The 221,292-nt window shown below is 71.0% G+C and carries 199 protein-coding genes, 7 tRNA genes and 1 riboswitch (1 of these 207 only partly in view); of the genes, 72 read left to right on the top strand and 134 right to left on the bottom strand.

Annotated elements, in window-relative coordinates; all coding sequences use genetic code 11:
* Positions 1–338: 338 nt before the first annotated feature.
* Entirely contained in the window at positions 339–788 is a 450-nt protein-coding gene (locus OG302_RS34755) for a PTS glucose transporter subunit IIA (protein ID WP_371530381.1), read from the top strand.
* Between the two features lie 77 nt (positions 789–865).
* Entirely contained in the window at positions 866–2,536 is a 1,671-nt protein-coding gene (gene ptsP, locus OG302_RS34750) for a phosphoenolpyruvate--protein phosphotransferase (protein ID WP_371530380.1), read from the top strand.
* Positions 2,537–2,595: 59 nt separating this feature from the next.
* Here the strand turns inward: ptsP and OG302_RS34745 are convergent, their stop codons facing one another.
* Together OG302_RS34745 and OG302_RS34740 are read right to left on the bottom strand one after the other, a co-directional pair.
* Complete coding sequence (locus tag OG302_RS34745) at positions 2,596–3,489, bottom strand: hypothetical protein (protein ID WP_371530379.1); 894 nt, start codon at positions 3,487–3,489, stop codon at positions 2,596–2,598.
* A 76-nt stretch (positions 3,490–3,565) separates the two neighbouring features.
* The gene (locus tag OG302_RS34740; RefSeq protein WP_371530378.1) at positions 3,566–5,548 is read right to left on the bottom strand and encodes an acetoacetate--CoA ligase; all 1,983 of its coding nucleotides are present in this window, start codon (positions 5,546–5,548) and stop codon (positions 3,566–3,568) included.
* A gap of 214 nt (positions 5,549–5,762) precedes the next feature.
* Between OG302_RS34740 and OG302_RS34735 the strand changes: the two genes are divergently transcribed.
* The gene (locus OG302_RS34735) at positions 5,763–8,132 is read left to right on the top strand and encodes a TIM-barrel domain-containing protein (protein ID WP_371530377.1); all 2,370 of its coding nucleotides are present in this window, start codon (positions 5,763–5,765) and stop codon (positions 8,130–8,132) included.
* Here OG302_RS34735 and OG302_RS34730 read toward each other — a convergent pair.
* The gene (locus OG302_RS34730) at positions 8,123–8,656 is read right to left on the bottom strand and encodes an NUDIX domain-containing protein (protein WP_371530376.1); all 534 of its coding nucleotides are present in this window, start codon (positions 8,654–8,656) and stop codon (positions 8,123–8,125) included. The two genes, OG302_RS34735 and OG302_RS34730, sit on opposite strands and share 10 nt — an antisense overlap.
* A 73-nt stretch (positions 8,657–8,729) precedes the next feature.
* Between OG302_RS34730 and OG302_RS34725 the strand changes: the two genes are divergently transcribed.
* The 5 genes from OG302_RS34725 (at position 8,730) to glpK (ending at position 13,952) form a co-directional block, all read left to right on the top strand.
* A complete protein-coding gene (locus tag OG302_RS34725; RefSeq protein WP_371530375.1) occupies positions 8,730–9,536 on the top strand; it encodes a M15 family metallopeptidase in 807 nt (268 codons plus the stop codon).
* Between the two features lie 102 nt (positions 9,537–9,638).
* The gene (locus OG302_RS34720; protein WP_371750326.1) at positions 9,639–10,082 is read left to right on the top strand and encodes a Zn-ribbon domain-containing OB-fold protein; all 444 of its coding nucleotides are present in this window, start codon (positions 9,639–9,641) and stop codon (positions 10,080–10,082) included.
* The gene (locus tag OG302_RS34715) at positions 10,079–11,269 is read left to right on the top strand and encodes a lipid-transfer protein (RefSeq protein WP_371530374.1); all 1,191 of its coding nucleotides are present in this window, start codon (positions 10,079–10,081) and stop codon (positions 11,267–11,269) included. Before OG302_RS34720 ends, OG302_RS34715 begins: the two co-directional genes overlap by 4 nt.
* Before the next feature lie 392 nt (positions 11,270–11,661).
* Positions 11,662–12,417 carry an MIP/aquaporin family protein gene (locus OG302_RS34710; RefSeq protein WP_371530373.1) on the top strand — a complete coding sequence of 252 codons (756 nt, stop codon included), beginning with the start codon at positions 11,662–11,664 and terminating at the stop codon, positions 12,415–12,417.
* Between the two features lie 14 nt (positions 12,418–12,431).
* Positions 12,432–13,952 (top strand): glycerol kinase GlpK, encoded by a 1,521-nt coding sequence (gene glpK, locus OG302_RS34705; RefSeq protein WP_371530372.1) that lies wholly within the window; start codon positions 12,432–12,434, stop codon positions 13,950–13,952.
* Positions 13,953–14,023: 71 nt separating this feature from the next.
* Here the strand turns inward: glpK and OG302_RS34700 are convergent, their stop codons facing one another.
* The 5 genes from OG302_RS34700 to OG302_RS34680 are packed head-to-tail and all read right to left on the bottom strand — an operon-like array spanning position 14,024 to position 22,210.
* Positions 14,024–14,629, bottom strand: coding sequence for an ATP/GTP-binding protein (locus tag OG302_RS34700; protein ID WP_371530371.1), 606 nt, complete (start codon positions 14,627–14,629; stop codon positions 14,024–14,026).
* A complete protein-coding gene (locus OG302_RS34695; RefSeq protein ID WP_371530370.1) occupies positions 14,610–18,353 on the bottom strand; it encodes a hydantoinase B/oxoprolinase family protein in 3,744 nt (1,247 codons plus the stop codon). The genes OG302_RS34700 and OG302_RS34695 overlap by 20 nt, the downstream gene beginning before the upstream one ends.
* Positions 18,354–18,377: 24 nt before the next feature.
* Positions 18,378–18,782 carry a DUF742 domain-containing protein gene (locus tag OG302_RS34690; RefSeq protein ID WP_361844008.1) on the bottom strand — a complete coding sequence of 135 codons (405 nt, stop codon included), beginning with the start codon at positions 18,780–18,782 and terminating at the stop codon, positions 18,378–18,380.
* Between the two features lie 9 nt (positions 18,783–18,791).
* Positions 18,792–19,232, bottom strand: coding sequence for a roadblock/LC7 domain-containing protein (locus tag OG302_RS34685; RefSeq protein ID WP_361844005.1), 441 nt, complete (start codon positions 19,230–19,232; stop codon positions 18,792–18,794).
* A complete protein-coding gene (locus OG302_RS34680; RefSeq protein WP_371530369.1) occupies positions 19,229–22,210 on the bottom strand; it encodes a nitrate- and nitrite sensing domain-containing protein in 2,982 nt (993 codons plus the stop codon). Before OG302_RS34680 ends, OG302_RS34685 begins: the two co-directional genes overlap by 4 nt.
* A gap of 442 nt (positions 22,211–22,652) precedes the next feature.
* Here OG302_RS34680 and OG302_RS34675 point away from each other — a divergent pair, with 442 nt between their 5' ends.
* On the top strand, positions 22,653–23,150 hold the full coding sequence (locus OG302_RS34675) for a hypothetical protein (protein ID WP_371530368.1): 498 nt from the start codon (positions 22,653–22,655) through the stop codon (positions 23,148–23,150).
* Positions 23,151–23,213: 63 nt separating this feature from the next.
* On the opposite strand, the gene OG302_RS34670 is transcribed toward OG302_RS34675, so the two are convergent.
* Both OG302_RS34670 and OG302_RS34665 read right to left on the bottom strand, forming a co-directional pair.
* Positions 23,214–24,371, bottom strand: coding sequence for an NAD(P)/FAD-dependent oxidoreductase (locus tag OG302_RS34670; protein WP_371530367.1), 1,158 nt, complete (start codon positions 24,369–24,371; stop codon positions 23,214–23,216).
* Positions 24,368–24,688 (bottom strand): bifunctional 3-phenylpropionate/cinnamic acid dioxygenase ferredoxin subunit, encoded by a 321-nt coding sequence (locus OG302_RS34665; protein ID WP_361843995.1) that lies wholly within the window; start codon positions 24,686–24,688, stop codon positions 24,368–24,370. Before OG302_RS34665 ends, OG302_RS34670 begins: the two co-directional genes overlap by 4 nt.
* Positions 24,689–24,880: 192 nt before the next feature.
* Between OG302_RS34665 and OG302_RS34660 the strand changes: the two genes are divergently transcribed.
* The 5 genes from OG302_RS34660 (at position 24,881) to OG302_RS34640 (ending at position 31,860) form a co-directional block, all read left to right on the top strand.
* Positions 24,881–25,732 carry an IclR family transcriptional regulator gene (locus tag OG302_RS34660; RefSeq protein WP_371530366.1) on the top strand — a complete coding sequence of 284 codons (852 nt, stop codon included), beginning with the start codon at positions 24,881–24,883 and terminating at the stop codon, positions 25,730–25,732.
* 272 nt (positions 25,733–26,004) lie between these two features.
* Entirely contained in the window at positions 26,005–27,090 is a 1,086-nt protein-coding gene (locus tag OG302_RS34655; protein ID WP_371530365.1) for an S-(hydroxymethyl)mycothiol dehydrogenase, read from the top strand.
* Entirely contained in the window at positions 27,087–29,528 is a 2,442-nt protein-coding gene (locus OG302_RS34650; RefSeq protein WP_371530364.1) for an FAD-dependent oxidoreductase, read from the top strand. The genes OG302_RS34655 and OG302_RS34650 overlap by 4 nt, the downstream gene beginning before the upstream one ends.
* A gap of 36 nt (positions 29,529–29,564) precedes the next feature.
* Positions 29,565–30,719 (top strand): N-methyl-L-tryptophan oxidase, encoded by a 1,155-nt coding sequence (gene solA, locus OG302_RS34645; protein ID WP_371530363.1) that lies wholly within the window; start codon positions 29,565–29,567, stop codon positions 30,717–30,719.
* 13 nt (positions 30,720–30,732) lie between these two features.
* Positions 30,733–31,860: an aromatic ring-hydroxylating dioxygenase subunit alpha gene (locus OG302_RS34640; RefSeq protein ID WP_371530362.1), complete on the top strand. Its 1,128-nt coding sequence runs from the start codon at positions 30,733–30,735 to the stop codon at positions 31,858–31,860.
* Between the two features lie 30 nt (positions 31,861–31,890).
* Here the strand turns inward: OG302_RS34640 and OG302_RS34635 are convergent, their stop codons facing one another.
* From OG302_RS34635 to OG302_RS34620, 4 genes are all read right to left on the bottom strand, one after another.
* Positions 31,891–36,597 (bottom strand): hypothetical protein, encoded by a 4,707-nt coding sequence (locus OG302_RS34635; protein ID WP_371530361.1) that lies wholly within the window; start codon positions 36,595–36,597, stop codon positions 31,891–31,893.
* A 62-nt stretch (positions 36,598–36,659) separates the two neighbouring features.
* A complete protein-coding gene (locus OG302_RS34630; protein WP_371530360.1) occupies positions 36,660–37,553 on the bottom strand; it encodes a hypothetical protein in 894 nt (297 codons plus the stop codon).
* A gap of 76 nt (positions 37,554–37,629) precedes the next feature.
* Complete coding sequence (locus tag OG302_RS34625) at positions 37,630–39,156, bottom strand: hypothetical protein (protein WP_371530359.1); 1,527 nt, start codon at positions 39,154–39,156, stop codon at positions 37,630–37,632.
* Positions 39,157–39,247: 91 nt separating this feature from the next.
* Positions 39,248–39,952 (bottom strand): GntR family transcriptional regulator, encoded by a 705-nt coding sequence (locus OG302_RS34620; protein ID WP_371750325.1) that lies wholly within the window; start codon positions 39,950–39,952, stop codon positions 39,248–39,250.
* Positions 39,953–40,133: 181 nt separating this feature from the next.
* Between OG302_RS34620 and OG302_RS34615 the strand changes: the two genes are divergently transcribed.
* From OG302_RS34615 to OG302_RS34595, 5 genes are read left to right on the top strand one after another with little or no spacing between them, the layout of a single operon-like run.
* Positions 40,134–41,435: an MFS transporter gene (locus OG302_RS34615; protein ID WP_371530358.1), complete on the top strand. Its 1,302-nt coding sequence runs from the start codon at positions 40,134–40,136 to the stop codon at positions 41,433–41,435.
* Positions 41,432–42,223: a putative hydro-lyase gene (locus OG302_RS34610; RefSeq protein ID WP_371530357.1), complete on the top strand. Its 792-nt coding sequence runs from the start codon at positions 41,432–41,434 to the stop codon at positions 42,221–42,223. Before OG302_RS34615 ends, OG302_RS34610 begins: the two co-directional genes overlap by 4 nt.
* A 35-nt stretch (positions 42,224–42,258) precedes the next feature.
* Entirely contained in the window at positions 42,259–43,035 is a 777-nt protein-coding gene (locus OG302_RS34605; protein WP_371530356.1) for a LamB/YcsF family protein, read from the top strand.
* Complete coding sequence (locus OG302_RS34600; RefSeq protein ID WP_371530355.1) at positions 43,032–43,667, top strand: allophanate hydrolase subunit 1; 636 nt, start codon at positions 43,032–43,034, stop codon at positions 43,665–43,667. The genes OG302_RS34605 and OG302_RS34600 overlap by 4 nt, the downstream gene beginning before the upstream one ends.
* Positions 43,664–44,533: a biotin-dependent carboxyltransferase family protein gene (locus OG302_RS34595; protein ID WP_371530354.1), complete on the top strand. Its 870-nt coding sequence runs from the start codon at positions 43,664–43,666 to the stop codon at positions 44,531–44,533. The genes OG302_RS34600 and OG302_RS34595 overlap by 4 nt, the downstream gene beginning before the upstream one ends.
* A 45-nt stretch (positions 44,534–44,578) precedes the next feature.
* Here OG302_RS34595 and OG302_RS34590 read toward each other — a convergent pair whose 3' ends face one another.
* From OG302_RS34590 to OG302_RS34570, 5 genes are all read right to left on the bottom strand, one after another.
* Entirely contained in the window at positions 44,579–45,448 is an 870-nt protein-coding gene (locus OG302_RS34590; protein WP_371530353.1) for an SGNH/GDSL hydrolase family protein, read from the bottom strand.
* A complete protein-coding gene (locus tag OG302_RS34585) occupies positions 45,445–46,701 on the bottom strand; it encodes a glycosyltransferase (protein WP_371530352.1) in 1,257 nt (418 codons plus the stop codon). The genes OG302_RS34590 and OG302_RS34585 overlap by 4 nt, the downstream gene beginning before the upstream one ends.
* On the bottom strand, positions 46,698–47,828 hold the full coding sequence (locus tag OG302_RS34580; protein ID WP_371530351.1) for a glycosyltransferase family 4 protein: 1,131 nt from the start codon (positions 47,826–47,828) through the stop codon (positions 46,698–46,700). Before OG302_RS34580 ends, OG302_RS34585 begins: the two co-directional genes overlap by 4 nt.
* Positions 47,829–47,939: 111 nt before the next feature.
* Positions 47,940–49,358: a HEAT repeat domain-containing protein gene (locus OG302_RS34575; RefSeq protein ID WP_371530350.1), complete on the bottom strand. Its 1,419-nt coding sequence runs from the start codon at positions 49,356–49,358 to the stop codon at positions 47,940–47,942.
* A 302-nt stretch (positions 49,359–49,660) separates the two neighbouring features.
* A complete protein-coding gene (locus tag OG302_RS34570; RefSeq protein WP_361843950.1) occupies positions 49,661–50,053 on the bottom strand; it encodes an ankyrin repeat domain-containing protein in 393 nt (130 codons plus the stop codon).
* 297 nt (positions 50,054–50,350) lie between these two features.
* On the opposite strand from OG302_RS34570, the gene OG302_RS34565 reads away from it, so the two are divergent.
* Both OG302_RS34565 and OG302_RS34560 read left to right on the top strand, forming a co-directional pair.
* Positions 50,351–50,545, top strand: a complete 195-nt coding sequence (locus tag OG302_RS34565; protein ID WP_160503705.1) for a hypothetical protein — start codon at positions 50,351–50,353, stop codon at positions 50,543–50,545.
* A 48-nt stretch (positions 50,546–50,593) separates the two neighbouring features.
* Positions 50,594–52,225: a hypothetical protein gene (locus tag OG302_RS34560; protein ID WP_371530349.1), complete on the top strand. Its 1,632-nt coding sequence runs from the start codon at positions 50,594–50,596 to the stop codon at positions 52,223–52,225.
* Positions 52,226–52,294: 69 nt separating this feature from the next.
* Here OG302_RS34560 and OG302_RS34555 read toward each other — a convergent pair whose 3' ends face one another.
* Positions 52,295–53,794: a PLP-dependent aminotransferase family protein gene (locus OG302_RS34555; protein ID WP_371530348.1), complete on the bottom strand. Its 1,500-nt coding sequence runs from the start codon at positions 53,792–53,794 to the stop codon at positions 52,295–52,297.
* 176 nt (positions 53,795–53,970) lie between these two features.
* Here OG302_RS34555 and OG302_RS34550 point away from each other — a divergent pair, with 176 nt between their 5' ends.
* The 4 genes from OG302_RS34550 to OG302_RS34535 all read left to right on the top strand — a co-directional run bounded on the left by OG302_RS34550 (position 53,971) and on the right by OG302_RS34535 (position 57,414).
* Entirely contained in the window at positions 53,971–54,618 is a 648-nt protein-coding gene (locus OG302_RS34550; RefSeq protein WP_371530347.1) for a YitT family protein, read from the top strand.
* Positions 54,615–55,382 (top strand): glycerophosphodiester phosphodiesterase, encoded by a 768-nt coding sequence (locus OG302_RS34545; RefSeq protein WP_371530346.1) that lies wholly within the window; start codon positions 54,615–54,617, stop codon positions 55,380–55,382. The genes OG302_RS34550 and OG302_RS34545 overlap by 4 nt, the downstream gene beginning before the upstream one ends.
* A 48-nt stretch (positions 55,383–55,430) precedes the next feature.
* Positions 55,431–56,783 (top strand): MFS transporter, encoded by a 1,353-nt coding sequence (locus OG302_RS34540; protein WP_371530345.1) that lies wholly within the window; start codon positions 55,431–55,433, stop codon positions 56,781–56,783.
* Positions 56,784–57,039: 256 nt separating this feature from the next.
* Positions 57,040–57,414: an RNA polymerase-binding protein RbpA gene (locus tag OG302_RS34535; RefSeq protein WP_030360404.1), complete on the top strand. Its 375-nt coding sequence runs from the start codon at positions 57,040–57,042 to the stop codon at positions 57,412–57,414.
* 102 nt (positions 57,415–57,516) lie between these two features.
* Here the strand turns inward: OG302_RS34535 and fxsA are convergent, their stop codons facing one another.
* The 4 genes from fxsA to OG302_RS34515 all read right to left on the bottom strand — a co-directional run bounded on the left by fxsA (position 57,517) and on the right by OG302_RS34515 (position 61,661).
* A complete protein-coding gene (fxsA, locus tag OG302_RS34530; protein ID WP_371530344.1) occupies positions 57,517–58,095 on the bottom strand; it encodes an FxsA family membrane protein in 579 nt (192 codons plus the stop codon).
* A 95-nt stretch (positions 58,096–58,190) separates the two neighbouring features.
* Positions 58,191–59,030 (bottom strand): polyprenol monophosphomannose synthase, encoded by an 840-nt coding sequence (locus OG302_RS34525; RefSeq protein WP_371530343.1) that lies wholly within the window; start codon positions 59,028–59,030, stop codon positions 58,191–58,193.
* Between the two features lie 489 nt (positions 59,031–59,519).
* Complete coding sequence (locus tag OG302_RS34520) at positions 59,520–61,163, bottom strand: amidohydrolase (protein ID WP_371530342.1); 1,644 nt, start codon at positions 61,161–61,163, stop codon at positions 59,520–59,522.
* A 57-nt stretch (positions 61,164–61,220) separates the two neighbouring features.
* Positions 61,221–61,661 (bottom strand): Lrp/AsnC family transcriptional regulator, encoded by a 441-nt coding sequence (locus OG302_RS34515; protein ID WP_160503714.1) that lies wholly within the window; start codon positions 61,659–61,661, stop codon positions 61,221–61,223.
* 199 nt (positions 61,662–61,860) lie between these two features.
* On the opposite strand from OG302_RS34515, the gene OG302_RS34510 reads away from it, so the two are divergent.
* The gene (locus OG302_RS34510; protein ID WP_371530341.1) at positions 61,861–62,304 is read left to right on the top strand and encodes a hypothetical protein; all 444 of its coding nucleotides are present in this window, start codon (positions 61,861–61,863) and stop codon (positions 62,302–62,304) included.
* 4 nt (positions 62,305–62,308) lie between these two features.
* On the opposite strand, the gene OG302_RS34505 is transcribed toward OG302_RS34510, so the two are convergent.
* The 3 genes from OG302_RS34505 to OG302_RS34495 all read right to left on the bottom strand — a co-directional run bounded on the left by OG302_RS34505 (position 62,309) and on the right by OG302_RS34495 (position 66,332).
* The gene (locus OG302_RS34505; protein WP_371530340.1) at positions 62,309–63,400 is read right to left on the bottom strand and encodes a phosphotransferase family protein; all 1,092 of its coding nucleotides are present in this window, start codon (positions 63,398–63,400) and stop codon (positions 62,309–62,311) included.
* Between the two features lie 30 nt (positions 63,401–63,430).
* Complete coding sequence (locus tag OG302_RS34500; RefSeq protein ID WP_371530339.1) at positions 63,431–64,558, bottom strand: hypothetical protein; 1,128 nt, start codon at positions 64,556–64,558, stop codon at positions 63,431–63,433.
* Between the two features lie 598 nt (positions 64,559–65,156).
* Positions 65,157–66,332 (bottom strand): acyl-CoA dehydrogenase family protein, encoded by a 1,176-nt coding sequence (locus OG302_RS34495; protein WP_371530338.1) that lies wholly within the window; start codon positions 66,330–66,332, stop codon positions 65,157–65,159.
* A gap of 375 nt (positions 66,333–66,707) precedes the next feature.
* On the opposite strand from OG302_RS34495, the gene OG302_RS34490 reads away from it, so the two are divergent.
* Complete coding sequence (locus OG302_RS34490; protein ID WP_371530337.1) at positions 66,708–67,964, top strand: glycoside hydrolase family 18 protein; 1,257 nt, start codon at positions 66,708–66,710, stop codon at positions 67,962–67,964.
* A 68-nt stretch (positions 67,965–68,032) separates the two neighbouring features.
* Here the strand turns inward: OG302_RS34490 and OG302_RS34485 are convergent, their stop codons facing one another.
* Positions 68,033–68,695, bottom strand: coding sequence for a TetR/AcrR family transcriptional regulator (locus OG302_RS34485; RefSeq protein ID WP_371530336.1), 663 nt, complete (start codon positions 68,693–68,695; stop codon positions 68,033–68,035).
* A 133-nt stretch (positions 68,696–68,828) separates the two neighbouring features.
* On the opposite strand from OG302_RS34485, the gene OG302_RS34480 reads away from it, so the two are divergent.
* Genes OG302_RS34480 through OG302_RS34470 form a run of 3 tightly spaced genes read left to right on the top strand, consistent with a single transcriptional unit; the run spans position 68,829 to position 71,331 of the window.
* The gene (locus tag OG302_RS34480) at positions 68,829–69,443 is read left to right on the top strand and encodes a DUF6230 family protein (RefSeq protein WP_371530335.1); all 615 of its coding nucleotides are present in this window, start codon (positions 68,829–68,831) and stop codon (positions 69,441–69,443) included.
* The gene (locus OG302_RS34475; RefSeq protein WP_371530334.1) at positions 69,434–70,414 is read left to right on the top strand and encodes a DUF6114 domain-containing protein; all 981 of its coding nucleotides are present in this window, start codon (positions 69,434–69,436) and stop codon (positions 70,412–70,414) included. Before OG302_RS34480 ends, OG302_RS34475 begins: the two co-directional genes overlap by 10 nt.
* Positions 70,411–71,331, top strand: a complete 921-nt coding sequence (locus OG302_RS34470) for a hypothetical protein (RefSeq protein WP_371530333.1) — start codon at positions 70,411–70,413, stop codon at positions 71,329–71,331. Before OG302_RS34475 ends, OG302_RS34470 begins: the two co-directional genes overlap by 4 nt.
* On the opposite strand, the gene OG302_RS34465 is transcribed toward OG302_RS34470, so the two are convergent.
* The gene (locus OG302_RS34465) at positions 71,309–71,464 is read right to left on the bottom strand and encodes an SCO1431 family membrane protein (protein ID WP_371530332.1); all 156 of its coding nucleotides are present in this window, start codon (positions 71,462–71,464) and stop codon (positions 71,309–71,311) included. The genes OG302_RS34470 and OG302_RS34465 overlap by 23 nt on opposite strands.
* 241 nt (positions 71,465–71,705) lie before the next feature.
* Between OG302_RS34465 and OG302_RS34460 the strand changes: the two genes are divergently transcribed.
* The 7 genes from OG302_RS34460 (at position 71,706) to OG302_RS34430 (ending at position 77,269) form a co-directional block, all read left to right on the top strand.
* Positions 71,706–73,187 (top strand): M1 family metallopeptidase, encoded by a 1,482-nt coding sequence (locus tag OG302_RS34460; RefSeq protein WP_371530331.1) that lies wholly within the window; start codon positions 71,706–71,708, stop codon positions 73,185–73,187.
* A 128-nt stretch (positions 73,188–73,315) separates the two neighbouring features.
* On the top strand, positions 73,316–73,495 hold the full coding sequence (locus OG302_RS34455; RefSeq protein WP_371530330.1) for a hypothetical protein: 180 nt from the start codon (positions 73,316–73,318) through the stop codon (positions 73,493–73,495).
* 325 nt (positions 73,496–73,820) lie between these two features.
* A complete protein-coding gene (locus tag OG302_RS34450; protein WP_371530329.1) occupies positions 73,821–74,135 on the top strand; it encodes a hypothetical protein in 315 nt (104 codons plus the stop codon).
* Positions 74,132–75,490 (top strand): hypothetical protein, encoded by a 1,359-nt coding sequence (locus OG302_RS34445; RefSeq protein WP_371530328.1) that lies wholly within the window; start codon positions 74,132–74,134, stop codon positions 75,488–75,490. The genes OG302_RS34450 and OG302_RS34445 overlap by 4 nt, the downstream gene beginning before the upstream one ends.
* Positions 75,491–75,554: 64 nt before the next feature.
* Positions 75,555–75,968 carry a hypothetical protein gene (locus OG302_RS34440; RefSeq protein WP_371530327.1) on the top strand — a complete coding sequence of 138 codons (414 nt, stop codon included), beginning with the start codon at positions 75,555–75,557 and terminating at the stop codon, positions 75,966–75,968.
* The gene (locus OG302_RS34435; protein ID WP_371530326.1) at positions 75,955–76,587 is read left to right on the top strand and encodes a hypothetical protein; all 633 of its coding nucleotides are present in this window, start codon (positions 75,955–75,957) and stop codon (positions 76,585–76,587) included. Before OG302_RS34440 ends, OG302_RS34435 begins: the two co-directional genes overlap by 14 nt.
* A gap of 40 nt (positions 76,588–76,627) precedes the next feature.
* Positions 76,628–77,269 carry a hypothetical protein gene (locus OG302_RS34430; RefSeq protein ID WP_371530325.1) on the top strand — a complete coding sequence of 214 codons (642 nt, stop codon included), beginning with the start codon at positions 76,628–76,630 and terminating at the stop codon, positions 77,267–77,269.
* Positions 77,270–77,338: 69 nt separating this feature from the next.
* On the opposite strand, the gene OG302_RS34425 is transcribed toward OG302_RS34430, so the two are convergent.
* Complete coding sequence (locus OG302_RS34425) at positions 77,339–78,703, bottom strand: peptidase C39 family protein (protein WP_371530324.1); 1,365 nt, start codon at positions 78,701–78,703, stop codon at positions 77,339–77,341.
* Positions 78,704–78,907: 204 nt separating this feature from the next.
* On the opposite strand from OG302_RS34425, the gene OG302_RS34420 reads away from it, so the two are divergent.
* Together OG302_RS34420 and OG302_RS34415 are read left to right on the top strand one after the other, a co-directional pair.
* Positions 78,908–79,552 carry a uridine kinase gene (locus tag OG302_RS34420; protein WP_371530323.1) on the top strand — a complete coding sequence of 215 codons (645 nt, stop codon included), beginning with the start codon at positions 78,908–78,910 and terminating at the stop codon, positions 79,550–79,552.
* A 432-nt stretch (positions 79,553–79,984) separates the two neighbouring features.
* Positions 79,985–81,856, top strand: coding sequence for an AAA family ATPase (locus OG302_RS34415; RefSeq protein WP_371530322.1), 1,872 nt, complete (start codon positions 79,985–79,987; stop codon positions 81,854–81,856).
* Positions 81,857–81,888: 32 nt separating this feature from the next.
* On the opposite strand, the gene OG302_RS34410 is transcribed toward OG302_RS34415, so the two are convergent.
* From OG302_RS34410 to OG302_RS34360, 11 genes are all read right to left on the bottom strand, one after another.
* Positions 81,889–82,977, bottom strand: a complete 1,089-nt coding sequence (locus OG302_RS34410) for a hemolysin family protein (RefSeq protein ID WP_371530321.1) — start codon at positions 82,975–82,977, stop codon at positions 81,889–81,891.
* The gene (locus tag OG302_RS34405; RefSeq protein WP_371530320.1) at positions 82,974–84,353 is read right to left on the bottom strand and encodes a hemolysin family protein; all 1,380 of its coding nucleotides are present in this window, start codon (positions 84,351–84,353) and stop codon (positions 82,974–82,976) included. Before OG302_RS34405 ends, OG302_RS34410 begins: the two co-directional genes overlap by 4 nt.
* A gap of 198 nt (positions 84,354–84,551) precedes the next feature.
* On the bottom strand, positions 84,552–84,989 hold the full coding sequence (locus OG302_RS34400) for a PH domain-containing protein (protein WP_371530319.1): 438 nt from the start codon (positions 84,987–84,989) through the stop codon (positions 84,552–84,554).
* Between the two features lie 21 nt (positions 84,990–85,010).
* Positions 85,011–85,859 carry an ATP phosphoribosyltransferase gene (hisG, locus tag OG302_RS34395; RefSeq protein WP_371530318.1) on the bottom strand — a complete coding sequence of 283 codons (849 nt, stop codon included), beginning with the start codon at positions 85,857–85,859 and terminating at the stop codon, positions 85,011–85,013.
* Positions 85,860–85,911: 52 nt separating this feature from the next.
* A complete protein-coding gene (locus tag OG302_RS34390) occupies positions 85,912–86,184 on the bottom strand; it encodes a phosphoribosyl-ATP diphosphatase (RefSeq protein WP_351168745.1) in 273 nt (90 codons plus the stop codon).
* A 35-nt stretch (positions 86,185–86,219) separates the two neighbouring features.
* Entirely contained in the window at positions 86,220–86,705 is a 486-nt protein-coding gene (ribH, locus tag OG302_RS34385; protein ID WP_351168743.1) for a 6,7-dimethyl-8-ribityllumazine synthase, read from the bottom strand.
* Positions 86,706–86,747: 42 nt separating this feature from the next.
* Positions 86,748–88,049 carry a bifunctional 3,4-dihydroxy-2-butanone-4-phosphate synthase/GTP cyclohydrolase II gene (locus OG302_RS34380; protein WP_371530317.1) on the bottom strand — a complete coding sequence of 434 codons (1,302 nt, stop codon included), beginning with the start codon at positions 88,047–88,049 and terminating at the stop codon, positions 86,748–86,750.
* On the bottom strand, positions 88,046–88,642 hold the full coding sequence (locus OG302_RS34375; RefSeq protein ID WP_371750324.1) for a nicotinamide riboside transporter PnuC: 597 nt from the start codon (positions 88,640–88,642) through the stop codon (positions 88,046–88,048). The genes OG302_RS34380 and OG302_RS34375 overlap by 4 nt, the downstream gene beginning before the upstream one ends.
* Before the next feature lie 56 nt (positions 88,643–88,698).
* Positions 88,699–89,334, bottom strand: coding sequence for a riboflavin synthase (locus OG302_RS34370; RefSeq protein ID WP_371530316.1), 636 nt, complete (start codon positions 89,332–89,334; stop codon positions 88,699–88,701).
* Between the two features lies 1 nt (position 89,335).
* Positions 89,336–90,391 (bottom strand): bifunctional diaminohydroxyphosphoribosylaminopyrimidine deaminase/5-amino-6-(5-phosphoribosylamino)uracil reductase RibD, encoded by a 1,056-nt coding sequence (ribD, locus tag OG302_RS34365; RefSeq protein ID WP_371750323.1) that lies wholly within the window; start codon positions 90,389–90,391, stop codon positions 89,336–89,338.
* Between the two features lie 218 nt (positions 90,392–90,609).
* Positions 90,610–90,740, bottom strand: a riboswitch (FMN riboswitch).
* 139 nt (positions 90,741–90,879) lie between these two features.
* The gene (locus tag OG302_RS34360; RefSeq protein ID WP_371530315.1) at positions 90,880–92,097 is read right to left on the bottom strand and encodes an ROK family transcriptional regulator; all 1,218 of its coding nucleotides are present in this window, start codon (positions 92,095–92,097) and stop codon (positions 90,880–90,882) included.
* 98 nt (positions 92,098–92,195) lie between these two features.
* Between OG302_RS34360 and OG302_RS34355 the strand changes: the two genes are divergently transcribed.
* From OG302_RS34355 to OG302_RS34340, 4 genes are all read left to right on the top strand, one after another.
* Complete coding sequence (locus OG302_RS34355) at positions 92,196–93,407, top strand: MFS transporter (protein WP_371530314.1); 1,212 nt, start codon at positions 92,196–92,198, stop codon at positions 93,405–93,407.
* Between the two features lie 126 nt (positions 93,408–93,533).
* A complete protein-coding gene (locus OG302_RS34350; RefSeq protein WP_371530313.1) occupies positions 93,534–94,952 on the top strand; it encodes a uracil-xanthine permease family protein in 1,419 nt (472 codons plus the stop codon).
* A 90-nt stretch (positions 94,953–95,042) separates the two neighbouring features.
* Positions 95,043–95,747: a DUF5995 family protein gene (locus OG302_RS34345; RefSeq protein WP_371530312.1), complete on the top strand. Its 705-nt coding sequence runs from the start codon at positions 95,043–95,045 to the stop codon at positions 95,745–95,747.
* An 87-nt stretch (positions 95,748–95,834) separates the two neighbouring features.
* A complete protein-coding gene (locus OG302_RS34340) occupies positions 95,835–96,767 on the top strand; it encodes an LLM class F420-dependent oxidoreductase (protein WP_371530311.1) in 933 nt (310 codons plus the stop codon).
* 87 nt (positions 96,768–96,854) lie between these two features.
* Here OG302_RS34340 and OG302_RS34335 read toward each other — a convergent pair whose 3' ends face one another.
* Both OG302_RS34335 and OG302_RS34330 read right to left on the bottom strand, forming a co-directional pair.
* Positions 96,855–98,564 carry a flavin monoamine oxidase family protein gene (locus OG302_RS34335; protein ID WP_371530310.1) on the bottom strand — a complete coding sequence of 570 codons (1,710 nt, stop codon included), beginning with the start codon at positions 98,562–98,564 and terminating at the stop codon, positions 96,855–96,857.
* 57 nt (positions 98,565–98,621) lie between these two features.
* A complete protein-coding gene (locus tag OG302_RS34330; RefSeq protein ID WP_371750322.1) occupies positions 98,622–99,410 on the bottom strand; it encodes a carbon-nitrogen hydrolase family protein in 789 nt (262 codons plus the stop codon).
* Positions 99,411–99,744: 334 nt separating this feature from the next.
* On the opposite strand from OG302_RS34330, the gene OG302_RS34325 reads away from it, so the two are divergent.
* Both OG302_RS34325 and OG302_RS34320 read left to right on the top strand, forming a co-directional pair.
* Positions 99,745–100,386: a Repetin gene (locus tag OG302_RS34325; protein ID WP_371530309.1), complete on the top strand. Its 642-nt coding sequence runs from the start codon at positions 99,745–99,747 to the stop codon at positions 100,384–100,386.
* A gap of 207 nt (positions 100,387–100,593) precedes the next feature.
* The gene (locus tag OG302_RS34320) at positions 100,594–101,163 is read left to right on the top strand and encodes a Repetin (protein ID WP_371530308.1); all 570 of its coding nucleotides are present in this window, start codon (positions 100,594–100,596) and stop codon (positions 101,161–101,163) included.
* 7 nt (positions 101,164–101,170) lie between these two features.
* On the opposite strand, the gene OG302_RS34315 is transcribed toward OG302_RS34320, so the two are convergent.
* Positions 101,171–101,626, bottom strand: coding sequence for an Lrp/AsnC family transcriptional regulator (locus tag OG302_RS34315; RefSeq protein ID WP_361834607.1), 456 nt, complete (start codon positions 101,624–101,626; stop codon positions 101,171–101,173).
* Positions 101,627–101,636: 10 nt separating this feature from the next.
* Positions 101,637–103,106 (bottom strand): amino acid permease, encoded by a 1,470-nt coding sequence (locus tag OG302_RS34310; protein WP_361834605.1) that lies wholly within the window; start codon positions 103,104–103,106, stop codon positions 101,637–101,639.
* Between the two features lie 307 nt (positions 103,107–103,413).
* On the opposite strand from OG302_RS34310, the gene OG302_RS34305 reads away from it, so the two are divergent.
* Genes OG302_RS34305 through OG302_RS34295 form a run of 3 tightly spaced genes read left to right on the top strand, consistent with a single transcriptional unit; the run spans position 103,414 to position 106,270 of the window.
* The gene (locus OG302_RS34305) at positions 103,414–104,529 is read left to right on the top strand and encodes an LLM class flavin-dependent oxidoreductase (protein WP_371530307.1); all 1,116 of its coding nucleotides are present in this window, start codon (positions 103,414–103,416) and stop codon (positions 104,527–104,529) included.
* Positions 104,526–105,335: an SDR family NAD(P)-dependent oxidoreductase gene (locus OG302_RS34300; RefSeq protein WP_371530306.1), complete on the top strand. Its 810-nt coding sequence runs from the start codon at positions 104,526–104,528 to the stop codon at positions 105,333–105,335. Before OG302_RS34305 ends, OG302_RS34300 begins: the two co-directional genes overlap by 4 nt.
* Positions 105,332–106,270, top strand: a complete 939-nt coding sequence (locus OG302_RS34295) for a GDSL-type esterase/lipase family protein (protein WP_371530305.1) — start codon at positions 105,332–105,334, stop codon at positions 106,268–106,270. Before OG302_RS34300 ends, OG302_RS34295 begins: the two co-directional genes overlap by 4 nt.
* A gap of 71 nt (positions 106,271–106,341) precedes the next feature.
* Here OG302_RS34295 and OG302_RS34290 read toward each other — a convergent pair whose 3' ends face one another.
* The 5 genes from OG302_RS34290 to rpe form a co-directional block, all read right to left on the bottom strand.
* Positions 106,342–107,784 carry a GuaB1 family IMP dehydrogenase-related protein gene (locus tag OG302_RS34290; RefSeq protein ID WP_361834594.1) on the bottom strand — a complete coding sequence of 481 codons (1,443 nt, stop codon included), beginning with the start codon at positions 107,782–107,784 and terminating at the stop codon, positions 106,342–106,344.
* Between the two features lie 174 nt (positions 107,785–107,958).
* A complete protein-coding gene (locus OG302_RS34285; RefSeq protein WP_371530304.1) occupies positions 107,959–108,345 on the bottom strand; it encodes a barstar family protein in 387 nt (128 codons plus the stop codon).
* Positions 108,342–108,728: a ribonuclease domain-containing protein gene (locus OG302_RS34280; protein ID WP_371530303.1), complete on the bottom strand. Its 387-nt coding sequence runs from the start codon at positions 108,726–108,728 to the stop codon at positions 108,342–108,344. The genes OG302_RS34285 and OG302_RS34280 overlap by 4 nt, the downstream gene beginning before the upstream one ends.
* A gap of 75 nt (positions 108,729–108,803) precedes the next feature.
* Entirely contained in the window at positions 108,804–109,802 is a 999-nt protein-coding gene (locus tag OG302_RS34275; protein WP_361834697.1) for a sugar-binding domain-containing protein, read from the bottom strand.
* A gap of 207 nt (positions 109,803–110,009) precedes the next feature.
* Positions 110,010–110,696 (bottom strand): ribulose-phosphate 3-epimerase, encoded by a 687-nt coding sequence (gene rpe, locus OG302_RS34270; RefSeq protein WP_371530302.1) that lies wholly within the window; start codon positions 110,694–110,696, stop codon positions 110,010–110,012.
* A 132-nt stretch (positions 110,697–110,828) separates the two neighbouring features.
* On the opposite strand from rpe, the gene OG302_RS34265 reads away from it, so the two are divergent.
* Positions 110,829–113,051 (top strand): MMPL family transporter, encoded by a 2,223-nt coding sequence (locus tag OG302_RS34265; protein ID WP_371530301.1) that lies wholly within the window; start codon positions 110,829–110,831, stop codon positions 113,049–113,051.
* On the opposite strand, the gene OG302_RS34260 is transcribed toward OG302_RS34265, so the two are convergent.
* On the bottom strand, positions 113,025–114,482 hold the full coding sequence (locus OG302_RS34260) for an RsmB/NOP family class I SAM-dependent RNA methyltransferase (protein WP_371530300.1): 1,458 nt from the start codon (positions 114,480–114,482) through the stop codon (positions 113,025–113,027). The two genes, OG302_RS34265 and OG302_RS34260, sit on opposite strands and share 27 nt — an antisense overlap.
* A 34-nt stretch (positions 114,483–114,516) precedes the next feature.
* A complete protein-coding gene (gene fmt / locus OG302_RS34255; RefSeq protein ID WP_371530299.1) occupies positions 114,517–115,461 on the bottom strand; it encodes a methionyl-tRNA formyltransferase in 945 nt (314 codons plus the stop codon).
* Between the two features lie 347 nt (positions 115,462–115,808).
* On the opposite strand from fmt, the gene OG302_RS34250 reads away from it, so the two are divergent.
* A complete protein-coding gene (locus OG302_RS34250; RefSeq protein ID WP_371530298.1) occupies positions 115,809–116,357 on the top strand; it encodes a hypothetical protein in 549 nt (182 codons plus the stop codon).
* A gap of 125 nt (positions 116,358–116,482) precedes the next feature.
* Here OG302_RS34250 and OG302_RS34245 read toward each other — a convergent pair whose 3' ends face one another.
* From OG302_RS34245 to pyrR, 14 genes are all read right to left on the bottom strand, one after another.
* Complete coding sequence (locus tag OG302_RS34245; protein ID WP_371530297.1) at positions 116,483–118,630, bottom strand: primosomal protein N'; 2,148 nt, start codon at positions 118,628–118,630, stop codon at positions 116,483–116,485.
* Between the two features lie 125 nt (positions 118,631–118,755).
* Entirely contained in the window at positions 118,756–119,964 is a 1,209-nt protein-coding gene (metK, locus tag OG302_RS34240) for a methionine adenosyltransferase (RefSeq protein WP_371530296.1), read from the bottom strand.
* A gap of 314 nt (positions 119,965–120,278) precedes the next feature.
* On the bottom strand, positions 120,279–121,499 hold the full coding sequence (gene coaBC / locus OG302_RS34235; protein ID WP_371530295.1) for a bifunctional phosphopantothenoylcysteine decarboxylase/phosphopantothenate--cysteine ligase CoaBC: 1,221 nt from the start codon (positions 121,497–121,499) through the stop codon (positions 120,279–120,281).
* A 118-nt stretch (positions 121,500–121,617) separates the two neighbouring features.
* On the bottom strand, positions 121,618–121,890 hold the full coding sequence (rpoZ, locus tag OG302_RS34230; protein ID WP_005319902.1) for a DNA-directed RNA polymerase subunit omega: 273 nt from the start codon (positions 121,888–121,890) through the stop codon (positions 121,618–121,620).
* 74 nt (positions 121,891–121,964) lie between these two features.
* Positions 121,965–122,558, bottom strand: a complete 594-nt coding sequence (gene gmk / locus OG302_RS34225) for a guanylate kinase (protein ID WP_361834569.1) — start codon at positions 122,556–122,558, stop codon at positions 121,965–121,967.
* A gap of 38 nt (positions 122,559–122,596) precedes the next feature.
* Positions 122,597–122,920, bottom strand: coding sequence for an integration host factor (locus OG302_RS34220; RefSeq protein WP_003956414.1), 324 nt, complete (start codon positions 122,918–122,920; stop codon positions 122,597–122,599).
* Positions 122,921–123,196: 276 nt separating this feature from the next.
* Positions 123,197–124,042: an orotidine-5'-phosphate decarboxylase gene (gene pyrF, locus OG302_RS34215; RefSeq protein ID WP_371750321.1), complete on the bottom strand. Its 846-nt coding sequence runs from the start codon at positions 124,040–124,042 to the stop codon at positions 123,197–123,199.
* A 5-nt stretch (positions 124,043–124,047) separates the two neighbouring features.
* A complete protein-coding gene (locus tag OG302_RS34210; protein ID WP_371530294.1) occupies positions 124,048–125,154 on the bottom strand; it encodes a quinone-dependent dihydroorotate dehydrogenase in 1,107 nt (368 codons plus the stop codon).
* A 64-nt stretch (positions 125,155–125,218) separates the two neighbouring features.
* Positions 125,219–128,527, bottom strand: coding sequence for a carbamoyl-phosphate synthase large subunit (gene carB / locus OG302_RS34205; RefSeq protein WP_371530293.1), 3,309 nt, complete (start codon positions 128,525–128,527; stop codon positions 125,219–125,221).
* Positions 128,520–129,671, bottom strand: coding sequence for a glutamine-hydrolyzing carbamoyl-phosphate synthase small subunit (carA, locus tag OG302_RS34200; protein ID WP_371530292.1), 1,152 nt, complete (start codon positions 129,669–129,671; stop codon positions 128,520–128,522). Before carA ends, carB begins: the two co-directional genes overlap by 8 nt.
* On the bottom strand, positions 129,668–130,264 hold the full coding sequence (locus OG302_RS34195; protein ID WP_371530291.1) for a hypothetical protein: 597 nt from the start codon (positions 130,262–130,264) through the stop codon (positions 129,668–129,670). Before OG302_RS34195 ends, carA begins: the two co-directional genes overlap by 4 nt.
* The gene (locus OG302_RS34190) at positions 130,261–131,547 is read right to left on the bottom strand and encodes a dihydroorotase (protein WP_371530290.1); all 1,287 of its coding nucleotides are present in this window, start codon (positions 131,545–131,547) and stop codon (positions 130,261–130,263) included. Before OG302_RS34190 ends, OG302_RS34195 begins: the two co-directional genes overlap by 4 nt.
* Before the next feature lie 4 nt (positions 131,548–131,551).
* Complete coding sequence (locus OG302_RS34185; RefSeq protein WP_160503766.1) at positions 131,552–132,538, bottom strand: aspartate carbamoyltransferase catalytic subunit; 987 nt, start codon at positions 132,536–132,538, stop codon at positions 131,552–131,554.
* An 83-nt stretch (positions 132,539–132,621) separates the two neighbouring features.
* Positions 132,622–133,194, bottom strand: a complete 573-nt coding sequence (gene pyrR / locus OG302_RS34180) for a bifunctional pyr operon transcriptional regulator/uracil phosphoribosyltransferase PyrR (RefSeq protein ID WP_361834550.1) — start codon at positions 133,192–133,194, stop codon at positions 132,622–132,624.
* 198 nt (positions 133,195–133,392) lie between these two features.
* Between pyrR and bldD the strand changes: the two genes are divergently transcribed.
* Complete coding sequence (gene bldD / locus OG302_RS34175; protein ID WP_249591133.1) at positions 133,393–133,893, top strand: transcriptional regulator BldD; 501 nt, start codon at positions 133,393–133,395, stop codon at positions 133,891–133,893.
* Between the two features lie 209 nt (positions 133,894–134,102).
* Here the strand turns inward: bldD and nusB are convergent, their stop codons facing one another.
* From nusB to OG302_RS34110, 13 genes are all read right to left on the bottom strand, one after another.
* A complete protein-coding gene (gene nusB, locus OG302_RS34170; RefSeq protein ID WP_361834547.1) occupies positions 134,103–134,537 on the bottom strand; it encodes a transcription antitermination factor NusB in 435 nt (144 codons plus the stop codon).
* Between the two features lie 2 nt (positions 134,538–134,539).
* Positions 134,540–135,106: an elongation factor P gene (gene efp, locus OG302_RS34165; RefSeq protein WP_371530289.1), complete on the bottom strand. Its 567-nt coding sequence runs from the start codon at positions 135,104–135,106 to the stop codon at positions 134,540–134,542.
* A 58-nt stretch (positions 135,107–135,164) separates the two neighbouring features.
* Complete coding sequence (locus tag OG302_RS34160) at positions 135,165–136,271, bottom strand: M24 family metallopeptidase (RefSeq protein ID WP_371530288.1); 1,107 nt, start codon at positions 136,269–136,271, stop codon at positions 135,165–135,167.
* A gap of 84 nt (positions 136,272–136,355) precedes the next feature.
* Positions 136,356–137,294, bottom strand: coding sequence for a Pro-rich N-terminal domain-containing protein (locus tag OG302_RS34155; protein WP_371530287.1), 939 nt, complete (start codon positions 137,292–137,294; stop codon positions 136,356–136,358).
* Between the two features lie 161 nt (positions 137,295–137,455).
* Positions 137,456–138,559: a 3-dehydroquinate synthase gene (gene aroB, locus OG302_RS34150; RefSeq protein ID WP_371530286.1), complete on the bottom strand. Its 1,104-nt coding sequence runs from the start codon at positions 138,557–138,559 to the stop codon at positions 137,456–137,458.
* Positions 138,560–138,564: 5 nt separating this feature from the next.
* Positions 138,565–139,080, bottom strand: a complete 516-nt coding sequence (locus OG302_RS34145; protein ID WP_371530285.1) for a shikimate kinase — start codon at positions 139,078–139,080, stop codon at positions 138,565–138,567.
* A complete protein-coding gene (gene aroC / locus OG302_RS34140; protein WP_371530284.1) occupies positions 139,077–140,261 on the bottom strand; it encodes a chorismate synthase in 1,185 nt (394 codons plus the stop codon). The genes OG302_RS34145 and aroC overlap by 4 nt, the downstream gene beginning before the upstream one ends.
* 156 nt (positions 140,262–140,417) lie before the next feature.
* Positions 140,418–141,251 (bottom strand): shikimate dehydrogenase, encoded by an 834-nt coding sequence (locus OG302_RS34135; RefSeq protein ID WP_371530283.1) that lies wholly within the window; start codon positions 141,249–141,251, stop codon positions 140,418–140,420.
* Complete coding sequence (gene mltG, locus OG302_RS34130; protein WP_371530282.1) at positions 141,241–142,977, bottom strand: endolytic transglycosylase MltG; 1,737 nt, start codon at positions 142,975–142,977, stop codon at positions 141,241–141,243. The genes OG302_RS34135 and mltG overlap by 11 nt, the downstream gene beginning before the upstream one ends.
* 124 nt (positions 142,978–143,101) lie before the next feature.
* Positions 143,102–143,566 (bottom strand): Holliday junction resolvase RuvX, encoded by a 465-nt coding sequence (gene ruvX / locus OG302_RS34125; RefSeq protein ID WP_371750320.1) that lies wholly within the window; start codon positions 143,564–143,566, stop codon positions 143,102–143,104.
* Positions 143,567–143,586: 20 nt separating this feature from the next.
* Positions 143,587–146,256, bottom strand: coding sequence for an alanine--tRNA ligase (gene alaS / locus OG302_RS34120; protein WP_371530281.1), 2,670 nt, complete (start codon positions 146,254–146,256; stop codon positions 143,587–143,589).
* Positions 146,256–146,621: a DUF6167 family protein gene (locus tag OG302_RS34115; protein ID WP_371530280.1), complete on the bottom strand. Its 366-nt coding sequence runs from the start codon at positions 146,619–146,621 to the stop codon at positions 146,256–146,258. The genes alaS and OG302_RS34115 overlap by 1 nt, the downstream gene beginning before the upstream one ends.
* 7 nt (positions 146,622–146,628) lie before the next feature.
* On the bottom strand, positions 146,629–147,078 hold the full coding sequence (locus OG302_RS34110; RefSeq protein ID WP_351168634.1) for a DUF948 domain-containing protein: 450 nt from the start codon (positions 147,076–147,078) through the stop codon (positions 146,629–146,631).
* Between the two features lie 160 nt (positions 147,079–147,238).
* Between OG302_RS34110 and OG302_RS34105 the strand changes: the two genes are divergently transcribed.
* Entirely contained in the window at positions 147,239–149,419 is a 2,181-nt protein-coding gene (locus tag OG302_RS34105; RefSeq protein WP_371530279.1) for a regulator, read from the top strand.
* Here OG302_RS34105 and rpsD read toward each other — a convergent pair.
* The 6 genes from rpsD to OG302_RS34075 form a co-directional block, all read right to left on the bottom strand.
* Positions 149,407–150,021, bottom strand: coding sequence for a 30S ribosomal protein S4 (rpsD, locus tag OG302_RS34100; protein WP_361834513.1), 615 nt, complete (start codon positions 150,019–150,021; stop codon positions 149,407–149,409). The genes OG302_RS34105 and rpsD overlap by 13 nt on opposite strands.
* Positions 150,022–150,365: 344 nt before the next feature.
* Complete coding sequence (locus tag OG302_RS34095) at positions 150,366–151,133, bottom strand: HNH endonuclease family protein (protein WP_371530278.1); 768 nt, start codon at positions 151,131–151,133, stop codon at positions 150,366–150,368.
* A 50-nt stretch (positions 151,134–151,183) separates the two neighbouring features.
* On the bottom strand, positions 151,184–152,533 hold the full coding sequence (locus tag OG302_RS34090; protein ID WP_371530277.1) for a replication-associated recombination protein A: 1,350 nt from the start codon (positions 152,531–152,533) through the stop codon (positions 151,184–151,186).
* Between the two features lie 48 nt (positions 152,534–152,581).
* Positions 152,582–153,232 carry a vitamin K epoxide reductase family protein gene (locus tag OG302_RS34085; protein WP_371530276.1) on the bottom strand — a complete coding sequence of 217 codons (651 nt, stop codon included), beginning with the start codon at positions 153,230–153,232 and terminating at the stop codon, positions 152,582–152,584.
* 181 nt (positions 153,233–153,413) lie between these two features.
* Positions 153,414–154,676: a histidine--tRNA ligase gene (gene hisS / locus OG302_RS34080; RefSeq protein WP_371530275.1), complete on the bottom strand. Its 1,263-nt coding sequence runs from the start codon at positions 154,674–154,676 to the stop codon at positions 153,414–153,416.
* 13 nt (positions 154,677–154,689) lie between these two features.
* Positions 154,690–155,394, bottom strand: coding sequence for an MBL fold metallo-hydrolase (locus tag OG302_RS34075; RefSeq protein ID WP_361834500.1), 705 nt, complete (start codon positions 155,392–155,394; stop codon positions 154,690–154,692).
* 146 nt (positions 155,395–155,540) lie between these two features.
* On the opposite strand from OG302_RS34075, the gene OG302_RS34070 reads away from it, so the two are divergent.
* Positions 155,541–156,362 carry a peptidylprolyl isomerase gene (locus OG302_RS34070; RefSeq protein WP_371530274.1) on the top strand — a complete coding sequence of 274 codons (822 nt, stop codon included), beginning with the start codon at positions 155,541–155,543 and terminating at the stop codon, positions 156,360–156,362.
* 134 nt (positions 156,363–156,496) lie between these two features.
* On the top strand, positions 156,497–157,729 hold the full coding sequence (locus OG302_RS34065) for a DUF349 domain-containing protein (protein WP_371530273.1): 1,233 nt from the start codon (positions 156,497–156,499) through the stop codon (positions 157,727–157,729).
* 73 nt (positions 157,730–157,802) lie between these two features.
* Here OG302_RS34065 and OG302_RS34060 read toward each other — a convergent pair whose 3' ends face one another.
* The 15 genes from OG302_RS34060 to pgsA all read right to left on the bottom strand — a co-directional run bounded on the left by OG302_RS34060 (position 157,803) and on the right by pgsA (position 173,239).
* Positions 157,803–160,388, bottom strand: coding sequence for a RelA/SpoT family protein (locus tag OG302_RS34060; protein ID WP_371530272.1), 2,586 nt, complete (start codon positions 160,386–160,388; stop codon positions 157,803–157,805).
* 228 nt (positions 160,389–160,616) lie between these two features.
* Positions 160,617–161,165: an adenine phosphoribosyltransferase gene (locus tag OG302_RS34055; protein ID WP_371530271.1), complete on the bottom strand. Its 549-nt coding sequence runs from the start codon at positions 161,163–161,165 to the stop codon at positions 160,617–160,619.
* On the bottom strand, positions 161,162–162,301 hold the full coding sequence (secF, locus tag OG302_RS34050) for a protein translocase subunit SecF (RefSeq protein WP_371530270.1): 1,140 nt from the start codon (positions 162,299–162,301) through the stop codon (positions 161,162–161,164). Before secF ends, OG302_RS34055 begins: the two co-directional genes overlap by 4 nt.
* Position 162,302: 1 nt before the next feature.
* Positions 162,303–164,081: a protein translocase subunit SecD gene (gene secD / locus OG302_RS34045; protein ID WP_371530269.1), complete on the bottom strand. Its 1,779-nt coding sequence runs from the start codon at positions 164,079–164,081 to the stop codon at positions 162,303–162,305.
* A 170-nt stretch (positions 164,082–164,251) separates the two neighbouring features.
* The gene (yajC, locus tag OG302_RS34040; RefSeq protein WP_371530268.1) at positions 164,252–164,722 is read right to left on the bottom strand and encodes a preprotein translocase subunit YajC; all 471 of its coding nucleotides are present in this window, start codon (positions 164,720–164,722) and stop codon (positions 164,252–164,254) included.
* Positions 164,723–164,886: 164 nt separating this feature from the next.
* Positions 164,887–165,969 carry a Holliday junction branch migration DNA helicase RuvB gene (gene ruvB / locus OG302_RS34035; protein ID WP_361834481.1) on the bottom strand — a complete coding sequence of 361 codons (1,083 nt, stop codon included), beginning with the start codon at positions 165,967–165,969 and terminating at the stop codon, positions 164,887–164,889.
* Between the two features lie 36 nt (positions 165,970–166,005).
* Positions 166,006–166,614: a Holliday junction branch migration protein RuvA gene (gene ruvA / locus OG302_RS34030; protein ID WP_361834478.1), complete on the bottom strand. Its 609-nt coding sequence runs from the start codon at positions 166,612–166,614 to the stop codon at positions 166,006–166,008.
* Positions 166,611–167,222, bottom strand: a complete 612-nt coding sequence (gene ruvC, locus OG302_RS34025) for a crossover junction endodeoxyribonuclease RuvC (RefSeq protein ID WP_371750319.1) — start codon at positions 167,220–167,222, stop codon at positions 166,611–166,613. The genes ruvA and ruvC overlap by 4 nt, the downstream gene beginning before the upstream one ends.
* Before the next feature lie 134 nt (positions 167,223–167,356).
* Complete coding sequence (locus OG302_RS34020) at positions 167,357–168,115, bottom strand: YebC/PmpR family DNA-binding transcriptional regulator (protein ID WP_371530267.1); 759 nt, start codon at positions 168,113–168,115, stop codon at positions 167,357–167,359.
* Between the two features lie 75 nt (positions 168,116–168,190).
* Positions 168,191–168,799, bottom strand: coding sequence for a pyridoxal 5'-phosphate synthase glutaminase subunit PdxT (gene pdxT / locus OG302_RS34015; RefSeq protein WP_371530266.1), 609 nt, complete (start codon positions 168,797–168,799; stop codon positions 168,191–168,193).
* Positions 168,800–168,811: 12 nt separating this feature from the next.
* A complete protein-coding gene (gene pdxS, locus OG302_RS34010) occupies positions 168,812–169,726 on the bottom strand; it encodes a pyridoxal 5'-phosphate synthase lyase subunit PdxS (protein ID WP_371530265.1) in 915 nt (304 codons plus the stop codon).
* Positions 169,727–169,863: 137 nt separating this feature from the next.
* Positions 169,864–170,409: a hypothetical protein gene (locus OG302_RS34005; protein ID WP_371530264.1), complete on the bottom strand. Its 546-nt coding sequence runs from the start codon at positions 170,407–170,409 to the stop codon at positions 169,864–169,866.
* A 78-nt stretch (positions 170,410–170,487) separates the two neighbouring features.
* Complete coding sequence (locus OG302_RS34000; RefSeq protein WP_371530263.1) at positions 170,488–171,648, bottom strand: glycosyltransferase family 4 protein; 1,161 nt, start codon at positions 171,646–171,648, stop codon at positions 170,488–170,490.
* On the bottom strand, positions 171,645–172,583 hold the full coding sequence (locus tag OG302_RS33995) for a phosphatidylinositol mannoside acyltransferase (RefSeq protein WP_371530262.1): 939 nt from the start codon (positions 172,581–172,583) through the stop codon (positions 171,645–171,647). The genes OG302_RS34000 and OG302_RS33995 overlap by 4 nt, the downstream gene beginning before the upstream one ends.
* Entirely contained in the window at positions 172,580–173,239 is a 660-nt protein-coding gene (gene pgsA / locus OG302_RS33990; RefSeq protein ID WP_371530261.1) for a phosphatidylinositol phosphate synthase, read from the bottom strand. Before pgsA ends, OG302_RS33995 begins: the two co-directional genes overlap by 4 nt.
* Positions 173,240–173,497: 258 nt before the next feature.
* Here pgsA and OG302_RS33985 point away from each other — a divergent pair, with 258 nt between their 5' ends.
* Both OG302_RS33985 and OG302_RS33980 read left to right on the top strand, forming a co-directional pair.
* On the top strand, positions 173,498–175,696 hold the full coding sequence (locus tag OG302_RS33985) for an elongation factor G-like protein EF-G2 (protein WP_371530260.1): 2,199 nt from the start codon (positions 173,498–173,500) through the stop codon (positions 175,694–175,696).
* A gap of 132 nt (positions 175,697–175,828) precedes the next feature.
* Complete coding sequence (locus tag OG302_RS33980) at positions 175,829–177,496, top strand: hypothetical protein (RefSeq protein ID WP_371530259.1); 1,668 nt, start codon at positions 175,829–175,831, stop codon at positions 177,494–177,496.
* A 6-nt stretch (positions 177,497–177,502) separates the two neighbouring features.
* Here OG302_RS33980 and OG302_RS33975 read toward each other — a convergent pair whose 3' ends face one another.
* Positions 177,503–178,066 (bottom strand): HIT domain-containing protein, encoded by a 564-nt coding sequence (locus OG302_RS33975; protein WP_361834454.1) that lies wholly within the window; start codon positions 178,064–178,066, stop codon positions 177,503–177,505.
* A 67-nt stretch (positions 178,067–178,133) separates the two neighbouring features.
* Between OG302_RS33975 and OG302_RS33970 the strand changes: the two genes are divergently transcribed.
* Complete coding sequence (locus OG302_RS33970) at positions 178,134–178,790, top strand: potassium channel family protein (protein ID WP_371530258.1); 657 nt, start codon at positions 178,134–178,136, stop codon at positions 178,788–178,790.
* Positions 178,791–178,830: 40 nt separating this feature from the next.
* On the opposite strand, the gene thrS is transcribed toward OG302_RS33970, so the two are convergent.
* From thrS to OG302_RS33955, 3 genes are all read right to left on the bottom strand, one after another.
* Positions 178,831–180,807: a threonine--tRNA ligase gene (gene thrS / locus OG302_RS33965; RefSeq protein WP_361834449.1), complete on the bottom strand. Its 1,977-nt coding sequence runs from the start codon at positions 180,805–180,807 to the stop codon at positions 178,831–178,833.
* 120 nt (positions 180,808–180,927) lie between these two features.
* Positions 180,928–182,169: a hypothetical protein gene (locus tag OG302_RS33960; protein WP_371750318.1), complete on the bottom strand. Its 1,242-nt coding sequence runs from the start codon at positions 182,167–182,169 to the stop codon at positions 180,928–180,930.
* Positions 182,166–182,732, bottom strand: coding sequence for a DUF4365 domain-containing protein (locus OG302_RS33955; protein WP_361834447.1), 567 nt, complete (start codon positions 182,730–182,732; stop codon positions 182,166–182,168). The genes OG302_RS33960 and OG302_RS33955 overlap by 4 nt, the downstream gene beginning before the upstream one ends.
* Positions 182,733–182,901: 169 nt before the next feature.
* On the opposite strand from OG302_RS33955, the gene OG302_RS33950 reads away from it, so the two are divergent.
* On the top strand, positions 182,902–183,627 hold the full coding sequence (locus tag OG302_RS33950) for a 3'-5' exonuclease (protein WP_371530257.1): 726 nt from the start codon (positions 182,902–182,904) through the stop codon (positions 183,625–183,627).
* 61 nt (positions 183,628–183,688) lie between these two features.
* Here the strand turns inward: OG302_RS33950 and OG302_RS33945 are convergent.
* Positions 183,689–183,760 (bottom strand) — tRNA-Val (locus OG302_RS33945).
* A gap of 62 nt (positions 183,761–183,822) precedes the next feature.
* A complete protein-coding gene (locus OG302_RS33940) occupies positions 183,823–184,269 on the bottom strand; it encodes an SRPBCC family protein (RefSeq protein ID WP_371530256.1) in 447 nt (148 codons plus the stop codon).
* Positions 184,270–184,361: 92 nt separating this feature from the next.
* On the opposite strand from OG302_RS33940, the gene OG302_RS33935 reads away from it, so the two are divergent.
* Positions 184,362–186,857: an SCO7613 C-terminal domain-containing membrane protein gene (locus OG302_RS33935; protein ID WP_371530254.1), complete on the top strand. Its 2,496-nt coding sequence runs from the start codon at positions 184,362–184,364 to the stop codon at positions 186,855–186,857.
* A 116-nt stretch (positions 186,858–186,973) separates the two neighbouring features.
* On the opposite strand, the gene OG302_RS33930 is transcribed toward OG302_RS33935, so the two are convergent.
* Positions 186,974–187,045 (bottom strand) — tRNA-Val (locus tag OG302_RS33930).
* A gap of 66 nt (positions 187,046–187,111) precedes the next feature.
* Positions 187,112–187,543 carry a TIGR02611 family protein gene (locus OG302_RS33925; RefSeq protein WP_371530253.1) on the bottom strand — a complete coding sequence of 144 codons (432 nt, stop codon included), beginning with the start codon at positions 187,541–187,543 and terminating at the stop codon, positions 187,112–187,114.
* A 191-nt stretch (positions 187,544–187,734) separates the two neighbouring features.
* Between OG302_RS33925 and OG302_RS33920 the strand changes: the two genes are divergently transcribed.
* Both OG302_RS33920 and OG302_RS33915 read left to right on the top strand, forming a co-directional pair.
* Positions 187,735–188,148 (top strand): SsgA family sporulation/cell division regulator, encoded by a 414-nt coding sequence (locus OG302_RS33920; RefSeq protein ID WP_003959770.1) that lies wholly within the window; start codon positions 187,735–187,737, stop codon positions 188,146–188,148.
* Positions 188,149–188,376: 228 nt separating this feature from the next.
* A complete protein-coding gene (locus OG302_RS33915; protein ID WP_371530252.1) occupies positions 188,377–188,949 on the top strand; it encodes a CGNR zinc finger domain-containing protein in 573 nt (190 codons plus the stop codon).
* A 49-nt stretch (positions 188,950–188,998) separates the two neighbouring features.
* Here the strand turns inward: OG302_RS33915 and OG302_RS33910 are convergent, their stop codons facing one another.
* Complete coding sequence (locus OG302_RS33910; protein ID WP_361834430.1) at positions 188,999–189,169, bottom strand: hypothetical protein; 171 nt, start codon at positions 189,167–189,169, stop codon at positions 188,999–189,001.
* A 203-nt stretch (positions 189,170–189,372) separates the two neighbouring features.
* Here OG302_RS33910 and OG302_RS33905 point away from each other — a divergent pair, with 203 nt between their 5' ends.
* Positions 189,373–190,911: a DUF4874 domain-containing protein gene (locus OG302_RS33905; protein WP_371530251.1), complete on the top strand. Its 1,539-nt coding sequence runs from the start codon at positions 189,373–189,375 to the stop codon at positions 190,909–190,911.
* Between the two features lie 41 nt (positions 190,912–190,952).
* Here OG302_RS33905 and OG302_RS33900 read toward each other — a convergent pair whose 3' ends face one another.
* On the bottom strand, positions 190,953–191,396 hold the full coding sequence (locus tag OG302_RS33900) for a hypothetical protein (protein ID WP_371530250.1): 444 nt from the start codon (positions 191,394–191,396) through the stop codon (positions 190,953–190,955).
* A gap of 199 nt (positions 191,397–191,595) precedes the next feature.
* On the opposite strand from OG302_RS33900, the gene OG302_RS33895 reads away from it, so the two are divergent.
* Positions 191,596–192,138: a DsbA family protein gene (locus OG302_RS33895; RefSeq protein ID WP_371530249.1), complete on the top strand. Its 543-nt coding sequence runs from the start codon at positions 191,596–191,598 to the stop codon at positions 192,136–192,138.
* On the opposite strand, the gene OG302_RS33890 is transcribed toward OG302_RS33895, so the two are convergent.
* From OG302_RS33890 to OG302_RS33880, 3 genes are all read right to left on the bottom strand, one after another.
* Positions 192,135–192,959, bottom strand: coding sequence for a GNAT family N-acetyltransferase (locus tag OG302_RS33890; protein WP_371530248.1), 825 nt, complete (start codon positions 192,957–192,959; stop codon positions 192,135–192,137). The genes OG302_RS33895 and OG302_RS33890 overlap by 4 nt on opposite strands.
* A 74-nt stretch (positions 192,960–193,033) precedes the next feature.
* A complete protein-coding gene (locus tag OG302_RS33885) occupies positions 193,034–193,855 on the bottom strand; it encodes an aminotransferase class IV (protein WP_371530247.1) in 822 nt (273 codons plus the stop codon).
* Positions 193,855–194,913, bottom strand: a complete 1,059-nt coding sequence (locus OG302_RS33880) for a chorismate-binding protein (protein ID WP_371750317.1) — start codon at positions 194,911–194,913, stop codon at positions 193,855–193,857. The genes OG302_RS33885 and OG302_RS33880 overlap by 1 nt, the downstream gene beginning before the upstream one ends.
* Positions 194,914–195,076: 163 nt before the next feature.
* Between OG302_RS33880 and OG302_RS33875 the strand changes: the two genes are divergently transcribed.
* From OG302_RS33875 to OG302_RS33855, 5 genes are all read left to right on the top strand, one after another.
* A tRNA-Gly gene (locus OG302_RS33875) sits at positions 195,077–195,149 on the top strand.
* Positions 195,150–195,188: 39 nt separating this feature from the next.
* Positions 195,189–195,262: transfer RNA gene (locus tag OG302_RS33870), tRNA-Cys, on the top strand.
* A 1-nt stretch (position 195,263) separates the two neighbouring features.
* Positions 195,264–195,335, top strand: a tRNA-Val gene (locus OG302_RS33865).
* A 42-nt stretch (positions 195,336–195,377) separates the two neighbouring features.
* Positions 195,378–195,449: transfer RNA gene (locus OG302_RS33860), tRNA-Val, on the top strand.
* 29 nt (positions 195,450–195,478) lie between these two features.
* Positions 195,479–195,553 (top strand) — tRNA-Val (locus tag OG302_RS33855).
* Between the two features lie 54 nt (positions 195,554–195,607).
* On the opposite strand, the gene OG302_RS33850 is transcribed toward OG302_RS33855, so the two are convergent.
* From OG302_RS33850 to OG302_RS33835, 4 genes are all read right to left on the bottom strand, one after another.
* Entirely contained in the window at positions 195,608–195,913 is a 306-nt protein-coding gene (locus OG302_RS33850) for a zf-TFIIB domain-containing protein (RefSeq protein ID WP_371530246.1), read from the bottom strand.
* A gap of 69 nt (positions 195,914–195,982) precedes the next feature.
* Entirely contained in the window at positions 195,983–196,921 is a 939-nt protein-coding gene (locus tag OG302_RS33845) for an aminoglycoside phosphotransferase family protein (protein ID WP_371530245.1), read from the bottom strand.
* A 228-nt stretch (positions 196,922–197,149) separates the two neighbouring features.
* Entirely contained in the window at positions 197,150–197,356 is a 207-nt protein-coding gene (locus OG302_RS33840; RefSeq protein ID WP_371530244.1) for a hypothetical protein, read from the bottom strand.
* 198 nt (positions 197,357–197,554) lie between these two features.
* Positions 197,555–197,851, bottom strand: a complete 297-nt coding sequence (locus OG302_RS33835) for a hypothetical protein (RefSeq protein WP_371530243.1) — start codon at positions 197,849–197,851, stop codon at positions 197,555–197,557.
* Positions 197,852–198,052: 201 nt separating this feature from the next.
* Here OG302_RS33835 and OG302_RS33830 point away from each other — a divergent pair, with 201 nt between their 5' ends.
* Positions 198,053–199,360, top strand: coding sequence for a serine/threonine-protein kinase (locus OG302_RS33830; RefSeq protein ID WP_371530242.1), 1,308 nt, complete (start codon positions 198,053–198,055; stop codon positions 199,358–199,360).
* Here OG302_RS33830 and OG302_RS33825 read toward each other — a convergent pair.
* The 10 genes from OG302_RS33825 to OG302_RS33780 all read right to left on the bottom strand — a co-directional run bounded on the left by OG302_RS33825 (position 199,351) and on the right by OG302_RS33780 (position 212,580).
* A complete protein-coding gene (locus OG302_RS33825; RefSeq protein ID WP_371530241.1) occupies positions 199,351–200,169 on the bottom strand; it encodes a TrmH family RNA methyltransferase in 819 nt (272 codons plus the stop codon). The two genes, OG302_RS33830 and OG302_RS33825, sit on opposite strands and share 10 nt — an antisense overlap.
* 85 nt (positions 200,170–200,254) lie before the next feature.
* Complete coding sequence (gene cobA, locus OG302_RS33820; RefSeq protein ID WP_371530240.1) at positions 200,255–201,487, bottom strand: uroporphyrinogen-III C-methyltransferase; 1,233 nt, start codon at positions 201,485–201,487, stop codon at positions 200,255–200,257.
* Between the two features lie 161 nt (positions 201,488–201,648).
* The gene (gene cobT, locus OG302_RS33815) at positions 201,649–205,554 is read right to left on the bottom strand and encodes a nicotinate-nucleotide--dimethylbenzimidazole phosphoribosyltransferase (RefSeq protein WP_371530239.1); all 3,906 of its coding nucleotides are present in this window, start codon (positions 205,552–205,554) and stop codon (positions 201,649–201,651) included.
* Between the two features lie 354 nt (positions 205,555–205,908).
* Positions 205,909–207,120, bottom strand: a complete 1,212-nt coding sequence (gene cbiE / locus OG302_RS33810; protein WP_371530238.1) for a precorrin-6y C5,15-methyltransferase (decarboxylating) subunit CbiE — start codon at positions 207,118–207,120, stop codon at positions 205,909–205,911.
* 120 nt (positions 207,121–207,240) lie between these two features.
* Positions 207,241–207,885, bottom strand: a complete 645-nt coding sequence (locus tag OG302_RS33805; RefSeq protein ID WP_371530237.1) for a GNAT family N-acetyltransferase — start codon at positions 207,883–207,885, stop codon at positions 207,241–207,243.
* A gap of 134 nt (positions 207,886–208,019) precedes the next feature.
* Positions 208,020–208,847: a MetQ/NlpA family ABC transporter substrate-binding protein gene (locus OG302_RS33800; protein ID WP_371530236.1), complete on the bottom strand. Its 828-nt coding sequence runs from the start codon at positions 208,845–208,847 to the stop codon at positions 208,020–208,022.
* Between the two features lie 2 nt (positions 208,848–208,849).
* Positions 208,850–209,683 (bottom strand): MetQ/NlpA family ABC transporter substrate-binding protein, encoded by an 834-nt coding sequence (locus OG302_RS33795; protein WP_361834390.1) that lies wholly within the window; start codon positions 209,681–209,683, stop codon positions 208,850–208,852.
* Positions 209,684–209,739: 56 nt separating this feature from the next.
* A complete protein-coding gene (locus OG302_RS33790; RefSeq protein ID WP_371530235.1) occupies positions 209,740–210,471 on the bottom strand; it encodes a methionine ABC transporter permease in 732 nt (243 codons plus the stop codon).
* Positions 210,468–211,526: a methionine ABC transporter ATP-binding protein gene (locus tag OG302_RS33785; protein WP_371530234.1), complete on the bottom strand. Its 1,059-nt coding sequence runs from the start codon at positions 211,524–211,526 to the stop codon at positions 210,468–210,470. Before OG302_RS33785 ends, OG302_RS33790 begins: the two co-directional genes overlap by 4 nt.
* A gap of 406 nt (positions 211,527–211,932) precedes the next feature.
* Positions 211,933–212,580: an HAD family hydrolase gene (locus OG302_RS33780; RefSeq protein WP_371530233.1), complete on the bottom strand. Its 648-nt coding sequence runs from the start codon at positions 212,578–212,580 to the stop codon at positions 211,933–211,935.
* Positions 212,581–212,650: 70 nt separating this feature from the next.
* On the opposite strand from OG302_RS33780, the gene OG302_RS33775 reads away from it, so the two are divergent.
* Together OG302_RS33775 and OG302_RS33770 are read left to right on the top strand one after the other, a co-directional pair.
* Positions 212,651–213,010, top strand: coding sequence for a hypothetical protein (locus tag OG302_RS33775; RefSeq protein WP_371530232.1), 360 nt, complete (start codon positions 212,651–212,653; stop codon positions 213,008–213,010).
* Between the two features lie 7 nt (positions 213,011–213,017).
* Complete coding sequence (locus OG302_RS33770) at positions 213,018–213,437, top strand: hypothetical protein (RefSeq protein WP_371750316.1); 420 nt, start codon at positions 213,018–213,020, stop codon at positions 213,435–213,437.
* A 16-nt stretch (positions 213,438–213,453) separates the two neighbouring features.
* Here the strand turns inward: OG302_RS33770 and OG302_RS33765 are convergent, their stop codons facing one another.
* The 3 genes from OG302_RS33765 to OG302_RS33755 all read right to left on the bottom strand — a co-directional run bounded on the left by OG302_RS33765 (position 213,454) and on the right by OG302_RS33755 (position 215,766).
* Positions 213,454–213,957: a GNAT family N-acetyltransferase gene (locus tag OG302_RS33765; protein ID WP_361834378.1), complete on the bottom strand. Its 504-nt coding sequence runs from the start codon at positions 213,955–213,957 to the stop codon at positions 213,454–213,456.
* 37 nt (positions 213,958–213,994) lie between these two features.
* Positions 213,995–214,510 carry a sigma-70 family RNA polymerase sigma factor gene (locus OG302_RS33760; RefSeq protein WP_371530231.1) on the bottom strand — a complete coding sequence of 172 codons (516 nt, stop codon included), beginning with the start codon at positions 214,508–214,510 and terminating at the stop codon, positions 213,995–213,997.
* Positions 214,511–214,599: 89 nt separating this feature from the next.
* Positions 214,600–215,766 carry a glycerophosphodiester phosphodiesterase gene (locus OG302_RS33755; RefSeq protein ID WP_371530230.1) on the bottom strand — a complete coding sequence of 389 codons (1,167 nt, stop codon included), beginning with the start codon at positions 215,764–215,766 and terminating at the stop codon, positions 214,600–214,602.
* Positions 215,767–216,222: 456 nt separating this feature from the next.
* Between OG302_RS33755 and OG302_RS33750 the strand changes: the two genes are divergently transcribed.
* The gene (locus OG302_RS33750) at positions 216,223–216,843 is read left to right on the top strand and encodes a lysophospholipid acyltransferase family protein (RefSeq protein WP_361056899.1); all 621 of its coding nucleotides are present in this window, start codon (positions 216,223–216,225) and stop codon (positions 216,841–216,843) included.
* A gap of 162 nt (positions 216,844–217,005) precedes the next feature.
* Here the strand turns inward: OG302_RS33750 and OG302_RS33745 are convergent, their stop codons facing one another.
* From OG302_RS33745 to argH, 4 genes are all read right to left on the bottom strand, one after another.
* Positions 217,006–218,547 carry an MFS transporter gene (locus tag OG302_RS33745; protein WP_371530229.1) on the bottom strand — a complete coding sequence of 514 codons (1,542 nt, stop codon included), beginning with the start codon at positions 218,545–218,547 and terminating at the stop codon, positions 217,006–217,008.
* Positions 218,544–219,095: a TetR/AcrR family transcriptional regulator gene (locus OG302_RS33740; RefSeq protein ID WP_361834369.1), complete on the bottom strand. Its 552-nt coding sequence runs from the start codon at positions 219,093–219,095 to the stop codon at positions 218,544–218,546. Before OG302_RS33740 ends, OG302_RS33745 begins: the two co-directional genes overlap by 4 nt.
* 112 nt (positions 219,096–219,207) lie before the next feature.
* Positions 219,208–220,182 (bottom strand): aldo/keto reductase, encoded by a 975-nt coding sequence (locus tag OG302_RS33735; RefSeq protein ID WP_371530228.1) that lies wholly within the window; start codon positions 220,180–220,182, stop codon positions 219,208–219,210.
* 96 nt (positions 220,183–220,278) lie between these two features.
* Positions 220,279–221,292: the 3' portion of an argininosuccinate lyase gene (gene argH / locus OG302_RS33730; protein ID WP_371530227.1), read on the bottom strand. The gene runs 417 nt beyond the window's last position; the window shows 1,014 of its 1,431 coding nt (coding positions 418–1,431); its start codon lies off the right edge, out of view; it ends in the stop codon at positions 220,279–220,281.

Genomic DNA, 221,292 nt, shown 5'->3' with positions numbered 1-221,292 from the left:
GGGCGCTTCCCTTCGTTGTGTTCCAAACTCTATCAGGTCTTTTTCGACTCCCTGACCACTCATCTGCGAGCACGCAGAATCGGACCCAGGGATTAGGATCTGACTTGATAGATGCCGCCGAGTCCGGACGCTTGAACGCGTCGCTTGCCTCAGGCAGGAGTCCGACTGTACATCGGGCGTTGGGGTGGGCGCAAATCGTTTGTGCAGTGCTCCTACTCAGTCATCCGGGACCTCTCACGCGGAACCGGGACTTTTTATGACTTACCCTTCTGAACAGTGCGTCGTCCAGGACAGGTAGTGACGGCGGCTACGTATCTCCACCTCCTGGGAGGCTTGCTATGACCAGCGTTTCGTCCCCGCTAGCAGGACGCGCCATCGGGCTCTCTGCTGTGCCGGACCCCGTGTTCTCCGGCGCGATGGTCGGACCCGGCACCGCCATCGACCCCGTGCGCGAGCCCTCCGTGGCTGTCGCCCCCGTCGACGGCATCGTCGTCTCGCTCCACCCCCATGCCTTTGTCGTCGTGGACGACCAGGGGCACGGCGTGCTGACGCACCTGGGCATCGACACCGTTCAGCTCAACGGCGAGGGCTTCGAGCTGCTCGTGAACAAGGGTGACACCGTGCAGCGCGGTCAGTCCATCGTGCGCTGGGACCCCGCGAGCGTCGAGGCGGCCGGCAAGTCCCCGGTCTGCCCGATCGTGGCACTGGAGGCCACTGCCGAGTCCCTCTCCGACCTCGTGGAGGATGGCGACGTAAAAGCTGGGGACGCTCTCTTCAGCTGGAAGTGACGTCATCGCCGTCCCTGACGGCAGGTAGGACATCCACCGCGGCGGCTGGGCCCGTCGCTCTATTGGAGACGGGTTACATGGAGACAACGCTGCGAGGCGTCGGCGTGAGCCACGGTGTGGCGATCGGCGAGGTTCGGCACATGGGGACGGCGGTGCTGGAGCCGCCTGCCAAGCAGATTCCCGCGGAGGAAGCCGAGCGCGAACAGGGGCGTGCTCGCCAGGCGGTGGAAGCTGTGGCGGCCGATCTCAATGCGCGTGGCAACCTCGCCGGTGGCGAGGCGCAGCACGTGCTCGAGGCGCAGGCCATGATCGCCCAGGACCCCGAGCTGATGGCCGACGTCGACCGGCGGGTGACCGTCGGGAGCTCGGCGGAGCGCGCCATCTACGACGCTTTCTCGCACTACCGCGAGCTGCTCGCGGGTGCCGGCGAGTACATGGCCGGTCGTGTCGCCGACCTGGACGACGTGCGGAATCGTATCGTCGCCCGTCTGCTGGGCGTTCCTATGCCCGGTGTTCCGGACAGCGACGAGCCCTACGTCCTGATCGCGCGTGACCTCGCGCCGGCGGACACGGCGCTGCTCGACCCCGCACTGGTGCTCGGCTTCGTCACCGAGGAGGGCGGGCCGACCAGTCACAGCGCGATTCTCGCGCGGGCGCTCGGTGTGCCCGCGATCGTCGCTCTGCCGGGTGCCGGTGAGCTGGCCGAGGGCACTGTTGTCGCCGTGGACGGCAGCACCGGTGAGATCTTCGTCGAGCCGAGTGCGGAGAAGCGGAGTCAGCTGGAGGCCTCGGCTGCCGCGCGCAAGGCCGCGCTCGCCGCGTCGACGGGTCCCGGTGCGACGTCCGACGGGCACAAGGTGCCGTTGCTCGCCAATGTCGGCGGTCCCGCGGATGTGCCGGCGGCGGTGGAGGCCGGTGCCGAGGGTGTCGGTCTCTTCCGTACCGAGTTCCTCTTCCTCGACGACAGCACCAAGGCGCCGTCCGAGGAGAAGCAGGTCGAGGCGTACCGCGCGGTGCTCGAGGCGTTCCCCGAGGGTCGTGTCGTCGTGCGTGTGCTCGACGCGGGTGCCGACAAGCCGCTCGACTTCCTGACGCCCGGCGATGAGCCGAACCCGGCGCTCGGCGTGCGCGGGCTGCGGTCGCTGCTTGAGCACCCCGATGTGCTGCGTACGCAGCTGACGGCGCTGGCCAAGGCCGCGGAGGGGCTGCCGGTCTACCTCGAGGTCATGGCGCCGATGGTCGCCGACCGCATCGACGCCAAGGCGTTCGCCGACGCGTGCCGCGAGGCGGGGCTGCAGGCCAAGTTCGGTGCCATGGTGGAGATTCCGTCCGCCGCTCTGCGGGCGCGCTCGATTCTCCAGGAGGTCGAGTTCCTGTCGCTCGGCACCAATGACCTCGCGCAGTACGCGTTCGCGGCCGACCGTCAGGTGGGCGCCGTCTCCCGGCTGCAGGACCCGTGGCAGCCCGCGCTGCTCGACCTGGTCGCGCTGTCCGCCGAGGCGGCGAGGGCCGAGGGCAAGAGCTGTGGCGTGTGTGGCGAGGCGGCCTCCGACCCGCTGCTCGCGTGTGTGCTGACCGGTCTCGGTGTGACCTCCCTTTCGATGGGCGCCGCGTCCATTCCTTATGTGCGGGCGACTCTGGGCAAGTACACGCTGGCTCAGTGCGAGCGTGCGGCTGCTGCCGCGCGTGCCGCTGACAGTGCCGAGGAAGCACGGAAGGCCGTGCAGGCGGTGCTGTCCGGCGAGTAGCCGGCAACCAGGTGTGTGAGGGGCGCTCCATCCGGCATGGGTGGGGCGCCCCTCGGCGTTCAGTGCCGGTGTCCCCCTTCGGGTCGCGCGTCCCCGATGATCGGTGCGTCGCAGTAGTCGACGCCGGACTCCGGGGCGACGAGGTCCCCTGACACCGCGTCGGTGCAGTAGGCGTCGAAGACCTCGGCCGCGGTGAGGGGCAGCAGCCGCTCGCCGTGCAGGCGCCAGCCTTGGACGCGGTCGCGTTTGCCGTCCATGAGGCTGCGCATCACCACGCCCGCTGCGCTGTGGGTGGCGATGCCGACCGCGAGGACTGTGGTGAACTCCAGGGCTTCGGTCTCGTCGAGTTCCGTATGGCCGTCGTTGTCCTTGGCCGTGTGCAGTGCGGCGAGGAGTGTCTCCGGGGTGGTCGGCACGCTGCAGACGAGGTGCCGGGTATCGGTCTCGGAGCTGTCGAGCAGTTGGACGAGCAGGTCCGATGCCCGGTTGAAGGCGGCGCGGCCGATGTCCTCGCCGCAGACCGCGCAGGCGCCCAGGCGGGCCAGGACCAGCGTCGCGTACTCCCAGGTGGCGCGGCGGACCGCCTCGTCGATGAGGTCGGGGAGGAGATCGGCGAGGGGTTGTCCGTCGTACGGAACGGTGGGCCCGGTGGCGGCCAGCTCCGCTGTGAAGCGGGTGCGGCTGGCCGGGGCGTCCGGGTCCAGGCCCGTCTCGGCACAGTACTCGGCGTACTCCTCTGGGTCGAAGAGCGCGATGGTGGTGTGCCCGCCGTCGGACGCGAGTGACCTGAGGAGGCCTTCGGCCTGCCGGAGGTAGGCCGTGTGGTCGTCGAAGGTGAAGGTGCGGTAGCGGCGCATCGCCGCGAAGTCGTCCTCGTCGGCCAACAGGCCGATGGTGCCGGCGACTTCGCGGCGTAGTGCGCGCCGCATGGTGGTGTGTTGCGTGCGAGCCATGATTCCCCCTGCGATACGTCGATCGATGCTCACTCAGAGTAATCGTGGGCACTGACAACGGCGGCGGGGCGGGGAGTCAGGAGCGCTTGCGGGCCAGGTTCTCGTAGAAGCGGAGCAGGTCGAGGTTGTCCACCGAGCCGGGGTTGACCGCCTTGTCCAGTGCGGTGCCCTGGAGGAGCCGCTTGACCGGGACCTCGATGCGCTTGCCGGTGAGGGTGTGCGGGATGCCGGGGACCTCGATGACCTCGTCGGGGACGTGGCGCGGGGAGAGCTGCGCGCGGATGGTCTGCTTGATGCGGTCGCGGAGGCCGTCGTCGAGGGTGGCGCCGGGGGCGAGGTGGATGAAGAGGGGCATCCAGTAGCCGCCGTCGGGCTGTTCTACGCCGATGACGAGGGATTCGCGGATCTCGGGGAGGCGTTCCACGGCTTCGTAGATGTCGGCCGAACCCATGCGTACGCCTTGGCGGTTGAGCGTGGAGTCGGAGCGGCCGTGGATGACGACCGAGCCGTGCGAGGTGACGGTGATCCAGTCGCCGTGGCGCCAGACTCCGGGATAGGTGTCGAAGTAGCTGTCGTGGTAGCGGGTGCCGTCCGGGTCGTTCCAGAAGTGGATCGGCATGGAGGGCATCGGGTTGGTGACCACGAGTTCGCCGACCTCGTCGATGAGGGGCTTGCCCTGGGGGTCCCAGGCCTGCAGGTCCGTGCCGAGGCCGGGGGCCTGGAGTTCGCCGATGTGCACGGGCAGGGTCGGTACGGCCCCGGCGAAGCAGGAGCAGACGTCCGTGCCGCCGCTGACGGAGGCCATCCAGAGGCCGCCGGGGGTGTCCTCGAATTCGTCGTGCAGCCAGCGGAATCCGTCGGGCGGGAGCGGGGATCCGGTGGTGGCGACGCACTGGACGGTGGAGAGGTCGAAGTCGCGGGCCGGGTGTACGCCGGCCTTGCGGCAGGCCATGACGTACGCGGCCGATGTGCCGAAGAGCGTGGCCTTCGTGCGTTCGGCGATGCGCCATTGGGCGCCGGTGTCGGGGTAGCCGGGGCTGCCGTCGTAGAGGACGATCGTGGTGCCGGTGAGCAGGCCGGAGACGAGGAAGTTCCACATCATCCAGCCGGTGGAGGTGTACCAGAAGAAGCGGTCGTCGGGGCCGAGGTCGCAGTGCAGGCCGAGCTGCTTGAGATGTTCGACGAGGATGCCGCCCTGGGACTGGACGATGGCCTTGGGCAGGCCCGTCGTGCCGGAGGAGTAGAGCACCCACAAGGGGTGGCCGAACGGGACCGGTTCGAAGACCGGGGCCGTGTCCGAGGCGGTGAGGGCGTCCCATTCCAGGGCGCCTTCGGGGGCCTCGGTGCCGAGCAGCGGGATGTGGACGACGGCGCGCAGGGTGGGCAGTTCGCGGCGCAGCTCGGCGACGGCGTCGGTGCGGTCGTGCTCCTTGCCGCCGTAGCGGTAGCCGTCGACGGTGAACAGGACGACCGGTTCGACCTGCTGGAAGCGGTCGAGGACGCTGCGTGCGCCGAAGTCCGGGGCGCAGGAGGTCCAGACGGCGCCGACGGCGGCGGTGGCCAGAAGGGCGACGACGGCCTGCGGGATGTTGGGGACGTATCCGCTGACGCGGTCTCCGGGGCGCACACCCAGGGTGCGCAGCTCGGCCGCCAGGGAGCCGACCTGGCGGCGCAGCTCGCCCCAGGTGACGGCGGCCGGCTCGTGGGTCTCGTCGACGTGGAGGAGGGCCGGGTCGCCCGCGCGCGCGGGGTCCTCGGCGGCGCGCAGGGCATGTTCGGCGTAGTTGAGCGTAGCTCCGGGGAACCACTCGGCACCCGGCATCGAGCGGTCGCCGAGTACGCGCGCGTAGGGCGTCGAGAACCGCACATCGAACCAGTCGGTGACCGATTTCCAGAACGTGTCCAGTTCGTCCACGGACCAGCGGTGCAGGGCCGCGTAGCCACCGTCGGCGGGTGCTCCGTGCCGCTCGGCGGCCCATGCCTGGAACCGCGTGATCTGCGCGGCGGCGATCCGTTCCTGGTCGGGCTGCCAGAGCGGTGAGGGGTTCGCTGAGGACATGGATCGGCTCCCGGGCTCTACGCGTCGTATGCGTGTGTGGTGCGCGCCTGCTGGTTGTGCGCGCGACACGGCTGACAGGGACGATGCCACGTGATCGATTTCGACACCAGGGGGTGCCTCACACAGTCGGCGAGGCGCCTATGTGGCGTCACCCCAGGTGAACGGCAGCTGAACGATCCACACAGGCGGCTTCTTCGGTGACAGGGTGAGCAGCATGAACGGTCGTGACCTGGTGCGTTCGATGAAGGCGGTCAGCTTGATCGGTACGGGGCAGGGGTTGCGTGCGGTGCGGTCCTCTTGGAGCAGGCGGCGGGCCGACGCGGCCGGGCTCGCCCAGCGGGGTGTCGAACGCGCGCGGGTGCCCGGTCCGGTGACGGGAGTGGAGCCGGGGCCCGGCGGTGGGGTGCTGCGGTTCGCCCGGTCCGAGCTGCGGGTGCGGGTCACGACAGGCGGTGCGATCTTCTGGGGCTGGGACGGTGCGGAGCCCGATCCCTCGTACGCGCTCGTCAGCGGGAGTCCCGACGCGGACCCGCGGGCCGTCCTCGAGCCGGACAAGGAAGGTGGCTGGCGGGTGGTGTCGGAGCGGGCGACTGTGGTCGTCTCGCGGCTCGGCGCCGTGGAGTTGCGGACGCCCGGCGGTCTGATGCTGCGCCGTGATCTGCCGCCTCGCTGGTGGGAGTCGGCCGGCGAAGGTCCGGGGCACTGGCTGCAGCGCTCCCAGGTCGCGGCGGACGCACGGTTCTTCGGACTGGGGGGTCGTGCGCAGGGCCCTCGGCTGCGGAACGGGACGTACCGGCTGTGGAACACCGATCCCGGGGGCTCGTTCGGGCCCGGCGACGGCCCTTTGTACATCACCATGCCGGTGCAGCTCGTCGTGGCCGATGCCGGCTGTCATCTGGTGTTCCACGACAACACGTGGGACGGCGCCGTGGCGGTGCGCGAGGGCGAGGAGGGTGCGGGGTCGGGGCATGACAGGGCGGGTTCGTGCGAGGTGCGCATGGACGGCGGGCCCCTGCGGTGCTGGGTCATCGTGGGCACCCCCGCGCGCGTGCTGCACACCTGGGCCTCGCTCACCGGGCCGCCCGCGCTGCCTCCCGCGTGGGCACTCGGGCACCATCACGCGCGGTGGGGCTTCGGCAGTGAGCGCGAGGTGCGGCGGATCGTCGACGGCTACCGGGAGCGGGGGCTGCCGTTGGACGCCGTCCATCTGGACATCGACCACTACGACGCGCATCAGGTGTTCACCGTCGACAAGGAGACCTTTCCTCACCTGCCGCAGCTGGCGGACGACTTGGCCAGGGACGGCGTGCGTCTGGTGTCGATCGTGGACCCGGCGGTGAAGGCCGAGCCCGGCAATGAGGTCTACGACAGCGGCAGGGCGACGGACGCCTTTGTGCGCGATGCGGCGGGGCGGACGGTGCACGGGGTCGTCTGGCCGGGCCGGGCGGTGTATCCGGACTTCACGGACGCGCGGGTGCGGGCGTGGTGGGGCGGGCTCTACAAGGAGCGGCTCGCCCAGGGGTTCGCGGGTTTCTGGCACGACATGAACGAGCCGGTGTCCTTCGCCGCCTTCGGGGAGCCGACGCTGCCGCGCTCGGCCCGGCACGCCCTGGAGGGCCGCGGCGGCGACCACCGCGAGGCGCACAACGTGTACGGCCTCGGCATGGCGCGTGCGGGGTACGAGGGACTGCGTGAACTGCACCCCGAGGAGCGGCCGTTCCTGTTCTCGCGCTCCGGGTGGGCGGGAATGCAGCGCTACGGAGGGACGTGGTCCGGGGATGTGGCCACGGGGTGGCCGGGTCTGCGGGCGTCCCTGTCGCTGGTCCTCGGCCTGGGGCTGTGCGGTGTGCCGTATTCGGGTCCTGATGTGGGCGGGTTCGACGGCAGTCCGTCACCCGAGTTGTATCTGCGGTGGTTCCAGCTCGGCTCGTATCTGCCGCTGTTCCGTACGCATGCGGCGCTGCGGGCCGGGCGCAGGGAGCCCTGGGAGTTCGGTCCCGATGTGCTTGAGCACGCGCGCGTGGCGCTCGTCGAACGCCGGCGGCTGCTGCCGTACTTCGTGACGCTCGCGCATCTGGCGCGGCGTACGGGGACGCCGTATGTGCGGCCCCTGTGGTGGGGCAGTCCGGAGGACCGGGCGCTGCGTGACTGCGGGGACGCGTTTCTGCTCGGGGACTGTCTGCTGGTGGCGCCCGTGTTCGAGCCGGGGGCCGTCCGCCGTACGGTTCGGCTGCCGGCGGGCCGCTGGTACGACACGGCGACCGGCCAGGCGTACGAGGGGCCTGCCCGTGTGCTCCTGGAGGCTCCGCTGTCCCGGATCCCGGTGCTCGCGCGGGCAGGTGCAGTGCTGCCGGTGCGGGGCGCCGACGGTGGTCTTGAGCTGGAGGTGTGGGCGCCGGGGCCGGGACGTACGGGAGGTGGCCTGGTGGTCAGGGACGCGGGTGACGGGTGGGAGCAGCCGGAGATCGAGCGGTTCACCGCGCGGTGGGCCGGACAGCAGGTGGTGGTCGAGCGGGACGGCGAGGAAGGGGGCGACGTCGGGCTGCCGGTGACGGTGCGGGAAGGCGCGCGGCCTCAGATGTAGCGCCCTTCGAACCAGGAACGCACCGCCAAGGTGTGCAGGGGGAAGGCGAGTTCGGCCGGCAGACGCAGCAGGTGCCAGCCTTCGGTCTCGGCCGTGGGGGCGGATTCCGGCAGTTCGGCCGCCGGGCGCTCGGGCAGGAGACCGAAGAGCAGAAGGTGGCCGTCGGGTGCGCTGAGTGCCCCCGCGAGGCGGACGTCACGGCTGGCCGCGCCGATGCCGGTCTCTTCCTGGAGCTCGCGGACGACGGCGTCCCGCCAGTCCTCCCGGTCGTCGATGAACCCGCCGGGCAGGGCCACTCCCCCGCGCGCGGGAGCGATGGTCCGGGTCACGACGACGAGGGCGGTGCCCTTGGAGTCGTACACGGGCTGGAGTGCCACCGCCACGGGCAGCGGATTGCGGTAGGCCACCGTGCCGCAGGCGGGGCAGGTGCGGGGCCAGGCGGAGAGTTGTTCCCCGTAGGGCGCCCCGCAGCTCGAACAGTGGGAGCCGGGGACGGGTTCGGCGTGGTGCTGGGATGGGGACACGCGGCGGACTGTATCCGATCACTCCGGTGACGGTCTTTCCCTGTGGGACCGGATCCTGATAGATGCAGGGTTCATGACAGGACTTGCCCCCGCACTGCGGAATCTCGCCGTCACCGCCACCGCTCTCGCCGCCGTGGCCGCCGCCCCCGTGCCCGCCCATGCCAAGCCGGAACCCAAGGCTCCCGATGAGTTCGTGGCGTTGCGGGACGTGGACCCGACGATCATCCAGGAGATGCGCTACGTCACGCCGCACAACTTCGTGGGGACGCCCATCGACGGCTACAAGAAGCCGATGTGCATCCTCACGGAACCCGCGGCGAAGGCACTGCACAAGGCCCAGCGCTCGCTGCTGCGCAAGGGCTACTCCCTGAAGGTGTACGACTGTTACCGGCCGCAGCGGGCGGTCGACCAGTTCGTGCGCTGGGCCGAAGACCTCGGCGACGTACGCATGAAGGCGGAGTTCTATCCCCATGTCGACAAGTCGCGGTTGTTCGAGGACGGTTACATCGCGGCGAAGTCCGGTCACAGCCGGGGCTCGACGCTCGATCTGACGGTCGTGAAGCTGCCCGCCCTTCCCACGCGTCCGTACGTTCCCGGGGAGCCCCTCAGGCCCTGCTTCGGACCGAAGGACGAGCGGTTCCCCGACAACTCCGTGGACATGGGGACGGGGTTCGACTGCTTCGACACCCTCTCCCACACGGACGACCCCCGCATCACCGGCAAGCAGCGCATCAACCGGGATCTGCTGCGGGGCGCGCTGACGAAAGTCGGTTTCGTCAACCTTCCCGAGGAGTGGTGGCACTTCACCCACAAGCCCGAACTCTTCCCCGACACCTATTTCGACTTCCCCGTGGCGCGGCGCTCGCTGAACGGGAAGTAGCGGGTGCCGGGCTACTGACGGGATCCGGTTGCCCGTGGCACACTTCTGACGTTCCGTCAGATCCAGTGTCGTGGAGGAACCTTGCCCCGTACGCGTACTCCCGTGGTGGCCGGCTGGTTCGCCGGGGAGGGAGACAACTTCCGCCTTCTGGGCACGCGCTGCTCGGCCTGCGCCAGTGTCTTCTTCCCCCGCGAGGACGGCTTCTGCCGCAATCCCGGCTGCTCGGGCGGTGACCTCGCCGAGGTCCCGCTCTCCCGGCGCGGACGCGTCTGGTCGTACACGGACAGCCGCTACCGCCCGCCCGCGCCCTATGTGTCGGATCAGGAACTTCCCTGGCAGCCCTACGCGTTGATCGCTGTGGAGCTCGAGGCGGAGCGGATGGTGGTGCTCGGCCAGTCGGTTCCGGGGGTGACCGTCGCCGACCTGGAGGTCGGCATGGAGGTGGAGGTCGTCCCCGGCGTGCTCGACGAGGAGGCCGGGGACGACGAGGGCTCGGGGACGACCTGGACGACGTGGCACTGGCGGCCGGTGGGGGTGGGCGCATGACCAGCGAGGTGGCGGTGCTGGGCGCGGGCATGCACCCCTGGGGCAAGTGGGGCCGGAGCTTCATCGAGTACGGCACGGCGGCGGCCCGCGCGGCGCTCGCCGACGCCGGGGTGGACTGGCGCGACGTGGGGTCGATCGTCGGTGCGGACACGGTCCGTGGCGGCTATCCCGGGTACGTGGCCGGGGCGACGTTCGCGAAGGCGCTCGGCTGGCAGGGCGCGCGGGTCGCGAGCGTGTACGCGGCGTGCGCGTCCGGCGCTCAGGCGATCAACACCGCGCGTACGCAGATCCTCGCGGGCCTCGCCGATGTCGTCCTCGTCGTCGGGGCGGATGCCGCGCCCAAGGGGTTCTTCCGGCCCGCCGGAGGAGACCGGCACGACGACCCGGACTGGCTGCGCTTCCGGGTCCTCGGCGCCACCAACCCCACGTACTTCGGTCTGTACGCACGCCGCAGGATGGCGGTGCACGGCGACACCCTGGAGGACTTCGCCCAGGTCAAGGTGAAGAACGCGGCGGCGGGAGCACTCAATCCGAACGCGCGGTACCGAAAGACCGTCACCGCGGAGGAAGTGGCCGCATCGGCGGTCGTCGCCGATCCGCTGCGGCTGCTCGACATCTGCGCGACCTCCGACGGCGCGGCGGCGCTCGTGCTCTCCAGCATGGAGTTCGCGCGGCGGCACGGCGCGTCCGACCCGGTGCGCATCCGGGCGGTGTCCACGGTGACGCCGACGTATCCGACCACCGTCCTCGACCTGCCGGACATCGCGACCGACTCCGCGGCCACCGTGACGCCGGCCGACGGGACCTTCCGCGCCTCCATCGCGCACGCCGCGTACGAGGAAGCGGGCATCGGACCCGACGAGCTCTCCTTCGCGGAGGTCTACGACCTCTCCACCGCACTGGAACTGCAGTGGTACGAGGACCTGGGGCTCTGCGGCGAAGGAGAGGGCGCCAAGCTGCTGCGGGAGGGGGCGACCGCTCCGGGCGGACGCATACCGGTCAACCCCAGCGGCGGACTCGCCTCCTTCGGAGAGGCCGTTCCGGCACAGGCCATCGCCCAAGTGTGCGAGCTGACATGGCAGTTGAGGGGAACGGCGGGGGCTCGGCAGATCGCGGGGGCGCGGGCGGGGATCACCGCGAACCAAGGGCTCTTCGGGCACGGCTCCTCGGTCGTCGCGGTGCGCTGAGCACGGTCACCGGCCCCGCGCGGCCCGTTAAGGGAGTGGACCACGGGCGCCTCGCGGGGGAAGGGATCGCGCCGGTTAACCGTTGCCGTCCGCGACCTTGACGCTCCATCACCACCGGTGAACACTTCCGGTGTCAGTCGGCATCGCCGCACTTCGGCTCCGTGCCATTCAGGGCCCCTGCACGCGCGAAGGTCTGCACGAAAGGCCTGTTCAGCGGGTCATCCCCCTCTGGGCGATTCGACTGCGACGGCACGCTCGCCATGGAAGCCGGGCGGGGCGCGGGAACCCCTGCCCCCGGCTGAAGTCGCCGGGCGCGGCCAGGCAGTTGTCGTGGAACGCACCCAGCACGGAGTACCGGGGCCACGGCCCCGGGCGAGGCCCTAGGAGCCGCCATGTACTCGAATGGGGACATCTTCGTCGGTGAGATCATCGGCACCGCGATCCTGATTCTCCTCGGCGCCGGTGTATGCGCCGCCGTCACCTTGAACCATTCGAAGGCGAAGGCCTCCGGATGGGTCGTCATCGCCTTCGGATGGGGCTTCGGCGTGCTCGCGGGCGCGTACACCGCGGGCCCCCTCTCCGGCGGTCACCTCAACCCCGCCGTCACGCTCGGCATCGCGATCGACACCGGGGAGTGGGGCAAGGTCTGGATCTATCTGCTCGGGCAGATGGTCGGCGCGATGCTCGGCGCCGTCCTCGCGTATCTCGTGTACTACGCGCAGTTCAGCGCCAATGTCTCCGGGAACGTCAAGGACAAGGTGACGAGCGCCCATCAGCCGACCCCGACACTCGGCATCTTCTCGACCATCCCGGAGATCCGTAACCCGGTCGCCAACGTCGTCACGGAGGTCATCGCGACGATCGCACTGGTGCTGCCCATCCTCGCCTTCGGGCTCACCAAGGGGCTCGGCGAGTCCGGCACGCAGACGCTGATCGTGGCGTTCCTGGTCGTCGGCATCGGCCTCTCGCTGGGCGGGCCCACCGGATACGCCATCAACCCGGCCCGTGACCTGGGCCCGCGCATCGTGCACACGTTCCTGCCGATCCCCAACAAGGGGACGTCCGACTGGAGTTATGCCTGGATCCCCGTGGCCGGGCCGCTGATCGGCGGAGCGCTCGCAGGTCTCATCTACAACGTAGCCTTCTGACGCTAGGGGTAGCCATGCCGGACAACTCCGACAAGTTCGTCGCCGCAATCGACCAGGGCACCACCTCCAGCCGCTGCATCATCTTCAACCACGCGGGCGAGATCGTCGCCGTCGACCAGCGTGAACACCGCCAGATCTTTCCGAAGCCGGGGTGGGTCGAGCACGACGCCACCGAGATCTGGTCCAAGGTGCAGGCCGTGGTCGCGGGAGCGATCGCCAAGGCCGGGCTCCGCGCTGACCAGCTCAGCGCGCTCGGCATCACCAACCAGCGCGAGACGACGGTCCTGTGGGACCGCGCCACGGGCAAGCCCGTGCACAACGCGATCGTCTGGCAGGACACCCGGACGTCGGCGCTCTGCAACGAGCTGGGCGGCTCGGACGGCCAGGACAGGTTCCGGGAGCAGACCGGGTTGCCGCTCGCGAGCTACTTCTCCGGGCCCAAGGCCGCCTGGCTGCTCGACAACGTGCCCGGTCTGCGGGCCCGCGCCGAGCGCGGCGAGATCGCGTTCGGCACCATCGACTCCTGGCTGATCTGGAACCTCACCGGCGGCACGGACGGCGGCGTGCACGTCACGGACGTCACCAACGCCGGGCGCACCATGCTGATGAACCTGGCCACCCTCCAGTGGGACCAGTCGATTCTCGCCGCGATGAACGTCCCCGAGGTGATCCTCCCGGAGATCAGGTCGTCGGCCGAGGTCTACGGCACGGCGGTCGGGCAGCTCGCCGGTGTGCCCGTCGCCTCCGCCCTGGGCGACCAGCAGGCGGCCATCTTCGGGCAGGCCTGCTACGACACGGGGACGGCCAAGAACACGTACGGAACCGGCAGTTTCCTGTTGCTCAACACCGGGAACCGGCCCGTCCCGTCGAAGAACGGGCTGCTCACCACGATGGGCTACAAGATCGGCTCCGAGGCGCCCGTCTACTGCCTCGAAGGGGCGATAGCGATCACCGGCGCGCTGGTCCAGTGGTTCCGCGACCAGCTCGGCATCATCCGCAGCGCCGACGAGATCGAGCCGCTGGCCGCGAGCGTGGAGGACAACGGCGGCGCGTACATCGTGCCCGCGTTCTCCGGCCTCTTCGCACCCTACTGGCGCTCCGACGCGCGCGGCGTCGTCACCGGGCTCACCCGCTACGTGACCAAGGCGCACCTGGCACGTGCCGTCCTGGAGGCGACGAGCTGGCAGACCCGTGAGGTCGTCGACGCGATGTACCAGGACTCCGGGGTGCGGCTGCGGACCCTGAAGGTCGACGGCGGCATGACGAAGAACAATCTGCTGATGCAGCACCAGGCGGACGTTCTCGGGGTGCCGGTGATCCGGCCGAAGGTCTCCGAGACGACGTGTCTGGGGGCCGCGTACGCCGCCGGGCTCGCGACCGGCGTGTGGAACGACCTCGACGAGCTGAAGGCGCACTGGCAGCAGGACGTCGAGTGGACGCCGGCGATGGACGCGGACGCCCGTGAACGCGAGTACCACAACTGGCACAAGGCGGTGGAACGAAGCTTCGGCTGGCACGAGGACGGCGCGAGCTGAGCCGAGGATGACCGCGGCCCGTGTCCCCGTCCATGGGAATACGGGCCGCGGCTGTTGACCCGGTCATGCGCTCACGTGGTCGCGGGCTCCCTGGCCGCGGCGGCGGTCGCCATCGCGTGCTGGACGACGCCGATGAGCACTTCCTTGACCGACTGCCGCTCGCGCGCGTCACACATCACCACGGGAACGCCCTCATCGAGGTCGAGCGCCTGGCGCACGGCGTCGGCGGGGTAACGCGATGCGCCCTCGAAGCAGTTGACTCCGACGACGAAGGGTATGGAACGGCGCTCGAAGTAGTCGACGGCCGCGAAGCAGTCCTCCAGGCGGCGGGTGTCGGCGAGGACCACGGCACCGAGCGCCCCGGTGGCCAGCTCGTCCCAGAGGAACCAGAAGCGGTCCTGGCCCGGGGTGCCGAACACGTACAGGACCAGGTCCTCGCGGAGCGTGATGCGCCCGAAGTCCATGGCGACGGTGGTGGTGTGCTTGCCCGAGACGCCGCTGGTGTCGTCGACGGGGCGGCCCGCCTCGCTGAGCAGCTCCTCGGTGCGCAGCGGTTTGATCTCGCTGACGGCGCCGACGAGGGTCGTCTTGCCCACGCCGAAGCCGCCCGCCACCAGGATCTTCAGCGTCACCGGCTCGACGGGGGCCTTGCCGCGCTCAGAACGCTTGAAGATCATCGCTCGCTTCTCCTGGATCAGTTGCTTCGGGGGTTGCGGTTGTTTCGGGGGGTGCGGTTGTTTCGCTGCTGTGGTGCGGGGGCGGGCCGTATCCGCCGCCGCCCGGGGTTTCGATCACGAGTACGTCGCCGGGGGCCGCGTCCGCGAAGTCGCTGCCCTCCAGCTCCTGGACGCTTCCGTCGGCACGCTCCACGCGGCCCGTGCCGAGCGCTCCGGGGCTGCCGCCCGCCATGCCGTACGGCGCCACCTTGCGGTGCTGCGAGAGCGTGGAGACCGTCATCGGTTCGCGGAAGCGGATGCGGCGCACCGCCCCGTCCCCGCCGCGCCACCTGCCGGTGCCGCCGCTCCCGCGCCGCACCGCGAACTCCTCAAGCAGCACCGGCAGGCGCCACTCGAGGACTTCGGGGTCGGTGAGCCGGGAGTTGGTCATGTGGGTCTGGACGACGGATGCCCCGTCGAAGCCGTCGCCCGCCCCGGATCCCGAGGCCACCGTCTCGTAGTACTGGTGGCGGTCGTTCCCGAAGGTGACGTTGTTCATCGTCCCGGAGCCCTCGGCCTGGACACCCAGGGCTCCGTAGAGGGCGCCGGTGATCGCCTGTGAGGTCTCGACGTTCCCGGCGACGACGGCCGCGGGCGGCTCGGGGGCGAGCAGGGAGCCCGGCGGCACGATGATGCGCAGCGGGCGCAGGCAGCCGTCGTTGAGCGGGATGTCCTCGGCCACCAGGGTGCGGAAGACGTACAGGACAGCGGCGTTGACCACCGCGAAGGGGGCGTTGAAGTTCGTGGCGAGCTGGGGGGACGTACCGGTGAAGTCGACGGTCGCCGAGCGGGCCGCGCGGTCGACCGAGACACGGACCCGGATGACGGCCCCCGAGTCCGTCGGATAGGCGAACTCGCCCTCTTCCAGTACGTCGATCACACGGCGTACCGCTTCTTCGGCGTTGTCCTGTACGTGGCTCATGTAGGCCTGGACGACGTCGAGCCCGAAGTTCGCGATCATGCGGGCGACTTCGTCGACGCCCTTCTGGTTGGCGGCGATCTGGGCGCGCAGGTCGGCGAGGTTGGTGGCCGGGTTTCGGGAGGGGTAGGGGGCGTCGGTGAGCAGGCTCAGGGTCTCGGCCTCGCGGAGCCGGCCGCCCTCCACGAGGAGCCAGTTGTCGAAGAGGATGCCCTCCTCCTCGATGGTGCGGCTGTTCGCGGGCATGGAGCCGGGGGCGATGCCGCCGATCTCCGCGTGGTGCCCGCGCGACGCCACGTAGAAGAGGATCCGCTCCCCCGGGGCGTCCGGTTCTTCCGAGGAGTCCCGCTCCTCCGAGGTGTCGAAGACCGGCGTGATGACGGTGACGTCCGGGAGGTGGGTCCCGCCGTGGTATGGGTCGTTGACCGCGTAGGTGTCTCCGGGGCGCATGCTGTCGCCGCGGCGCTGGATCACCTCTTTCACGCTGGTGCCCATCGAGCCCAGGTGCACCGGGATGTGCGGGGCGTTGGCGACGAGGTTGCCGTCCGGGTCGAAGAGCGCGCAGGAGAAGTCGAGCCGCTCCTTGATGTTCACGGACTGGGCGGTGGACTCCAGGCGGGCGCCCATCTGTTCGGCGATCGACATGAAAAGGTTGTTGAAGACTTCGAGGAGGACGGGGTCGGCCGCTGTGCTCGCGGCGGAACCCTCGGGCACCGCCACACGTTCCATGACCAGGTGTCCCTCGCGTGACATGGCCGCCTGCCAGCCGTCGTCCACGACCGTCGTGGCGCTGGCCTCGGTGATGATCGCGGGCCCGTCGACGGTCTCGCCGGGCGGCAGTTCCTCGCGGCGGTGCAGGGGCACGTCGCGCCAGGTGCCGCCCGTGTGCAGGCTGACGGTCTCCGGAGCTCCTCGGCGCGTGTCACCGGCGAGCACGGAGAGGTCGGGCTGCTGGGTCAGGCCGGTGGCCTCCACGGAGAGCGCCTCGACGACGACGGGGCGGTCCAGGGTGAAGGAGTAGGTGGTGCGGTGGCGTTCCTCGAAGACGCGGATCATGCCGTCCGGCTCCGTGAGCTCCACGGTGAGCGTGGTGTCGGTGCCGTCGTAGCGCAGCTGGGCGCGGCGTGTGACGCGGATGCGGTCCTCGGGCACGTCCTCGGCGAGCAGCTCGGCGCGGGCCGCTTCCTCCAGGTCGTCGGCGGTCTTCAGGACGCGGGGCATCGCGGACGGTTCGAGCCGGGCCTCCACGGACTGCTCGCGCATCGCGGTGGTGTCGGCGAGGCCGATGCCGAGCGCGGAGAGCACTCCGGCCATGGGGGGTACGAGGACGGTGCGGATGCCGAGCGAGTCGGCGACCATGCAGGCGTGCTGGCCGCCCGCGCCGCCGAACGTGGTGAGGGCGTAGCGGGTGACGTCATGGCCCTTCTGGACCGAGATGCGCTTGACGGCGGCGGCGATGTTGGCGACCGCGATCTGCAGATAGCCCTCGGCGACCTGCTCCGGAGTGCGGTCGTCGCCGGTGCTCTCCCGGATGTCGCGGGCCAGCGCGGTGAAGCGGTCGCGCACGAGGGCCTCGTCGAGCGGCTGGTCGCCGTCCGGCCCGAACACCCGGGGGAAGTGGGTGGGTTGGATGCGCCCGAGGGCGACGTTGGCATCGGTGACCGTGAGCGGTCCGCCGCCCCGGTAGCTCGCCGGGCCCGGAGCGGCGCCCGCCGAGTCGGGGCCCACGCGGTAGCGGCTGCCGTCGAAGTGCAGGACGGAGCCGCCGCCCGCGGCGACGGTGTGGATGTCCAGCATCGGCGCGCGCAGCCGGACGCCCGCGATCTGCGTGGTGAAGACCCGTTCGTACTCGCCCGCGTAGTGCGACACGTCCGTGGACGTGCCGCCCATGTCGAAGCCGATGACGCGGTCGAAGCCCGCGCGCTGCGACATGCGGGCCATGCCGACGATGCCGCCGGCGGGCCCGGACAGGATCGCGTCCTTGCCGCGGAACTGGCCCGCTTCGGTGAGGCCGCCGTTCGACTGCATGAACATCAGCCGTACGCCGCTGAGTTCGTCGGCGACGTGCTGGACGTAGCGGTCGAGGACGGGCGACAGATAGGCGTCGACGACCGCCGTGTCGCCGCGCGGGACCAGCTTCATCAGCGGGCTGACCTCGCTGGAGAGCGAGACCTGCGGAAAGCCCGTGCGGACGGCCAGTTCGGCGATCGCCCGCTCGTGGGCGGGATACAGATGGCTGTGCACGCACACCACGGCGACGGCCCGGATGCCGCCCTCATGGGCCTGGCGCAGCGGCCCGGCGAGCTGCTCCAGGTCGGGTGCCCGCAGGACCTCGCCCTCGGCGGTGACCCGCTCGTCGACCTCGATGACCCGGTCGTAGGGCAGCTCCGGCAGGACGATCTCGCGGGCGAAGATGCGGGGGCGGTTCTGGTAGGCGATGCGCAGGGCGTCACCGAAGCCCCGCGTGATCACCAGGGCGGTGGGCTCGCCCTTGCGCTCCAGGAGGGCGTTGGTGGCGACGGTGGTGCCCATGCGGACGGCGTCGACGGTCACGTCCGCCGTGTCGTCGTCGGCGTCAGGGACCTCAGCCGCCGACGTGACGGGGGCGGCGCGCAGTAACTCACGGATGCCCGCGACGGCCGCGTCGGCATAGCGGGCCGGGTTGTCCGACAGGAGTTTGTGCGTGAGCAGCCGTCCGTCGGGACGGCGCGCGACGATGTCCGTGAAGGTGCCGCCCCTGTCGACCCAGAACTGCCAGCCAGTCACGTCCCACTCCCGCTTCCGCGCTGTTCAGAGCGCCCGGAGGCCGTTGATCACGTCGCGCAGAATACTCTCGTCCGGCAGTTCCGCAGGGGGTACGGGACGTGTCACGTGCACCAGTTCGTCGTCGACGAGATCGCCGATGAGGACGCGGATCACACCGATGGGAAGGTCCAGTTCGGCCGCCAGTTCGGCGACCGACTGAGGGCTGTCACGGCAGAGCCCGACGATGTCCACATGTTCCGGGGACAGCGTCCTGTCCGCCTCCGGGTCCCCGGCGCGGGCCTCCGCGATGACGACCGCGATCAGATCGAGGCGGTGCTGGGCCGGACTGGTGGTCCGGCCGCGCGTCATGGCGTACGGCCGCACCACGGGCCCGGCGTCGTCGTCGAACCAGCGATGGGTCCCCTGTGTCCCTGTGCCGTCTTCGCTCATACCCTCCCGCTACCCTCCCGTGGGCAGGTCGGTGCGCGGCGCCGTACCCAGATGCACACCCACCCTCTTGACCAGCAGCGTCATTTCGTAGGCCACCAGGCCCACGTCGGAGTCGGCGTCCGCGAGGACGGCGAGGCAGCTGCCGTCGCCCGCGGCCGTGACGAAGAGGAACGCGTCGTCGAGCTCGACCACGGTCTGGCGGACCCTGCCCGCCTCGAAGTGGCGCCCGACGCCCTTGGCGAGGCTGTGGAAACCGGAGGCGACAGCCGCGAGGTGCTCGCTGTCCTCCCTGGTCAGATCCGCCGATACGCCGGTGGGCAGGCCGTCGCCGGAGAGCACGAGCGCCTTGCGGATGCTGGCGACCCGCTGCACCAGGTCGTCGAGGAGCCAGTTCAGCTCCCTCGCTGCCCCGGGTGTGGCGGTACGTGCGTCGGCCTTCGGTGCGGTCATCGACCGTCCCCCTCAGATGTCGTTCCTGGTGCTGTGCCGTCCAAGGCGTCTTCGCCCGCGGCGTTCTCTTCACGGCCACGCTGCCAGCCACGCTGGAGCGAAGCCATCCGGCTGCGTACCTCGTCGGCGTCGCGCTCTTCCGGCCTGGTCCTGGCCGGTGCCGAGTCGCGTTCCGTGCGCTGGTCCGGTCCGTCCTTCAACTGTGGGGCGAGATTGGCCTGCCGGACGCGCCGGGGCAGTCCGCCGGGTGCGGTGGTGGGCGCCGGGACCGGTCCGACGCGGGACTCGGTCTCCGTGCGCGCGGGCTCCACGCGCGGGGAGTCGGTACGCGAGGGCTCCGTACGCGCGGGCTCCGTACGGCGGCTGCGCCGCGGGAGGTCCGGCGGGGCGTCCGCCGCGGTGACGTCGCTGTGCGGCGGGGAGAGGTCGGGCCAGGCGGACTGCGGCTCGGGGCGCCGCGGCAGGTCGATGGGCTCGGCGGCGGGACGGCTGCCCCGGTCACGGTCCACGGCACCGCCCTGTGGGCGTCCCACGGGCGTCTGGGGGCGCTCGGGGCGCTCCGGTGCCGTGCCGTTGTCCTCCGCCGCGCCCCGGGGCCTGTTGTGCGTCACGGGGCGGCCGTGCGAGGAGACCAGCTTCGGGGTCCTGCGGCGGGGCAGCTGTACGGGGTCTCCGGGGGCCTCGTCGCCACCGGGGGCGCCGAAGGGGCCGGTGCTTCCGTTGCCGCGCGTGGGCAGGGCGTCGGGGCGGGCGGGCTCGCGCTCGCCCGTCTCCCGCTCCTCGCGGGCCTGCTGGTGCTGCTCGTCGCCCTGGAGCCCGGCCATGCGGCGGCGCGGGCGGAAGAGTCCGCCGCGCTCGCTGTCGGCGTCGTCGAGGTCGCCGAGCGCGCCGGGGAAGGGGTCGAGGCCCGCCATGCCGACCGGCGCCTCCAGCTCGACGGGACCGTCGAGGAGGGAAGCGGGCAGCCCCGGGAGTTGTACGGGCACCTGGCCGAGCGCGGCCTGCTTGTCACCCGTGGCGTCGCGGCCCACGGCCTCCTTGGGCTGCGGCCTGTCGAGACGGAAACCGATGCCGTTCGTGTCCGGGACGTCGTCCGTGAGCAGCGTCTCCGGGATGAACACGACGGCGGTGGTCCCGCCGTACGGAGAGGGCTGCAAGGAGACGCGTACGCGCTGGCGCTGGGCTAGGCGGCTGACCACGAAGAGGCCGAGGCGGTCGGTGTCGGAGAGCTCGAACTCCGGGGTCTCCGCGAGGCGGAGGTTGGCGTCCAGGAGTGCGTCGGCGGCCATGCCGAGGCCCCGGTCGTGGATCTCCAGGGTGAAGCCGTTGGCGACGTGCTCCCCGAGGACCTGTACCGCGGTGTGCGGCGGCGAGAACACCGTGGCGTTCTCCAGGAGTTCGGCCATCAGGTGGGTGAGGTCGGCGACGGCGGGCCCGGTGACGGCGATGCGCGGCAGGCGGCGCACCTCGATGCGTTCGTAGTCCTCGACCTCGGCGACGGCCGCGCGGACGACGTCCATGAGCTGGACGGGCTTGCGCCACTGCCGGGACGGGGCGGCGCCGGAGAGGATCACGAGACCCTCGGCGTGCCGCCGCATGCGGGTGGTGAGGTGGTCGAGGCGGAAGAGGTCGGCGAGTTCGTCGGTGTCCTCGGTCCTGCGCTCCATCGTGTCGAGCAGGGTGAGCTGCTTGTGCAGGAGCACCTGGCTGCGACGGGCGAGGTTGACGAAGACCTCCGAGACGCCGCGGCGCAGGTCGGCCTGTTTGACGGTGGCCTCGACCGCAGCGCGCTGCAGGGTATTGAGGGCCTGGCCGACCTGGCCGACCTCGTCCTTCTCGTACGTCAGGCGCGGTGCCTCGGTCTCCACGTCGACCTGTTCGCCCGCCGCCAGGCGGCGCAGCACGCCGGGCAGCCGGACGCCGGAGGCCTCGTGGGCCTCCAGGCGCAGGCGGCGCAGGTCGCGGATGAGGCTGCTGCCGACGCGCACGGACATGAAGACCGAGAACAGGAGCGCGAGCAGACCGAACACGCCCGCCACGACGACGCGCACGATGACGCCGACCGCCACCGGCTCGACACGGTCCTGGAAGCGGTCGCCCGCCGCCTTGTCGCGCTCGGCGAGGTCCTTGAGCGCCTTGCCCGCAGCGGCGTCCCAGCGTGCCGCGGTGACGGCGCGCGGGGTGCCGGGCGAGGACTCGATGACGGCCTTCTCGGCGGACCTCAGCCCCGTCGTCTCCGCGCCGTTCCAGTAGCGCTCGTACCCGGCGCGCTCCTCTTCGGGCAGCTGGGCGAGGTTGACCTCGTACAGCAGCCTGCGCTGGGCCCTGAGGTCGGAGATCTGCCGGATCTCGGCCTCGGTGAGCCTGCGGGCGACGAGGGCGGAACCGAGCAGCGCGTCCTCGCGGGAGAGCAGTTCACGTGCCCGGGTCACGCCGACGAGCGCGCGGCCCTGCTGGTCCATCTTCACGTCGTCGAGACCATGCAGGGTCATCAGGAAGCCGTAGCAGGGGTCGATCAGCTTCGTGTACATCTTCAGCGCGCCGGCCCGGGTGATCGTGCCTTCCTCGACCGTGCGGCGCAGCGAATCGATGCCCTCGAAGGAGTCGAGGAGCGACGCGAGGCGGTCCGCCGACTGTCCGGTGACCTCGTCCCGCACGTCCTGGTGTCCGGCGTTCTCCACGACCTCGGCGACCATCTCGTCGGTCGCCGTCCGGCTGCGGCGCAGCGCGGCGAGCGCGTCGGAGGCGCGGGGGTCGGCGAGATAGACGAGGGTCTGGCGACGTTCCTGCTGGACGACCCGGGCCGTGTCCTCGATCGGGTAGCCGATCTTGTCGACGACTTTGGAGACGTCGATGAGGTCCTTGGCCGACTGGCCGGTCAGATAAGTGGCAAAACCCCACATCGCGGTCAGGGAAATGAGCGGCACCAGCAGCAATGCCACGATCTTCCGGCGGATGGACTTCCCGCGAAAGCGCATGGCCTCCCCCAGATCGGCCCCCTGTGGCCGCGCTATTGGCCAGGGGCACACATGTGCGTCAACAAACGGCGTGAGCCTACTACTGACACAGGAGCAACTCGAAGGCATGTCCGGACGGATTTCAGCCGTGACGCAAAACGGCCGTCCCCAGTTGTCCCTCCAATTCGGGAGATTGCATCCCGCGTGTGGCACATGCCACTTGACACAGTCCGCCTTACCCGGGGCCCCAGTTGGCCGGATCTCTTCGCTATTCCGAACCGTGTGGGAATCATCCCGGCCCCTCATTCGTCCTTCGGTAAGGGAGTTGGGGACAGCGGGCACCAGAGACCGCATGCCGTCACCAGGTGGCGTAAAGCTGCGTATACCGGGCAGCCACTGGAAGGTCGGATCCGCCGGCATCTCATCGAACAGCCCGTGGGGGCATCGGGGGAGTGACGAGTTGATGGGCACGGCAGAACGCCAGAGGGCGACCGCGGATGAGCACGAGACATCCAGGCGTCAGTCCGGCGAGCACCACAGGGAGACCGAGGGCCGCGGGGAGCCCGAGTACCGCAGGGAGTTGTGGGTCGAGGAGCCGGCGCGCAGACGCCGCCTGCCGGATCCGGTGCGCACGGCCGCGGTGCGAGCCGTGATCATCGTGGCGCTGACCCTGATACAGGCGATGACGGCGTTCCTGTGCGCGCTGGCCGGATCGTGGTTGTCCTTCCCGATGGTGCTCGGCAGCGTGGCCAGCACCGTCGTCGCCACCTGGGGTGTTCTGGACGTGTGGGTCACCCGCCAGGTGTGGAACCAGCGGAACGGCGTGGTGTCGGTGCCGAGCAGCACGGCACGTCAGTTGCGGCGCGAGCGCCGCCGGGCCCGTCGGCAGGCCCGCACGACGGCGCGGAACGAGGAACGCATACGGCGGCGTGGCGGGGCAGGACAGTTGTCGCACCCGTAGGCGCTTCCGGGAGCATCCCGAGGGGCACCCCGTAGAGCATCTGCGAGGGGGCTCAGCCGCGGATCAGGCCGCCACCGGCATCTCGGTCAGCAAGCCGCGCCGCATCCGCATGAACGGGCGCGGGCGGTCCACTCCGAGGACGGCGGTGGTGCGCCCCTCACGCTCGTACGCGGCGAGGAAGCTGCCCTCCTCCGGTGAGCCTTCGAGGAGGCGCACGGTGTCGTCGGGGCGCCGCCGTCCCGCGAACTGGATGCGGGAGCCGTACTGATCGGACCAGAAGTACGGCAGCGGGCGCACGGTCTCGGCGGTGTGACCGGCCAGCAGGTTGCGTACAGCGACGCGGGGTTGCTCCGTGGCGCTCGTCCAGTGCTCGGCCCGCGCGCCGCCCACGCGGGCGACGTCACCCACCGCGACGACATGGGGCAGCCCGGTGACACAGCCGTCGTCGCAGAGCACTCCGTCGCCCACGGCGACGGTCGAGCCCGCGAGCCAGCCGGTGTTGGGGACGGCCCCGATGCCGACGACGACCACATCGGCAGGGAGGAGACGGCCGTCGGCCAGTTCCACCGCGTGTACGGCCGTCTCGCCGTGCAGCGCGGCGACACCGGTGCCCGTCACGAGCGCCGCTCCCCCGCGCGCGTGCAGTCCGGCACAGAAGGAGGCCATGTCCGCGCCCAGTTGCGGGAGGAGCGGCAGGGGTGCGGCCTCGACGACCGTCACCTCGTGCCCGAGCGCCACACACGAGGACGCGGTCTCGGCGCCGATGAATCCGCCGCCGATCACGACGACCCGCCGCGGCCCCGCGGTCAGCTCCCCGCGCAGGGCGCGGGCGTCGTCCAGGGAGCGCAGCGTGTGCACCCCCGCCAGGGAGGGCCCGGGCAGCCGGCGCGCGGACGCGCCGGTCGCGATGACCACCCCGTCGCTCGCGACGGTCCGGCCGTCCTCCAGGAGCACGGTGCGGCCACGCGGGTCCAGGCCACGGGCGCGCACCCCCAGCAGCCACTCGGCGGCGAGTTCGCCGCTCTCCTCGTCGTCCGACAGGGCGAGTTGGGCCTCGTCGGCCTTGCCGGCGAGGAAGTCCTTGGAGAGGGGCGGCCTGTCGTACGGTTGATGCGGCTCGTCTCCGATGATCACGAGCCGTCCGTCGTACCCCTGGGCGCGCAGCTCGCGCGCCGCGTAGAGCCCGGCGAGCGAGGCGCCCACCACGGTGATGGTCCTCATGCGGCGGAACCCTCCTCGGCCACGAGGTGGACGTGGATCGTGCCGTCGTCCACGCTCACCCGGTGGGTGCGCACGGCGCGGCGGGCTGGCAGGCAGGTCGGCATCCCGGTGCGGAGATCGAATGAGGCGGCATGGAGCGGACATTCGACCAGGCATCCTTCGAGCCAGCCCTCGGAGAGGGAGGCGTCCTGGTGGCTGCAGGTGTCGTCGATGGCGTAGATCTCGCCCTCGGCGTTGAACACCGCGATGGGTGGCGTGGTGTCGACACGGACGGATTCGCCCGCGGGGAGGTCTTCAAGGCGGCAGACGGGAATCATTGGGCCCCCCTCTTGTATCTCTCTCGGCCCGGTCCTGACACCTTCTCGGCGCAGGACCCTTCGGTAACATGATGTTTCGCATGGCGCACGAGGGAGCGCTATGCGCAACAGAATCCGGTCGGGACGCCCACCGCGTCAAGGGCTTCCCGAAGATGCGGCTTCAACAGGCCGCGAGGTGGTGAGAGTTGAGATATGACCGGCACGCGGAAACAGCCTGATCAGAACGAGGAGCCGCGCGGAAACCGCCCCGAAAACCGACCCGGCTCCCGCGAGAAGCAGGTGAAACCGGCACCGGGATCCGTCCAGTCCGTGGACCGCGCGGTCAGCGTCCTGGAGATACTCGCCCGGCTCGGCGAGGCCGGGGTCACCGAGATCGCCGACGAGCTGGGGGTGCACAAGTCGACGGCCTTCCGGCTGCTCGGCGTCCTGGAGAACCGGGGCCTCGTGGGCCAGGCCAAGGACCGCGGGAAGTACTTCCTGGGGGCCGGCGTACTCCGCCTCGCGGGGGCGGCGGCAGTGCGTCTGGACATCTCCCAGGAGGGCGGCCCGGTCTGCCGCGACCTCGCCGACGAGCTGGGCGAGACGGTCAACATCGCGATCCTGGACGACGACGCCGCGGTCAACATCATGCAGGCCCGCGGCCCCGCGTCCGTGACCGCGCAGAACTGGCTGGGCAGACGCACCCCGCTGCACGCCACCTCCAGCGGCAAGATCCTCCTCGCCCATCTGCCCACGACGCTGCGCGAGGGCCTGATCGCGCGGACGCTGCCGCGCCTGACCGAGCACACGGTGACCGGCATGGTGGCACTGCGCGGCGAGCTGGAGGCCGTCGTCGACCAGGGGTTCGCCATCGCCGTGGAGGAGCTCGAGGTGGGCCTGGCCGCCGTCGCCGCGCCGGTGCGGGCGCACGACGGCAAGGTGATCGGGGCGCTCAGCGCGTCGGGGCCCGTGTACCGCCTGACCGAGGACCGCCTGACCGAGCTCGCCAAGCGCACGGTCGCCGCGGCCCTGGAGCTGTCGCGGCGGATGGGCTACGGCTTCTGACCGACGATCAGTAGACGCCGCCAGTAGACGCCGCGGGCGAGGGCGGAACCGGAAGTCACCGGTTCCGCCCTCGCCTTTTCTCCGCGCTCTCGCCGCGCCCGGTTCACGTCCGCGCCGCGCCCGCGCCGGTCGTATGTCGATCGCGTTTCGCCGTGCCCAGCCGATTTGCCAAGGGTTAACTCCCACCCCTTGACGGCCTCTTGATGGCGTTCCCACTATGTCTCTCATAGCGCAACCCGTCGTGCAGTGCGCAACAGCAGAGGAGTCTGGCCGTGCCACACGAGGTCCGTGCCGTCGTCGCCATGAAAAAGGGCGCACCCGTCGAGGTGCAGACGATCGTCGTGCCAGATCCCGGACCGGGAGAGGTACTTGTCTCCGTGCAGGCCTGCGGGGTCTGCCACACGGATCTGCACTACCGGGAAGGTGCGATCAACGACGACTTCCCGTTCCTGCTCGGCCATGAGGCCGCCGGCACCATCGAGGCGGTCGGCACCGATGTCACCGATCTCGTCCCCGGCGACTACGTGGTGCTGGCCTGGCGCGCCCCCTGCGGAAGCTGCCGCTCCTGCCTGCGCGGCCGCCCCTGGTACTGCTTCGACTCACGCAATGCCGCCCAGCCCATGACCCTGCTGGACGGCACCCCCCTGAGCCCCGCCCTCGGCATCGGCGCCTTCGCCGAGAAGACCCTGGTCGCCGCCGGGCAAGCGGTGAAGGTCGATCCGGCGGCCCGCCCCGAGGCCGCCGGACTCATCGGCTGCGGAGTGATGGCCGGCTACGGGGCCGCCGTGAACACCGGACGGGTGGGCCGCGGCGACACCGTGGCCGTCATCGGCTGCGGCGGCGTCGGCAACGCGGCCATCGCCGGTGCCTCGCTGGCGGGCGCGCGCCGCGTCATCGCCGTCGACATCGACGAGGGCAAGCTCGACGGCGCGACCCGGTTCGGCGCCACGCACACCGTCAACTCCCGTGGCACGGACCCGGTCGACGCGGTCCGCGAGCTCACCGGCGGTTTCGGGGTCGACGTCGCGATCGACGCGGTCGGCACCCCGTCGACGTACAAGCAGGCCTTCTACATGCGTGATCACGCGGGTGTGCTCGTGCAGGTCGGGGTGCCCGACCCGGAGATGCGGATCGATCTGCCGCTGATCGACCTGTTCTCGCGGGGCGGCGCCCTCAAGTCGTCCTGGTACGGGGACTGTCTGCCGACCCGGGACTTCCCGATCCTCGTCGACCAGTACCTGAGCCGTCGGCTCGACCTCGGCGGCTTCGTCTCGGAGACCATCACGCTCGACCAGGTCGAGGAGGCCTTCGGCAGGATGCACCGCGGTGAGGTCCTGCGATCGGTGGTGGTCCTGTGAGCGGCCGATCCGCCACGCCTCGCGTCGTCGTCATCGGCGCCGGCATCGTCGGCTGCTCGCTCGCCGACGAGCTGACCGCCCGCGGCTGGACCGACGTCACGGTCCTCGAACAGGGGCCGCTGCCCGCCCCCGGCGGCTCCACCTCGCACGCCCCCGGCCTCGTCTTCCAGACCGGCCCCTCCAAGACCCTGACCGCCTTCGCGACGTACACGGTCGAGAAGTTCGGGTCCCTGGAAGTGGACGGCCTCTCCTGCTTCAACCCGGTCGGCGGCCTCGAACTCGCCACCACGCCCGAGCGCTGGGCCGACCTGCACCGCAAGGCCGGGTACGCCGCATCCTGGGGCATCCGCGCGGAGCTGGTCGGTCCGGCCCGGTGCAAGGAGATGTGGCCGCTCATCGACGAGAGCAAGGTTCTGGGCGGCCTGCACACTCCCGACGACGGGCTCGCCCGCGCCGTCCTCGCCTGCCGCGCGCAGATCGAGCGGGCACACGCGCGTGGCGCGCGTTTCCTCGACCGGCACACCGTGACGGGCATCGAGCAGGAGGACGGCCGGGTCACCGCCGTCGTGACCGACCGGGGCACCTTCCCGGCCGACCACGTCGTGTCGGCGGCCGGTTTCTGGGGGCCGGTGATCAGCCGGATGGCCGGTGTCGACATACCGCTGCTTCCCCTTGCCCACCAGTACGCGAAGACCGGGCCGCTGCCCGAGCTCGCGGGCGTCAACGACCCGCGCACGGAGGCCTCGAAGCCGATCCTCCGCTTCCAGGACCGTGATCTGTACTTCCGTGAGCACACCGACCGCATCGGCATCGGCTCCTACGCCCATCGGCCCCTGCCCGTGGACGCCTTCACGGTCCCGGCGTACGACGACGCGGCGGAGATGCCGTCCTCGTACCCCTTCACCGAGGAGGATTTCGCGCCGAGTTGGGAGGACTGCGGCCGGCTGCTGCCGTCACTCCGCGACACGGACGTCGCAGAGGGCTTCAACGGTGTCTTCTCCTTCACCCCGGACGGGATGCCGGTCCTCGGCGAGTCCCGTGCGCTGCGCGGCTTCTGGCTGGCCGAGGCGGTGTGGGTGACGCACTCGGCGGGCGTGGCCAAGGCGGTCGCCGAGTGGATGGTCGACGGGCGACCCGCCATCGACGTACACGACTGCGACCTGACCCGCTTCGAGACCGCCCAGCGCTCCCCCGCGTACGTCGCCGACCGCGGCGCCCAGCAGTTCGTCGAGGTCTACGACGTCCTCCACCCCCTGCAGCCCATGGAACGGCCCAGGCCGCTGCGGGTCAGCCCCTTCTACGCCCGGCAGCAGGAGCTCGGCGCGGTCTTCCTGGAGGGCGGCGGCTGGGAGCGCCCCCATTGGTACGAGGCGAACGCCCAACTCCTCGCGGGCGTCGAGGTCCCCGCACGCGACGCCTGGTCGGCCCGCCACTGGTCGCCGATCGCGGCCGCGGAGGCGAGGGCGACCCGCGAGAAGGTCGCCCTCTACGACATGACTCCCCTGCGCCGCCTGGAGGTGTCCGGGCCCGGCGCGCTCGCCTTCCTGCAGCGCATGACCTCCAACAACCTGGCCAAGAAGCCCGGCGCGGTGACGTACACCCTCCTCCTGGACGAGGCGGGCGGCATCCGCTCCGACCTCACGGTGGCCCGGCTCACCCCGGAACGCTTCCAGGTCGGCGCCAACAGCCCGGCCGACCTCGACTGGCTGCTGCGCCACGCCCCCGGCGACGTGCACCTGCGGGACATCACCTCCGGGACCTGCTGCATCGGCGTCTGGGGGCCGCTGGCCCGCGAGCTCGTCCAGCCGCTCACCCGCGACGACTTCTCGCACGAGGGGTTCGGCTACTTCCGGGCCAAGGAGACGTACATCGGGCATGTCCCGGTTACGGCGATGCGGTTGTCGTACGTCGGTGAGCTGGGCTGGGAGCTCTACACGGACGCCGACACCGGGCTCCGGCTCTGGGACACCCTCTGGGAAGCAGGGCAGGAGCACGGCGTGATCGCGGCCGGGCGGTCGGCGTTCAACAGCCTGCGCCTGGAGAAGGGGTACCGCGCCTGGGGCCATGACATGACCACCGAGCACAATCCGTACGAGGCGGGGGTCGGCTTCGCGGTCCGCATGGACCGTGGTGACTTCGTGGGCCGCGCCGCGCTCGAACGCCTCGGCTCCCCGGAGCGCAGGCTCACCGCTCTCCTGCTCGACGATCCGGCCGCCGTGGTCCTCGGCAAGGAGCCCGTCTTCGTCGACGGGGTGCCGGCCGGGTACGTCACCAGCGCCTCGTACGGCTACACGCTGGGCCGTTGCGTCGCCTACGCATGGCTTCCGCCGCTGGAGACGGGCGCGGGCGTGCACGTCGAGTACTTCGGCGAGAAGGTCCCCGCGACGGTCGCCGAAGAGCCGCTGTTCGACCCGAAGATGACCCGCATCCGCCGCTAGAGGCCCCCAATTCCCGGCTGTTCTGGAGGAAGCTCCGTGTCCCCCACCTATGACGTGATCGTGATCGGCCTCGGCGGCATGGGCAGCGCCGCCGCCCACCACCTGTCCGCGCGCGGCGCCCGTGTCCTCGGCCTGGAGAAGTTCGGGCCCGTCCACAACCGCGGCTCCAGCCACGGCGGTTCGCGCATCATCCGGCAGTCCTACTTCGAGGACCCCGCGTACGTCCCCCTGCTCCTGCGCTCGTACGAGCTGTACGCACGCCTGGAGCGCGACACCGGCCGCGAGATCGCCACCCTGTGCGGCGGTGTGATGGTCGGCCGCCCCGAGTCCCGCACCGTCTCCGGTTCGCTGCTCTCCGCGCGGCAGTGGGACCTCCCCCACGAGATGCTCGACGCCTCCGAGATACGCCGCCGCTTCCCGACGCTCAGTCCTCGCGACGACGAGATCGCGCTGTACGAATCGCGAGCCGGGCTCGTCCGGCCCGAGAACACCGTCGCCGCGCACCTTCAGCTCGCCACGCGGCAGGGCGCCGACCTGCACTTCGAGGAGCCGATGACGCACTGGGAGCCGTACCGGGACGGCGTGCGCGTGCACACAGCCGAAGACACGTACACGGCCGGGCAGTTGGTCATCTGCCCCGGTGCCTGGGCGCCGCGGCTCCTGACCGACATCGGGGTGCCGTTCACCATCGAGCGGCAGGTCATGTACTGGTTCCAGCCGACCGGCGGCGTACGGCCCTTCCTGCCGCAGCACCACCCGATCTACATCTGGGAGGACGCGGACGACGTCCAGGTCTACGGCTTCCCGGCCATCGACGGCCCCGACCTCGGCGCCAAGGTCGCCTTCTTCCGCAAGGGCACGCCCTGCACTCCCGAGACCATCGAGCGCACGGTCCACGAGCACGAGGTCGCCGCCATGGCGGAGCACATGTCCGGCCATATCCCCTCCCTGCCGGGGCAGTTCCTCAAGGCGGCGACCTGCATGTACTCCAACTCGCCCGACGAACACTTCGTCATCGCCCGCCACCCGGCCCACCCGGACTCGGTCACCGTGGCGGCCGGGTTCTCCGGGCACGGCTTCAAGTTCGTGCCGGTCGTCGGCGAGATCGTCGCCGATCTGGCGCTGCGGGGCACCACCGAACACCCCATCGAGCTCTTCGACCCCAGCCGCCTGGCCGCCGCGCCCGCTTGAGGAGTACGCCACCGTGACGACGACCCCCGAGGCCCCGGCCGCCGCCAGCCTGATGACCACGCTGCCGGGCCACTTCTACACCGATCCCGACATCTTCCGGCAGGAACAGGAACGCGTCTTCGAGTCCCTCTGGTTCTGCGCGGTGCGCGCCGCCGACCTCGGCAAACCCGGCGCCTTCCGCACCGTGCAGATCGGCCGCGAGAGCGTCCTGATCACCCGCTCCCGCTCCGGGGAGCTGCGCGCCTTCCTCAACATCTGCCGGCACCGCGGCGCCCGGCTCTGCACACAGGAGTCCGGCGAGGTGCGCCGCGCCCTCCAATGCCCTTACCACGCATGGACGTACGACCTCGACGGCAAGCTGATCGCCGCGCCGAACCTGGTGAAGATGCCGGACGTCGACCGCACCGCGTACGGCCTCGTGAAGGTCGCGCTCAGGGAGTGGCTCGGCTATGCCTGGGTGTGTCTGGCGGACGAACCGCCGTCCTTCGAGGAGACCGTGATCGGTGCGGCCGTGGAGCGCCTGGGCGACGCGGCGTCCATCGAGCGCTACCGGACGGAGGGGCTCGCCCTCGGCAAGCGCGTCACGTACGACGTGCGCGCCAACTGGAAGCTGATCGTCGAGAACTTCATGGAGTGCTATCACTGCGCGACCATCCACCCCGAACTGACCGATGTCCTGCCGGAGTTCGCGGACGGGTTCGCCGCCCAGTACTACGTCGGGCACGGCGCCTCGTTCGGTGAGGAGGTCAGCGGCTTCACCGTCGACGGCAGCGCGGGCTTCGACCGCCTCCCCGAGGTCGCCGAGGACCAGGACCGGCGCTACTACGCGATCACGATCAAGCCGACCGTCTTCATCAACCTCGTCCCCGACCACGTGATCCTGCACCGGATGTTCCCGCTGGCCGAGGACCGCACGGTCGTCGAGTGCGACTGGCTGTACGCACCCGAGATCGTCGCGTCCGGTGTCGACCTGACCAAGTCCGTGGAGCTCTTCCACCGGGTCAACGAACAGGACTTCGAGGCCTGCGAGCGCACCCAGCCCGCGATGGCCTCACGTGCCTATCGCGGAGGCGGGGTGCTCGTGCCGACCGAGCATCACATCGGTCTTTTCCATGAGTGGCTGACCGGTCGGCTGACCTAGGGCCTTATCTCAGAGGGTGGATGCCGGTTCTCAGGGGGTGGGCGCCGGGCGCTTGTACATGCGCGTCGCCGTGATCTCCCCGTGCACCGTCTCCTCGGCCGGGTCCTGCTGCGGCAGGCCCGGCCGCAGGTGCTCCTCGACGCTGATGTACTTCAGCCCCGCACGCAGGTCCGCGTCGTTCCGCAAGCGGATGACCAGCGGGAACTCCGCGAGCGCGGTCGTGTCGAACAGGCCCGTGGTGTAGAGCAGCTGCACGCCGAGCGCGTCCGACACGGCCCGCTGGAGCTCCAGGAGGTACGTGGCGTTGGCGCGGCCGATGGGGTTGTCGAGGAAGAGCGTGCCTGCGTGCCGGTGCTTGTCGCGGCCCCGGTCGTTGCTGCGCAGGGCGGCCATCGTGCAGTACAGGGCGATGGCGGCGGTGAGGAGCTGGCCGCCGGAGAAGACGTCGCCCATCTGGCCGACCGGCACCCGCTCGGCACGCAGGACGGCGTCCGGCTTGAGGATCTCCACGGCGATGCCGCGTGGCTCCAGGGCGGCCTGAACTCCGCGCAGCAGCAGGGACATTCCGTCGCGCCGCATGTCGGAGTTCTTCTTGACCGCGGCCCGGGTGGCCTCGTCGATGACCTCGCCGAGGCGCTCGGTCAGCGTCGCCTGGTCGGGCTCCTCGAAGCGGACACGCAGGAACTCCTGGCCCGACCACTCCCCCAGGCCCTCGGGAAGCTGCGAGAGGCGCTGGGCGGAGCGGAGCGTGGCGAGCGAGGACTCCACGAGCCCGCGCAGGCGGTCCACGATGCTGTCGCGGTTGCGCTCGAGCTGCTCCAGCTCGTCGGTGAGCACACGCAGGCGGGGCGCGAAGGCGTCGGCCCACTTCTTGGCGTGCTCGGGCAGCGCGGACGCGGGCAGTTCGCGGATCTGCTGGCGGGCGGGGGTGCGCACCTGCTCGTAGCGGGTGGAGTTCGCGTGCCGTACGAGGATGTCGCTGGCCTCGCGGACGGCGGCCTCGGCGGTGGAGAGGTCGGCGGCGCAGCCGCGCAGGGAGCGCCGGGCCTCGGACGCGGACTGGCGGGCCTCTTCGAGGGTGCCGGGGTAGGGCTCGGTCTCCTCGGCGGCTTCCTCTTCCTGGTGCTGCTCGCGCAGCAAATCGCGCAGGAGGGCGGCCGTCTCGTCGAAGCCGCCCGCCGCGTCCTCGGTGGCGCGGTGGGCGTGCAGGAGGGTGGCGTGCGCGTCCTTGGCCTGGCTCAACGCCTCGGTGTGGGCGGCCAGTTCGCCGGTGGCGGTGCGCAGAAGGGCCTGCGCCTGCTCGGCGTCGGCGGGGACGAGCTCTTCGGGGAGCTCGGTGTGCGCGTCGGCGTCGTCCTGCGGGGCGAGCCGTTCGGCCTCGCCGCGGAGCCTGCCGAGCTGCTCGCTGGCGGCGGAGGCGCGGGTCTCGATGAGCTGGACCTGGGCCTCCGCGCGCGCGGAGGCGGCCTGGCGGGACGGGCCGTCCGAGCCGTCCGTGCCCTCCAGGAGCAGGGCGGCGCGGGTGCGGACCTTGTTGCTGAGCCGGTCGAGCTCGGCGAGTGCGCTGCTCTCGTCGCTCTCGGCGCGGGCCTGTTCGGCGCGCAGGTCGGCGCCGACGCCGACCTTTTCGTAGAGCTGGGACGCGGCGCGGTAGGCCTCGCGGAGGGCGGGCAGCGACGTCTTGGGGGCGCCCGTGTCCTCCGGGATGTCCTCGGGGGCGCCCGCGATCTCGGCGCGCTCGGCGCGCAGGGCGCGGGCGGTGCGGCGGGCGTCGTCGGCGGCGCGCTGGGCGGATCGCCGGTCCTCGTCGGCGGCGCGGGCGCGGTCCAGGCAGGCCTGGGCGCGGGCCTCCGACTCGACGGCGTCGTCGGCGAGTTCGCGCAGTTTGGCCTGCCAGCCCGCGCGCTCGCGCAGGCGGAACGCGAGCCCCGCGAGGGCGTCGGCGGCGCGCCGCGCGCGTTGCGCGGCCTCCTGCCGCTCATCACGCGCGCGTGCCGCTTCGGCCGCCGCCTCGTCGGCCTCGGCCCGGACCGTGCGCGCCTCGGTGAGCTCGGCCTCGGCCTCTTCGGCGAAGGCGCGGGCACTGCGTGCGGCGGCGGCGAGCTCCTCGATGCGTCCGGCCGGGCAGCCGCCGCGCCAGGAGGCGAGCCGCGCGGCGAGCTCGCGGTCCTTGGCCAGGCGCACGGCGAGCGCCCGGATCTCCTCGTCGCGCTGTGCCGCCCGCGCGCGGAGCGCCTGCCGCTCCTCGTCGGCGGCGTGTTCGTCGTGCATGGCCGGGTTCGGCGGTACGAGGAAGACGCTGCCGTCGGTACCGCTGCCCGCGTCCTCGCCCGGCGTCGGGGCGAGGAGGGCGGCGGCTGTGCCCACGGCGACGGCGGAGCGGGGCAGCAGGGCGGCGCCGGCGAGTGCTTCGCGGGCCCGTGCGTGGGTGGCGGGGTCGGTGATGACGACGCCGTCGACCAGCTCGGGCCGGGCGGCGAGCACGCGCGCGTGGTCGGCGGGGTCGACGGCCTGCGCGAGGTAGCGCCAGCCGGGGAGCGCGGGGATGCCGTGCTCGCCGAGGAACTCGACGGTGGCCAGGACGTCGGGTCCCGGGGGCAGGAGTCCGCCGTCACCGAGGGCGCCCAGGATCCGGGAGTCGTCGGCGGCGGCGGTCCGCAGTTCGAAGAGCTGCCGCTCGGCGGAGGCGACCCCGTCCTCCAGGAGCGTGCGGAGGTCGTCGGCGCTGCGGTCCAGCTCCGTGAGCGAGAGGGGGCCTTCGGCCAGGAGGCGGGTGGCGGTGGCCGCCCGGGCGGATCCGGCCGTGGCGCTGGCCGGCTCCGCGTTGTCGCTGCCGTCACCCGTCTCCCCGGCTCCCTGGCGAGGCTGCGGTACGCCGCCCGGAGAGCTCGCCCCGGGCAGGCCGAGCAGTTCGGCGAGGCGCTCGTCCTCGGCGATCGACTCGGCGGCACGGCGCTCGGCGTCGTAGGCGTGCTCGGCCGCGTCGGCGGCGTCCGAGGCGCGAGCCGCGGTGAGTTCGGCGCGGGCCTCGGCCGCGGCTGCTTCCTTGGCGTGCTCGGTGGAGCGTACGGAGGCCTCGCGGGCGGCGTCCCACGCGGTCACCGTGGTCTTCTCGGCGTCGCTCGCGGCCAGCGCGGCGCGGGCCGGGTCGGCGTCCGGTGCGGTGTCGTCCAGCCAGCCCGCGCGGACCGCCTCCGCGGTCTCCTGTTCGACCTCGGTGAGACGCTGGCGCAGGTGTCCGGCCTCGCTGCGGGCGCGCTGCGCCTCGGTCGCGGCGACGGTGGCGTCGCGGTGGGCGGCCTCGCCGGTCTCCTGGAGCGCGGCCGAGCGCTCCTCCTCCTCGTTCGCGAGGGACTCGGCGCCCTCGGCCGCGGTGTGCAGGACCCGGACGAGATCGGCAGCGGCCTTGGAGCGGGCGGCCAGTGCGGGCGCCGCGTCCCGTTCGGCCTCCAGGATCGCGGAGGCCACGCGCGCGGAGCGGTCGGCGGCGGCACGGTGGCGCAGGACGGCTTCGGCCGCCTGCCAGGCGGCGTGCAGCTGGCGTGCGTCGGCGAGCTCACGGCGCTGGGCGGCGGCGGCCTTCTCGGCGACGGTGAGCGCCAACGAAGCGTGCCGGAAGGCGAGTTCGGCGGAGATCAGGGCGGACCTGCCGCGTGCTTCCTCCGCCGTGGTGACGGTCTGCGCGGCGGCGGTGACCCGCTCGGCGAGATCCCCCGCGCGGCTGCGCTCGGCGACGGCGCGCGCGGAGAGTCGGCGGGCGAGCGCGCGGGTGCGCCGCTCGGCTCCCGCGTGCACGTCACGCGCGCGTGAGCGCGTGTCGGCGGCGTCGACGATCCGGCCGAGCAGGTCGACGGAGCCCGCGGTGAAGTCCCGTTCGGCGATGAGTTCGGAGCGGCGGCCCAGCTTGTTGCCGAAGCCGTGAACGAGGTCGGCGAGGCCGTCCGTGTCGCGCGTGTCGGTGACGGCGCGCAGCAGCAGGTCGGTGAAGTCGGAGTCCTTCTTGACCGCGAAGAGGCCCGCGGCCTCGCCCTCGTCGGCGTTCATCTCGCGCTGGTAGCGGAAGAGTTCGGGGTCGAGGCCCAGGTCGCCGAGGTGCTCGTTCCAACGGTCGTGGATCTCCTCCCAGTGCACTTCGAGGTGGGGGTACGCCTTGCCCGCGTCGGTCAACGCGTCGCGGAAGCCCTTCATGGTGCGCCGCCGCCCCTGGGCGCCCGACGCGCCTTCCACGGAGGGCCGTACGGCGGTGGACTCGGCGACCGGCAGCGAGTCCAGGCTCATGCCGGGCCCGGGACGGAAGGAGTACCACGCTTCGGCGAACTTCCGCGGGTCGTTGGAGACCTGGCGTCCACGCCATTCGCTGACCTTGCCGACCACGACGCACTCGCCGGTCAGCGTGTGCTGCCACTCAAGGGCCACGTGCCCGCAGTCGTCGGCGAGCAGGAACTTGCGCAGCACTCCGGAGCTCGCGCCGCCCAGCGTGTTCCGGTGGCCCGGCAGCATCACCGAGAAGATCAGCTTGAGCAGGACGGACTTGCCGCCGCCGTTCTCCAGGAAGAGCACGCCCGCGGGCGCCGGACGGCGGGGAGGGCCGACCGGCTCGTCCTCGAAGAACTCCGCCTGGGCGGGCGCGGGGTCGGGCACCTCCGCGCCGACGCCGCGCAGGTCAAGCACGGTGTCGGCGTAGCGCGCACCGGCGGGGCCGATGGAGTAGAGGCGGACCCGGGACAGCTCGTACATGGCGGCGGACTCTCGTCGTAAGTCGTGGGGAACAGCAGGAAGGTGGGGGTGGGGCGAGAGGCTCAGGAGTGGAAGGGCAGCCCCGCGTCGGCGGCCAGCTCCAGATCGTCGGTCTCGTCGGGGGGCAACAGGGTCGCGGACCCGTCCGTGACGGGCACGATGCCGAGCTCCAGGAGCTCGGCCATGGCGGCGCCGCCTGCCATGTCGCGCACCTGGAGCTGATAGCGGGCGGTGGTGCGGTACGTGCCCCCGGAGTCGTCGCCCGTGCGCTGCAGGAACCCGGAGTCGGTGAGGAACGCGACGGCCTTGCCGATGATCCCGGTGGTCGACCCGGCGAGGCGACGGGCGTCCTTGGTGGCGCCTGTCGAGCTGCGCCGCGACCAGATCCGCCAGGCGGCCTCCAGGCCGGGGGCGTCGGTCTGCGGGTCGGAGTTCTCGCCCTGCTCCTCGGCGCGCTCCTCCAGGCGGTGGCAGGCCTGCCGTACGAAAGCGTCGACGCCGTTGACCGTGACCCGCCCGATGTACCCGTCGTCGGCCAGGTCCTCGGGGCGCGGGAACGCCAGGGCGGCGACGGCGAGATGGGCGAGACCGTGCAGGAAGCGGTCGGTGGAGTCGGCGGCCGTACGGCGGGCGTAGTCGCCCATGCGGACGGCGAACACGGAGTCCTCGGCGGCCGTCACGGCCATCCCCGCGCGCGGGGACACCTCCAGGACGACGAGCCCGAGCCCGGCGGCGACGGCGTCGGCGAGCCGCGCGAACGGCGGGTCCTCGCGGTACCGGCGCAGCAGCTCGGCGTACTCCTGGTCGCGGGCGGGCTGGAGCTTGGGCTGGAGCCCGAAGGCGACGAGGCGCGCGGCGTCGGCGGCGTCGGCCGGGGTGATGGGGGCGGTCGCCGCGGGCGCCGCCGCCGGGTCCGGCTCGCCCCACGCGGCGTGCTCTGCGGGGTGCTCGGTCACGGCTTGTGCTCCTTGCGGCGGTCGTACGGGAGAGTCGGGGGATGGAGGTGGGGGTGGGGACGGAGGCCGGGGGTGTTCACGCGCCCTCCGTCCGGCCGGCCGCCATGCCGGCGGCGTCGAGGAGTGCGGTGCCCACGATGAGGTCGGCGCCGCCGAACTCCTGGTCGTCGAGTTCGGTGCCGTCGTCCACGGCGAACAGGAGCTTCTCCTCGCCCTGGCGGTAGGCGGTGCCGACCGGCGGGCTGGCCGCGTGCACGGCGAGGAGAGCTACCAGGTACGGCAGTTCGGTGTCGCGGAGCCGGGCGTCGGCGAGCAGGCCGGAGAGGCGCCGGGGCGCGTCGGCCGGCAGGTCGAGCAGCTCCATGGCGCTGGCGAGCTGCTCCTCGCTGAAGCGGCTGTCGTCGGGGGTGGCGATGAGGTCGGGCTCGGGCATCTCCATGCCCAGGTGCTCCCGCTCCTGCGGCGGCGTGAGCAGTATGTCGACGAGGTCTCCGACGCGGACGGACACGGGCGTGCGCAGGCCTGTCCCGCGCGCGAAGAACGCGCCCGTCACGCGGCTCGCCTGCTCGACCGGGAGCGGCAGGAGCGGGGAGACGAGCTGGCCGTACAGATCGAGCCCGCTGCGTGCGGTGGGGGGCGCGAAGGCCTGCCGGTCCTGCTCGGCCCGGAACAGCGGGCCCGCGTCGAGGAGCCGGGACTGTAGCTGCGTGTGACGGCGGATGCAGTCCTTGACGATGTCGACGAGCTCGGCGGCGCGGCGCTTCTGCTCGGGGTCCTCGGACTCGTCGCGTGCCTTGCGGATGTTCGTCAGGATCGCGTTCTCGTGGCGATAGCGGTCGGCGACGTGCTCAAGGGCCTCCGCGATCATGTCGGGGACGGCCTGGAGCCAGTCGACCGCGCGGACGTTGCGCCGGGTGGCGTCCAGGGCCCTGCGGAGCGTCTCCGAATACTGCACCGTCCGATACCGCGCCTGCTCGGCGGCGAGCTGGGCGTCGGCGAGGCGGCCGCGGCTGATGAGCACCTCGAGCTTCACCTCGGCGGCGATCTGGGCACTGGTGACGTCGGTGTCGAGGGCGCCCACGAGGACGTTGACCGCTTCGTCCGTCGTGCGGAGATAGACACTCCCCCCGTACCCGGGCACCTCTTCGATCAGCTTGAAGTCGTAGTCCCTGCGCACATAGGTGCCGTCGGGCGCGAAGGTGCCGTACACGGCGCGGAAGCCGCGGTCGACGCTGCCGACGTTGATCAGGTTCTCCAGGACCCAGCGGGCCACGCGCTCGTGCTCGGCCACGGGGCGCCGGGGAGCCTGGGCCCCGACGCGCGGGAGCAGCCTGGTCACTATCTGCTCGTGGTCGGCGCCGGTGTCGAAGTCCATGTTCAGTGTGACGAGGTCGATGGCGGAGAGGGCCACTTCCGCCATCGCGTACACCGAATACTCGCCCGCGAGGTTGGCCTTGCGCACGTCCAGGTCGTGCAGCGGCGCCGTGCAGGCGAGCGCGCGGAGCCGCCGCGCCAGGCCCTCGTCGGCGGCCGGGCCCGGAGCGGGCCTCGGCCCCGCGCTGAGCTGGGGCGGAACGGTGTCCGTAACGGCAGGCGAAGTCACGGTGCACAGACTAGATCCTCGGTCTGACAACGGTCGAAACGGCGCAGATCTGACAGCGTCCTTCCGAGGTCCGTCCGAGGTCCGTCCGGGCTCAGGAGCCCGGACGCTCGCCTTCCGCCACGCGTCGGCCGTAGACCTCGACGAGGCCGCTGCGCGAGTCGTCCAGGTAGACCGCGAGCAGCCGCTCGGCCTCCGCGGCGTCCCCCTCCTGGAGGGTCTGCAGTATCTGCCGGTTGCGTACGAGGTACGGCTCGTGCAGCCCGCGTGGATCGTCCACCACGTGGAAGGCCAGGCGCAGTTCGGCGAAGACGCTGCGCATCACCTCGTCGGTGCGGGCGCTCCCGGCGAGCGCGACCAGCTCCCGGTGGAAGTGGATGTTCGCCGTGGAGACGCCCTTCCACTTGCGCTCGCGGGCCGCCTTCGTGCCGTCCGCGACGGCGCTCGCGAGTCCGTCGAGCGCGAAGGGCGGATCGCCGAGGCCGCGGACGACCGCGCACTCCACGAGGCGCCGGGTGCGATAAATGTCCTCGACGTCCTCAACCGTGAGAACTCGGACAAATACCCCGCGGTTGAGCTGGTGGACCAGCAGCCGTTCGTGCGTGAGAAGACGGAAGGCCTCGCGCAGCGTGTTGCGCGAGACGCCGAGCGCGCCGCCGATGCTGTCCTCCGACAGGCGCGCCCCCGGCGGGAAGTAGCCCTCGGCGATACGGCTCCGGAGGATGTCGGAGACCCGCTCCGCGGTGCTGGTGCGCCCCAGGAGCGCACGGTCGTCGGCCAGTCCGCTCGCGTCAGCCATTCCCTCAGCCATGCCCGGATTCAATCGCAGATACAAGAACGAGACAACATGGGTATTGAGGGATCGTTCAACGATCCTCTACCTTGTCGGGCACGGCACAGTCCCCGCCCGTGCCCCACGCCCTGCCCGCTCACCACCCCTGCCCGCTCCGCACCCTCCGTCCCCCTCCTGCGAGGTGCCCATGAGCACACCCCCACCGCCCCAGGCCGTGCCGGCCGAAAGCCGCCCCGTGGACGGCGAACCCGTCGGCGACAACGGCGCGTTCGGCTGGCTGCGCGCGCTTGGCCCGCGAGGCCGCCGTGCCTTCGGGGGCGCCTTCGGCGGCTACGCCCTCGACTCCTACGACTACTTCACGCTGCCGCTGAGCATGGTCGCGATCGCCGCGTACTTCGGCCTGGACAGCGGCCAGACCGGCCTGCTCACCACGGTCACGCTGGTCGTCTCCGCGATAGGCGGCGCGATCGCCGGGGTGGTCGCGGACCGGATCGGCCGCGTCAAGGCACTGATGATCACGGTCGTCACGTACGCCGTCTTCACCGTCGCCTGCGGCTTCGCGCCCAACTACGAGACCCTGCTGGTCTTCCGCGCCCTCCAGGGCCTCGGTTTCGGCGGCGAGTGGGCGGTCGGCGCGATCCTGGTCGCCGAGTACGCCACCGCCAAGAACCGCGGCCGTACGCTCGGCGCGATCCAGAGCGCCTGGGCGATCGGCTGGGCGCTCGCGGTGATCGTCTACACCGTGGTGTTCCAGTTCCTCGGCGAGGACATCGCCTGGCGTGTGATGTTCTGGACCGGAGCGCTGCCCGCCCTGCTCGTCGTCTACGTACGTCGCAATGTGCACGACGCCCCGGAGGCGGCCGAGCAGCGCGAGAAAAGCGCGGACAAGGGCTCGTTCACCGCGATCTTCAAGCCCGGTCTCCTGCGCATCACGCTCTTCGCGGTCCTGCTGTCCACCGGCGTACAGGGCGGCTACTACACGCTCGCCACCTGGGTGCCCACGTATCTGAAGACCGAACGCGGACTCACGGTGGTCGGCACGGGCGGGTATCTCGCGTTCCTGATCTCCGGTGCCTTCATCGGCTACCTGGCGGGCGGCTATCTCACCGATGTGCTCGGCCGCAAACGCAACATCACGCTCTTCGCGTTCCTCTCCGCGGCCAGCATCCTCGCCTACACGAACATCCCGGACGGGGCCAACGGCCTTCTCCTTGTGCTCGGTTTCCCGCTCGGCTTCTGTATGTCGGCCATTTTCAGCGGCTTCGGTTCCTTCCTCAGCGAGCTCTACCCGGCCGCCGTGCGCGGCACGGGGCAGGGCTTCACGTACAACACCGGTCGCGCCGTGGGCGCCATATTCCCCACCATGGTCGGATTCCTCGCCGACAGCTGGGGCGTGGGCGGTGCGCTGGTCTTCGGCGCACTGGGCTACGCCATCGCCGTGCTCGCGCTGTTCGGGCTGCCCGAGACGCGCGGCAAGGAGCTGGTGTGAGCCCCGCGGCCACGGCGTCGCGGAGTCCCGCGGAGGCCCGGGCGCTCTTCCGGTCGGGCACCAGCGGGCCGACCGCGGGCTGGGCGGCCGGTCACACGCAGGCCAATCTGATCTCCGTGCCCGCCGACTGGGCGTACGACATGCTCCTGTTCTGCCAGCGCAACCCGAAGCCCTGCCCGGTGCTCGACGTCACGGACGCGGGCTCCTGGACCACTCCCCTGGCCCCCGGCGCCGATCTGCGCACGGACCTGCCGCGCTACCGGGTGTGGGAGGGCGGCGAGTTGACCGACGAGCCCACGGACGTCGCCGACCGGTGGCGGGACGACCTGGTGTCGTTCCTGATCGGCTGCAGCTTCACCTTCGAGTGGGCGCTGACGGAGTCAGGCGTTCCGATGCGCCATGTCGAGCAGGGCCGCAACGTCTCGATGTACGTGACCGCGCGCCCCTGCCGTCCGGCGGGACGGCTGCACGGCCCGATGGTGGTGTCGATGCGCCACGTGCCGCCGCAGCACCTCTCGGCGGCGATCAGGGAGACTTCGCTGCTGCCCGCGGTGCACGGTAGTCCCGTGCACTGCGGGGATCCCGCGGGGCTCGGCATCGACGACCTCGACCGGCCCGACTTCGGTGATGCGGTGGCCGCGGAGCCCGGTGACATCCCGGTGTTCTGGGCGTGCGGGGTGACGCCGCAGGCCGCGGTGATGGCCTCGCGGCCGCCGTTCGCGATCACGCACGCGCCGGGCCAGATGTTCATCACCGACGCCCGTGACGAGCAGTACCGGGTGGCCTGACCAGGCCACCCGGAGGAAACAGGAGATCTACGCAGATGACGCGAGCCCCGGCCGACGCCGTGATCGATCTCAATGCCGACCTCGGTGAGGGCTTCGGCCGCTGGCGCCTGACCGACGACAAGGAGCTGCTCTCCGTCGTCACGAGCGCCAACGTGGCCTGCGGCTTCCACGCCGGGGACGCGGCCACCATGCGGCGCGTGTGCGAGCAGGCCGCCGCACGCGGGGTACGGATCGGCGCCCAGGTCTCCTACCGCGACCTGGCAGGCTTCGGGCGCCGCTCCATGGACGTGCCCGCCGACGAGCTCGCGGCCGAAGTGGCGTACCAGATCGGCGCCCTGGAGGTCTTCGCGCGGGCGGCAGGCACGCGCGTGTCGTACGTGAAGCCGCACGGAGCGCTCTACAACCGCGTCGTCCATGACGAGGAGCAGGCGCGCGCCGTCCTCGACGGTGTCCTGCTCGCGGATGACGCGCTGCCGGTCCTCGGGCTGCCCGGATCGCGCTTCCTGGAGGTGGCGGGCAAGGCCGGGCTGCCCGTCGTCACCGAGGCGTTCGCGGACCGTGCGTACACCCCGGAGGGGACGCTCGTGCCACGCGGCGACGATGGCGCCGTCATCACGGAGGCGGACGCCGTCGTCGAACGCTCCGTGGGCATGGCCCGGTTCGGGGCGGTCACCGCCCAGGGCGGCCGGCGCATCGACGTCCGCGCGCGCTCGCTGTGCCTGCACGGCGACACCCCGGGGGCGGTGGCCCTCGCCCGGCAGGTCCGGGCACGCCTCGAAGCGGCGGGCGTCCGGGTGGAGGCCTTCGCGTGAGGGTGCTTCCGGTCGGCGAGCAGGCGCTGCTGGTCGAACTCGCCGACGGCGACAAGGCGCAGGCGCTCCACGCCGAACTGCTGCGTCGCAGGGCCGCGGGCCTGATCCGCGTACGGGAGATCGTCCCCGCGGCCCGCACGGTGCTCCTGGACGGCCTTGACGACCCCGGCCCCGTCGGCGCCGAGCTGGCCGCCCTGGACATCCCGCCGCTCGCGGCGCGCGCGGAGGACGTCCGGGAGATCCCGGTCCGCTACGACGGGCCCGACCTGGCGGATGTGGCGGCGCACTGGGGGGTCCCGGTGGCGGAGGTCGCCCGGATCCACGCGGCGGCCGAATACCGGGTCGCCTTCTGCGGGTTCGCGCCCGGCTTCGGCTATCTCACGGGGCTGCCCGAGCGCTACGACGTGCCTCGCCGGGCCACACCACGCACGAGCGTCCCGGCCGGCAGCGTCGCCCTTGCGGGGCCGTACACGGGGATGTATCCACGCTCGTCTCCCGGCGGCTGGCAGCTCATCGGCACGACCGATGCCGTGCTGTGGGACCACGCGCGCGTGCCTGCCGCCCTGCTCACCCCCGGGGTGCGGGTGCGCTTCGTGCCCAGCCCAGCCGTGCCCAGCCTGGGGGCACGATGACGGACCGTGCTTTCGCCGTCGTACGGGCCGGGGCGCTGACCACCGTGCAGGATCAGGGCCGTCCCGGGCACGCCCACCTCGGAGTGCCGCGCTCCGGGGCCCTCGACCCGGCCGCGACCCGCCTCGCCAACCGGCTCGTCGGCAACCCGCCCGACGCGGCCGTCCTGGAGACCACGCTCAACGGCTGCTCCGTGCGACCGCGTTGCACGGTGACGGTGGCCGTCGTGGGAGCGCCCTGCCCGGTGACGGTCGACGGCCGACCGGTGGCGTGGGGTGCCCCCGTGCGGGTACCGGCCGGCGCGGTGCTCGACGTGGGAACGGCCGTCTCCGGAGTGCGTTGCTATGTCGCGTTCGGCGGCGGAGTGGCCGTCGAGCCGGTCCTCGCCAGCCGCTCCACGGATCTGCTCTCCGGGCTCGGCCCGCCGCCGCTCACGGACGGAACCGTCATCCCTATGGGGAGCGCTGCCGCACCCCACGCACGCGTGGACACCGTCCCGCACCCCGCGCCACCCCGCGAACTGGTCCTGAGGGTGACGCCAGGACCGCGCGCCGACTGGTTCACCCCCTCGGCCCGGCACACGCTGACCACGCGCGCGTACCGCGTGTCCTCGGCGAGCAACCGCATCGGTCTACGCACCGAAGGGCCGGCCCTGGAGCGGGCGTTCACCGATGAGCTCCCCAGCGAGGGCATGGTCCTCGGTGCCGTCCAGGTGCCGCCGGACGGCCGGCCCGTGGTGTTCCTCGCCGACCACCCGACGACCGGGGGCTACCCGGTGATCGCGGTGGTCAGGGAGGCTGATCTGGCCGGTGCGGCGCAGGCGGTGCCAGGAACCCCGGTCCGTTTCGTCCCGGCGGCACGACGCTGAGGCCTCACCCTCCCTGAGTTCCTGAGGCAGCCCTCCTGAGGCCGCCTACGCCGCGTCCGGCTGCTCGGCCACGGTCAGCGCCGCGAGCGCCGCCGTCACCGCGTGGGTGGCGCTCAGGTCGAGCCGGGCGCTGCTGCCCCGTACCTGATGGCGTACCTCGTCGGCCGCGAGGGTGAGCAGCTGGGGCAGCAGATCGGTGCACCGGCGCGCCACCCAGCCGGTGCCCGCGGTCGCCAGCCACAGCAGGCTCGCCGAGCGGGTGGGCGAGGGCAGTTGGGGCTCGCACGAGGGCGGGCCGCCCGCCGCGAGGCCCCGGGCCGCGAGCAGCGCGTGGAAGCGGGCGGCAACAAGACGGTGGCCCCGCTCGCCGGGATGCAGCCGGTCCGCGCTCCACAGGGTGCGGTCGGCGACCCACTCGTCGTCCGCGAGATGCAGGTGGACGGCGGCGTAGCGCTCGGACAGCGCGTGCACGACGGCGTTGACCGCGCGCTGCCGCCGGGCCAGCGGGCGTGCCAGGGCGCCGGGGAGGCCGAGCATGGCCCCCGGGTCGGGGAGGCAGGCGGTGAGCAGGTGGGCGCCGTGCCGCCCGGCGGCGGCGTAGACCTCGTCGAGGCGTGCCGCCACGGCCCGGATGTCGAACGTGCAGCGCAGGGTGTCGTTGACGCCGACGACGACCGAGACCAGGTCGGGCCGCAGCTCCAGGGCCACGGGCAGTTGCCGGTCCAGCACGTCCCCGGTCTGGGAGCCGCTGACGGCGAGGTTGTGGAACCGCACCACCCCCTCCCGCACCGCCCCCTCACCCGCTGCCAGCCCCTCGGCCAGCAGCGCCGCCCATCCGCGCCACCCCTCGTCCACGGGGTCCCCGATGCCTGCGGTGAGGGAGTCGCCGAGAGCCACGAAACACAACGGCTTCATGACGCACGCCCCTCGCCGAGCGTTTCGTCGGCCGATGCTCCGAACTCCCCTGCGCCCCGCACCCCGAGCCGCGCCTCATGCGCCCCCAGGAACGCCGCGACAGCCCCCTCCCACCCGAAGCACTCGGCACGCACGCGTGCCGTCTCCCTCCGGGACCGCTCGGGACGGGCGAGGAGAGTCTGAACGGCGGTCGCGAACGACTCACCGCTGTCCGTCGCCACCGCGCCCGCACCGCCCACGATCTCCGGGAGCGCCGACGACGCGCTGGCCACCACCGGCGTACCGCAGGCGAGCGCCTCCAGGGCCGCGAGCCCGAACGTCTCGCAGGGGCCCGGCGCGAGGCAGACGTCGGCCGTGGCCTGCAGCGCCCCCAGGGCCGTGCGGTCCGCGACGTGCCCCAGGAACGTCACCGGCAACCGCCGCTCGCGCGCCCGCAGTTCGAGGCGGGCCCGCAGCGGCCCGTCCCCCGCCACCGCGAGCACCGCCGGCACGCCCCGGCCACGGAGCGCCTCCAGGGCGTCGAGCGCCATGCCCGGCCGTTTCTCAACGGACAGCCGTGAGCAGAGCACCAGCAGCACCTCGCCCTCGCGCGCGTGGCGGGCACGCGCGCGTGGATCACGCAGCCCCGGGTGGCTGCCCACGAGGTCGACGCCGAGCGGCGCGCGGACGACGTTGCGCGCCCCGACGCGGACGAACTCGCGCTCGGCCCACTCCGTGGTGCACACGACCCGCGCATAGGCGTGCGCGGTCCGGGAGTTGAGGGCGTCGGCCGCACGCAGGACGGCCTGCTGGGGCATGCCCCAGGAACTGAGGACGCCGTGCGCGGTCTCGTGGGAGACCATCACGGCCGGGATCCTGCGGTGCCGGGCCCACGCGCCGGTCCAGCGCAGTGTGGTGCGGTCCGAGACCTCGATGCGGTCGGGGGCGAGGCGTTCGAGGACCCGGGCCACCCTTCGGCGGTCCGTGAGGACGCGGTAGCCGCCGGTGCCGGGCAGCAGTGTGCCCGGCAGGGTCACGACGCGGCCCTGGTCGGTGTCGCGGACCCCGGCCCGTGCGCCGGGCACGATCAGTACGGGCTCGTGCCCGGCCGCGCGGTAGCCGCGCCCCAACTCCCGCAGCGCGGTGCGCAGTCCGCCGGACGTGGGGGCGACGAAGTTCGCGAGCCGCACGATGCGCAGCGACCCGGCGGGGCGCGCGCCACTCCGTGCCGCCGCCTCGCGGCAGGCCGCTTCCCTGTACAGGGCCGCCCTCATGCCGCCACCGCCGTCCGCGCGGCGAGCACGTCGGCGTAGTGGTCGACGAGCTGCTCGCCGACCGCCCCCCAGGTCCGCCCCTCGACGGCGGCGCGCCCGGCCCTTCCGTACGCCGCCCGCAGCCCTGGATCGGCGGCGAGCGCCCAGACCGCGTCGCGCACCGCGAGGGCGTCCCGGGGTGGCACCAGGACTCCGGTGCGGCCGGGGACGACGAGGTCGAGGGGTCCGCCCGCGGCGGGCGCGACCACCGGCACACCACTGGCCATGGCTTCCTGCACGGTCTGGCAGAACGTCTCGTAGGGCCCGGTGTGCACGAAGAGGTCCAGCGAGGCGAAGATCCGGGCGAGTTCGCCGCCGGTACGGCGTCCGAGCATGACCGCGCCCGGCAGCGCGGCCCGGACGGGCCCCTCGCTGGGTCCGTCGCCGACGACGACGAGGCGTACGCCATCGAGGGAGCACACCCCGGCGAGGAGTTCGACCTGCTTCTCGGGAGCGAGACGCCCTACGTAGCCGACGATCAGCTCACCGTTCGGCGCGAGTTCACGGCGTACGGCCTCGTCCCGGAGGGCGGGCCCGAACCGGGCGGTGTCCACACCCCGTGGCCACAGCCGTACCCGTGGCACCCCGTGCGACACGAGGTCGCGCAGGGCGGCGGACGACGGGGCGAGCGTGCGGTCGGCCGCGGCGTGGACGGCACGGATACGGCGCCATGCGGTGGCCTCGCCCATCCCCATGTACGTACGGGCGTAGCCGCCCAGGTCCGTCTGGTAGACGGCGACGGCGGGTATGCCCAGACGCGCGGCGGCTGCCATGCCGCGCGCCCCGAGGACGAACGGGCTGGCCAGGTGGACGAGTTCGGCCCGGTGCGCGCTCAGCGCGGCCGACAGGCGCCGGCTGGGCAGCGCCACCCTGACCTGCGGATAGCCGGGAAGGGGCAGCGAGGGGACACGAATGACGGGGCAGGGCGCACTGGCATCGGCTGCGGCGTCCGCCCCGGCCGCGGGAGCCGGGGCGATGACCAGGGGGGCGTGACCGCGGGCGGCGAGCTGCCGGGCGGTCTGGAGGGCGCAGTGCGCCACGCCGTTGACGTCGGGAGGGAAGGATTCGGTGACGATGACGACACGCATACCCGTGTTGTCGTCGCGCGGGGCGTGGTCACGTCAACGTGGATCTTTCCTGGCGAGGAACGTCCCATGAGCGTTCCCCTCCGCACGCGCCCCTCCCCCGGGGCGCGACGGCTACACCTCGGCCGCGTCGGGGCCGATCCTGCTCCGTACCGCGGTCTGTACCTCGTCCTCCTCGGCGGGATCCGAGGCGAGCCTTCTGAGCTGGGTGACCACACGGGCGTCGCCGGTCTCGGCGTGCCGTGCGGCGACCTCGCGGGTGGACTCCTCGCAGTCCCACAGGCATTCGACGGCGAATCCGGCGGCGAAGGAGGGGTCGGTGGCGGCGAGCGCGCGGGCGGCGCGGCCACGGAGGTGGGAGGAGGCGGTCTCGCGGTAGACGTGGCGGAGGACGGGGGCCGCGCAGGCGATGCCCAGGCGTCCGGCGCCGTCGACGAGTGTCCAGAGGGTCTGTGCGTCCGGGCCTTCGCCGCGGACGGCCTCCCGGAGCGCGGCGAGCACGAGCTTGCTGTCCTGGGCGCCTCCCCTGCAGGCGAGCACCCGTCCCGCCGCGGCGCCGAGCTCGTCGGGGCGCTGGGCCCAGCGGCGGGCCCGCTCCACGGCGCCGACGCCGCGCATCCGTTCGAAGGCCTCGGCCGCGGCGTCCACGACCGCCCGTGACGGGCTCTCCACCGCGAACTCGATCAGGTCGAACACATCGGGATCATGGGCGTCCGCGAGGTAGCGCAGGGCCGTGCCGCGCGCCCCGTCGGAGCCGTTGCGGGCGGCTTCGAGGATCTCGGCGCGGTCCTCGGGCCCGGCGACCGCGCTCAGGCAGCGGGCGGCGGGCACATGCAGGACGGCGCCGCGTTCGAGCCCTTCCTGGGCCCAGTCGAAGACGGCCTGGACGCTCCAGCCGGGGCGTGGCCCAGCCGGCCGCATCTGCCGCTGCCAGCGGTCGAAGGAGCCCTGTTCCCGTGCGGCGCGCACACGGGCGCCGACGGCCTGCCTCGGGTCCTCCTCCCACAGCCGCCAGGGCCGGGGTTCGTAGGCGTCGCGCACGACGGCGGCCAGTTCGGCCTCGCCCTCCGCGTCCTCGGGGAATCTGGCGAGCACGGGCACGGCGAGGGCACGCAGGCCCGCGTCGTCGTCGCGCAGCGCCAGTTCGTCCAGGGCCCAGGCCCAGTTGGCGCCGAACGCCGCGTACCGTCGCAGCAGTTCGAGGGCGTCGTGCCTGCCGTACGAGGCGAGGTGCCCGAGCACCGCGAGCGCGAGGCCGGTGCGGGAGTCGTCCGTGTTCAGGACGTCCTCGGCATCGAAGAGATGCCGCTCGATCTCCTCGATGCCACCGCGGAGATCGAGGTAGAGCCTGGCGTAGTAGAGGGAGCGGTTCTCCACCTGCCAGTCGTGGCGTGGGTCGTGGAGAACACAGGTGTCGAGGGCGGCGAGCGCCTCGGATCGAGGTGCGGTGAGTGCGTGCAGCGTGCCGTCGCCGCGGCCCCTCTGCAGCAGGCCGAGCAGCGTACCGCTGGGCGCTATGACCGGATCGAACATGGGAAACAGCCTCACATCAAGCGTCGACGCAACCGGGAATCGTGAATTACCTGGCCGTGCGCCAACACGTCGGGCCGCCCGCCGTCTCTTGCTTGCTGTAAGCCATCTTCCTCTGCCTCTCGTCGGTGGCCCGAAGGGTTCCCGGACGGGAGGTCCGGGGGCGGGCCGCTCACGGTCCGCGCGGTGCGGCGACTCCTGCCCCACCGTCGCGTCCGTGAATCACGTCGTCATGATGGCCCAGCGGTTCAGCCCGCCGCGACCACATTTCCAGCGCCCCCGTTGTTGCTGGTCAGGTACCCCGCTCAGGCCGCCCCGAACAGCTCGACCAGCTCCGTCTTCGCGAACATCCGGGCGGTGTCCACCGCCGACGGCGTGCCCGCGGCCGGATCCGCCCCTCCGTCGAGGAGCGCCCGGATGACCGCGTCCTCGCCCTTGAAGACGGCTCCGGCGAGCGGCGTCTGCCCCCGGTCGTTGGCACGGTTGGCGTCACCGCCCCGCTCCAGGAGGGCCCGGACCGCGTCCGCGTGACCGTGGTAGGCGGCGAGCATCACGAGCGAGTCGCCGCTGTCGTTGGTGAGATTCGCCGGAACGCCTGCGTCCACGTACGCGACGAGGGCCGCGGTGTCGCCCTGGCGCGCCAGATCGAAGATCTTGGTCGCCAGCTCCACGACTTCCGGGTCGGGGGCTTCGCTCATGGACCAGACCGCCTTTCGACTGCGGGGTGACTCGGGGGGTCGTACGGCGTCCTGTGCAGCCGTACGAGTGAATCGACAGGGTACTGCCCGTCCGGGCACATGACGGGGCGCGCCCGCGGCAAAGATCACCGACGAACCCGGATGCCCGCCGGACCCGCGCTCGTGCGGCCCCGCAGAGCTCCGCCATTCGAGGGAAATTAAGAAAAATTCCCCCATTTGCACCTTTTATCGTATGGATACATGCTGTGAACCTGGAACAACTCATGGTGACTGTCCCCACCAACCAGGAGAACCGTCATGATCCTTTCCATCTCGGGCGTCGTGCTGCTCGGCATCATCGTCTTCCTGTTCTTCCGCAAGGACGGACTCAAGGCGTCCCACGCGGTGGTCTGCGCGCTCTTCGGCTTCTTCATGGCGGGCACCGCCATCGCCCCGAGCATCAAGGCCGGCAGCGCGAGCCTGGCGAGCCTCCTCGGCGGGATCAAGTTCTGACGCCTCCTGCCCCCTGTAGTACTTCGTTCGCACCATCTGGAGACTGACGTGGCCCGGCGCCCCCTCCCCCGCATCCTGAGCAACGGCACCGCCTCGATCGCCCGGAGCCGGGAGTTCGCACGGTCGGCCGCCGACAACGCCACCGACGTCCTCCACCCGCTGATCACGATCACTCGTGGACTGCGCCGGCTGGCGGCGGCCGGGCGGCGCAGGTGGGCCGACACCCCCAAGGACCGGCGCGGGCCACTGATGTTCCTGGTGGCCTCCGTCGTCCTGGTGGTGGCCCTCATGCCGTACGGTCCGCTGCTCGCCGCCATCTGCCTGATGGCGGCCGCCGCGTGGACCGGCAGGGAACGCACGGAGCCCGCCCCCACGGGTCCTGACGAGGCGCAGACCCAGCGCCTGCAGTCCCTCTACGAAGCACTCGTCCCGTACTTCTCCGTCCCCGAGGACCCGGCGCCGCTCTTCGCGCACGGCGGCGAGTGGGACAAGGCCCTCACGTCGTACGAGTTCGACGACGACGGACGTGTCTCCCATCTGGTGGTGCGCTACCCCGCGTACTTCACGGACGGCGAGGCCGACTCCCGCGCACGGATCGAACAGCTGCTGCACGCCAAGTCGGGCCGCGGCCGCGAGTACCACTTCGAGTGGGACGAGGAGGGCAACCAGCTCACGGTGAACGTGCTGCCCCCGCTGCCCACCGACATCGCCGCCCAGCGCTTCGTCACGGCCCCCGGCGAGACCGTGCTCGGCTTCACCGATCCCACCGGTGTCCAGCGCACCCTCCCCGTGACGGACGGCGACGAGCAGCGCGACGTGCCCCCCGTCGTCTGGCGCACGGGCCCCCGCTCCACCGAACCGCACCTCCTGGTCGTCGGCGAGCCCGGCAGCGGCACCACGACCCTGCTGCGCTCCGTCGCCCTGCAGGCCCTGCTGCACGGCGACGTCCTCATCGTCGAGGGCAGCGGCATCGGCGACTACGCCTGCCTGGCCGGACGTGACGGTGTCCTGGCCATCGAGTGCGGGCTCGCCGGAGCCCTGGCGAGCCTGGAGTGGGCGGCACACGAGACGGAGCGGCGCCTCATCTCCGCCAACCGCGCCCGGCAGGCGGGCCACCCCGCCCCGGAGGACACCAAGCGCCCGCTGTGGATCCTCATGGACCGCCCCAGCGTGCTCGGCCACCTCGCGGCGGCCGACGGACGCAAGGACCCCCAGTCACTGCTCCAGGTGCCGCTGCGGCACGGCAGGGCGGCCAACGTCACGGTCGTCGTGGCCGACCAGTTCGACAGCCTGGACGCCCTGAGCGACCCCGTGCGCCAGCACACCCGCGCGCGCGTGGTGCTCGGCCCCACGACGATCGACCAGGTCGAGGACATCCTCGGGGTGCCGCCCCGTACGACGCCCACGGCAGACGTCCCGCCCGGCCGCGGCTACGCCCGGCTCGGCACGGGTCAGGTGCACCGGCTCCAGGTGCCCGCGACGCCCGATCCGTACGACGACGCGACGAGCGAGGCACACCGGCAGGCGGTGACGGATCTGCTGCCGGCGCGGAGCACCCCCGTGGATGCCGGTACCGATACCAGTACCGGCACAGAGGCCGACACGGAGGCTGAGGCAGACGCGGACACCGTCGCGACGAAACCCGACGCGGCGCCGGAGCCCGTGCCCGCCGAGAGCTGAGCCCGAGGGCGGCCAGGGCGGCCAGGGCGCCCACCAAGACCCTCGGCCCACTCGGCCCGCTCGGACCACTCAGGCCACGAACGCCCGCGACGCCTCCACGCCCGCGCCCGCCCCCGTCTCCACCAGACGCGCGGCCTCGGCCAGGCGCACCGCGGCCTCCTCGGCCACCGCGCCTCCCACGGTGAACGGCAGCCGCACATACCCCTCGAAGGCTCCGTCCACGCCGAAGCGCGGCCCTGACGGGACCCTGACCCCCACCCGCTCGCCCACCTCGGCGAGCCGGGAGCCGGAGAGGCCGCCCGCTCGGGCCCACAGGGTGAGGCCGCCCGCCGGTACCGCGAACTCCCAGTGGGGCAGCTCACGGCGGACCGCGGTGACCAGCGCGTCGCGGTTCTCGCGGGCCTGCTCCCTGCGCACCTCGACGGCGGACTCCCAGCCGCCGGTGCTCAGGAGCCAGTTCACGGCCAGCTGTTCCAGGACCGGGGTGCCCATGTCGGCGTACGCACGTGCGGAGACCAGGCTGCGGATCACGTCGGGCGCGGCCCGCACCCAGCCGATGCGCATGCCCGCCCAGAAGGCCTTGCTCGCCGAGCCGACGGTGATGACGGTCGAGCCCGCCGGGTCGAAGCCGCAGACGGGGCGCGGCATCGTCAGGTCGTCGTCGAGCTGAAGTTCGATCATGGTCTCGTCGACCACGAGGACCGTTCCCGCGGAACGGGCGGCATCGACGAGCTTGCGCCGCTGGTCCTCGTCCGCGAGCGCGCCCGTGGGGTTGTGGAAGTCCGCGACCACATAGGCAAGGCGGGGCGCGGCGTCGCGCAGCACCTGGCGCCAGCGGTCCATGTCCCAGCCCTTGAGCCCGTCGGACATGGCGACGGGGACCAGACGGGCACCGGTCTCGCGCATGAGCTGGAGGATGTTGGCGTACGACGGGGACTCGACGGCGATGCGTTCGCCGCGCGGTGCGAACAGATGGCAGATCGCGTCGATGGCGCCCATCGCGCCGGTCGTGACCATGATCTGTTCGGGCATCGTCGGGATGCCGCGCGCGGTGTAGCGCTCGGCGAGCATCTGCCGCAGCGCGGGCAGCCCGGCCGGGAAGTCGCCGTGCGTGTGCGCGTACGGCGGGAGTTCCTCCAGGGCGCCCTGCACGGCGCGGGTGAGCCAGGGCTCCGGCGCGGGCAGGGCCGCGCAGCCGAGGTCGATCATGGAGCCGAGCGCCTCGGGCGGAAGGGGTTCGAGCCCGCGCGCGGGGAGGGGGTTGCCTGCCGGGACGGCGGTCCAACTGCCCGCTCCCCTGCGGGATTCCAGGAAGCCCTCGGTGCGCAGCGCCTCGTACGCGGCGGCGACCGTGGTCCGGCTGACGGCGAGGGAGACGGCGAGCTCGCGCTCGGCGGGCAGCCGCGCGGCGACCGGGACGCGGCCTTCGAGGACGAGCATGCGGATGCCGTCGGCGAGCGCGCGGTAGGCGGGCGGGCGGCGCGTGCCGGGGCCCGCGGGGCGCGTCTGCTGAGAGGTGAGCAGCCGGGCGAGCTGCGTGGAGCCCACCGCCGAAGTCCACTGAGCCATGATTCCCAGTCCACCTTCCTGGAATTGGCCATGGTTGGTATCCCTTTACGAGCCACAGAGTGTCATGCATCAGGCCACTACCACCAGCAGGGGGGCATCTCTTGTCCACGCCCAAGCCACCGACATCGACCCCGACGTCTCCCCACACATCTCCCCAGGCGCCGCGGTCACGACCGGTGAAACCGCACCTCGCGCTGCGGCTCACCCAGCTGTACGTCGGTCTGGCGCTCTACGGCGCGAGCTCAGGGCTCCTGGTGGTGGCCGGGCTCGGCCTCGAACCGTGGAACGTGCTGCATCAGGGCCTCGCCGAACTGACCGGGATGTCCATCGGCGTCGTCTCGATCGTCATCGGCGCCGCGGTGCTGCTCCTGTGGATCCCGCTGCGGCAGCGCCCCGGCCTCGGCACGGTCTCGAACGTCTTCATCGTCGGCCTGGCGATGGACGGCACCCTCGCGCTGATGCCGGACACGCACACGCTCGCCGTCCGCGTCCCGCTCCTCGTGGCGGGGATCGTCCTGAACGGCGCCGCGACGGGGCTCTACATCGCGGCGAAGTTCGGACCGGGGCCCCGGGACGGCCTGATGACGGGCCTGCATCAGCGCACCGGACGCTCGATCCGGCTGATGCGGACCCTGGTCGAGGTGGCCGTGGTCGCCACCGGCTTCGCGTTCGGCGGCACGGTGGGCATCGGCACGGTCCTGTACGCGCTGGCGATCGGCCCGCTGGCCCAGTTCTTCCTGCGCCTCTTCGCCGCCCCCGCTCCATCCGAAGGAGACGCCGTGGCCGCCGGCGGTCAACCGGAGCAGGCGATACTGCAGCGGTGACCACGCGCGGACGCCACCCCTACCTCGACCATTCCGGCCCGCTGGCCTTCGCCCATCGCGGCGGGGCGGCGGACGGCCTGGAGAACACCGCCGCGGCCTTCCGGCGCGCGGTGGACCTGGGGTACCGCTACATCGAGACGGATGTGCACGCCACGTCGGACGGCCGCCTGGTGGCCTTCCACGACGCGACGCTGGACCGGGTGACGGACACGGCCGGGCAGATCGCCGACCTGCCGTGGAGCGATGTGCGCCACGCGCGCGTGGCGGGCAGCGAGCCGGTGCCCCTCTTCGAGGACCTCCTGGAGTCCTTCCCCGACGTCCGCTGGAACGTGGACGTCAAGGCCGAGCCCGCCCTGCTGCCCCTCCTCGATCTGCTGCGCCGCACCGGCGCCTGGGACCGCGTGTGCGTCGGTTCGTTCTCCGAGTCCCGCGTGGCCCGCGCCCAGCGACTCGCGGGCCCCCGCCTCGCCACGTCGTTCGGCACCCGGGGCGTGGCCGCCCTGCGGCTGCGTTCGTACGGCGCCCCCGCCGCCGTACGCCGCTCCGCGGTGTGCGCACAGGTGCCCGAGACGCACGCCGGGATCCGTGTGGTGGACCGCCGCTTCGTCCGCGCGGCCCACGCGCGTGGACTACAGGTGCACGTCTGGACGGTCAACGACGCCGCACGTATGGCCGCGCTTCTCGACCTCGGTGTAGATGGCATCATCTCTGATCACATCGAGACGCTGCGCGAAGTGCTGAAGGACCGGGGAGCCTGGGCCTGACCGCCTCCGGGGCGGCAGCGGACCACGGGGACCAGCGAGGGGGCACGGGTGGGCACCGACACCGTGCGGGCAACGCCACCAGCCGACGAGAGCGCCGCCGAACGACGGCGCGAGCAGCGCGGCTGGTACTTCTACGACTGGGCGTGCTCGGTCTACTCGACGAGCGTCCTGACGGTGTTCCTCGGCCCGTATCTGACGGAGATCGCCAAGTCCGCCGCGGACCCGGACGGATACGTCCACCCACTGGGCATACCGGTCAGCGCCGGGTCCTTCTTCGCGTACGCGGTGTCGGCCTCGGTGATCGTCTCGGTCTTCGTCATGCCGCTGGCGGGCGCGGCCGCCGACCGGACGGGCCGCAAGAAGCCGCTCCTGGCGGCAGCCGCCTACCTGGGGGCAGCGGCCACGGCGGGCATGTTCTTCCTGGACGGCGACCGCTATCTCCTCGGCGGCTTCCTGCTGATCGTCGCCAATGCCTCGCTCGCCGTCTCGATGGTGCTCTACAACTCCTACCTGCCGCAGATCGCGCCTCCGGAGGAGCGTGACGCGGTCTCCTCGCGCGGCTGGGCGTTCGGCTACACGTCGGGTGCACTCGTCCTGGTGGCGAACCTGGTCCTGTTCCTGGCCCACGACACCTTCGGCGTCTCGGAGTCGACAGCCGTGCGCATCTGCCTGGCGTCGGCGGGCGTGTGGTGGGGCGCGTTCACGCTCGTACCGCTGCGGCGGCTGCGTGACCGCAAGGCGCCGCCCTCGGAGGCACCGGCACGCGGCTGGCGGCAGCTCGCGTCGACCGTGCGCGACATGCGCCGCCATCCGCACACCCTGTCCTTCCTGCTCGCCTATCTCGTCTACAACGACGGCGTACAGACGGTGATCTCCCAGGCGTCCGTGTACGGCTCCGAAGAGCTCGGTCTCGGCCAGTCCACGCTGATCGTCGCGGTCCTCCTCGTACAGGTGCTCGCGGTGGTGGGAGCGCTTGCCATGGGGCGCCTCGCACGGACGTACGGCGCCAAGCGCACCATCCTCGGTTCGCTCGCCGCGTGGACAGTGACGATCGGGGCCGGGTTCTTCCTGCCTGCCGGTGCGCCGGTGTGGTTCTTCGTGCTCGCGGCGGGCATCGGCCTGGTGCTCGGGGGTTCGCAGGCGCTCTCGCGGTCCCTGTTCTCGCATCTGGTGCCCGCGGGCAAGGAGGCCGAGTACTTCTCCGCGTACGAGATCAGCGATCGCGGCATGGCCTGGCTCGGGCCGCTGATCTTCGGCCTGACGTACCAGCTCACGGGGAGCTACCGGGACGCGATCGTCTCCCTTGTGGCCTTCTTCGTGATCGGTTTCGTGCTGCTCGCGCGGGTACCCGTACGGCGTGCGATCCGCGACGCGGGAAATCCCGTACCCGCCAGGATTTAGCAACTGAAGCCAAAGGGCGGTAGTGTACGCGTTTGGCCTACCAGGCGGACCGTTACTGCGCGCTGGAGATTCAGAAACGCTGGGTGACATCTGCTACTAGATGTGACAAACCGGGCGCTGGTGGGTACAACAAGGGGCGGCATACGACGGCGACGCATGACCCTGAACGGGAATCTTTACCGCCGACCGGACGTTGACCGGATGACGACGACAGCGACACCTGTCCTGTGGGCGACAAGCCCGGGAGGCACGATTCATGAGTGAGCGAGCTCTTCGCGGCACGCGCCTCGTGGTGACCAGCTACGAGACCGACCGCGGCATCGACTTGGCTCCGCGCCAGGCCGTGGAGTACGCATGCCAGAACGGACATCGTTTTGAGATGCCCTTCTCGGTAGAGGCGGAAATCCCGCCGGAGTGGGAGTGCAAGGTCTGCGGGGCCCAGGCACTCCTCGTAGACGGCGACGGACCTGAAGAGAAGAAGGGGAAGCCTGCGCGTACGCACTGGGACATGCTCATGGAGCGCCGTACTCGAGAAGAACTCGAGGAGGTCCTGGAGGAGCGCCTTGCGGTTCTCCGGTCAGGAGCCATGAACATCGCGGTGCATCCGCGGGACAGCCGCAAGTCCGCCTGACGGTGAACTGAACAACACCGCACACAAAGGCCGGGAGCACTGCTCAGCAGTGGTCCCGGCCTTTGTGTTGTCTTGCTTTGACGCTGCTCTACGCGCCGGACCTCAGCGGGGCGGCAGCTGCGGGTCGTCCGGGTGCGCGCCGCGGGCCGGCCGCTCGTCGTCCCTGATGACCTCGCCCTGGACGACCTTGCCGTCAGGGCGGTGCATGCGCGCCTGCTGGAAGGCGTCACCGAGGCTGCCCTGCGAGGCCTCGCGGACCTTGCGCTCGAACGTCTTCTCCGCCGTACGACTGACGGCCTTCTGAATCGGCGGCACCAGCAGGAGCAGCCCCAGGACGTCGGAGATCAGCCCCGGCAGGATGATCAGCAGGCCGCCCAGCATCGTCAGGGCGCTGCCGCCGCCGCGCTCGGAGGGATGCGGCGCCAGGCCGCTCTGCTGCTGTTGCACCGCCTCGCTCAGCTCGCGGAAGGCGCGGCGCCCGGCGTGCTTGATGACCATGCCGCCGAGCACGACACCGGCCACCAGGAGCAGGAACACCGTGAGCCCGCCGGCGGCGCCCGCCACTACGGTGAGCAGCCAGATCTCCAGGACCAGCCACGCGGCGATGCCGAGCGGCAGGAACCTCAGGACGCGGGAGCGCCGGGGCCGGGCGGGTCGGGTGGGCGGTACGCCAGTCGTCATGGCTCCAGTGTGCCTGGGCCCGGCTCAGACCGGCATAAAGGGATGATCAACAAGAAGGCCGCTGGAACGACGCCCGGCAGCCCCCACGGCCCTTCTCAGAGCTTCTTGCGGCCCTTCGGGGACTCCTGCGCCTCTTCGGCGTCCTTGCGCCCCAGGGCGCGGCCCACGCGGCCCACCCGCTCGCCCACACCCCATGCCGTGACCCGCCACAGCGCCTCGGCCACGATGTCCTGGCTCATCTTGCTGTCGCCGAGCTCCCGCTCGACGAAAGTGATCGGCACCTCGACGACGTGGTAGCCCGACTTGATCGCGCGGCGGGCCAGGTCGACCTGGAAGCAGTAGCCCTGCGAGGCGACCTCACTGAGGCCGATGCCTTCGAGGGTCTCGCGGCGGAAGGCGCGGTAGCCGCCCGTGACGTCGCGGATCGGCACGTCGAGCATCAGCCGGGAGTACGTGCTGCCGCCACGCGAGATCATCTCGCGGTACTTGGGCCAGTTGACGATCCGTCCGCCCGGCACCCAGCGCGAGCCGAGGACGAGGTCGGCACCCTTGAGCGCGGTGAGCAGCCGGGGCAGCTCCTCGGGCTGGTGGGAGCCGTCGGCGTCCATCTCGACGACCACTCCGTAGTCGTTGTCCAGGCCCCACTGGAAGCCCGCGAGATAGGCCGCGCCGAGGCCTTCCTTGCCCTTGCGGTGCAGTACGTGGACGTTCTCGTCGTCGACCGCGAGCTCGTCGGCGATCTTGCCGGTGCCGTCGGGGCTGTTGTCGTCGGCGATGAGGATGTGCGCCTCGGGCACGGCGACCCGGACCCGGCCCACGATGGACTGGATGTTCTCCGCCTCGTTGTAGGTCGGAATGATCACCAAGGCCAGGCCGAGCGGGCCGAACTGCCTCCCCTGGTCACCGGTTTCGGAGACCGCACCGCCGTCGTTCACTACTGCCCCTTCGTTCGTACGCAGAGGACCACCATAGTGGCCTCTTCCCGCACGGCCACGGCGGCACGGGCGGTTGAGGGGAGTACTGCGGATCGGGGCCCGGCACCCTTCGGGCCGACCTGGGGCCCGCTGGCTGCGGGTCGACCGAGAGCCGTTGTCTACTGAGCGTCCGGGCCCCACCCGGGTCACACCTGCCGGCCCGGTGGAACGTTCCCTCGCGTCCGCGACGCGGGCGCTGGACCTGGCTCCCAGTGGTGGTGCGCCGGTGCGGCACACCACCCATGGCCCAGCGGCGTTCGACGGCTGCGTGGAGGTTCTCCGGTCGGACGTCCTTTGGTGGACCCGGCCGAACCTACCCGCCGACGGCCGCGTTCTGTCAATAGCCGTTTGACCTGGGACTATTCCAAAGAGCGCCAGGTCAGTGGCGAGGATACGCAGGTCGTGCGACGCGCCAACGGACCGCGATCGGCGGTACGCACCGCCGGGACATCACTCTTCCGGCCCTACGTACACCGTCTTTCCGAAGACCACCGTGCGCAGGCAGACGGGGAGTTCGGCGCCGGGGGTCAGGTCGGGCAGGCCCGGCGTACCGGAGCGCGGATCGGTCGACCAGCGGGCGACCCGGTCGTCCGGCGCCTGGACCACGAGATCCGCGGTCCGCCAGACGGCGTAGTCGGCCGGTGCTCCCGGCACCAGGACGCCCGCGTCGTCCCGGCCGATGGCCCGCCAGCCGCCCCGGGTGTGGGCGGTGAACGCGGCGCGCACCGAGATGCGGTGCTCCAGGTTCTGATGGAACGCGGCGGCCCGGACGGTGCCCCAGGGGTCGAGCGGGGTGACGGGGCTGTCGGAGCCGAAGGCGAGCGGGACTCCGGTGCGCAGGAGTGCCGCGTACGGGTTGAGGGTGCGGGCCCGTTCGGCGCCGAGGCGCTGGACGTACATGCCGTCGTCGCCGCCCCACAGGGCGTCGAAGGCGGGCTGCACGGAGGCGGTGAGGCCGAGTTCCGCGAAGGCCGCGATCGTCTCCGGGGTGAGCATCTCGGCGTGCTCGACGCGGTGCCTCGCGCCGCGGACGCGGGCCAGGCCGACCTTCTCGGATGCGGCGCGGATGCCCTCGACGACGGCGGTCACCGCGGCGTCGCCGATGGCGTGGAAGCCTGCCTGGACCCCCGCCTCGGTGCAGGCGATGACGTGCGCGGCGACGGCGGCGGCGTCCAGATGGGCGGTGCCGGTGTGGGCGGAGTCGGCGTACGGCTCGTGCAGCCAGGCGGTGTGCGAGCCGAGGGATCCGTCGACGAAGAGGTCGCCCGCGGCGCCGATGGCACCCAGTTCCTTTGCGCGGGCGACGCCTTCCTCGCCCTGCTGTGCCCAGTAGCCGACGACGCGCGGACCGGCCTCCTCGGCGGCGAGGCGCAGCAGCCCGGCGAAGTCGTCCTCACTGGAGATCTCGGGGCCCGCGCACTCGTGCACGGACCCGATGCCGAGGGACGCGGCACGGCTCAGGGCCGCGCGCTGGGCCTCGGTGCGCTGCTGCGGGGTGACCGCGTCGAGCGCGGCGGCGCGCACCCCGTGGTGGGCGTCCGCGGTCAGCGGTGCGTCCGGGTGGAAGCCGGTGCGCCCGGCGATGCCGGGGACGAGGTCGAGCAGCGCCGTGGTGACGACGGCCGAGTGGACGTCGATGCGGGAGAGATAGAGGGGACGGCCGCCGGCCGCCTCGTCGAGTTCCGCGCGCGTGGGCGGACGGCCGCCCGGCCAGCGGGCCGCGTCCCAGCCGTGGCCGAGGAGGACGCGGTCGTGCGGCCGGGCCGCGGTGTGCGCGCGAACGAGAGCGAGCGCGTCGTCGAGGGTGCGGGCCCCCGACAGGTCGAGTCCCGTCAGGGCAAGGCCGGTCGACGTGGTGTGCACATGCGCATCGGTGAACGCGGGGGTGACGAGCGCCCCTTCGAGGTCGACGACCTCGTCCACACCGTCGGCGAACGCGTCGGCGGCGCCCTCGGACCCCACCCAGGCGACGTGCCCGCGTTCGACGACCATGGCCGTGGCGAACGGATCGGCGGGGCTGTGGACGTCGCCGCCGCGCAGCAGCACGGTGCGGTGGCCCTGAGGGCCGTTCTGGGGGGTGGTGCTCTCGCTCATGGAACCAGTCTCGCCCCTCCCCCCGCGCGCCTCGCGCACGGGGCTCCCGCGGGCGGCTCAGACCTGCGGGGGCCGGGCCTCGTACGGGGTGGAGAGCACGACCGTCGTGCGCGTGGAGACACCGGCGAGTGCGCGCAGGCGGCTCAGCAGGTGTTCGAGCTCCAGGGGCGTCGCGACGCGCACCTTGAGGATGTAGTTCTCGTCGCCCGCCACGCTGTGGCACGCCTCGATCTCCGGGACGCCCGCGAGGCGTTCGGCGATGTCGTCCGGTGCGCTCGGGTCGAACGGCTTCACCGAGATGAACGCCGTGAGCGGCAGCCCGACGGCTTCCGCGTCCACGACCGCGGCGTATCCGCGGATGACGCCGCGCTGCTCCAGGCGGCGCACACGCTGGTGCACGGCCGATGTGGACAGGCCCGTGGCCTTGCCCAGGTCGGTGTAGCTCATCCGCCCGTCCTTGACGAGCAGCTGCACGATCTGTCGGTCCAGCTCCTCCATGCGCCGAACCTACAGGGCTCTTGATCCCTCCGGATACCGGTAGGCGCGACGGCGGCAACTTCTCCGGGCATGTGACGAACGCCACATACCTGCGACCGTGTCCAAAGGGATGCCACGATTACCTCTACGACGGGACGGGAAGTGCTTGCTGTGGTCGAGGCCGCAGCGCCTTCTCGGCCCACCCAAGGGGGAGAATCCCATGCAGAACTTGAAGCGCCCCGGTCGCCCTGCCCGCAGCAAGCAGCAGCGCTCCGATGAATCCGCGTCCGCACTCGTGCCGGAGGGCGTCGAACCGGCCGACACCGAGTTCGACGAGTACGACACCTTCGAGATGTACCGGGTGACGTGCCCCGACTGCGCGCAGCCGATCGCGCTCCTGGCCGACGAGGACGTCCTGCCCGAGCACGCGCTGTGCGCCACGCGGTGGAACCCGTTCGGGCTCACGGTGTGCCCCGGCACGGGCCGCGCCGCGGCCGACGCGGAGCCCGCCGACGAGACGATGGAGGCTCAGGAGCAGGACACCGCCCTGCTCCTGACGCTCCCTCAGGGACTCGACTGGCGCACGCAGCCCTTCTCGCACGTCGGCGGCCAGGGCTCGCGCCCCCGTCGCGTGCCCGAGCAGGACCGGCGCTCAGCGGCCTGACGGGCTACCAGTAGCTGCCCTGCACCATGGCCGCCAGGCTGGCGTGGTGCAGGATCAGCATGTCCGGGTCCTCGGGGACCTCGGCCTCACCGAAGTGCACCTGGCGGTAGGCGACGCGCAGCATGACGACGGCGTGCCGCAGCGCCGCGTACAGCGTGTGGAAGTCCATGGACCGCGGTGTGTGGCCGGTGAGTTGCGCGTAACGCTCCTCGATGTGGTCGCGGCGCAGGAAGCCGGGCAGGCCCTCCTGCCCGAAGCTCACCGTCAGGTCCTGGAAGAAGCGGTGCAGATAGACCATCCAGCCGAGGTCGACCTCGCGGGGTGCGAGCGCCGCCATCTCCCAGTCCAGTACGGCCACGGGGTCGAAGCCGTCGTAGATGACGTTCCCGATGCGTGCGTCGCCCCAGTTGAGGACGGGCTCACCCTCGTCATCGGGCCACCACTCGTCGAGTCGGCCGAAGGCGCTCTCGATGAGGGGCGAGCGGGGCAGGCCGTCGACCACCCATTCGTAGTAGGCGCGTTGGGCGGTCACATGACGGCGCAGCGGGCCGCCTTCGCCGGGCAGGGCCAGGAACTCGGCCTCCCCGACCGGCACTTGGTCGTGGAGGTGGGCGATCAGGCGGATAGAGGCCTCCTCCAGGTGCGCGCGTTCGGCGTCACTCGCCGCGTGGAGCCAATTCCCCTCGTACGTATAGGGCATGACGTCCGGCGGCACGCGCCCCTCGACCCGCTCCATGACGAAGAAGGGCGCCCCGAGCGGCCCCGCGTCCTCCTCCAGCCACAGCACACGCGGCACGGGCAGGTCGGTGCGCTCGGCGACGAGCCGCATCGTGCGGTGCTGGCGCGGCAGGTCGTAGACCGGGAAGATCGTGTACGCGGCCGGGTCCGCCGCCACGCGCAACGCACAGGCCCGCAGCGGTGGTTCGGGGTGCTCGATGTCGAAAAGGAGGGTCTCGCTCGACATGCCGTTCGACTCGGGGACCCGCACACCGGTGGCCTTGGCGCCGGGCAACCGGGTGCCGAGCCAGGCCGTGAGCCTGCGGGCCAACTCCTCCGGGTCGCGGGTGGTGGTGCGGGGACGCGGTGCTGTCGCCATCGCGGAGCTCCTCTCAAGAAGCCGCAGGCCTCAGGGGGCCACGGAGTCGAAGCCGGTGAAGCCGCTCGGGTCATGACGGCCGAAGCTGCCGTGCTCGAAGATGCCGTATCCGGTAAGCCCGTTGAGGGTGAACCGGGCGGCGTGGTCGATGACTCCGTAGGCGGCCATCGGGTGCGCCGCCGGATCCGACAGGTCGTACGCGCGGCGGTCGGTCCAGCCCCGCCCCTGCCAGGTGCCGTGCTGCCAGTCGTCCGCCGGCGGATAGCCGGCGCCCACGGCGAGCGGCAGGGAGGCGAGGACCTCCACGCCCAGCTCCAGCGGCTTGCGGCCCTCGGGGTCGGTGAGGTGGATGACGGCGCGCTCGGGGTGCCGGGTGCCGGAGCGGTAGGTGATGTCGGCCTGGGGCCAGCCGAGTTGACGGTCGCGCACCCCGGGCCGCACAAGTGTGGCCTCGTTGAGGGAGCGGTAGCCGTCCGCGTCCTCCTGGGCGATGACCATCAGGAAACGGTCCTCGAAGCGCACCGGGCTCCAGATCCAGTGGAAGCCCTCGGTACCGAACTCCTCCTCCAGGCGCCCGCGTTCCTCGCCGGGTATGGGACGCACCCCCCAGCTGCGGTCACGGGTCGCGGTCCACTCCCCCGCCGTCACGGGGACGTCCTCGCCGCCGACGCGGATCACCCCGGCGCAGCCGCCCGCCTGGACGAAGCGGCGCCCTTCGAGGGAGAGCCGGTCGCCGCGCCGCTGGATGTGGTGCGGCTCCCAGAGGGCGGGGAAGGAGGCGGTCCACGTGATGTCGTACGAGAGGGATTCCGGGTCGTCGGGATCGGCGGCGCACGTCAGGCGCAGCCGCTTCAGCGGTTCCTCGACGGTGATGGTCAGGGGGCCGACGGAGAGGTTCATCCGGTCGTCGCCTAGCGCGTCCGACGCGCGTACGGCGTGGAGCGTATCCCCCCTGCGCAAGGTGGCGTACGCGTCGATCACACCGACGTTCGGATAGACGCCGAGCCCGAGGATGAGGAGCGCTCGCCCCTCGTGGTCGAAGAGATGGAAGATGCAGCGGTCGTAGGCATTGCGGTCGCCCGTCGCGACCTGCTTCATGGACAGCGGCACTTGATGGATCGGGTACTCGTCGAGCGGGGCGGGGCGGTCGTCTGCCACGGCAAACCTCCCTGGGCACAAGGCAGTTGGCGGGCGCGGGGCGGATGCCAAGCCCCCGACGCGGAGTTGACGGTACGTCAGACAACGCGACGGAGCCAGACACGTGTCAGCGCGCGTTCAGCGGCCCTGAGCCCGCCCGGAACGCGGCGCCGCGGGGCATCACGGGGCACTCCCCCGGACTCCGCACGGTCTTGCCACGAACTGACACTCGAATCCGACGGGCGGTGACTTGTCCCCCTCGGCGCGCGTTGGCCCCGTATGACCACCCCCACGCCGACGCCCATGGCGCACCCGCCGACCGGCCGCCGCAGGCGCACCCTCCTGACGGCTCCCCCGCCCGACGCAGAATCGGTTCCCCAGCGGCCTCAGCGGCCCCAGCAGCCCCCGTATTCCCAGTACCCCCAGCAACCGCACCAGCAACAACACCCGCACCAGCAACAACCACAGCAGCAGCCGCAGCCCCAGCCGCCACACGTGCAGGATCCGCCCATCTACCGCGCGCTCATCCGGAACTGGGCCGAGCGGGGCAAGACCCTGCCCGGGCGCCACGACCCGGAGTGGGTGCGGCTCGCGGCGCCTCCGGTCAGGCTCGGGCAGTTCAGCGCGATTCGGGACCCGCGAGGTGACGGGCGATGACCATCCGCTGGATCTGATTGGTCCCCTCGACGATCTGCAGCACCTTCGCCTCGCGCATGAAGCGCTCCACGGAAAAGTCCGCGGTGTAGCCATAGCCGCCGAGGACCTGCACGGCGTCCGTCGTCACCTTCATCGCGGCGTCCGTGCACAGCAGTTTGGCCATGGCCGCCTGCTTGGAGAACGGCCGCCCCGCGTCGCGCAGCCGCGCCGCTGAGAGATAGAGCGCCCGGCCCGCCTCGATCTGCGTCGCCATGTCCGCGAGCATGAAGCGAAGGCCCTGGAAGTCCGCGATAGGCCGCCCGAACTGCCGCCGCTCGGTGGCATACCGGAGCGCCTCGTCCAGCGCCGCCTGCGCCACGCCGATCGCACAGGCCGCGATGCCGAGCCGACCCGAGTCGAGCGCGGAGAGCGCGATCGCGAAGCCCTGGCCCTCCTCACCGATGCGGCGGGCGTCGGAGACCCGTACCCCGTCGAAGTTGATCTGGGCGGTGGGCGAACCCTTCATGCCCATCTTCTTCTCGGGCGCCGCCGCGTTCAGGCCTTCGGCGTCGCCCGGCACCAGGAACGCCGAGATGCCGCGGGCGCCTTCGCCGCCGGTGCGGGCGAGCACGGTGTAGAAGTCGGCGACCCCGCCGTGCGTGATCCACGCCTTCGTGCCGGTGATCACCCAGTGGTCGCCGTCGCGGACAGCCTTCGTCCGCAGTGACGCGGCGTCCGAGCCGGACGCGGGCTCGGAGAGGCAGTACGCGCCGAGCAGCCCGCCGCCGAGCATCGCGGGGAGGTGCTCGCCCTGCTGCTCCTTGGTGCCGTAGTTCGCGAGTGCGTGACAGGACAGGGAGTGGACGCTGACGCCGAGGCCGACGGTGAGCCGCGCCGCGGCGAGCTCCTCGATGACCTGGAGATAGACCTCGTACGGCTGGTCGCCGCCGCCGAATTCGGAGGCGTACGGAAGCCCGAGCAGTCCGGACTCGGAGAGGAGGGCGAAGACCTCGCGCGGGAAGCGCCCCGCGTCCTCCTCCTCGGCCGCGCGGGGAGTGATCTCCCGCTGGACGAGTTCACGGACGAGCGAGAACAGATCCCGCGCCTCGTCTGTGGGCAGCTGACGGTCCACCGGCTGCTGCAAGGTTCGCTCAGGCATGGCGATCGCATCCTCCATCTCGGCACTGCGGCGGACCCGCGGGGTAGTGCGGCGCCACCGTGTCTCACGGCCCGGCCGATGGCGCCCCTCCGGGTCGCGGAAGGTGCTGTGACCAGCGGCTGTGGCGCTTGAGTATGCCCGATCGGCGGCAGCCAGTCACTAGTTAACGACCGCTTACTCAAAAGATAACCGACGCCCGCAAGAGGGGCCCGGAATTGGTCCGAACCATTGACCCCACTGGTCTAGTCCTCCTAGAGTCCAGCCGAACGCCTTTCCGCGTTCATGCCAATTCAAGGTTCACCGATGCCCCCATGGCATCCGCAGGTCAACAGCACCACTCCCCCCATGCGCCCTCTCCCCCCACGAGGAGAAACGATGCTCAGACCGCACCTCCCCCGCGCCCCCTTCAGGGCACTCATCGCCACCGCGTGTTGCGCCGTGCTCGGCGGGGGTCTGCTCGCCGGCGCGGGCACCGCAGCCGCGGGCCCCGACACCGGCTCCGCCAAGGCCGCGAGCTCCGAGGCAGCCGCCGGTTCCAAGGTCGTCGGATACTTCACGGAGTGGGGTGTCTACGACCGGAACTACCACGTCAAGAACATCGAGACGTCCGGCTCGGCCGACAAGCTCACGCACATCAACTACGCCTTCGGCAACGTCCAGGGCGGCAAGTGCACGGCCGGCGACGCCTACGCGGCGACCGACAAGGCGTACACCGCCGACCAGTCCGTGGACGGCGTCGCCGACACCTGGGACCAGGACCTGCGCGGCAACTTCAACCAGCTGCGCAAGCTCAAGAAGCTCCACCCGGACCTGAAGGTCCTGTGGTCCTTCGGCGGCTGGACCTGGTCCGGCGGCTTCACCGAGGCCGCCAAGAACCCGGCCGCCTTCGCCCAGTCCTGCTACGACCTGGTCGAGAACTCCAAGTGGGCCGACGTCTTCGACGGCATCGACATCGACTGGGAGTACCCCAACGCCTGCGGCCTGACCTGCGACACCAGCGGGCGCGCGGCCTACAAGGACCTGATGTCCGCGGTGCGCTCGAAGTTCGGCGCCGGCAACCTCGTCACCTCGGCCATCCCGGCCGACGCCGAGGAGGGCGGCAAGATCGATGCCGCCGACTACGCGGGGGCCGCCCAGTACGTCGACTGGTACAACCCGATGACGTACGACTACTTCGGCGCGTGGGACGCGAAGGGCCCGACCGCCCCGCACTCACCGCTGAAGGCGTACGAAGGCGCGCCGAAGGCGACCTGGAACACCGACTCCACGATCAAGAAGCTCCAGGGTCTCGGCGTTCCGTCCGACAAGCTGCTCCTCGGTATCGGCTTCTACGGCCGCGGCTGGACGGGTGTCACGCAGAAGGAGCCCGGCGGCACCGCCACCGGGGCCGCCGCGGGCAAGTACGAGGCGGGCATCGACGACTACAAGGAACTGAAGACCAAGTGCCCGGCCAACGGCACGGTCGGCGGGACCGCGTACGCGCACTGCGGGAACGACTGGTGGAGCTACGACACCCCGGCGACCATCGCGGGGAAGATGGACTACAAGAACCGGGCCGGTCTGGGCGGCACCTTCTTCTGGGAGCTCAGCGGCGACACGGCGGACGGCGAACTGATCAAAGCGATCAACTGATCAAGGCCATCAACTGATCCACCGTACGCGGGCGTTGGGGCGGGTGCCGGACGGCTCCCGCCCCTTCCTCATGGCCGCGGCGGGGCCGGGAAGGCCGGCTCGAACTCCTCGATGACGCGCAAGGTGTCGCCCAGCGTCCGCACGAGCAGGTCACAGACGGTCTCGCGTGTCAGACCCCGCTGCCCGATCCAGTCGAGCGTGACGCCCTCGACGCTGCACAGCCAGCCGAGCAGCGCCGTGCGCGCCAGCTCCGGGATGTCGCGGCGGCCGTACGCCCCGTCGGCGATCGCCCCGATCAAGGCCTCGCGCACGCCGTCGCGTATGGCGTGCACCTCGGCGTCGAAGCCGACGCCGCCGCTGATGATGGTGCGGTACGCCGCCTGATGGTGTTCGGCGTAGCGGAGATAGCCGTCGATGGTGCCGCGCACACGCTCCGCGGGCGGCAGGTCGTCGTGGCGCCCGGCGCGCGCGACCAGTTCCGCGACCGAGTCCTCGATGATCGCGAGGTAGTAGCCGCGCTTGGACTTGAAGTAGTAATAGATCAACCCCTTGGCGACGCTCGCCTGCTTGGCGATGTCATCCATCGACAGGGCGTCGTACGACGTGTCGGCGAACAACTTCCGCCCGATGGTGATGAGTTCGGCGCGGCGCGCCACGGATCGGTCGGTGCCGCGCGCCTGCGGACGCGTGTCCACCGGACGTTCGGCGCCGCGCTGTTGACTATTATTCAATTTCGGCCCTAGTCTCCAACTGCCTCGGGTATGCGCAGTATGGCAGAAGCACGCCACCTGCCGGTTCTGCGTCCGAAGGCGCTCTCTCACGCACTCCCCCTACGCACGTGGACGACGTACGGGAGGAAGACTCATGAGCGCAGCGCGTACCCCTTTGCGCGAGGGCAGAACCTCCTGGAAGAAGACGGCCGTCGTGGCCCTGCCGGCCGTCCTGGCCGTCGGTGCGATGGCCTCCGTGATGGCCGAGGGGGCGCTCGCCGCCTCCTTCGCCGTCTCGGGCACCAGCTTCCAGGTGTCATCGGGCAAACTCACCAGCAAGGGCCTGTCCTCCTACGTACAGACCGACCGGGACATCGACGGCAAGGGGCACCCGGTGGCGCTCCTCGGGATCGGTGACGCCACTCTGTCCGACATCTGCCAGGCCGCCGAGGTCAAGACCCCGGTGGGCACCGTGGTGTTCAAGCTGACCGCGGGCGGCCCGGCGGGCGAGGTCACCGCGAGCAATCTCATCATCGACGGCGAGGACCTGGAGGGCGACGCCCGCTTCGGCACGGCCGAGATCGGCCGGGACGCGTCGAGCCTCGACGAGGTGTCCGGGATCCAGGGCGAGAAGGGGAAGTTCGGGCTGCAGGCCGGGGACATCACCGTCTCCGGGGTGAAGTCCCACGCCTGGTCGGCGACCGGCGGGAACTTCCGGCTCAAGGGCATGAAGCTCGACGTCAGCATCGGCGGCAAGAAGTGCTTCTGACCGGCGGCCGGAGGGCCGGTGTCAGAGCGTGGGGCAGAGACGGCGGCGGCTGGCTCGACGAACGCCTGCCGCTGCGGGAACCACGCCGGGTGCTGCGCGGATGGCGGCGCACCCGGCCCTTCTGGGGCGGCCTGCTGCTCGTCCTGGGCGGCGCCGAGCTGCTCCTCGTGCCGTTGTCGCCGCTGACTGTCCTGGTCAGCCTGGGGCTCGGCGGGCTCGCCGCGATCGGCATCGGGCTCGCCCTGATCGCCGCCGGGATCTTCCTGTGGCTGCTGCCGCACGCCCACCACTACGTGAGCGTCAACGCCCTGATCCTGTCCGTGCTTTCGTTCGCGGCCACGAATCTCGGCGGGTTCCTGGTGGGCATGGTGCTCGGCATCATCGGCAGCGCGATGGGCTTCGGCTGGACGCCGGTGCCCGAGGGCGCCGAAGAGGACGCCGAGCGGCCGAAGGTGCGGGACGGGCAGGGCACGCGGACGCTCGGCGTGCTGCTTCCGGTGGTCATCGTCGGGGCGACGCTGTGGGGCGGGACTCCGGCGAGGGCCGCCCCCGCCGACGCGATCGTGGCGGCGCGGACTCCGCCGACGGTCACCACCACGCTGTTCTCGCCGCAGGGCTTCACCCTGGCCGGTGTGCGTGAGATCCCCACGGCCGACGGGCCGTTGAAGGTCATGGTGCTGCGGATGAAGGCGGCCTCGCTCACCGACTACCGGCTGAAGACGCGTGACGGCAGCAAGGAACTCGCCCTGGGCGCCGACACCTTGGACCTCAGCGGCTCCGTCACGCTCTATCTGACCAAGTTCAAGGGCTGCCTGGAGGGGCTGCTCTGCATCACCTTCACGCCCGACAAACTGCCGGTGCCGCCCGTCGTGCCGCCGTTCGTCTTCATGACCGACGTACAGGCCGAACAGGCCCTGGTCACCTCGGACCTGATCGTCGCCGGCGGACTCACCCTGAAGGCGTCGGCATGATCCAGATTCAGGCGGCCCTCTTCTGGGCGTACGCGATCGGGGCGACCTTCGCGCTCTCCGCGGGGCGGCAGCTCCAGGTGTGGGAGCGGATCAACGCGGGCGAGGGGCCGCGGACGCGCAGCCGCGCCGCCAATCCGTATCTGGCGCTCACCGCGCTCTTCGCGGCGGTCCTGCTGGTACCGACGGGGCTTTTCCTGCTCTGGCAGAACCCCGCGTGGACGACGATGCACGTCGCGCACGGGCACGACGGCGTGTGGGCGGGGTTCGTGCTCTTCTACGCGGGCGGGATACCCGTCGCCGCCATCATCGGGTTCCTGGTGGCGCAGGGGTTCGTCCTGGTGGGGGCGGGCTACTGGGCGTATCTCCAGTGCGTGGGCGGGTACTTCCTGCTCTTCGGGACGCTGGTCCACGGCTGGGACGGCAGGGGGTACGAGCGGTTCTTCTCCGCCGAGGCACGGGACTTCGCCGGCTGGCGGCAGGACAGCGTGGTCAACCACGTACTGGATTTCCTGACGTCCGGGACGTTCCTCGCGCTGCTGATCTTCGGCGCGGCCGTGATCGGCACGATGATCCTGACGGAGATCGGCTGGCTGATGGAGGGCTGGTCGCTGCCCGGCGCGGACGAGGACCGCAAAGTGCACCGGTTCCTGGCGATCGCCATCGCGGCGGCCGGGGTCTACGGCCTGCCGTTCGCCGGCGCGCTCGTCGCGAGTGTCCTCGCCCGCCTGCTCGGCGGGTGGATCGGCCTGCCGCTCTTCGCGGTGATCGCGGGGTTCACGCTGCTGTCGCGGCGCTCACCCGTGCGCTGGCTCTACGGCCTGGTGGGTGTTCCGCACCGGCACTGGCGGGCGGATCTCGATCCCGGTCCGGAGCGCCCAGGTCACGAGACCGGGGTCACAGCAGACCGGTCTGCGTGACGAGCATCGCGAGGACGACGACGAGCGTCCAGCCGAGGACGTGCTCGAGCACCTTCGGGCCGTCTTCCTCGGGGCCGCCGGTGCGCGTGGTCGCCCGGGGCTGTGCGGTGGCAGTGGCTGTGGCAGCGGTCATGGCATCACTCGATACGTATGCGTCACGCCCTGGGGCGTGACGTCCGGCAGCGGACTCCCCCCACTGACCCGTCCACCTTGCCATCGGATCCGGCCTTCTCGGGCGAGAGCTTGGTCACTCATGCGTCGCATCCCGTACAACTCGGGCTGCCGGATATGCGTCTCACTACGCGTGGTGGGGCACACCCCCAGGCGCATCCCCACCGCCTCGTCAGCGCAGCCTTCCGACCGAAAGGTTCTCGATGAGCACGTACCGGACGCCTCGCCGCAGAGCGCGGCTCGCCCTCGCGGCCGCCGTCACCGTGACGGCGGCTCTCACCGGCACGGTGTCGCAGGCCGCGCCGTCCGCGACCGGCACACCCACGCCCGGCGCGCCCGGCCTGGGCGACCCGATGTTCCCGCTGGACGGGAACGGCGGCTACCGGGTCGACCGCTACACCCTGGACTTCGACTGGCAGGCCCCGAAGACGCCGTTCGAGGCGACGGCGACGATCAAGGCCACCGCCACCCAGTCGCTCTCCCGCTTCAACCTGGACTTCGGGGGCAACACCCTGCACGGGGTGAAGATCGACGGCTCGGCCGCGGGCACGTCCCGCGCCGGGGACGAGCTGACGGTCACGCCCAAGTCCCCGATCGCGAAGGGCCGTACGTTCACCGCCAAGGTCACGTACACCGCCGACCCGACGCAGACGCGGCACCGTGACGACGCCATCGAGGACTACGGCTGGATACCCACCGCCGACGGCACGGTGGTCTATCCCCAGCCGAACGGCGCACGGCTGATCTTCCCGGCCAACGACCACCCCAGCCAGCGGGCGCCGATCACCTTCCGCATCACCACGCCCAAGGACCTGACGGCGGTGGCGAACGGCAAGCTGGTCGACAAGGCCGAGCGTCCCGGTGACCGGGTGCGCTGGACGTACGACTCCGAGCAGCCGCTGTCCACGCAGCTGGTGCAGATGGCGATCGGCAAGTTCAAGCTGGTCGACGGCGAGGGCCCGGGCGGGCTCCCGCTGCGGGACGTGGTCCCGGACGCGCTCGTCGAGCCGACCGCGGAGTACCGGAAGCTCACCCCGGACCACCTGGCCTGGCTCCAGGAGAAGCTCGGCCCCTACCCCTTCAACCGCTACGGCCTCCTGGTCGGCGACACGGATCTGGGCGTCGCGCTGGAGACCCAGACGCTCTCCCTCATCCCGAAGGCCGACCTCCTGGGCACGAAGGTCGACGCCGAGCGGAACATGGTGCACGAGCTGACCCACCAGTGGTTCGGCGACAGCGTGGCCCTGAAGAGCTGGTCCGACCTGTGGGTCAGCGAGGGGCATGCCCGCTTCTACGAGCGGATGTACTCCGAGGAGCACGGCGGCGACAGCTTCGAGGCCGCCATGAAGACGGCGTACGCGGCGCACGACCAGTGGCGCAAGGACTACGGCGCCCCCGCGGAGCCCACGGAGCCGAACCTCTTCAAGCGCATGCGGTACGACGGCTCGGCCCTCGTCCTGTACGCCCTGCGGGAACAGGTCGGCAACGCGACGTTCGAGAAGATCGAGCGGGCGTGGGTGAGCGGCTTCCGCGGAAAGACCGCGAGCACCCAGCAGTACATCGACCTGGCGTCGAAGGTCGCCGGGCAGGACCTGGAGGGCTTCCTGCACCCGTGGCTGTACGGCTCGAAGACACCGCCCATGCCGGGGCACCCGGACTGGGTGGTGACTCCGCCCCAGGGCTGAGGCCCGTGACCACCGGAGTCCGTCGTCTGGCGGCGGCGTTCGTGTGAAGAACGCCGTCGGGCGCTTGTGCGACGGCATCCGCCCGTGATCCGGGGTTACGTTGGGCGCCCGTCGAGCTGGGAGGTCTCATGTCCGACCACGAGCAGGAGCACGAGCGGCAGCGAACCGAGTTGCTGGGCACGGAGATGCGCGAGGCGACACTGCCCGACGGCACGCGGGCGGTGATCGTCGTGAAGGCCGGCACACCCCAGGCCGAGGTCGACGAACAGGCGTCCAGAATGCGCCGGAGCACACCCGAGGCGAAGTAGCCCGGCCCCGATGACGGCCCCTCCCGCAGGCGCGGGAGGGGCCGTCATGGTGTTGTCAGCAGCCCCCAATAGGTCAGGCCCATGGCTCAGGCCCACATTCTCCTTGGCTAATGATCGGACCCGGCTCGTCGGTTACGATCCCCGGGAGCTTCGCTTGGACCGGGGCGGATTGTGTGGGTGATCCACCTCCGCTCCCGCGGCCACGGCGTGACTCGCGTATTGCCCGAGAGTGCCCTGGTCAGCACCGCTCAGTGGAACCAGGTCATGAACTGAACATGCTCTGCGGCCTGCCGCGTACAGCAGTCAGGCCACGGGAGGGAGAGCCGTGTCCGGTAGCGACCTCACGGTCGACTACGAGTTCTTGAGTAGTTGCGAACGCCAACTCGGCAACCTGCGCTTGACGTTCAAGAACATCGAGAACCGCCGTGACGACATGGAGAAGCACTGGGGCGCCGGGAACATCGCGGGCGCCATGGGCGATTTCGTCGACAACTGGGACGACTACCGCACCAGGCTCATCGAAGGCCTGGAATCGACCGGCAAGCTCGTCGCGGAGACGAAGAAGTCGTTCGAGGCCCTGGACGACGAACTCGCCAAGCAGAGCAAGGGGAAGGGCAAAGGCGAGGGGAAGGGCAAGTGACCACCGCGGCATCGAAGCGCCGCCCCGTCGACTGGGCCCCACTGTGCGCGACCGACCCCGTTCCCGGCGATCCGGAGGAGATCCGGGCAGAGGTCCGGCACATGGTCTCGGTCGCCGAGAAGCTGCGCACGCAGGCGAAGAACCTCAAGGCCATCTCGGACGAGGAGAGGCTCAAGGGAAAGTACGTCCAACGCCTGCGCGAGGACTCCGGCACGCTGGAGAAGCACATGCGGGAGGTGGCCTCCCGGTACGAGCGGGTCCACGGACACCTCACCAAGTGGGCGAACAAGCTGGAGGACCACCAGGACGACGCCGACCGGATTCTGCGCGAGGCCAAGGAGAAGCACGCGGAGGTCGAGCGGGAGAAGGCCAAGGACGCCGAGAAGACGGACGAGGACAAGAAGCCGAACCCGCCGGCGAGCGACGGGCCCACTGACGACCCGCTGCAGACGTACAGGAGCCGGCTGGACGCCGTCACGGGGAACCGCGACACCGACGCCAGCACCTATGCGGGCAAGATCAACGATGAGATCGACGACGTCATCGAGGACTCGTGGTGGGACGACGTCAAGGGCTGGGCCCATGACTACGCGGACGAGATCAAGGCTTTCATCGATGTTCTTGGCTGGGTGGCGACGGCGGCAGGCTTCCTGGCACTCGCCATTCCCGGTCTGAACTTGCTCGTCCTGGGCATCGCGGCGCTCACGATCGGACTCAGACTCCTCTTGGTGGCATCCGGAGACGCCACCTGGACGGATGTCATCTTCGACGTCGTGGGCGGACTGCTCGTCGTGGGCGGCCTCGGGGCCGCAGCGAAGCTCGCCAGCGGCGCCAAGGCCACCGTGGGCGCTGCTCAGGCCGCCCGGACCGCCGGCCTGAGCAGAGGACTCAGCGGCGTCAAGGGCGTCATGGACGACATGGGCCGGATGATGACCAAACTGCCGGAAGGCCAGGGGCGCCAGGCCCTCGGTGGGGCCAGAAACGCCATGCGCAAGTCCATTTCCCAGAACGTCGGTCTGGTTGCCAAGGGGCCGCTGAGGGTCAGCCCGCTGTCGACGCTGGTGCACCTCGGCGACAAGGAGATGGCCGGCATGGCGAAGATGTTGCAGGCGAACAAGGCCACCTTCCCGGAGGCCGCGGGGGCCGCCGCGGACAAGGCGTACAAGTCCTACCAGGCGGGGCTCGGCATCGCCTGGACCGGCATGGGGATGGACGTCGCGGACAAGGCATTGGGCAAGAGCGACCTGACAACCTTGACCGAAGAGAAGTTCGGAAGCGGCGAGAAGCCGTACAACGCGGCGTACTCGGACTGGAAGGACAACACCCTGAAGCCCGCCCCCGACACCCACTGGTAGCGATACGGATTCCTGGAGCGACGTATCCCCCGGCCCGTCCGCACCGCACCCCTGAGGAATGACCATGGACCTGTACTCGGCGCAACGCATTGCCGAGGCCGAAGCCGGCCGCACCGGTCTCGGCACCGGCCCCAACCGACGGCTCCGGCTGACCCTGTTCATCGGTATGCCGCTGTTCCTGCCGGTGTTGGGGATCATGATCCTGGTGCCGAAGTCCCTGGCGAACGACGTCCTTTACGTCTATGAGGCCGGGATCGTCGGCTGTCTCCTTCACTATGTGTGGGTCTTCGTGAAGTTCCCCCGGTACGCAGGCCGTCCGCCCTACCTCACCCGGGATCTCGCCATGGGCGGCGGCTTCTTCCTGCCCTCGCTGTTCTTCGGTTTCTGGCCGGGCATGATCGCCGCTCCGGTCTGGGCGCTCTTCGTTGGCGTCGCCTTTGGCGTGGAAGCGATGCGGGGGCGCCATGAGCAGCGCTGAGCACCGCCGGGCCCCGACCGGCTTCAACCTGGTGCCGCCGCCCGGCTGGGACGCGATTCCACTGGACACGGGCACCCAGGAAGCGATGGACCGTATCGTCCGCAAGGCCGTCGCTCAACTGCCTGTGGGCTTTCCCAAGGACGACATCCCGAAGGCCCGGCTGAAGCTCACCCAGGAGATGAAGAAGGTCGTCCGCCGGGCCAGTGCCAAGGGCGGGATGACTCTCTATCTCCCCACCGAACGCCTCCACGGCGTCGCGCTGCCCGTCTCGATCGTCGCCTCCGAACCGATCGAGATCCCGCGGGTCAGGCCCGAGAGCGGCCCGGAAGCGGTCCTGCTCGCGCTCGCCTCCGAGACTCCCGGAGCCCAGATGCGGGAGCTCGACGACACCGCGGCCCTGCGGTCGGAGCGGGATGTCCCCGCCGACGCCGCCCAGGGCGTCGACGTGGCTCACCGCCAGGTCGAGTACTTCGTGCCGATCCCGGACAGCGCCCCCGACCAGTACCTCGCCTTCTCCTTCAGTGCCCTGATCGCGCCCGGCTCGGACCCCGCCTTCTACGACACCCTCGTGGAGCTGTTCGACGCCGTCATGAGCACCTTCCGCTGGAGCTATGCCTGAAGGCTCCCTTCTGCCGCGCCCCCGACGAAAGAGACCCCTCATGTCCGAAGGCACCCTGTGGAGCACCGACCTCGGCGCCCCGCTCCACATCGATACGGATGCCAACCCAGGCCTCTGGGGCTATCTGCACCTGCAGATCGACAAGAAGACCTTCAAGGAATGGCTCGACCTGCACTTGACCGGCCTGGCCGCCGTCCACAACGTCGAACTCACCCGCAAGCTCCGCAAATTCCACAAGGTCTTCTACGAGCAGACGCTGACGACACTCCGGGACAAGCTCAAGGCCGACGAGGCGTTCATCTACCACCCCGTTCCGCTGACCAGCATGCCGCTGGTGGTGCACGCCACCCGCATCCACTGCGAGGCCCCCGACGCGGCCTCCTGTGAGGGGCTCACCGCGCCCACCGTGCCGCACCCGGACATCCCCGAGTGGCAGCAGCGATCCGGCAGCATTGCCTTCGCCTCGCCGTATCTGGGCGAGGACGGGGTCCGGGTCACCCGTTCCTACCCCGCGGACAGCACCATCATGATGACCTCGGTGACGTACCACTGGCACACCCCTCCCGGCCTCCCCGACGTCTCCCTCCGCGGGCACCACGACGATCCGGAAGTGATCGCCGCGGCCCTGGAGCCCCTGGACGACTTCGCGCGGACGCTCCGGCTTCCTGGGACGGCTCGATAGCGGCTCAATGGCAGCACGCACGAAGGCCCCCTCCCCACGCGTGGGGAGGGGGCCTTCGTGCGTGCTGCCTCAGTGGATCCCCACGCCCGCCAGCGCCGCCTTCTGCTTCGCGGAGAGCTTTGTCGGGAAGTACAGGTAACAGACGCCTCCCGTGCCGGAGACGACCTTGCCCGTGGAGTTGTAGCGCTTCGTGCGGAGCCAGATGTTCTCCCACTCGCGCCGCTTGTAGACCCGGCGCACCGCCTCATTGGTCGGTGAGGCGGGGTCGTTGGCGATCACGTCGCCCGTCGACGTGAAGCCGATCACCGTCATCAGATGGCCCGCCGTGCCGTAACCGGCACCCGTCAGCTCCTCCTTGAGGAACGACTGGGACGTTATGGCCGGGATGCCCGCGGCGATCAGCGACTCCAGCTCGGTGAGCGAGGCGAGACGGGTGACGACGCCCTGCATGTCCTTGTACGTCGACGCGTAGGCCGCGTTGAAGGGCCAGTTGCCGCAGCCCGCGTACTGGTAGTCGAAGGTGTACCGGGCCGCGTGGCACACCTGCGGGTCGGCGTAGGAAGGGTCGACCCAGGCGAGGTCGGCCTCGGTCGGCCCGCGGCCCCAGAACTCGATGATCATCTGCGAGGAGGTGGGGCTGCACCAGGCCTCGCCCCCGTTGTCGTACTCCGGATACTGGCCCGCGTGGATCTCCTGCGAGTAGCGCGGGACCTTCAGCTCCTTGGTGAGGCCCGGCCTGGACGCGGGGACGGTGAAGCGGTCGGGGACGGCGGACGCCATCGCGCCGAGCCGCCACACCGTGGGGGTCTCCGTGGCGCCCGGCTTGCGGTACAGGGTCAGACGCAGCTTGTACGACGTGAGGCGCAGGCCCGTCGTCGTGTCGTCGATGGAGAAGGTGTCCGTCCAGATGCTCGACTTTCCGTCGCTCTGGTCGTCGAGCGACGTACGGCGGATGTCCTTCTCCTTGTCGTCGCCCGAGGTCCAGCGGCCGAGGACGTACCAAGGAGTCTTCTTCTTGTCCGAATACGTTCCCTGGAGCTCGACCTGGAGCCACGTGCCGGTGGGCGTGCGGGCGTTCCAGGAGGCGACGACCTCCGTCGCGGGGACGTCCGGACGGTGCACGGGCGAGGTCCACCGGGCGTACTCCCAGGTGGCGGTCTTGCCGGTGTGCGGATCGGCGTAGTCGATGCGGCCTGCCGCCTCGGCGATCTGCACGCCGGGACGGGATCCGGCCACGGCACGGGTGCCGTCGGCGGTGCCGGCGCTCCAGTCCGCGTGCGAGGTCCAGAAGCGGTTGCTCACCGGGCGCTTCGCGCGCGGAGCGGCGCCGGGGCCGCCCGATGCGAGCGCCGGGCCCGCGGTGGCGGCAAGCGCCGCCACGGCCGCGGCGGCGGTGAGGACGGTTCTGCGGGACATGTCATCAGCTCGGTCCATGGCGGGACCCCCAGTCGACGTGGGTTCCGGAGGGTTCCGGAAGGGGCAGGTCAGGTGCAGGGCGGTAGGCCAACTATGGCCGCTCCACGCCGACTTCTGCCAGCGCTTCGACCACCACCGTGTCCGCCAATATTGGCCTCGACCACTGGCGTGAGCTGCGACGGCGCGCGGAGCGGGGGATTGAGCACCCGTACGCTTGAGGCGATGACCGCACACGCCACTCCCCTGTCCCGCGTCGCGGCGGAGCTGCGGCGCCTGCCGACCTCCTGCGGCCCCGTCCGCCTCGTGGCGGTCGACGGGCACGCGGGCTCCGGCAAGTCGACCTTCGCCGACCGCCTCGCCGGCGCCCTGGGCGGTGCGCCCGTCCTGCGCCTCGACGACATCGCGAGCCACGACGCGCTGTTCGACTGGACGGAGCGGCTGCGGCGGCAGGTCATCGTGCCGCTCTCACGGGGCGAGAGCGCGCACTACGAGACGTACGACTGGCATGCGCGCCGGTTCGGCCCCCAGTGCCGCACCCTGCCGCCCGCGCCCGTGGTCCTCGTCGAGGGGGTGGGCGCGGGCCGCCGGGCGCTGCGCCCGTTCCTGGCGCGGCTGCTGTGGATGGAGCTGCCCCAGGGCGAGGCTTGGGTCAGGGGGCGCCACCGGGACGGTGCGGTCCAGAGCGACTTCTGGGACGGCTGGGAACCCGCGGAGCGCCGGCACTTCGCGGAAGACCCTTCGCGCCCCTTTGCCCAGTCTTTGGTGCGACAGTGGCGTGAGGGTTATGAGGTGCTTCAGGGACCCAATGGGGCGGCTGCGCAGAGCCAAACCGTCACGCAGGGTGACGGACCGTCGGCGGTCCGCTGAACCTCGCAAAGAGCGCTCCCAGAAGTTCGCGCCAGTTTTCATGAGTGCCTCAACTCGGCTTGACCGAGGGCCCTTACAGGACTTACGTTCTGAATGTGCGGCCTTTCGAGGTCGCCCGCAGACGCGAAGCCCCCGGTTGTTCCCCCGTGATCGGGGGCTTCGTTCTGCCTCCCGACCTCGCATTTCGGACGCTGCGAGCCGTCATTCACTCACCCTGGGTGACGATGCCGTCCCCTTCACCTGCTCGATCCGGCGCTGCGGCACCCTACGGCCGAGTGCTCCCCCGCAGGTACGATGCCTTTCGGTGCGACTTACGGACGGCTGCTCGGCGCACCGCTTCAACGTCCGTCCGCAGCACGGCGGTTCAGCGAAGTTGCCGACGGGCACCGGTCCGGCGGTACACAAACGGGGGCACGGTTTGTGGGGGACGTGATGGACTTCGACGCGGTGGGCTCACCCGCCCCGGCCGACCTCGCCTGGCTGAGGGGCGTCGACGCCTACACGATGGGCGCCTATCCGCAGGCGGAGGAGGAGTTCCGGGCCGCGGTCCGGATGGATCCGGGGATGGCCGACGGCTGGCTTGGACTGCACGCGCTGCGCATCGACACGACGACGGCGCTCCTGCGGATGTTCCAGCACCGGGACAGGTTCGGGGAACAGCGCACCCGGCACGGGCGCACGCTCAATTCCTGGTACTGGCTCGGCTGGTGGGTGCAGCCGGTCCTGGAGAGCACGCGCGACCTGCTGCTCGCGCACGCCTCGCACTGGCTCGACGGCCGTCATGTCCCGGAGCTCGACCGGGCGTTGGCGGGGCTGCCGCCGGTCGACGCGGATCCGCAGGTGCGGTTCCTGCACGCCTGCCGGTCCTATCTGGTCAAGGACTGGGAACAGTTGGTCCGGCACACGGACTCACTGATCGACGACGCGATGCTGGGCATCGAGGCGGGTCTCTTCGGAGGCATGGCCCGCGTACGCCTGGAGATGTACGGCCAGGCCGAGCCGCTCCTGTCCTCCGCCCTGATGCGGTGCCGCAGCGAGCAGCCGCAGCGCAAGGAGCTGCGCTACTGGCTGGCCCGCGCGCACGAGGGCACGGGCCGTTCCGCGGCGGCCCTGCCCCTCTACCGCGCGGTGCACCGGGTGGACCCCTCCTTCATGGACACCTCCGCGCGGCTGGCGGCGATCTCCGAGGGCGACGGGTACGACGAGGTCACCGACCTGGCGGCGATCGCCCTGGCCGGCTTCGGGCAGGACGCGATGGACGGCCCCGACGGGATCGATCCGCTCTTCGGCACGGAGGGCCGCGACCTGAAGGTCACCGAGCCGGAGCTGCCGTCCACCGGCGGCCCCTCCGAGACCGACTCGGTGCGCGAGAAGGCCGTGATCCCCATCCAGCCGGGACTGCCGCAGCTGCCGCCGGGGCCGACCGACCCCGCCCTCCTGGAGGCCGCGCTCGCCGAACTGGAGGGGATGGTCGGCCTCGAACCGGTCAAGCGGCAGGTCAAGGCCCTCTCCGCGCAGTTGAACATGGCGCGCCTGCGTGCCGCGCAGGGGCTGCCCGTGCAGCCGCCGAAACGACACTTCGTTTTCTCCGGCCCCTCTGGCACCGGCAAGACCACCGTGGCGCGCATCCTGGGGCGCGCGTTCTATGCGCTCGGCCTGCTCGGCGGCGACCACCTGGTGGAGGCGCAGCGGGCCGACCTGGTCGGCGAATATCTGGGCCAGACCGCCGTGAAGGCCAACGAACTGATCGACTCGGCGATCGGCGGCGTCCTCTTCGTGGACGAGGCGTACTCCCTGTCCAACACGGGGTACGGCAAGGGCGACGCGTACGGCGACGAGGCCCTCCAGGTCCTGCTCAAGCGCGCCGAGGACAACCGCGACCACCTGGTCGTGATCCTCGCGGGCTACCCCGAGGGCATGGACCGCCTCCTCGCCGCCAACCCCGGCCTTTCGTCCCGCTTCACGACCCGCGTGGACTTCCCCTCGTACCGCCCCCTGGAGCTCACCTCCATCGGAGAGGTCCTGGCCGCCGACAACGGCGACGTCTGGGACGAGGAGGCGCTCGACGAGCTGCGCTCCATCAGCGGGCACGTCGTCGACCAGTCCTGGATCGACGAGCTCGGCAACGGCCGCTTCCTGCGCACCCTCTACGAGAAGAGCTGCGCCTACCGTGACCTGCGGCTCTCCGGCTATCCCGGCCAGCCGAACCGCGACGACCTGTCGACCCTGCGGCTGCCGGACCTGATGCAGGCGTACGGAGAGGTGCTCTCGGGGCGAGGGCCGCAGAACCCGCCGGGTATCTGACACCCGGGGCCCGCGGCCCTCGCCCCGCCGGGTCACACCAGGGCGCCGTCCTTCGCCGCCCGGGCCGTCTCCTGGGGCCTGCGGGGCACGGCGACCCGGTGCGCGGGGTCACGGACCTCGCCGACCAGGAGCTCCAGTACGTCCTCCAGGGCGACCAGGCCGAGCACCTTGCCCGAGGCGTCGGCGACCTGCGCCAGGTGCGTCGCGGCGCGGCGCATCACCGTCAGGGCGTCGTCCAGCGGGAGTTCGGCGCGCAGCGTCGTCATCGGGCGCCAGACCTGCTGCGGCACCGCGCGGTCCGTCCCGGCTCCCTCGGTGAGATCGAGTACGTCCTTCACGTGGAGGTAGCCCATGAAGGCGCCGTTCTCCGCGCAGACCGGGAAGCGGGAGTAGCCGGTGCGCCCGGTGAGCTCGATGACCTGGGCCGGCGTGACCCCGGCGCCCACGGTCACCAGTGAGGCCCGGTCGAGCAGGACGTCCGTCACCGGGCGCGAGCCCAGCTCCAGGGCGTCCTCCAGGCGCTCCTGCTCCTCGGGTTCGAGCAGTCCGGCCTGGCCCGAGTCGCCGACGAGCCGGTTGAGCTGCTCGCTGGTGAAGACGGCCTCGACCTCGTCCTTGGGCTCGACCCCGAAGAGCTTCAGGACGAGCCGCGCGCACGCCCCGAGTGCCACCGTGACCGGGCGGCAGAGGCGGGCGAAGGCGACGAGACCGGGGCTGAACCAGAGCGCGGTCTTCTCCGGGGCGGCCATCGCCAGGTTCTTCGGGACCATCTCGCCGACGACGAGGTGGAGGAAGACGACCACGGCGAGCGCGATGGCGTATCCGAGCGGGTGGATCGCCCCCTCGGGGATGTGCGCCGCCTCGAAGACGGGCTCCAGGAGGTGCGCGACGGTGGGCTCGGCGACCGCGCCGAGCGTCAACGAGCACATCGTGATGCCGAACTGGGCGGCCGCCATCATCTGCGGCAGGTGCTCCAGGCCGTAGAGGACCTGGCGGGCCCGCTTGCCGTCCAGCGGCTCGATCTGGCTGCGGCGCACGGAGACGAGCGCGAACTCGGCCCCCACGAAGAAGCCGTTGGCGAGGACGAGAAGAAGGGCGAACAGGAGTTGGAGCATGCTCATCGGGCGGCCTCCGCCACGGTCATGGTCTCTGTGGCTTCAGGGCCGTCAGTGGCTGCTGTGTCCTCTGGGTCCTCTGGGGCCCGTACGAGGCGTACGCGCTCGGCGCGGTAGTGGTCCACCTGCCGCACCGCGAGCCGCCAGCCCGGCAGCTCGGCACGGTCGCCCGGGGCGGGGATGCGGCCGAGCAGGTCGGCGACGAGCCCGGCCACGGTCTCGTACGGCCCCTCGGGGACGTCGAGTCCTATGCGCTGGAGCGTGTCGACGCGGCAGCCGCCGTCGGCGTCCCAGGCGGGGCGGCCGTCCTCGGCCGGTGCCACGGCGATCTCGGGCAGGTCGAGCAGGTCGTGCTCGTCCCTGACCTCGCCGACGAGCTCCTCGACGATGTCCTCCAGGGTGACCACGCCGGCCGTGCCGCCGTACTCGTCGACGACGACGGCTATCGGCTGCTGGCTGCGCAGCTGCTCCAGGAGCTGCTGCACGGGCAGCGTCTCCGGGACCAGGAGCGGCGCCTGCGCGATCCGGCTCACGGGTGCCCGCAGGCGCTCGTGGGCCGGGACCGCGAGGGCGTCCTTGAGGTGCACCATGCCGACGATCTCGTCGATGCGCTCGCGGTACACGGGGAAACGCGAGAGCCCGGTGGCGCGGGTCAGGTTCACCACGTCCTCGGCGGTGGCCGACGTCTGCAGCGCGCTGACCTTCACGCGCGGGGTCATGACGTGCTGCGCGGTCAGCTCACCGAGGGACAGCGTGCGGACGAACAGGTCCGCCGTGTCCTGTTCGAGGGTGCCGGCCTGCGCCGAGTGCCGGGCGAGGGAGACCAGTTCACCGGGGGTGCGGGCCGAGGCCAGCTCGTCGGCGGGCTCGACGCCGAGCAGCCGTACGAGCCGGTTGGCGGTGGTGTTCAGGAGGGAGATCACGGGCCTGAAGAGGCGCGAGAAGACGTGCTGGGGGCCCGCGACGAACCGCGCGACCTGGAGCGGCTTGGACACCGCCCAGTTCTTCGGGACCAGCTCGCCGATCACCATCTGCACGGCGGACGCCAGGAGCATGCCGACGACCACGGAGACGCCCGGTACGGCGCCTTCCGGGAGGCCGGTCGCCGTGAAGGGGCCCGCGAGCAGATGCGCGAGGGCCGGTTCGGCGAGCATGCCGACGACGAGCGAGGTGATGGTGATGCCGAGCTGGGTGCCGGAGAGCTGGAAGGACAGCTCCTTGAGGGCGTCGACGACCGTACGGGCCCGTCGGTCGCCTTCGGCGGCGGCCTTCTCGGCGTCCGGGCGCTCCACGGTGACGAGCCCGAACTCGGCGGCCACGAAGAAGCCGTTGGCCAGGATCAGCAGGAATGCCGCCCCGAGAAGCAGCAGGGAAGTCGTCATGCCGCCGCCTCCCCGGAGTGTCCGGTCCCGGTATGTCGGGAGGGGGCGGCGCATGTACTACAGGACGAACCGTCCATCGCCGGAGGGAGTCACTCCTCGGATAGCAGGAGCCCCTGTGGACCGGGCGGGCCCGTCAGGGGCGGGGCGGCACACCATGCGTGCCCCGCCACCAGATTAATCAAGACCCGGCCCGAAGCGTCAGCCCTGCGGGGTGTGGGCGTCGGCGAGGGCACGCAGCGCGCGGGCGTCGCTGATGGCCCGCTGCTTGGCGATGCCCGGCTGGATGCCCATCGCGGGGAGGCTGGTGCCGTCACTGAGGTTGAGGAACACCCACGGGTCGCCGGGACGCAGGTTGACCTGAACGATCTCGGCCCAGGCCAGGTGCCTGCTGGTGGCGATGTTGACGACGGTCACGCCGGACTCGTCGGCGACGACCTTGGGCCTGCTCAGGAGCATCAGCACACCGAAGAGCAGCGCGCCGGTGAAGATGAAGCTGATCCGCTCCCCCGGGCTGAGCCCCGGGATGAGCAGGGAGATCACCGTGAGGACCACGAAGATCGCGGCACCCGCGGAGAGCAGGACGACCCGGGTCCGGCTCGGCCGGAAGGTGACGGGCAGGGCGGGAAGCTCGGACATGAGGCGGGATCTCCTGCCCGATCAGAGGCGGCAGGCGTGGATGGCCGTGGTCAGGATGGCCCGCGCCCCGATGGCGTACAGGTCGTCCATGATCCGCTGTGCTTCCTTGGCCGGGACCATGGAGCGGACGGCGACCCAGCCCTCGTTGTGCAGGGGCGAGATCGTCGGCGATTCGAGGCCCGGGGTGAGGGCCACGGCCTGCTCCAGGTGCTCGGCCCGGCAGTCGTAGTCCATCATCACGTACGCGCGGGCGACCAGGACGCCCTGCAGGCGGCGCAGGAACTGCTGCACCTTGGGGTCGTCGCTCTCGGCGCCGGTGCGCCGGATGACGACCGCCTCGGACCTCATGATCGGCTCGCCGAACACTTCGAGGCCCGCGTTGCGCAGCGAGGTGCCGGTCTCCACGACGTCCGCGATGACCTGGGCGACGCCCAGCTCGATGGCGGTCTCGACGGCGCCGTCCAGGTGGACGACGGAGGCGTCGATGCCGCTGTCCGCGAGGTGCTTCGCGACGATGCCCTCGTACGAGGTCGCGACGGTCTTGCCCGCGAGGTCCGCGATGGTGTTCGCCGTGCCCGGCTTCGCGGCGAAGCGGAAGGTGGAGCGAGCGAAGCCGAGCGGCAGGATCGTCTCGGCGTTCGCGCCGGAGTCGATCAGGAGGTCCTGACCGGTGATGCCGATGTCGAGCTTGCCGGCCGAGACATAGATCGCGATGTCCTTGGGCCGGAGGTAGAAGAACTCGACCTCGTTGTCCGGGTCGACCAGGACGAGTTCCTTGGACTCCTTGCGCTGCTGGTATCCGGCCTCATGGAGCATCGCCGACGCAGGTCCGGACAGTGAACCCTTGTTGGGGACGGCGATGCGCAGCATGAGGACGGATTCCTTTGCGTTGAAGGGAGTTGGGGACTGCGGGGTGTACGGCTCAGAGGTGGGCGTACACGTCGTCGAGGGAGATGCCGCGGGCGACCATCATCACCTGCACGTGGTAGAGGAGCTGGGAGATCTCCTCGGCCGTGGCTTCCTTGCCCTCGTGCTCGGCGGCCATCCAGACTTCGGCGGCCTCCTCGACGACCTTCTTGCCGATGGCATGGACGCCCTTGTCGACCAGCTCGGCGGTGCGCGACGTGGCGGGGTCGCCGTTGGCGGCCTTGTGCTGGAGCTCGGTGAAGAGCTCCTCGAAAGTCTTCTTGGACATGATGTCGCTTACTTTACGCGGCTCCTCGGCCCCGCTCACCGCCAGGGTTCGGAGATCGTACGCAGCGTGGTCGCGGTGGCCACGGCCGCCGTGACCGCTTCGTGGCCCTTGTCCTCGCGGGAGCCCTCGATGCCCGCCCTGTCCAGGGCCTGCTCCTCGGTGTCGCAGGTGAGGACGCCGAAGCCGATGGGCACGCCGGTGTCCACCGTGACCTGGGTCAGGCCCTGGGTGACGCCCTGGCACACGTACTCGAAGTGCGGGGTTCCGCCGCGGATGACGACGCCGAGCGCCACGATCGCGTCGTAGCCACGGCCCGCGAGGACCTTGGCGACGACCGGCAGCTCGAAGCTGCCGGGCACGCGCAGGACGGTCGGCTCGTCGATGCCGAGCTCGTGCAGGGCGCGCAGCGCGCCGTCGACGAGACCGTCCATGACCTTCTCGTGCCACTGGGCCGCGATCACCGCGACCCGCAGGTCTCCGCAGTTCTTCACGCTCAGTTCGGGTGCACCCTTGCCACTCACGCGCTTCTCCTGGTTCTCGGGGGGGTTCTCGTATGCCGGTACTTACTGGTTGCCACAGGCGGACACCTCGGGGGCGGTGTCCAGCCAGGGCAGGTCGTGGCCCATCCGGTCCCGCTTGGTGCGCAGGTACCGGAGGTTGTGCTCGCCCGCCTTGACCGCCATGGGCTCGCGCCCGGTGACCTTCAGGCCGTGCCGGATCACCGCGTCGGTCTTGTCGGGGTTGTTCGTCATCAGGCGCACGCTGCGGACGCCGAGGTCGTCCAGGATCCGGGCGCCCGCGCCATAGTCCCGGGCGTCGGCGGGCAGGCCGAGTTCCAGGTTGGCGTCCAGGGTGTCGCTGCCGCGCTCCTGGAGCTCGTAGGCGCGCAGCTTGGAGACCAGGCCGATGCCGCGCCCCTCGTGGCCGCGGAGGTAGACCACGATGCCGCGTCCCTCGTCCGTGATGCGCCGCATGGACGCCTCCAGCTGGGGGCCGCAGTCGCAGCGGAGGGAGTGGAAGACGTCGCCGGTCAGGCACTCGGAGTGGAGGCGGACGAGGACGTCGTCGCCCTCGCCGATCTCGCCGTGGACGAGGGCGACGTGCTCGACGCCGTCGACGGTGGAGCGGTAGCCGTACGCCGTGAAGTCGCCGAAGGCGGTGGGCAGGCGGACCTCGGCCTCGCGGCGGACCGTGGGCTCGGAGCTGCTGCGGTAGGCGATCAGGTCCTCGATGGAGATGATCGTCAGGCCGTGCTTGCGGGCGAACGGGATCAGTTCCGGCAGGCGCAGCATCGTGCCGTCCTCGCCGGCGATCTCGACGATCGCGCCGGCGGGGCGCAGGCCCGCGAGGCGGGCCAGGTCGACCGCGGCCTCGGTGTGGCCGTTGCGGACCAGGACGCCGCCGGACTTGGCGCGCAGCGGGAAGATGTGGCCGGGGCGCACGAAGTCGGTGGGCTCGTACGTGCCCGACGCGAGCATCTGGAGCGTGGTGGCGCGGTCGGCGGCCGAGATGCCGGTGGTGACGCCGTGCGCGCCGCTCGCGTCGACGGAGACGGTGAAGGCCGTCCGCATCGACTCGGTGTTGTGCTCGACCATCTGCGGGAGCTGGAGGCGGTCCAGCTCGTCGCCCTCCATGGGCGCGCAGATCAGGCCGCGGCACTCGCTCATCATGAAGGCGATGATCTCGGGGGTCGCCTTCTCGGCCGCGATGACGAGGTCGCCCTCGTTCTCGCGGTCCTCGTCGTCGACGACCACGACCGGCCGCCCGGCGGCGATGTCGCGGATGGCCGCCTCTACGGGGTCGAGGGCCAGGTCCGAGGCGTCTTCCTCGTGACCCGTGCTGTACCAAACAGGTGCCGCGGTCATGCCGGGGCTCCTTCCATGACGGGCTGCGAGGACTCCGAGGACACAGTGCGCGACCGCAGCCACCAGTCGCGCATGCCCCACAGGACGAGGGCGAGATAGATGACGTACACAAGACCGGAGAAGGCGAGGCCGCTGCTGAACGCGAGCGGTACGCCGACCACGTCGACCAGGAGCCAGGCGAACCAGAACTCGACCAGGCCGCGCGCCTGGGCGACCATCGCGGCGAGCGTGCCGACGAAGATGTAGGCGTCGGGCCAGGGGTTCCAGGACAGGTCGGGGACGGCGGCGAACAGGGCGCCGACCGCGAGGGTGCCGACGGCCGTGCCGCCGAGGAGCACCCCGCGCTCCTTCCAGGTGGCGAACCGGACGGCGATGGAGCCGTCCTGCGCCTGCTGCTTGCCGTTGGACCACAGCCGCCAGCCCCAGAGGGCGACGCCGATGACGAGCAGCTGCTTGCCGACGCCGCCGGAGAGGTGCGCGGACGCGTAGGCGCCGACGAGGATGACGCCGGACAGGAACTGGGCGGGCCAGGTCCATATGGAGCGCCGCCAGCCGAGGGCGAGGGCGATCAGGCCGACGGTGTTGCCCACCATGTCGGACCAGATCACGTGCTGCCCGAAGGCCGTGAAGGCTTCGGAGTTGAGCCAGTTCACTTCGTGGCCTCCTGAGCGGGAGCGGCGGCGGATGCGGGGAGGGCGCGGTCGCCGAGCATGCGCTCGACGTACTTCGCGATGACGTCCACCTCGAGGTTGACCGGGTCGCCGGGCTGCTTGATGCCGAGCGTGGTCAGGGCGAGGGTGGTGGGGATGAGGCTGATGGTGAAGTAGTCGGGCCCGGCGTCGACCACCGTCAGGCTGACGCCGTCGACGGTGATGGAGCCCTTCTCCACGACGTAGCGGGAGAGCTCGGCGGGGAGCGAGATCTTGACGATCTCCCAGTTCTCGGAAGGCTTGCGGTCGACGATCTCGCCGGTGCCGTCCACGTGCCCCTGCACGATGTGGCCGCCGAGGCGGTCGCCCACGGCGGTGGGCCGCTCCAGGTTGACCCGCGAGCCCGGGGCGAGCGCGCCCAGGCTGGATCGGTTCAGGGTCTCGGCCATCACGTCGGCGGTGAACTCGGCACCCTCGTGCTCCACGACCGTCAGACAGACGCCGTTGACCGCGATGGAGTCGCCGTGCTTCGCGCCGTCGGTGACGACGGGGCCACGGACGCGGAAGCGCGATGCGTCGTCCAGGTTCTCGACGGCGGTGATCTCGCCCAGCTCTTCGACGATTCCGGTGAACACTTCAGTGCTCCTTCGCTACGAGGGTCGCGGTGACGCGCAGATCGGGGCCGATGCGGACGGTCTCGCTCACGTCGAGCCGCAACGCTTCGGTGATGGTCGTGATTCCGCCGCCGGTGAGGGCGGCGGGGCCCGCGCCGAGCAGGACGGGGGCCACATAGGCGACGACGCGGTCGACGGCGCCCGCGGCGACGAAGGCTCCGGCGAGCGTCGGTCCGCCTTCGAGGAGGACGGAACGCACCCCGCGCGTGTGCAGCTCGGCGAGGAGGGCCGGGATGTCGAGGCCGCCGTCCGCGCGCGGCAGTCGCACCGTCTCGGCCTCGCTTTCCGCGGTGACGTTCTCGGCGACCGCGACGAGCGTGGGCGCCGCGTCGTCCAGGACGCGGGCGCCGGGCGTCACGGCCGTGCCGTTCGTGTCGACGACGACGCGCAGCGGCTGGACGGCGCCTTCGACGCCCCGCACGGCGAGGTGGGGGTCGTCGGCGCGCTGGGTGCCGGAGCCGACGACCACCGCGTCGCACTCGGCGCGCAGCCGGTGGACATCGGCGCGGGCCTCGGCGGAGGTGATCCAGCGGCTGGTTCCGTCGGCCGCCGCGATGCGGCCGTCGAGCGTGGCTGCGTACTTCCAGGTGACGTGCGGGCGGCCGAGGCGTACGGAGGTCAGCCAGGCGGCGTTGCCCGCCGCGGCCTCGTCCTCCAGGAGGCCCGCCTGTACGTCGACTCCGGCGGTGCGCAGTCGCTGCGCGCCCCCGGTCGCGGCGGGGTTCGGGTCGCCGACCGCGTAGACGACGCGGGCGATGCCGGCGTCGATGAGCGCCTGGGCGCAGGGGCCGGTGCGTCCGGTGTGGTTGCAGGGTTCGAGGGTGACCAGGGCGGTGGCGCCGCGGGCCTGTTCGCCGGCCGCGCACAGGGCGTGGACCTCGGCGTGCGGGCCGCCCGCCCGCTGGTGGTAGCCCTCGCCGACGGTCTCTCCGGAGGCGTCGACGATCACGCATCCGACGACCGGATTGGGGCTGGTGGAGCCGAGTCCGCGGGCGGCGAGCGTGATGGCGCGGCACATGGCGGCGCGCTCGTGTTCGTGCGCTGCTGCTGCGGATGCGGTGGCCACCGGGTCCTCCTGCCTCATGGGGCACGGACTCCGGGGCCTGTCGATGACGACAGAATGTACGGACTGCGACACCGGGAGCGTCGCCGGAAACGAGACCTCTCCCCGGGAAACCCGAAAAGACGGGTATCCCAAGAACAAGCCACTCGGCGACGAACACGAATGTCCGCCCGCCGCGCACTGCCTCCCATCCGGACTTTCACCGTCGGTCCAGGAATTTCACCTGGTCAACCGACCGCTGGAGGCGGCCGGGTCGCGGACTATAACCGCCGGTTCGGAATTACACCGACCCCGGAGTGCGCTGCTTTTGGTACGTGGCCAGTGTGCCACGCCTGATCGAGGCCCATACGGGCGAGCCCCTGTGGCCTGGGTCACAGCGGTCCGTGACGGGCCTCTGACCGGCGGTGACGAGGCCGCCATGGCTTCTTGCCGACCGCTGGGGGTCAGCGCACGGCACCGGCCCCTCCACCAGCACCAGCACCAGCACCGGCACCGGCACCGGCCTGGTGCCGCGGGCCGAACAGCTCGTCCTGTGCCGCGTCCCTGGCGGCGAGCAGTGCGCCCCGCAGCACGGCCGAGCCGCCGAGCGCGCTCGCGCGCACCTCCGTGCGCAGCGGTGACATCGCCGCGAGGCGTTCCTCGACGCGGGCGGCCAGCGCGGCACCGCCCGCGCGGCCCACCTCGCCGCCGAGGACGACGCAGCCCGGGTCGAGGATCGCGGCCACGGCGGCGGCCCCCACGGCGACCCGGTCGGCGACGGCGTCCAGGAATCCGGAGTGGTCGGACTCGACGGCATGGCGCAGGAGATCCGCGGCCTCGGCCCCTGCCACCAGGCCGTACTCGGCGCCGAGTTGACGGAGCGCGGCGGCGCAGGCCAGCGAGTGGAACCCGCCCTCGCAGCCGGTGGCGGACGGCAGCACGTGCGTCCCCGGCACCGGCAGGAAGCCGATCTCCCCGGTGCCGCCGGACGCCCCGCGGCGCAGGGTCCCGTCGAGCATGACGGCGGCGCCGACGCCTTCGCCGAGCCAGAGGAGGACGAAGGTGTCGCGGTCGTGGGCGGCGCCGTCACGCTGTTCGGCGCGGGCGGCGAGGTTGGTCTCGTTCTCCACGAGGACGCGGGCCGGGAGCCGTTCCTGGAGGGCTCCGGCGAGCCGGCGGTGCCAGGCGGGCAGCGAGGTGGTGTCGCGCAGTTCGCCGGTGGCGGGGTCGATGAGGCCGGGGGCGCCGATGCCGATGGTATGCAGCCGCTGGACGCCGCCGTCCCGTGCGGTGCGCTCGACGAGGGTGACGGCCCGCTCGACGGCGGGTCCGGTGCCGGTGTCGCCGCCGATGGGCGCGGACGCCTCGGCGAGCACCGCGCCGAGCAGATCGGTGACGACCACGGAGAGGCCGTCGGTGCGTACGTCGAGGGCGGCGAGATGCGCCCGGTCGGCCACGATCCCGTACAGCCGGGCATTGGGTCCCCGGCGCTGGGCACCCGCCTCCCCCACGACGGCGATCAGGCCGGAGCCCTGGAGGCGCTCGACGAGGTCGGCGACCGAGGGCCGGGACAGGCCGGTCAGCTGCTTCAACTGGTTGGCCGTCAGCGGCCCTTCGCGCTGCAGGAGCCCCAGGGCGAGCCGGTCGTTGATGGCCCGGGCGGTGCTCGGTGATGCGGGCATGCCGGGGATCCTTCCATAAAGGCGCTATTTATCAGGCAGGGTTCCTGATAGTTTACGTCGCCGTACCGGGGAGACGCCTGGGGAGGGACGGGGTAACGATGAGTGAAGTGGTCCGCGACGTACGGCAGTTGAAGCGGGCACGGTACGCCGTGGCCGCCGTCTTCTGTGTGCACGGCGCCGTCACCGGGTCCTTCGCGACCCGTGTGCCCTGGATCCAGGAGCACACGGGTCTCAGCGCCGGCCTCCTCGGCCTCGCCCTGGCCTTCCCCGCGATCGGCGCCTCCGTGGCGATGCCGCTCGCGGGCCGGGTCAGCCACCGCTTCGGCGCCCGTACGGCGCTGCGCGGGCTGCTCGCCCTGTGGACGATGGCCCTGATCCTCCCCTCGCTCGCGCCGAACCTGCTCACGCTCTGCCTGGCCCTGTTCGTGTACGGCGCGACGGCGGGCATGTCGGACGTGGCGATGAACGCGCTGGGCGTCGAGGTCGAGACCCGCATGAAGAAGTCGATCATGTCGGGCCTGCACGGCATGTGGAGCGTCGGTGCCCTGATCGGCTCGGCGGCCGGCACGGCCGCCGCCCACCTGGGTGCGGACGCCCGGCTGCACCACGCGCTCGCCGCCGTGGCCCTCACGGCGATCGGCCTCGTCGCCTGCCAGGGCGTGCTCGATCTGCAGGCGGAGCCCGAGGACGTGGCGCCGCCGCGCTTCTCGCTGCCGCCCAAGTCGGCGCTCCTGATCGGCGCGGTCGGCTTCTGCGCGGTCTTCGCGGAGGGCGCGAGCCTGGACTGGTCGGCGGTCTATCTGCGGGACGTCCTCGACTCGTCGGCCGGTGTCGCCGCCGCGTCCACCACCGGCTTCACGCTCACCATGGCGATCGCGCGGCTCGCGGGCGACGCGGTGGTGGACCGCTTCGGGTCGGTCCGCACGGTGCGGGTGGGCGGCGTGGTCGCGGCGCTCGGCGGTCTTCTCGTGGTGGTGGCACCCCATCCGGCGGTCGCCATGAGCGGGTTCGCGCTGCTCGGGCTCGGCATCGCGGTCGTGGTGCCGCTGGCGTTCGCCGCGGCCGGACGCAGCGGGCCCAATCCGAGTCAGGCCATCGCGGGCGTCGCCACCATCACGTACACCTCGGGCCTGATCGCCCCCTCGGCGATCGGCACGCTGGCCGACGCGACGAGCCTGGTGGTCTCCTTCGGCCTGGTGACGGTGCTCGCCTGCGGACTCGCGGTGTTCGCGGGGGTGCTGCGCACGGGCGGCCGCGAGGCCACTCCGGTCAGTCCCGCGGATGCGGCGGCGCCCGGCCCGCGCCCCTGAGTGCCGCCGCGACATCCGCCCCAGCGGGTAGCCCCACTTACGCCGAACTAACATTGCGCTGATCTTCCAGGTCATTCCCACGGGGTCATCCCCACAGGTCGGGCGCACAGAAGGCGGAACAGAACCATGGATCTCGGCGTGCGCTGGAGACTGCACGGCGACGGGCGCACCCCCGCGCCGGGAGCCGTCGTCCGTCCCGACGAGCGGCTCTCCTGGCCGCGGACCCTCGGGCTCGGCGCCCAGCACGTGGTCGCCATGTTCGGCGCCTCGTTCGTGGCGCCCGTCCTGATGGGCCTCGACCCGAACCTCGCGATCATGATGTCCGGTGTCGCGACGGTCATCTTCCTGCTCGCCACGCGCGGCCGGGTGCCCAGCTACCTGGGCTGTTCGCTGTCCTTCGTGGGCGTGGCCGCCGTCATCCGCGCCCAGGGCGGCTCGTCCGCCACCGTGACGGGTGCGGTCTTCGTGGTCGGCGCGGCGCTGTTCCTGGTGGGGCTCGCCGTCCAGAAGTTCGGGGCGCGGATCATCCACGCCGCGATGCCGCCGATCGTCACCGGCGCCGTCGTCATGCTGATCGGCTTCAATCTGGCGCCGGTCACCGCGTCCACGTACTGGCCGCAGGACCAGTGGACGGCGCTCCTGGTGATGCTGTTCACCGGTTTGGCCGTGGTGTGCCTGCGCGGATTCTGGTCACGCGTGGCGATCTTCCTCGGGCTGATCTTCGGGTACGCCCTGTCCTGGGCCCTCGACCTGATCTTCGGCAAGATCCACTCGGCGGACGGTTCGGGCAAGGTCGTCGACCACTGGCGGCTCGACCTCTCCGCCGTCGGCAACGCCGACTGGATCGGCCTGCCGTCCTTCCACGCGCCGAGCTTCGAGTGGTCGGCGATCCTCGTCGCGCTGCCCGTCGTCATCGCACTGGTCGCCGAGAACGCCGGGCACGTCAAGGCGGTCGGCGAGATGACCGGCGACAACCTGGACGGCAAGCTCGGCACGGCGATCTCCGCCGACGGCGCCGCGTCCATGCTCTCCACCGCGGTGGGCGGCCCGCCCAACACGACGTACTCCGAGAACATCGGCGTGATGGCCGCGACCCGCGTCTACTCCACGGCCGCGTACTGGGCCGCCGCGGGCTTCGCCCTGCTCTTCGGGCTCTGCCCCAAGTTCGGCGCGGTCGTGGCGGCCATCCCCGGCGGCGTCCTGGGCGGCATCACCGTCATCCTCTACGGCATGATCGGCCTGCTCGGCGCCCAGATCTGGATCAACGCCGGGGTGGACCTGCGCAATCCGCTGAACCTCGTCCCGGCCGCCGCGGGCATCATCATCGGCGTCGGGGGCGTCTCCCTGAAGATCTCCGACAACTTCGAGCTGAGCGGCATCGCACTCGGCACGATCGTCGTGATCACCGGCTATCACGTGCTGCGCGCCTTCGCACCGCCGCACCTCAAGTCGCAGGAGCCGCTGCTGGATTCGGGCACGTCCACGTACGACGAGGCCGACGGCGACGAGAGCACCGACGGCTCCCAGCCGCGCGCCACGTCGTAGGCATGGCACACATGGTCGCCGTTCCCTCGTTCTGGGGACGCGACCGGTGCGGTGGCACGCGGACAAGCCCCTGACTGGGACCCTGCCCCCATGGCGCAGCTGGAGCGGTTCGCGGAGTTCACAGGCTCGGCTCACGGGATTGACGGCGTGGTGTCGCGGATGCGCGCGCTGGGCGCCGGTTTCCCACCGCGGGACGGGGTCGGGGTCTTCAACCGGGTCTATCTCTCCGTCACCGAAGAGGTCGGCCGGCACCTCGACGGCGGCCGTTTCCCGGACACCGGAGCCGCTCTCACGCTGGACGTCCTGTTCGCCGAGCGCTATCTGACGGCGGTCGAAGCGGTGGCCGCCGACCGCAGGCCGCCCGCCTGCTGGCGGCCGCTGTTCCAGCTCCGGCGCCATCCCGGCGTCCGCCCCCTGCAGTTCGCGCTCGCGGGCATCAACGCGCACATCGGGCACGACCTTCCGCTGGCCGTCATGGACGCCTGTCGTGCGCTCGGCTGCGAACCGGCCGAGCTGGAGGACGAGTTCGACCGCGTGGGCGACATCCTCGTCTCGCTGGAGGAGAGCATCCGCGAACAGCTGATGCCGGGTCCCGACCTCTTCCAGATCGCCGACCCGCTCACCCACCTGCTGGGCTCCTGGAGCCTGGAGCGGGCCAGGGACAGCGCCTGGGCGACGGCCCTGACGATGCGGGCGCTGGACGGACTGCCCGCCGTGGCCGAGGAGTTCCGGGAGCGCCTGGACGGAGCGGTCGGCCTGGTGGGCAGGATGCTGCTCACGCCCCTGGCGGACTGATCCGGCCGCGCCCCGCTCGACCCGGGTAACTCCCCGCCGATCGTTGTACGTTGAAGGCAGTGACCCCGGATGCGAAGGAGCACCAGCATGGCCACACGACTCGGGCTCAGCCTCCCGCAGGGCCGGCAGTACAGCATCGGACGTGACGTCCCGGCTGTCGCCCGCGCGGCGGAGGACATCGGTTACGAGAGCCTGTGGGTCTACGAACGCATCCTGTTCCCCGAGCCCGCCACCCAGGGCCTGTACGGCATCGAGGGCCTGCCCTGGCCCGACTCGTACCGGTCGGTCGCCGATCCGCTCGTCACGCTGACCCTGGCCGCGGCCGTCACCGAGCGGGCCCGCCTTGGCACCAGCGTCCTGGTCGCCCCGCTGCACGTGCCGTTCCAGCTGGCGCGCTCGCTGGCCAGCCTTGACGCGGCGAGCGGGGGCCGGGTCGTCGCGGGCCTCGGCACGGGCTGGTCCCACGACGAGTATGCCGCGGCGGCGGTGGCGCCCTTCGAGAAGCGCGGCAAGGTCCTGGACGAGCTGATCGACGTCTGCCACGCGGTGTGGGGCCCGGACCCGGTGTCGTACGAAGGAGAGCTGACCACGATCGCTCCCTCGGTGGTCGGTCCCAAGCCCGCGCGCCCCGTCCCGATCCTGCTGCCCGCCAACAGCCCGCGCGCCCTGCGCAGGCTCGTCGACCGCGCCGACGGCTGGATGCCGGTGGGCACGGGCGCCGAGAAGCTGGCGGAGCAGGCGCAGGCCCTGAAGGAACTGGCCGCCGAACGGGGCCGCACGGAACCGGTCCAGAGCGTCATGCGGGCGAACGCGCGGTACACGGCGAAGGCGTACGAGGGCGAGAGGCGCGCCCCCTTCCAGGGCAGCGTCGCGCAGATCGTCGAGGACCTGGAGGCGCACGCGTCGACGGGAGCCGTGGAGGAGATCCTCATCGAACTCCAGGGCAGCACACGGGACGCCGAGGAGCTGAAGGACCTGGCGGCGGAGGTGTACGAGGCGGCGCGGGCGGCCGGAGTGTAAAGAGCCCGAAGGGGCGCGGGGAACCGCGCGACCAGCCACAGCCGGTCGGCGGACTCCCACGCGCCCCAGGTGAGACGGCGCTCCTGATCAGTCCTCCGGCAGTTCCACCGGGGCGATCTCGTCGTACACATCGCCCGGCCCGGGGTTGGTCGCATCGGTCGCACCACCGAAGTGGTGCATGACGCCCCACACCGCGTTCAGCGCGGTCTGGACCGCACCCTCGGCCCAACCGGCCGTCCACGAGATGTCGTCACCGGCGAGGAAGATACCCCGCTTGTCCTCGGGCAACGTCTCCTGCATGAAGTGCGTGAACAGGCGCCGCTGGTAGCGGTAGTGGCCCGGCAGGTTCGCCTTGAAGGCGCCCATGAAGTAGGGCTCGTTCTCCCACGACACGGTCACCGGGTTGCCGATGATGTGCTTGCGGATGTCGACCTTGGGATAGATCTCGCCGAGCGACTTGAGCATGACCTCCATGCGCTCGTTCGCCGACAGCGGCAGCCACTTCAGGCTGTCGTCGCACCAGGTGTAGGAGAGGCAGATGACGGCGGGCTTGTCCGGGCCGTCGTCGAGCAGGTAGGTCCCGCGCGTCATGCGGTCGGTGAGCGTCATCGACATGACGTCACGCCCGGTCGGGTTCCCCCTGTCGTCGACGGCCTTGTCCAGCCAGAACGGCCTGTCGACCGGCACGAACAGCTTGGAGGACTCCATGTAGTGGGTCCGCTCCATCGCCGTCCAGTGGTCGATGGGGAAGAGGGTGTCGTCACAGGCGATCTTGGAGAGCAGCAGCCAGGACTGGGCGGTGAAGATGGCCGCCTGGTAGGTGCGGATGTCGCCCGAGGAGTCGGTGACGGTGACGCGGTTGCCCGCGGTGCGGTCGAGCCGGGTCACGGCGGGCTTCGGCAGACCGCCCTCGTGCAGCGAGCTCAGGGACGTGCCGGGCGCCCAGTGCACGATCTTCTGCGGCTCACGGTCCCACAGGCGCAGGGGAAGCTGCTGGCTGCCGCCGACGATGCCGCGGTGGTGGTCGTCGGCCTCGGTGTAGACGACGCGCAGGATCTCCAGGATGGAGTTCGGGAAGTCGGTGTCCCAGCCGCCCGTGCCGAAGCCGACCTGGCCGAAGATCTCGCGGTGCCGGAAGGACTTGAAGGCCTCGGACTCGCAGAGGAAGCCGTAGAAGGTCTGGTTGTCGAGCTTCTCGACGAGCTTGGACCAGATCTCACGGATCTTCGGTACGTCGCGCTCGCGCAGGGCGCGGTTCATGTCGGAGAAGTCGGCGCCCTCCTCCAGGCAGGAGTTCCAGGCGTTCATCACGTCGCGGTAGACCTGCGGCAGGTCGTCGACGGACGTCGCGTAGTGGGACTCGCCCTTGAGGTCGACGACCGTCGAGGGGGTCGACTCCGCGAGGGGGTTGGGGAACGCCTGGGTCTTGAGGCCCACCAGGTCGATGTAGTGCTGGAGCGCCGTCGAGGACGGCGGGAAGCGCATCGCGCCCATCTCCGCGGTCAGCGAGGGGTCGCAGCCGTCGAAGCCGACGGTGCGCAGCCGGCCGCCGATCTGGTCGGCCTCGTAGACGACGGGCTTGAGGCCCATCTTCATCAGCTCGTACGCCGCGATGATGCCGGACAGGCCGCCGCCGATGACCGCGACCTCCGTGCCGTGTTCGGTCGCGGGTATCTGGCCGAGGCCCGCCGGGTGGGCGAGGAAATCGTCGTACGCGTAAGGGAAGTCCGGACCGAACATGGTGATCGGCGGCTGGGCGTCGGTGTGCTGGACGGCGGTGGGCACCGTGGACGTCATGGGGTACGGACTCCTTGCGGGAACGGCAGGACAGAAGAAGAGGGGAGCTCGGGGGCGTCAGACCAGGGACGCGTACAGACCCGGGCGGCGGTCGCGGAGGTAGGGGTTGGCCTCGCGCGACGCGGCGAGGAAGGCGGGGTCGGCGTCGGCGAACACGAGCTGCTCCTCGCGTCCCGCCCGGACGCGTGCCACCCCGTCGGGACCGGCCAGCGTGGAGAGCCCGACGAACTCGAACTCCCCTTCCTTGCCGACCCGGTTGACGTAGGCGACGTACATCTGGTTCTCGAAGGCCCGCACCGGCACGACCGACTCGGCGACGAACTGGAAGGGGTGCATCTGGGCCGTGGGGACGAGCAGCAGATCGGTGCCCGCGAGGGCGTGCGCGCGGACGTTCTCCGGGAACTCCACGTCGTAGCAGATCATCAGGCCGATCCGCAGACCGCCCAGCTCCGCCTGTACGACGGTCTGCTCACCGGGGGTGAAGGAGTCGCGCTCGAAGCAGCCGAAGAGGTGGGTCTTGCGGTAGTTCGCCAGGCGCTCGCCGTCGGGGCCGATCAGCTGGACGGAGTTGAAGACCCGCTCCCCGTCCCGCTCCGGGTAGCCGTAGGCGATCGCGACGCCGTGGCGTGCGGCGGTCTCGGCGAGCGCGGCGGCCGACGCCCCGTCGGCGGCCTCGGCGAGGCGCGCGACGTCGTCGCCGATCGCGTACCCGGTGAGGTACAGCTCGGGCGCCACGAGAAGTCCGGCTCCCGCCGCGGCGGCACGGCCCGCGGCGTCGTCGAGCGCCTTGAGGTTCTCGGCGACGGAGCCGAGCTGCCCGGAACTCTGGAGCAGGGCGGTGCGCAGCGCAGGCATGGCGGATCCTCGGGGCGTACGAAGGGGCAGGTGGGGTCCGTTAGACCGTACGGTCGGCGGCCCTGCCCGGACAAGGCGCGAGCGTTGCGGGCAGCTGCGTGATCCGTTGCGCGTACGGGGCCTTCGGCGACGATTCGTTGCGCGGTGGCATGGGGCCGGAGCCGTAGCGCTGTCCTCCCCCAGGCGCAGGGCGCGCGGGGGTGATCCCCGCCGCACGGCGGAGGCGGAATGCCGCCCCTGGCCGGACGTGCCGGGACCCCCTGCCGCGAGACCGTGATCTCGCCCGGAAGGACCGGGTGAACGGCACTTCGGACGGAGGCTCCCCGTGAGCCGCAACGCACTCAGCCGGATCACCGACAGCCGCCTGACCAGCAGCCGCAGCCGCGCGATCGCCATCGGCACCGCCCTGCTGCTCTGCGCGGGAGCCGCGGGGGCGGCCGTGGCGTCGGACGACGGCGGGACACCACACAGGGCCGCCTCGCAGACCTCGCAGGCCTCGCAGACCCACGCCCGGGAGGCCGCGGCCCTCACCGGCAGCGCGAAGCTCTACCGCAAGACCACCGAGGACGTGACGTTCACCTTCGACGCCCATCTGGCCAAGCGCCACAACATGCGCCCGGACAAGGCGACCGGCACCTTCCGCTTCGTCCACCTCGACAAGCCGGGCGGCAAGGGCGGCTGGGCCGAAGGCCGCATCGACTGCCTGATGACGGGCGGCAAGGTCGCCACGGCCACCGGCATCATCACCGCATCGAACCTCAAGGGCATCAAGGGCGGCCGCGTCGGCTTCTCGGTCCACGACCAGGGCAGGCACGACCGCGTGGGCTACAGCTGGGCCGCGGTGGGCGGCCCCGACGGGACCAGGAAGCTGCCCAAGTGCACGAGCTCGGCCCCCTTCGAGAAGGTCAGGAACGGCACCGGCGACTTCGACGTCAAGCCCTGGCACGTCACGTACCCGACCAACTGATCGCGCCGGGTCCCGCCCGTACGGGGGTCGGGCGGGCCCGGCGTCTCCGCCCCACGAACCACCCGTCTCCGCCCCACGAACCACCCGTTCCCCGCCGCACGGCGGAGGGGGCCACCCCCTCACGCACGATGTACCGGGGCCCGGCCCACGGGAGTGTGGATCACGCCCGGAGGGACCGGGCGGACCACCGCCAGACGGGGGCTTCCCATGCACCGCCGTTCCACGTTCATCCGAGTCGTCGCCGTGGGCGCCGCGTTCCTCGCGCTCGCCGGAGTCGCGGGCTCCGCGACCGCGACCGCGTCGGCGGCCTCGCGCCCCGGGCGCGAGGCCGCCGCCCTGACCGGAACCGCACAGCTGGACCGTCGCCCCGGCGACGAGGCCACCGTCACCCTCGACGCCCGTCTGGACGCCGAGGACCGGAACGACCCCGGGGCCGCGCACGGCATCATCAAGATCAGCCACTCCATGGAGCACCCCAAGTTCGGCGGCTCGGCCGAGGCTCGCGTGGACTGCCTGCTGACCGGCGGGAAGGTCGCCACGGTGTCGGCGGTCATCACCAAGGCGGACGGCGGCCTAGCGGGGGCGGTCGGCAAGCGCATCGGTGTGACGGTCCATGACCAGGGCAGGCACGACCGCTTCGGCTACAGCTGGGCCATGGTCGGCATCCCGAACGACTTGCCGGACGACATGCCCAAGTGCGTGAGCGCGGCCCCGTTCGACAGGACAAGGCCCGGCAGCGGCGACCTTCACGTACGCCCGATGGATCAGCGGCCGTAAGAGGCCTCTAGGCAGGTGCCCCGGAGGAGAATCTCCGCATCAAGGGCGAGAGCACCAGCACCGACTTCGTCCGCTCGACGAACGGTTCCCCCGCGATCCGTTCGAGCACCCGCTCGAAGTGCCGCATGTCGGCGGCGAAGACCTGGACGACGGCGTCCGCCTCCCCGGTGACGGTGGAGGCGGACGCGATCTCCGGATACCGCTCGAGGCCACGGCGGATGGCCTCGGGCGAGGTGTTGCGACGGCAGTAGATCTCGATGAAACCCTCGGTCTCCCAGCCCAGCGCGGCCGGGTCGACCCGCACGGTGAATCCCGTGATGGCCCCGGTCTCCCGGAGCCGGTCCACGCGCCGCTTCACGGCGGGGGCGGAGAGCCCGACCAGCTGGCCGATGTCGGCGTAGGAACGGCGGGCGTCCTCGGCGAGGGCGTGCACGATGCGTTCGTCGAGATCGTTCAGTCGCACTGGGGGTGGATCACTTCTCTGCGGAGGCCAATCGGGAGCGGCTCATGCCGTACAGGAAGTAGAACACGAGGCCGACGGCCATCCAGACACCGAACACGACCCAGGTCACGGTGTCGAGGCTGAACATGTTGTAGGCGCAGAAGCCGAAGCCGAGCACCGGGAAGAGCCAGCCGAGCGGCACCCGGAAGGTGCGCGGCATGTCCGGGCGGGTCCGGCGCAGCACGATCACCGCGATGTTGACCAGGCCGAAGGCGAAGAGCGTGCCGATACTGGTGGCGTCGACGAGCTTGCCGAGCGGGATGACCGAGGCGAGCGCGCCGCAGAACAGCGACACGATGACGGTGTTCACGCGGGGCGTGCCGGTCTTCTTGCTGACCTTGCCGAACACCTTGGGGACCAGGCCGTCGCGGGACATGGCGAACAGGACGCGGGTCTGGCCGTAGAGGACGGTCAGGACGACGGACGCGATGGAGATCACGGCGCCGGCGGCGAGGATCGTGCCCCACATGCTCTGCCCGGTGACGTCGTTCATGATCGCGGCGAGCGTCGCCTCGGAGCCCTCGAAGTCCTTCCAGTTCCAGGCGCCCACCGCGACGGCGGCGACCAGGACGTAGAGGGCCGTGACGATGACCAGCGACAGCATGATCGCGCGGGGCAGGTCGCGCTGCGGGTTCTTCGCTTCCTCACCGGCAGTGGAGGCGGCGTCGAAGCCGATGTACGAGAAGAAGAGACTCGCGGCCGCCGCGCTGACCCCGGCCGTGCCGAGCGGCATGAAGTCGGAGTAGTTGCCGGACTTGAAGCCCATGAAACCGATGGTGCAGAAGAGCACCAGTGCGGCGATCTTCACGATGACCATGATCGTGTTGGCCGTCGCCGACTCCTTGGCGCCGCCGAGCAGGAACACCATGGCGAGCAGGACGACGATCAGGCCGGGCAGGTTGATGATGGCACCGTCGATCTCACCGGGCGCCGCGGAGAGCGTGTCCGGGATGGTGACACCGATCGTTCCGTCGAGCAGCTCGTTGAGGTACTCACCCCAGCCGACGGCGACGGCCGCGACCGACACGCCGTACTCCAGGACCAGGCACCAGCCGCAGACCCAGGCGATCAGTTCGCCCATCGTTGCGTACGCGTACGAGTACGAGGAGCCCGCGACCGGTATGGAGCCGGCCAGCTCGGCGTACGAGAGCGCGGAGAAGAGCGCGGTGAGTCCGGCGATCACGAAGGAGATGGTGACGGCGGGCCCGGCCTTGGGGACGCTCTCGCCGAGAACGACGAAGATGCCGGTGCCGAGCGTGGCACCAATGCTGATCATGGTCAGCTGCCACATGCCGAGGGAGCGCCGCAGCGAGCCGCCTTCGCCCTGGCCGCCCTCCGCGACCAGGAGTTCCACCGGCTTGCGCCGCATCAGGCGGCTGGCAAGTCCCGCGGCCCCCTGGGGACTTGGGCGGTTCTGCGGGGGTGCGCCTTGGTCGAGCACGCATGGCTCCTTCATCGCTGCCGGTCAGGTCGGCGGGACCGGCGGCAGCTCCCACGCATGGATGGGGACCGCCGAGCAGGCGGTCCCCGCCACACCACGTACAGCGGACGACTCTATGAGGCGCGCTTCACGTACGTAATGCAGCAACCTTGCGCAGGCCCGCATGATCGTTGCGTACATCCCCTTATGGCGGGTCTTCGTTGCGCGGTCCGTTTCGTCCGTTGCGTTCCGTCGCCCCGGGCAAGTGGTTGACACTTCGTCAGATCTGCCCCATCGTGCACCCCGGTCGAGAGGGAGGCAGCAGGCGATGGACCTCGATGTGCTGTACGAGATCGACGTGCCGAAGCCCTGGGACGGGCCCCATCCGCACGGCCAGCGCGCCGCCGAGCAGCGGGCCTACCGCGAGGCCGTGGAACAGATCCGGCTCGCGGACCGGGTCGGCTTCCGCACGGTGTGGGCCGTGGAGCACCACTTCCGCGAGGGCCGCTCGCACTGCCCGGCGCCCGAGGTGCTCCTGGGGCATCTGGCAGGGCTCACCGAGCGGATACGCCTCGGCTTCGGCGTCACCCTCACCCCCTTCGGCTTCACGCCCCCGCAGCGGATCGCGGAGAAGGTGGCTGCCGTGGACGTGCTGTCCGACGGCCGCGTCGAGTGGGGCACGGGACGCTCGACCCCCATGGAACAGACGGCCTTCGGCGTCGACCGGGAGCAGTCGCGGTCCGACTGGCGCGAGGCGATCGAGATCGTGACGGGCATGTGGCGCGAGGAGTACTTCGCCTACGAGTCCGAGCGGTTCACCTTCCCCCGCCGGATGGTCACCCCGAAGCCGGCCCAGGACCCGCATCCCCCGTGCTGGATGGCCGCCACGTCCCCCGGTTCGGCGGAGGTGGCGGGCGCCGCGGGCCTCGGGCTGCTCTCCTTCTCGATCATGCAGCCGCTGGACGCGATGGCCCGTCAGGTCGCCGCCTACCGCGCCGCGGCGCGCACGCCGTCGCCGATCACGGACGTCACCACGGACCGCGTGAGCGCGTACACGCTGGTGCACGCGGCGGACCGCCCCTCGCGGCGGGTCTGGGACTCCGTCGCCTGGTGGTACCGCAACCTCGCCCAGTTCACCCTCGACTGGGAGCTGCCGCACCTGAGCCCGGCGGAGCGCGAACGGACCTTCCCTTTCCTCACCCCGATCATCGAAGGAAGTGTCCCCGTCGAGGAGTTCAACGACGGGGACATGATCCTCATCGGCAACGCGGAGACGATCGTCCGCAAGGCCAAGCGCTACGCCGACCTCGGCATCGACCAGCTCATCTGCTACGTCCAGTGGGGCTATCTGGAGCACCAGGAGATCCTGCGCACGATCGAGATCCTGGGCAAGGAAGTCATCCCCGAGCTGGCGTCCTACCGCCCCCGGCGGGCGGCACCGTGAGCGAGCCCCTCGACACCTCCCCCGTCCCCGACTACGCCGCCCTGCACCGCCTGGACGGCCGCCCCTTCGTCCTGCTCGGCGCGGGCAACGGCATCGGCCGCCAGACCGCGCACGCGCTCACGGCGGCGGGCGCGCGGGTCCTGTGCGTGGATCTCGACCAGGGCCGCGCCGAGGCGGTCGCCGCGGAGACGGGCGGCATCCCGTACGTGGCGGACGTGACCCGGCGCGAAAACGTACGGGAGCTCTTCGCCTACACCCGAAGGGAGTTGGGCGGACTCGGCGGTGTCGTCGACATCGTGGGCATGGCCCGCTACACGCCCCTGGACGAGCTGGACGACGCCTCCTGGGACTGGCACTTCTCCCTGGTCCTGCGGCACGCCTGGCTCGCGGTCCAGTACGGCGGTGGGGCGCTCGCCGAAGCGGGCGGCGGCCCCCTGGTCTTCGTCGCGTCGGTGTCGGGCCTGACGGCGGCGCCCCTGCACGCCGCGTACGGGGCGGCCAAGGCGGGCCTGATCTCGCTGGTCCGCTCGGCTGCGGTGGAGTACGGCCCGCGCGGCGTGCGGGTGAACGCGGTGGCGCCCGGTGTCGTCTGGACCCCGCGCGTGGCGGGCCTGATCGGCGAGGAGGGCCGCGCGCGCAACGCCCGCAACGCCCCGCTCGACCGGGTGGCCGAGACCTCGGACATCGCCTCCGCGCTGCTCTTCTTCGCCTCGCCGCTCTCCTCGTACGTCACCGGGCAGACGCTCGTCGTGGACGGCGGGGTCGGCGTGAAGTTCCCCTACCCGACCATCGGAGGCGCGCGGTGAGGGAGTTCGTGCGGGGTGCGCCCTGGTGGACCGAGGACGGCCGGGCGATGCGCGCCGACCCCGCCGACCGCGCACGCCTCCCCGGGGACACGTGGGAGCGGGCGGGCCTCCCGGCCGGGGTCCGCCTTGAGTTCACGGCGCGCGGGGTGAGCGCGGTGGAGATCACGTACACCGCGTCTCCCTCATCGGCGGCGGACTCGTATCGCGACGCGCCCCCGGTGTTCACGCTGCTCGCGGGCGAGGCCGCCACCGACACGCCCGCATCGCCGGGCAAGCACCGGACGCTGCTCCAACTCCCCTCTCCCGATGGGGAGTTCACCCTGCACCTGCCGGAGGCGCTGCGACCCGTCCTGCACGGGGTGCACCCCGTGAGCGGCACCCTCACACCCGCCGCCCCGCAGCCACGCTGGCTCGTCTACGGAGACTCGATCGCGGAGGGCTGGTCGGTCTCACGGCCCCATCTGGCGTGGCCCGCACGGGCGGGACGCGCTCTCGGGGTGGAGACGGTGAACCTCGGGTACGCGGGCGCGGCGCGCGGGGAACTGGCGTCGGCCGAGCAACTCGCCGCGCTGGACGCCGACTTGATCACTCTGGCCTTCGGCACGAACTGCTGGTCGCGTACGCCGCATTCGGCGGGGCTGCTGTACGAGACGACGCGGGCGTTCCTGGCCCTGGTGCGCCGGGGGCACCCAGAAGTCCCCCTCCTGGTCGTCTCCCCGGTGGTCCGCCCGGACGCCGAGACGACGCCGAACGCGCTCGGCGCCACGCTCCGGGACCTACGCACCGCCGTGGAGCGGGCGGCCCTGGACGCGGGGGCCGATCTGCTGCCGGGCGGCGAGCTGCTGGACGCGAAGCACCTGGTGGACGGGGTGCATCCGGGCGACGAGGGCCACGAGCTGCTGGCGAAAGCGGTGGCAGCGGCCCAGGCCCCGTAAAGGGGCGCGGGGAGCTGTGCGACCGGCCACGACAAACCCGCAGCCAAAGGGCACAGCTCCCCGCCCAGCAACTAACTCCAGGACGCGTGGAGGGGCTTGCCCTCCGCGTAACCCGCGGCGCTCTGCACACCCACGGTGGCCCTCTCCGCGAACTCCGCCAGGGACCCCGCACCGGCGTACGTGCACGAAGAACGGACACCCGCGATGATCGAGTCGATCAGGTCCTCGACGCCGGGACGCTCCGGGTCCAGGAACATCCGCGAGGTCGAGATGCCCTCCTCGAACAGCGCCTTGCGGGCGCGGTCGTAGGCCGACTCCTCGCTGGTGCGGTTCTTGACCGCGCGGGCCGACGCCATGCCGAACGACTCCTTGTAGAGGCGGCCGTTGGCGTCCTGCTGCAGGTCGCCCGGGGACTCGTACGTCCCGGCGAACCACGAGCCGATCATCACGTTCGACGCACCGGCGGCCAGCGCCATCGCGACGTCACGCGGGTGACGGACACCGCCGTCGGCCCACACGTGCTTGCCGAACTTCGCGGCCTCGGCGGCACATTCGAGCACCGCGGAGAACTGCGGGCGGCCGACGCCGGTCATCATGCGGGTGGTGCACATGGCGCCGGGGCCCACACCGACCTTGATGATGTCGGCACCGGCCTCGATCAGGTCACGTACACCCTCGGCGGCGACGATGTTGCCCGCGACGATCGGCACCTGCGGGTCGAGTGCGCGCACGGCCTTGACCGCGGCGATCATCGACTCCTGGTGACCGTGCGCGGTGTCCACGACGAGCGTGTCGGCACCCGCGTCGAGGAGCTGCTTGGCCTTGCTCGCGACATCGCCGTTGATGCCGACGGCGGCGGCGATGCGCAGCTTGCCGTTGGCGTCGAGGGCGGGCGAGTAGAGAGTCGCACGCAGGGCGCCCGTGCGGGTCAGGATGCCCGCGAGGCGGCCGTCCTTGCCCACCGCGGGGGCATAGCGGCGGTTGGCGGCGTCCAGCTTGTTGAAGGCGTCGCGCGGGTCGATGTCCGCGTCGAGCAGCACGAGGTCCTTGGACATGACCTCGGAGAGCTGGGTGAAGCGGTCGACGCCGTTCAGGTCCGTGTCGGTGACGACACCGACCGGCTTCTGGTCGGCGTCCACGACGACGCCCGCGTTGTGCGCGCGCTTGGAGAGCAGCGCGAGCGCGTCGGCGACGGTCTGCCCGGGGGCCAGGACGATCGGGGTGTCCAGGACGTGGTGACGCGTCTTGACCCAGGAGATGACCTCGGTGACGACCTCGATCGGAATGTCCTGCGGGATCACGACGAGGCCACCGCGGCGGGCGACGGTCTCGGCCATCCGGCGTCCGGCGATCGCGGTCATGTTCGCGACGACCAGCGGGATCGTGGTGCCGGTGCCGTCCGGCGACGAGAGGTCCACGCCCTGACGCGATCCGACGGCGGAGCGCCGCGGCACCATGAAGACGTCGTCGTACGTCAGGTCGTACGCAGGCTGGATGTCATTGAGGAAACGCACGTGCTGCTCATCCCAGTCGATCAGAGGTGGCCCCCGGACAGTTAGGCCGAGGGAAAAGCACGTACTTCAGTGTCCCATGTCCCGGGTGATGCGCTGCCTGGGATGATCACCCAGCCGGGTCACAAGGGCCCTGGTCGGATCCTCCAAGCGGGCGTCCGGACGATCACGCTCCGCTCAGGCGCGGGTGCCGAGCGCGAGAACGATCTCCAGGCCGGTCCCGCGCTCCCGGGCGTACTCGACCGCGTCGGTGAACACCTCCTGGGCGATGATCCACTCCTGGGGCGCCGCTTCGGCGTACCCCTGCCAGCCGGTGACGACGAGCAGCCGTCCGGGTGCGGCAGGCGCCCATCCGAGGTCGGTGAGGCAGTCGGCGAGCGCGTCCCAGTTGCGTCCGAACCATGCGGGCAGTTCCAGCGCGCGGGCGCAGCGGTCCATGAAGGCGCTCTTGTCGCGCACCCCGGTCAGGTCGAGCGAGACGGTCCGCAGCCCCGCGGCGCGGACGGCCTCCAGGACGGGCGCGAGTGGCTCGGGGGCCTCGGGGGCCGGCCGGTCGGGCGTCATCTCAGTACCGCCTTGAAGGACGCGTAGTGGTCGTCCGTGTAGTAGGTCTCGCCACCGCTCCCGGTGACGATCCGCCGTGCCCCGCGGTCGCGTTCGCCGGGGGTGCGCACGGTGTACTCGCGGTAGTAGCCGCGCCGCTGCTTCGGCAGCTCTCCCTCGAAGTTCCCGAAGACGGAGCCGTCCTTCTCGTACGGGAAGGGGCCCCCGTCATCGATGAGCCGCAAGGTCTGCCGGGCTTCGGCGGGCAGCCGGTCGGCACGGACGGTCGCCCTGCCGTCCACCGTGCCGTCCGACGTGCCGTCGCCCGATGAGCAGCCCGTGACGAGGACCGCGAAGCAGACCAGCAACGCGGCCAGGGCACGGGGGACGAACCGGTTCAGCATGCGACAGATGCTGCCACGGCGCCCCGTCAGGGGCGCGGGGAACTGCGCGACCAGCCCCCTGCGGCCCGCAGCAGGTCAGTTGCCGTCCGGGTCAGCCCGATCCAACGCGGGATGCGGCGTGTGCCCCATGACCATCAGCTGATCCGCGGCAGCAGTGTCCGTCACCAGGCTGGTGACAAGCCCGGACCGAAGCACGGCGTCAATCGCGGCGGCCTTCCGCTGCCCCCCGGCGATGGCCACGACTTCAGGAATCCGTCGAAGCCGATCGGCCTCGACGGTGATGCACCGCTCCCCCAGGTCGCGCCCGACCCGGCGCCCCTCGGCATCGAAGAGGTGCGCGGACATCTCGGCGGCGACTCCCAGCGAGGCGTAGTGCGCCCGCTCCTCGTCGCTGAGCATGTCGTGGACGGTGGAGATGCCGGGCTCCCAGGAGCCGATGGACACCGCGGCCACGGTCACCTTGTCGAAGTACTCGAAGGCGCGGGCGATGCCCGTCTGGTTGCGCAGGGCCGCCGCGGTGGCCGGGTCCGGCAGGAGCATCGGCGCGTAGATGGGGTGGGCCTCGCCGCCGGAGACCTGCGCGGCACGCCGCACGGCCTCGACCGACCCGCGTTCGGCGGTCCCGGCGTCGTACACACCCGTCAGCTGCACGACCGTGCACGGCGGAAGCTGGTCGAGGGCGGCGGCCATGTGAATGGTCGAGCGCCCCCACGCCAGGCCGAGGACATCGCCCTCGGTGACGAGCTCGCCGAGCAGGTCCGCCGCCACCTCGCCGAGGTTCTCGGGGTCGGGAGAGTCGTCGATCTCGTCGGCGGACGTCGGAGACTCCACGACGACCGCGTGCCGCAGGCCGTAGCGGGCCCGGAGCGCGTCCGAGCGCTCCGCGTCCAGCTCGGCGGGCACCCGGATCTCGATCCGTACGAGATCACGCTCGAGAGCCGTCTCCAGGACCCGGGCCACCTTGAAGCGGCTCACGCCGAACTCCTCGGCGATCTGGATCTTGGACTTGCCCTCGAGATAGAAGCGGCGGGCCATGGCCGCCGCCTGCACCAGCTCCGCGGGTCCCATCCGCATGGCTGACCGGCCGCCCGTCGACACGACGATCTCCTCACTGTCATTTCAAGCAACTGTCGTTCACGCGTTCACACCCATTGGTGCGGCTTCGCACGCATTGCCACGACTTCTCGCGCATTGCCGCAGCACAACCCGGGTTCGCCGTTCATCCTTGCAGATCCGACGTACTTGATCAGCCCTGAAGGACTGCGTTCACGTTCTCGTGGCTCAGTGGCCGCATGCCCATGCCGCCGTGGACGTCGCCCCGGCCGCCTGGGAGCGCAGTGCGCGTACCGCCGCCGCCGGGTCCTCCGCGCCGTACACCGCGGAGCCCGCCACGAAGACGTCGGCGCCGGCCTCGGCGCAGCGCTCGATGGTCGAGGCCGAGACCCCGCCGTCGACCTGGAGCCAGAGTTCGAGGCCGTGCTTGCTGATCAGCTCACGGGTACGGCGGATCTTCGGAAGCATGATGTCGAGGAAGGACTGGCCCCCGAACCCCGGCTCGACGGTCATGATCAGCAGCATGTCGAGCTCGGGGAGCAGATCCTCGTACGGCTCGATGGGCGTCGCGGGCTTCAGCGCCATGGAGGCGCGGGCGCCCTTGGCGCGGATCTCACGGGCAAGACGGACGGGCGCCGCGGCCGCCTCCGCGTGGAAGGTGACCGATCCGGCGCCCGCCTCGACGTACTGCGGGGCCCAGCGATCGACGTCCTCGATCATCAGATGGCAGTCCAGCGGCGTGTCCGTCGCCCGGGCGAGCGACTCTACGACCGGCACCCCCAGGGTGAGGTTAGGGACGAAGTGGTTGTCCATGACGTCGACATGGAGCCAGTCGGCGCCTTCCACCGCCCTTGCCTCCTCGGCAAGACGGGCGAAATCCGCGGACAGGATGCTGGGGTTGATCTGCACGGCCATGCCCCAAGACTGCCATGTCCCGCGCTCGTTGCCCTCCGCGGTCCGCAGCGTGAGCCAACCGGCTCCTCTGACCATGGACCGCGTGCCATGCTGGGCGGTCCACCGGCACCACGTGGGGCAGCGGGGGTAGCCATGCCAGACGAACGGTCGGACGGACAGCGCGAGGCGGGCCGCGGCGTGGCCCGGCTCGTGTGCGGGCGGCGCACCAAGTGGCTTGTGGTGCTGTTCTGGCTGGTGGTGATCATCGCCGCGGCACCGCTCGCCCAGAAGCTCACGGACGCCCAGGACAACCAGGCCTCGTCCTGGCTGCCGGGCTCAGCGGAATCCACCCAAGTCCTGGACATCTCCGAGGAGTTCAGGCCCGAGCAGATTCCCGCGATCATCGTGTACGACCGCGAGGACGGACTGACCCTCGCGGACCGGGCGCGGATCGCCAAGGACGTCAGGGAGCTCAAGGAGCTGCGCGCCCATGGCGTGCGGGGCCAGGAGACCCGCGGGCCCGTCTTCGACGCGAAGCGGCCCGCCGACGCCCAGGCGGCGCAGGTCTTCGTGCCCATCACCATGGACGAGAAGGGCTGGGAGCGGATCGCGCCGGCCGTCGACTCGATGCGTGACGTGGTGGGCGGGACCGGTGAGAAGGCGGAAGGGCTCGCGGTGCACGTCACCGGGCCCGGCGGTACCTCGGCGGACTTCTCCGAGGCGTTCGAGGGCATCGACTCGACGCTGCTCCTCGCCGCGGCCGGCGTGGTCGTCGTGATCCTCCTGATCACCTACCGCAGCCCGGTTCTCCTGCTCGTCCCGCTGCTCTCGGTGATCGTCTCCCTCTTCACCGCGCAGGCGCTGATCTACCTCCTGGCGGAGCACGCGGGCCTGACGGTCAACGGCCAGAGCGCGGGCATCCTGACGGTCCTCGTCTTCGGGGCGGGGACGGACTATGCCCTGCTCCTGGTCGCTCGCTACCGCGAAGAGCTGCGCCGCCACGAGGACCGGCACGAGGCGATGCAGCTCGCCCTGCACCGGGCGGGCCCCGCGGTCATCGCGTCGGGCGCCACGGTCGTGGTCAGCATGCTGGTGCTGCTCACCGCCGACATGAACTCGACGCGGGGCCTGGGGCCGGTGGCCGCGATCGGCGTCGCGGTCGCCCTGCTGGTGATGATGTCGCTGTTCCCCGCCCTCCTGGTGGTCTGCGGCCGGTGGCTCTTCTGGCCGCTGATCCCGCACAACGGTTCGGACGAGCCCACCGAGCGCGGTGTCTGGGCCCGCACGGGCCGCCGTATCGCCCACCGCCCGCGCCTGACCTGGAGCGTCACCGCGGTGGCCCTCGCGGCGCTGGCCCTTGGCCTGACGCAGCTGCGCGCCGAGGGGCTCAGCAACGCGGACTCATTCACGGACAAGCCGGACTCGATCGTGGGCCAGGAGGTGCAGGCGGAGTACTTCCCCGCGGGCAGCGGTGACCCACTGGTGGTCGTGGCGAACACGGCCCAGGGCGACCAGGTCCGCAGAGTGGTCGCGCGGACCCGCGGCGTGGACCGGACGAGCGTCGCCGTACCGCCGGGGACGAAGGCGGAGTCCGGGGGCCGGGTCCTGTTCGAGGCGACTGTGACCGACCCCTCCGACAGCGAGGCGGCCAAGCAGACCGTGGAGCGGGTGCGCGAAGCGGTGCACGCGGTGCCCGACGCGGACGCGCAGGTGGGCGGCGGCACGGCCGCCCTCCTGGACATGGACCGCGCCACGACCCACGACAACAAGCTGGTGATCCCGCTCGTCCTCGTGGTCGTCCTGCTGATCCTGACCGTGCTGCTGCGCGCCCTGATCGCGCCGCTGCTCCTGATCGCGACGGTGGTGCTCTCGTTCTCCGCCGCGCTCGGCATCAGCGCGCTCGCCTTCCACCACCTCTTCGACTACGCGGGCGAGTCCACGGACTTCCCGCTCTTCGTCTTCGTGTTCCTGGTGGCACTCGGCATCGACTACAACATCTTCCTGTCGACCCGCATCCGTGAGGAAGCGGGCCGACAGGGCACCCGTGCGGGCGTGCTCACGGGCCTCGCCGCGACCGGCGCGGTCATCACGTCGGCGGGCCTGGTCCTCGCGGGCACCTTCGCCGCGCTCGGCACGCTCCCGATGGTGGCGTTCGCCGAGATCGGCTTCGCGGTCGCGCTCGGCGTCCTGCTCGACACCTTCGTCGTACGGTCCGTCCTGGTCACCGCGTTGTTCCTGGACGTGGGGCCGAAGGTGTGGTGGCCGCACGCCCTGAGCAAGGACCCCGCCGCCCGTACGCCCTCGACCGTGGTGGCGGGCAAGGGCACCGGAAAGGAGACGGGAGCGGAGTCAGGCAGTCCGCCGGATCAGCGCTAGGTACATCGCGTCCGTGCCGTGCAGATGCGGCCACAGCTGGACGTCGGGCCCGTCACCGAGCGCCGGTACGTCCTGCATCAGCGGCCGGGCGTCGATGAGCTCGGCACCCGGGTGCTGCTTGAGCACGTCGTCGACGACGGCACGCGTCTCCGCGAGATGCGGTGAACAGGTGGCGTACCCGACGACGCCTCCGACCCGCACGGACTCCAACGCGGTACGCAGCAGCCCCCGTTGCAGCGGCGCGAAGCCGTCCAGATCCTCGGGGCGGCGGCGCCAGCGGGCCTCGGGGCGACGGCGCAGGGCGCCGAGTCCCGTGCAGGGCACGTCCATCAGGACACGGTCGAAGGTGCCGGGCTGCCACGGCGGCCGGGTGCCGTCGGCGGCGATGACCTCGTACGGTCCCGGGTTGCCCCGCAGTGCCTGGGCGACGAGGCGGGCCCGGTGCGGCTGCTTCTCGGCGGCGAGCAGGACGGCGCCCCGCTGCGAGGCGAGACCGGCGAGCATGGCGGCCTTGCCGCCGGGGCCCGCGCATCCGTCGAGCCACCTCTCGTCGCGCCCCTCCACCGGGGCGTTCGCGAGTGCGATCGCGACGAGCTGGCTGCCCTCGTCCTGGACCCCGGCGCGGCCTTCGCGCACGGCCTCGATCGACCCGGGCTCGCCGCCTTCGCTGAGCCGCACGGCATACGGCGACCAGCGACCCGGCAGCGCGGACTCCTCGCCGACCGCGTCCAGGAGCTCATCGGCGGTGGTGCGTCCCGGCCGGGCCACGAGGGTCACCTCGGGCCGCTCGTTGTCGGCCTCCAGGAGGTCCTCGATGCCAGCACGGCCGCCGCCGAGCGCGTCCCAGAGCGCCGAGACGACCCAGCGGGGGTGCGAGTGGACGACGGCGAGATGGTCCTCGGCATCGTCGTCGTAGGGCGGCGCGACCTTCTCCACCCAGGTGTCGAGATCGTCGGCGGCGACCTTGCGCAGGACCGCGTTGACGAACTTGGCCCGCCCGTCACCGAGCACCACGCGCGCCAGCTCCACGGAGGCGGAGACGGCGGCGTGCGTCGGGATGCGCGTGCCGAGCAACTGGTGCACGCCCATGTTCAGGACGTCGAGCACCGGCGGGTCGACCTCGCGCAGCGGCCGGTCGATGCAGGCCGCCACGATCGCGTCGTACGTTCCCTGCCTGCGCAGCGTCCCGTAGACCAGCTCGGTGGCGAGCGCCGCGTCACGCGCGTCGAACTTCTCGGGCCCCTCCTTCTCGCGGGCCTTGCGCAGCAGCGGCGGCAGGACGAGGTTCGCGTAGGCATCACGCTCGTCCACGGCACGCAGCGCCTCGAAGGCGAGGAAACGGACGGGGTCCTTCTTGGGACGGCGGTGCGGCTTGCCGGGCTTACCGGACTTGGCCTGCTGCTGGGGACGCCGGCCGGGCTGGTCGTTCAAAGGTGCTCCGCTAGTGGATGGGGGTTGAACCTATTCAGCGTACGTCGGTTGCCCCGACCAGCTCACCCGGGGCGATCCGCACCCCGCGCGCCCAGTCGGCGCCGCGCATCGGCTTCTTGCCCTGCGGCTGGACCCAGAGCAGCTCCACGGCGTGCGAGCCGGAGCCGACGTACACATTGTTCTTGGCGGCCGCGAGCTCGCCGGGCGCGAGGTCCGTGCGGTCCGCGACGAGCGCGGCCTGGATGATCTTCAGTCGCTCCCCGCGGAACACCGTCCAGGCGCCGGGCGCGGGGGTGCAGCCGCGCACGACACGGTCGACGCGGAGGGCCGGGGCGGCCCAGTCCACCTGGGCGTCCTCGACAGTGATCTTCGGGGCGAGAGTGATGCCGTCGGCGGGCTGCGGTACGGCCTTCAGGGAGCCGTCCTCGATGCCGTCCATGGTGGCGGCGAGCAGCCCGGAGCCCGCGAAGGCGAGGCGGGTGAGCAGGTCACCGCTGGTGTCGGTGGCGCGGACGACCTCGGTGACGGTGCCGTACACGGGCCCGGAGTCGAGCCCCTGCTCGATCAGGAAGGTGGAGGCGCCGGTGATCTCGTCCCCCGCCATCACGGCGTGCTGCACGGGCGCGGCTCCGCGCCAGGCGGGCAGCAGCGAGAAGTGCAGGTTGACCCACCCGTGGGCCGGGACATCCAGCGCGACCTTGGGCAGCAGAGCGCCATAGGCGACGACCGGGCAGCAGTCGGGCGCGATCGCACGCAGCCGCGCAAGGAAGTCCTCGTCGCGCGGCTTCACCGGCTTGAGCACCTCGATCCCGGCCTCCTCCGCGCGCTGGGCGACGGGGCTCGCGATCAGTCTGCGGCCACGGCCCGCGGGGGCGTCGGGCCGGGTGACGACGGCGGCCACCTCGTGCCGGTCGGAGGCGATCAGGGCGTCCAGGGCGGGGACGGCGACCTCGGGGGTGCCTGCGAAGACGAGCTTCATCGGTGGCTGTCGGCCTCTCGGAACGAAAAGATGCGGGAAGCACACCAGTCTATGAGCCGTGGGGGTGGGGCGCGCTCCGCGGGGCACAAGCACGGGGGGGTGGGCACGGAGGCGTAAGCACGGGCCGCGCTTCATGCGGCGCCTTCCGTCAGGCCGTTCGCCCCGTGCGGTCATACCGCGTACGGCTCTCCCGGGGGCGTACGTGTGGCCGCGCGCCCTGCGCATATGCGCACACGCCCCCGAAGCGTGACCCCACACGAACTAGCGCGTTGGTCAAGAAAGAGTTGACCACAACGGGCCGCGATGGCGGCCCGATCCTTTTCAACGCCGGTTCGAGAGGCTTGTTCATGGCCGACCACGCAACCCACGACGCCCAGGCACGGGCCAGCCTGCACCTCCTGGTTCGGGACATCGAGCGGGTCCGCCGGCAGGTGGACGCACTGCGTACCCTCACCGCCCAGCTCGGCAACGTCTACCGCCCGCGCCGCTCCAGCCCCTCCGCGGGCTTCGTCGTGTACGGGCGTGCCCCTGCCCCGACCGTCCGCCTCGCCCAGGAACTCCGGGACAGCGTGGAGACGCTGGTGACCGCCGCGGTGGACTTCGACCGCTCGCTGGGCTTTTCGTGGGACGCGGTGGGCTCGGCCCTCGGGGTCACCAAGCAGGCGGTGCACCGCCGTTACGGCGCCCGCCGGGCCACGACGCAGGCCGCTGCGGAAGCGGAGCGCGCCACGGAGACGGTGCCCGTCCCCACGACCGCCCGCCCCCCGGTCCCGGTCGGCGCCCCTCTGCCCTCGGTGCCCGCGGCGCGCGCGATGCCGACCCAGCCCACGGCAGGCAGCCCCGCCCTCCGCGAAGAGCCCCGCCCCAGCATCTTCCCGAGCCCACGCAACGGCTGAGCACGACGGCTGAGCACGACAACTCGGCGGCTGTCCTACCGGTTTCCCCGGTGCGGGCAGCCGCCGTCGTTTTTGAGCAGCAGGCGCCGGCCCCCGGAGAGGCAGGCACTGCACGAAAGGGCGGCCTAGCCGATGTCCAGTGGGTCGACCCGGATCCGTACAGGCTCCCCGGCCCCCCGGGCCATCCGCGCGGCCTGAGCCGCCTTCAGCGCGGCGGCAAGCGCCGCGCCGCTGCCCGGCGGCACCCGGACCAGCACCCGCTCCCACCGCTCCCCGGCCGGCGCCGCCCCCGCCCGGCGCGCGGGGCCGGGCCCCGCGTCCGGCACGGGAACGGGCCCCAACACCACCGCGTCCCCCGGAAGTTCGGCCGCCGCGAGGAACTCGGTGAGCGCCTCCGAGGTGCCCGCCACGGAGGCCATCCGCGACACGGGCGGAAACCCCAGCTCGGCCCGCTCGGAGAGCTCCCGCACCGCATGCCCCACGGGATCCCACCGCACAAGGGCCTGCACGGGCCGCAGGGTCGGCTCGGCGACGACCACCACGGTGCCGCCCGCCCCTTGGGGCCGCACCAGGGCGGAGGCCCCGATCCACCGCCGCAGCGCTTCCTCCCCGGCCCGCAGATCGGGCCGCCCCAGCATGGCCCACCCGTCGAGCAGCAGGGCAGCGGCGTAGCCGCCCTCGGCGACGGGCTCCGCCCCCGGTGTACTCACCACCAGCGCGGGCGCCCCCGGCACGGTGTCGAGAACCTGCTCCCGCCCCGACGTCCGCACCGGCACCGCGGGAAACGCCCGCCCCAACTCCTCGGCCGTACGCCGCGCCCCGACCACCTGCGCCCGCAGCCGGAAACCCCCGCACTCCCCGCAGTGCCAGGCGCCTTCGGCCACCCCGCACCAGCCGCACCACAGCCCGCCGCCGTCCCGCGCCTCCAACGGCCCCGCACAGTGCCGGCACCGCGCGGGCTGCCGGCACCTGTCGCAGGCGAGCCGGGGCACGTACCCCCGACGCGGCACCTGGACCAGCACGGGCCCGTGCTTCAGCCCCTCCCGCACCACGTTCCAGGCAAGGGTCGGAAGCCGCGCGGCCCGGGCGGCCTCGTCCCGGGCAAGGTCTCCGTCCCCCACGGTCCGTACGAGCGGCGCGGCCCCCCGCACCTGCTCGCGATCGGCGACCAACGGCGCCGCCCACCCGCTCTCCACCAGCTGCGCGGCCTCAACCGTGCAACTCCAACTCCCCAGCAGAAAGCCGCACTTGTCCCGCGAGGCACGCAGCTCAAGCACCTCACGGACATGCGGAAAGGGAGCGTTGTCATCACTGTGGCTGGCATCGCCGTCGTCCCAGATCACGACGAGCCCGAGATTCCGTACGGGGGCGAACATGGCGGCCCGGGTGCCCACGACGGCCCGCACGGCACCGCGCCGCACGGAGAGCCACTCCCGATACCGCCGCTCCTGCCCCACGTCAGCGGTGAGCAGGGCATGCTGGCCCGCCCCCATGAGCTGGGTCAGGGCCGCATCGACCCTCGCAGCGGGCCGCCCGGCGGGCACGACGACCAGGGCCCCCCGCCCCGACGCCAGAGTCGCCTGCACGGCCCGCGCGATCTCCTCGGCCCACTCGGGCCCGGGAAGGGCGGTCCACACGGCCCGCGGCGCACCCCCCGAGGCCAGCGCCCCGAGGAACTCCGCCCCATGTCCGTACCGCCGCCAGGACCCCGCGTCAGGTGCGGCCGGAGGCGCCGGAGTCTCCCCCGTCGCCCGGGCCTCGGCCCGAGCGTGCCGAGGCGGAACGGCCAGCTGCAGCACGTCGGCGAGGCTGCCCGCGTACCGATCGGCCACGGCCCGGGCAAGCCCGAGCAACTCCCCCTCAAGCACGGGCTCGGGCGAGACGACCTGCGCGAGCGCGGCCAGCGGCCCGGAGTAGTCCGACTCGGCGACCCGCTCCACGAGGAACCCGTCGATCAGCCCCCCGCCCTCACGCCGCCCACTGCGCACGTTCCGCGTCCCGGCCCCGAACCGCACCCGCACCCGCACCCCGGGCTGCGCCTGCTCGTCCAGCTCCTCGGGCACCGCGTAGTCGAAGTACCGGTCAAGATGCAGCACACCCTTGTCCACCAGCACCCGGGCCACGGGCAGACTCTTCGCCAACGCGGCCCCCCGCCACGTCCGAGGCTTGGCCCGCGGCACCTCGGCCTTCCGCACAGCCTCCCGAATAAGCGCAAGCTGCTCCGGAGGCTCGGCCCCGCCGCCCCCCTCAGACCTCTGGTTCTCGCTGCTCACAGCAGCATTCCTACCAGACCCCACTGACACGGCCACGAGCCCGATATCCCCCGCGGCACGACGAAGCCCGGCACCCCCACCAGAGGGGCTCCGGGCTTCGTCGGAACTCGCTGAGCGAGGCGTGCTTACAGCCCCGCAGCCTTCCGCAACGCGTCCACCCGGTCCGTCCGCTCCCACGTGAAGTCGGGGATCGCGCGGCCGAAGTGGCCGTACGCGGCGGTCTGGGCGTAGATCGGGCGCAGCAGGTCCAGGTCGCGGATGATCGCGGCCGGGCGGAGGTCGAAGACCTCGGCGATGGCGGCCTCGATCTTGTCGGTGTCGACCGTGGCCGTGCCGAAGGTCTCCACGAACAGGCCCACCGGCTCGGCCTTGCCGATCGCGTAGGCGACCTGGACCTCGCAGCGGGCCGCGAGGCCGGCGGCGACGACGTTCTTGGCGACCCAGCGCATCGCGTACGCGGCCGAGCGGTCGACCTTGGACGGGTCCTTGCCGGAGAAGGCGCCGCCGCCGTGGCGGGCCATGCCGCCGTACGTGTCGATGATGATCTTGCGGCCGGTGAGGCCGGCGTCGCCCATCGGGCCGCCGATCTCGAAGCGGCCGGTCGGGTTGACCAGGAGGCGGTAGCCGTCGGTCTCCAGCTTGATGCCGTCCTCGAGGAGCGCCTTCAGCTCGGGCTCGACGACGAACTCGCGGATGTCGGGGGCCAGGAGCGAGTCCAGGTCGATGTCCGAGGCGTGCTGGGAGGAGACGACCACCGTGTCGAGGCGGACGGCCTTGTCGCCGTCGTACTCGATGGTGACCTGGGTCTTGCCGTCGGGGCGCAGGTACGGGATGGTCCCGTTCTTGCGGACCTCGGAGAGGCGGCGCGAGAGACGGTGCGCGAGGTGGATCGGGAGCGGCATCAGCTCCGGCGTCTCGTCGCAGGCGTAGCCGAACATCAGGCCCTGGTCGCCCGCGCCCTGCTTGTCGAGCTCATCCTCATCACCCTCGACACGCTTCTCGTACGCCGTGTCGACGCCCTGAGCGATGTCGGGGGACTGCGAGCCGATGGACACCGAGACGCCGCAGGAGGCGCCGTCGAAGCCCTTCTTCGAGGAGTCGTAGCCGATCTCGAGGATCTTGTCGCGCACCAGCTGCGCGATCGGCGCGTACGCCTTGGTCGTGACCTCGCCGGCCACGTGCACCAGGCCGGTGGTGATCAACGTCTCCACGGCGACCCGGGATTTCGGGTCCTCCCGCAGGAGCGCGTCGAGAATGGTGTCGCTGATCTGGTCAGCGATCTTGTCGGGGTGACCCTCGGTCACGGACTCCGAGGTGAAGAGACGGCGGGACACATCGCTCCCTGTGGTTGCAGCGGCTGCTGGCTGATCATTGGTGGACGGCCGGGAGCTGCGCCCGGCGTCGTCCGAGACCAGTTTATCGGTCACACTCGGCCGCCGGACCACGTGTCTCGCCACTTGGGAGTGCTGTGACCTGCGGCACTGCATTGTGCGGTACGACGATCGGTCTCCACCAGAGGGCCTCACGCCCGAATTTCCCGGGTTTGAGGCGCCCAGTGGGTCGATTGTGCCATTTGAGGCCAGGTTTACACCCCTGTTTTGCTGTCGTTTCGACAGGGGGATTCTTCTAGGGGCAGCCCCTGTTCTCTTCAGGAATTCTTCGGCAGCCGTTCGGCGACGAGATCCCAGACCGTGTCCGCGAGCGCTTCCTTGGGGCCGTAGGGAACGGGCGTCTCACTGCCGTCGGCGCCGAGCACGACCGCCTCGTTCTCCTCGGAGCCGAACGTCTTGCGCTCGCCGACCTCGTTGACGACGAGCAGGTCACAGCCCTTGCGCTCCAGTTTGGCGCGGCCGTTGGCGAGCACGTCGTCGGTCTCCGCGGCGAAGCCGACGACGACCTGGCCGGGGCGCGGCCTCTCGGCAGCGATCCCGGCGAGCTCGGCGAGGATGTCGGGGTTGCGGACCAGGGCGATCGGGGCCGGCTCCTGGCCGTCCTTTTTCTTGATCTTTCCTGCCGCGTACGTCTCGGGGCGGAAATCGGCCACGGCCGCGGCCATCACCACGGCGTCGGCGTCCGCGGACGCCTTCAGGGCCGCCTCGCGGAGCTGGACGGCGGTTCCGACGTGCACGATGTCGACGCCCGCCGGGTCCGGCAGCGCCGCGTTCGCCGACAGGAGCGTGACGCGGGCACCCCGCGCCGCCGCACTGCGGGCCAGCGCGTACCCCTGCTTGCCGGAGGAGCGGTTGCCCAGGAAGCGGACCGGGTCGAGCGGCTCGCGCGTCCCGCCCGCGCTGACGACGACGTGCCGCCCCGCGAGGTCGCGGTCCAGGTCTCCGCGCGCCAGGACACGGCGTACGACCTCGAAGAGCTCCACCGGGTCGGGGAAGCGGCCCTTGCCCGTGTCCACGCCCGTGAGGCGGCCGACGGCGGGCTCGACGACGAGGGCGCCGCGGCGGCGCAGCGTGGCGACGTTCTCCTGGGTGGCCGGGTGCTCCCACATCTCCGTGTGCATGGCGGGCGCGAAGATCACCGGACAGCGGGCGGTGAGGAGCGTGTTCGTCAGGAGGTCGCCGGCGAGGCCGTGGGCCGCCTTGGCCATCATGTCGGCCGTCGCCGGGGCGACGATCACGACGTCGGCGGACTGGCCGATCCGGACGTGCGGCACCTCGTGGACGGAGTCCCACACCTCGGTCGAGACCGGGTTGCCGGACAGCGCCGACCAGGTGGCCGCGCCCACGAAGTGCAGCGCGGAATCGGTCGGCACGACGCGCACGTCATGGCCCGACTCGGTCAGCCGCCGCAGCAGCTCACAGGCCTTGTACGCGGCGATTCCGCCGCTGACCCCCAGAACGACCTTGGGCTTGCCCACCGTGCCTCCCCGCACTTCTGATCCCCGCATTCGGGGACGTACGACTCCATGACACACCACAGGCCCGGCAGTCGCGCTGCCGGGCCTGTGCTGAAGAACTGCAAGAAAAGAACTGCGACTACTGGGCCGGGCCCTCGATGGCCTCGGACGTCAGCAGACCCGCGTTGATCTCGCGGAGCGCGATCGAGAGCGGCTTCTCGTGGACGTGGGTGTCCACCAGCGGGCCGACGTACTCCAGCAGGCCCTCACCGAGCTGCGAGTAGTACGCGTTGATCTGGCGCGCGCGCTTGGCGGCGTAGATCACGAGGCTGTACTTCGAGTCGGTCGCTTCGAGGAGCTCATCAATCGGCGGGTTGATGATGCCCTCGGGCGCAGTGATGGAAGAGGACACTCTCTGCCTTCCGATGGGGATTGGCCTTCGAATGGGGAATGAAGGTCAATCCGGGTTACTGAGGATGAAGAAGATCAAACAACTTTCATCAAGGCTAGCAGCTCACGCGCTACATCCTCGACGGAGGTATTGACCAGGGTCGTATCGAACTCGGCCTCGGCGGCCAGTTCGATCTTTGCCGCGCCGAGCCTGCGCTCGATCACCTCGGGCGCCTCGGTCCCCCGGCCGGTGAGCCTGCGGACCAGCTCTTCCCAGCTCGGCGGGGCGAGGAACACCAGCTGAGCCTCGGACATCGACTCGCGGACCAGGCGCGCGCCCTGCAGATCGATCTCCAGGAGGACGGGCTCGCCCGCCTCCAGGCGCTTGAGGACGGCACCCCGTGGAGTGCCGTAGCGGTTGCCCGCGAACTCGGCCCACTCCAGAAGCTCGCCGTTGGCGATCAGCTTGTCCATCTCATCGTCGGAGACGAAGAAGTAATGAACGCCGTCCTTCTCGCCGGGGCGCGGCTTCCGGGTGGTGGCCGAGACCGAGAGCCAGACCTCGGGGTGTTCTTTGCGCATATGAGCGACGACCGTGCTCTTGCCGACCCCGGAAGGGCCGGAGAGCACGGTCAGCCGCGGACGTACGTCCGGGGGCACGGGGGTCGTCCCCCGGGATGTTGCAGCCATGCAGCGATTATCCAGGTTCTCAGGAGTGCCTGAGAACGTCAGGCAGGACCACCGCCGAACTCACGCTCCAAGGAGGCGATCTGGTTGGAGCCGAGACCCCGCACACGGCGGCTCTCGGAGATGCCAAGTCGCTCCATGATCTGCTTGGCGCGGACCTTGCCCACGCCCGGCAGGGACTCCAGGAGAGCGGAGACCTTCATCTTGCCGATGACATCGTTCTCCTGACCCTGCTTGATGACCTCGTGAAGCGAGGCGCCGGAGTGCTTGAGTCGATTCTTGACCTCGGCCCGCTCCCGGCGAGCCGCGGCGGCCTTTTCGAGCGCGGCTGCGCGCTGTTCAGGGGTAAGGGGCGGAAGAGCCACGCCTACGTCACCTCGGATGTCGAACTGTCGGATACGGACCGGTGAGGAACCTAGTCGCCCCACACCTGGTGAGCAACGTGCAACGCGCTTGCCCGTTCGCTCTCGTCGGAGACTAGCGGGCATGGCCGCCAGAGTCAGCGAGAACAGACGAAAAGTCCTGGTCAGCCTCTGTCGAGGTGTGCATTTCGGGCATTTCACCCCGGATTTGGCCCGGCGAGGCATCAACGAAACGTAGGGACGTGGCCGGACACGTCCTTCGAAGGCGGAAAAACACCCTCAGGCCGAGGCGACGGCCTCGCGAATCTCGTCCGCGAAGCGGCTCGCGGCGACGCGAAGGCCCGCGGCGTCGGGACCGTGCCGCAGGACACCGCGGCTGACGCTCGGCACGACATTGCGCACGGCGTCCCCGAAGACACCCGGCAGATCGGCCGGGGTGGCTCCCTGCGCCCCGATGCCGGGGGCGAGCAGCGGACCGTTGACCGCCAGGTCGTACGACGACAGGTCGCCCAGCGTGGCCCCTACGACTGCGCCGAAGGAGCCCAGGGGCTCCGCACCGGCGTTCTCCGCCGCCAGGTGCCCAAGGATCGTCGCGCCGATCGTGCGGCCATCCGCGCGCACCGCGTGCTGCACCTCGGCGCCCTCGGGGTTGGAGGTGAGGGCGAGCACGAAGAGTCCGGTGCCGTTCTCGCGCGCGAGGTCGACGGCCGGCTTCAGCGAGCCGTAGCCGAGGTAGGGCGAGACGGTGAGGGCGTCGGAGAACAGCGGCGAGTCCTTGTGCAGGAAGGTCTCGGCGTACGCGGCCATCGTCGAGCCGATGTCGCCCCGCTTGGCGTCCATGACCACCAGGGCCCCGGCCGCGCGCAGCTCCTGGACCGCCTTCTCAAGGACGGCGATGCCGCGCGAGCCGAAGCGCTCGAAGAACGCGCTCTGCGGCTTGAACACCGCGACGCTCCCGGCGAGCGCCTCGACGACGGTGCCGGTGAACTTCTCCAGGCCCGCGACGTCGTCGTTCAGGCCCCAGGCGGACAGCAGGGAGGCGTGCGGGTCGATGCCGACGCAGAGCGGACCGCGCTCGTCCATGGCGTGACGCAGGCGCGTACCGAAGGGTTCGAGGGCACTCATGCTGGTCATCGGGGTTTCCTTACGTCGGCGCCGACGGCCTCGGCGAGCGTGGCGTACGGGGAGGTGTTCAGCCGGGCGGCAAGACCCTTGTGGATCGCGCGGCCCCAGAAGGGCCCTTCGTAGATGAACGCGCTGTAGCCCTGCACCAGGGTGGCGCCCGCGAGGATGCGCTGCCAGGCGTCCTCGGCGTTCTCGATGCCGCCGACGCCCACGAGCGTGATGCGGTCGCCCACGCGCGCGTAGAGGCGGCGCAGGACCTCCAGGGAGCGCTCCTTGAGGGGCGCCCCGGAAAGGCCGCCGGTCTCTCCGTAGAGCGAAGGTTCGGATTGCAAACCGAGGCTCTCGCGCGCGATGGTCGTGTTCGTCGCGATGATGCCGTCCAGGCCGAGCTCGACGGCCAGGTCGGCGACCGCGTCGATGTCCTCGTCCGCGAGGTCGGGGGCGATCTTCACGAGGAGCGGCACGCGCCGTCCGGTGACGCTCCGGTCGGCCGCATCGCGTACGGCGGACAGCAGCGGCCGCAGCGACTCCGTGGCCTGGAGGTTGCGCAGGCCGGGGGTGTTCGGGGAGGACACATTCACCACGAGGTAGTCGGCGTGGGCGGCGAGCCGCTCGGTCGACTTCACGTAGTCGGCGGCGGCCTCCTCCTCGGGGACGACCTTGGTCTTGCCGATGTTCACGCCCACGACCGTCTTGAAGACGGCCTTGCGGGCGCCCAGGCGCTCGGCCACGGCCGCGGAGCCCTCGTTGTTGAATCCCATGCGGTTGATCAGCGCACGGTCCTGCACGAGGCGGAACAGCCGCTTCTTGGGGTTGCCGGGCTGCGGCTCCCCCGTGACGGTGCCGATCTCGATGTGGTCGAAGCCCAGCATCGACATGCCGTCGATCGCCACGGCGTTCTTGTCGAAGCCCGCCGCGAGGCCGAAGGGCCCGTGCATCCGCAGCCCGAAGGCCTGGGTGCGCAGCTCCTTGTGGCGCGGCGCGAGCACGGCCGCGACGAAGGTGCGCAGCACGGGGATACGGGCCGCGAGCCGGATCCAGCGGAAGGCCAGGTAGTGGGCCTGCTCCGGGTCCATGCGCTTGAAGACGAGGTCGAAGAAAAACTTGTACATGTACGTGTCCTCAGGTGTGCTCACCAGAAGGGGGACACCGGATCGGTGTCCCCCTGGTGGGCTGCTAGTCGCGGGCCGCGGTCAGATGCTCCGCGTGTTCCTGGAGTGAACGGACGCCCACGTCCCCGTGGTTGAGCGCGTCGATGCCCTGGACGGCGGCGGCGAGCGCCTGGACCGTCGTCAGGCACGGCACTGAGCGGGAGACCGCCGCCGTACGGATGTCGTAGCCGTCGAGGCGGCCGCCGGTGCCGTACGGGGTGTTGACGATGAGGTCGACCGCGCCGTCGTGGATGAGCTGGACGATCGTCTTCTCGCCGTTCGGACCCTCGCCCTCGCTCTGCTTGCGCACGATCGTGGCGTTGATGCCGTTGCGCTTGAGCACCTCGGCCGTGCCGGACGTGGCGAGCAACTCGAAGCCGTGCGCGACCAGTTCACGCGCCGGGAAGATCATCGAGCGCTTGTCGCGGTTGGCGACGGAGATGAAGGCGCGGCCCTTGGTGGGCAGCGGGCCGTACGCGCCCGCCTGCGACTTGGCGTACGCCGTGCCGAACACCGAGTCGATGCCCATGACTTCGCCCGTGGAGCGCATCTCCGGGCCGAGGACGGTGTCGACGCCGCGCCCGTGGATGTCGCGGAAGCGGCTCCACGGCATGACGGCTTCCTTCACCGAGATCGGCGCGTCCATCGGCAGGGTGCCGCCGTCGCCGGTCGCCGGGAGCATGCCCTCGGCGCGCAGCTCGGCGACGGTCGCGCCGAGCGAGATGCGCGCGGCGGCCTTGGCCAGCGGCACCGCGGTCGCCTTCGAGGTGAAGGGGACGGTGCGCGAGGCACGCGGGTTGGCCTCCAGGACGTACAGGATGTCCCCGGCCATCGCGAACTGGATGTTGATGAGCCCGCGGACGCCGACGCCCTTGGCGATGCCCTCCGTGGAGGCCCGCAGGCGCTTGATGTCGAAGCCGCCCAGCGTGATCGGGGGCAGCGCGCACGCCGAGTCGCCGGAGTGGATGCCGGCCTCCTCGATGTGCTCCATGACGCCGCCGAGGTAGAGCTCGTGGCCGTCGTAGAGCGCGTCCACGTCGATCTCGATCGCGTCGTCGAGGAAGCGGTCGACGAGCACCGGCCGCGAGGGGCTGATCTCGGTCGACTCCTCGATGTACGCGGCGAGGCGCGTCTCGTCGTAGACGATCTCCATGCCACGGCCGCCGAGCACGTACGACGGACGTACGAGGACGGGGTAGCCGATCTCGTCGGCGATGGCCTTGGCCTCGGAGAAGGTGGTCGCGGTGCCGTGCTTGGGCGCGGGGAGACCGGCCTCGGCGAGCACGCGGCCGAAGGCGCCGCGGTCCTCGGCGGCGTGGATGGCCTCGGGCGGGGTGCCCACGACCGGCACGCCGTTGTCCTTGAGCGCCTGCGCGAGGCCGAGCGGGGTCTGGCCGCCGAGCTGGACGATGACGCCCGCGATCGGCCCTGCCTGCGCCTCGGCGTTGACGATCTCCAGCACGTCTTCGAGCGTCAGCGGCTCGAAGTACAGGCGGTCGGAGGTGTCGTAGTCCGTGGAGACCGTCTCGGGGTTGCAGTTGACCATCACGGTCTCGTAGCCCGCGTCGCTCAGCGCGAAGGAGGCGTGGACGCAGGAGTAGTCGAACTCGATGCCCTGGCCGATGCGGTTGGGGCCCGAGCCCAGGATGATGACCGCGGGCTTCTCGCGCTTGGCGACCTCGTTCTCCTCGTCGTACGAGGAGTAGAAGTACGGCGTCTTCGCGGCGAACTCGGCGGCGCAGGTGTCGACCGTCTTGTAGACCGGGCGCACCCCGAGGGCGTGGCGCACCTCGCGGACGACGTCCTCGCGCAGACCGCGGATCTCCGCGATCTGGTGGTCGGAGAAGCCGTGCCGCTTGGCCTCGGCGAGCAGGTCGGCGTCCAGGCGCTCGGCGGCGGTCAGCTCGTCCGCGATCTCCTTGATCAGGAAGAGCTGGTCGACGAACCACGGGTCGATCTTCGTGTACTCGAAGACCTCTTCGGGCGTGGCGCCGGCGCGGATGGCCTGCATGACGGAGTTGATGCGCCCGTCGGTCGGCCGGACGGCCTCTTCCAGAAGAAGAGCCTTGTCGCCGGGCTCGCCCACGAAGGTGAACTGCGAGCCCTTCTTCTCCAGGGACCGCAGCGCCTTCTGCAGCGCCTCGGTGAAGTTGCGGCCGATCGCCATGGCCTCGCCGACCGACTTCATGGTGGTCGTCAGGGTGGAGTCCGCCGAGGGGAACTTCTCGAAGGCGAAACGCGGGGCCTTGACCACCACGTAGTCGAGCGTCGGCTCGAAGGAGGCCGGGGTCTTCTCGGTGATGTCGTTCGGGATCTCGTCCAGCGTGTAGCCGACAGCCAGCTTTGCGGCGATCTTCGCGATCGGGAAGCCGGTGGCCTTCGACGCGAGCGCCGATGACCGCGAGACACGCGGGTTCATCTCGATGACGATGACCCGGCCGTCCGTCGGGTCGATGGCGAACTGGATGTTGCAGCCGCCGGTGTCGACGCCGACCTCGCGGATGATCGCGATGCCGACGTCACGGAGGGTCTGGTACTCGCGGTCGGTCAGCGTCATCGCGGGCGCGACGGTGATCGAGTCGCCGGTGTGCACGCCCATCGGGTCGAAGTTCTCGATGGAGCAGACGACCACGACGTTGTCGTTCTTGTCGCGCATCAGCTCCAGCTCGTACTCCTTCCAGCCGAGGATGGACTCCTCGAGGAGTACCTCGGTGGTCGGCGAGAGCGTGAGGCCCTGTCCGGCGATGCGGCGCAGCTCCTCCTCGTCGTGGGCGAAGCCGGAACCGGCGCCGCCCATGGTGAAGGAGGGGCGGACGACGACGGGGTAGCCGCCGAGCTCGTCGACGCCCTTGAGGACGTCGTCCATGGAGTGGCAGATGTACGAGCGCGCGGACTCGCCGTGCCCGATCTTCTTGTGGACCTCTTCGACGACGCCCTTGAAGAGGTCGCGGTCCTCGCCCTTGTTGATCGCCTCGACGTTGGCGCCGATGAGCTCGACACCGTACTTCTCCAGGACTCCCTGCTCGTGCATGGAGATCGCGGTGTTGAGCGCGGTCTGGCCGCCCAGGGTGGGCAGGAGCGCGTCGGGGCGCTCCTTGGCGATGATCTTCTCGACGAACTCCGGGGTGATCGGCTCGACGTAGGTCGCGTCGGCGATCTCCGGGTCGGTCATGATCGTCGCCGGGTTCGAGTTCACCAGGATGACGCGCAGGCCCTCGGCCTTGAGGACGCGGCAGGCCTGGGTGCCGGAGTAGTCGAACTCCGCTGCCTGGCCGATGACGATCGGACCGGAGCCGATGACCAGGACGGACTGGATATCGGTGCGCTTAGGCACGCTGGGCTCCTTCTGCGGTCATCAGAGATACGAAGCGGTCGAAGAGGTACGCGGCGTCGTGCGGACCCGCGGCGGCTTCGGGGTGGTACTGGACGCTGAACGCGGGCTGGTCGAGGAGCTGGAGCCCCTCCACCACCTGGTCGTTGAGGCACACGTGGGAGACCTCGGCGCGCCCGTAGGGGGTGTCGGAGACCTTGTCGAGCGGCGCGTCGACGGCGAAGCCGTGGTTGTGCGCGGTGACCTCGACCTTGCCGGTCGTGCGGTCCTGCACGGGCTGGTTGATGCCGCGGTGGCCGTACTTCAGCTTGAACGTGCCGAAGCCGAGGGCGCGGCCGAGGATCTGGTTGCCGAAGCAGATACCGAACAGCGGGGTCTTGCGCTCCAGGACGGCCCGCATGACGGCGACGGGGCCGTCCGCGGTCGCCGGGTCGCCGGGACCGTTGGAGAAGAACACGCCGTCGGGCTGGACCGCGTAGATGTCCTCGGCGGTCGCGGTCGCGGGCAGGACGTGCACCTCGATGCCACGCTCGGCCATGCGGTGCGGGGTCATGCCCTTGATGCCGAGGTCGACGGCGGCGACGGTGAAGCGCTTCTCGCCGATCGCGGGGACGACGTACGTCTCCTTGGTGGCGACCTCGGCGGCGAGGTCCGAGCCCTTCATCTCGGGCTGCTGACGGACCTCGGCGAGCATCACGCCCTCGTCCGGGAGTGCGTTGCCGGAGAAGATCCCGACGCGCATGGCGCCGCTCTCGCGCAGGTGGCGGGTGAGGGCACGCGTGTCGATGCCGCTGATGCCGACGACGCCCTGGTTGACGAGTTCCTCGTCGAGCGTGCGCTGCGAGCGCCAGTTGGAGGGCACGCGCGCGGGGTCGCGCACGACGTAGCCGGCGACCCAGATCTTCTTCGACTCGGGGTCCTCGTCGTTCACGCCCGTGTTGCCGACGTGCGGGGCCGTCATGACGACGACCTGGCGGTGGTACGAGGGGTCGGTGAGCGTCTCCTGGTAGCCGGTCATGCCGGTGGAGAACACCGCTTCGCCGAAGGTCTCCCCCACGGCCCCGTAGGCGCGGCCGCGGAAGATGCGGCCGTCCTCCAGGACGAGTACGGCGGGAGTCTTGTGGGCTCCCCTGGTGGAGGTCGTCATCGTGCGGTGCCTTCCTTCGTGCTGGTCGTGTTGATCATGTTGTTGATGGCCTCGACCCACTGGGCCTGCTCGGCCGCGTGGTCCGAGCGGAAGCCCGAGTCGAGCAGCTTCTCGCCGTGCTCCCACGTGACGATCAGCAGACCGCCCTCCGCGAGGACCTTTCCGGCGATGCCCTTGTCGAGTCTGGCCTCGCGCAGCTGTGCGGCCGGGACGAAGAAGTCGGCCGCCCCGGGGCGTACGACATCGAGGCCCGCGTCCGTGAGCGTCAGCTCCACGCGGCTGCGGGTACCGAGGCCGTGCGCCACGATGCGGTCCAGCCACTGCCCTGCCGTGGTCGAGCCGTGGTAGCGGCCGGTCAGCTCAAGTCTCGCCGGGCCCGGGTCATCCGGCACCACGGGAAGCGGCGGCAGGTCGCCCTGGAGCGTGCCGCGCCACTTCCAGCCCTCGCGCATCAGCCAGTAGACGAGCGCGATGAAGAGCAGCAGTCCGACGACCCAGCCCGCGCGAGCGGCCCAGTCCGTCACGTCCGCCGACTTCTTCTCGGCGGCGAGCACGGCGGCGTTTCCTGCGGCGGCAGAGATCAGAGATGTCACGCGAGCTTCCCGTCGACGAGCGTGGCGCGGCCCCGCAGCCACGTGTGCGTCACGCGACCGGGCAGCTCACGGCCCTCGTAGGGGGTGTTGCCGCTGCGCGAGGCGAAGCCCGCGGGGTCCACGACACCACGGTAAGCCGGATCGAGAAGCGTGAGGTTCGCGGGCTCACCTGCCGAGACGGGGCGGCCGTGGGTGGTGGCGCCACCGATCCGGGCGGGCTTGACGGACATCCGGTCGGCGACCGCGGCCCAGGTCAGCAGGCCCGTCTCGACCATCGTCTGCTGGACGACGGAGAGCGCCGTCTCCAGGCCCACCATGCCCATGGCGGCCGCGGCCCACTCGCAGTCCTTGTCCTCGTGCGGGTGCGGGGCGTGGTCGGTGGCGACGATGTCGATCGTGCCGTCGGCCAGGGCCTCGCGCAGCGCCATGACGTCGCGCTCGGTGCGCAGCGGCGGGTTGACCTTGTAGACCGGGTTGTACGAGCGGACCAGCTCGTCGGTCAGGAGCAGGTGATGCGGGGTGACCTCGGCGGTGACGTCGATGCCGCGCGACTTCGCCCAGCGGACGATCTCGACGGATCCGGCGGTCGACAGGTGGCAGATGTGCACCCGCGAGCCCACGTGCTCGGCGAGCAGCACGTCACGCGCGATGATCGACTCCTCGGCGACGGCGGGCCAGCCGCCGAGGCCGAGCTCCGCGGAGACGACGCCCTCGTTCATCTGGGCGCCCTCGGTGAGGCGAGGCTCCTGCGCGTGCTGGGCGACGACGCCGCCGAACGCCTTCACGTACTCCAGGGCGCGGCGCATGATCACGGCGTCGTCGACGCACTTGCCGTCGTCGGAGAAGACGGTGACGCCGGCCGCGGACTCGTGCATGGCGCCGAGCTCGGCGAGCTTCTTGCCCTCCAGGCCGACGGTGACGGCGCCGATGGGCTGGACGTCCGCGTAGCCGCCTTCCTGGCCGAGGCGGTAGACCTGTTCGACGACACCGGCGGTGTCGGCGACGGGGAAGGTGTTGGCCATGGCGAACACGGCGGTGTAGCCGCCGGACGCGGCGGCCCGCGTACCGGTCAGGACGGTCTCGGAGTCCTCGCGGCCGGGCTCGCGCAGGTGGGTGTGCAGGTCGACGAGGCCGGGCAGCAGGATCTTGCCCTCGGCCTCGACCACGGTCGCGTCGCCCGCGTCGATGCCGGTCCCCACCTCGAGGATCGTCTCGCCGTCGATCAGGACGTCCTGGGGCTCGCCGCCAAGGACCTTCGCACCACGGATCAGGGTCTTGCTCATGGTCTTACTTCTCCTCGGAACCGGTGGGGCGGGTGTGGGTGACGGCGGGTTCGTTGCCGCCCAGGAGCAGGTAGAGGACGGCCATCCGGGTGTGGACGCCGTTGGCGACCTGCTCGATGACCGTGCAGCGGTCGGAGTCGGCGACCTCGGCGGTGATCTCCATGCCGCGCACCATCGGGCCGGGGTGCATCACGATGGCGTGCTCGGGCATCTTCGCCATGCGCTCGCCGTCCAGGCCGTAGCGGCGCGAGTACTCCCGCTCGGTCGGGAAGAACGCGGCGTTCATGCGCTCGCGCTGCACGCGCAGCATCATCACGGCGTCGGACTTCGGGAGCACCCGGTCCAGGTCGTACGAGACGTCGCAGGGCCAGCTGTCCACGCCGACCGGCACGAGGGTGGGCGGGGCCACCAGGGTCACCTGGGCGCCGAGGGTGTGCAGGAGGTCGACGTTCGAGCGCGCGACCCGGCTGTGCAGGACGTCGCCGACGAGCGTGATGCGCTTGCCGCTGAGGTCCTTGCCGAGGCCCGCGTCCCTGCCGACGAGGCGGCGCCGCATGGTGAAGGCGTCGAGCAGCGCCTGCGTGGGGTGCTGGTGGGTGCCGTCGCCCGCGTTGATCACGGGGGCGTCGATCCAGCCGGAGGTGGCGAGGCGGTAGGGGGCGCCGGACGCGCCGTGCCGGATGACGACGGCGTCGACGCCCATCGCCTCCAGGGTCTGGGCGGTGTCCTTGAGGGACTCGCCCTTGGAGACGCTGGAGCCCTTGGCGGCGAAGTTGATGACGTCGGCGGAGAGGCGCTTCTCGGCGGCCTCGAAGGAGATCCGGGTCCGGGTCGAGTCCTCGAAGAACAGATTGCAGATCGTGCGGCCGCGCAGGGCGGGAAGCTTCTTGATCGGCCGGTCGGCGACCCGGGCCATTTCCTCGGCGGTGTCGAGGATGAGAACGGCGTCGTCGCGGGTGAGGTCGGCGGCCGAGATGAGGTGTCGCATCATCTGGGTGTACTCCGTCATGTGGAGGTGTGCGGGCACGCGGGCGCGCAGGGGTGTGCCCCGGTGCCCGTGAGGGGAAGACGGTCCTACGCGGAAGCGGGCTTGGCACCGAGCAGCACGGCGTCGCGGCCGTCCTCCTCGGCGAGCTGGACCTTGACCGTCTCCCGCAGCGACGTGGGGAGGTTCTTTCCGACGTAGTCGGCGCGGATCGGGAGTTCGCGGTGGCCGCGGTCGACGAGGACGGCGAGCTGCACCGCGCGCGGGCGCCCGATGTCGTTCAGACCGTCGAGGGCGGCGCGGATGGTGCGACCGGAGAAGAGCACGTCGTCGACGAGGACGACGAGGCGGCCGTCGATGCCGTCACCGGGGATCTCGGTGCGGGCGAGTGCGCGCGGCGGATGCATGCGCAGATCGTCGCGGTACATCGTGATGTCGAGTGAGCCAACCGGGATCGTGCGTCCGGTGATTTCTTCGAGCTTCTCGGCGAGGCGCCGGGCGAGGAATACGCCGCGGGTGGGAATGCCGAGCAGCACCACGTCTTCGGCGCCTTTGGCGCGCTCGACGATCTCGTGCGCGATACGGGTCAACACCCGTGCGATGTCCGGGCCTTCGAGCACGGGCCGCGCGACATCGGGTTCGTTCGTGTTGTTCGAGTCCATATGAAACGGACCTCCTTCTCCGCCTCACGGGACGGACCTTAAAGGACGTCGAAATTGCGCCATCCACGGTACCAGCATCGGCAACACCCCCGGTCACGGCCCCCCTCGGAGGGGTCGGTACGGACCATTCGGCTTGACGCACCCAAGTAACGCTGCGTAACCTCACAGTGAGTTACCGTTCTTCGTCCGGGGAGCTATATGTCCAGCGAATACGCCAAACAGCTCGGGGCCAAGCTCCGCGCCATCCGTACCCAGCAGGGCCTTTCCCTCCACGGTGTCGAGGAAAAGTCCCAGGGACGCTGGAAGGCGGTCGTGGTCGGTTCGTACGAACGCGGCGACCGCGCCGTGACCGTACAGCGCCTTGCCGAGCTGGCGGACTTCTACGGCGTCCCGGTCCAGGAACTGCTGCCCGGCACCGCTCCGGGCGGCGCCGCCGAGCCGCCGCCGAAGCTCGTGCTTGATCTGGAGCGCCTGGCGCACGTCCCGCAGGAGAAGGCAGGCCCGCTCCAGCGGTACGCCGCCACGATCCAGTCGCAGCGCGGTGACTACAACGGCAAGGTGCTCTCGATCCGCCAGGACGACCTGCGCACCCTCGCCGTGATCTATGACCAGTCGCCCTCGGTTCTCACCGAGCAGCTGATCAGCTGGGGAGTCCTGGACGCGGACGCGCGTCGCGCCGTCGCCCACGACGACGTCTGATCCCCAAGGGGCACTTGAGCAGAAACGTAACGCCGGGGTGGCCGGAACCGATCGGGTTCCGGCCACCCCGGCGTTTTACGTGGCCGCCTGCGCCCTCAGAGGCCACAGCGGCCCCCCGAAGCCCTGGACGGCCCCTGAATGCGCCAGAGGGCCCGCAGCGGCGTGCTGCGGGCCCTCTGAGCGGCGTGGGGGTCTTGAGGAACCCCGAACTACGCCTCGTCGCGGCGCAGACTCGGCTTGAGATCCTTGAAGCGGCCCAGCAGGCCGTTCACGAAGGACGGCGAATCGTCCGTCGAGAACTCCTTGGCGAGCTGCACGGACTCGTCGAGCACCACGGCGTCCGGCGTCGCGTCGACCCAGATCAGCTCGTAGGCACCGAGCCGCAGGATGTTGCGGTCCACGACCGGCATCCTGTCCAGGGTCCACCCGACGGCGTACTGCGAGATCAGCTCGTCGATGTGGCGCGCGTGCTGCGCGTACCCCTCGACCAGCTCCATCGTGTACTCGCTCACCGGCGGCTGCCGGGTATCGGCCCGCGAGTGGCGCACCCAGTCCGCGAGGACCGTCACTACGTCGGCGCCACGCTGGTCGGCCTCGAAGAGGATCTGGAAGGCGCGCTTGCGGGCCGTATTACGAGCAGCCACGGTTAGCTGTTCACCCGGCCGAGGTAGCCGCTGTCACGGGTGTCGACCTTGATCTTCTCGCCGGTGGTGATGAAGAGCGGCACCTGGATCTGGTGGCCGGTCTCCAGCGTCGCGGGCTTGGTGCCGCCGGTGGAGCGGTCGCCCTGGACGCCGGGCTCGGTCTCCTGGATGACCAGCTCGACGGCGGCCGGCAGCTCGACGAAGAGGACTTCGCCCTCGTGCTGCGCGACGGAGGCCGTGAAGCCCTCGATCAGGAAGTTGGCGGCGTCACCGACCGACTTCTTGTCGACGTGCAGCTGGTCGTACGTCTCCATGTCCATGAAGACGAAGTAGTCGCCGTCCATGTAGGAGAACTGCATGTCGCGCTTGTCGATCGTCGCCGTGTCGACCTTGACGCCGGCGTTGAACGTCTTGTCGACGACCTTGCCCGACATCACGTTCTTGAGCTTGGTGCGCACAAAGGCGGGGCCCTTGCCGGGCTTGACGTGCTGGAACTCGACGACGGACCAGAGCTGGCCCCCGTCGAGCTTGAGCACCAGGCCGTTCTTGAGGTCGTTCGTGGAAGCCACGGTTGCGGAATCTCCTGGACTGACGTGGACGACCCCGGCGCACGCGCATAGCTCGAGGCTAGAGCGCGAGCAGCTCCTTGGTCGTAATGGTGAGTAGCTCGGGTCCGCCGTCCGCCTCGGGGCGCACGACGAGCGTGTCATCGATCCGGACACCTCCCCGTCCCGGGATGTGAACCCCCGGTTCGACGGTGACCGGCACGCAAGCGTCCAGTTTACCCATGGCCGCGGGCGCCAACTGCGGGTCCTCGTCGATTTCGAGCCCCACGCCATGTCCCATCAGCGGAGCGAGACCGTCCGCATACCCCGCGGAGTCCAGTACGTGACGTGCCGCGCGGTCGATGTCGCGGTAGGCGGCGCCCGGTACGAGAGCCTCCCTGCCCGCCCGCTGAGCGGCGAAGACGAGGTCGTACAACTCGATCTGCCAGTCCGCGGGAGACGTACCGATGACGAACGTACGCCCGATCTCGCAACGATAACCGCGATAACTGGCCCCGAGGCACACGGAGAGGAAATCCCCCTCCTCCACCCGCCGGTCCGTCGGGCGATGGCCGCCCCGGCCTGCGTTCGGTCCGGTGCCGACGGAGGTCGGGAAGGCGGGCCCGTCCGCGCCGTGGTCGACGAGGCGGCGCTCCAGCTCAAGGGCGAGGTGGCGTTCCGTACGCCCCACGAGAATGGATTCGAGCAGCTCGCCGAGCGCCTGGTCGGCGATCTCGGAGCCGATCCGCAGACAGGAGATCTCCTCCTCGTCCTTGACGAGCCGCAGTTGCTCGACCGCTCCCCCGAGATCCGTGAGCCGCAGCCTCGGCGCGACGGATCCCAGCGCGCGATGCCGGGCGACCGTGAGGTCGTGCTCCTCCACGGCGAGCGAATCGGCGCCCTGCGCCGCCGCGAGGTCGCCGCCCGCGACGGCGGGGTCCCCGCCGGACGCGTCGAGCAGCTGCACCCGCAGCCCCCCGTCGGGCCGGCCCTCGCCCTGCTCGTCACCGAGCGGTCTTGAGCACAGCAGCAGATCCTCGCTGCTGCCCAGCAGGAGCACGGCGCCCTGCGGCGCCGCCCCCGCGAGATACCGCACGTTGGCGGGACGGGACACCAGCGCCGACGCGCTGCCGCCCGCGGCACAACGCTCCCTCAACCGCTCGCGGCGGGCCGCGTACACCTCAGACATGGGACGAGCCTATGAGCGGCGGCGCGGGACGGCCGGTCGAGCGCGTCCGACCGTGGCTCGGCGGCGGACGTCAGGCGGACGCGGCTACCACTGCGGCGGGCTCGCGATGGAGCGGGCGAGGACGTCGTCGAGGATCCGGGCCGTGGCGGGCACGTCCAGCTGGGAGTTGTCGATGATGGGCAGACCCGAGCCGTACCACCCGGCCATGCGGCCGTGGATGCGGGCCACTTCCTCGTCCGTGAGGCGGCGGTTGCCGCTGCGCTCGGCGTTGCGCTCCAGGACGATCTCCAGGCCGGGCAGCAGGACCACAGGAAGCAGGCCGGGGCCCACGTGGCGCTTCCAGCCGCCGAGGCCGACGACCGGGCGGTCGGGGAAGACGGCGTCGTCGAGGATGCAGGAGATGCCGTTGGCCAGGAAGTTCCGTGCGGCGAAGCCACAGGTGCGGCGAGCCAGGCGGTACTGCGCCTCGGAGTGGTCGTTCCAGCCGGACTGGGGGTCCGCGAAGCCCGAGCGCACCCATTCGCGTACGTCGTCGAGGCTGATATGGGCGGTCGGCACCCTGCGGTGCTCCGCCCAGTACTTCGCGACGCTCGTCTTGCCCGCGCCCGCGGGGCCGATCAGGAGGACGGCGAGCGTGGTGGCGCCGGTGTCCGCCTGGGCCGTGCCGGGCGGCGGGCTCGGCATGGCGACGGGGCCGCCGGGCGGGAGCTGGATGTGGCCCGTCGTGTCCGGGGTCGGGGGCACCGGAACACCACCCACCGGGACGTGACCGTGCTGCGGGGCGCCCGGCGCCACGTGCTGCGGTGCCGGGGCGTGCGGATGGGGGGCCGGTCCCTGCGGATGGGGGGCCGTGCCAGGGGGGTGCGGCGCGCCGGCGAAGCCCGGCGCGGGAGGCGGTGGGCCGCCCGGCGCGGCACCCGGCGGCGGACCACTCGGGTGATGTGCGGCCGGGGACCAGCCGGTGGCCGGTCCGTGCCCCGGCTGATGGGGCGGCGGCAGCGGAGACCCCACTGCGTGCTGCATCCGGTGCCACTCCGTCTCGTGCGACTGACGCTGGTCGGGCGGCGGCCGGGGCCACCCGTTACCGAACGGTACCGCCCCCGGCCGACGTTGTGTGAACGGCCGGGGAGGCCGCATGGTGCCCGTGGCTTGTTCCGGCGGGCCGATTCCGTGCTGCTGGAGCGCTAGTTGGACACTTCGCCGTACGCGGCGAGGAGCACCGCGGGGTCGGGTCCCTCCAGGACGGTCGGCTTGCCGAGGCCGTCCAGGACGATGAAGCGCAGCAGGTCACCGCGGGACTTCTTGTCGACCTTCATGGTCTCCAGGAGCTTGGGCCACTGGTCGTAGCGGTAGCTCAGGGGCAGGCCGACCGACTCGAGGACGGTGCGGTGCCGGTCGGCGGTCGCATCGTCGAGACGTCCGGCGAGGCGGCCGAGTTCGGCCGCGAAGGCCATGCCCACGGAGACGGCGGCGCCGTGCCGCCACTTGTAGCGCTCGTTCTTCTCGATGGCGTGCGCCAGGGTGTGGCCGTAGTTGAGGATCTCGCGCAGGCCCGACTCCTTGAGGTCGCCGGAGACGACCTCGGCCTTGACCTTGATGGAGCGCTCGATCAGCTCGGCGGTGTGCCGTCCCTGCGGGCTGCGCGCCGCCTCGGGGTCCTCCTCGATCAGTTCGAGGATCACCGGGTCGGCGATGAAGCCGGCCTTGATGATCTCCGCGAGGCCCGACACGAAGTCGTTGACCGGCAGCGAGTCGAGCGCGGCCAGGTCGCACAGCACGCCCACCGGCGGGTGGAAGGAGCCGACGAGGTTCTTGCCCTCGGCGGTGTTGATGCCGGTCTTGCCGCCGACCGCTGCGTCCACCATGCCGAGCACGGTGGTCGGCACGGCGATCCAGCGGACCCCGCGCAGCCAGGTCGCGGCCACGAACCCGGCGAGGTCCGTGCTGGCTCCGCCGCCGACGCCGATGATGATGTCGCTGCGGGTGAAGCCGGACTGGCCGAGGGCCTTCCAGCAGTACGCGGCGACCTCGGCGGTCTTGGCCTCCTCGGCGTTCGGCACCTGGATGGCGACGACCTCGAAACCCTGGCCCGCCAGGTCCTCGCGCAGCGCGTCGCCCGTCTCGGCGAGCGCCTCGGGGTGGATGATCGCGACGCGCTTGGTCCGCTCGCCGATCAGGCCGGGCAGTTCACCGAGGAGCTGCCGCCCGACGAGTACCTCGTACGGCTCGGTGCCCGCGGTGCCGCCGACCTGGATACGGGTGGGCGTCTGCCCAGCCGTCTCAGCCATCTCCGTCATGCTTCCTTCAACTCCAGTGCGTCGAGGACCGCTTGGGCTACCTCTTCGGGGGTGCGGTCGTCGGTGGCGACGACGGCGCGGGCGACTTCGGCGTAGAACTGGCGGCGGGCGTCCATCAGTTCGCGCCACTGCTTGCGCGGGTTGACCGCGAGCAGCGGGCGCGCGACGTTCAGGCCGGTGCGCTTGACGGCCTCCTCGACGTCCATCGAGAGATAGACGACGGGGTGCGGGGCGAGGAGCGCGCGGGTCGACTCGTCGAGGATCGCGCCCCCGCCGAGCGCGAGGATGCCCCCGTGCTCGGCGAGCGCCGTGCGCACGGCATCGCGCTCCAGGTCGCGGAAGTGCGACTCGCCGTCGTCCAGGAAGATGTCAGAGATCTCCCGGCCCTGTGCGGCCACGATGTCGGCGTCGGTGTCCCGGTAGACGGTGCCTAGGCGCTCGGCGAGCAGCGCGCCCACCGTCGACTTGCCCACGCCCATCGGTCCGACCAGAACGATCTGCGGGCCGGTCACCGGATCTGGAGGTTGTCGAGGTACGACCGCACGTTCCGGCGGGTCTCGGGGACGCTGTCGCCGCCGAACTTCTCCGCGACGGCGTCGGCCAGGGTCAGCGCGACCATCGCCTCGGCGACGATGCCCGCGGCCGGGACCGCGCACACGTCCGAACGCTGGTGGTGCGCCTTGGTGGCCTCGCCGGTGGCGACGTCGATGGTGGCGAGCGCGCGCGGCACGGTCGCGATGGGCTTCATCGCGGCGCGCACGCGCAGCAGTTCACCGGTGGTCAGACCGCCCTCGGTGCCGCCGGAGCGGCCGGAGGTGCGCCTGATGCCGTCGTCGGTGGAGACGATCTCGTCGTGCGCCTTGGAGCCCGGCACGCGCGCGAGGTCGAAGCCGTCGCCGACCTCGACGCCCTTGATGGCCTGGATGCCCATGAGCGCGGCGGCGAGCCGCGCGTCGAGCCGCCGGTCCCAGTGCACGTGCGAGCCGAGGCCGACCGGCACGTTGTACGCGAGGACCTCGACGACGCCGCCCAGGGTGTCGCCGTCCTTGTGGGCCTGGTCGATCTCCGCGACCATCGCCTTGCTCGCGTCCGCGTCGAGGCAGCGCACCGGGTCGGCGTCGAGCTTCTCCACGTCGGCGGGGGTCGGGTAGACGCCGTAGGGCGCCTTGGCGCTCGCCAGCTCGGTCACATGGCTGACGATCTCGATCCCGGCCGTCTCCTTGAGGTACGAGCGGGCGACCGCGCCGAGCGCGACGCGGGCCGCGGTCTCGCGGGCGGAGGCGCGCTCCAGGATCGGCCGGGCCTCGTCGAAGCCGTACTTCTGCATGCCCGCGAGGTCTGCGTGGCCGGGCCGGGGCCGGGTCAGCGGGGCGTTACGGGCCAGGTCGGCGAGGATCTCCGGGTCGACCGGGTCGGCCGCCATGACCTGCTCCCACTTGGGCCACTCGGTGTTGCCCACCATGATCGCGACCGGCGAGCCCATGGTCAGGCCGTGCCGGACACCGCCCAGGAAGGTGACCTCGTCGCGCTCGAACTTCATGCGCGCACCGCGCCCATAGCCGAGGCGCCGCCGGGCCAGGTGGTCCGCCACCATCTCCGTGGTGATCGGCACGCCGGCGGGAAGACCCTCCAGCGTCGCGACAAGTGCGGGTCCGTGGGACTCTCCCGCGGTCAGCCAACGCAACCTGCTCAACGGTGCTCCTCATGCTCGCGCCTGGAACTGCGTGGCGCGACCGGGTGCGCGGCCCTGGCCCGCCATCCCCGATCCTCCCACGTCGGGGGCCGGGAGCCGTCCTCCGGTCCAGAAAGCGGACGTCCGGCGGACAGCGGGCGGACGGTCGGCGTACGTCTAGCGCGCGGCCAGCGCGCGCTCTCCTGCCTTGCGCATGGCGGCCAGCGGCGCGGGCGCACGTCCGGTCATCTGCTCGACCTGCAGCACCGCCTGGTGCACCAGCAGGTCGAGGCCGCTGACGACGGCACCGCCGTACATCGACCAGCGAGCCGCCAGAGCGGTGGGCCACGGGTCGTACAGGACGTCGAAAAGGGTCGCGGGCCGCTCGGGCACGGAGGCCGACAGCGCGTCGGTCGCGCCCGCCGGAGTCGTGGCGATCACCAGCGGCGCGCTCAGCGCGCGCCCGGCGTCCGCCCAGTCCGCCGTCCGCACCTGCACGTCGAGCCGCTCGCCCCACTCCCGCATCTCGGCGGCGCGGGCCTGACTGCGTACGTACGCGACGACCTCGCCCGTGCAGATCCGCGCGAGCGCGGCGAGCGCGGACGACGCGGTGGCGCCCGCGCCGAGGATCGCCGCGGACTCGACCTGTTCGATGCCGCGTTCCCGCAGGGCGGCGACCATGCCGGGGATGTCGGTGTTGTCGCCGACGCGGCGGCCGTCCTCCGTGACTACGACGGTGTTGACCGCCTCGACGGAGGCGGCGGTCTCGCTGATCTCGTCGAGCAGCGGGATCACCGCGCGCTTGAGCGGCATCGTCAGCGAGAGCCCGGCCCACTCGGGCCCGAGCCCCTTCAGGAAGCCGGGCAGGGCCGCCTCGTCGACGTCGAACAGGTCATACGTCGAGTCGGCCAGACCCAGCTCCCCGTATGCGGCGCGGTGCAGCACCGGGGAGAGGGAATGGGCGATCGGTGAGCCGAGAACTGCGGCTCGGCGGGCACGCTCAGTCGCCATTCTTTTGCCGATCATTGAATTCCTTGACCAGCTTCTCGTGCTCGGTCAGCGTCTTGGTGAACTGGGTCTTCTTTCCGTCGACGGAGATGAAGAACATCCAGCCACCTCCATCCGGAGCCAAGGTGGCCGCCAGCGCCTCGTCGCCCGGGTTTCCGATCGGCCCTGGCGGGAGGCCCCTGTGGTAATAGGTGTTGTACGGGTCCGGGTCAGTCCGGATCTTCGAGATCGGGATATTGATCTCGCTCTGCCGCTTGAGGTAGTTGTACGTCGAGTCGAATTCGAGCTTCTGGTTGGTGACGGTGTTGGACGTCTTGAGGCGGTTGTAGACGACCGATGCCATCTTCTTGAAGTCGTCGTGCGTCATGCCTTCAGCCTGGACCAGGCTGGCCACGGTAAGAACCTGCAGCGGGTCCTTCAACTGCAGTTCGTCGGCCTTCGACTTGAGGCCCAGCTCGTCGTATTTCTGGGTCGCGTGGGCGACCATCTTCTTCAGGACAGCCTCGGGCTTCTGCCCCTTGGCGACCGGGTAGCTGGAGGGGTAGAGGAAGCCTTCCAGCGGGTCCTTGATTTCCTTGTTGCTGTTCGCCCAGTCCGGAAGTCCGAGACTCTTCCATTCGTTCTTTGCGACGCCCGCCGTCGTCCCCTTGTCGAGCTCAAGACGGGTGTCGATCTGCGAATACACCCAAGAATTCCGGCGGCCCTCGGGAATGATGAGGTTATTGCGGCTCTTGGGGCTGAGCATGAGTTCGACCGCACTCTTGGCCGACATTTGCTTCTTCAGGACGTAAACGCCATCCTGAATGGAATCGCCCTTGGGATTCTGTGCCTGCGCGGAGACGAAGGCGTCCACACTCTTGACGACTCCGGCTTCCTTCAGTTTCTGGCCGATCACATAGCCGCCGGATCCCTTCGGGATGTCGACGGTCGCGAGGCCGGTTCCCTCGCCCGCGTAGTCCGGCGACGTACCGAATCGGTCCTGGTAGAACTGATAGCCGAAATAGCCGACTCCGCCGAGACCACCGGCGAAGACCAGCGTCACGACCAGGCAGGCGCAGCCACTCCTGCGCTTCTTCGGTTTCTTGCCGCCCCGGCCGCCCCGACGGTCACCGCGGCCACCACGGCGCCCCGGGTCATCGTCGTCGTCCTCGTCGTCATCGGCGCCGGAGAAGAAGGCGTGCTCGCCCTGGTCCGGTCCCGGATCCCAGTCCTGTTTGGGCTCGGGGTCGGGACGGCGCCGCGACGGCGGCTCCGGCGGGGGGTACGCGTCGGGGGTGCCGTAGAAGTCCGGGCTCTCCGCGCCGTAGCCGCCCTGCTGACCGCCGTAGGGGTCCGACGGATCGGCGCCGTAGGGGACCTGGCCCTGCTGCCCGGCGTCCCAGCCGCCGTTGTACTGCTGCTGCTCCGGGCCGCCGTTGTACCCCTGGTCGGGTCCGCCGTTGTACTGCTGCTGGGGGGCACCCTCGTACTGCTGCTGGGGTCCACCGTCGTACTGCTGCCGGCCTGCGGGCCCGCCGTACTGCTGCTGGCCCGTGCTCCAGTCGTCGTACTGCGCCTGCTGGGGTTGCTGCGGCTGCTGGGCATGCTGCTGAGGGTGGTGGTACTGCCCCTGGCCGCCGTAAGTGGACTGGCCGCCCGAAGGCTGCTGTCCTCCCCATCCGCCGTCCCCGTACAACGGGTCCTCGGGATGCCACGGTTCGGAGCCTGGGCCCCGGCCATACTCAGTCATCGATCCCCTACATGCCGCGAGGCGGGGCCGCCGTCTGAGTGGGAGGGCAACCGTTCCGCCTCTTGATGCTGTGCGGCAGCTGTTCGAACACCGCCGCATCGCGCGGAACGTTACCGTATCGCGATCAGATGACCACTTCGACGCCCTCGCCCGGAGCTTTACCTGACGCCCGTTCGGACTCCAGTGCCTGCTGAAGGATGATGACGGCCGCCGCCTGATCGATGACAGACCTGCCCTTTTTGGACTTCACGCCCGAGGCGCGCAGCCCCTGACTGGCCGTCACTGTGGTCATCCTCTCGTCGAGAAGTCTCACCGGAATGGGCGCGACCAGCCGCGCGAGGTCCTGGGTGAAGGCGCGGACCTTGACGGCCGCCGGGCCCTCGCCCCCCTTGAGGGAGCGAGGGAGACCGACGACGATCTCGATCGGTTCGTACTCCTCGACGAGCTGCTTCAACCGGCGCTGGGCAGCCGGGACATCGCGTCCCGGCACCGTCTCCACCGGCGTGGCGAGGATCCCGTCGGGGTCGCACGAGGCGACCCCGATCCGGGCGTCACCGACGTCGATCGCGAGGCGTCGGCCCCGGCGCATGCCCCCCTCGGAGACGTCCATCAGGCCGTCTCTGCCACGAGGCGCTCGACGGCTGACATGGCGTCGCCGATCGCGGCGGGGTTCTGACCGCCGCCCTGGGCGACGTCCGGCTTGCCGCCGCCACCGCCGCCGAGGGTCTTGGCGGCCGTACGGACGAGGTCGCCGGCCTTGAGGCCGCGCTCGCGGGCGGCTTCGTTCGTGGCGATGACCGTCAGCGGGCGGCCGTTGGCCGTCGTGAACAGCGCCACCACGGCCGGGCGGTCCCCCTGGATGCGGCCGCGCACGTCGAGGACCAGCTTGCGCAGGTCGTCGGCGCCCGTGCCGTCCGGCACCTGGCCGGTGACGAGAGCGACGCCGCGCACGTCCTTGGCGTTGTCGACGAGACCGGCGGCGGCCTGGAGGACCTTCTCCGCGCGGAACTTCTCGATCTCCTTCTCGGCGTCCTTCAGCTTGCCGAGCATGGCGGAGACCTTCTCGGGCAGCTCCTCGGAACGGCCCTTGACCAGTTCCTGGAGCTGGGCGACGACCGTGTGCTCCTTGGCGAGGAAGTTGTACGCGTCGACGCCGACCAGGGCCTCGATACGGCGCACGCCGGAGCCGATGGACGACTCGCCGAGCAGCTTCACCAGACCCAGCTGGGCGGTGTTGTGCACGTGCGTGCCGCCGCACAGCTCCTTGGAGAAGTCGCCGATGGTGACGACGCGGACCCGCTCGCCGTACTTCTCGCCGAACTCGGCGATGGCACCCTGCTTCTTGGCCTCGTCGATCGACATGACCTCGGCCTGCACGTCGAGTTCGTGGGCCAGGACTTCGTTGATCTTCTGCTCGACGTCCGTCATGACGGCCGTGGGCACGGCCGACGGGGAGCCGAAGTCGAAGCGGAAGCGGCCCGGCTGGTTCTCGGAACCGGCCTGGGCGGCCGTCGGGCCGAGCGCGTCGCGCAGCGCCTGGTGCGTGAGGTGCGTGGCGGAGTGGGCGCGGGCGATGGCACGGCGGCGGTGCACGTCGATCGAGGCCCAGACCTGGTCGCCGACGGTGATCTCGCCGACCTGGACGACGCCCTTGTGGACGTGCACGCCGGGGACCGGCTTCTGCACGTCACGGATGTCGACGACGGCGCCGCTGTCGAGGCGGATCCGGCCGGAGTCGGCGATCTGGCCGCCGCCCTCGGCATAGAAGGGGGTGCGGTCCAGGACGACCTCGACCTCGTCGCCCTCGCGGGCGGCGGGGGACGAGACGCCGTTGACCAGGAGGCCGACGATCACGGCCTCGTTCTCGGTGAGGGTGTAGCCGGTGAAGTCCGTGGCGCCGGAGGCGTCGGCGATCTCGCGGTAGGCGTGCAGGTCGGCGTGGCCGGTCTTCTTGGCCTGGGCGTCGGCCTTGGCGCGCTCCCGCTGCTCCTTCATCAGGCGCCGGAAGCCGTCCTCGTCCACGGAGAGGCCCTGTTCGGCGGCCATCTCCAGGGTGAGGTCGATCGGGAAGCCCCAGGTGTCGTGGAGCAGGAACGCCCGGTCGCCGGAGAGGACCGTGCCGCCGGCGGCCTTGGTCTCGGTGACGGCGGTGTCGAGGATGTTCGTGCCGCCCTTGAGGGCCTTGAGGAAGGCGGCCTCTTCGGCGAGCGCGACGGTCTCGATGCGCTTGCGGTCGGTCTCCAGCTCGGGGTACTGCTCGCCCATCGACTTGATGACCGTGTCGACGAGCTCGTGCACGACCGGGCCCGTGGCCCCCATCAGGCGCATGTTGCGGATGGCGCGGCGCATGATGCGGCGCAGCACGTAGCCGCGGCCTTCGTTGCCGGGCGTGACGCCGTCGCCGATGAGCATCACGGACGTACGCATATGGTCGGCGACCACGCGCAGGGAGACGTCCGAGCCCTGCTCGGCGCCGTAGCGGACGCCGGTCAGCTCGGTGGCCTTGTCCATGACGACGCGCAGGGTGTCGGTCTCGTACATGTTCTGCACGCCCTGCAGGATCATGGCGAGACGCTCGAGGCCGAGGCCGGTGTCGATGTTCTTGCTGGGCAGCTCGCCGAGGATCTCGAAGTCCTCCTTCGAGGTGCCCTCGCCGCGCTCGTACTGCATGAAGACCAGGTTCCAGATCTCCACGTACCGCTCGTCGTTGACGGCCGGGCCGCCCTCGACGCCGAACTCGGGGCCGCGGTCGTAGTTGATCTCGGAGCAGGGGCCGCAGGGTCCGGGGACGCCCATGGACCAGTAGTTGTCCTTCTTGCCCAGGCGCTGGATGCGCTCGGCGGGGACGCCCACCTTCTCGCGCCAGATGGTCTCGGCCTCGTCGTCGTCGAGGTAGACCGTCACCCAGAGGCGCTCGGGGTCGAGGCCGTAGCCACCGTCCGCCACGGAGCTGGTGAGCAGCTCCCAGGCGAACTTGATGGCGCCTTCCTTGAAGTAGTCACCGAAGGAGAAGTTGCCGCACATCTGGAAGAACGTGCCGTGCCGTGTGGTCTTGCCGACCTCTTCGATGTCCGGCGTGCGCACGCACTTCTGCACGCTCGTGGCGCGCGAGAACTGCGGCTTGACCTCACCGAGGAAGTAGGGCTTGAAGGGCACCATGCCCGCGGGGACGAGGAGCAGAGTCGGGTCGTCCGCGATGAGCGACGCCGAAGGGACGACGGTGTGCCCGCGCTCCTCGAAGAAGCTCAGCCAGCGGCGGCGAATCTCGGCCGACTCCATCAGTGGTCCTCATTCCGGTTGTACGAGTACTTCGACTTCGAGAGGTACTTGCCCTGCTTGTTCTTGTCGGTCTTGCTGGTCCTGGCGTTCTCGATGGCCACGACCACCCGGCGCTGGCCCGGCAGTTCGGGGTCGACCGGGGCGTCGAGGCCCAGGGCTTCCCCCAGTTCGGCCTCGCGCTGGGCCATGCCGTCGCGGACGTCGAGAGCGAAGTCCTTGAGCTTGTGACCCGCCTCGACCGCCTTGTTCGCGGCCTGCGCCGCGAGGCTTTCGGGGGTCAGTTGCTTGATCTTGCGGTTGACCTTGGTGGTGGCCCACACACCGGCAGCGGCGCCCGCGGTGAACCAGAACGTACGGCGGAACATCGCTGCGTCAGTCCTTCTTCCGCTTGCCCCGCCGCCGCGCGGAGGGGACGGTGCGCCCCACGATCACGGTACGTCGGGCGGGCGCCGGGGGCACATTGGTTGATTCGGGTCCTGCCTTGCGGCCCAGGGCCCTGCGCACCCCGTAGCCGAACGCCGCGACCTTGACGAGGGGCCCGCCGAAGGTGGAGGCCACCGTCGTGGAGAGCGCCGACGCGTTCGACGTGACCTCCTGGACGTCCGAGGCGATGGCGTCGACCCGTTCGATCTGGGTCTGCGCGGAACGCACCGCGGTGGAGGCGTCCGCGAGGAGCGGGACGGCCTGCTCGGTCACTTCCGCGACGAGCTTGGTGGTCGCCCTGAGCGTCTGCGCCAGCCTCACCAGCACCACGGCCAGGAAGGAGACGAGGATCGCCCAGAAGACGGCCACCAGGATCCCGGCCACCTCTCCACCCGACACTGCGCACCGCTCCCTGAACATCGGTCCTGAACATCGAAAAGTCGTCCCCCGACCCTATCGCGCCGGGGCCGAGGCTCCGCACCGCATTACCGTGTACGGGCAGGGGAGTTGCCTGAAGTGATTGTACGGACTGCTTACGGATGAGTACGCTCCGTATCCCATGCGACGCGATCAGCGCCCGGGCGACCACCGGCACGGCTCCTCCGCACCGCCACCGAGGCCCGGCAACCTCCCGCTGGAGCTCAATGCCTTCGTCGGACGCACCGCCGAACTCGCCGCTCTCGCCGCCGCGTCGGAGGCCGCACGCCTGGTCACGGTGACCGGCGTGGGCGGCGTCGGGAAGTCGCGCCTCGCCGTCCGGGCCGCCGCAGGCACCGCGCCGCGGGACGGCGCCTGGCTCGTGGAGCTGGCCGGGGTCCGGGACCCGGATCTGGTGGAGCACGCGGTCGCCGACGCGCTGCGTCTGACGGATCACACCCGCCGCCCGACGCGCGCGGTGCTGCTTGACCATCTCGCGCGGCGGGAAGTCCTCCTCGTCGTCGACGGGTTCGAGCACCTGGTGGAGGCGTGTGCCTCGCTGGTGGGGGATCTGCTGCGCCACTCCCCCGGGCTCCGTGTGCTCGCGGTGGGGCGTCGGCCGCTTGACACCTGTGGCGAGCGGATCTTCCCGCTCGCGCCGCTGCCCGCCGAGGACGCGGCCACGCTGTTCGCCGACCGAGCGGCTGCGGGGGTCCCGGGGTTCGCCCTGGACGAGGCGAACGAAGCGGATGTGGCGGAGCTCTGCCGCCGCCTGGACGGGATCCCGCTGGCAGTCGAACTGGCGGCGGGGCGGCTGCGGGCGCTCTCCCCCGCGCAGTTGCTCTCCCGGCTGGACGACCGCTTCGCGCTGCTCACCGGTACACGGCGCGATGTGCCGCCGCGGCATCAGACCCTGCGTACGGCCATCGGCTGGAGCCATGAGCTGTGCACGGCGGGCGAGCGTCTGCTGTGGGCGCGGCTCTCCGTGTTCTGCGGTCCCTTCGACCTGGAGGCCGCCGAGTACATCTGCAGCGGGGACGGACTGCACGCCGACGACATCCTCGACGTACTGGGCGAGCTGATCGCGCAGTCCGTCGTGACCCGCGAGGAGGGGCCGGCGGGGGTCCGCTATCGCATGCTGGACACGGTCAGGGCATACGGTGCCGACTGGCTGGAGGCGGCCGGCGACGCGGCGCGGATGCGGCGGCGGCACCGCGACTGGTACATGGGCCTCGCCACCTGGTGCGAGCTGGACTGGTTCTCACCGCGCCAGGCGCGGGTCGCCGAGCTCGTCGACTGCGAACTGCCCAATCTGCGGGGCGCCCTCGAGTACTGCCTGACCGAACCGGACGAGACGCATCTGGGCCAGTATCTGGCGGGCAGCCTGTGGTTCTACTGGGTGGGCTGCGGGCGGCTCGCGGAGGGGCGCCACTGGCTCGACCGCGCCCTCGAACTGGACGGCGGCCACGACGACTCCCGCCTCAAGGCGCTGTGGGTGCTCGGCTATGTCGCGGTCCTGCAGGGCGACACAGTCGCCGCGCTCGCGGCGCTGCAGGAGTGCAAGGACGAGGCGGAGCGCACGGGCAGCGCCATCGCCACCGCGTACGCGGTGCACCGCATCGGCTGCCTCGCGCTCCTCGCCGACGACATGGAGCGCGCGGAAACCTTGCTGCGCTCGGCCCTCGATCAGTACCGCGAGATCGGCGAGCTCAACAGCAACGTCCTGATGGGCCAGGTAGAGCTGGCCATGGCGCTCGCCTTCCGCGGGGAGCTCGCCGACGCGGTGGAGCTCTGCGAGGACGTACGCCGGGTCTGCGAGGACCACGGCGAGCGCTGGACTCTCGCGTACGCCCTCTATGTGCTCGGCTTCGCGGCCTGGACGCGCGGCGAGGCCGCGACGGCCCGTGATCTGGTCATGCGGTGCCTGGCACTGGACCACGCCTTCAACGATCTGCTCGGCACGGTGCTCGCGATCGAGCTGCTCGCCCTGTTCACCGTGGTGGAGGGCGATCCGGCCGAGGCCGCGGTCCTGCAGGGCGCCGCGTCCCGCATCTGGCCCTCGGTGGGGCTTCCGCTGTTCGGCTCGGGGAACTTCGGCGGGCCGCACGCGCTGTGCGAGTCGCAGGCCCGCGAGCAGCTGGGCGACGCGCGGTACGAGGAGTGCGCGGCCGTCGGCACACGTCTCACCCCGGACGCGGCGGTGACCCGGGCCCTGGGCACGGGCCCCAGGGGCAATGCGAAAACCCGCCGCCTGCCCCACCACGAAGGGAGGGCGGGCGACGGGCTGAAGCAGGGAGAACTGCGTCCGGGTCAGCGGGCGTAGTACTCGACGACGAGCTGCTCGTCGCAGATCACGGGGATCTCCTTGCGGTTCGGGTCACGGTCCAGACGGAAGGCCAGGGCCTTCAGGTTCACCTGGAGGTAACGCGGGATCTCGCCGTCGGGGGCGAAGCCACCCTCACGCGAGACCACGAACAGCGGCTTCTCACGGCTGCGCTCGCGGACCATCACGACGTCGTCGGGACGGACGCGGAACGACGGCTTGTCGACCTTGCCGCCGTTGACCTCGATGTGGCCGTGGCTGACCATCTGACGGGCCTGGTAGATCGTGCGGGCGATGCCCGAACGCAGGATCAGGGCGTCGAGACGGCGCTCGAGCTCGATGACCAGGGCCTCGCCGGTCTTGCCTTCGGCCTTCTTGGCGCGGTCGTAGGCACGGGCCATCTGCTTCTCGCTGATGTCGTACTGCGCGCGCAGACGCTGCTTCTCGAGCAGACGGACCTTGTAGTCCGAGTTCTGCTTGCGCCCACGGCCGTGCTCGCCCGGCGGGTAGGGGCGGGCCTCGAAGTACTTGACGGCCTTCGGGGTCAGCGCGATGCCGAGGGCACGCGACTTCTTGACCTTGGGGCGGGACTGGTTCGTCATGAACCAACCTCTCTGTTCAGTGTGAAATCGGCTTCACCAGGGTTAGGGGAGGTCGCATCCGCAGCCTGGGAAACCCATCGGATCCGGTGGTGCTGGATCCGGCGGGCAGCCGCTCCCTGGTCTGGGCACTATGTGCAGCACGCGAGTGGCCCACCGACCGCTTCCCGGAGTACGAGATGGTGGTGGGCTGCCCGCGACACCTTCGACGGTGCGCGACGCTCCTGGAGATCCCTGGACGGTGAGGTCCGGGGCTCCGGCTGGATGTCCCGTTCTGGTGGTGCCGGTACGAGACCGGACACGGGACGCAGCACTTCGGGCAAGTGTACCGGGTGACAGGGGGTGCCTCAGCCGCGGCCACCCGCGCAGGCCGCGAGGAGGTCCTGGAGGGCCAGTTTCTCGGGGGCCGTGACGGTGAGGCCGTACTTGGTTTTGATCCCGGTCCAGCGGCGCCCGTACTCGCACCAGTATTCCTTGCGCGGGGGCTTCCACTTGTCGGGGGTCTGACTGCTCTTCTCGTAGTTGGTGTCCTTGTCGGCGGCGAGCAGGACATCCAGGTCGTTGGCGTACGTGAGTCGCCGCTCGGCGGTCCACGCCCAGGCGCCGGCCCGCCAGGCAGCGCCGAGCGCGACGACGTGGTCGGTCTGGATCTGCGAGGCGCGGCGGTAGGAGTAGGGCAGTTCCTTGCCGGTGTACGGGTCGTGCAGGACGCCGGAGAGCACGACACAGGGGTTGCGGTCGCCCTCGCGCAGGTCCTTGAGGTCGCGCCGCAGGACGTCGTCGCGGGTGTCACAGCCGTTGCGGCCGCCGGGGGCGTCGGTGTCGTCCGACCAGCCGACGCCGAATGCGGACCGCTTGTACGTCTGCCAGTTCTTGCCCCACGCGACGGTGAGGCGGGTGAGCTGGTCGCGGGCCTGTGCGGCGGTGGGCGGGAAGCCGGGGCTCGCGAGGGGGGCCGCGGGTGTGAGCTCGGCGGTGGGCGTCGCCTTGGCCGTCGGCGTGCCGGTCTCGTGGCGGGACCCGGCGCGCTCCAGCTGGGGCGGGGTGCAGCCCGCGGCGAGGACGGCGAGGACGAGCAGGGTGGTCCCCGTGCCCGCTCCGGCTGCCGCGCTCATGGCGCCGAGCCTAGGCGGGAGGGGCGGCGCCCGCCCGTCAAGCCCTGCGGCTATTCGCCCTTCAGGCGCTCCCGCACCCGCTCGACCACGTCCGCGTACCGCGCCTCCGCGCCGTAACGCGTGGGTTGGTAGTAACGCTTGGCGGCCACGGCGTCCGGTGCGTACTGCTGGGCGGCGATCGCGCCCGGCACGTCGTGCGGATACACGTACCCCTGGGCGTGGCCGAGCTTGGCCGCTCCCTTGTAGTGCCCGTCGCGGAGGTGGGGCGGGACGGGGCCCGCGAGGCCCGCGCGGACGTCGGCCTGGGCGGACTGGATGGCGATCGTCGCGGCGTTCGACTTCGGGGCCAGGGCGAGGGCGATCGTCGCGTGGCTGAGGGTGAGCGCGGCCTCCGGGAAGCCGATCATGGCGACGGCCTGGGCGGCGGCGACCGCCGTGGGCAGCGCCGTGGGGTCGGCGAGGCCGATGTCCTCGCTCGCGGAGATCATCAGGCGCCGGGCGATGAAGCGGGGGTCCTCGCCCGCCTCGATCATCCGGGCCAGGTAGTGCAGGGCCGCGTCGACGTCCGAACCGCGGATGGACTTGATCAGGGCGCTCGCGACGTCGTAGTGCTGGTCGCCGTCGCGGTCGTACTTCACGGCCGCGCGGTCGACCGACTCCTCCAGGGACTGGAGGGTGATCTCCTTCTCCCCCTTGGCGAGGGCCGAGCCGGCGCCGGCCTCCAGGGCGGTGAGCGCGCGCCGGGCGTCGCCGCCGGAGATCCGCAGGAGGTGCTCCTCGGTGTCCGCGGGCAGTTCCACCGCGCCACCCAGACCCCGTTCCTCGGTGAGCGCCCGGCGCAGCAGGCCGCGCAGGTCGTCGTCCGTGAGGGGTTCGAGGGTGAGGAGGAGGGAGCGGGAGAGGAGCGGGGAGATGATCGAGAAGTACGGGTTCTCGGTCGTCGCCGCGATCAGCGTCACCCAGCGGTTCTCGACGGCGGGCAGCAGGGAGTCCTGCTGGGCCTTGCTGAAGCGGTGGATCTCGTCGAGGAAGAGGACGGTCTCCTTGCCGTGGCCGCCCATGGCCCTGCGGGCCCCTTCGATGACCGCGCGGACTTCCTTCACGCCCGCGGTGATCGCGGAGAGCTCCACGAAGCGCTTGTTCGTGGCCTTCGAGACCACGTAGGCAAGGGTCGTCTTGCCGATGCCGGGCGGTCCCCACAGGAACACCGAAGAGGGCCCCGCGGGCCCTCCGCCGCCTTCGCCGACGAGCCTGCGCAAGGGCGAGCCCTGCTTCAGCAGATGCTGCTGGCCGACGACTTCTTCGAGGGTGCGCGGGCGCATCCGGACGGCCAGGGGACTTGTCGAAGGGTCCTTCTCCTGGCGGTCCTCGGCAGCTGCGGTGAACAGGTCGGGCTCCACGGATCGAACCCTACGTCAGCCCACTGACAACGCCGTCGGCGCTGCCCGTCAGCTGGTCCAGAACTCCCACCAGCGCGTGAGGATCAGCATCCCGATGATGCCGATGTGCAGCACCGGAAGCACCCAGGTGAACTCGCTGAAGAACGTGCGCAGCCAGGAGGGCGCGGGCAGGAAGCCGTTGCGGACGTTGAACGACGTGACGTACCAGAACATGATGATCGTGGCGACCCAGGCGAGGCAGCACCACAGGCACAGCGAGTTGATCTCGTACAGCGACTGGTACTGCAGCCAGGTGCAGAAGCCGACCCCGAAGAGCGTGCCCGCGTTCAGCGTCAGGTAGTACCAGCGCGGGAAACGCGCACGGCCCAGCAGGCTCATCCCCACGCAGATCACCACCGCGTACGTGGCGATACCCAGCATCGGGTTGGGGAACCCGAAGGCCGAGGCCTGCTCGCTCTTCATGATGTTGCCGCAGGAGACCACCGGATTGAGGCTGCAGCCGGGCGTGAAGTCCGGGTCCTCCAGGAGCTTGAACTTGTCCAGCGTGATGACCCACGCCGCGAGCAGCCCCGCGGCCCCCGTGATCACCAGAAGCAGCGCGAACGCACGGCTCCCGCCGACACTGCGTGGAGCGTCCGCGTCCGTTCCCCCGCGGTCGTGCTCGGGGAGGCTGTCGCTTGCCGGGGTCGTCTTGCTCATCACGCCGTTCCGTCGCTTGTGGTGGCCTGCAGGCACGGACATTGTGCCGCACGCGCGCGGGTGTCCACCGTTCGATGGACATAAGGAGGTACGAACCGAACGCGCTTGGCACTCACCCCGGGACCCTGAACGGGCAGGGCCCGGGTGCGGTGTCGCACCCGGGCCCCGCACCAGGCTTCGGCTAGGCCAGCTTGCCCTTCAGGACGGACACGAGTTCGTCCACCGCCACGGCGTCCTGCTCGCCGGACTCCATGTCCTTGAGCTGCACGACGCCCTCGGCGAGGTCACGCTCGCCCGCGACGATCGTGAAGCGTGCGCCGGAGCGGTTGGCGTTCTTCATGGCGCCCTTGAGGCCCTTGCCGCCGTACGAGAAGTCCGCCGCGACGCCTGCCCTGCGCAGCTCCGTCACCTTGGAGAACAGGACCCGCCGTGCCTCGTCGCCGAGCGGCACCGCGAACACGCTGGTCGCCGAGGGGAGTTCGAGCTCGACGCCCTCCGCTTCCAGGGCGAGGACGGTGCGGTCCACGCCGAGTGCCCAGCCGACCGACGGCAGCGAGGGGCCGCCGATCATCTCGGAGAGGCCGTCGTAGCGGCCGCCGCCGCCCACCGCGGACTGCGAGCCGAGGCCGTCGTGGACGAACTCGAAGGTCGTGCGGGTGTAGTAGTCCAGGCCGCGGACCAGCTTCGGGTCGTCCTCGTAGGCGACGCCCTCCGCCGTCAGGAGCTCGCGCACCTGCTCGTGGTACGCCTTGCACGCGTCGCACAGGTAGTCGCGCAGCATCGGGGCGCCGACCAACTGCTTCTGGACGTCGTCGCGCTTGTCGTCCAGGACCCGCAGCGGGTTGATGTCGATACGCCGGCGTGTCTCCTCGTCCAGGTCGAGCGCGCGCAGGAAGTCCTGCAGCGCGGCACGGTAGACGGGGCGGCACTCCTTGTCGCCGAGCGAGTTCAGCAGGATGCGGAACTGGCGCAGCCCCAGGGCGCGGTACGCCTGGTCGGCGAGGATGATCAACTCGGCGTCCAGGGCCGGGTCCTCCGCACCGATCGCCTCGGCGCCGACCTGCGAGAAGTGCCTGTAGCGGCCCTTCTGCGGGCGCTCGTAGCGGTAGTACGAGCCGGAGTACCAGAGCTTGACCGGGAGGTTGCCCGCCTTGTGCAGGTTGCCCTCCAGGGCAGCGCGCAGCACGGACGCGGTGCCTTCGGGGCGCAGGGCGAGCTGGTCGCCGCCCTTGGTCTCGAAGGCGTACATCTCCTTGGAGACGATGTCGGTGGACTCGCCGACGCCGCGCGAGAACAGCTCGACGTTCTCGAAGCCGGGCGTCTCGACGTATCCGTACCCGGAGTTCCGCAGCGGTGCGGCGATCGCCTCGCGCACGGCCAGGTACTTCGCGGAGTCGGGCGGGAGCAGGTCGTACGTGCCCTTGGGGGCCTTGAAGGTGCTCACGGGTTTTCTCTCGTCACATTCCTCGTCGGGGAGCGTCGGCTCCCAGGCCGGCGGCCACCTGGCGCAGATACGGGTTGGTGGCGCGCTCACGGCCGATGGTCGTGTGCTCGTTGTGACCGGGCAGGACCACGGTCGAGTCGTCGAGCGGCAGGCACACGCGCGCCAGGGACTCGAGCATCTCGTCGTGCGAACCGCCGGGCAGGTCGGTGCGGCCGATGGAGCCGGCGAAGAGCAGGTCGCCCGAGAAGAACACCGAGGGAACCTCGGCGGACTCGGGCAACTGGAACGTCACCGACCCCTTCGTATGCCCCGGCGCGTGCGCGACGGAGAAGTCCAGACCGGCGAGCTTCAGCCGCGCGCCGTCGGCCAGCTCCTTGACGTCGGAGGGCTCCCCCACGGTCAGTTCGCCGAGCAGCTGCGCGCCGAAGGAGCGGCCTATGGCCTTCTCCGGGTCGCTCATCATGTACCGGTCGTCGGGGTGGATCCACGCGGGCACGTCGTGCGCGCCGCAGACGGGGACGACCGAGGCGACATGGTCGATGTGGCCATGGGTGAGCACGACAGCGACGGGCTTGAGCCGATGCTTCTTGAGCGCGTCCTCGACTCCCTCGGTGGCCTGGTGGCCCGGGTCGATGATCACGCACTCCTCGCCTGCGGCGGGGGCGACCAAGTAGCAGTTGGTGCCCCAGGCCCCGGCGGGAAACCCGGCAATGAGCACGATCGTCCTTCGTTCGTCGTCCGGCGGAGGTGACCGCGCAGGATCGCGGCAGATCAGAGCCTACCGGCGCTCCCGATTCCACAGCTAACCCATATACGGTACGGGGCTAACAGAAGCGGTCATCCACGCAGAGGAGAGAGAACCCGGTGGTCAGCAACGATCAGCGGCGGCGTCAGCTCGCCCGGGAGAAGTTCTTGCGGCAGCAGCAGCGCCGGGAGGCCGCGCGACGCAGGGCGCGGATGCGCAACGCGGTGATCGCCTCGGCCCTCGCGGTGGTCGTGGCCGGTGGCGCGGTGTCGTACGCGGCGGGAGCCTTCGACGACGACGGCAAGCCCAAGGACGAGGTCAACGCGAACCCGACCAAGAAGCCGGACCCCTGCGAGCAGCCCGCGGGCGGCAAGGTGAAGCCGCTCAGCTTCAAGAAGGAACCGAAGCTGACGATCGACAAGTCGGCCGACTACGCGATGAAGCTCGGCACGACCTGCGGCGACATCGACCTGAAGCTGTCGGCCGCCAAGGCCCCGCACACGGTCAACTCCTTCAACTTCCTGGTGAACAAGGGCTATCTGGATCACACGAAGTGCCACCGGCTCACCGCGGGCGGCATCTTCGTCCTGCAGTGCGGTGACCCGAAGGGCACCGGCGAGGGCGGCCCCGGCTACTCGATCCCGGACGAGAACCTCAAGGACAAGAGCCTGAAGGGGAACGTGTATCCGGCGGGCACGGTCGCGATGGCCAACCAGTACAACGCCCAGGAGAAGAAGGGCAGGAACACCGGCGGCAGCCAGTTCTTCCTGGTCTACCAGGACAGTCAGCTCCCGCCCGACTACACACCGTTCGGGACCATTTCCGATTCCGGGATGAAGGTGCTCAAGAAGATTGCCGACGCCGGCGAGAGCACCGGGCAGGGCGACGGCGCACCGAACGCGACGGTCGTCATCAACAAGGCGACCGTGTCGAAATCCTGACCGCCCGCGGGCAAACTTCGGACGCGCGGGATGCGGACAGCCGCCCCGCCGGTCGCCTATGTTGGCGGTGACGAAACTGTGGACGATGCCGGGGGCCCCGAGGCCCTGCGCAGGCATCATGTGGAGGAGGCGCTGTGAGCAGCGACCCGTGGGGCCGCGTCGATGAGACGGGGACCGTGTACGTGCGCAAGGCCGACGGCAGCGAGCGTGAGGTCGGTTCGTGGAAAGCGGGGTCACCTGACGAGGCCCTCGCTTACTTCGAGCGCAAGTACGACGGTCTGGTCGTCGAGATCGGACTTCTCGAGCGCCGGGTGAAGACGACCGACCTGTCGGCCAAGGACGCCACGACCGCCATCGACCACCTGCGCCAGCAGGTGGACGAGGCGCACGCGGTCGGCGATCTGGACGCCCTCAGCAAGCGCCTGGACAAGCTCGTCGAGACGGTCGACGAGCGTCGTGAAGAGCGCAAGGTCCAGAAGGCCAAGCAGTCGGACGAGGCGAGGCACTCCAAGGAGGCGCTGGTCGTCGAGGCCGAGGAACTCGCCCAGAGCGAGCAGTGGCGGGCGGCGGGCGAGCGGCTGCGCGCGCTGGTGGACACCTGGAAGGGTCTGCCGCGCCTCGACCGCAAGTCGGACGACGAGCTGTGGCACCGCTTCTCGCATGCCCGCTCGGCGTTCTCCAAGCGGCGCAAGGCCCACTTCGCCTCGCTGGACGCCCAGCGCGAGGAGGCCCGCAAGACCAAGGAGAAGCTGGTCGGCGAGGCCGAGGCCCTCTCGAACTCGACCGACTGGGGTCCGACGGCCGCGCGCTACCGCGACCTGATGACCGAGTGGAAGGCCGCGGGCCGCGCCCAGCGCGAGCACGAGGACGACCTGTGGAACCGCTTCCGAGGCGCGCAGGACGTGTTCTTCGCGGCGCGCAGCTCCGTCTTCGCGGAGCGCGACGCCGAGCAGACGGAGAACCTGAAGCTGAAGGAGGAGCTGGCCGAGGAGGCCGAGAAGCTCGTCCCGGTGAAGGACCTCAAGACGGCGCGTGCCGCCTTCCGCGCGCTCAACGAGCGCTGGGAGGCCATCGGCCACGTCCCGCGTGACGCGCGGCCGAAGGTCGAGGGCCGGATGCACGCGGTGGAGCGTGCCCTGCAGGAGACCGAGGAGGCCGAGTGGCGCCGGACGAACCCTGAGGCGCGGGCGCGTGCCGAGGGTCTGACCGGTCAGCTGCAGGCCGCCGTCGACAAGCTGGTCGACCAGATCGAGAAGGCGCGTACGGCGGGCAACAACGCCAAGGCGGACAAGCTCCAGAAGGAGCTCGACGGCCGCCAGGCGCTGCTCGACCAGGCGTTGAAGGGCCTGCACGAGTTCGGCGGCTGAGCAGTTTTCTGCTTGCTACGTAGAGGGGCTCCCGTACGTGATGTACGGGAGCCCCTCTACGTGGTGGACCGGTTTACGGTCTGCGAGCCGATGTCACCCGGTAGACGTCGTAGACGCCCTCGACTCCCCTGACCGCCTTGAGTACGTGCCCCAGGTGCTTGGGGTCGCCCATCTCGAAGGTGAAGCGCGAGGTGGCGACCCGGTCGCGGGAGGTCTGGACGGCCGCGGACAGGATGTTCACGTGCTGGTCCGACAGGATGCGCGTGACGTCCGAGAGCAGCCGCGAGCGGTCCAGGGCCTCGACCTGGATGGCGACCAGGAAGACCGACGACTGGGTGGGCGCCCACTCGACTTCCAGGATCCGCTCGGGCTCACGGGAGAGCGAGTCGACGTTCACACAGTCACTGCGGTGGACCGATACGCCGCTGCCGCGCGTGACGAAGCCGATGATCCCGTCCCCGGGGACAGGCGTGCAGCAGCGGGCCAGCTTGACCCACACGTCCTCGACGCCCTTGACGACGACACCGGGGTCGGCGTTGGCGCGGCGCTTGCTGCGGCTGCGCGAGGGCGGTGTGCTCTCGGCGATGTCCTCGTTGGCGGCCTCCTCGCCGCCGAGCGCCTGGACGAGCTTCTGCACGACGGACTGCGCGGTGACGTGGCCCTCGCCGATCGCCGCGTAGAGGGACGAGATGTCGGGGTAGCGCATCTCGTGCGCGAGCGTGACGAGCGAGTCGCCCGTGAGGATCCGCTGGATCGGCAGGTTCTGCTTGCGCATGGCGCGCGCGATGGCGTCCTTGCCCTGCTCGATGGCCTCGTCGCGGCGCTCCTTGGAGAACCACGCACGGATCTTGTTGCGCGCCCGCGGGGACTTGACGAAGCCGAGCCAGTCGCGGGACGGGCCCGCGCCGGCCGCCTTGGAGGTGAAGACCTCAACCAGGTCGCCGTTGTCCAGGGTCGATTCGAGCGGCACGAGACGTCCGTTGACCCGGGCCCCTATGGTGCGGTGGCCGACCTCGGTGTGCACCGCGTACGAGAAGTCGACCGGGGTGGCGCCCGCCGGGAGCGCTATGACGTCGCCCTTCGGCGTGAAGACGAAGACTTCGTTGCGCGACAGGTCGAAGCGCAGCGATTCGAGGAACTCGCTGGGGTCCTCGGTCTCCTTCTGCCAGTCGAGGAGCTGGCGCAGCCACGCCATGTCGTTGAGGTGGTCGTCCTTGCCGCCGGCCTTCCTCGGCACGTCGGTGCGCACCTTGGAGGCGCCGGCGGACGGCTCCTGCTTGTACTTCCAGTGCGCGGCGATGCCGTACTCGGCGCGCCTGTGCATGTCGAACGTGCGGATCTGGAGCTCGACGGGCTTGCCGCTGGGGCCGATCACCGTGGTGTGCAGCGACTGGTACATGTTGAACTTCGGCATCGCGATGTAGTCCTTGAACCGGCCGGGGACCGGGTTCCATCGCGCGTGGACGGTGCCGAGGGCGGCATAGCAGTCGCGGACCGTGTCGACGAGGACGCGGATGCCCACCAGGTCGTAGATCTCCGCGAAGTCACGGCCGCGGACGATCATCTTCTGGTAGACGCTGTAGTAGTGCTTCGGGCGCCCGGTGACGGTGGCCTTGATGCGGGCGGCCCGCAGGTCGGCCTGGACCTCGTCGGTCACTATGGCGAGGTATTCGTCGCGCTTGGGGGCGCGCTCGGCGACCAGGCGCACGATCTCGTCGTACATCTTGGGGTAGAGGATCGCGAAGGCGAGGTCCTCCAACTCCCACTTGATGGTGTTCATGCCCAGGCGGTGGGCCAGGGGCGCGTAGATCTCCAGGGTCTCGCGGGCCTTCTTCTCCTGCTTCTCCCGCTTGAGATAGCGCATCGTGCGCATGTTGTGCAGGCGGTCGGCGAGCTTGATGACCAGGACACGGGGGTCCTTGGCCATGGCCACGACCATCTTGCGGACGGTCTCGGCCTGCGCGGCCTCGCCGAACTTGACCTTGTCGAGCTTGGTGACGCCGTCGACGAGCAGGGCGACCTGGTCGCCGAAGTCGCGCTTGAGGGTGTCCAGGCCGTACTCGGTGTCCTCGACGGTGTCGTGCAGGAGACCCGCCATGAGCGTGGCCGGGTCCATGCCGAGCTCGGCGAGGATCGTCGTCACGGCGAGGGGGTGCGTGATGTACGGGTCGCCGCTCTTGCGCTTCTGTCCGCGGTGCCAGCGCTCGGCGACCTGGTACGCGCGCTCGATCTGGCGCAGCGTCGCCGTCTCGATCTTCGGGTCGTTGCTGCGCACTATCCGCAGCAGGGGCTCCAGGACCGGGTTGTACGGGTTCGAACGCTGGACGCCGAGGCGAGCCAGGCGGGCGCGTACGCGGTTGGAGGAGCCGGAGCGCTCGTTCTTGGCCGCGGTGGGCCGCGGCGTGGGCGTCGTGCTGCCCGCGCGGGCCTCGGTGGGGGGCTTGGGGCGCGCTGGATCGGGGGCCGGCCTGTCACCCGTGGCGCCTGCCCCGGGCGTGCTCGGTGCGGGTGTGGTGCTGGGGGGCGTGCTCTCCCGCTTCGCCGGCGTCGCGCCCTTGGCGGGCGGCGTGCTCTTGGCGGGCGCGGCAGCCGTCGCCGCCGCGCGCTGGGCCTGCTCTGCGGCCTTGGCGGCGGTGAGTGCCTTGGACTCGTCTGGCAAGAGGCGCTCCCTGTGCGCGATCCGGGTCCCCCGGTCAGGCCCCGAAGAGCCCATGGTATCGATCCTGGACCTTCGGCTCTCCTTCAGCCCGTGAGACGGCTCACTACGGGAGAAACACCTGAGGTCTCCACAGCGCGAACCCGAGGTCTCTACAGAAGGAACACCTGAGGCGGGCGCCGGATTCCTCCGGGCCCGCCTCGGGGTGTGCGTGGTGGCTGCTCAACCGGTTCAGACCGTGAGGAGGGCCTCCAGCGGGGCGCCCTCCAGGGCCGTCTCCAGCTTGGCGCGGCCCCCGAGGAAGCCGAGCTCCATCAGGACGGCCACACCGGCTACCTGAGCGCCCGCGCGGCGGATGAGCCGCAGGGACGCCTCGGCGGTGCCGCCGGTCGCCAGGACGTCGTCGATGACCATGACGCGGTCGTCGGCGGCGAGGTCCTCGGCGTGCACCTCGATCTCGGCGCTCCCGTACTCCAGGTCGTACGTCTGGCCGAGGGTCGCTCCGGGGAGCTTGCCCGCCTTCCGTACGGGGATGAAGCCGAGCCCCGCGCGCAGCGCGACCGGGGCGCCCAGGATGAAGCCGCGGGCCTCCAGGCCGACGATCTTCGTGGCGCCGTGCCGCACGGCGAGGTCCGCGAGGGCCTCGGTCAGCGCGGCGAAGGCCTGCGGGTCCGCGAGGAGCGGCGTGATGTCCTTGAACATCACCCCGGGCTCGGGGTAATCGGGGACGTCCCGGATGCGGCTGAGCAGCAGCTCCGTCGTCCCGGCGAGCTCGGTCATCGGCGCTTCCCCGAAGGACGGCCGCGGCCTCGGTTGCGGGACGCGGGCTGCGTGCGCGGGCCGACGACGCCCGCGGGGGCGGCGTCCTCCGGCAGGTCGTCCTGCGACGCGTCGTCGTACTCGCCGTCGTCGTCGCGCGGGGCGCTCTCCGCGGACTCGCCCTTGGCCGCCGCGGCGGCACGCTTGGCGAGAACGCGCTTCTTGAGCGCCTTCATCTGCGGCTCGGTCTCCTTGAGGTCGGCGACGAGCGGCGTGGCGATGAAGATCGAGGAGTACGCACCGGCCGCGAGGCCGACGAACAGCGACAGCGAGATGTCGTTGAGCATGCCGGCACCGAGGAAGCCGCCGCCGATGAAGAGCAGTCCGGCGACCGGCAGGAGCGCGACGACCGTGGTGTTGATCGAGCGCACCAGGGTGCTGTTGATGCTGCGGTTGGCGACCTCGCTGTAGGTCCACCGCGTCTGCTTGGTGAGGTCCTTCGACTGCTCCTTCAAGCTGTCGAAGACCACCACCGTGTCGTAGAGCGAGTAACCGAGGATCGTCAGCAGACCGATGATCGTGCCCTGCGTGACCTCGAAGCCCACCAGGGCGTAGACACCGACGGTGATCGTGATGTCGTGGATCAGGGCGATCAGCGCGGCCAGGGCCATGCGCCACTCGAAGGCGATCGCCAGATAGATCACCACGAGGACCATGAAGATGATCAGGCCGGTCCAGGCCTTCTTGCTGATCTGCTCACCCCAGCTGGGGCCCACGAGGTCGGCGTTGATGCTGTCGGCCTTGAGGTCCATGTCCTTGGCCAGATCCGCCTTGATCTGGTCGGACTTGGCGGTGTCCACACCGGCGACCTGGATGCGCAGACCGCCCGAGCCGAGCTCCTGGACGACCGCGTCGTGACCGGAGGCCGCTTCCGCGGACTTCTCCGCCTCGGCGACCGAGACGCTGGTCTTCGGCGTGGTGAAGACGGCACCGCCCTCGAACTCGATGCCCATGTTCAGGCCGCGCACCGCAAGGCCGACGATGGCCGTGATGGTGATCAGGATCGAGATGCCGTACCAGATCTTGCGCTTGCCGACGAAGTCGTAGCCGACCTCACCGCGGTAGAGCCTGGCGCCGAGACTGCCGAGCTTCGACATCTCACGCCTCCTTCGGGTCGACAGGGCCAGCGGACGAACCAGTGGCGCGGCGGGTGCGGCGCAGCGGCGGCTTGGCGCCGAGGCGCTTCGGGTCGAGGCCGGACCACTTGTGGCCGTTCGCGAAGAACGGCTTGCGCGCCATCAGGGTCATCAGCGGCTTGGTGAAGAAGAACACCACGACGACGTCGAGGAGCGTGGTCAGGCCGAGCGTGAACGCGAAGCCCTGGACCTTGCCGACCGTCACGATGAAGAGCACCGCGGCCGCGAGGAACGACACGAAGTCGGAGACCAGGATGGTGCGCCGGGCACGCGGCCAGGCACGCTCGACGGCGGGCCGCAGGGTGCGTCCCTCCCTGACCTCGTCCCGCACGCGTTCGAAGAACACGATGAACGAGTCCGCGGTGATACCGATCGCAACGATCGCACCACACACCGCGGGGAGGTTCAGGGTGAAGGAGATGGCCGGGCCGAGCAGGGTCATCAGGGTGTACGTCAGGGCTGCCGAGACCAGGAGGCTCGCGATGGCGATCAGCGAGAGGCCGCGGTAGTAGACCACCAGGTAGATGATGACCAGCGCGAGGCCGATGGCACCGGCGATCAGACCGGCGTGCAGCTGCTCGCCGCCGAGTGCCGGGCTGACGGTGGTGACGCTCTGCTCGTGGAAGGTCAGGGGCAGCGCGCCGTACGACAGGATGTTCGCGAGGTCCTGGGCCGACTCCTGCGTGAAGCTGCCGGAGATCTCCGCGTTCGAGCTCAGCGTCGTGTTGACGCTGGGGGCCGAGGCCACCTCGCCGTCGAGGACGATGGCGAACTGGTTCATCGGGGGCTGCTGCTGCGAGAGCTTGCTGGTGGTCTTGGAGAACTTCTTCGAGCCGCCGCCCGTGAACTCCATGTTGACGACCCAGGCGCCGCTCTGCTGGTTGATGGTGGCCTTGGCGTCGTCGACGTCCTTGCCGTTCAGCTCAGCGGGGCCGAGGACGTACTTCTCCCACTGGCCGGCGTTGTTCTTGCCACAGGCGATGGTCTGCTCGGACGGCTTGATGCCGTCGCCGACCTTGCCGCGCTGGGCCTTGTCCGTGCAGTCGAGCGCGGTGAACTTCTTCTGCAGGGCGGCCGTGGCCGGGTCCGCGGACGGGGTGGGGGTCGGCTTGCCCTTGTCGCCGCCCTTGTCCGAGGCCTTCGGGGTCGGCGTCGCGTCGGCCTTCAGGCCGTCCGTGACGGCGCGGCCCTGGGGGCTGGGCGAGCCGGTGGCAGTCGGCGTCGAGGACGCCTTGTCGTCGCCCTTGTCCGTCGCCTTGGGCGTGTCCTTGCCCTTGTCGCCCTTGTCCTTTTCCTTGCCGGACGAGCTGGCGGACGGGTCGGGGGTGGGCTCACCGCTGGCCACCGTCAGGACCGGACGGAAGTAGAGCTGAGCGGTCGTGCCGACCTGCTCGCGCGCCTGCTTCTCGTTCGTGCCCTTGGGGATGTTGACGATGATGTTGTCTTCGCCCTGGGTCTGCACCTCGGCCTCGGACACACCCAGACCATTGACGCGGTTGTTGATGATGCTGACCGCGGTGTTCATGTTGGTCGGGTTGATCGCGTTCTTCTGGCCCGGCTCGTTCTTCGCCTGGAGCGTGATGCTCGTGCCGCCGGCGAGGTCGATGCCGAGGCGAGGCGTGGTGTTCCCCGAAAGGAACATCCCCCCGGTGAGCGCCACGAGGGCGATCAGGATGAAGGCCAAAGAGCGTCCCGGCTTGCCCGGAGCGCTCTGCCTTCGGCCCTTCTTAGGTGCTGCCACCTTCTCGTTCTCCCTGTCCAACCGCCCCGGCGTCCGGTGCGCTGCCCCGCACTGAGCGGGGAGCTCCCGGGTCGGGCGGCCATGAAATGGTGTCGAGCCCCGTCACGAAACCCACGCACTGCGGGGGCCGTGGCAGCGCGAGCGGCGCGCCCCACGGGCCCCGGTGCTGGTTACTTCGTGTCGGTCTCGCCGTCGGTCTTCTTCGGCTCGGCGTCGTCGGCCTCGGGGGCGCTGTCCGCGTCCTTCTTGCCGAGGTCGATGGGCGAGTCGTCGGAAGCGCCGGCGGCGGGCTCGTCGGTCTCGGTGAGGGAGGAGGCGTCGTCCGGGACGACGGGGCTGTCCGACTTCAGGTCGACAGCGGTGCCGTGGACGATGCGGTTGTACTCGTCGTCCTCGAGGACGGCGCCGATGGAGTTCTTCGCGTAGAACGCGTGCACGCCCGGAGCCACCTCAAGGAGGACCGCGTCGTCGTGAACCTCCTTGACGGTGGCGTACATGCCCCCGATCGTTCGGATGCCGGTGCCGGGCTGCATCTCGTTACGCATCGCCGCGGCCGCCTGCTGCTTCTTCTTGGCGGAGCGGGTCATCAGGAACATGGCCCCGATGAGCACGATGAACGGGAGGAGGGTCACGATATTCACGGGACGGAGTTTCCTTCGCATGACCGCGCAGGTAAGCGGCCTGATGGACGGGGGTGGGCGCGCCGCCCACAAGGGCGGCATCGGCGGAGTCTAAGCGAGTCCGCACCTAACGAACAACGCTCAGCATGGCACCGCAGTTCCTGACCGGGCGAGTACGCGCGCCGTCACGCCCCGAACAGGTCCCCTTGTCCGATTCCGCCCGCCTGCCGCGGCGGAACAAGGCCGAGATGCGCCCATGCCGCCGGGGTCCCGACCCGGCCCCGGGGGGTCCGCGCGAGCAGTCCCTCCCGTACCAGGAAGGGCTCGGCGACCTCCTCGACCGTCTCCCGCTCCTCCCCCACGGCGACCGCGAGCGTCGAGAGGCCGACGGGGCCGCCGCCGAAGAGCTTGAGCAGGGCCTCCAGGACCGCGCGGTCGAGGCGGTCGAGGCCGCGGCCGTCCACCTCGTAGACCTTGAGGGCGGCGCCCGCGATGTCCTTGTTGATCACTCCGTCGGCCTTGACCTGCGCATAGTCCCGCACGCGGCGCAGCAGGCGGTTGGCGATACGGGGTGTGCCGCGCGAACGGCCCGCGATCTCGGCGGCGCCTGCCGGGTCGATCTCCACGTCGAGCAGCTGCGCGGAGCGGTGGACCACGCGCTCCAGCTCGGCGGGTTCGTAGAACTCCATGTGCGCGGTGAAGCCGAAGCGGTCGCGCAGCGGCGGCGGCAGCAGGCCCGCCCGGGTGGTGGCGCCGACCAGGGTGAAGGGCGGCAGCTCCAGCGGGATGGCCGTGGCGCCGGGACCCTTGCCGACGATGACGTCGACGCGGAAGTCCTCCATCGCCATGTAGAGCATCTCTTCGGCGGGCCGGGACATCCGGTGGATCTCGTCGAGGAAGAGCACCTCTCCCTCCTGGAGGGAGGAGAGGATCGCGGCGAGGTCACCCGCATGCTGGATGGCGGGGCCGCTGGTGATGCGGATCGGGGCGCCCATCTCGGCCGCGATGATCATCGAGAGGGTGGTCTTGCCGAGGCCGGGGGCGCCGGAGAGGAGCACGTGGTCGGCGGTGGCGCCGCGCGCGCGGGCCGCCCGCAGGACGAGGTCGAGCTGCTCGCGGACCTTCTCCTGGCCGATGAACTCGCCCAGGTCCTTGGGGCGCAGCGCGGCCTCGACCGCCTGGTCCTCACCGTCGGCCGACGCACCGACGAGCCGCTCGGCCGCACCCGCCGGGGCGGTCGCGTCGTCGGTCGTCTCGTCCCAGTTCATGAGCTCGCCTCGCGATGTGGTTCTGGTGGTCAGGGGCTAGCGGGTGCGGTTCAGCGTCTGCAGGGCGGCCTTGAGGAGCTGGCCCACCTGCGGCTTCTCGGAGGCCTCGGCCTGCGGGGTGACGGCGACGACGGCTTCGTCGGCCTCGCGCGTCGCGTACCCGAGGCCGATGAGGGCCGCGTGCAGCTGGTCGCTCCAGCCGGCGGTGACGGGGGTGCCGATCGCGGGCCCGCCCGTGCCGAGGGGCTCGCCGAGGCGGTCCTTGTACTCCAGGAGGAGCTTCTGGGCGCCCTTCTTGCCGATGCCCGGGACCGCGGTGAGCGCCTTCTCGTCACCGGTGGCGACCGCGCGGCGCAGGGCGTCCGGGCTGTGCACGGCGAGCATGGCCTGCGCGAGGCGCGGTCCGACGCCGCTCGCGGTCTGCAGGAGCTCGAAGGTCTGGCGCTCGTCGTCGTCCGCGAAGCCGTACAGGGTGAGTGAGTCCTCGCGGACCACGAGGGAGGTGGCGAGCTTGGTCTGCTGGCCGATCCGCAGGGTGGAGAGGGTGTTCGGCGCGCACTGGATGGCCATGCCGATGCCACCGACCTCGACCACCGCGGAATCGGGGGCGAGGGCGGCGACGGGGCCGCTGACGAAGGCGATCATGCGGTACGGCCTTTCTGTACTGACGGGGCTGACGGAGCTGCGGGGGTTTTGGGTGCTGCCGGGGTTCTCGACGCGTGCAGGGCCGCCGCCTGCTGGAAGCGGTTCTGGGCCACTGCCTGCTGGAGGCGGTTCTGCGCGGGGGCGCGCCAGATGTGACAGATGGCGAGGGCGAGGGCGTCCGCGGCGTCGGCGGGCTTGGGCGGTGCGTCGAGCCGCAGGAGGCGGGTCACCATCGCGCCGACCTGCGCCTTGTCCGCGCGGCCACTGCCGGTGACGGCGGCCTTGACCTCGCTGGGCGTGTGCAGGGCGACCGGGATGCCGCGGCGGGACGCGCAGAGCATGGCGACGGCGCTGGCCTGGGCGGTGCCCATGACCGTACGTACGTTGTGCTGGCTGAACACCCGCTCCACCGCGAGGACTTCCGGATCGTACTCGTCGAGCCACTGCTCGATGCCCTGCTCGATGGCGACCAGGCGGTGACCGAGCTCGGCGTCGGCGGGCGTGCGGACGACGCCGACCCCGCGCATGGTCAGCGGGCGTCCGGCGACTCCGTCGACGACCCCCACACCGCACCGGGTCAGACCCGGGTCCACACCCAGCACGCGCACGAGTACCCCCAGTTCTTCGCTCACCTGTTTGTGCAGGCTATCGGCTCGCACTGACAACGCGACGGGCCGGCAGGGGGTGTGTCCCCTGCCGGCCCGTCAACGAAAGCCGTCATGCGGCCGGTTCGAGGCCCGGCTCAGGCGTCGACCTTCTCCATGACCTCGTCGCTCACGTCGAAGTTGGCGAAGACGTTCTGGACGTCGTCGCTGTCCTCGAGCGCGTCGATGAGCTTGAAGATCTTCCGCGCGCCGTCCTCGTCCAGCTCGACCTGCATGGTCGGGACGAAGTTGGCGTCGGCCGAGTCGTACTCGATGCCGGCTTCCTGGAGCGCGGTGCGGACCGCGACCATGTCGGTGGCCTCGGAGAGGACCTCGAAGGACTCGCCGAGGTCGTTGACCTCTTCGGCACCCGCGTCCAGGACGGCGCCCAGGACGTCGTCCTCCGAGAGACCGGCCTCGCCCTTGGGGACGATCACGACGCCCTTGCGGTTGAAGAGGTACGAGACGGAGCCCGGGTCGGCCATGGAGCCGCCGTTGCGGGTCATCGCGACGCGTACGTCGGAGGCCGCGCGGTTGCGGTTGTCGGTGAGGCACTCAATGAGCACCGCGACGCCGTTCGGGCCGTAGCCCTCGTACATGATCGTCTCGTAGTCGGCACCGCCGGCTTCGAGACCGGCACCGCGCTTGACCGCGGAGTCGATGTTCTTGTTCGGGACCGAGCTCTTCTTGGCCTTCTGGATGGCGTCGAAGAGGGTCGGGTTACCGGACACATCGGCGCCGCCCGTGCGGGCCGCGACCTCGATGTTCTTGATCATCTTCGCGAAGAGCTTGCCGCGCTTGGCGTCAATCACGGCCTTCTTGTGCTTCGTCGTAGCCCATTTAGAGTGGCCGGACATCTGCCTGTCTCCTTCGCGTAACCCAACCTGTACGAACGCCCCCAGGTCTCAGGGGCCCGGGAGGTACCCGAGATCCTACAAGGATCCCGCCGTCGCGTTCCCCCGCACCATCCCGACGAACAGCTCGTGCACGCGATGGTCGCCCGTCAGCTCGGGGTGGAACGACGTGGCGAGGGCGTTGCCCTGGCGCACGGCGACGATGTGGCCCTCGTGCTCCGCGAGCACCTCGACGCGCGCGCCGACCGACTCGACCCAGGGGGCGCGGATGAAGACACCCTCCACGGGATCGCCGTCGATGCCGGCGATGTCGACGGCCGCCTCGAAGGACTCGTTCTGCCGCCCGAAGGCGTTGCGCCGCACGATCATGTCGATGCCGCCGAAGGTCTCCTGCTCCGAGCGCGGATCCAGGATCTTGTCGGCGAGCATGATCATGCCCGCGCAGCTGCCGTAGACCGGCATACCGGCGCGCACGCGCGCGCGAAGGGGCTCCATCAGGCCGAACAGAACGGCCAGTTTGGAGATGGTGGTGGACTCACCGCCCGGGATGACCAGGCCGTCCACCTCGGCCAGCTCTTCGGGGCGCCGGACCGGCCTGGCCACGGCGTCCGCCGAGGCCAGGGCGATCAGGTGCTCCCGTACGTCGCCCTGGAGTGCCAGGACGCCGACTACAGGGGTGTCGTTCATCTGCGTGGCGCCTTACCAGCCGCGGTTGGCGTAGCGCTCGGCCTCGGGGAGGGTGTCGCAGTTGATGCCGACCATGGCCTCGCCCAGGTTGCGGGACGCGTCCGCGATGATCTTGGGGTCGTCGTAGAAGGTGGTGGCCTTCACGATGGCGGCGGCGCGCGCGGCCGGGTCGCCCGACTTGAAGATGCCGGAGCCGACGAAGACGCCCTCGGCACCGAGCTGACGCATCAGGGCGGCGTCGGCGGGGGTGGCGACGCCACCGGCCGAGAAGAGGACCACCGGCAGCTTGCCCAGCTCGGAGACCTCCTTGACCAGCTCGTACGGGGCGCGCAGATCCTTGGCGGCGGCGTACAGCTCGTTGTTGTCGAAGCCGCGCAGCCTGGCGATCTCGTTCTTGATCTGGCGCAGGTGGCGCACGGCCTCGACGACGTTGCCGGTGCCGGCCTCGCCCTTGGAGCGGATCATGGCCGCGCCCTCGGCGATGCGGCGCAGGGCCTCGCCCAGGTTGGTGGCACCGCACACGAACGGCGTCGTGAAGGCGAACTTGTCGCTGTGGTTGACCTCGTCGGCCGGGGTGAGGACCTCGGACTCGTCGATGTAGTCGACGCCGAGGGACTGCAGGACCTGGGCCTCGACGAAGTGGCCGATGCGGGACTTGGCCATGACCGGGATGGAGACGGCCTCGATGATCTCTTCGATCATGTTCGGGTCGGACATCCGGGCGACGCCGCCGTCCTTGCGAATGTCGGCGGGCACCCGCTCCAGCGCCATGACGGCGACCGCGCCGGCGTCCTCCGCGATCTTCGCCTGCTCGGCGTTGACGACGTCCATGATGACGCCGCCCTTGAGCTGCTCCGCCATGCCGCGCTTGACGCGCGCGGTGCCGGTCTCGGGCGACTGGTTGTTGCTGGAGAGGGTGCTGGACACGGAGTTGACCTCGCTCGCTGAAGACGGGTTACTGCGTCTACGAGGAAACTCCCGGCGACCAGTCCACAGCAAGGGCCAATGGGTGACCGGTGGCTCATTTTTCCCGTACGCCCCTGGTCAGCAGCGTATCGGTGGCTCTACGTGGTCGCGCGGTCGGCCAGTGCGACCGGCGGTTCGTCGTCCATCTCGAAGGCCATGGGGAAGGGCGCGTGCCCCGCGAGGCGGAACCAGCGGACCTTGCGGTGCCTGCGCAGGGCACGGGCCGCGCGCACGGCGTCGTTGTGGAAGCGCCGGGCCATGGGCACCCTGCGTACGGACGCCGCAAGCTCGGTCGCCGCCTCGTCGCCGCCGGGAGCCTCACGCACCGCCTCGACCTGCTGTACCTCGCCGAAGATCGCGCGCAGCGCCTGGCTGAGCTCGCTCTCGGCGACCTCCCGGTGCTCCTCCTCGGCCTGCCGGGCCGCGTGCGCCGCTTCGTAGAGCACGATGGAGGCCGCGGGGTCGAGCACCCCCGAGGTGGCGAGCTCCTGGGCGACCGAGGCGCGGCGCAGCAACTGGGCGTCGAGGGCGGCGCGGGCCGCGTCGATGCGGGCGTGCAGCCGGTCGAGGCGGCCCGCGGTCCAGCTCAGGTAGAGGCCGATCGCGAAGAGGGCTACCGCGATCCAGATCAGTGTCGAGGTCACCGGGGGAAGGCTAGTCGCATCGGCGGCGGCGGTTCACCGCCGGGCTCCCCGGGCCGTCCCGAGGAGCCACGCGGGTGGTCAGTCCCGTGCGAGCCCGAACCGCGCCCGCAGACCCGAGCGTTCGTCGGCGGCCACCGCGGCCGCTCCGTCCGCCACCGTCTCGTACACCGAGAGGATGTCGGCGCCCACCGTCGACCAGTCGAAGCGGCGCACGTGCTTACTGCCGCGCTCGCGCAGTTCCTCGCGGCGCTCGGGGTCGCCCAGGAGCCGCAGGGCCGCCGCGGCCAGCGAGTCGGCGTCCTCGTTGGTGAACAGGTCGCCCGCGGCGCCCTGGTCGAGGACCTGCGCGAAGGCGTCCAGATCGCTGGCGAGGACGGGTGCGCCCGCCGAGAGCGCCTCGACGAGGATGATCCCGAAGCTCTCGCCGCCGGTGTTGGGGGCGACGTACACGTCGACGCTGCGCAGCAGCCGCGCCTTGTCCTCGTCGCTGACCATGCCGAGGAACTCCACGCGGTCGCGCATCTCGGCGGGCAGTGAGGCGACGGCCTCCTGCTCGTCACCGCGGCCCGCGACGAGCAGCCGGGTGCCGGGGCGCTCGGCGAGGATCTTCGGCAGCGCCTTCATCAGCACCGGAAGGCCCTTGCGCGGCTCGTCGATGCGGCCGATGAAGCCGAGCGTCCCTCCCTGCCACTCCGCCTTGGGCTCGGCCTTCGTAAAGAAGTCGACGTCCACGCCGTTCGGGATGACGACCGCGTCGCCGCCCAGGTGCTCGACGAGCGTGCGGCGCGCGTACTCACTGACCGCGATGCGTGCGCTGATCTTCTCCAGGGCGGGCTGCAGGATCGGATACGCGGCGATCATGGCCCGGGAGCGCGGGTTGGACGTGTGGAACGTCGCGACGATCGGTCCCTGCGCCGCCCAGCACGTGAGCAGCCCGAGAGAGGGCGAGGTGGGCTCGTGGATGTGGATGACGTCGAACGTGCCCTCGTGCAGCCAGCGGCGCACCCGCGCGGCCGAGAGGAACCCGAAGTTGAGCCGGGCCACCGAGCCGTTGTACGGCACGGGGACTGCGCGGCCCGCCGACACGACGTACGGCGGAAGGGGGGTCTCGTCGTCCGCGGGGGCCAGGACGGACACCTCGTGCCCGAGGCGGATCAGGTGCTCCGCGAGGTCGCGGATGTGGAACTGGACGCCGCCCGGCACGTCCCAGGAGTAAGGGCAGACGATGCCGATCTTCACGGCGTGTTCCCCTCGGCGAGGGTCCCGGGACCGTCGGAGGGCCCCTTCGCGGGGTCGAGATCAGCGAGCCACAAGCGCTGCAGCATGTGCCAGTCCTCCGGATGGTCGGCGATACCCGTGGCGAAGGCGTCTGCCAGCGCCTGCGTCATGACAGACGTCTTCTCCGTACGGGTACCTGTCTCGGGGACATCGATGGGGGCGTGAACGCGCCCCTTCATGACGGGCGTCTCGTCATACCAGAGGGTGACCGGCAGCAACAGCGCCCCCGTCTGCTGCGCGAGGATCGCGGGCCCCGCGGGCATCCGCGCGGTGTCCCCGAAGAACTTGACCTCGACGCCGGACGCCGAGAGGTCCCGGTCCGCGACCAGGCAGACCAGGCCGCCCGCGCGCAGCCGGCGCGCCAGGGTGCCGAAGGCGGAGCCGCCCTCGTGCGGCAGGACCTCCATGCCCAGGCCCTCGCGGTAGGCGACGAAACGGTCGTACAGCGTCTCGGGCTTGAGCCGCTCGGCGACCGTCGTGAACGGCGTCTCCAGCTTCGTGGTGACCCATGCGCCCGCCAGGTCCCAGTTGCCCAGGTGCGGAAGGGCCAGAATGACGCCCTTTCCGGAGGCGAGGCCGTCCGTCAGGTGGTGCAGATCCTTGCCGACGAAGCCTTCCTTGATGCGCTCCCGGCTCCACGACGGCAGCCGGAACGACTCCATCCAGTAGCGCAGGTACGAGCGCATTCCCGCCCTGGACAGTTCGGCGAGGCGCTCCGGGGTCGCGTCGGGCACCACGCGCGCGTAGTTCGCCTCAAGGCGCAGGACTCCCTTGCCACGCCGCTTCCACACGGCGTCGGCGATGGTCCGGCCCAGGCGCACGGCCGCCGGCTCGGGGAGCTTTTTGACCGAACTCCAGGCGGCACCGTAGAGCGCGTCGGTCAGTCGGTCCTTCACGACGTGGCCTCACTGCCCTGCGTGGCCGCGTCCGCCTCGGCGGACTCCCTGCGCACGGTCACAACGCGCTGGACGAGCGTGACGAGACTGCCGACGGCGACGATCCACAGGGCGATGGGCAGCAGGACGTCGATGCCGGGGACCCCGAACTTGTGCAGCCCCGCGAGGCCCGCGGCGACCAGCGAGATCACCAGGCGCTCGGCGCGCTCCACCAGGCCGTTGACCGCGACGGGCAGCCCGATCGCCTCGCCGCGCGCCTTCGTGTACGAGACCACCTGGCCGCTGGCCAGGCAGAAGATGGAGACGGCGCACAGGACGTTGTCGTCGCCTGAGCCCGCGTACCAGAGCGCGAGGCCGCCGAAGATCGCGCTGTCGGCGACCCGGTCGAGCGTCGAGTCCAGGAAGGCTCCCCAGCGGCTGGAGCGTCCCAGCTGCCGCGCCATGTTCCCGTCGACGAGGTCGGAGAACACGAAGAGCGTGATGACGATCGTGCCCCAGAAGAACTCGCCGCGGGGGAAGAAGACCAGCGCGCCCGCCACCACACCGGCCGTGCCGATGAACGTGACCGCGTCGGGGCTCACGCCGCGACGGATGAGAAACGCGGCGAACGGTGTGAGAACACGCGTGAAGAATGCACGCGCGTACTTGTTCAGCATGGCCTTCCCGGGGGGTCGGTGAGCCGCGCGGCCCTGTTGGCCACCGGCTGGCCCATCGTAGTCACGACGTTGACAGACCGGCTCGCCCCCTCACGATCGCGTACGACGTATGGACGCACAGTGACCCGAGTGGAAAGCTCGAAAGCACCGCGGGCGTCGCCGGAGCCGACCCGCACGCGGCCCCGCGTGTCCGCGAGCAGCCAGCATCCCCGAGGGGGCTGTGCCTCCTCACCGTGCACGTAACCGGGAGGCCAAGGCATGGGCGACAAGGCGAACGCACACCCCGGAGCCGCCGGCAGGGCTACAGCGGCCGACCACCCCGCGTCCGTACGGAATGTGGTGCTGGTCGGCCACAGCGGATCGGGCAAGACGACTCTGGTGGAGGCCCTCGCGCTGACCGCGGGGGCGGTGAACCGGGCGGGCCGTGTGGAGGACGGCACAGCCGTGTCCGACTACGACGACATCGAGCACCGGCAACAGCGCTCGGTACAGCTTTCCCTGGTGCCGGTCGAATGGGACGGCTTCAAGATCAATCTCCTGGACACACCCGGGTACGCCGATTTCGTCGGCGAGTTACGGGCCGGTCTGCGCGCGGCGGACGCGGCCCTTTTCGTCGTTTCGGCGGCCGACGGCGTGGACGGCGCGACGCGCATGGTGTGGGAGGAGTGCGCGGCGGTCGGCATGCCGCGGGCCATCGTGGTGACGCACCTGGAGGCGGCCCGCGCCGACTTCAGGGAGATGACGCGGACCTGCGCCGCGGCCTTCGGGGCCGACGACCCCGACGCGGTCCTGCCGCTGTACCTGCCGTTGCACGGCGCCAAGGGACCGGACGGCCACGCACCGGTGACCGGTCTGGTCGGGCTGCTCTCGCAGCGGATCTTCGACTACGCGTCCGGCGAACGGAAGGAGTCCGAACCGGGCGAGGACCAGCTCCCCCTCATCGAGGACGCACGCGACAAACTGATCGAGGGGATCATCGCCGAGAGCGAGGACGAGTCCCTCATGGACCGCTACCTCAGCGGCGAGGAACTCGACTTCAAGACCCTGGTGGACGATCTGGAACGGGCCGTGGCACGCGGCATCTTCCACCCCGTGCTCGCGGCGGCCCCCGCGGCCGAGGGCGCCCGGCAGGGCATCGGCACGGTGGAACTCCTCGAACTGATCACGGGCGGCTTCCCCACGCCCCTGGAGCACCCGGCGCCCGCCGTCACCACCCCCGGCGGCAAGGCGCGGCCCGCGCTCACCTGCGATCCCGCGGGACCGCTGGTCGCCGAGGTCGTGAAGACCGCGTCCGACCCCTACGTGGGACGCGTCTCGCTCGTACGGGTCTTCTCCGGCACCCTGCGCCCCGACGAGACGGTGCACGTCTCCGGGCACGGCCTGGCCGACCGCGGCCATGAGGACCACGACGTCGACGAACGCATCGGCGCGCTCTCCTCCCCCTTCGGCAAGCATCAGCGCACGCTCTCCAGCTGTATCGCGGGAGATATGGCCTGCGTCGCCAAGCTGAACCGCGCCGAGACGGGTGACACCCTCTCGGCCAAGGACGATCCGCTCCTGATGGAACCCTGGGACATGCCCGACCCGCTGCTTCCGCTCGCCATCCAGGCGCACAGCAAGGCGGACGAGGACAAGCTCTCCCAGGGGCTCTCCCGGCTGGTCGCCGAGGACCCGACGATGCGCCTGGAACAGAACCAGGACACCCATCAGGTGGTGCTGTGGTGCCTGGGCGAGGCCCACGCCGATGTCGCCCTGGAGCGGCTGCGCAGCCGGTACGGCGTGCAGGTCGACGTGGTGTCCCACAAGGTCTCCCTGCGGGAGACCTTCGCGGGCAGATCGGCGGGGCGCGGCCGTCATGTGAAGCAGTCCGGCGGCCACGGCCAGTACGCGATCTGCGAGATCGAGGTCGAACCGCTGCCGGGCGGCAGCGGCATCGAGTTCGTCGACAAGGTCGTCGGCGGCGCCGTGCCCCGGCAGTTCATCCCGTCCGTCGAGAAGGGCGTGCGCGCGCAGGCCGCGAGGGGTGTGGCCGCGGGCTACCCCCTGATCGACGTACGCATCACGCTGCTCGACGGCAAGGCGCACTCGGTGGACTCCTCCGACGCCGCGTTCCAGACGGCGGGCGCGCTCGCCCTGCGCGAGGCCGCGGCCGACGCCAGGATCCATCTCCTGGAGCCGGTCGCCGAGGTGCGGGTCCTGGTCGGCGACGACCATGTGGGCTCGGTGATGAGCGACTTCTCGGGGCGCCGCGGCCGGGTGGTCGGGACCGAGCAGGCACCGGGCGGGCGCACCCTCGTACGGGCCGAGGTGCCGGAGATCGAGATCGGGCGTTACGCCGTGGACCTGCGGTCCCTCTCGCAGGGCACCGCACGCTTCAGCCGCACGTACGCACGGCACGAACCCATGCCGCCGCAGCTCTCCGAGAGGATCCGTGAACAGGCCCAGGACGTCACCTAGTTGACGCCCCCGGCAGGGCGCACCGGATGCGCCCTGCCGGATGCCGGTGCACACCGATACGCTGATGACCTGATCAACAGGTGTGCCAGGCAGGGAAGTCGGGAAGAGCCGCAGCAGCAAGGTAGTGCGGCGATGGGGGCGGCAGTGGCGGACGACGGATTCGACTTCAGGCCCGGGGCCCAGGTCCCCCTCTCGGGGACCGCGGGACAGACGGCGGCGACGAATGCCCTCGCGTCAGCCGCGTACCGCGACGACAAGGTGTCGAAAATCCTCGACGCCAACAACGAATGGCACAAGTCCGAGGTGCACAAGGGCCTTTGGTCCCTCTTCGCACCCAATCTGGGCGAGGCGTTCGCACGTGCCGTGCAGGTGCGGATGCTCGGCGGCGCGCGCAAGCCGCTCATCCAGTCCTTCGGCATGGAGCCGCAGTCGATCGTCGAGCACTGCCTCGCGGCGAACAACATCCGCAAGGAGCGCGACCGCTGGCTCACCGTCGTGATGGTGCTGTGCGGGCTGCTGTTCCTGCCCGGACTGCTCCTGTGGCTGCTGCTCTTCACGGCCAAGCAGGCGGTCGTCAAGCGGGACAACAAGCGGGCGAGCGCGATCGCGACGGCCGTGATGGTCGCCGTGGGCGTCCTCGCCGTGATCTTTCTCATCAAGCTCCCGATCGGCGGCCTCCTCGGCTGGTACATCCGCGCGGCGATCGTCGTCCCCGTGGCGGGCTGGTTCTGGGCCAAGATGATCGCCGAGCGCACCGCGAGGGACCTGCGCGACCGCTGGTCGAGCCTGCTGGCCGGCGGCGGCATCGGCGCCAAGATCCCCGAGGCTGTGCCGGGCAGTCCGGGCGAGACGACCGCCGAGCAGCTCCGCCAGGGCCTGGCCCGCCTCTCCGCCGAGCAGCAGAGCAACTCGGTCTTCTACGCCGGGCCCAAGGGAATACTGGGCATGGGCACGCGATGGGGCAGCTGGCAGCTCGCCGAGGAGCTGGTGTCCAGCAAGGAAGGCACGGAGATCCATCCGTTCCGCAGCTGGGACGTCATACGGTCCGTGCACGACCAGCTGCGCATGCTGGAACGCGGCCCGCTGCACACCGGCGGTTTCCCGACCCCGTCGATAAAGCACTGGATCGTCTCCCCCATCGGGGAGAACGCCAAGGCGGTCTCACGCCCCAGCGGCACGGAGGTCGAGGCCTTCCAGGTCCGCGGCCACGAGATACAGCGGATCTGCAACGAGCAGCAGTTCGGCGGCGGCGACCGGCACTATCTGGGCTGCCAGTTCACCCTCTGGGACGGTCAGCTGGTCATCACGATGCTGATCACGGTGACCGTCCTGCACGAGACCCTGCGCATCGAGGTCACCGGCCACGCGCTCGGCCCGGTCCACTCGCTGTTCACCAGCAAGCCCGACCCCAAGGTCAAGCAGGTCGCCAAGCCCATCAAGTTCTGGGAGACGACGGAGCGCAAGCTGCCGCTGATCGACGCCGACGAGGTCGTGCGCCTCGCGGTGCGGGCGCCCTTCACCTGGTATCCGCCGATCCTGGACCACCTCGGCGGCAGGCTGGTCCTCCCCGAACCCTTCGGCCTGCGGCACGCCTGGGCGGACAAGCCGTGGCGGCACCGCTTCATGGCGGACGACGCCCTGCGCGCTGCCACCCCGGTGCTCCGCGTGGTGCACTCGGCGGCCATCAAGGTGCTCGAGGAGAACGGCGTGAACACGGAGAAGTTCGGTACGCGTTCCGGCTTCCTCAGCGGCGCGGTCCAGGACCCGATGCCGAGGAAGGCGGACGTGTACGACGCGTGAGGGGCGTCAGAGAGCGGCGGGCCAGGCGTCGGCCAGCATCTTGCGGGTGTCCGCGAGCAGCTGCGGCAGGATCTTCGTGTGGCCGACGACCGGCATGAAGTTCGTGTCCCCGCCCCAGCGCGGCACGATGTGCTGGTGCAGATGCGCGGCGATGCCGGCGCCGGCGACCGTGCCCTGGTTCATGCCGATGTTGAAGCCGTGCGCGCCTGAGGCGGTGCGCAGGGCCGTCATGGCCTGCTTGGTGAGCTCGGCGAGTTCGGCCGTCTCCGGGGCGGTCAGCTCCGTGTAGTCGGCGACGTGGCGGTAGGGCACGACCATCAAGTGGCCGCCGTTGTACGGGTAGAGGTTGAGCACCGCGTACACCTGCTCGCCCCGCGCGATCACCAGGCCGTCCTCGTCGGATTTGGCCGGGATGGAGCAGAAGGGACAGCCGTCGTCGGCCCCCGGACCGCTCGGCTTGTTCTCACCCTGGATGTACGCCATCCGGTGGGGCGTCCACAGGCGCTGGAACGCGTCCTGCGTCCCCACTCCGATCTGCTGCTCCGGCTCACTCGTCATGCAGTGCAGCATATGACTTCGCCCGATCGAAGCGTGTCGGCGGGGCGCCCGCCGGCCGCAGCACGGCCAAGCTGGGGCGATGAGGGATGACAGCCGTCAGGCACGCTGGGAGAACCGCACGGAGGCACCGCTCGCCGTGGCCTCGCTGCTCTACCTGACCGCGTACGCGGTATGGGTCCTCGCCGCCGGGCTGCCCGCGGTGTGGCGGGGCGTCTGTCTGGCGGTGCTCCTGGCCGCCTGGGCCGCGTTCGCCGTGGACTACGCGGTCCGGTGGCGGCTGAGCGGGCTGGGCCCCCGCTTCGTGCGCACCCACTGGCTGGACACCCTGGTCCTCGTGCTGCCCCTGCTGCGGCCGCTGCGCGTCGTGCACGTCTACGAGGCGATCCAGCGCAGAAACGGGAGGCCGCGTCTCGCGCTGCACGCGCGCGTGGTCACGTACGCCGGTCTTTCCGCGCTGCTCCTCGGCTTCACCGGGGCGCTCGCCGTCTACCAGCAGGAGCACACGGCACGGGGCACGACGATCCATACGTTCGGGGACGCGGTGTGGTGGGCGGCGGCCACGCTGGCGACCGTGGGCTACGGCGATGTGTCGCCCGTGACGCCGATGGGGCGTCTGATCGCGGTGGGCATGATGGCCTGCGGCCTCGCGCTGCTCGGCGCGGTGACGGGGTCGTTCTCGTCGTGGCTGCTCCAGGTGTTCGCTCGGGAGGACGACGAGAGGCCCCCGGGGCGCTGAACTTCCCGGGGGCCTCGTCCCACGCGTCAGCGGGAGGGGGTCACACCTGCTGGCGGCTCTCCACCACGTCGAGCAGCTTGGCCAGCGCCTCGTCACGCGGGATGCCGTTCTCCTGCGAGCCGTCGCGGTAGCGGAAGGAGATCGTGCCCGCGTTCATGTCGTCGTCACCGACGATGATCATGAACGGGACCTTCAGCTTCTGCTGCGTCCTGATCTTCTTCTGCATGCGGTCCGACGAGGCGTCCACGTCGACCCGCAGACCCTTCTTCTTGGCCTCGGCCGCGAACTCCTGGAGGTACGGGATGTGCGCGTCCCCGACGGGGATGCCGACCGCCTGCACGGGGGCGAGCCACGGCGGCATGGCGCCCGCGTAGTGCTCCAGAAGCACCGCGAAGAACCGCTCGATCGAACCGAAGAGCGCGCGGTGGATCATCACCGGACGCTGCTTGGAACCGTCCGGCGAGGTGTACTCCAGGTTGAAGCGCTCCGGCAGGTTGAAGTCGAGCTGCACGGTCGACATCTGCCAGGTGCGGCCGATGGCGTCCTTGCACTGCACGGAGATCTTCGGACCGTAGAACGCGGCGCCGCCCGGGTCAGGGACCAGCGGGAGGCCCTGCTTCTCGGCGACCTTGCGCAGCGTCTCGGTGGCCTCTTCCCAGATCTCGTCCGAGCCGACGAACTTCTCCGGGTCCTTGGTGGACAGCTCCAGGTAGAAGTCGGTCAGGCCGTAGTCGCGCAGCAGGTTCAGCACGAAGGTCAGCGTCGAGTCGAGCTCGTCCGCCATCTGCTCCTTGGTGCAGTAGATGTGCGCGTCGTCCTGGGTGAAGCCGCGGGCACGGGTCAGACCGTGCACGACGCCCGACTTCTCGTACCGGTACACGGTGCCGAACTCGAAGAGACGCAGCGGCAGTTCACGGTACGAGCGCCCGCGCGCATCGAAGATGAGGTTGTGCATCGGGCAGTTCATGGGCTTGAGGTAGTAGTCCACGCCCTCGTCGAGCTGCATGGGCGGGTACATGCCGTCGGCGTACCAGTCCAGGTGGCCCGAGGTCTCGAAGAGCTTCCCCTTCGTGGCGTGCGGGGTGTAGACGAACTCGTACCCCTCCTCCTCGTGCCGCTTGCGGGAGTAGTCCTCCATGACCCGGCGGATGATGCCGCCCTTGGGGTGGAAGACCGCGAGGCCGGAGCCGATCTGCTCCGGGATGGAGAACAGGTCCAGCTCGTTGCCCAGCTTGCGGTGGTCGCGCTTCTCGGCCTCGGCGAGGAACTCCAGGTGCGCCTTCAGCTCGTCCTTGGTGGGCCAGGCGGTGCCGTAGATGCGCTGGAGCATCGGGTTCTTCTCGCTGCCCCGCCAGTACGCGGCGGCGTTGCGCATCAGCTTGAACGCCGGGATGTTGCGGGTGGTGGGCAGGTGGGGACCGCGGCAGAGGTCCTTCCAGCACAGGTCGCCGGACTTCGGGTCGAGGTTGTCGTAGATGGTCAGCTCGCCGCCGCCCACCTCGACGTCCGCGCCGTCGTCGCTGGACGCGGAGCCCTTGATGCCGATGAGCTCCAGCTTGTACGGCTCGTCGGCGAGCTCCTCGCGGGCGGCCTCGTCGGTGACGACGCGGCGCGAGAAGCGCTGGCCGCGCTTCTGGATCTCCTGCATCTTCTTCTCGACGGCCTTGAGGTCCTCGGGCGTGAAGGGCTTCTCGACGTCGAAGTCGTAGTAGAAGCCGTCCTTGACCGGCGGGCCGATGCCCAGCTTGGCCTCGGGGAAGAGCTCCTGCACGGCCTGGGCCATCACGTGCGCGGTGGAGTGGCGCAGGATGTTCAGGCCGTCCTCGGAGGAGATCTCGACCGGCTCGATCTCCTCGCCGTCCCGCACGGCGTACGCCAGGTCCTTCAGCTCGCCGGCCACGCGGGCGGCGACGATGGTGCGCTCCCCGGGGAAGAGTTCGGCGGCCGTAGTGCCCGTCGTCACCACGCGCTCTTCCCGCTCGGAATCGCGTTGGATGATCACACGGACGTCTGACACCGGTCTTCTCCTACCTGAAGGGGGTCGCGGCAGTCTGCTCCTGCGCGCGAAACGAATCGTACCGAGCCGGGGGCGCCCATCGCGAAACGGTTCTCTCCCCGGCCCCGGCCGCACCCCGCCTCAGTCCCCGCTGCACGCCTCCTCGAAGAAGTCGAGATTCTCCTGGAGCGACTTCATCAGGCGGTCCTTCTCCCCCTCGTCCACCTGCACGGGCACCACGCCGGAGGCCCCGGTGAGCCGCCGGAACCCGCCCCTGCTCTCCAGCCGTCCGTGCACCCGGATCGGCAGCCCCACCAGATGGGCATGGCCCGCGATGCGGTACGACTCCTCGTCAAGGGTCATGCGTACGTGGGGGACGTCGGCGCCCGCGAGCACCCGGACCCGCACCGTGCCGTCACCCCGCGGCCCCGACCGCCGCATCCGCACCACGGCCCCCGTGATCCGCACCGGCATCGCCGGCTCGTCCCGCAGATAGCGGGCGCTCGCCTCCCGCAGCACCGTCAGGTCACCGGGCGAGAACTCGACGGGCTCGGCGTCGACGGCGCACCCCTCGGGCACCCCGGCCGCGGGCGCCCAGTCCACCGCGACCCGCGCCCCTTCCGTGCCCCGCACCAGGGCGACGACGGCCTCCGTCAGCTCATGGCTGACGCCTGCCTCGACGGCGCCGTCGAACGCGTCCATGCCACCCGTGGCGCGCTGGTAGTCCACGGCCTCGCGGACCGCGTACAGCGCCTGATGCAGCCGTACAGCGAGGAGCCGCCCGGTCAGGACGGGCACGAACGCGGTGAGCTGCCGCCCGCCCGGAGCGGGCCCCACCAGGACGCTCTCCAGGGACGCGGCGGCGGGTCCGCGGTGCCGCGCACCGTAGTACCCGGCACGGCCGCGCGCCGCGAGGGCTCCGGCGAGCAGCATCTGCCGTGCCGCCGAGCGCAGTTGTTCCTCCGCCGTCCAGGTGGCCGCGCCCGCGGGACCGGCCGGGACGTCCCGGCACCAGCGGATCTCGTCGCTGGGCACGGTGAGCCCGACGAGCACGTCGCGCGCGGACGGCGACGCGCTGCGCGCCAGGGCGGTGAGCGCCTCGCCGAGCAGGTCCTCGCAGTCCGGGAAGGCCCTGTTCTCCGGGACCAGCAGACTCGTGCCGCCACCGCCTGGCCCCGGCGGGGTCCAGCGGGCGTAGCGTCCGGCCGCTCCCCCGCGCCGGCGCCAGCCGTGCCGGGCGAGCAGTGCGCCGAGCACGGCGGGGTCGACGTGCGAGGGCTCGGGGGGACCCAGCGGCGTCTGCGGGCCGGGCCAGCCGGCCGCGGCTTCGACGGGGTGGGGGCGGACGGGGCGTAGTGGCTCTTCCATGGGGCGGTGCATCAGGGTCTCCCTCCCGTCCCGACCCGCGTCATGATCTCGCAGAGGGCCCTGTCGTCGAAGATCCGCGAGGTCGGGACACGGACGGTGGTCCTGCGCCGGCCGGTCACCTGGTGTCCGGCGAGGTTGGTCCAGTAGCAGCAGTGCCGCAGGTCGAGCCGGTCATGGCTCGCGCGCAGCCAGTCGTCCTGCGACCGGGGCACGAGCATCACGACCAGGATCTTGTGCACCGAGACCGGGGTGCGGGCGAGCTTCTCCAGGTGGGGGTTGTCGAGAGTGAAGGAGAAAGCCGGACCCGCCGGGTTCGGCGGTATCTGGTAGGTGCACTTGAGCTGCACCTTGATGGTGACTTCGTCGTCGACCGTGTGCCCGGGGGCGCTGTGGCTGACGTGCCAGTCGATGCCGTTGTCGGGAAAGGGCTGGGAGAGCGAGCACCCCGCCGCGGCGGCGACAGCGTGCAGATAACCCACCTGAAGGGTCTCCATACAGGCGGTGGTGGCGAGTGTGCCGCGCGGCGGTGCGATCCGCTCGGGCAGCAGCCCACCCTGTTCGGGCTGCGCGAGCGCCATGTCCAACGAGCCTTCCGAACCAGTGAATCCCCGCATCGGGCCGGTCAACTTCCAAGCCCTGTACCTCTGTTGTCTCCGGGCCGCGTACAGCGCAAACGGCCCGGGTATCACCGGTGTGGGCAGGGGGAGAAAAGCCATCTGCCGGACATGATCGAGGAGTTGCGTCACTATGACGTGCTGGTACGAGGGGCCCTTGGCCGCATTCGACACGGAGACCACGGGCGTCGACGTCGAGACCGACCGCATTGTGTCGGCCGCCGTCGTCGTCCAACAAGGTGCGGGCACCCGCCCGCGGATCACGCGCTGGCTGGTGAACCCGGGCGTTCCGGTGCCCGAGGGCGCCACCGCGGTGCACGGCCTGACGGAGGAGCATCTGCAGCACAACGGCCGATGGCCCGCCCCGGTGATGGAGGAGATAGCCAGGGAACTGGCGGAACAGGGCGCCGCGGGCCGCCCCATTGTCGTCATGAACGCACCGTTCGATCTGACGATCCTGGACCGGGAGTTGCGCAGGCATCGCGCGTCGTCCCTCGATCACTACATGGCGGGCTCACCGCTGTGCGTCCTGGATCCGCGGGTCCTGGACAAGCAGCTCGACCGGTACCGCAAGGGCCGCCGCACGCTCACCGATCTGTGCGCGCACTACGCGGTGGAGCTGGACGAGGCGCATGACGCGGCGGCCGACGCACAGGCCGCGCTGGATGTCGTACGAGCCGTGGGAAAGCGTTTCGCGTCCCGCCTCGAACGGCTCTCGGCGGCCGAGCTGCACGCGTTGCAGGCGGTGTGGCACGCGGCGCAGGCGCGCGGTCTGCAGGCCTGGTTCGCGCGCAGTGGTACGCCGGAGACGGTGGATCCGGCATGGCCGCTGCGTCCCGAACTTCCGGCAGCCGCCTGACACATGCTGCCTTCGGGCATGAAAAAACCGGTCCGTCGGTGACGGACCGGCATTCTCCGGGTGGGCGATACTGGGTTCGAACCAGTGACCTCTTCGGTGTGAACGAAGCGCTCTCCCACTGAGCTAATCGCCCGGGAACGGACTGAACACTACAGGTCTTCGCGGGTTTCCTTCAAACCGCTTCCGCGAAAGCCCTCAGTCTCCGCTGAGGTGCGCCTTCAGGCCTCGCTCGCCCCCGCGCATCATCAGCGCGTGGTTGAGGAGGAAGACGGGCCTCCCGGGGACGGCGAGGCGACGCATCAGCGGTTTGCGCACCACCACTTCCTGGTCGTAGAGGGCCCGCGTCCCGCCCGCCACCGCCGTGACGGTCCAGCGCGCCCAGCCGTCCAGATCCCCGCTCATCACGATCTCCAGGATCCCGGCGGCCGGGTCGCGGCGCCGTTCCTCGGCGGTGACGAACAGGTCGTACGGCAGCAGGGAGCGGAAGCGCGCGGTGCCGGTGTGGTCGTCGAGGGGGGTCACCTCCCGCACCTGCGGCCACCACGCCGGATAGTCCTCGGCGCGTTCGAGGACGGCGTACACGTCGGCGGGTGGCGCGGGCACGTTCCAGACACTGCGGAAGCGGTAGTGACTCCAGTCCATGGACCGAGTCTGCCGCCAAGGCGCCGATCTGAGTACGTACTGAGTATCCGCGCCCATGCCCGGCGACGTGTCCTGGACCACACTCCACGGACATGACGAACATTCCGTCCCCGGCCGAGGAGCTCCGCATCCTCGACCTGGAGCTGCGCGGACTCGACGCGCGCAGGACGCAGTTGCTGCAACGCCGCGCCTGGCTGATCGGCGCCCTCCAGAGGGCTGCCACGCCCGCGCCTCCTCCTCCACGGCAGGTCCGTGCTCCCGAGGCCACACCGCCGAACGTGCAGAACGCGCTGCTCACCCTCGGCGGCATCCTCCTGACGATCGCGGCGGTCGCCTTCACGCTGGTGAGCTGGGGGCACCTGGGCATCGGCGGGCGCAGCGCGGTCCTCGCGGCCGTGACGCTGACGGCGCTCGGCGTGCCCGTGCTGCTGCTGCGCCGGAAGCTGCGCTCGACGGCGGAGACGGTGGCCGCGCTCGGCCTCGCCCTGACCGTCCTCGACGCATACGCCGTCCATGCCGTCGCCCTGCCGCGGGCCGATGCCCTCGGCTACACCGCGGCGGCGTCCGCCGTGCTGGCCGCGCTGTGGACGGCGTACGGCCTCTCCTTCCGCTCGCTGCGGCTGCCCTTGCCGCTGGCCGTGGCGACCGGTCAGCTTCCCCTGTTCCTCTGGGCGCGGGCCGCGGACGCGGGTGACCACGCGACGGCGGCGGCCCTTCTGGTGACGGCGGCGCTCGATGCCGCCGTCGCACTGCGGGTGAGCGATCCGGTCATCCGCACCGTCGCGACCGTCGGCGCCTGCGCCACGGGGCTGTGGGGCGCTCTGGCCGCCGGCCAGTTGTCCTGGTCGGCCGCGGATCTGCCCGCCGCGGCAGGGGCCGGGGCACTCCTGATGCTGGGCGCGTCGATCGCGCTGGTGGCGGCATGGCTGATCGCGGAGCCCCCGGCGGCTACGGCCACGGCGTTCGCGGGCGGTCTGCTCATCGCCGCCGCGACCGGTGGCGTGCTGCGCGAGGCACTGCCCGCCGCCTGGACGGTCCCCGCCTATCTGGTGTGCGCCGTCGCGCTGTTGGCGGTCAGCCGTACCGCACTGCCACGCCCGGTCCTGCGCGGCATCGCCGGTGCGGCGCTCCTGGTGCAGGCGCTCGCGGCACTGTGGACGCTTCCGGCGTTCGTCACCGCTCTCCTTGGTCCCGCGAATCGGGCGGCGAAGGCATGGTCGGGCGCACCGCGGGACATGGGCGACGCGCTCGCCCTCCCCGGACTGCCCGTGCAGCACCCCGTCATGGCAGCACTCGTGCTCGCCACCGTCGCCGGAGTCCTGTTCACGGCGAACCGACTCCTGCTCCCGGCCCTCGAACTCCCTGGGGAGGCACCACAGGGCCACACTGCGGCCGCCCCTGCCTCAGCTCCTGGCGCGGGTCCCGCCGCGGCGCCCACGAGCACACCGCCCCTCGACGCCCTCAGTGCCGCCCGCTGCAGCGCCCTGGCCCTCGCCTGGGCCGCCCTCCTCGTCCTCCCGTCCGCACTGCGACTCCCGTACGCGATCGGGGTGTCGGCGTATGTCGCGCTGACCGGCGTCCTGCTGGCCGTCGCGTCGCGGGTCGGCTCGAAGTCAGTCGGTCTTACTTCGCTGGGCCTCGCGGTCAGCTCCTCGGTGAGCGTCGCGTTCTTGGCACTGGCCGGCACTGAGGCGACCCTCGGCACCCTCGGCGCCCTGACCGCGCTGTTCCTGGCGGCGACCGTGTTCGCCGCCCGTGGCCGGACCGCCGCGCCGGGCGTCGCACACACTGCCGCCTGCGCCACCGTCGCGTACGCCACCGCGCTCCTGTGTGCCGCGGGCACGGCCTGGGACCTGCGTCCGGAGCACATCGGGCTGCTCGTGCTCGTCGTCCCGGCGCTCGGCGCCCTCGCCGCCGCCCGGCTCGGCCCGCATCCGCTGACACCGCCGGTCGAGATCACCGGAGCGGTCGCGGGCGGGCTCGCGATCGTCCTCACCGCCGGGCACACGGCGACCCTCGCCCTGGCCCTCGCGCTCGGCGGGGTCATCGCCGCGGGCACCGCGCTCCGCACGGACCGCCGCCGGGCCGGGTACGCGGCCGGGGTGCTGTTCCTCCTGGCGAGCTGGGTGCGGCTGGTCGCCTGGGACGTCACGACCCCGGAGGCCTACACCCTGCCGGTCACCGTCCCCGCTCTGCTGATCGGCGCCCTGCGCCTCCGCCGCGCCCCCGAGACGTCCTCCTGGACGGCCTACGGTCCCGGCCTCGCGGCGACCCTCCTGCCGAGCCTCGTGGCTGCCTGGAGCGACGCGCACTGGCAGCGTCCGCTGCTCCTCGGCATCGCGGCCCTGCTGATCACGCTGGCGGGCGCCCGGCACCGGCTGCAGGCGCCTCTGGTGCTCGGCGGCACGGTCCTCGCCCTGGACGCCCTGCACGAACTGGCGCCCTACATCGTCCAAGTGGTGGACACCCTGCCGCGCTGGCTGCCGCCGGCACTCGCCGGGCTTCTGCTCCTCGCGATCGGCGCGACGTACGAACAGCGGCTGCGCGACGCACGCCGGGTCCGTGATGTTCTCGGCAGAATGCACTGACTCCGCTTTTCCGCGGCGACAGCCGACGGAGTATCAATTTCCTTCTGCCATACGGGAAATCGAGTGAATACGACTGCGGCCCGGAGGCTTTAAGCCTCCGGGCCGCAGTTCCGGGGTGGGCGATACTGGGTTCGAACCAGTGACCTCTTCGGTGTGAACGAAGCGCTCTCCCACTGAGCTAATCGCCCCGGGCGCACGGAGAACATTACCGCATGTCAGCGGGTGCCTCCGACCGCCTCGGAGTCACCCGGGGGTCACTCCTTGATCTTCCACGGCATCTCGAAGCCGAACTTCCAGACGTAGATCCCGACCAGCACGGCGATGATCACCAGGCCGATGGTCGTCAGGATGATGTTCCGGCGGCGCACCTTGGGGTCGAGCGCACGCTGCGCCGCCTCCGTGACCTTCCGCTTCGTCCAGCGAAGCACCAGCTGGGCCCAGACGAACTCGGTCGCCCAGATCGCCATTCCGCCGAAGATCACCAGCCAGCCGGGCCCGGGCAGCGGCAGCATCACGATGCCCGCGGCCACCACGGCGAGGCCCACGATGAAGACGCCCACCTGCCAGCTGAGGTGCAGCGCCTTGCGGGCCTGGATGAACTCCGGCGCACGCGATCCGAGCGGCTGTTCGTCCTTCGTGCCGACGATTGTTTCGGCAACCTCCGGCTCGTTACTCCCCGTATTCATACGGCCCAACCCTACCGGACGGAAACCCGTCACTGGAATGGCTGTACCAACCGAACGAACAACCCGCCGTACGAGCTACCTAAAGACACCCAAAACCCTCAGAGGGGTTTACAACGGCACCGTAGGTGGCATGTCGATTTCGCCGACGTGCGAATCCCCGAGCGCACACTGAGCGAAAGGCCCTGGCGCTTATGAACACCACGGTCAGCTGCGAGCTGCACCTGCGCCTCGTTGTGTCGAGCGAGTCCTCACTGCCTGTACCCGCAGGACTGCGGTATGACACGGCCGATCCCTATGCCGTGCACGCCACCTTCCACACCGGAGCCGAGGAAACCGTCGAGTGGGTGTTCGCCCGCGACCTCCTCGCCGAGGGCCTGCACCGGCCCACCGGTACCGGCGACGTCCGAGTCTGGCCGTCCCGGAGCCACGGTCAGGGCGTTGTCTGCATCGCCCTGAGTTCCCCCGAGGGTGAGGCTCTGCTCGAGGCCCCGGCGCGGGCCCTGGAATCGTTCCTGAAGCGAACCGACGCGGCCGTGCCTCCCGGCACGGAACACCGCCACTTCGATCTGGATACGGAGCTCTCGCACATCCTGGCCGAAAGTTAGTTCCAGGCCGCGCGAGAGCGCCCGGCGCCGTCCGACTCGGGGCGACGGCTCGGGCATGACAACCGCACAGAGCAGACGCACCGGCGCCGTCGCCGCGGATTCCCGCGGGGACGGCGCCGGTGTGTCGTGTCGTGAAGCCGCTAGCATCGGCCAGCACCGGCGGACACCCTTCCACGCTCTCGACGAGCAAGGAGGGACCCCCACCACCCCCAGGCCAGGGAGCAAATCGTGCTGATCACCCACGACACCCGGTGCGCACTCGACGCCGTGGTCGATCTGGTGAACACCGCACCGGACACCGAGAGTGCGGCGAGCGGCGGGACGGAGGGGCTCGCGGACCTGGCGGCCCTGGGCGAGTTCGTACGAAGCCACGACATAAGCGACGTCGGGGTACTCACGGAGCGTGACCTGGCCGGCGTCCGGCACATCCGGGGCCGCTTCCAGGAAGTCTTCGCGGCGCCCGAGCCGCAGGCCGCGGCGGCAGTGATCAACGAACTGATCGCGGCGGCGGGCACCACGCCCCGGCTCACCGACCACGACGGCTACGACTGGCACGTGCACTACTTCGCGCCCGGCGCCTCCATCGCCGACCACCTCGCGGCGGACTGCGGGATGGCGCTCGCCTTCTTCGTGGTCGCCGGCGAGCAGGAGCGGCTGCGGCGCTGCGAGGCCCCCGACTGCCGGCACGCCTTCGTCGACCTCTCCCGCAACCGCTCACGCCGGTACTGCGACAGCCGCACCTGCGGCAACCGGTTGCACGTCGCCGCCTACCGGGCCCGGCGCAAGGAAGCCGCGGGCTGAGCCCCTGCCGCGGCCCGCACCCGGCACTTTCCCCCGCCGAGACCTCCCGCTAGAGCCGCAGCAGATCGTGCAACGAACCCATCAGGATCAGAACGCCGATCACCGCCAGGAAGATCATCAGGGGTGGTTGGGAGAGCGCGAACAGACAGCCCTTGGGCTCTTCCGTCGCGGCTCGCTCATCGGTCGGCGGGGCGGCATCGCCCTGTGCGGTGTCCAGCATCTCGCCGCGATGATGACTCAGTCCCGGAGGCGCCGATGACCAACACGCCCGGAAAGCGCGGGAGTTCGCCGCATTCCGTGACCTGCGAAAGTCCAGCGTCCCGCGCGTTCCGTCCATGGCCCACCAGCGACGCACCTCGTCAGACTCGGCGGCACCGCCGTCCACACGAACGAGGGACTCTTATGGGCATCGAACGCAGACGGATGTTGACGACCGCGCTCGGCACGACCGCTGCCGCGCTGGTGCCGCTCCCCAGGGCTTCCGCCGTGTCCGCCGCCCCGAAGCCCGTCCGGGCCGTCGGCTGGCAACGGGTCCGCCATCGCGGCATCCGCCCCGACGACCCGGCGGGGCGCGCCCCGCTGGCCAACCCCCGGCGCGGTTTCCGCTACGAGATGTCCTACAACGCGGCGGACCTGACGAGCCCCTGGCCGAACGAACAGGACCACTCCCCCGACGCCGCACGGACCCTGGAGCTCCTGGAGCGCGAGTACGGCCCCGGCGCGAACCTCACCCAGCTGTACTTCTACCTCTGGGACTTCGCGACCTCCGCCATCCCGCAGAGCGCTCTGGACAACATCGAGAGCGTCTTTCGAGGCCTGCGCCGCAAGGGGTACGCGGCGGTCCTGCGCTTCGTGTACGACGACGGCGTGCGGGACAACCGCCGCTACACCGTCCAGGACATCCAGCGGCACATCGGACAGCTGGCGCCGCTCGTCGCGCGCAACAGCGATGTGGTGGCCGTCTGGCAGGCCGGCTTCCTGGGCACCTGGGGCGAGTGGCACGGGAGCCACTACCGGCACGAGACCTACCCCGACGCCGTCACCGCCATCATGACGACCCTCGTCGAGGCACTACCGCCGGGACTGCACACGCAGGTCCGCTACGCCGAGAAGCGCGACATGATCACCAACAGGGCGATCCTGGACCGGGTCGGTTTCCACAACGACTACGTGACGCTCGGTGAGGGCGAGTGGGACTACTACGTCCCCGGCAACCCGGGCTGGCCCAGCTATCTCGACGTCTCGCAGACCCGCATGGTGGACGGCGAGATGCCCTGGGACAAGGGCCAGAGCGCGGATCCGTACGCCTGGAGCACCGTCATCCCGGGAGTGGCCGCCGCGCGGCGGTTGCAGACGCTCCGCTTCGACAGCCTCTCCCTGGTGCACAACGCGACGGTGACCGTCCCGGCCTGGAAGGCGGCGGAGCTGACCGAGCGGCAGGCCACGGAGGCGCTGCTCCCGGTCTCGGACGGCTATTTCCAGGGGCACGACGGGCGGCCGGTGGCACGCACGCAGTTCGAGTACCTGCGGGATCACCTGGGCTACCGGATCGAGGTGCGCGAGGCACGCAACGACCTGTCCGCCGTCCGGCGCGGCCGGCTCCCGGTGCAGGTCGACGTGGTCAACCGGGGCTTCGCGGCGCCCAAGCACCCGCGCCCCGTACGGCTCGTGCTCCTGGACGCGGACGGGCGGACGGTGGCCTCGGCGGACACCGGGGCGGACTGGCGCGACTGGCGGCCGCAGGGGCGTGCGGAGACCGGGGACGACCACGCGGGCCCGACCGTCGCGACCGTACGCGGAGAGCTCGCCCTGCCCGCCGGGGCACGTGGCCCGCATCGCGTGGGTCTCGCCCTGCCCGACCCCGCCTTCCCCGGCCAAGGGCGTCCCGTGCGGTGCGCGAACGGGTCGGTGGAGTGGGTCGACGGCGTGAACGTGGTCGCGAGGGTGCGGCTGGGCGGCTGACCACCTCGCGCACGAGTGCCGTGGTGATCCGCTCTCGGGGCTCAGATGCCGTGCTTCTTCAGGATGGCCTCGATGTCGCTGAAGTCCTCCTTGGGCGCGGCGGCCTTCGGCTGAGCCGCGGGCTGGGCGGCCGGCCGGACGCCCTGGCCCAGGGAGGGTGCGGACGCCGCGGGGGCCACCGCGTCGCGCTGGGCCGCCTTCGCGGCCTTGCGCTCCTTGCGGGTGCCTCCGGAGCGGCGCTCCACGGCGCGAGTGATCATGAAGAGGAGCCAGGCGACGCCGAGCACCCCGAAGCCGGCCCACGCCTTCATGCTGAAGGCGGTGTCCGACAGCCATCCGACGACACCGGTCATCACGAGGGCGACCGGGACCAGCGAGTAGGCGGCGAGGCGCGTGGCCGCGAGGAAACGCTTGCGATAGGCCGTGATCGCGGCAATGCCGAGGCCGGCCGCGGATACGGCGGAACAGACGGTCTCGGCAATCATCCGGTCCTCCAGGCGTGCGGGCGTAGACAGTGGCCCTGAATGGCACGGTCTTCCCCTCCATCCTGCACCGGGTGGGCCCTCCCGGGCCACGCTCCGAGCGGACTTCAGGGACATATCAGGGTCCCGTCTCCTCCGTAGGTTCCGGTCGGCGCCCCGGCCCCGGTTGGGAGGCGGACACGGGGCTGGAAGACTGTGTCCCATGAGCGACTCTGCCCCCGCGGCCCCCGCCGGCCCCCTCGTCATCGACATCTGGTGCGAGCTGCAGTGCCCGGACTGCCGGACCGCCCTCGATGACGTACGCGCGCTCCGTGCCCGCTACGGCGACCGCGTCGACCTGCGGCTCCGGCACTTCCCCCTCGAGAAGCACCAGCACGCCTTCGCCGCCGCCCAGGCCGCCGAGGAGGCCTTCGAGCAAGGGCAGGGCTGGCCGTACGTGGAGGCCGTGCTCGGCAAGGTCGAGGAGCTGACCCGCAAGGGCGAACCCTTCCTGGTCGAGGCCGCGCGTGAACTGGGCCTGGACGCGGAGGAGTTCGACACCGCGCTCGTCGACGGCCGGCACATGCTGATCGTCGACGCGGACCAGGCCGAGGGCAAGGCGATCGGCGTCACCGGGACGCCGACGTACGTCATCGGGGACGAGCGCCTCGACGGCGGCAAGAGCCAGGAGGGCCTGCGCGAGCGCATCGAGGAGATCGCGGACCGCCTGCTCGCGGACTCCGGCCAGGACTCCAGGAACACCTAGAGCAGCTGCTTGTAGACGTAGTACATGACCGGCTCGAAGCCCAGTGACTCGTACAGGCGCAGGGCCGGGGTGTTGCCCGCGAAGACGTTGAGGCCCAGGCGGCCGAGGCCCGCCTCCTGCGCCTGGGTCTCCGCGAGGAACATCAGGGACCGGCCGTGGCCGTGTCCGCGGTACTCCTCGTCGACCGCGACGTCGAAGACGAACCCGTCGGATCCGCGCCGCGCCAGCCACAGGGTGCCGACCGCCGTGCCCTCGTGGGTGAGCACACTGAGGCGGGTACCGGGGGTGGCGATGCCCTGCGGCAGGTGGTCCGCGTGGTCGGCGTCTGACTTGGCGCGCGCCTCCGCCGCGGGGACGCCGCGCTCGATCCAGGTCTGTGCGTAGTCCTCCTTCTCGCGGGCCAGCCAGACCTCGTACTCGTCCTCGGTCATCGGCCGCCCCTCGACGCCCTCCGGGAGCGCGGGCGGCCCGGCGGTCAGGGGCTTGACCATCTGGCGGTTGCGCTCCACGTAGCCGAGGGACACGGCGAGGCGGTGGGCCGCCGCGGCCTCGGCGGGCACGGCCACCTCGATCCGCTCGCAGCCCCAGCCGCGCGCCACCTCCTCGGCGGCGAGCACCGCCACGGTGGCACGGCCGCGTCTGCGGTCGGGCTCCTTGATGCTCAGATCCCGCATCTCGGCGACACCGGGCCCGAACACGGGATGCGTGGCGAGTTCTATCCCGCCCACAGGACGGCTGTTCACGCGCACTTCGTATGTGCGTGACTTGGCGCCGTCAGCGCTCTGCTGAAGCGGCCCGGTCGGCCGCAGGGTCGTGGTCATCAGTGGAGTTCTACCCGCCCTGCGGCTCGTGCGTCATGTGGATTACAAGCAGTTGCGGCCTCTTGCCCGGCCGCTCACGGGTCGAGGTCGTCCGCCGCCCGCTCGCCGAAGATCCGCATCGCCTTGGCGGTCACGGGGCCCGGTGCGCCCGGCAGTTCGCGCCCGTCGATCCGGTGCACGGCCTGCACGTCACGGAGCGTCGAGGTCAGGAACACCTCGTCGGCCCTGTCCAGGACGTCGAACGGCAGATCGCTCTCACGCGCGCCCGTCCAGTCGACGGCCAACGCGCGCGTGATGCCCGCCAGGCACCCGGAGGCGACCGGCGGCGTGTGGATCTCGCCGTCGAGCACCACGAAGACGTTCGACCCCGTGCCTTCGCAGAGCTGCCCCACCGTGTTGGCGAACAGCGCCTCCGTGGCGCCCTGTTCGCTCGCGCGCGCGAGGGCGACGACGTTCTCGGCGTACGACGTGGTCTTCAGGCCGGTCAGGGCGCCGCGCTCGTTGCGGGTCCACGGCACCGTGATGACGGCGGTCGAGTCGGGTCGCCTGCTGACCTCACCGAGGGCGGCGATCAGCGTCGGCCCCTGGTCACCCCGGTCCGAGCCGAGCGGCGAGAGGCCTCCGGTGTACGTGATGCGCAGTCGCCCCAGCGGCATCGGGTTGGCGTCGAGCACGGCGGCGCAGGCCGCGCGCACCTCGTCGAGGTCCGGCTCGGGCAGACCGAGGCCACGTGCCGAACGGGCGAGCCGGTCCAGGTGCCGGGTCAGCGCGAAGGGCCGCCCCTCGACCGACTTCACCGTCTCGAAGATTCCGTCACCGACGGTCAGGCCGTGGTCGAGCACGGAGACGCGGGCCGTCTCGAGGTCCTGCAGGCCGCCATTGAGCCAGATCTTCACTAAAGGGTCCCTCCACTCACTTCGTACGCTCCCGACGCTACCGCCAGCAGCCGTTCCGCCTTCAGTTCGGTCTCCCGCCACTCCCCCTCGGGGTCCGAGCCCCAGGTGATCCCGGCGCCGGTGCCGAACCGCAGCACGCCCTCCGCGCGGTCGATCCAGAAGGTGCGGATGCCGACGGCCAGTTCACCGGTGCCCCGGTCGGCGTCGACCCAGCCGATGCCGCCGCAGTACGGGCCGCGGGGCGCGGTCTCCAGGGCGTCGATGATGCGCAGGGCGCTCGACTTGGGGGCACCGGTGACGGACCCGGGCGGGAAGGCGGCCGCGAGGAGTTCGGGCCAGCCGGCGCCGGGCCTCAGCTCGCCCCGGACGGTGGAGACGAGATGGACGAGGCCCGGATGCTTCTCGACCACGCACAGGTCGGGCACGGTCACGGAGCCGGTCACGCATATCCGCCCGAGGTCGTTGCGGACGAGGTCCACGATCATGACGTTCTCGGCGTAGTCCTTCTCCAGGAGATCCGCCTCGGTCCGGCCCGTCCCCTTGATCGGCCCCGACTCGACGACACCGCCCGCGCGCCGCAGGAACAGCTCGGGCGACGCCGTGGCTATCTCGACGCCGTGGTCCGGCAGGCGGATCGTCCCGGCGTACGGAGCGGGGTTCCCGCGCGCCAGGAGCGCCGTCAGGGCGTCCACGTCGGCGTCCTCGGGGGCGGGCGCGGACAGCACGCGGCAGAGGTTCGCCTGATAGACGTCTCCGGCCGCGATGTGTTCCCGCACACGACGCACCCCGTCCACATACGCGGCGCGGTCGAGCGACGACGTCCAGTCACCTGCGGCGGGCCCCCGCCACGCGCCGGGCACCGGCGCGGGCACCGGATCCGCGCGTACGTCGTCGAAGCGGGCACAGACCAGTTCGCCCTCGAAGTTCGCGGAGACGGCCCAGAAGCCGTGGGAGTCCAGCGCCGAGGGATCGCTGGTCACGTCCCTGAGGCCGGTCGCGAGGAGGCCGCCGAAGCGCGCCATGGGCAGGGACGCCCCGGAGGGCGGCCGGGAGGACATCCGAGGGGCGCTGTGCACGTCTGTGAGTCTATGACCGGTGTCCCGGTCGCGCCCCGGGCCGGTGACAGCGCAGCACGCTGCGCAAACGCGTTTTTGTACTGGCCCAGGAATCCGCTAGAGTTCAACACGTCGCCGGGACGCGCAAGCGGGCCGGGAAAGACAAGCGGACGTAGCTCAGTTGGTAGAGCGCAACCTTGCCAAGGTTGAGGTCGCCAGTTCGAACCTGGTCGTCCGCTCGCAGGAAGTGGGGGATCTTCCCGACCCCCCGCACTCCTGGTGGAGTGGCCGAGAGGCGAGGCAACGGCCTGCAAAGCCGTCTACACGGGTTCAAATCCCGTCTCCACCTCCAAGGACGATTAGCTCAGCGGGAGAGCGCTTCCCTGACACGGAAGAGGTCACTGGTTCAATCCCAGTATCGTCCACTGGATCTTCTCGAAGGCTCCGTCTTCCTGAGGTCTGAACCCGCGCGATTAGCTCAGCGGGAGAGCGCTTCCCTGACACGGAAGAGGTCACTGGTTCAATCCCAGTATCGCGCACGCAGTACGCAGCACACGCAGGTTGACCCGCGCGATTAGCTCAGCGGGAGAGCGCTTCCCTGACACGGAAGAGGTCACTGGTTCAATCCCAGTATCGCGCACCACCCGTACGAAGCCCCCGGCCGTTCCCACGGCCGGGGGCTTCGTCGTTCCTCCGGTCAGGAGGAGAAGAGCATGTGTCCGAAGCTCTGGTGACGCTTGTGGTGGCCGTAGTGCCCGCCGTGACCGCCGTGGTGGCCGCCGTGCTGGGGAGCGCCCCAGGCCGGGGCCTGAGCGGCCGGGTAGCCCTGCGGGGCGGGCGGTGGGGGCGGGGCCTGCTGGCCGCCCCACTGGCTCTCCAGCCGGCTCAGGGACTCGAGCTCGCCATAGTCGAGGAATATCCCGCGGCAACCGCTGCACTGCTCGATCTGGACGCCATTGCGGTTGTACGTGTGCATCGGTGCGTGGCACTTGGGACACTGCATGGTCGGCTCAACTCCTCGCCGGTCGTGACTGTTTCGCCGGAACTCTGCCCGGCTTCGGTGCGTTGCACCCTACTTCGTGGTGGTGGGCTCCAACTCCGGTGGGAGGGCGGCCATTCGATCACAGGCGTCGACCACGGCCAGCTCCACCTCGTCCAGGGCCCGGTTCTCCTTGACGGACTTGGCGACGGCCAGGGCGGCTGTCTGCGCGGTGAGGGCGCGGGCCGGTACGTCGAGGGCGGGCCAGGGGTCCGTGCCGTCGGGCGGAACCGCCGGTCCGCGTGCCGCGCGGTAGGCGGTGAGGAAGCGGGTCCACTCGTCGGGGGCGAGGAGGCCGCAGGCGTACCAGGCGGCGGGGCGGGCCAGGTCCCAGGCCGGGTCGCCGAGGCCGAGATCGTCGATGTCGATGAGCAGCCAGCGCCCGGCGGGTGTGCGGACGAGCTGGCCCAGATGGAGGTCGCCGTGGCACAGGAGCTTGGGGGGCGGTGCGGGCGCCTCGGCCCGGGCCCAGGCGGGCAGCGTGGCCCAGGCGCGCTCGACGGGGGCTGCCGCGGGGTGCGGACCCGCGGCCCGCATCCGCGTCATCGCGCGGGCGGCCTTCGCGGGGCCGCGCATGTCGGGGAGCGGCTGCGGGAGTTCCGCGGGGGATGTGGCGTGCAGGCGGGCGAGGAGGGTCGCCACGGCTTCCCAGGGGGCGGCGTCGGGGTCGTCGCGGTCCACCGGGGTACCGGCCTCCCAGCAGGTGACGAGGCGCCCGTGCAGCGGTATCGCGGTATCGCCGAGCGGCGGGAGGAGGGTGCCGTGGAGGGCGGCGGCAACCTGCAGACGGACCGCAAGCTCGGCGGGGTCCGTGCCAGGGGCGTGCGCCTTGGCGACGGTGTCCCCGTGCCGGACGACCGTGGCATCATCCCGGTCCGCGAGGACGACTTCGGGCACGCACGCGCAGGGACGCGGGGCCCGGTGGGCCGCGTGGCCGGCCTCCTCGGTCAGCACAGCCAGCAAGGCGGTCACGGATCCCCCGGGGTACGTCGATCGATGCTCCCGCGAGCGTACGCGGGGGGGGCGCAGGAGAACCCCGCGGAGCCCTCGGCACCCCACAGGCTCCCAGCACAAAGAAGTGCCCGCGCAGCTCCCCAGCTGCGCGGGCATTTCTCGTGCCGTCCGCCGCACCCCCGTCCCCACGGGGTTTCCTGGCCGGATGTCCCCGCCCGGACCGCTCATCCGGGCCCGGGGCGCCGCTCAGCGCCCCAGCATCACGCCCACGGACGACGCCTGTGTGACCACTGCGTCCCAGCCGCCGAAGACGACCACCAGCAGGGCCGCCAGAGGAAGAACCATGGCCGTCGCCACCAAGGGATGGCGCGTGCCGGACGGGCGGACGCCGAACGTGGCGAAAGCCTTACGTCCCTGCGTGCGGACCATTGCCCGCGGTGCCGTGTCCGCCATGGTTCCTCTCCTGACCGAGTCTGTATGAATGTGACAGCGGCGGGTGTCGGACCTCGGGGGACGAGTGCTGCACCCGCCGCTTGACCTCAAATCTAGGTGCGCCCGAAGCGTGGGTCGTCATGCCCTCGTACCGATTGGCGGGCCTCCCGGAGGATGAGCGATCGGCCCCCGCGTACTCCCATGGGTGGAGACGGGGTCCTAGGTCTCAGGGTCTTCCCGGAGGGGTCGTGCCGCCTGCTCGGAGGTGTCCTCCCGCGGAATGGGCTGCTCGACCAGAGCCAGGACACGGGTCGCCATGAACCGTGCCGTCCGCACGACGGAGCCTCCCCCGCTGCCTGAAGGACGCGGGGGGACCCCCAGGGTGACTTCGCTCACTTCGACCACCCCTCTGCGCACCGCTGTCTCCACCCGGCGGCCCGCCCGGCTCGCCACCACCTCGTACGTCCGCGTCGTGTCCCCGGCGTCCACGACTATCTCCACGCGATCACCCTTCACGGGATCAATCCCCCTTCAACGACGGACGGTTGGGGAGCAAGCCCTGTACAACGGCCGCTCTCCCCCGGCGCCCTGACCACTCTTCAAGTTTCCCACCCGGCACTGACAATCGGTCGGGCCGTGAGGGCGCGGCCTCTGCACCTGCCCGGCCACGGAAACGTAAGCTGTGGCACGACAACGGACCGGGCAGCGGGGATGGACATGGCGATGATGCGGCTCCGGCGCGAGGACCCGCGTGTCGTCGGCTCGTTCAGACTGCACAGGCGGCTGGGCGCCGGCGGCATGGGTGTCGTCTACCTGGGGTCGGACCGGCGGGGGCAGCGCGTCGCCCTCAAGGTGATCCGGCCCGATCTGGCGGAGGACGAGGAGTTCAGATCGCGCTTCGCGCGCGAGGTCTCCGCGGCCCGCCGCATCCGCGGCGGCTGTACCGCGCGGCTCGTCGCCGCCGATCTCGACGCCGACCGGCCGTGGTTCGCCACGCAGTACGTCCCCGGGCCCTCCCTGCACGACAAGGTCGCCGCCGAGGGTCCGCTCTCCGCGGCCGACGTGGCGGTCGTCGGCTCGGCGCTCGCCGAAGGCCTCGTCGCCGTACATGAAGCCGGGGTCGTGCACCGCGACCTGAAGCCGTCGAACATCCTGCTGTCCCCGAAGGGGCCGCGGATCATCGACTTCGGCATCGCCTGGGCCACCGGCGCCTCGACACTGACCCATGTGGGCACCGCCGTCGGCTCGCCCGGATTCCTCGCGCCCGAACAGGTGCGCGGTGCCGCCGTCACGCCCGCCACGGACGTGTTCGCCCTCGGCGCCACCCTTGCGTACGCGGGGATGGCGGACTCACCCTTCGGGCACGGCAGTTCAGAGGTCATGCTCTACCGCGTCGTCCATGAGGAGGCGCAGCTCGGCGGGGTGCCGGACGCCCTCGCCCCGCTGATCAGGGCCTGCCTCGCCAAGGACCCGGAGGAGCGTCCCAGCACGCTCCAACTGTCACTCAGGCTCAAGGAGATCGCGGCCCGTGAGGCACAGGGCCTGACGGACCCGCGGCCGCCCGCGCCCCGGCAGGACCAGGACCGTCCGACGGGACGGATGGCCGAGGAGTACGCGGACCAGCGCACGCAGCGGCGTCATCCGCAGGGCACTCCCCCGCCCCGGCCCAGTTCGTCACGGCCGAGTTCCCCGCGGACCGGGGGCTCGCGCACGGGTTCCTCGCGCCCGAATTCGGCCCGGCCCAGTTCCTCGCGGGCCGGATCCGGTTCCTCGCGATCCGGTTCACGTCCCGGGCAGGCCCGGAACACCACGCGCTCAGGCGGCGCCCGGCGGCCCGCCAACCCGCGGCTGCTGCGCCAGCGGCTCTTCGTCTTCGTGGTCGTGACGCTGCTCGTGGCCCTGGGGATCGCGGCGGCCCAGGGATGCCAGGGGCCCGCGCGCGGGCTCGGCGGCAGCGGCGCGCACGAGGTGCGCGACGTACAGCAGAGCCAGCGGCAGGACCCGGGGCCGGGCCCTCAGAGCTGAGGGCGGCCCGTCGCCACCGCGTAGAACGCGACCGCGGCCGCCGCTCCCACGTTCAGCGAGTCGACGCCGTGGGCCATCGGGATGCGGACCCATTCGTCGGCTGCCATCAGGGCCTTCGTGGTGAGGCCCTCGCCCTCCGCGCCGAGCATCAGTGCGACCCGGTCCATGCGGTGGGGCGCCGCCTCGTCCAGGGTCTTCGCCTTGTCGTCCGGGGTGAGCGCCAAGAGGTTGAACCCCGCCTCGCGTACGCCATCCAGACCCTTCGGCCAGGATTCGAGGCGGGCGTAGGGGACGGAGAAGACCGCGCCCATGGAGACCTTCACCGAGCGGCGGTAGAGCGGATCCGCGCAGTCCGGTGAGAGCAGGACCGCGTCCATGCCGAGGGCGGCTGCACTGCGGAAGATCGCGCCGATGTTGGTGTGGTCGTTGACCGACTCCATGACGACGACGCGGCGCGCCGTGGTGAGGAGTTCGTCCGACGTCGGCAGCGGCTTGCGCTGCATCGAGGCGAGGGCGCCGCGGTGCACGTGATAGCCGGTGACCTGCTCGGCCAGGTCGGGGTTGACCGCGTACACCGGGGCCGGGACCTCGTCGATGACGTCCCGCATGACGTCGACCCACTTGGCGGAGAGCAGCATCGAGCGCATCTCGTAGCCCGCCTGCTTGGCGCGTCTGATCACCTTCTCGCCCTCGGCGATGAAGAGGCCTTCGGCGGGCTCGCGCTTGCGGCGCAGTTCGACGTCGGTCAGGCCCGTGTAGTCGCGCAGGCGCGGGTCGGTGGGGTCGTCAACGGTGATGAGATCAGCCACAGGGTGATACTGCCTTGTCCTGGGTGTGGTGCCAACGCCTGGGAACGGGTTGGGTTACCGATGGTTACTCGAGGGGTCGGGGTGGCTAGGCGGAACCGTCGGGGCCCACGTTCACCACGTCGCCGATGACGATGACGGCCGGGGGCCTCACCTCGTGCGCGGCGACCTCGGCGGCGACGGTGGCGAGGGTGGCGTCCACGCGGCGCTGGGCCGCGGTGGTGCCCTCCTGGATCAGGGCGACGGGGGTCTCGGGCGACCTGCCGTGCGAGGTGAGCGTCTCGGCGATCTTGCCGATCTTGTCCACGCCCATCAGGACCACGAGGGTGCCGCGCAGCTTGGCCAGGGCCGCCCAGTCGACCAGGGAGCGCTCGTCGTCCGGGGCCACGTGGCCGCTGACCACCGTGAACTCATGGGCGACGCCGCGATGCGTGACGGGGATGCCCGCCGCGCCGGGCACCGAGATCGAGCTGGAGATGCCGGGGACCACGGTGCAGGCGATGCCCTCCTCGGCCAGCGCCTGGGCCTCTTCCATGCCGCGCCCGAAGACGAAGGGGTCGCCACCCTTGAGACGCACGACCGACTTGCCCTGCTTCGCGTGCTCGATGAGGGCGTTGTTGATGGCCTCCTGGGCCATGAAGCGCCCGTACGGGATCTTCGCCGCGTCGATCACCTCGACGTGCGGCGGGAGTTCGGCGAGCAGGTCGCGGGGGCCGAGCCGGTCGGCGATGACCACGTCCGCCTCGGCGAGGAGACGACGGCCGCGGACCGTGATGAGGTCGGGGTCGCCGGGCCCGCCGCCGACGAGGGCGACGCCGGGGGTGCGGGTGCGGTGGTGGGGTGCCACGAGGGTGCCGTCGCGCAGGCCCTCGACGACCGCGTCGCGGATGGCCGCGGTGCGGCGGGGGTCGCGGCCGTGGATGTCCGTGGTGAGGACGGCGACCGTGACGCCCTCGGAGCGGCCGGTCGCGGGGGTCAGCGCGGTGGCGGCGTCGGCGTCGTCCGAGCGGACGCACCAGACGCGGTGGGCTTCGGCCTCCGCGGAAGCGGCCCTGTTGGCCTCGCCGTCACTGGTGGCGATGAGGGCGTACCAGGCGTCCTTGAGGTCGCCTGTCTCGTAGCGGCGGCGCTCCCAGGTGATCTCCCCCGCGTCCGCCATCGCCTCCACCGAAGGGGTCGCCGTCGGCGACACGAGGTGGATGTCGGCGCCCGCGGCGATCAGGGCGGGGAGGCGGCGCTGGGCCACCTGGCCGCCGCCGAGGACGACCGTGCGGCGGTCGGTGAGGCGGAGGCCTACGGGGTAGGCGGGGCTTTCGGCCATGGCGGGAGGCTCCTCGTGCGGGGCGCTGCCGCTGCGGCGGTGGAGCGGCGCTGACGTGCGGGTTCTACGTGCGAGTTCACTTTACGGTGCGGGTAGGGGCGGGCTCTTTCCGCGAGCCCGCCCCTACCCCCCGACAACCGGGGCTTCGCCCCAGAACGCGGCTACTTCTCCGTTACCCCCGCCGAGTCGAACGTGGCCACCTCGTGCATCGCGCGGGCCGCGCTCTGCACCACCGGGAGGGCGAGCAGGGCGCCGGTGCCCTCGCCCAGGCGGAGGTCGAGGTCGATCAGGGGGCGCAGGCCCAGCTTGTTCAGGGCCGCCACGTGGCCCGGCTCCGCGCTGCGGTGGCCCGCGATGCAGGCCGCGAGGACCTCGGGGGCGATGGCGCGGGCGACCAGGGCCGCCGCGCCGGCGCTCACGCCGTCCAGGATGACCGGCGTACGCAGGGAGGCGCCGCCGAGGAGCAGGCCCACCATCGCCGCGTGCTCCAGGCCGCCGATCGCCGCGAGGACGCCGATCGGGTCGGCAGGGTCGGGCTGGTGCAGCTCCAGGGCGCGGCGCACGACGTCGACCTTGCGGCTGTGCATCTCGTCGTTGATGCCCGTGCCTCGGCCGGTCACCTCGCCGGGGTCGGTGTCCGTGTAGACGGAGATGAGGGCCGCGGACGCCGTGGTGTTCGCGATGCCCATCTCGCCGGTGAGCAGGGCCTTGTTGCCCGCGGCCACCAGGTCGCGGGCGGTCTCGATGCCGACCTCGATGGCCGCCTTGACCTCCTCGCGGCTCAGTGCGGGGCCGGTCGTCATGTCGGCCGTGCCCGCGCGGATCTTGCGGGGCAACAGACCGGGGGTGGCCGGGAGTTCGCTGGCCACGCCCACGTCGATGACGCAGACCTCGGCGCCCACCTGGTTGGCGAAGGCGTTGCAGACCGCGCCGCCGCCGAGGAAGTTGGCGACCATCTGCGCGGTCACCTCCTGGGGCCAGGCGGTGACACCCTGGGCGTGCACACCGTGGTCGCCCGCGAAGATCGCGACGGCCGCGGGCTCCGGGATCGGCGGCGGGCACTGCCGGGAGAGGCCGGAGAGCTGCGCGGAGATGATCTCCAGCATGCCGAGCGCGCCCGGCGGCTTCGTCATCCGCTTCTGCCGCTCCCACGCCTCACCGAGCGCCTTCGCGTCCAGCGGACGGATGTTGGAGACGGTCTCGGCGAGCAGGTCGTGCGGGTCCTCGCCGGGCAGGGCACGGCGGCCGTACGTCTCCTCGTGGACCACCCAGGAGAGGGGGCGGCGCTTGGACCAGCCTGCCTGCATCAGCTCAGGCTCCTCGGGGAACTCGTCGACGTAACCGACACAGAGATAGGCCACCACTTCGAGGTGCTCGGGCAGGCCGAGGGTCCTGACCATCTCGCGTTCGTCGAAGAAGCTGACCCAGCCGACGCCCAGGCCCTCGGCGCGCGCCGCGAGCCAGAGGTTCTCGACCGCGAGGGCCGAGGAGTACGGGGCCATCTGCGGCTGCGTGTGACGGCCGAGGGTGTGGCGGCCGCCGCGGGTCGGGTCGGCGGTGACGACGATGTTCACCGGGGTGTCGAGGATGGCCTCGATCTTCAGTTCCTTGAACTGCTTCGCGCGGCCCTTGGGGAGCGACTTCGCGTACGCGTCCTTCTGGCGCATGGCCAGTTCGTGCATCGTGCGGCGGGTGTCCGCCGAGCGGATGACGACGAAGTCCCAGGGCTGCGAGTGGCCCACGGAGGGCGCCGTGTGGGCCGCCTCCAGGACGCGGAGCAGCACCTCGTGCGGGATGGCGTCGCTGCGGAAGCCGTTGCGGATGTCGCGGCGTTCGCGCATGACGCGCAGGACGGCCTCGCGCTCGGCGTCGTCGTAGGCGGGGGCGGCGGGCGCCTCCGACTGCTGGACCGGCTCCGGCTGCCCGACGGGCTCGGGGACGACGGCCTCGTCCGCGGCTTCCGCCGGGTCGGCGGCCTCGGGCACGTGGACGGGCCCGGCTTCGACGACGGCCAGGGGCTCGGGGGCCTCCGGAGCGGCCGACGCCTCCAGGATCTCGACTGCCGGAGGGGCGACCTCCGCCTCGACGGGCTCGGGCTGCGCCTCAGGGGCCTCGGGCTCCTCCGCCGTGTCCGGGGCGGGAGTCGCCGCCACGGCCACGGCCTCTCCACTGTCACGCGGTGCGGGCACGGTGGCCTCGGGCTGGGGGGAGACGGGCTGGGGGGCCTCGGGCGTTTCGGCGGGTGCGGCGATCTCGGCGGCTTCGGCGGGCTCTGCGGCTTCGGCGGCTTCGGCGGCTTCGGCGGCTTCGAGGAGAGCCGAGGGGTCCTGGGCCTCGGGGGCCTCGGGGGCCTCCGGGGTGGCCGGCGTCTCCGGGATGCCGGCTGCCGGAAGGGCGGCCTCCGGCTCGACGGGTTGCGGCTGCGGCTGCGCCTCGGGGGCCTCAGGCTGCGGGGCCTCGAAGTGCTCCGGCGGTACGGGCGCCGAAGGGACGGACGCCTGCGGTACGGACTCCGGGGGGACCGACAGGGCGTGCGGAGGCGTCGGTGCCAGGTGAGGCGTGGTCGGCACGGAGCCCTCGACCGGCACGAACTGGCCGAGGGGCGCGGGGGCCTGGGGCGCGGCGTAGGACTGCGGGTTCAGGTCCCCCTGCAGCTCCTCGCCCTGCGGCGCCTGGGCCGCGGAGACGTCTGCGTACTGCTGGGCCTGCTGGGCCTGCGGGATGTGCGGGCCCTGGGCCGCGTGTCCCGCGCCCGCGAGCGGCGCGTCCGACCAGGGCTGCGCGCCCGCCATGGCGAACTGCGGCTGGCCGGAGCCCTGCGCGTGCACGGGCTCCTGGCTCGCTTCCGGGGCGGGCGCGGACGGGTCCACGGCGGCGGGCTGCTCGGCCGACGGCTGCTCGGCGTCCACGGCGAACGCGGGCTGCCCGGCATCGGCGACGGCCTGCGCGAACTGGGCGTCGGCCTCAGCACCTTGCGCGGCCGCAAGGTCGGCTGCATCCGCGGCCTGCGGGAAGGCGGCAGCCGGCGTCTCGGCGGCCGGCGCGGGCTGCGGGGCCTCGGGCGCGACCGCGTCCTGCGTGCCCGGTGCGTCCGGTGCGTCCTGCGCCTCCGGCATGCCCTCTGTGACGGGAGCGACGGGAGTGCCGGGAGTGACGTCCGGGACGACCGTTTCTGCTGGTGCGACGAACTGCACGGACTGCCCGTACTGAGGAGACTGGGAGCCCTGGGCGTGCTGGGGCTGCTGCGGCTGAGGCGTCCACGGCGTCGCGCCCTGCGGCGCGTTCTCACCGAGCTGCTGCCCCGGCAGCATCCCTTCCTCGTCGCGCGGGATGTCGAGGTACTCGGGCCCCACGGTGGGCGGCCCCGCGTGCCGCACGGGCGCGGCGTGCTGCGGCGCACCGGCCGGTCCGCGGTCGGCGAGGGAACGTACGGGACTGCCCGAGCCGTCGGGTACGGCGGGACCCGACGGGCCCCGGTGGAGCGGGCGGCGGGACGGGCCGGGGTGCGACGCGGGCGCGGGGGTGGCCGCACCGGGCAGCTGGACGCCGTTCAGGTCGACCGAGCCGCTGTCACGGCCGGCCGTCTCGTGCGGGCCCGGCTGATGCATGGCCTGCGGCTGCCCGACCGACTGCTGCCCGACCGCGTGCTGGGCGGCCGACTGCTGGGCGAACGCCTGCGGGGCCGCCGCGTGCTGGCCGCCGACGGACTGATCGGGCATGGGCTGCGGCTGGTCCGCCGCGGAAGGATCGACACCGGGCTGGCCGGCCACCGGCTGCCCGGCGGCGTACTGGCCCCCGAGCGAAGCGTCCGCCACCGGCTGGCCCACACCCTGCCCGACAGCCACCGGCTGACCCGGCTGCGGCTGGGCCGACGTCGGCTCGCTCCAGGCGCCCTGGGCACCCGGCATCAGCAACAGGTCGTCATCATCCGCGGGGGCGACGCTCTCGGCGGGATTCTCGGAGGGGTCGAGGTAGGTGTACGCGCCCGGGGCGGGGACGCCCGGCTGCTCCACCATGCCTGCGTTCTCCGGCAGTCCCTCGCCCGGGACCTGGCCGGTGTCGGTCATGCGTAACCCCTCGCCCATCGGTTAGTGCTTCTTCGACCGCCCCTCAGCCTTCGGCCGGGGAAGCCCCATCGCCCGGAGCGGCGCACCAACCGCCCGTCAATCTCAACGAGCGTGCGCGCCACGCGGCACGAACCGCGTACGGACAACAGGCATTGTCCCGGGTGGCCTGCCACCGCGGCGGCTTGATCCGCAACGGCCCGCTGTGGGCTGCGCCACGTTGCGCGCCCTCCGGTCCTGCCGTACCACACACCCCCCAAAACGGGCGAGCTTTCCGGACATTGACCAACTATTTGCCGGACACTCGGGTGCGGTACAACGATCGGCCAGCCTACCCCGCACCGTGCGGCAGCAGGGTCACGGGGCGCGATCGGGCAACTGTCCGGAGAGCAGGAAGACCACGGTCCGCTCCCGCTCCGTCCACGCGCGCGTGTCGAGTTCGACGGACTGGAGCAGCGCGCATTCGACCGCGTATCCGTGCTCCGTCAGGCCCCTGCCGATGAGTTCGGCCGCGTCACGGGTCGACGCGTGCGTCACGATGCGCGCCGGGCGGCGGTCGGCGACGGCGGAGACCACCTCGGCTCCCCCGCCCCCGATCCGTACGACATCGGGCTCGGGCAGGTCTTCGAGGATGTGCGGCGCCGTGCCGTGCACGATCTCCGGCTGTACGCCGAAGTGGCGGGCGACCGCCGTGGTGCGGGCGCAGGCGTCGGGGTCGGCGTCGACGGCGATGACGGCGGCGCCGAAACGTGCCGCCTCCACGGCGAAGGCGCCGCTGCCGCAGCCGATGTCCCAGACCAGATCGCCCACGCGCGGGCCGACGCGGGCGAGTTGGACGGCCCGCAGGCGGTCGCTCTCGCCCTCGCCGAGCTGGGCGTCGCCGCCGTAGGCGGGGGCGGGCAGCGCCCAGCCGCGCGGGGTCCCCGGGTCGCGTCCCGCGATCCAGCCGGTGTCGGAGGCGGCGGCCGGGCCGCCGATGACGATGACGACGTTCGGGTCGCGCCAGGTGTGGTCGGCGGCCTTGTCCGAGGTGAGGACGGTGACCTGTTCGCGCTCGGTGCCGAGCTCCTCGCAGATCACGAAGGTGCGGTGCACGCCCTGGAGCAGCAGGCCGAGCTCGGCCGGGCCCGCTCCGGGCGAGGTGAGGACGGCGACCTTGGGGTGCGCGCGGCAGACGTTCACCGCGCGGCGCAGGGTGCGCGGGTGGGCGACCACGACCTCGGCGTCGTCCCAGGGCATCCCGGCGCGGGCGAAGGCCTGGGCGACGGAGGAGACGGCGGGCACCACTTCGACCTCGAGGCCGTACTCGGGGGCGCGCAGCGTGCGGACGACGCCGAAGAACCCGGGGTCGCCATCGGCCAGGACCACCGCGGTGCCGCGGTGGGCGGCGATGCGGCGGGCGGCCAGGCTCACGCTGCCCAGGCGGATCCTTTCCGCGGCCCGCGGCACCTCGCCGAGCGCGAGGTGGTGGGCGGCGCCCGCGACGAGTGTGGCGGCGCCGAGCGCCGAGCGCGCGGCGGCGGTCAGCGGCGAGCCGTCCCAGCCGATCACCGTGACGCGGTCGGCCATCGTCGTCTGTCTCCTGGAGTCTCGCGGATCGTCTGAGGGGGGCCGGGCATCGCGTGTAGGGGACAACCGCGTGCGGCCAGGGGCGAGCGTACCTGCTGGACCGGCGTGACGCCCCGGCGGTCAGTTCCAGTCGGAGAAAGCCGTGAACCCGCTGTCGGCGAGCTGCTCGCCCACTCCTTCCAGATCTTCGGGGAGCAGGCTCCACACGATGAGGTCGGTGCGGACCTCGAGCCAGCCGCCGAACGGATCCCCGCCGTTGCGCGTACGCGCTATCCAGGCGCCCCGCAGGACTCCCTCGCTGATGCAGCCGATCTTCTGCGCGACCTGCTGGGCCGCGGTGTTGTCGGCGGCGGTGCGCAGCTCGATCCGCTCGAAGCGCTGGTCGTTGAAGAGCCACTGGGCGGTGGCGAGCGCCGCCTCCGACGCGTAGCCCTCGCCGCGGGCCCAGGGGGCGACGACGTAACTGAGTTCGCTGGAGCGTACGCGCCAGTCGATGTCGCGCAGTTGGACGATGCCGACCAGGCGCTGGGTGAGGAACTCCGTGACGGCGAGGGCGATTCCGCGGCCCTCGGTGCGCTCGGCGGGTGCGAGGCGGTTGATCCAGTCGCGGGCGTCGGCCTCGGTGTAGGGCTGGGGCACGGAGGTCCAGGCGGTGACCATCTCGTCGTTCATCATCTCCGTGTACGCGGAGACGTCGGCTTCCTCGAACGGGCGCAGCACCAACCGCTCCGTGCTGATGGAGATGTCGGGGAGGGTGGTTGTCATGCGCTGCTCCGTAACCTGGAACCTCGGGCCTGCTGGAGAGCCCAGCATGCAGCATGTCCACGCGCAAACGCACCACGGGGTCCGCTCCTTCATCAGGAGCAGACCCCGTGCCGAGGGCGGAAACGGACTGTGCGTCAGCTCGTTTCGACGGGCAGGACGGAGCCCTTGTACTTGTCCTGAATGAACTGTTTCACCTCGGGTGAAGTGAGCAGTTCGGCCAGCTTCCTGACCCGCGGATCGTCCTCGTCGCCCTTCTTGACGGCGAGCACGTTGTTGTACGGATTGTCCTTGGGCGACTCGAGAAGGATGGCGTCCTTCTTGGGGCTGAGTCCGGCGTCGAGCGCGTAGTTGTTGTTGATGACCGCGGCGTCGACGTCTTCCAGGGAGCGGGGCAGCTGGGCGGGTTCCAGCGGCTTGAGCGTGAGCTTCTTCGGGTTGGACGTGACGTCCCCGGGGGTGGCGGTCGAACCGGCCCCCTTCTTGAGCCCGATGACACCCTGGGAGGCGAGGAGTTGCAGCGCCCTGCCTTCGTTGGTGGTGTCGTTCGGAAGGGCGACGGTCGCGCCGGCGGGCAGCTCGGTGACGTCCTTCGCCTTCTTCGCGTACACCCCCATCGGCGGCAGATAGACCTCGGTCACCGGCGTGAGCTCCGTCTTCTTGGACTTGTTGAAGTCCTCCAGGTACGGGGCGTGCTGGTAGAGGTTGGCGTCGAGGGACCCTTCCTGGAGCGCGGTGTTCGGCGTGACGTAGTCAGTGAACTCCGTGATCCGGAGGTCGAGTCCCTTCTTCTTCGCGAGGTTCTCCTTGATGTACGTGAGGACTTCGCCGGCCGGGGTCGGGGTGGCGCCGACGGTGAGCGTGTCACTGTCGGCGCCTCCCGAGCCGGATCCGCTGCCGCACGCGGTCAGCCCGAGCGTGAGGGCGAGCGCGCCGGTGACGGCGGCCGTGACGTGCCTGCGCATGATCAGAACGCCGCGACGACGGCACCGTCGTACTTGTCGTCGATGAACTTCTTGACCTCGGGCGAGGTGAGGAGCTTGGCGAGCTTCTTGACGCGCGGGTCGTTCTCGTCGCCCTTCTTCACGGCGAGGAAGTTGCCGTAGGGGTTGCCCTTGGCAGGCTCGGCGGCGATGGCGTCCTTGGCCGGGCTGAGCTTGGCCTCCAGGGCGTAGTTGCCGTTGATCACCGCGGCGTCGACGTCACCGAGGGAGCGGGGCACCTGGGCGGCTTCTAGCTCCTTGAACTTGAGGTTCTTGGGGTTCTTCGAGACGTCCTTGGGGGTGGCCTCGTAGCCGACGCCCTTCTTGAGCTCGATCAGTCCGTTGTCGGCCAGGAGCTTGAGCGCGCGGGCCTCGTTCGTGGTGTCGTTCGGGAGCGCGATCGTGGCGCCCTTCTTGAGGCCGTCGAGCTTCTTGACGTTCTTGGAGTAGACGCCGAGCGGCTCCAGGTGCACCGTCGCGTTCGGGACGGGAACGATGTCCGTCCCGTTCTTCTTGTTGAAGTCGTCGAGGTACGGCTTGTGCTGGAAGTAGTTCGCGAAGACCTCGCCCTGCTGAACGGCGGTGTTCGGCGTGACGTAGTCGGTGAACTCCTTGACCTCGAGGTCGAGACCGGCCTTCTTGGCGAGGTTCTTCTGGACGTAGTCCAGGATCTCGCCCTGCGGCGTCGGGGTCGCGGCGACGATGAGCTTGCCGTCCTTGTCCGCGGCGGAGCCCTTGTCGGAGCCGCAGGCGGAGAGCCCGAGGGTGAGGGCTCCGGCAGCGAGGACAGCGGTGGTGATCTTGGCGGTGTTACGCACGAAAAGTGCCTTTCTCCATGGGTGGTACGCCCCGCGATGGGGTGTGCGGGGGTGGGTCAGATCGAGGGGGTCGGGGGCGGCGGTGTCTTGAGCTTGAGCAGGCGCAGCTTGGGGGCGGCGCCCGAGTGGCCGCCGCGCCGGTGCAACCTGCGGGCCGCGTAGTCGCCGCCGAACTGGATGACGGAGATGACGACGGCGAGGATGCCGACGGTGATCCACATCAGTTCGGTCTCGAAGCGCTGGTAGCCGTAGCGGATGGCGATGTCGCCGAGGCCGCCCGCGCCGACGGCGCCGGTGATGGCCGAGTAGCCGATGATCGTGACGATCGTCGTGGTGGTGCTGGAGATCAGCGAGGGCAGCGACTCCGGCACGAGGACCTTGCGCACGATGGTCCAGGTGTTGCCGCCCATCGACTGGACGGCCTCGACGAGGCCGCCGTCGACCTCGCGCACCGCGGTCTCCACGAGCCGCGCGAAGAACGGCGTCGCGCCGATCGCGAGCGGCACGATGGCGGCCTCACGACCGATCGTGGTGCCCGTGATCCAGCGCGTGAAGCCCATCAGCGCGACCATGAGGATGATGAAGGGCATCGAACGCGCGATGTTCACGATCTGCCCGATGAGCTTGTTCAGGACTGTGTTCTGCAGCAGCCCACCGCGGTCGGTGAGGACCAGCAGGATGCCGAGCGGCAGTCCGGCGACGACGGCTATCAGCGTCGACCAGCCGACCATGTAGAGGGTGTCCCAACAGGCCTGCTCCAGCAGGGGCTGCATCTCCGACCAGGTCACTTGGCACCTTCCTTGACCAGCAGCGTGGCGTTCTCCGGTGTGGTCACGGGGTCGTGGCCCGCGATGTCGACCTGCAGTCCCTGCTCGCGCAGGAAGCCGATCGGGACGACGTTCTCCTCGAAGCGGCCGGGCAGTTCGATGCGCATGCGGCCGACCTGCTTGCCCGCGACGGTGTCCATCGCGGCGCCGAGGATCGAGATGTCGATGTTGTACGTGCGCGACAGCTGGGAGATGACCGGCTGGGTCGCGGCCTCGCCGTGGAAGGTCACGTCGACGACGGTGCGGTCGGTGCCCGTGGCCTCGCCGCTGACCGGGAAGAGCGCGGCGGCCAGCTCGGAGCCGGGCGTCGCGAGCAGCTCGGTGACGGTGCCGGACTCGACGATCTGCCCGTTCTCCATGAGGGCGGCGGAGTCGCAGACGCTCTTGACGACGTCCATCTCGTGCGTGATCAGCAGGACGGTCAGGCCGAGCTGCTGGTTGAGGTCGCGCAGGAGCCGCAGGATGGAGCGGGTGGTCTCCGGGTCGAGGGCGCTGGTCGCCTCGTCGGAGAGCAGCACCTTCGGGTCGCCGGCGAGCGCGCGGGCGATGCCGACGCGCTGCTTCTGGCCGCCGGAGAGCTGCGCGGGGTAGGACTTCGCCTTGTCGGCGAGGCCGACCAGGTCGAGGAGTTCGAGGGCCTTGCGGGAGCGCTCGGCGCCGCTGAGGCCGAGGATCTCCAGGGGCAGTTCGACGTTGTCCTTGACGGTGCGCGAGGACAGCAGGTTGAAGTGCTGGAAGACCATGCCGATGCGGCTGCGCGCCCGGCGCAGGTCCTTGCTCGCGCGGCTGCCGCGCCCCGCGAGGGCGGTGAGGTCCTGGCCGGCGACACTGACGGTGCCGGCGGTGGGGCGCTCCAGGAGGTTCACGCAGCGGATCAGCGAGGATTTGCCGGCGCCGGACTGGCCGATGACGCCGTACACCTCGCCTTCGCGGACATGCAGATCGACGCCGTCGAGGGCAGTTACTTCACGACCGCGTGAGCGGTAGACCTTGGTAAGGCCGGAAGTGGTGATCACAGGGGTTTCCGTCACTGTCGAGTGCGCGGCGCGGTTGTCGCCGGGCACGGGGCATTCGTGGGGAACGCGGCACGGTTTCTCGCGGTGGCGAAAGGAACCGGAGGAGGTGTGCGCGGGGCAGGCTCGCTTCCTACGTCATGTCGCCGGTAAGGCGTACGTCGCATAGGGGCGTGGCACAGCGGCTTCGCTTCGGGGCGCGATGCTCAGGAGTGGTGCGGGGGCCCTCAGAAGGCGCACATTCGACACATACAACGAGCACCGGGCGTCGTGATCGCCTCGGTCGCAAGGGTGCGGTTGCTCGTCGTGGTCATGTGGACCAGTAAAACACGCGTGCGTCCGCGGCCCGCCACGGTTGTCCGCTATACGGACAACCGGTGGACAGGTGCGGCCCCATGGGGACGGCTGCTCAGCCCTCCGCGGTGATCTCCACGCCACCCTCGGTGGCCAGTGCGGACACGGCCGAGAGGTCCTTCACGACGACGTCCGCGAAGAGCTCGCCCGCGGTGTGCGTTGTGGCCAACGCCACGGTGGTCATGCCTGCCGCGCGCCCCGCCGTGAGACCCGCGGGAGCGTCCTCGAAGACGACGCAGCGTGCCGGGTCGACGCCCAGTTTCACGGCGGCGAGCAGGAAGGGCTCCGGGTCGGGCTTGCCGCGCGTGATGTCGTCGGCGGCGATCACCATCTTGGCGTCGATGCCGACCTCCGCGAGCCGGGCCTCGGCCAGCCGCCGCCCGGCGGAGGTGACGACGGCCCAGCGCTCGGGCGGCAGGGATTCAAGCAGCTCTCGGGTGCCGGGGAGCAGCACGACGCCGCCCGCGACGTCCGAGACCTCCAGCTCCTCGATGCGGGCGACGGCCTCGGCCACGCGCTCGGCGGGCAGCATGTCGGCGATGATCTCGGCGGCGGGCCTGCCGTGCAGCTCGACCCGCGCGAATTCCTCGGCGGTGATCCCGTACTCCTGCGCCAAGCGGCTCCAGCAGCGGTACACCGACTCCATGGAGGAGATGAGGGTGCCGTCGTTGTCGAACAGGAGCGCTTCAGCGTGGATCTTCATGGTGTCCGAGCGTACGGGGCACCCCTGGGGTGCGCGCATCGGGTCATAGGGCCCGTAATAAAGTCACGGCATGCTTGTTGCCCTGACGATCGCGACCGCCGTGGCCGCGCTCGCCCTCGCCGCGTGGTGCGGCTTCGCCGCCTACCGGGACCAGCCGACCAAGGACTGGCACTTCATCGGCATGGGTGTGGTGACGTTCCTGGCCACCGTCCAGCTGATCGTCGGCATCGTCCAGCTGGCGCGGGGCGAGAAGCCGGAGCAGGGCACGACGATCTTCGTGGCGTATCTGATCGGTTCCTTCGCGTGCATCCCGGCGGCGGGCTTCATGTCCCTGGCGGAGCGCACCCGTTGGGGCTCCATCACGGTCGCCGCGGGTGGCGTGGTCCTTGCCGTGCTCCAGGTGCGGCTCTACGACATCTGGGGAGGCTGAGGTGACGGTGACGGTGACGGAGCCCGAGGAGCGGAAGCAGAAGCTGATCACCGGGCCGGGCATCCTGCTGGTGTGGCTGTACGGGGTGATGGTGGTCGGCGCCGTGTCGCGCTCCGCCGTCCAGATCTCGACGGACTTCCACAAGGCGCCGCTCGCGTACACGCTGTCCGCGCTCGCGGGTCTCGTCTACGGCTTCATCACGTACTCGCTCGTGCGCGGCGGCGAGAAGGCCCGCAGGGCGGCGCTGGTGTGCTGCGCCGCCGAGCTGGTGGGCGTCCTGGCGGTGGGCACCTGGACGCTCGTCGAACCGTCCGCCTTCCCCGACGCCACGGTGTGGTCGGACTTCGGGATGGGCTATCTGTTCATCCCGGTGATCCTGCCGATCACCGGGATCTTCTGGCTGAACAAGGCCCGCAAGGCCCTGTGAGGGGCGCGGGCGGCGGCTAGGCGCTGGCCACGAAGGCGCGCGCGTCGACGTCCTTGGCGAGGGTGATCCGCGTGAGCCGTTCGTTCACGTGCTCGGTGCCGACCGCGGCGTACCCATGCTTGCGGTAGAGCTGGAGATTCTGCTCGCTGCGATGGCCGCTGAAGAGCTGGAAGCACTTGGCGGTGCCGCCCTCCCCCAGGTGCCTCTCTATCGCGTCTAGGAGCCGGCCGCCCAGGCCGTGGCGCTGCATCCTGGGGTGGACGATGAGTTTGTCGATCCGCGCCGTTCCGTCGGGGTCGACCGTGCCGCGCACCGACGCGACCACCTCGTCCCCGAGCCGGGCCACCAGCACGCTGCCGGCGGTCAGTTCGGTCTGGATGGAGTCGAGGGACTGGGTGAGCGGCTCGATGGAATAGTCGCCGTACAGCTCGGCCTCGCTCTGGTAGCACAGGTACTGCAGTTTGAGGATCTTCTCGGCGTCCTGTCCGCCCGCCTCCGAGATGGTCACGCTCATGCCCATGTGTGCATGCCTCCCGCTCACCTGCTCCGCCGGTTGTCTATCGCTCCTTTCCCCACGGTTCAGGAGCCGCAACCTCCGCCGCGAGCATTCTGCGCAGGCATCCCAGGCAACGGGAACGTTCAGGCCCCAGACTGCCCTGTGACATTCCCAACTCACCTGCGATCTCCCGGTAGGTGAGGTCCTTGGGGGACAGCAGCGCCGCCATGAGACCGGGGCAGCGGCCGGGCAGTCTGCGCACCGCTGCGTGCAGGGTGCGGTCGCGGTCGGCCCGCAGGGCGCGCTGTTCGGGTCCGCGCTCGGAGTCGTCGGCGGGCTCGGTCGCGTACGCCACTTCGCGTTCCGCGGTACGCCGGGTGCGGCGCGCCTCGGAGGCGACGGCGGCGCGCATCCAGGTGGCCGGGTCGGCGGGTGGGTCGGCGGCGTCCATGCGTTCCAGCAGGCGCAGCCAGACGGCCTGTTCGAGGTCGCCGGGGTCGGTGCCGGAGCCGTGCGCCGCGGCGGAGGCCTCGGCGGCGAGGAGCGGACGCAACGCGGGGATGAGCGAGTGAGGCATGCAGGGCCGAGTCATGCAAGACGTGACGCGGCCGCTCCGGCAGGAGGTTGCCGGAGCGGCCGTCTGTCACCCCAACCGGGGCCGGACGATCAGCTGTTGACGAAGTCCTCGCGGGCCAGCAGCGCGGTGTCGCAGTTGTCGGAGAAGATCCCGTCGATGCCCGTCTCGAAGTACGCCTTGAAGGCTCCGAAGGCGTCGCCGTAGGCGTTCGGGTCGGTGCCCTTCCTGAAGTTCGTGGGCAGGAAGGTGTTCTCGTTGCGCATCGTGTACGGGTGCAGGATCAGGTCCGCCTCGTGCGCGTCCTTGACCAGGGTGGTCGGGGTGCCGAGGCTGCCGTCCGCCTTCTTCGGGATGATCAGGTCGAGCGTCGGGCCGATGCCCTGCGCGAACGACGCCATCCACTTCAGGCCCTCGGGCTTGATGAGGTCGGCGACGGTGCGCGGGTCGCCCGCCTCGACGAAGTCCCAGGGGCGGGAGCCCGCGGACGACAGGAGCACCACGAGCGGCGGGCCGACGAGCTTGTTCAGGCGCTGGAGGCTGCTGGGCTCGAAGGACTGCAGGAAGTTCGGCGAGTTCTTCTTGTGCCGCCCGTACTTGCGCAGGAGCTTGGCGAGCGGCTCCTCCAGGCCGAGGCCCAGCTTGCGGAAGTACGTGGGGTGCTTGGTCTCGATGTGCAGCCAGACGCGCCTGCCGCGCTCACGTCCCTGGCGGTCGGCCCACCGGAAGACCTCCTCCAGGGTGGGCACCTCCCAGCGGCCGTCGTAGAGGGTGTTGCGCTGGCGCGTGCCGGGGATGCGCTCCTTGGCGCGCAGCGTCTTCAGCTCGGCGAGCGTGAAGTCCTCGGTGAACCAGCCGGTGAGCGAGACGCCGTCCACGGACTTGGTGGTCTTGCGGGACGCGAACTCGGGGTGCGCGGCGACGTCCGTCGTCGCGGTGATGTCGTTCTCGTGACGGCATACGAGATGGCCGTCCTTGGTGGGCACGACGTCCTGTTCGATGACGTGCGCGCCCATGTCGAGGGCGAGCTGATATGAACCGAGCGTGTGCTCGGGCCGGTAGCCGCTGGTACCGCGGTGCGCGACGATCGTGGGCACCGGCAGGTCGTCGTGCCCGTGCCCGTGCTTCGCGTCGGCTCTCGCCACGCCGGGCAGTCCTACGACGGCTGTGCCCGCCCCGAGCACCGCCGCTCCGAGCACCGCGCGCCGCCCCGGCCGCCGCTCCCCGGACTCCGGCCGACCCGACTTCTGCGTAGCCATTGAGCACTCCTCCCGATGTACTGCCTTGCACCTGACAAAGCGGGACGATCGTAGGTGGCCCCACGTGACGGACGGGAGACCCTGGACCGAACGGAAGGGTGACGCCGTATGGCGACTGGTGTGCGGGAGGGGATCCGTTCGGCTGACTTCGGTCCGGCGCGGAAGGCCTACGGACTCCGTGGCAGCGAGTGACCGCGGTGCGTGACAAGGACCACTAGGACGAGCCACATGCCTCACACAGGGATAACGTCGTCACAGGGAGGGCGCACCGAGGGCTACACCACGCACCTGGAAGTCAACTCTGCGTATCGAGTACGTGAACCCGATGTGCGGTGAGCGGGGACCCGCGAGTATCGTCCTCACCTGCACATACTCGTCGTCGACCCGTTGACACCGGAGGGCCCGTTGTCCCGTCTCGCGCTCATCAAGGCTGTGCTCGGACCGATCTTGCGTCTGATGTTCCGCCCTCGGGTGGAAGGCGCCGAGAACATTCCGGGCACCGGTCCGGTCATCATGGCCGGAAACCACCTCACGTTCATCGACTCGATGATCATGCCCCTCGTCTGCCCGCGCCCGGTGTACTTCATCGGGAAGGACGAGTACGTCACGGGCAAGGGACTCAAGGGCCGCCTGATGGCCTGGTTCTTCACCGGCTCCGGCATGATCCCCGTGGACCGCGACGGCGGCCACGGCGGCGTCGCCGCCCTGATGACCGGGCGCCGCGTCCTGGAGGAGGGCAAGCTCTTCGGCATCTACCCCGAAGGCACCCGCTCCCCCGACGGCCGTCTGTACCGCGGCCGTACGGGCATCGCCCGGCTGACCCTCATGACCGGCGCGCCCGTCGTCCCCTTCGCGATGATCGGCACGGACAAGCTCCAGCCGGGCGGCAAGGGACTTCCGCGGCCGGGCCGCGTGACGGTGCGCTTCGGTGAGCCGATGGAGTTCTCGCGCTACGAGGGCATGGACCGCGACCGCTATGTGCTGCGGGCGGTGACGGACTCCGTGATGACGGAGGTCATGCAGCTGTCCGGTCAGGAGTACGTGGACATGTACGCCACGAAGGCGAAGGCCGCGTAGCCCGGGGCTCGGTTTTCGGCGGTGCGCCCGCCCGGCGTCGGGGCTTTCCCCGATGCCGGGCGGGCGTTCCGCGTTTCTCGTCCGCGAGCCGTCCGTGGCTGGTCGCGCCCACGCGGCGGAGCCGCACCATGGCACAGCCCCGCGCCCCTTATGGGACGCCTCTCAGTGCTCGATGCCGTCCTCCAGCTTTGAGCCCTTCAGGAGGAACCACGCCGCCACGGCGGTGGCGAGCAGGACCGCCGCGCCCACGCCGGAGGCCAGCCGCAGGCCGTCGACGAAGGCGTCCTGGGCCGAGGCAAGCAGCTCCTCGGACTGGTGGGCCGGGAGACCCGCCGTGGATTCCACCGCGCCGCCCAGCGATTCGTGCGCGGCCGACGCCACCTCGGGCGGGGTGCCCGCCGGGGCGGTGAAGCCGCGGTAGACGCCGGTCACGATGGAGCCGAGCAGCGCGATGCCGAGTGCCGCGCCCAGTTCGTACGCCGTCTCGGAGACCGCGGACGCCGCGCCCGCCTGTTCCTTGGGCACGCTGGAGAGGATGACGTCGGCGGTCACCGTGAACGAGAAGCCCGCGCCGATGCCGACCACCAGGAGCGAGGCGCCGAGCAGCGGATACCCGGTGGACTGGCTCAGGGTGGTGAGCGCCGCCAGGGCGATGCCCACCGCCGCGAGTCCGCCGGCCACCACCGCGCGCACGGAGAACCGCCGCGCGACCATGCCCGCGATCAGACCGGCCGCCACCGCGCCCACCGCGGCGGGCAGTTCGGCGAGGCCCGCCTCGAACGGCCGCCGCCCCTGCACGAGCTGCAGGAACTGCGAGAGGAAGAAGACCAGGCCCGAGAGGCCGAGCACCGTGAGGAGGTCGGCGAGGACCGCCCCGGAGAACCCCCGGTTGCGGAAGAGGCGCATGTCCAGGAGGGGTGCCGTCAGGGTGAGCTGGCGCCGCACGAACCAGGTGAGCGCCGCCACGCCGAGCACGGCCGCCACCCCGATGTCCCAGCGAATGCCGTGCGCTGCCGCCTCCTTGATGGCGTACACGATGGCGATCATGCCGATGAGCGAGAGCACGACGCTGATCAGGTCCCAGGGGCCCGGCGCCGGGTTCTTCGACTCGGGCAGGAGCTTGATGCCGACCAGGACGAGCACGGCCATCACCGGCAGGTTGATCAGGAAGACCGAGCCCCACCAGAAGTGTTCGAGCAGGAAACCGCCGACGACCGGCCCGACGGCGGCACCGGCCGACGCCATCGCGCCCCAGATGCCGACCGCGAGGCTGCGCTCGCGCGGGTCGTGGAAGATGTTGCGGATCAGCGCGAGCGTGGACGGCATCAGCGTCGCGCCCGCGACACCGAGCAGCGCCCGGGCCAGGATGAGCAGTTCGGGAGTGGTCGCGTAGGCGTTGAGGACCGAGACACCGCCGAAGGCGACAGCCCCTATCAGCAGGAGCTTCTTGCGGCCGATGCGGTCACCGAGGCTGCCCATGGAGACGAGCAGACCGGCGATGACGAACGAGTACACGTCGCCGATCCACAGCAGCTGAGTACCGGTGGGTTCGAGGTCCTCGCTGATGTACGGCGTGGCAAGGCCGAGCACCGTCGCGTCCACGGCGACGAGCAGCACGGCCAGGACCAGCACGGCGAGCGCGAGCCAGCGCCCTGGACTGCGCTCGACCTCCGTCGACGCCGTCCGCTGTTCGATGCTGGTCATGGTTCCACTCTCCGTTGTGCGCCGCCGATCAGCAGCTCGGCGATCATGTGTGTGAAGTCCTTGGCGGCCACGCGGCCGTCCAGTACGGCCCAGGCGCCGGCGCCGATGAGTCCGTACAGCGCCTCCGTGAGCCAGGCGGGGCTCAGGTCGATGCGGAACTCGCCGCTCTCCTGGCCGCGCCGGAAGAGCGCGCCGATGCTGTCGTCGAGCCGGGACCAGCCCTCGTGCTGGGCGTCGTCCTCGAAGAGCTGGTTCTCGGTGACGAGGAACGCGAGCAGGCCCGCGGCCGGCTGGAACTCCTTCACCAGGCGGCGCAGCGCCTCCTCGGCGCTGTCCTCGCCGAGCCTGGCCGCCTCCAGGGCGGCCTCGCACTCCTGTATGCCGAGCTCCTCCAGGGCGCGCACGAGGGCGTCACGCCCGGCGAAGTGGCGGTGCAGGGTGGCCCGGCTGATCCCCGCGGCGCGCGCCACCTCGTCCATCGTGGCGGAGCCTTTGCGGGTGAGCAGGGCGGCGGCGCTGCGCAGCACCTGATCGCGATCGACTGACATGAGACAAGCATAATCCACATGAGACATTCTTGTCTCACGAGATACGCACGCCACTCACACGTAGGGCACGCCCATGTGGATTACGCGCACATAGGTCCCGAAACAGGTGGATTCAGTGCCAGGGCAGCTGTCCGCGCCGCTCCCAGTACGCGGCGGGCTCCTCCGCGAGACCCGCGAGCCGCTCCAGCTGTCCGGCGTCGAGGTCGACGGCCGCCGCGTGCAGGTTCGAGACGAGCTGGACCGAGGTGGCGGCGCCGGAGAGGACCACGCCCGCCCACGGCTGGCGCAGGACCACGGCGAGGGCCACCGCGTCGCTGCCGAGGTCGTTGGCCCCGGCGATCTCGCGCAGGGCCGCGGGGGCCTGCGGGCCGGCGAGGCGGCCGTTGGCCATGGCCTCCTTGACCAGCACGGTGAGCCCCGCGTCATGGGCCTCGGCGAGCGCGGGGCCCGCCGAGGTCTCCAGGGCGTTGTACGTCGCCTGGACGGTACGGAAGAGCGGCTCGCCGTCGACGGTCACTTCGAGGGCGGCACGGATCGCGGCCGCCTGCCCGGGGCCGCTGACCGAGAGCCCGACCGTCACGCCCGAAGCCGCCAGTTCGGCCAGTTGGGCGTGCAGTTCCTTGTCGTTGAGTGCGGGGCTCTCCGGGGTCACGGAGTGGATCTGGTAGAGGTCGAGCCGCTCGCCGAGCAGTTCGGCGCTCTCCTCGCGCTGACGGACGTACGCGGCGACGCTGTGGTCCTTGACCTCGTGCGGACCGGCGGCGTCGGCGTTCCAGGCGGCCGTGTACGTGTAGCCCCACTTGCTGCCGATCACGACGTCCCGGATGTCGGGCCTGGCGTGCAGCCAGTCGGCGAGGAACTCCTCGGAGCGGCCGTAGGAGCGCGCCACGTCGATGTACCGGACGCCCAGCGCGTAGGCGGCGTCGAGCAGTTCGAGCGTGCGCTCGCGCAGGGCCTCGACGCTGCGTGAGGGCGGCAGGTCGGCGTCACGGCCGAGCGTGATGTAGCCGGGCCTGCCGACGGCGGCGAGGCCGAACCCGATGTGGGCGGTGGGGGTGGTCGCTGCGGCCAGGCGCGAGAAAGGCATCGCGGGCTCCGTTCGGTCGGCTCCTTCGGTTCCTTGCGGAAGACGACCAACGTAACCCGCGATGCCCACGTCAACGCAGTACGCGCTGATCCGGCGTCACTTGCGCGCCGCCGCCCACTCCTGCTGGACCTTCAGATCGGCCTTGACCTCGGCGAGCTGGGCGGCGACGGCCGAGGGGGCGGTGCCGCCGCGGCCGTCGCGCGATGCCAGGGCGCCGGGGACGTTCAGGACGGTGCGGACCTCGGGGGTGAGGTGCTCGGAGATCTTCGCGAACTGCTCGTCCGTGAGCTGGTCGAGCTCGATGCCGTGCGCCTCGCACTCCTTGACGCACTCACCCGCGACCTCGTGCGCCACCCGGAACGGAACGCCCTGCTTGACCAGCCACTCGGCGATGTCGGTGGCGAGCGAGAAACCGGCGGGGGCCAGCTCCTCCATACGCTCGCGGTGCACGGTGAGGGTCGCCATCATGCCGGTGAAGGCGGGGAGCAGGACCTCCAGCTGGTCGCAGGAGTCGAAGACCGGCTCCTTGTCCTCCTGGAGGTCACGGTTGTACGCGAGCGGGAGCGCCTTGAGCGTCGCCATCAGGCCCGTCAGATTGCCGATGAGCCGCCCCGACTTGCCGCGCGCCAGCTCGGCGATGTCCGGGTTCTTCTTCTGCGGCATGATCGAGGAGCCGGTCGAGAACGCGTCGTGGAGCGTGACGAAGGAGAACTCCTTCGTGTTCCACAGGATGATCTCCTCGGCGATCCGGGAGAGGTTCACGCCGATCATCGCGGTGATGAAGGCGAACTCGGCGGCGAAGTCCCGCGAGGCGGTCCCGTCGATGGAGTTGCCCACGCTCCCGCGCTCGAAGCCGAGATCCGCGGCGACGGCCTCCGGGTCGAGACCCAGGCTGCTGCCGGCCAGCGCGCCCGAGCCGTACGGCGACACGGCTGTCCGCTCGTCCCACTGCCGCAGGCGTTCCGCGTCGCGGGCGAGGGGCTGGACGTGCGCCAGGATGTGGTGCGCGAAGAGGACGGGCTGGGCGTGCTGGAGGTGCGTGCGGCCCGGCATGGCGACGTCCGGGTGCGCCTCGGCGAGGCCGATGAGAGCGCCCTGGAGGTCGGCGAT

This window comes from Streptomyces sp. NBC_01283, from assembly GCF_041435335.1.
Taxonomy (GTDB): Bacteria; Actinomycetota; Actinomycetes; order Streptomycetales; family Streptomycetaceae; genus Streptomyces.
The sequence above is the reverse complement of the archived record's forward strand: the minus strand, read 5'-3'. Positions and strand labels throughout refer to the sequence as shown.

What these genes read in the sequence shown, in the direction of transcription:
- OG302_RS34755 (WP_371530381.1), top strand. Translation starts at nt 339, where the DNA reads ATGACCAGCGTTTCGTCCCCGCTAGCAGGACGCGCCATCGGGCTCTCT.
- OG302_RS34665 (WP_361843995.1), bottom strand. Translation starts at nt 24,688, where the DNA reads ATGATTCCCGTCTGCCGCCTTGAAGACCTCCCCGCGGGCGAATCCGTC.
- OG302_RS33805 (WP_371530237.1), bottom strand. Translation starts at nt 207,885, where the DNA reads ATGACAACCACCCTCCCCGACATCTCCATCAGCACGGAGCGGTTGGTG.
- OG302_RS34095 (WP_371530278.1), bottom strand. Translation starts at nt 151,133, where the DNA reads ATGAGCGCGGCAGCCGGAGCGGGCACGGGGACCACCCTGCTCGTCCTC.
- OG302_RS34575 (WP_371530350.1), bottom strand. Translation starts at nt 49,358, where the DNA reads ATGTTCGATCCGGTCATAGCGCCCAGCGGTACGCTGCTCGGCCTGCTG.
- ruvX (WP_371750320.1), bottom strand. Translation starts at nt 143,566, where the DNA reads ATGCGCCGGGGCCGACGCCTCGCGATCGACGTCGGTGACGCCCGGATC.
- OG302_RS34455 (WP_371530330.1), top strand. Translation starts at nt 73,316, where the DNA reads ATGTCCGACCACGAGCAGGAGCACGAGCGGCAGCGAACCGAGTTGCTG.
- OG302_RS34635 (WP_371530361.1), bottom strand. Translation starts at nt 36,597, where the DNA reads ATGTACGAGCTGTCCCGGGTCCGCCTCTACTCCATCGGCCCCGCCGGT.
- fxsA (WP_371530344.1), bottom strand. Translation starts at nt 58,095, where the DNA reads ATGACGACTGGCGTACCGCCCACCCGACCCGCCCGGCCCCGGCGCTCC.
- ruvB (WP_361834481.1), bottom strand. Translation starts at nt 165,969, where the DNA reads ATGAACTGGGACGAGACGACCGACGACGCGACCGCCCCGGCGGGTGCG.
- ptsP (WP_371530380.1), top strand. Translation starts at nt 866, where the DNA reads ATGGAGACAACGCTGCGAGGCGTCGGCGTGAGCCACGGTGTGGCGATC.
- pyrF (WP_371750321.1), bottom strand. Translation starts at nt 124,042, where the DNA reads ATGAGTGCCCTCGAACCCTTCGGTACGCGCCTGCGTCACGCCATGGAC.
- OG302_RS34425 (WP_371530324.1), bottom strand. Translation starts at nt 78,703, where the DNA reads ATGGACCGAGCTGATGACATGTCCCGCAGAACCGTCCTCACCGCCGCC.
- OG302_RS34415 (WP_371530322.1), top strand. Translation starts at nt 79,985, where the DNA reads ATGGACTTCGACGCGGTGGGCTCACCCGCCCCGGCCGACCTCGCCTGG.
- OG302_RS34160 (WP_371530288.1), bottom strand. Translation starts at nt 136,271, where the DNA reads ATGTCTGAGGTGTACGCGGCCCGCCGCGAGCGGTTGAGGGAGCGTTGT.
- mltG (WP_371530282.1), bottom strand. Translation starts at nt 142,977, where the DNA reads ATGACTGAGTATGGCCGGGGCCCAGGCTCCGAACCGTGGCATCCCGAG.
- OG302_RS34735 (WP_371530377.1), top strand. Translation starts at nt 5,763, where the DNA reads ATGAACGGTCGTGACCTGGTGCGTTCGATGAAGGCGGTCAGCTTGATC.
- OG302_RS34680 (WP_371530369.1), bottom strand. Translation starts at nt 22,210, where the DNA reads ATGCGCTTTCGCGGGAAGTCCATCCGCCGGAAGATCGTGGCATTGCTG.
- OG302_RS34405 (WP_371530320.1), bottom strand. Translation starts at nt 84,353, where the DNA reads ATGACGACTTCCCTGCTGCTTCTCGGGGCGGCATTCCTGCTGATCCTG.
- OG302_RS34490 (WP_371530337.1), top strand. Translation starts at nt 66,708, where the DNA reads ATGCTCAGACCGCACCTCCCCCGCGCCCCCTTCAGGGCACTCATCGCC.
- OG302_RS34555 (WP_371530348.1), bottom strand. Translation starts at nt 53,794, where the DNA reads ATGGCTCAGTGGACTTCGGCGGTGGGCTCCACGCAGCTCGCCCGGCTG.
- OG302_RS33950 (WP_371530257.1), top strand. Translation starts at nt 182,902, where the DNA reads ATGACGTGCTGGTACGAGGGGCCCTTGGCCGCATTCGACACGGAGACC.
- OG302_RS34675 (WP_371530368.1), top strand. Translation starts at nt 22,653, where the DNA reads ATGGGCACGGCAGAACGCCAGAGGGCGACCGCGGATGAGCACGAGACA.
- OG302_RS34340 (WP_371530311.1), top strand. Translation starts at nt 95,835, where the DNA reads ATGGCCACACGACTCGGGCTCAGCCTCCCGCAGGGCCGGCAGTACAGC.
- OG302_RS34505 (WP_371530340.1), bottom strand. Translation starts at nt 63,400, where the DNA reads ATGGCGACAGCACCGCGTCCCCGCACCACCACCCGCGACCCGGAGGAG.
- OG302_RS34335 (WP_371530310.1), bottom strand. Translation starts at nt 98,564, where the DNA reads ATGACGTCCACGGTGCCCACCGCCGTCCAGCACACCGACGCCCAGCCG.
- OG302_RS34250 (WP_371530298.1), top strand. Translation starts at nt 115,809, where the DNA reads ATGGCCGACCACGCAACCCACGACGCCCAGGCACGGGCCAGCCTGCAC.
- OG302_RS34595 (WP_371530354.1), top strand. Translation starts at nt 43,664, where the DNA reads ATGACGGACCGTGCTTTCGCCGTCGTACGGGCCGGGGCGCTGACCACC.
- OG302_RS34360 (WP_371530315.1), bottom strand. Translation starts at nt 92,097, where the DNA reads ATGCCCGCATCACCGAGCACCGCCCGGGCCATCAACGACCGGCTCGCC.
- OG302_RS34580 (WP_371530351.1), bottom strand. Translation starts at nt 47,828, where the DNA reads ATGCGTGTCGTCATCGTCACCGAATCCTTCCCTCCCGACGTCAACGGC.
- OG302_RS34470 (WP_371530333.1), top strand. Translation starts at nt 70,411, where the DNA reads ATGATCCAGATTCAGGCGGCCCTCTTCTGGGCGTACGCGATCGGGGCG.
- OG302_RS34670 (WP_371530367.1), bottom strand. Translation starts at nt 24,371, where the DNA reads ATGAGGACCATCACCGTGGTGGGCGCCTCGCTCGCCGGGCTCTACGCG.
- gmk (WP_361834569.1), bottom strand. Translation starts at nt 122,558, where the DNA reads ATGGCTGCAACATCCCGGGGGACGACCCCCGTGCCCCCGGACGTACGT.
- glpK (WP_371530372.1), top strand. Translation starts at nt 12,432, where the DNA reads ATGCCGGACAACTCCGACAAGTTCGTCGCCGCAATCGACCAGGGCACC.
- carA (WP_371530292.1), bottom strand. Translation starts at nt 129,671, where the DNA reads ATGACGACCTCCACCAGGGGAGCCCACAAGACTCCCGCCGTACTCGTC.
- OG302_RS34135 (WP_371530283.1), bottom strand. Translation starts at nt 141,251, where the DNA reads ATGGCGACTGAGCGTGCCCGCCGAGCCGCAGTTCTCGGCTCACCGATC.
- OG302_RS33970 (WP_371530258.1), top strand. Translation starts at nt 178,134, where the DNA reads ATGAGGGATGACAGCCGTCAGGCACGCTGGGAGAACCGCACGGAGGCA.
- OG302_RS34105 (WP_371530279.1), top strand. Translation starts at nt 147,239, where the DNA reads ATGCGACGCGATCAGCGCCCGGGCGACCACCGGCACGGCTCCTCCGCA.
- OG302_RS34420 (WP_371530323.1), top strand. Translation starts at nt 78,908, where the DNA reads ATGACCGCACACGCCACTCCCCTGTCCCGCGTCGCGGCGGAGCTGCGG.
- OG302_RS34380 (WP_371530317.1), bottom strand. Translation starts at nt 88,049, where the DNA reads ATGACCGCGGCACCTGTTTGGTACAGCACGGGTCACGAGGAAGACGCC.
- aroB (WP_371530286.1), bottom strand. Translation starts at nt 138,559, where the DNA reads ATGGCTGAGACGGCTGGGCAGACGCCCACCCGTATCCAGGTCGGCGGC.
- fmt (WP_371530299.1), bottom strand. Translation starts at nt 115,461, where the DNA reads ATGAAGCTCGTCTTCGCAGGCACCCCCGAGGTCGCCGTCCCCGCCCTG.
- OG302_RS33740 (WP_361834369.1), bottom strand. Translation starts at nt 219,095, where the DNA reads ATGTCAGTCGATCGCGATCAGGTGCTGCGCAGCGCCGCCGCCCTGCTC.
- OG302_RS34480 (WP_371530335.1), top strand. Translation starts at nt 68,829, where the DNA reads ATGAGCGCAGCGCGTACCCCTTTGCGCGAGGGCAGAACCTCCTGGAAG.
- OG302_RS34660 (WP_371530366.1), top strand. Translation starts at nt 24,881, where the DNA reads ATGACCGGCACGCGGAAACAGCCTGATCAGAACGAGGAGCCGCGCGGA.
- OG302_RS34350 (WP_371530313.1), top strand. Translation starts at nt 93,534, where the DNA reads ATGGATCTCGGCGTGCGCTGGAGACTGCACGGCGACGGGCGCACCCCC.
- OG302_RS33890 (WP_371530248.1), bottom strand. Translation starts at nt 192,959, where the DNA reads ATGACCACGACCCTGCGGCCGACCGGGCCGCTTCAGCAGAGCGCTGAC.
- OG302_RS34275 (WP_361834697.1), bottom strand. Translation starts at nt 109,802, where the DNA reads ATGCGGATGGGACCCGCGGAGCTGGTGCAGGCGGCGGCCATGGCCCGC.
- OG302_RS34390 (WP_351168745.1), bottom strand. Translation starts at nt 86,184, where the DNA reads ATGTCCAAGAAGACTTTCGAGGAGCTCTTCACCGAGCTCCAGCACAAG.
- OG302_RS34520 (WP_371530342.1), bottom strand. Translation starts at nt 61,163, where the DNA reads ATGAGCGAGAGCACCACCCCCCAGAACGGCCCTCAGGGCCACCGCACC.
- OG302_RS34590 (WP_371530353.1), bottom strand. Translation starts at nt 45,448, where the DNA reads ATGAAGCCGTTGTGTTTCGTGGCTCTCGGCGACTCCCTCACCGCAGGC.
- OG302_RS33760 (WP_371530231.1), bottom strand. Translation starts at nt 214,510, where the DNA reads ATGCCTCACTCGCTCATCCCCGCGTTGCGTCCGCTCCTCGCCGCCGAG.
- pyrR (WP_361834550.1), bottom strand. Translation starts at nt 133,194, where the DNA reads ATGGACTCGAACAACACGAACGAACCCGATGTCGCGCGGCCCGTGCTC.
- OG302_RS33985 (WP_371530260.1), top strand. Translation starts at nt 173,498, where the DNA reads ATGGGCGACAAGGCGAACGCACACCCCGGAGCCGCCGGCAGGGCTACA.
- OG302_RS34725 (WP_371530375.1), top strand. Translation starts at nt 8,730, where the DNA reads ATGACAGGACTTGCCCCCGCACTGCGGAATCTCGCCGTCACCGCCACC.
- OG302_RS34400 (WP_371530319.1), bottom strand. Translation starts at nt 84,989, where the DNA reads ATGTCCGAGCTTCCCGCCCTGCCCGTCACCTTCCGGCCGAGCCGGACC.
- rpe (WP_371530302.1), bottom strand. Translation starts at nt 110,696, where the DNA reads ATGGCCGTGCAGATCAACCCCAGCATCCTGTCCGCGGATTTCGCCCGT.
- OG302_RS34410 (WP_371530321.1), bottom strand. Translation starts at nt 82,977, where the DNA reads ATGAGCATGCTCCAACTCCTGTTCGCCCTTCTTCTCGTCCTCGCCAAC.
- OG302_RS34715 (WP_371530374.1), top strand. Translation starts at nt 10,079, where the DNA reads ATGACCAGCGAGGTGGCGGTGCTGGGCGCGGGCATGCACCCCTGGGGC.
- OG302_RS34280 (WP_371530303.1), bottom strand. Translation starts at nt 108,728, where the DNA reads ATGCTGAACCGGTTCGTCCCCCGTGCCCTGGCCGCGTTGCTGGTCTGC.
- OG302_RS34190 (WP_371530290.1), bottom strand. Translation starts at nt 131,547, where the DNA reads ATGAGCAAGACCCTGATCCGTGGTGCGAAGGTCCTTGGCGGCGAGCCC.
- OG302_RS33940 (WP_371530256.1), bottom strand. Translation starts at nt 184,269, where the DNA reads ATGGACTGGAGTCACTACCGCTTCCGCAGTGTCTGGAACGTGCCCGCG.
- OG302_RS33955 (WP_361834447.1), bottom strand. Translation starts at nt 182,732, where the DNA reads ATGGCGCTCGCGCAGCCCGAACAGGGTGGGCTGCTGCCCGAGCGGATC.
- OG302_RS33850 (WP_371530246.1), bottom strand. Translation starts at nt 195,913, where the DNA reads ATGCAGTGTCCCAAGTGCCACGCACCGATGCACACGTACAACCGCAAT.
- OG302_RS33745 (WP_371530229.1), bottom strand. Translation starts at nt 218,547, where the DNA reads ATGACCAGCATCGAACAGCGGACGGCGTCGACGGAGGTCGAGCGCAGT.
- OG302_RS34155 (WP_371530287.1), bottom strand. Translation starts at nt 137,294, where the DNA reads ATGCAGCACGCAGTGGGGTCTCCGCTGCCGCCGCCCCATCAGCCGGGG.
- pgsA (WP_371530261.1), bottom strand. Translation starts at nt 173,239, where the DNA reads ATGCTGAACAAGTACGCGCGTGCATTCTTCACGCGTGTTCTCACACCG.
- OG302_RS34085 (WP_371530276.1), bottom strand. Translation starts at nt 153,232, where the DNA reads ATGAGCAAGACGACCCCGGCAAGCGACAGCCTCCCCGAGCACGACCGC.
- OG302_RS33980 (WP_371530259.1), top strand. Translation starts at nt 175,829, where the DNA reads ATGGGGGCGGCAGTGGCGGACGACGGATTCGACTTCAGGCCCGGGGCC.
- cbiE (WP_371530238.1), bottom strand. Translation starts at nt 207,120, where the DNA reads ATGGCCGACCGCGTCACGGTGATCGGCTGGGACGGCTCGCCGCTGACC.
- OG302_RS33905 (WP_371530251.1), top strand. Translation starts at nt 189,373, where the DNA reads ATGTTGACGACCGCGCTCGGCACGACCGCTGCCGCGCTGGTGCCGCTC.
- OG302_RS34375 (WP_371750324.1), bottom strand. Translation starts at nt 88,642, where the DNA reads ATGGTGGGCAACACCGTCGGCCTGATCGCCCTCGCCCTCGGCTGGCGG.
- OG302_RS34435 (WP_371530326.1), top strand. Translation starts at nt 75,955, where the DNA reads ATGAGCAGCGCTGAGCACCGCCGGGCCCCGACCGGCTTCAACCTGGTG.
- OG302_RS34745 (WP_371530379.1), bottom strand. Translation starts at nt 3,489, where the DNA reads ATGGCTCGCACGCAACACACCACCATGCGGCGCGCACTACGCCGCGAA.
- OG302_RS34605 (WP_371530356.1), top strand. Translation starts at nt 42,259, where the DNA reads ATGACGCGAGCCCCGGCCGACGCCGTGATCGATCTCAATGCCGACCTC.
- OG302_RS34285 (WP_371530304.1), bottom strand. Translation starts at nt 108,345, where the DNA reads ATGACGCCCGACCGGCCGGCCCCCGAGGCCCCCGAGCCACTCGCGCCC.
- OG302_RS33935 (WP_371530254.1), top strand. Translation starts at nt 184,362, where the DNA reads ATGACGAACATTCCGTCCCCGGCCGAGGAGCTCCGCATCCTCGACCTG.
- OG302_RS33880 (WP_371750317.1), bottom strand. Translation starts at nt 194,913, where the DNA reads ATGTCCTCCCGGCCGCCCTCCGGGGCGTCCCTGCCCATGGCGCGCTTC.
- OG302_RS33925 (WP_371530253.1), bottom strand. Translation starts at nt 187,543, where the DNA reads ATGAATACGGGGAGTAACGAGCCGGAGGTTGCCGAAACAATCGTCGGC.
- OG302_RS34585 (WP_371530352.1), bottom strand. Translation starts at nt 46,701, where the DNA reads ATGAGGGCGGCCCTGTACAGGGAAGCGGCCTGCCGCGAGGCGGCGGCA.
- OG302_RS33765 (WP_361834378.1), bottom strand. Translation starts at nt 213,957, where the DNA reads ATGGGCATGAGCGTGACCATCTCGGAGGCGGGCGGACAGGACGCCGAG.
- pdxT (WP_371530266.1), bottom strand. Translation starts at nt 168,799, where the DNA reads ATGAACGACACCCCTGTAGTCGGCGTCCTGGCACTCCAGGGCGACGTA.
- OG302_RS33910 (WP_361834430.1), bottom strand. Translation starts at nt 189,169, where the DNA reads ATGCTGGACACCGCACAGGGCGATGCCGCCCCGCCGACCGATGAGCGA.
- OG302_RS34210 (WP_371530294.1), bottom strand. Translation starts at nt 125,154, where the DNA reads ATGTACAAGTTTTTCTTCGACCTCGTCTTCAAGCGCATGGACCCGGAG.
- OG302_RS34460 (WP_371530331.1), top strand. Translation starts at nt 71,706, where the DNA reads ATGAGCACGTACCGGACGCCTCGCCGCAGAGCGCGGCTCGCCCTCGCG.
- rpsD (WP_361834513.1), bottom strand. Translation starts at nt 150,021, where the DNA reads ATGACGAACCAGTCCCGCCCCAAGGTCAAGAAGTCGCGTGCCCTCGGC.
- alaS (WP_371530281.1), bottom strand. Translation starts at nt 146,256, where the DNA reads ATGGAGTCGGCCGAGATTCGCCGCCGCTGGCTGAGCTTCTTCGAGGAG.
- OG302_RS34115 (WP_371530280.1), bottom strand. Translation starts at nt 146,621, where the DNA reads ATGTTCCGCCGTACGTTCTGGTTCACCGCGGGCGCCGCTGCCGGTGTG.
- OG302_RS34305 (WP_371530307.1), top strand. Translation starts at nt 103,414, where the DNA reads ATGGACCTCGATGTGCTGTACGAGATCGACGTGCCGAAGCCCTGGGAC.
- secF (WP_371530270.1), bottom strand. Translation starts at nt 162,301, where the DNA reads ATGTCGAAGCTCGGCAGTCTCGGCGCCAGGCTCTACCGCGGTGAGGTC.
- OG302_RS34055 (WP_371530271.1), bottom strand. Translation starts at nt 161,165, where the DNA reads ATGACCGAGCTCGCCGGGACGACGGAGCTGCTGCTCAGCCGCATCCGG.
- OG302_RS34710 (WP_371530373.1), top strand. Translation starts at nt 11,662, where the DNA reads ATGTACTCGAATGGGGACATCTTCGTCGGTGAGATCATCGGCACCGCG.
- cobT (WP_371530239.1), bottom strand. Translation starts at nt 205,554, where the DNA reads ATGACCGACACCGGCCAGGTCCCGGGCGAGGGACTGCCGGAGAACGCA.
- OG302_RS34345 (WP_371530312.1), top strand. Translation starts at nt 95,043, where the DNA reads ATGGCGCAGCTGGAGCGGTTCGCGGAGTTCACAGGCTCGGCTCACGGG.
- OG302_RS33750 (WP_361056899.1), top strand. Translation starts at nt 216,223, where the DNA reads ATGTTCCGCCCTCGGGTGGAAGGCGCCGAGAACATTCCGGGCACCGGT.
- OG302_RS34740 (WP_371530378.1), bottom strand. Translation starts at nt 5,548, where the DNA reads ATGTCCTCAGCGAACCCCTCACCGCTCTGGCAGCCCGACCAGGAACGG.
- OG302_RS34535 (WP_030360404.1), top strand. Translation starts at nt 57,040, where the DNA reads ATGAGTGAGCGAGCTCTTCGCGGCACGCGCCTCGTGGTGACCAGCTAC.
- OG302_RS34465 (WP_371530332.1), bottom strand. Translation starts at nt 71,464, where the DNA reads ATGACCGCTGCCACAGCCACTGCCACCGCACAGCCCCGGGCGACCACG.
- OG302_RS34355 (WP_371530314.1), top strand. Translation starts at nt 92,196, where the DNA reads ATGAGTGAAGTGGTCCGCGACGTACGGCAGTTGAAGCGGGCACGGTAC.
- OG302_RS34265 (WP_371530301.1), top strand. Translation starts at nt 110,829, where the DNA reads ATGCCAGACGAACGGTCGGACGGACAGCGCGAGGCGGGCCGCGGCGTG.
- OG302_RS34700 (WP_371530371.1), bottom strand. Translation starts at nt 14,629, where the DNA reads ATGATCTTCAAGCGTTCTGAGCGCGGCAAGGCCCCCGTCGAGCCGGTG.
- OG302_RS34020 (WP_371530267.1), bottom strand. Translation starts at nt 168,115, where the DNA reads ATGTCCGGCCACTCTAAATGGGCTACGACGAAGCACAAGAAGGCCGTG.
- OG302_RS33755 (WP_371530230.1), bottom strand. Translation starts at nt 215,766, where the DNA reads ATGGCTACGCAGAAGTCGGGTCGGCCGGAGTCCGGGGAGCGGCGGCCG.
- OG302_RS34495 (WP_371530338.1), bottom strand. Translation starts at nt 66,332, where the DNA reads ATGCCTGAGCGAACCTTGCAGCAGCCGGTGGACCGTCAGCTGCCCACA.
- OG302_RS34320 (WP_371530308.1), top strand. Translation starts at nt 100,594, where the DNA reads ATGCACCGCCGTTCCACGTTCATCCGAGTCGTCGCCGTGGGCGCCGCG.
- OG302_RS34430 (WP_371530325.1), top strand. Translation starts at nt 76,628, where the DNA reads ATGTCCGAAGGCACCCTGTGGAGCACCGACCTCGGCGCCCCGCTCCAC.
- OG302_RS33920 (WP_003959770.1), top strand. Translation starts at nt 187,735, where the DNA reads ATGAACACCACGGTCAGCTGCGAGCTGCACCTGCGCCTCGTTGTGTCG.
- OG302_RS34620 (WP_371750325.1), bottom strand. Translation starts at nt 39,952, where the DNA reads ATGGCTGACGCGAGCGGACTGGCCGACGACCGTGCGCTCCTGGGGCGC.
- OG302_RS33735 (WP_371530228.1), bottom strand. Translation starts at nt 220,182, where the DNA reads ATGCCTTTCTCGCGCCTGGCCGCAGCGACCACCCCCACCGCCCACATC.
- OG302_RS33800 (WP_371530236.1), bottom strand. Translation starts at nt 208,847, where the DNA reads ATGCGCAGGCACGTCACGGCCGCCGTCACCGGCGCGCTCGCCCTCACG.
- OG302_RS34185 (WP_160503766.1), bottom strand. Translation starts at nt 132,538, where the DNA reads ATGATGCGACACCTCATCTCGGCCGCCGACCTCACCCGCGACGACGCC.
- OG302_RS33830 (WP_371530242.1), top strand. Translation starts at nt 198,053, where the DNA reads ATGGCGATGATGCGGCTCCGGCGCGAGGACCCGCGTGTCGTCGGCTCG.
- OG302_RS33780 (WP_371530233.1), bottom strand. Translation starts at nt 212,580, where the DNA reads ATGAAGATCCACGCTGAAGCGCTCCTGTTCGACAACGACGGCACCCTC.
- ruvA (WP_361834478.1), bottom strand. Translation starts at nt 166,614, where the DNA reads ATGATCGCCTTCGTCAGCGGCCCCGTCGCCGCCCTCGCCCCCGATTCC.
- OG302_RS34440 (WP_371530327.1), top strand. Translation starts at nt 75,555, where the DNA reads ATGGACCTGTACTCGGCGCAACGCATTGCCGAGGCCGAAGCCGGCCGC.
- OG302_RS33975 (WP_361834454.1), bottom strand. Translation starts at nt 178,066, where the DNA reads ATGCTGCACTGCATGACGAGTGAGCCGGAGCAGCAGATCGGAGTGGGG.
- cobA (WP_371530240.1), bottom strand. Translation starts at nt 201,487, where the DNA reads ATGGCCGAAAGCCCCGCCTACCCCGTAGGCCTCCGCCTCACCGACCGC.
- ribD (WP_371750323.1), bottom strand. Translation starts at nt 90,391, where the DNA reads ATGTGCCGCGCCATCACGCTCGCCGCCCGCGGACTCGGCTCCACCAGC.
- bldD (WP_249591133.1), top strand. Translation starts at nt 133,393, where the DNA reads ATGTCCAGCGAATACGCCAAACAGCTCGGGGCCAAGCTCCGCGCCATC.
- OG302_RS34565 (WP_160503705.1), top strand. Translation starts at nt 50,351, where the DNA reads ATGATCCTTTCCATCTCGGGCGTCGTGCTGCTCGGCATCATCGTCTTC.
- OG302_RS33900 (WP_371530250.1), bottom strand. Translation starts at nt 191,396, where the DNA reads ATGATTGCCGAGACCGTCTGTTCCGCCGTATCCGCGGCCGGCCTCGGC.
- OG302_RS34685 (WP_361844005.1), bottom strand. Translation starts at nt 19,232, where the DNA reads ATGACCGCACCGAAGGCCGACGCACGTACCGCCACACCCGGGGCAGCG.
- hisG (WP_371530318.1), bottom strand. Translation starts at nt 85,859, where the DNA reads ATGCTGCGCATCGCCGTCCCCAACAAGGGTTCACTGTCCGGACCTGCG.
- OG302_RS34615 (WP_371530358.1), top strand. Translation starts at nt 40,134, where the DNA reads ATGAGCACACCCCCACCGCCCCAGGCCGTGCCGGCCGAAAGCCGCCCC.
- OG302_RS33775 (WP_371530232.1), top strand. Translation starts at nt 212,651, where the DNA reads ATGCTTGTTGCCCTGACGATCGCGACCGCCGTGGCCGCGCTCGCCCTC.
- OG302_RS34510 (WP_371530341.1), top strand. Translation starts at nt 61,861, where the DNA reads ATGCAGAACTTGAAGCGCCCCGGTCGCCCTGCCCGCAGCAAGCAGCAG.
- OG302_RS34690 (WP_361844008.1), bottom strand. Translation starts at nt 18,782, where the DNA reads ATGAGCGAAGACGGCACAGGGACACAGGGGACCCATCGCTGGTTCGAC.
- OG302_RS34515 (WP_160503714.1), bottom strand. Translation starts at nt 61,661, where the DNA reads ATGGAGGAGCTGGACCGACAGATCGTGCAGCTGCTCGTCAAGGACGGG.
- OG302_RS33895 (WP_371530249.1), top strand. Translation starts at nt 191,596, where the DNA reads ATGAGCGACTCTGCCCCCGCGGCCCCCGCCGGCCCCCTCGTCATCGAC.
- OG302_RS34570 (WP_361843950.1), bottom strand. Translation starts at nt 50,053, where the DNA reads ATGAGCGAAGCCCCCGACCCGGAAGTCGTGGAGCTGGCGACCAAGATC.
- OG302_RS33840 (WP_371530244.1), bottom strand. Translation starts at nt 197,356, where the DNA reads ATGGCGGACACGGCACCGCGGGCAATGGTCCGCACGCAGGGACGTAAG.